Annotated in this window: 188 protein-coding genes, 23 pseudogenes and 2 riboswitches (2 of these 213 cut by a window edge); of the genes and pseudogenes, 105 read left to right on the forward strand and 106 right to left on the reverse strand. The window is 72.8% G+C overall.

Features of this window, described 5'->3' with window-relative positions; all coding sequences use genetic code 11:
- Both CCZ36_RS32085 and CCZ36_RS32090 read left to right on the forward strand, forming a co-directional pair.
- Positions 1-1670 carry the 3' portion of a fumarate reductase/succinate dehydrogenase flavoprotein subunit gene (locus tag CCZ36_RS32085; protein WP_128819147.1) on the forward strand. Its footprint begins 280 nt before the window's first position, so 1670 of the gene's 1950 nt are visible here — the last part of the coding sequence; its start codon lies off the left edge, out of view; it ends in the stop codon at positions 1668-1670.
- Positions 1667-2413, forward strand: coding sequence for a succinate dehydrogenase/fumarate reductase iron-sulfur subunit (locus CCZ36_RS32090; protein WP_069736336.1), 747 nt, complete (start codon positions 1667-1669; stop codon positions 2411-2413). The genes CCZ36_RS32085 and CCZ36_RS32090 overlap by 4 nt, the downstream gene beginning before the upstream one ends.
- A 92-nt stretch (positions 2414-2505) precedes the next feature.
- Here CCZ36_RS32090 and uvrA read toward each other — a convergent pair whose 3' ends face one another.
- Both uvrA and CCZ36_RS32100 read right to left on the reverse strand, forming a co-directional pair.
- A complete protein-coding gene (uvrA, locus tag CCZ36_RS32095; RefSeq protein WP_128819148.1) occupies positions 2506-4908 on the reverse strand; it encodes an excinuclease ABC subunit UvrA in 2403 nt (800 codons plus the stop codon).
- Between the two features lie 143 nt (positions 4909-5051).
- The gene (locus CCZ36_RS32100) at positions 5052-6050 is read right to left on the reverse strand and encodes an MsnO8 family LLM class oxidoreductase (RefSeq protein WP_128819834.1); all 999 of its coding nucleotides are present in this window, start codon (positions 6048-6050) and stop codon (positions 5052-5054) included.
- Positions 6051-6151: 101 nt separating this feature from the next.
- Between CCZ36_RS32100 and CCZ36_RS32105 the strand changes: the two genes are divergently transcribed.
- Complete coding sequence (locus CCZ36_RS32105; RefSeq protein ID WP_069736339.1) at positions 6152-6640, forward strand: phosphatase domain-containing protein; 489 nt, start codon at positions 6152-6154, stop codon at positions 6638-6640.
- Here the strand turns inward: CCZ36_RS32105 and CCZ36_RS32110 are convergent, their stop codons facing one another.
- Positions 6641-6856, reverse strand: coding sequence for a dodecin (locus CCZ36_RS32110; protein ID WP_006129191.1), 216 nt, complete (start codon positions 6854-6856; stop codon positions 6641-6643).
- Between the two features lie 203 nt (positions 6857-7059).
- Between CCZ36_RS32110 and CCZ36_RS32115 the strand changes: the two genes are divergently transcribed.
- From CCZ36_RS32115 to CCZ36_RS32125, 3 genes are all read left to right on the forward strand, one after another.
- The gene (locus CCZ36_RS32115) at positions 7060-8316 is read left to right on the forward strand and encodes an extracellular solute-binding protein (RefSeq protein ID WP_128819149.1); all 1257 of its coding nucleotides are present in this window, start codon (positions 7060-7062) and stop codon (positions 8314-8316) included.
- Between the two features lie 181 nt (positions 8317-8497).
- On the forward strand, positions 8498-9313 hold the full coding sequence (locus CCZ36_RS32120; protein ID WP_069741077.1) for a GNAT family N-acetyltransferase: 816 nt from the start codon (positions 8498-8500) through the stop codon (positions 9311-9313).
- Positions 9310-10218, forward strand: a complete 909-nt coding sequence (locus CCZ36_RS32125) for a lysophospholipid acyltransferase family protein (RefSeq protein ID WP_069736342.1) — start codon at positions 9310-9312, stop codon at positions 10216-10218. Before CCZ36_RS32120 ends, CCZ36_RS32125 begins: the two co-directional genes overlap by 4 nt.
- Here CCZ36_RS32125 and egtD read toward each other — a convergent pair.
- The 4 genes from egtD to egtA are packed head-to-tail and all read right to left on the reverse strand — an operon-like array spanning position 10161 to position 14624.
- Positions 10161-11123, reverse strand: a complete 963-nt coding sequence (egtD, locus tag CCZ36_RS32130) for an L-histidine N(alpha)-methyltransferase (protein ID WP_069736343.1) — start codon at positions 11121-11123, stop codon at positions 10161-10163. The two genes, CCZ36_RS32125 and egtD, sit on opposite strands and share 58 nt — an antisense overlap.
- Positions 11120-11875, reverse strand: a complete 756-nt coding sequence (gene egtC / locus CCZ36_RS32135) for an ergothioneine biosynthesis protein EgtC (protein ID WP_128819150.1) — start codon at positions 11873-11875, stop codon at positions 11120-11122. Before egtC ends, egtD begins: the two co-directional genes overlap by 4 nt.
- Entirely contained in the window at positions 11875-13311 is a 1437-nt protein-coding gene (egtB, locus tag CCZ36_RS32140; protein ID WP_176735207.1) for an ergothioneine biosynthesis protein EgtB, read from the reverse strand. The genes egtC and egtB overlap by 1 nt, the downstream gene beginning before the upstream one ends.
- Positions 13308-14624, reverse strand: a complete 1317-nt coding sequence (gene egtA / locus CCZ36_RS32145; RefSeq protein ID WP_069736345.1) for an ergothioneine biosynthesis glutamate--cysteine ligase EgtA — start codon at positions 14622-14624, stop codon at positions 13308-13310. Before egtA ends, egtB begins: the two co-directional genes overlap by 4 nt.
- Positions 14625-14772: 148 nt before the next feature.
- On the opposite strand from egtA, the gene CCZ36_RS32150 reads away from it, so the two are divergent.
- Positions 14773-15594: a TIGR02452 family protein gene (locus tag CCZ36_RS32150; RefSeq protein WP_128819151.1), complete on the forward strand. Its 822-nt coding sequence runs from the start codon at positions 14773-14775 to the stop codon at positions 15592-15594.
- Between the two features lie 21 nt (positions 15595-15615).
- On the opposite strand, the gene CCZ36_RS32155 is transcribed toward CCZ36_RS32150, so the two are convergent.
- Positions 15616-16083 carry a type II toxin-antitoxin system PemK/MazF family toxin gene (locus CCZ36_RS32155; RefSeq protein WP_069736347.1) on the reverse strand — a complete coding sequence of 156 codons (468 nt, stop codon included), beginning with the start codon at positions 16081-16083 and terminating at the stop codon, positions 15616-15618.
- A 145-nt stretch (positions 16084-16228) separates the two neighbouring features.
- Here CCZ36_RS32155 and CCZ36_RS32160 point away from each other — a divergent pair, with 145 nt between their 5' ends.
- Positions 16229-17251 carry a LacI family DNA-binding transcriptional regulator gene (locus tag CCZ36_RS32160; RefSeq protein ID WP_128819152.1) on the forward strand — a complete coding sequence of 341 codons (1023 nt, stop codon included), beginning with the start codon at positions 16229-16231 and terminating at the stop codon, positions 17249-17251.
- 54 nt (positions 17252-17305) lie between these two features.
- Positions 17306-17581 carry a hypothetical protein gene (locus CCZ36_RS32165; protein ID WP_069736349.1) on the forward strand — a complete coding sequence of 92 codons (276 nt, stop codon included), beginning with the start codon at positions 17306-17308 and terminating at the stop codon, positions 17579-17581.
- Between the two features lie 21 nt (positions 17582-17602).
- Here the strand turns inward: CCZ36_RS32165 and trxA are convergent, their stop codons facing one another.
- Positions 17603-18001, reverse strand: a complete 399-nt coding sequence (gene trxA / locus CCZ36_RS32170; protein ID WP_069736350.1) for a thioredoxin — start codon at positions 17999-18001, stop codon at positions 17603-17605.
- Positions 18002-18126: 125 nt separating this feature from the next.
- Here trxA and CCZ36_RS32175 point away from each other — a divergent pair, with 125 nt between their 5' ends.
- Positions 18127-19572 carry a dihydrolipoyl dehydrogenase family protein gene (locus CCZ36_RS32175; RefSeq protein WP_128819153.1) on the forward strand — a complete coding sequence of 482 codons (1446 nt, stop codon included), beginning with the start codon at positions 18127-18129 and terminating at the stop codon, positions 19570-19572.
- A gap of 79 nt (positions 19573-19651) precedes the next feature.
- On the opposite strand, the gene CCZ36_RS32180 is transcribed toward CCZ36_RS32175, so the two are convergent.
- From CCZ36_RS32180 to CCZ36_RS32205, 6 genes are all read right to left on the reverse strand, one after another.
- The gene (locus tag CCZ36_RS32180; protein WP_069736352.1) at positions 19652-20413 is read right to left on the reverse strand and encodes an SGNH/GDSL hydrolase family protein; all 762 of its coding nucleotides are present in this window, start codon (positions 20411-20413) and stop codon (positions 19652-19654) included.
- Entirely contained in the window at positions 20413-21339 is a 927-nt protein-coding gene (locus tag CCZ36_RS32185) for an acyl-ACP desaturase (protein ID WP_128819154.1), read from the reverse strand. The genes CCZ36_RS32180 and CCZ36_RS32185 overlap by 1 nt, the downstream gene beginning before the upstream one ends.
- Positions 21340-21483: 144 nt before the next feature.
- A complete protein-coding gene (locus tag CCZ36_RS32190) occupies positions 21484-22707 on the reverse strand; it encodes a beta-ketoacyl-[acyl-carrier-protein] synthase family protein (protein ID WP_128819155.1) in 1224 nt (407 codons plus the stop codon).
- The gene (locus CCZ36_RS32195) at positions 22704-22976 is read right to left on the reverse strand and encodes an acyl carrier protein (RefSeq protein ID WP_069736354.1); all 273 of its coding nucleotides are present in this window, start codon (positions 22974-22976) and stop codon (positions 22704-22706) included. The genes CCZ36_RS32190 and CCZ36_RS32195 overlap by 4 nt, the downstream gene beginning before the upstream one ends.
- A 68-nt stretch (positions 22977-23044) precedes the next feature.
- The gene (locus CCZ36_RS32200) at positions 23045-24574 is read right to left on the reverse strand and encodes an MFS transporter (protein WP_128819156.1); all 1530 of its coding nucleotides are present in this window, start codon (positions 24572-24574) and stop codon (positions 23045-23047) included.
- Positions 24575-24684: 110 nt separating this feature from the next.
- Positions 24685-25665, reverse strand: coding sequence for an acyl-ACP desaturase (locus CCZ36_RS32205; protein WP_069741068.1), 981 nt, complete (start codon positions 25663-25665; stop codon positions 24685-24687).
- Positions 25666-26184: 519 nt separating this feature from the next.
- Here CCZ36_RS32205 and CCZ36_RS32210 point away from each other — a divergent pair.
- The 7 genes from CCZ36_RS32210 (at position 26185) to CCZ36_RS32245 (ending at position 41997) form a co-directional block, all read left to right on the forward strand.
- Positions 26185-26964, forward strand: coding sequence for a S1 family peptidase (locus tag CCZ36_RS32210; protein WP_069741067.1), 780 nt, complete (start codon positions 26185-26187; stop codon positions 26962-26964).
- A 467-nt stretch (positions 26965-27431) separates the two neighbouring features.
- Entirely contained in the window at positions 27432-28292 is an 861-nt protein-coding gene (locus tag CCZ36_RS32215; RefSeq protein WP_069736358.1) for a DUF4132 domain-containing protein, read from the forward strand.
- Positions 28289-33490 carry a hypothetical protein gene (locus CCZ36_RS32220; protein ID WP_128819157.1) on the forward strand — a complete coding sequence of 1734 codons (5202 nt, stop codon included), beginning with the start codon at positions 28289-28291 and terminating at the stop codon, positions 33488-33490. The genes CCZ36_RS32215 and CCZ36_RS32220 overlap by 4 nt, the downstream gene beginning before the upstream one ends.
- Positions 33487-34755, forward strand: coding sequence for an ATP-binding protein (locus CCZ36_RS32225; RefSeq protein ID WP_128819158.1), 1269 nt, complete (start codon positions 33487-33489; stop codon positions 34753-34755). The genes CCZ36_RS32220 and CCZ36_RS32225 overlap by 4 nt, the downstream gene beginning before the upstream one ends.
- A gap of 198 nt (positions 34756-34953) precedes the next feature.
- A complete protein-coding gene (locus CCZ36_RS32230; RefSeq protein WP_128819159.1) occupies positions 34954-38763 on the forward strand; it encodes a vWA domain-containing protein in 3810 nt (1269 codons plus the stop codon).
- On the forward strand, positions 38760-40691 hold the full coding sequence (locus tag CCZ36_RS32235; protein WP_128819160.1) for a hypothetical protein: 1932 nt from the start codon (positions 38760-38762) through the stop codon (positions 40689-40691). The genes CCZ36_RS32230 and CCZ36_RS32235 overlap by 4 nt, the downstream gene beginning before the upstream one ends.
- A 661-nt stretch (positions 40692-41352) precedes the next feature.
- Entirely contained in the window at positions 41353-41997 is a 645-nt protein-coding gene (locus CCZ36_RS32245; protein ID WP_069740584.1) for a ScbR family autoregulator-binding transcription factor, read from the forward strand.
- A 121-nt stretch (positions 41998-42118) separates the two neighbouring features.
- On the opposite strand, the gene CCZ36_RS32250 is transcribed toward CCZ36_RS32245, so the two are convergent.
- The 3 genes from CCZ36_RS32250 to CCZ36_RS32260 form a co-directional block, all read right to left on the reverse strand.
- Positions 42119-42946, reverse strand: a complete 828-nt coding sequence (locus tag CCZ36_RS32250; RefSeq protein ID WP_128819161.1) for a pentapeptide repeat-containing protein — start codon at positions 42944-42946, stop codon at positions 42119-42121.
- Positions 42947-43049: 103 nt separating this feature from the next.
- On the reverse strand, positions 43050-43220 hold the full coding sequence (rpmF, locus tag CCZ36_RS32255; RefSeq protein WP_065475816.1) for a 50S ribosomal protein L32: 171 nt from the start codon (positions 43218-43220) through the stop codon (positions 43050-43052).
- A 124-nt stretch (positions 43221-43344) separates the two neighbouring features.
- On the reverse strand, positions 43345-44046 hold the full coding sequence (locus CCZ36_RS32260; protein WP_128819162.1) for a 2-phosphosulfolactate phosphatase: 702 nt from the start codon (positions 44044-44046) through the stop codon (positions 43345-43347).
- A gap of 487 nt (positions 44047-44533) precedes the next feature.
- Here CCZ36_RS32260 and CCZ36_RS36130 point away from each other — a divergent pair, with 487 nt between their 5' ends.
- Positions 44534-44929 (forward strand): hypothetical protein, encoded by a 396-nt coding sequence (locus tag CCZ36_RS36130; RefSeq protein ID WP_237302775.1) that lies wholly within the window; start codon positions 44534-44536, stop codon positions 44927-44929.
- 115 nt (positions 44930-45044) lie between these two features.
- On the opposite strand, the gene ddaH is transcribed toward CCZ36_RS36130, so the two are convergent.
- Both ddaH and CCZ36_RS32275 read right to left on the reverse strand, forming a co-directional pair.
- The gene (ddaH, locus tag CCZ36_RS32270) at positions 45045-45857 is read right to left on the reverse strand and encodes a dimethylargininase (RefSeq protein WP_128819163.1); all 813 of its coding nucleotides are present in this window, start codon (positions 45855-45857) and stop codon (positions 45045-45047) included.
- Between the two features lie 19 nt (positions 45858-45876).
- Complete coding sequence (locus CCZ36_RS32275) at positions 45877-46821, reverse strand: methionyl-tRNA formyltransferase (protein WP_128819164.1); 945 nt, start codon at positions 46819-46821, stop codon at positions 45877-45879.
- Between the two features lie 216 nt (positions 46822-47037).
- Between CCZ36_RS32275 and CCZ36_RS32280 the strand changes: the two genes are divergently transcribed.
- Both CCZ36_RS32280 and CCZ36_RS32290 read left to right on the forward strand, forming a co-directional pair.
- Positions 47038-48615, forward strand: a complete 1578-nt coding sequence (locus tag CCZ36_RS32280) for an amidohydrolase (protein WP_128819165.1) — start codon at positions 47038-47040, stop codon at positions 48613-48615.
- Between the two features lie 609 nt (positions 48616-49224).
- A complete protein-coding gene (locus CCZ36_RS32290; RefSeq protein WP_128819166.1) occupies positions 49225-50517 on the forward strand; it encodes an MraY family glycosyltransferase in 1293 nt (430 codons plus the stop codon).
- A 17-nt stretch (positions 50518-50534) separates the two neighbouring features.
- On the opposite strand, the gene CCZ36_RS32295 is transcribed toward CCZ36_RS32290, so the two are convergent.
- Positions 50535-51422: a glycosyltransferase family 2 protein gene (locus CCZ36_RS32295; protein ID WP_069744739.1), complete on the reverse strand. Its 888-nt coding sequence runs from the start codon at positions 51420-51422 to the stop codon at positions 50535-50537.
- A 70-nt stretch (positions 51423-51492) separates the two neighbouring features.
- Between CCZ36_RS32295 and CCZ36_RS32300 the strand changes: the two genes are divergently transcribed.
- The 3 genes from CCZ36_RS32300 (at position 51493) to CCZ36_RS32310 (ending at position 55568) form a co-directional block, all read left to right on the forward strand.
- Positions 51493-53709: a hypothetical protein gene (locus CCZ36_RS32300; protein ID WP_128819167.1), complete on the forward strand. Its 2217-nt coding sequence runs from the start codon at positions 51493-51495 to the stop codon at positions 53707-53709.
- 162 nt (positions 53710-53871) lie between these two features.
- A complete protein-coding gene (locus CCZ36_RS32305) occupies positions 53872-54852 on the forward strand; it encodes a metallophosphoesterase family protein (RefSeq protein WP_069740692.1) in 981 nt (326 codons plus the stop codon).
- The gene (locus CCZ36_RS32310; protein WP_128819168.1) at positions 54849-55568 is read left to right on the forward strand and encodes a 4'-phosphopantetheinyl transferase family protein; all 720 of its coding nucleotides are present in this window, start codon (positions 54849-54851) and stop codon (positions 55566-55568) included. Before CCZ36_RS32305 ends, CCZ36_RS32310 begins: the two co-directional genes overlap by 4 nt.
- A gap of 35 nt (positions 55569-55603) precedes the next feature.
- Here CCZ36_RS32310 and CCZ36_RS32315 read toward each other — a convergent pair whose 3' ends face one another.
- On the reverse strand, positions 55604-56194 hold the full coding sequence (locus tag CCZ36_RS32315; RefSeq protein ID WP_128819169.1) for a histidine phosphatase family protein: 591 nt from the start codon (positions 56192-56194) through the stop codon (positions 55604-55606).
- Positions 56195-56319: 125 nt separating this feature from the next.
- Positions 56320-56414, forward strand: a riboswitch (adenosylcobalamin (AdoCbl) riboswitch).
- A 45-nt stretch (positions 56415-56459) separates the two neighbouring features.
- Between CCZ36_RS32315 and CCZ36_RS32320 the strand changes: the two are divergent.
- From CCZ36_RS32320 to CCZ36_RS32330, 3 genes and pseudogenes are all read left to right on the forward strand, one after another.
- Positions 56460-56674 (forward strand): annotated as a pseudogene (locus CCZ36_RS32320) (CbtB domain-containing protein).
- Between the two features lie 81 nt (positions 56675-56755).
- The gene (locus CCZ36_RS32325) at positions 56756-57511 is read left to right on the forward strand and encodes a CbtA family protein (protein WP_128819171.1); all 756 of its coding nucleotides are present in this window, start codon (positions 56756-56758) and stop codon (positions 57509-57511) included.
- 155 nt (positions 57512-57666) lie between these two features.
- Positions 57667-57885: pseudogene (locus CCZ36_RS32330) on the forward strand (TetR/AcrR family transcriptional regulator); the annotation flags it as partial.
- Between the two features lie 44 nt (positions 57886-57929).
- Here CCZ36_RS32330 and CCZ36_RS36140 read toward each other — a convergent pair.
- Both CCZ36_RS36140 and CCZ36_RS32340 read right to left on the reverse strand, forming a co-directional pair.
- Complete coding sequence (locus CCZ36_RS36140) at positions 57930-58256, reverse strand: hypothetical protein (RefSeq protein ID WP_237302776.1); 327 nt, start codon at positions 58254-58256, stop codon at positions 57930-57932.
- Positions 58257-58759: 503 nt separating this feature from the next.
- On the reverse strand, positions 58760-59125 hold the full coding sequence (locus CCZ36_RS32340) for a tetratricopeptide repeat protein (RefSeq protein ID WP_069739329.1): 366 nt from the start codon (positions 59123-59125) through the stop codon (positions 58760-58762).
- Between the two features lie 147 nt (positions 59126-59272).
- Between CCZ36_RS32340 and CCZ36_RS32345 the strand changes: the two genes are divergently transcribed.
- A complete protein-coding gene (locus CCZ36_RS32345; protein WP_128819172.1) occupies positions 59273-60238 on the forward strand; it encodes a pirin family protein in 966 nt (321 codons plus the stop codon).
- Between the two features lie 462 nt (positions 60239-60700).
- Here CCZ36_RS32345 and CCZ36_RS32355 read toward each other — a convergent pair whose 3' ends face one another.
- Positions 60701-60994 carry a DUF6221 family protein gene (locus tag CCZ36_RS32355; RefSeq protein ID WP_069739331.1) on the reverse strand — a complete coding sequence of 98 codons (294 nt, stop codon included), beginning with the start codon at positions 60992-60994 and terminating at the stop codon, positions 60701-60703.
- Positions 60995-61346: 352 nt separating this feature from the next.
- On the opposite strand from CCZ36_RS32355, the pseudogene CCZ36_RS32360 reads away from it, so the two are divergent.
- Positions 61347-61493 (forward strand): annotated as a pseudogene (locus tag CCZ36_RS32360) (IS5/IS1182 family transposase); the annotation flags it as partial.
- On the opposite strand, the gene CCZ36_RS32365 reads toward CCZ36_RS32360, so the two are convergent.
- A complete protein-coding gene (locus CCZ36_RS32365; protein ID WP_128819174.1) occupies positions 61485-61973 on the reverse strand; it encodes a DUF5959 family protein in 489 nt (162 codons plus the stop codon). The pseudogene CCZ36_RS32360 and the gene CCZ36_RS32365 sit on opposite strands and share 9 nt — an antisense overlap.
- 676 nt (positions 61974-62649) lie before the next feature.
- Entirely contained in the window at positions 62650-62994 is a 345-nt protein-coding gene (locus CCZ36_RS35140; protein ID WP_206515783.1) for a hypothetical protein, read from the reverse strand.
- Between the two features lie 56 nt (positions 62995-63050).
- Here CCZ36_RS35140 and CCZ36_RS35145 point away from each other — a divergent pair, with 56 nt between their 5' ends.
- The 5 genes and pseudogenes from CCZ36_RS35145 to CCZ36_RS32395 form a co-directional block, all read left to right on the forward strand.
- Positions 63051-63647: a hypothetical protein gene (locus CCZ36_RS35145; protein ID WP_206515784.1), complete on the forward strand. Its 597-nt coding sequence runs from the start codon at positions 63051-63053 to the stop codon at positions 63645-63647.
- Positions 63644-64738, forward strand: a complete 1095-nt coding sequence (locus CCZ36_RS32380; RefSeq protein ID WP_237302777.1) for a glycosyltransferase family 4 protein — start codon at positions 63644-63646, stop codon at positions 64736-64738. Before CCZ36_RS35145 ends, CCZ36_RS32380 begins: the two co-directional genes overlap by 4 nt.
- Positions 64739-65304: 566 nt before the next feature.
- Positions 65305-65493 (forward strand): annotated as a pseudogene (locus tag CCZ36_RS37065) (glycosyltransferase); the annotation flags it as partial.
- A 250-nt stretch (positions 65494-65743) separates the two neighbouring features.
- On the forward strand, positions 65744-66604 hold the full coding sequence (locus CCZ36_RS32390) for a glycosyltransferase family 2 protein (protein WP_069739336.1): 861 nt from the start codon (positions 65744-65746) through the stop codon (positions 66602-66604).
- 24 nt (positions 66605-66628) lie between these two features.
- A pseudogene (locus tag CCZ36_RS32395) lies at positions 66629-67057 on the forward strand (catalase HPII); the annotation flags it as partial.
- A gap of 122 nt (positions 67058-67179) precedes the next feature.
- Here the strand turns inward: CCZ36_RS32395 and CCZ36_RS32400 are convergent.
- On the reverse strand, positions 67180-67521 hold the full coding sequence (locus tag CCZ36_RS32400) for a DUF3140 domain-containing protein (protein ID WP_079149683.1): 342 nt from the start codon (positions 67519-67521) through the stop codon (positions 67180-67182).
- Positions 67518-67742, reverse strand: a complete 225-nt coding sequence (locus CCZ36_RS32405; RefSeq protein ID WP_128819175.1) for a DUF2945 domain-containing protein — start codon at positions 67740-67742, stop codon at positions 67518-67520. The genes CCZ36_RS32400 and CCZ36_RS32405 overlap by 4 nt, the downstream gene beginning before the upstream one ends.
- 671 nt (positions 67743-68413) lie before the next feature.
- Here CCZ36_RS32405 and CCZ36_RS32410 point away from each other — a divergent pair.
- Genes CCZ36_RS32410 through CCZ36_RS32420 form a run of 3 tightly spaced genes read left to right on the forward strand, consistent with a single transcriptional unit; the run spans position 68414 to position 80342 of the window.
- Positions 68414-69703 carry an MFS transporter gene (locus CCZ36_RS32410; protein ID WP_128819176.1) on the forward strand — a complete coding sequence of 430 codons (1290 nt, stop codon included), beginning with the start codon at positions 68414-68416 and terminating at the stop codon, positions 69701-69703.
- Complete coding sequence (locus tag CCZ36_RS32415; RefSeq protein ID WP_128819177.1) at positions 69703-73017, forward strand: type I polyketide synthase; 3315 nt, start codon at positions 69703-69705, stop codon at positions 73015-73017. The genes CCZ36_RS32410 and CCZ36_RS32415 overlap by 1 nt, the downstream gene beginning before the upstream one ends.
- On the forward strand, positions 73014-80342 hold the full coding sequence (locus CCZ36_RS32420) for a non-ribosomal peptide synthetase (protein WP_069739340.1): 7329 nt from the start codon (positions 73014-73016) through the stop codon (positions 80340-80342). The genes CCZ36_RS32415 and CCZ36_RS32420 overlap by 4 nt, the downstream gene beginning before the upstream one ends.
- A 16-nt stretch (positions 80343-80358) precedes the next feature.
- Here the strand turns inward: CCZ36_RS32420 and CCZ36_RS32425 are convergent, their stop codons facing one another.
- From CCZ36_RS32425 to CCZ36_RS32455, 7 genes are all read right to left on the reverse strand, one after another.
- Positions 80359-81348 carry an alpha/beta hydrolase gene (locus tag CCZ36_RS32425; protein WP_128819178.1) on the reverse strand — a complete coding sequence of 330 codons (990 nt, stop codon included), beginning with the start codon at positions 81346-81348 and terminating at the stop codon, positions 80359-80361.
- 144 nt (positions 81349-81492) lie between these two features.
- A complete protein-coding gene (locus CCZ36_RS32430) occupies positions 81493-82530 on the reverse strand; it encodes a hypothetical protein (RefSeq protein ID WP_128819179.1) in 1038 nt (345 codons plus the stop codon).
- A gap of 28 nt (positions 82531-82558) precedes the next feature.
- Positions 82559-83839, reverse strand: coding sequence for a TRAP transporter large permease subunit (locus CCZ36_RS32435; RefSeq protein WP_069739343.1), 1281 nt, complete (start codon positions 83837-83839; stop codon positions 82559-82561).
- Positions 83840-83843: 4 nt separating this feature from the next.
- A complete protein-coding gene (locus CCZ36_RS32440) occupies positions 83844-84476 on the reverse strand; it encodes a hypothetical protein (protein WP_128819180.1) in 633 nt (210 codons plus the stop codon).
- Positions 84473-86602: a hydantoinase/oxoprolinase family protein gene (locus CCZ36_RS32445; RefSeq protein ID WP_128819181.1), complete on the reverse strand. Its 2130-nt coding sequence runs from the start codon at positions 86600-86602 to the stop codon at positions 84473-84475. The genes CCZ36_RS32440 and CCZ36_RS32445 overlap by 4 nt, the downstream gene beginning before the upstream one ends.
- Positions 86603-86797: 195 nt before the next feature.
- A complete protein-coding gene (locus CCZ36_RS32450) occupies positions 86798-88411 on the reverse strand; it encodes an FAD-dependent oxidoreductase (protein ID WP_128819182.1) in 1614 nt (537 codons plus the stop codon).
- 59 nt (positions 88412-88470) lie between these two features.
- Positions 88471-89571 carry a LacI family DNA-binding transcriptional regulator gene (locus CCZ36_RS32455; RefSeq protein WP_069739347.1) on the reverse strand — a complete coding sequence of 367 codons (1101 nt, stop codon included), beginning with the start codon at positions 89569-89571 and terminating at the stop codon, positions 88471-88473.
- Positions 89572-89776: 205 nt separating this feature from the next.
- Here CCZ36_RS32455 and CCZ36_RS32460 point away from each other — a divergent pair, with 205 nt between their 5' ends.
- The 4 genes from CCZ36_RS32460 (at position 89777) to CCZ36_RS32475 (ending at position 93863) form a co-directional block, all read left to right on the forward strand.
- On the forward strand, positions 89777-91381 hold the full coding sequence (locus tag CCZ36_RS32460) for an adenosine deaminase family protein (protein ID WP_128819183.1): 1605 nt from the start codon (positions 89777-89779) through the stop codon (positions 91379-91381).
- Positions 91382-91476: 95 nt separating this feature from the next.
- Entirely contained in the window at positions 91477-91917 is a 441-nt protein-coding gene (locus CCZ36_RS32465; RefSeq protein ID WP_069739349.1) for a nuclear transport factor 2 family protein, read from the forward strand.
- Positions 91914-93110 (forward strand): MFS transporter, encoded by a 1197-nt coding sequence (locus tag CCZ36_RS32470; protein ID WP_069744046.1) that lies wholly within the window; start codon positions 91914-91916, stop codon positions 93108-93110. Before CCZ36_RS32465 ends, CCZ36_RS32470 begins: the two co-directional genes overlap by 4 nt.
- A gap of 87 nt (positions 93111-93197) precedes the next feature.
- Positions 93198-93863 (forward strand): ATP-dependent endonuclease, encoded by a 666-nt coding sequence (locus CCZ36_RS32475; protein ID WP_069739351.1) that lies wholly within the window; start codon positions 93198-93200, stop codon positions 93861-93863.
- A 176-nt stretch (positions 93864-94039) separates the two neighbouring features.
- Here the strand turns inward: CCZ36_RS32475 and CCZ36_RS32480 are convergent, their stop codons facing one another.
- Genes CCZ36_RS32480 through CCZ36_RS32490 form a run of 3 tightly spaced genes read right to left on the reverse strand, consistent with a single transcriptional unit; the run spans position 94040 to position 98078 of the window.
- Positions 94040-96187 carry an iron ABC transporter permease gene (locus tag CCZ36_RS32480; protein ID WP_128819184.1) on the reverse strand — a complete coding sequence of 716 codons (2148 nt, stop codon included), beginning with the start codon at positions 96185-96187 and terminating at the stop codon, positions 94040-94042.
- A gap of 2 nt (positions 96188-96189) precedes the next feature.
- Complete coding sequence (locus tag CCZ36_RS32485) at positions 96190-97164, reverse strand: ABC transporter substrate-binding protein (RefSeq protein ID WP_069739353.1); 975 nt, start codon at positions 97162-97164, stop codon at positions 96190-96192.
- An 8-nt stretch (positions 97165-97172) separates the two neighbouring features.
- Positions 97173-98078: an ABC transporter ATP-binding protein gene (locus tag CCZ36_RS32490; protein ID WP_199887485.1), complete on the reverse strand. Its 906-nt coding sequence runs from the start codon at positions 98076-98078 to the stop codon at positions 97173-97175.
- Between the two features lie 393 nt (positions 98079-98471).
- Between CCZ36_RS32490 and CCZ36_RS32495 the strand changes: the two genes are divergently transcribed.
- A complete protein-coding gene (locus tag CCZ36_RS32495; protein ID WP_069739354.1) occupies positions 98472-98915 on the forward strand; it encodes a subtilase-type protease inhibitor in 444 nt (147 codons plus the stop codon).
- A gap of 199 nt (positions 98916-99114) precedes the next feature.
- Here the strand turns inward: CCZ36_RS32495 and CCZ36_RS32500 are convergent.
- The 5 genes and pseudogenes from CCZ36_RS32500 to rpmG form a co-directional block, all read right to left on the reverse strand.
- Positions 99115-100733: pseudogene (locus CCZ36_RS32500) on the reverse strand (MFS transporter).
- A gap of 96 nt (positions 100734-100829) precedes the next feature.
- Positions 100830-101078, reverse strand: a complete 249-nt coding sequence (gene rpsR, locus CCZ36_RS32505; protein ID WP_069739356.1) for a 30S ribosomal protein S18 — start codon at positions 101076-101078, stop codon at positions 100830-100832.
- Positions 101079-101164: 86 nt separating this feature from the next.
- Entirely contained in the window at positions 101165-102319 is a 1155-nt protein-coding gene (locus CCZ36_RS32510) for a CobW family GTP-binding protein (protein WP_069739357.1), read from the reverse strand.
- Complete coding sequence (locus CCZ36_RS32515) at positions 102316-102570, reverse strand: type B 50S ribosomal protein L31 (RefSeq protein ID WP_006129269.1); 255 nt, start codon at positions 102568-102570, stop codon at positions 102316-102318. The genes CCZ36_RS32510 and CCZ36_RS32515 overlap by 4 nt, the downstream gene beginning before the upstream one ends.
- Before the next feature lie 59 nt (positions 102571-102629).
- Entirely contained in the window at positions 102630-102794 is a 165-nt protein-coding gene (gene rpmG, locus CCZ36_RS32520) for a 50S ribosomal protein L33 (protein ID WP_069739358.1), read from the reverse strand.
- Positions 102795-102864: 70 nt separating this feature from the next.
- Here rpmG and rpmB point away from each other — a divergent pair, with 70 nt between their 5' ends.
- On the forward strand, positions 102865-103101 hold the full coding sequence (gene rpmB / locus CCZ36_RS32525) for a 50S ribosomal protein L28 (RefSeq protein WP_032765457.1): 237 nt from the start codon (positions 102865-102867) through the stop codon (positions 103099-103101).
- Positions 103101-103406: a 30S ribosomal protein S14 gene (gene rpsN, locus CCZ36_RS32530; protein ID WP_006129272.1), complete on the forward strand. Its 306-nt coding sequence runs from the start codon at positions 103101-103103 to the stop codon at positions 103404-103406. Before rpmB ends, rpsN begins: the two co-directional genes overlap by 1 nt.
- A gap of 75 nt (positions 103407-103481) precedes the next feature.
- Here rpsN and CCZ36_RS32535 read toward each other — a convergent pair whose 3' ends face one another.
- Positions 103482-104759, reverse strand: a complete 1278-nt coding sequence (locus CCZ36_RS32535; protein ID WP_128819186.1) for a hypothetical protein — start codon at positions 104757-104759, stop codon at positions 103482-103484.
- Positions 104760-104970: 211 nt separating this feature from the next.
- Here CCZ36_RS32535 and CCZ36_RS32540 point away from each other — a divergent pair, with 211 nt between their 5' ends.
- The 12 genes and pseudogenes from CCZ36_RS32540 to CCZ36_RS32590 all read left to right on the forward strand — a co-directional run bounded on the left by CCZ36_RS32540 (position 104971) and on the right by CCZ36_RS32590 (position 119021).
- The gene (locus tag CCZ36_RS32540) at positions 104971-105951 is read left to right on the forward strand and encodes an ABC transporter substrate-binding protein (protein ID WP_069739360.1); all 981 of its coding nucleotides are present in this window, start codon (positions 104971-104973) and stop codon (positions 105949-105951) included.
- Positions 105948-107009, forward strand: a complete 1062-nt coding sequence (locus CCZ36_RS32545; RefSeq protein ID WP_069739361.1) for a FecCD family ABC transporter permease — start codon at positions 105948-105950, stop codon at positions 107007-107009. The genes CCZ36_RS32540 and CCZ36_RS32545 overlap by 4 nt, the downstream gene beginning before the upstream one ends.
- Positions 107006-108064: a FecCD family ABC transporter permease gene (locus CCZ36_RS32550; RefSeq protein ID WP_069739362.1), complete on the forward strand. Its 1059-nt coding sequence runs from the start codon at positions 107006-107008 to the stop codon at positions 108062-108064. The genes CCZ36_RS32545 and CCZ36_RS32550 overlap by 4 nt, the downstream gene beginning before the upstream one ends.
- A gap of 29 nt (positions 108065-108093) precedes the next feature.
- Positions 108094-108948, forward strand: coding sequence for an ABC transporter ATP-binding protein (locus tag CCZ36_RS32555; protein ID WP_128819187.1), 855 nt, complete (start codon positions 108094-108096; stop codon positions 108946-108948).
- A 68-nt stretch (positions 108949-109016) separates the two neighbouring features.
- Positions 109017-109151 carry a streptamidine family RiPP gene (amiA, locus tag CCZ36_RS36270; protein ID WP_006129278.1) on the forward strand — a complete coding sequence of 45 codons (135 nt, stop codon included), beginning with the start codon at positions 109017-109019 and terminating at the stop codon, positions 109149-109151.
- A gap of 133 nt (positions 109152-109284) precedes the next feature.
- Entirely contained in the window at positions 109285-110253 is a 969-nt protein-coding gene (locus CCZ36_RS32560) for a hypothetical protein (protein WP_128819188.1), read from the forward strand.
- Positions 110250-111817 (forward strand): annotated as a pseudogene (locus CCZ36_RS32565) (CocE/NonD family hydrolase). The gene CCZ36_RS32560 and the pseudogene CCZ36_RS32565 overlap by 4 nt, the downstream one beginning before the upstream one ends.
- Positions 111814-113181: a YcaO-like family protein gene (locus CCZ36_RS32570; RefSeq protein ID WP_128819839.1), complete on the forward strand. Its 1368-nt coding sequence runs from the start codon at positions 111814-111816 to the stop codon at positions 113179-113181. The pseudogene CCZ36_RS32565 and the gene CCZ36_RS32570 overlap by 4 nt, the downstream one beginning before the upstream one ends.
- A 14-nt stretch (positions 113182-113195) precedes the next feature.
- Positions 113196-114715: pseudogene (locus CCZ36_RS32575) on the forward strand (nitroreductase).
- On the forward strand, positions 114712-116451 hold the full coding sequence (locus CCZ36_RS32580) for an ABC transporter ATP-binding protein/permease (protein ID WP_128819189.1): 1740 nt from the start codon (positions 114712-114714) through the stop codon (positions 116449-116451). Before CCZ36_RS32575 ends, CCZ36_RS32580 begins: the two are co-directional and overlap by 4 nt.
- Positions 116448-118325, forward strand: a complete 1878-nt coding sequence (locus CCZ36_RS32585; protein ID WP_237302778.1) for an ABC transporter ATP-binding protein — start codon at positions 116448-116450, stop codon at positions 118323-118325. Before CCZ36_RS32580 ends, CCZ36_RS32585 begins: the two co-directional genes overlap by 4 nt.
- A 204-nt stretch (positions 118326-118529) precedes the next feature.
- Positions 118530-119021, forward strand: a complete 492-nt coding sequence (locus CCZ36_RS32590; RefSeq protein WP_069736036.1) for a GNAT family N-acetyltransferase — start codon at positions 118530-118532, stop codon at positions 119019-119021.
- 44 nt (positions 119022-119065) lie between these two features.
- Here CCZ36_RS32590 and CCZ36_RS37070 read toward each other — a convergent pair.
- The 5 genes and pseudogenes from CCZ36_RS37070 to CCZ36_RS32615 all read right to left on the reverse strand — a co-directional run.
- Positions 119066-119400: pseudogene (locus tag CCZ36_RS37070) on the reverse strand (hypothetical protein); the annotation flags it as partial.
- 50 nt (positions 119401-119450) lie between these two features.
- Positions 119451-119748 (reverse strand): annotated as a pseudogene (locus tag CCZ36_RS32600) (IS5 family transposase); the annotation flags it as partial.
- Positions 119749-119752: 4 nt separating this feature from the next.
- Positions 119753-122217 (reverse strand): annotated as a pseudogene (locus CCZ36_RS32605) (SpoIIE family protein phosphatase).
- A 236-nt stretch (positions 122218-122453) separates the two neighbouring features.
- Positions 122454-123713, reverse strand: coding sequence for a glycoside hydrolase family 26 protein (locus CCZ36_RS32610; RefSeq protein ID WP_069736034.1), 1260 nt, complete (start codon positions 123711-123713; stop codon positions 122454-122456).
- A gap of 123 nt (positions 123714-123836) precedes the next feature.
- The gene (locus tag CCZ36_RS32615; RefSeq protein WP_128819190.1) at positions 123837-125126 is read right to left on the reverse strand and encodes a cytochrome P450; all 1290 of its coding nucleotides are present in this window, start codon (positions 125124-125126) and stop codon (positions 123837-123839) included.
- Positions 125127-125358: 232 nt separating this feature from the next.
- Here CCZ36_RS32615 and CCZ36_RS32620 point away from each other — a divergent pair, with 232 nt between their 5' ends.
- Positions 125359-125835 carry a tyrosinase family oxidase copper chaperone gene (locus tag CCZ36_RS32620; RefSeq protein WP_128819191.1) on the forward strand — a complete coding sequence of 159 codons (477 nt, stop codon included), beginning with the start codon at positions 125359-125361 and terminating at the stop codon, positions 125833-125835.
- Positions 125836-125854: 19 nt separating this feature from the next.
- Positions 125855-126718, forward strand: a complete 864-nt coding sequence (locus CCZ36_RS32625) for a tyrosinase family protein (protein ID WP_128819192.1) — start codon at positions 125855-125857, stop codon at positions 126716-126718.
- 67 nt (positions 126719-126785) lie between these two features.
- Here CCZ36_RS32625 and CCZ36_RS32630 read toward each other — a convergent pair whose 3' ends face one another.
- The 15 genes from CCZ36_RS32630 to CCZ36_RS32700 form a co-directional block, all read right to left on the reverse strand.
- On the reverse strand, positions 126786-127067 hold the full coding sequence (locus tag CCZ36_RS32630; RefSeq protein WP_069736030.1) for a chaplin: 282 nt from the start codon (positions 127065-127067) through the stop codon (positions 126786-126788).
- Positions 127068-127206: 139 nt separating this feature from the next.
- Positions 127207-128355: a GNAT family N-acetyltransferase gene (locus CCZ36_RS32635; protein ID WP_069736029.1), complete on the reverse strand. Its 1149-nt coding sequence runs from the start codon at positions 128353-128355 to the stop codon at positions 127207-127209.
- The gene (locus CCZ36_RS32640) at positions 128352-129023 is read right to left on the reverse strand and encodes a lipopolysaccharide biosynthesis protein (RefSeq protein ID WP_069736028.1); all 672 of its coding nucleotides are present in this window, start codon (positions 129021-129023) and stop codon (positions 128352-128354) included. Before CCZ36_RS32640 ends, CCZ36_RS32635 begins: the two co-directional genes overlap by 4 nt.
- Complete coding sequence (locus CCZ36_RS32645) at positions 129020-130156, reverse strand: glycosyltransferase (RefSeq protein WP_128819193.1); 1137 nt, start codon at positions 130154-130156, stop codon at positions 129020-129022. The genes CCZ36_RS32640 and CCZ36_RS32645 overlap by 4 nt, the downstream gene beginning before the upstream one ends.
- Positions 130153-130965 carry a polysaccharide deacetylase family protein gene (locus CCZ36_RS32650; protein WP_069741721.1) on the reverse strand — a complete coding sequence of 271 codons (813 nt, stop codon included), beginning with the start codon at positions 130963-130965 and terminating at the stop codon, positions 130153-130155. Before CCZ36_RS32650 ends, CCZ36_RS32645 begins: the two co-directional genes overlap by 4 nt.
- Complete coding sequence (gene murJ / locus CCZ36_RS32655) at positions 130955-132682, reverse strand: murein biosynthesis integral membrane protein MurJ (RefSeq protein ID WP_128819194.1); 1728 nt, start codon at positions 132680-132682, stop codon at positions 130955-130957. Before murJ ends, CCZ36_RS32650 begins: the two co-directional genes overlap by 11 nt.
- Positions 132679-134037, reverse strand: coding sequence for an O-antigen ligase family protein (locus tag CCZ36_RS32660; RefSeq protein ID WP_128819195.1), 1359 nt, complete (start codon positions 134035-134037; stop codon positions 132679-132681). Before CCZ36_RS32660 ends, murJ begins: the two co-directional genes overlap by 4 nt.
- Before the next feature lie 2 nt (positions 134038-134039).
- Positions 134040-135365 (reverse strand): sugar transferase, encoded by a 1326-nt coding sequence (locus CCZ36_RS32665; protein WP_234427981.1) that lies wholly within the window; start codon positions 135363-135365, stop codon positions 134040-134042.
- A 152-nt stretch (positions 135366-135517) separates the two neighbouring features.
- Positions 135518-136693, reverse strand: coding sequence for a glycosyltransferase (locus CCZ36_RS32670; protein ID WP_079134027.1), 1176 nt, complete (start codon positions 136691-136693; stop codon positions 135518-135520).
- A 437-nt stretch (positions 136694-137130) separates the two neighbouring features.
- Positions 137131-138180, reverse strand: a complete 1050-nt coding sequence (locus CCZ36_RS32675) for a polyprenyl synthetase family protein (RefSeq protein WP_128819196.1) — start codon at positions 138178-138180, stop codon at positions 137131-137133.
- Positions 138177-139235, reverse strand: a complete 1059-nt coding sequence (locus tag CCZ36_RS32680; RefSeq protein ID WP_128819197.1) for a tetratricopeptide repeat protein — start codon at positions 139233-139235, stop codon at positions 138177-138179. Before CCZ36_RS32680 ends, CCZ36_RS32675 begins: the two co-directional genes overlap by 4 nt.
- Positions 139236-139455: 220 nt before the next feature.
- The gene (locus tag CCZ36_RS32685) at positions 139456-140115 is read right to left on the reverse strand and encodes a TetR/AcrR family transcriptional regulator (protein WP_128819198.1); all 660 of its coding nucleotides are present in this window, start codon (positions 140113-140115) and stop codon (positions 139456-139458) included.
- The gene (locus CCZ36_RS32690) at positions 140112-140792 is read right to left on the reverse strand and encodes a DUF4166 domain-containing protein (protein WP_069736019.1); all 681 of its coding nucleotides are present in this window, start codon (positions 140790-140792) and stop codon (positions 140112-140114) included. Before CCZ36_RS32690 ends, CCZ36_RS32685 begins: the two co-directional genes overlap by 4 nt.
- A complete protein-coding gene (locus CCZ36_RS32695; RefSeq protein WP_128819199.1) occupies positions 140789-141481 on the reverse strand; it encodes a hypothetical protein in 693 nt (230 codons plus the stop codon). Before CCZ36_RS32695 ends, CCZ36_RS32690 begins: the two co-directional genes overlap by 4 nt.
- A 114-nt stretch (positions 141482-141595) precedes the next feature.
- A complete protein-coding gene (locus CCZ36_RS32700; protein ID WP_128819200.1) occupies positions 141596-142495 on the reverse strand; it encodes a nitroreductase/quinone reductase family protein in 900 nt (299 codons plus the stop codon).
- Between the two features lie 387 nt (positions 142496-142882).
- On the opposite strand from CCZ36_RS32700, the gene CCZ36_RS32705 reads away from it, so the two are divergent.
- A complete protein-coding gene (locus tag CCZ36_RS32705; RefSeq protein ID WP_128819201.1) occupies positions 142883-143182 on the forward strand; it encodes a DUF2087 domain-containing protein in 300 nt (99 codons plus the stop codon).
- Between the two features lie 39 nt (positions 143183-143221).
- Here CCZ36_RS32705 and CCZ36_RS36150 read toward each other — a convergent pair.
- Positions 143222-143383: pseudogene (locus CCZ36_RS36150) on the reverse strand (aldo/keto reductase); the annotation flags it as partial.
- A 338-nt stretch (positions 143384-143721) separates the two neighbouring features.
- Between CCZ36_RS36150 and CCZ36_RS32715 the strand changes: the two are divergent.
- Positions 143722-145017, forward strand: coding sequence for an alpha/beta fold hydrolase (locus tag CCZ36_RS32715; RefSeq protein WP_128819202.1), 1296 nt, complete (start codon positions 143722-143724; stop codon positions 145015-145017).
- A 10-nt stretch (positions 145018-145027) separates the two neighbouring features.
- Here the strand turns inward: CCZ36_RS32715 and CCZ36_RS32720 are convergent, their stop codons facing one another.
- Positions 145028-145600: a rhodanese-like domain-containing protein gene (locus CCZ36_RS32720; RefSeq protein WP_069736014.1), complete on the reverse strand. Its 573-nt coding sequence runs from the start codon at positions 145598-145600 to the stop codon at positions 145028-145030.
- 73 nt (positions 145601-145673) lie between these two features.
- Between CCZ36_RS32720 and CCZ36_RS32725 the strand changes: the two are divergent.
- The 11 genes and pseudogenes from CCZ36_RS32725 (at position 145674) to CCZ36_RS32775 (ending at position 156426) form a co-directional block, all read left to right on the forward strand.
- Positions 145674-146407 (forward strand): annotated as a pseudogene (locus tag CCZ36_RS32725) (PIG-L deacetylase family protein).
- Between the two features lie 78 nt (positions 146408-146485).
- Positions 146486-147085 carry a helix-turn-helix domain-containing protein gene (locus tag CCZ36_RS32730; protein ID WP_069736012.1) on the forward strand — a complete coding sequence of 200 codons (600 nt, stop codon included), beginning with the start codon at positions 146486-146488 and terminating at the stop codon, positions 147083-147085.
- Positions 147086-147215: 130 nt separating this feature from the next.
- Positions 147216-148181, forward strand: coding sequence for an NADPH:quinone oxidoreductase family protein (locus CCZ36_RS32735; RefSeq protein WP_069736011.1), 966 nt, complete (start codon positions 147216-147218; stop codon positions 148179-148181).
- Complete coding sequence (locus CCZ36_RS32740) at positions 148178-149371, forward strand: acyl-CoA dehydrogenase family protein (RefSeq protein ID WP_128819203.1); 1194 nt, start codon at positions 148178-148180, stop codon at positions 149369-149371. The genes CCZ36_RS32735 and CCZ36_RS32740 overlap by 4 nt, the downstream gene beginning before the upstream one ends.
- Positions 149368-150486, forward strand: a complete 1119-nt coding sequence (locus tag CCZ36_RS32745; RefSeq protein WP_128819204.1) for an acyl-CoA dehydrogenase family protein — start codon at positions 149368-149370, stop codon at positions 150484-150486. Before CCZ36_RS32740 ends, CCZ36_RS32745 begins: the two co-directional genes overlap by 4 nt.
- A gap of 145 nt (positions 150487-150631) precedes the next feature.
- Complete coding sequence (locus CCZ36_RS32750) at positions 150632-151147, forward strand: hypothetical protein (protein WP_069741707.1); 516 nt, start codon at positions 150632-150634, stop codon at positions 151145-151147.
- Between the two features lie 151 nt (positions 151148-151298).
- Positions 151299-152914, forward strand: a pseudogene (locus tag CCZ36_RS32755) (ABC transporter substrate-binding protein).
- Positions 152915-152937: 23 nt separating this feature from the next.
- Positions 152938-153903: an ABC transporter permease gene (locus tag CCZ36_RS32760; protein ID WP_079134026.1), complete on the forward strand. Its 966-nt coding sequence runs from the start codon at positions 152938-152940 to the stop codon at positions 153901-153903.
- Positions 153896-154752: pseudogene (locus CCZ36_RS32765) on the forward strand (ABC transporter permease). The gene CCZ36_RS32760 and the pseudogene CCZ36_RS32765 overlap by 8 nt, the downstream one beginning before the upstream one ends.
- Complete coding sequence (locus CCZ36_RS32770) at positions 154749-155750, forward strand: ABC transporter ATP-binding protein (RefSeq protein ID WP_128819205.1); 1002 nt, start codon at positions 154749-154751, stop codon at positions 155748-155750. The pseudogene CCZ36_RS32765 and the gene CCZ36_RS32770 overlap by 4 nt, the downstream one beginning before the upstream one ends.
- The gene (locus CCZ36_RS32775; RefSeq protein ID WP_128819206.1) at positions 155743-156426 is read left to right on the forward strand and encodes an ABC transporter ATP-binding protein; all 684 of its coding nucleotides are present in this window, start codon (positions 155743-155745) and stop codon (positions 156424-156426) included. Before CCZ36_RS32770 ends, CCZ36_RS32775 begins: the two co-directional genes overlap by 8 nt.
- Positions 156427-156450: 24 nt before the next feature.
- Here CCZ36_RS32775 and bla read toward each other — a convergent pair whose 3' ends face one another.
- On the reverse strand, positions 156451-157389 hold the full coding sequence (gene bla, locus CCZ36_RS32780) for a class A beta-lactamase (protein ID WP_069741704.1): 939 nt from the start codon (positions 157387-157389) through the stop codon (positions 156451-156453).
- A 165-nt stretch (positions 157390-157554) separates the two neighbouring features.
- Between bla and CCZ36_RS32785 the strand changes: the two genes are divergently transcribed.
- The 5 genes and pseudogenes from CCZ36_RS32785 (at position 157555) to CCZ36_RS32805 (ending at position 161547) form a co-directional block, all read left to right on the forward strand.
- Complete coding sequence (locus CCZ36_RS32785; RefSeq protein WP_079134025.1) at positions 157555-158457, forward strand: LysR family transcriptional regulator; 903 nt, start codon at positions 157555-157557, stop codon at positions 158455-158457.
- Positions 158454-159356 carry a serine hydrolase gene (locus CCZ36_RS32790; protein WP_069736000.1) on the forward strand — a complete coding sequence of 301 codons (903 nt, stop codon included), beginning with the start codon at positions 158454-158456 and terminating at the stop codon, positions 159354-159356. Before CCZ36_RS32785 ends, CCZ36_RS32790 begins: the two co-directional genes overlap by 4 nt.
- A 221-nt stretch (positions 159357-159577) precedes the next feature.
- Positions 159578-160456 (forward strand): phosphatidylinositol-specific phospholipase C/glycerophosphodiester phosphodiesterase family protein, encoded by an 879-nt coding sequence (locus tag CCZ36_RS32795; protein WP_069735999.1) that lies wholly within the window; start codon positions 159578-159580, stop codon positions 160454-160456.
- Between the two features lie 117 nt (positions 160457-160573).
- A complete protein-coding gene (locus tag CCZ36_RS32800; RefSeq protein ID WP_006129323.1) occupies positions 160574-160768 on the forward strand; it encodes a hypothetical protein in 195 nt (64 codons plus the stop codon).
- 39 nt (positions 160769-160807) lie between these two features.
- Positions 160808-161547: pseudogene (locus tag CCZ36_RS32805) on the forward strand (hypothetical protein).
- 110 nt (positions 161548-161657) lie between these two features.
- On the opposite strand, the gene CCZ36_RS32810 reads toward CCZ36_RS32805, so the two are convergent.
- Positions 161658-162029, reverse strand: a complete 372-nt coding sequence (locus CCZ36_RS32810; protein WP_128819207.1) for a DUF779 domain-containing protein — start codon at positions 162027-162029, stop codon at positions 161658-161660.
- A gap of 87 nt (positions 162030-162116) precedes the next feature.
- Here CCZ36_RS32810 and CCZ36_RS32815 point away from each other — a divergent pair, with 87 nt between their 5' ends.
- Together CCZ36_RS32815 and CCZ36_RS32820 are read left to right on the forward strand one after the other, a co-directional pair.
- Positions 162117-162506 (forward strand): hypothetical protein, encoded by a 390-nt coding sequence (locus CCZ36_RS32815; protein WP_069735996.1) that lies wholly within the window; start codon positions 162117-162119, stop codon positions 162504-162506.
- 76 nt (positions 162507-162582) lie between these two features.
- The gene (locus CCZ36_RS32820) at positions 162583-162762 is read left to right on the forward strand and encodes a hypothetical protein (protein WP_069735995.1); all 180 of its coding nucleotides are present in this window, start codon (positions 162583-162585) and stop codon (positions 162760-162762) included.
- A gap of 238 nt (positions 162763-163000) precedes the next feature.
- On the opposite strand, the pseudogene CCZ36_RS32825 reads toward CCZ36_RS32820, so the two are convergent.
- Together CCZ36_RS32825 and CCZ36_RS32830 are read right to left on the reverse strand one after the other, a co-directional pair.
- Positions 163001-163671: pseudogene (locus tag CCZ36_RS32825) on the reverse strand (endonuclease).
- The gene (locus tag CCZ36_RS32830) at positions 163668-163850 is read right to left on the reverse strand and encodes a DUF6480 family protein (RefSeq protein WP_069735993.1); all 183 of its coding nucleotides are present in this window, start codon (positions 163848-163850) and stop codon (positions 163668-163670) included. Before CCZ36_RS32830 ends, CCZ36_RS32825 begins: the two are co-directional and overlap by 4 nt.
- Positions 163851-163979: 129 nt before the next feature.
- Here CCZ36_RS32830 and CCZ36_RS32835 point away from each other — a divergent pair, with 129 nt between their 5' ends.
- Positions 163980-165185 (forward strand): FUSC family protein, encoded by a 1206-nt coding sequence (locus CCZ36_RS32835; protein ID WP_128819208.1) that lies wholly within the window; start codon positions 163980-163982, stop codon positions 165183-165185.
- A 134-nt stretch (positions 165186-165319) separates the two neighbouring features.
- Positions 165320-165511, forward strand: coding sequence for a DUF6381 family protein (locus tag CCZ36_RS32840; protein WP_069735991.1), 192 nt, complete (start codon positions 165320-165322; stop codon positions 165509-165511).
- A gap of 122 nt (positions 165512-165633) precedes the next feature.
- Here CCZ36_RS32840 and CCZ36_RS32845 read toward each other — a convergent pair whose 3' ends face one another.
- Both CCZ36_RS32845 and CCZ36_RS32850 read right to left on the reverse strand, forming a co-directional pair.
- Positions 165634-166641, reverse strand: a complete 1008-nt coding sequence (locus CCZ36_RS32845) for a PHP domain-containing protein (protein WP_069736055.1) — start codon at positions 166639-166641, stop codon at positions 165634-165636.
- 111 nt (positions 166642-166752) lie between these two features.
- A complete protein-coding gene (locus tag CCZ36_RS32850) occupies positions 166753-168219 on the reverse strand; it encodes a helix-turn-helix domain-containing protein (protein WP_164873570.1) in 1467 nt (488 codons plus the stop codon).
- 262 nt (positions 168220-168481) lie between these two features.
- Between CCZ36_RS32850 and CCZ36_RS32855 the strand changes: the two genes are divergently transcribed.
- Complete coding sequence (locus CCZ36_RS32855; RefSeq protein WP_069741697.1) at positions 168482-169099, forward strand: hypothetical protein; 618 nt, start codon at positions 168482-168484, stop codon at positions 169097-169099.
- Positions 169100-169259: 160 nt separating this feature from the next.
- A complete protein-coding gene (locus CCZ36_RS32860) occupies positions 169260-171794 on the forward strand; it encodes a SpoIIE family protein phosphatase (protein ID WP_069736053.1) in 2535 nt (844 codons plus the stop codon).
- Positions 171795-171809: 15 nt separating this feature from the next.
- Here the strand turns inward: CCZ36_RS32860 and CCZ36_RS32865 are convergent, their stop codons facing one another.
- Entirely contained in the window at positions 171810-173171 is a 1362-nt protein-coding gene (locus CCZ36_RS32865; RefSeq protein ID WP_069735989.1) for an FAD-dependent oxidoreductase, read from the reverse strand.
- Positions 173172-173655: 484 nt separating this feature from the next.
- A riboswitch (cyclic di-AMP (ydaO/yuaA leader) is annotated at positions 173656-173814 on the forward strand.
- 3 nt (positions 173815-173817) lie between these two features.
- On the opposite strand from CCZ36_RS32865, the gene CCZ36_RS32870 reads away from it, so the two are divergent.
- Together CCZ36_RS32870 and CCZ36_RS36155 are read left to right on the forward strand one after the other, a co-directional pair.
- Complete coding sequence (locus tag CCZ36_RS32870) at positions 173818-174654, forward strand: transglycosylase SLT domain-containing protein (RefSeq protein ID WP_069741695.1); 837 nt, start codon at positions 173818-173820, stop codon at positions 174652-174654.
- 96 nt (positions 174655-174750) lie between these two features.
- Positions 174751-174988: pseudogene (locus CCZ36_RS36155) on the forward strand (FAD-dependent monooxygenase); the annotation flags it as partial.
- On the opposite strand, the pseudogene CCZ36_RS32880 reads toward CCZ36_RS36155, so the two are convergent.
- Positions 174965-175180: pseudogene (locus tag CCZ36_RS32880) on the reverse strand (dihydrodipicolinate reductase); the annotation flags it as partial. The pseudogenes CCZ36_RS36155 and CCZ36_RS32880 sit on opposite strands and share 24 nt — an antisense overlap.
- Positions 175181-175425: 245 nt before the next feature.
- The gene (locus tag CCZ36_RS32885) at positions 175426-176322 is read right to left on the reverse strand and encodes a UbiA family prenyltransferase (RefSeq protein WP_128819209.1); all 897 of its coding nucleotides are present in this window, start codon (positions 176320-176322) and stop codon (positions 175426-175428) included.
- 117 nt (positions 176323-176439) lie between these two features.
- Here CCZ36_RS32885 and CCZ36_RS32890 point away from each other — a divergent pair, with 117 nt between their 5' ends.
- From CCZ36_RS32890 to CCZ36_RS36350, 8 genes and pseudogenes are all read left to right on the forward strand, one after another.
- Positions 176440-177492 carry a type III polyketide synthase gene (locus tag CCZ36_RS32890; RefSeq protein ID WP_069735985.1) on the forward strand — a complete coding sequence of 351 codons (1053 nt, stop codon included), beginning with the start codon at positions 176440-176442 and terminating at the stop codon, positions 177490-177492.
- Positions 177493-177505: 13 nt separating this feature from the next.
- Positions 177506-178033, forward strand: coding sequence for an isoprenylcysteine carboxyl methyltransferase family protein (locus CCZ36_RS32895; RefSeq protein ID WP_128819210.1), 528 nt, complete (start codon positions 177506-177508; stop codon positions 178031-178033).
- Positions 178030-179046 (forward strand): NAD(P)/FAD-dependent oxidoreductase, encoded by a 1017-nt coding sequence (locus CCZ36_RS32900; protein ID WP_069735983.1) that lies wholly within the window; start codon positions 178030-178032, stop codon positions 179044-179046. The genes CCZ36_RS32895 and CCZ36_RS32900 overlap by 4 nt, the downstream gene beginning before the upstream one ends.
- Before the next feature lie 128 nt (positions 179047-179174).
- Positions 179175-180859: pseudogene (locus CCZ36_RS32905) on the forward strand (MFS transporter).
- A gap of 3 nt (positions 180860-180862) precedes the next feature.
- The gene (locus CCZ36_RS32910) at positions 180863-181327 is read left to right on the forward strand and encodes a VOC family protein (RefSeq protein WP_069735981.1); all 465 of its coding nucleotides are present in this window, start codon (positions 180863-180865) and stop codon (positions 181325-181327) included.
- Between the two features lie 95 nt (positions 181328-181422).
- Positions 181423-181821: a DUF6221 family protein gene (locus CCZ36_RS32915; RefSeq protein WP_010072992.1), complete on the forward strand. Its 399-nt coding sequence runs from the start codon at positions 181423-181425 to the stop codon at positions 181819-181821.
- Positions 181822-182069: 248 nt separating this feature from the next.
- Positions 182070-182273, forward strand: coding sequence for a cold-shock protein (locus CCZ36_RS32920; protein ID WP_003964323.1), 204 nt, complete (start codon positions 182070-182072; stop codon positions 182271-182273).
- 381 nt (positions 182274-182654) lie between these two features.
- Entirely contained in the window at positions 182655-182783 is a 129-nt protein-coding gene (locus tag CCZ36_RS36350; protein ID WP_003964321.1) for an LPFR motif small protein, read from the forward strand.
- 78 nt (positions 182784-182861) lie between these two features.
- Here CCZ36_RS36350 and CCZ36_RS32925 read toward each other — a convergent pair whose 3' ends face one another.
- Positions 182862-183110, reverse strand: coding sequence for a hypothetical protein (locus CCZ36_RS32925; RefSeq protein WP_069735980.1), 249 nt, complete (start codon positions 183108-183110; stop codon positions 182862-182864).
- A gap of 260 nt (positions 183111-183370) precedes the next feature.
- Here CCZ36_RS32925 and CCZ36_RS32930 point away from each other — a divergent pair, with 260 nt between their 5' ends.
- Genes CCZ36_RS32930 through CCZ36_RS32940 form a run of 3 tightly spaced genes read left to right on the forward strand, consistent with a single transcriptional unit; the run spans position 183371 to position 185337 of the window.
- Positions 183371-183598 (forward strand): DUF5133 domain-containing protein, encoded by a 228-nt coding sequence (locus CCZ36_RS32930; protein ID WP_069735979.1) that lies wholly within the window; start codon positions 183371-183373, stop codon positions 183596-183598.
- Between the two features lie 27 nt (positions 183599-183625).
- Positions 183626-184717: a glutamate--cysteine ligase 2 gene (locus CCZ36_RS32935; RefSeq protein WP_128819211.1), complete on the forward strand. Its 1092-nt coding sequence runs from the start codon at positions 183626-183628 to the stop codon at positions 184715-184717.
- 56 nt (positions 184718-184773) lie between these two features.
- Positions 184774-185337 carry a DJ-1/PfpI/YhbO family deglycase/protease gene (locus tag CCZ36_RS32940; RefSeq protein WP_069735977.1) on the forward strand — a complete coding sequence of 188 codons (564 nt, stop codon included), beginning with the start codon at positions 184774-184776 and terminating at the stop codon, positions 185335-185337.
- Positions 185338-185511: 174 nt separating this feature from the next.
- Here the strand turns inward: CCZ36_RS32940 and CCZ36_RS32945 are convergent, their stop codons facing one another.
- On the reverse strand, positions 185512-186540 hold the full coding sequence (locus CCZ36_RS32945; protein WP_069735976.1) for a S66 family peptidase: 1029 nt from the start codon (positions 186538-186540) through the stop codon (positions 185512-185514).
- A gap of 34 nt (positions 186541-186574) precedes the next feature.
- The gene (locus CCZ36_RS32950) at positions 186575-187183 is read right to left on the reverse strand and encodes a hypothetical protein (RefSeq protein ID WP_128819212.1); all 609 of its coding nucleotides are present in this window, start codon (positions 187181-187183) and stop codon (positions 186575-186577) included.
- Between the two features lie 300 nt (positions 187184-187483).
- On the opposite strand from CCZ36_RS32950, the gene CCZ36_RS32955 reads away from it, so the two are divergent.
- The 4 genes and pseudogenes from CCZ36_RS32955 (at position 187484) to CCZ36_RS32970 (ending at position 190006) form a co-directional block, all read left to right on the forward strand.
- A complete protein-coding gene (locus CCZ36_RS32955) occupies positions 187484-188383 on the forward strand; it encodes a siderophore-interacting protein (protein WP_128819213.1) in 900 nt (299 codons plus the stop codon).
- Between the two features lie 106 nt (positions 188384-188489).
- Positions 188490-189051 (forward strand): annotated as a pseudogene (locus CCZ36_RS32960) (FABP family protein).
- An 88-nt stretch (positions 189052-189139) separates the two neighbouring features.
- Complete coding sequence (locus CCZ36_RS32965) at positions 189140-189568, forward strand: DUF4190 domain-containing protein (RefSeq protein WP_069735972.1); 429 nt, start codon at positions 189140-189142, stop codon at positions 189566-189568.
- 51 nt (positions 189569-189619) lie between these two features.
- Positions 189620-190006 (forward strand): VOC family protein, encoded by a 387-nt coding sequence (locus CCZ36_RS32970; protein WP_128819214.1) that lies wholly within the window; start codon positions 189620-189622, stop codon positions 190004-190006.
- A gap of 362 nt (positions 190007-190368) precedes the next feature.
- Here CCZ36_RS32970 and CCZ36_RS32975 read toward each other — a convergent pair whose 3' ends face one another.
- The 9 genes from CCZ36_RS32975 to CCZ36_RS33015 all read right to left on the reverse strand — a co-directional run bounded on the left by CCZ36_RS32975 (position 190369) and on the right by CCZ36_RS33015 (position 200162).
- Positions 190369-191307: a PfkB family carbohydrate kinase gene (locus CCZ36_RS32975; protein ID WP_069735970.1), complete on the reverse strand. Its 939-nt coding sequence runs from the start codon at positions 191305-191307 to the stop codon at positions 190369-190371.
- Positions 191304-192293 (reverse strand): zinc-dependent alcohol dehydrogenase family protein, encoded by a 990-nt coding sequence (locus tag CCZ36_RS32980; RefSeq protein ID WP_069735969.1) that lies wholly within the window; start codon positions 192291-192293, stop codon positions 191304-191306. The genes CCZ36_RS32975 and CCZ36_RS32980 overlap by 4 nt, the downstream gene beginning before the upstream one ends.
- Positions 192290-193174 carry a carbohydrate ABC transporter permease gene (locus tag CCZ36_RS32985; protein ID WP_069741683.1) on the reverse strand — a complete coding sequence of 295 codons (885 nt, stop codon included), beginning with the start codon at positions 193172-193174 and terminating at the stop codon, positions 192290-192292. Before CCZ36_RS32985 ends, CCZ36_RS32980 begins: the two co-directional genes overlap by 4 nt.
- Positions 193171-194133 (reverse strand): carbohydrate ABC transporter permease, encoded by a 963-nt coding sequence (locus CCZ36_RS32990; RefSeq protein ID WP_069735967.1) that lies wholly within the window; start codon positions 194131-194133, stop codon positions 193171-193173. Before CCZ36_RS32990 ends, CCZ36_RS32985 begins: the two co-directional genes overlap by 4 nt.
- Positions 194130-195494: an ABC transporter substrate-binding protein gene (locus tag CCZ36_RS32995; RefSeq protein WP_128819215.1), complete on the reverse strand. Its 1365-nt coding sequence runs from the start codon at positions 195492-195494 to the stop codon at positions 194130-194132. The genes CCZ36_RS32990 and CCZ36_RS32995 overlap by 4 nt, the downstream gene beginning before the upstream one ends.
- A gap of 113 nt (positions 195495-195607) precedes the next feature.
- Positions 195608-196369 (reverse strand): DeoR/GlpR family DNA-binding transcription regulator, encoded by a 762-nt coding sequence (locus CCZ36_RS33000; protein WP_069735965.1) that lies wholly within the window; start codon positions 196367-196369, stop codon positions 195608-195610.
- A gap of 353 nt (positions 196370-196722) precedes the next feature.
- Entirely contained in the window at positions 196723-197817 is a 1095-nt protein-coding gene (locus tag CCZ36_RS33005) for a Rieske 2Fe-2S domain-containing protein (RefSeq protein ID WP_128819216.1), read from the reverse strand.
- A gap of 144 nt (positions 197818-197961) precedes the next feature.
- Positions 197962-198861: an LLM class F420-dependent oxidoreductase gene (locus CCZ36_RS33010; RefSeq protein ID WP_128819217.1), complete on the reverse strand. Its 900-nt coding sequence runs from the start codon at positions 198859-198861 to the stop codon at positions 197962-197964.
- Positions 198862-198959: 98 nt separating this feature from the next.
- Positions 198960-200162, reverse strand: coding sequence for an erythromycin esterase family protein (locus CCZ36_RS33015; protein WP_128819218.1), 1203 nt, complete (start codon positions 200160-200162; stop codon positions 198960-198962).
- Between the two features lie 57 nt (positions 200163-200219).
- Between CCZ36_RS33015 and CCZ36_RS33020 the strand changes: the two genes are divergently transcribed.
- Entirely contained in the window at positions 200220-200993 is a 774-nt protein-coding gene (locus tag CCZ36_RS33020; RefSeq protein WP_128819219.1) for a TioE family transcriptional regulator, read from the forward strand.
- A gap of 9 nt (positions 200994-201002) precedes the next feature.
- Here CCZ36_RS33020 and CCZ36_RS33025 read toward each other — a convergent pair whose 3' ends face one another.
- The 3 genes from CCZ36_RS33025 to CCZ36_RS33035 all read right to left on the reverse strand — a co-directional run bounded on the left by CCZ36_RS33025 (position 201003) and on the right by CCZ36_RS33035 (position 204629).
- Positions 201003-202661, reverse strand: coding sequence for an acyl-CoA dehydrogenase family protein (locus tag CCZ36_RS33025; RefSeq protein ID WP_069735960.1), 1659 nt, complete (start codon positions 202659-202661; stop codon positions 201003-201005).
- A gap of 74 nt (positions 202662-202735) precedes the next feature.
- The gene (locus tag CCZ36_RS33030; protein WP_128819220.1) at positions 202736-203341 is read right to left on the reverse strand and encodes a TetR/AcrR family transcriptional regulator; all 606 of its coding nucleotides are present in this window, start codon (positions 203339-203341) and stop codon (positions 202736-202738) included.
- Between the two features lie 55 nt (positions 203342-203396).
- The gene (locus tag CCZ36_RS33035) at positions 203397-204629 is read right to left on the reverse strand and encodes a metallophosphoesterase (RefSeq protein WP_128819221.1); all 1233 of its coding nucleotides are present in this window, start codon (positions 204627-204629) and stop codon (positions 203397-203399) included.
- Positions 204630-204796: 167 nt separating this feature from the next.
- On the opposite strand from CCZ36_RS33035, the gene CCZ36_RS33040 reads away from it, so the two are divergent.
- From CCZ36_RS33040 to CCZ36_RS33055, 4 genes are all read left to right on the forward strand, one after another.
- Positions 204797-205090, forward strand: a complete 294-nt coding sequence (locus CCZ36_RS33040) for a hypothetical protein (RefSeq protein ID WP_128819222.1) — start codon at positions 204797-204799, stop codon at positions 205088-205090.
- Between the two features lie 234 nt (positions 205091-205324).
- Positions 205325-206938 carry a S8 family peptidase gene (locus tag CCZ36_RS33045; protein WP_128819223.1) on the forward strand — a complete coding sequence of 538 codons (1614 nt, stop codon included), beginning with the start codon at positions 205325-205327 and terminating at the stop codon, positions 206936-206938.
- Positions 206939-207177: 239 nt separating this feature from the next.
- Entirely contained in the window at positions 207178-210048 is a 2871-nt protein-coding gene (locus CCZ36_RS33050; protein WP_128819224.1) for an ATP-binding protein, read from the forward strand.
- Positions 210049-210324: 276 nt separating this feature from the next.
- Positions 210325-211215 (forward strand): S1 family peptidase, encoded by an 891-nt coding sequence (locus tag CCZ36_RS33055; protein ID WP_069735954.1) that lies wholly within the window; start codon positions 210325-210327, stop codon positions 211213-211215.
- A gap of 112 nt (positions 211216-211327) precedes the next feature.
- Here CCZ36_RS33055 and CCZ36_RS33060 read toward each other — a convergent pair whose 3' ends face one another.
- From CCZ36_RS33060 to CCZ36_RS33105, 9 genes are all read right to left on the reverse strand, one after another.
- Positions 211328-211681 carry a hypothetical protein gene (locus CCZ36_RS33060; RefSeq protein WP_069736052.1) on the reverse strand — a complete coding sequence of 118 codons (354 nt, stop codon included), beginning with the start codon at positions 211679-211681 and terminating at the stop codon, positions 211328-211330.
- Between the two features lie 236 nt (positions 211682-211917).
- Positions 211918-213093, reverse strand: a complete 1176-nt coding sequence (locus CCZ36_RS33065; RefSeq protein WP_128819843.1) for a bifunctional class I SAM-dependent methyltransferase/NUDIX hydrolase — start codon at positions 213091-213093, stop codon at positions 211918-211920.
- Positions 213094-213697: 604 nt separating this feature from the next.
- A complete protein-coding gene (locus CCZ36_RS33075) occupies positions 213698-214969 on the reverse strand; it encodes a M15 family metallopeptidase (RefSeq protein ID WP_164873571.1) in 1272 nt (423 codons plus the stop codon).
- Positions 214966-216450 carry an NUDIX domain-containing protein gene (locus tag CCZ36_RS33080; RefSeq protein WP_128819225.1) on the reverse strand — a complete coding sequence of 495 codons (1485 nt, stop codon included), beginning with the start codon at positions 216448-216450 and terminating at the stop codon, positions 214966-214968. Before CCZ36_RS33080 ends, CCZ36_RS33075 begins: the two co-directional genes overlap by 4 nt.
- A 56-nt stretch (positions 216451-216506) precedes the next feature.
- Positions 216507-216770, reverse strand: coding sequence for a class I SAM-dependent methyltransferase (locus CCZ36_RS33085; protein WP_128819845.1), 264 nt, complete (start codon positions 216768-216770; stop codon positions 216507-216509).
- Positions 216771-216775: 5 nt separating this feature from the next.
- Positions 216776-217798 carry a hypothetical protein gene (locus CCZ36_RS33090; protein WP_237302780.1) on the reverse strand — a complete coding sequence of 341 codons (1023 nt, stop codon included), beginning with the start codon at positions 217796-217798 and terminating at the stop codon, positions 216776-216778.
- A gap of 160 nt (positions 217799-217958) precedes the next feature.
- Entirely contained in the window at positions 217959-219728 is a 1770-nt protein-coding gene (locus CCZ36_RS33095; RefSeq protein WP_128819226.1) for an ATP-binding cassette domain-containing protein, read from the reverse strand.
- Between the two features lie 684 nt (positions 219729-220412).
- A complete protein-coding gene (locus CCZ36_RS33100; RefSeq protein ID WP_206515785.1) occupies positions 220413-221984 on the reverse strand; it encodes a serine/threonine-protein kinase in 1572 nt (523 codons plus the stop codon).
- Between the two features lie 77 nt (positions 221985-222061).
- Positions 222062-223021: a zinc metalloprotease gene (locus CCZ36_RS33105; RefSeq protein WP_128819227.1), complete on the reverse strand. Its 960-nt coding sequence runs from the start codon at positions 223019-223021 to the stop codon at positions 222062-222064.
- Between the two features lie 493 nt (positions 223022-223514).
- Between CCZ36_RS33105 and CCZ36_RS33110 the strand changes: the two genes are divergently transcribed.
- Together CCZ36_RS33110 and CCZ36_RS33115 are read left to right on the forward strand one after the other, a co-directional pair.
- The gene (locus tag CCZ36_RS33110; protein WP_128819228.1) at positions 223515-223760 is read left to right on the forward strand and encodes a hypothetical protein; all 246 of its coding nucleotides are present in this window, start codon (positions 223515-223517) and stop codon (positions 223758-223760) included.
- A gap of 66 nt (positions 223761-223826) precedes the next feature.
- Positions 223827-224471, forward strand: a complete 645-nt coding sequence (locus CCZ36_RS33115) for a hypothetical protein (protein WP_128819229.1) — start codon at positions 223827-223829, stop codon at positions 224469-224471.
- Between the two features lie 26 nt (positions 224472-224497).
- Here CCZ36_RS33115 and CCZ36_RS33120 read toward each other — a convergent pair whose 3' ends face one another.
- From CCZ36_RS33120 to CCZ36_RS33145, 6 genes and pseudogenes are all read right to left on the reverse strand, one after another.
- Complete coding sequence (locus CCZ36_RS33120; protein WP_128819230.1) at positions 224498-225265, reverse strand: transposase; 768 nt, start codon at positions 225263-225265, stop codon at positions 224498-224500.
- 43 nt (positions 225266-225308) lie between these two features.
- Positions 225309-226831, reverse strand: a pseudogene (exaC, locus tag CCZ36_RS33125) (acetaldehyde dehydrogenase ExaC).
- Positions 226832-226930: 99 nt separating this feature from the next.
- The gene (locus tag CCZ36_RS33130) at positions 226931-228190 is read right to left on the reverse strand and encodes a GAF domain-containing protein (RefSeq protein WP_128819231.1); all 1260 of its coding nucleotides are present in this window, start codon (positions 228188-228190) and stop codon (positions 226931-226933) included.
- A 108-nt stretch (positions 228191-228298) separates the two neighbouring features.
- Positions 228299-228886 carry an N-acetylmuramoyl-L-alanine amidase gene (locus tag CCZ36_RS33135; protein WP_069735945.1) on the reverse strand — a complete coding sequence of 196 codons (588 nt, stop codon included), beginning with the start codon at positions 228884-228886 and terminating at the stop codon, positions 228299-228301.
- 238 nt (positions 228887-229124) lie between these two features.
- A pseudogene (locus CCZ36_RS36160) lies at positions 229125-230528 on the reverse strand (SWF or SNF family helicase); the annotation flags it as partial.
- Positions 230525-230686, reverse strand: the 3' portion of a protein-coding gene (locus CCZ36_RS33145; protein WP_128819232.1) for a DEAD/DEAH box helicase. Its footprint extends 2886 nt past the window's final position; the window shows 162 of its 3048 coding nt (coding positions 2887-3048); its start codon lies off the right edge, out of view; it ends in the stop codon at positions 230525-230527. The gene CCZ36_RS33145 and the pseudogene CCZ36_RS36160, both read right to left, overlap by 4 nt.

Below are 230686 nucleotides of genomic sequence, written 5' to 3' on the forward strand. Positions count from 1 at the left end.
CGAAGAACTACCGCAACGACGGCGACTCCATCCACCGGCTGTTCTACGACACCGTCAAGGGCGGCGACTTCCGCGCCCGGGAGTCCAACGTCCACCGGCTCGCCCAGATCTCCGTCGAGATCATCGACCAGTGCGTCGCCCAGGGGGTCCCCTTCGCCCGCGAGTACGGCGGCCTCCTCGACAACCGGTCCTTCGGCGGCGTCCAGGTCTCCCGTACGTTCTACGCGCGCGGCCAGACCGGACAGCAACTCCTCCTCGGCGCCTACCAGGCGCTGTCCCGGCAGATCGCCGGCGGCGGCGTCGAACTCCACGCCCGTACCGAGATGCTGGACCTGATCGTGGTCGACGGAAAGGCACGCGGCATCGTCGCCCGAGACCTGGTCACGGGGAAGATCGACACCTACTTCGCCGACGCGGTCGTCCTGGCCACCGGCGGATACGGCAACGTCTTCTACCTGTCGACCAACGCCATGAACTCCAACGCCACCGCGATCTGGCGGGCCCACCGGCGCGGCGCGTACTTCGCCAACCCCTGCTTCACTCAGATCCACCCCACCTGCATCCCGCGCACCGGCGACCACCAGTCCAAGCTGACGCTGATGAGCGAGTCGCTGCGCAACGACGGCCGCATCTGGGTCCCCAAGGCCAAGGGCGACACCCGCCCCGCCAACCAGATCCCCGAGGACGAGCGCGACTACTACCTGGAGCGCATCTACCCCGCCTTCGGGAACCTGGTGCCCCGCGACATCGCCTCCCGCGCGGCCAAGAACGTCTGCGACGAGGGGCGCGGCGTCGGTCCCGGCGGACAGGGGGTCTACCTGGACTTCGACGAGGCCATCCAGCGCATGGGCCGCAAGGCCGTCGAGGCCAAATACGGCAACCTCTTCGACATGTACCAGCGGATCACCGACGAGGACCCCTACACGGTCCCGATGCGGATCTACCCCGCCGTGCACTACACGATGGGGGGCCTCTGGGTCGACTACGACCTCCAGACCACCATCCCCGGCCTCTTCGCCATCGGCGAGGCCAACTTCTCCGACCACGGAGCCAACCGGCTCGGCGCCTCCGCCCTGATGCAGGGGCTCGCCGACGGCTACTTCGTCCTGCCCTCCACCATCAACGACTACCTGGCCCGCAACCCCCACACCGGGAGCATCGACGCCGAACACCCCGCCGTCGCCGAGGTGGTGGCCGAGACCGAGGACCGCATCAACCTGCTGCTCTCCGTCGACGGCGACCGCACCCCCGACTCCTTCCACCGCGAGATCGGTGAACTCATGTGGGAGTACTGCGGGATGGCCCGCAGCGAGGACGGCTTGCGCACGGCGCTCGCCAGGATCCCCGAGATCCGCGAGGAGTTCTGGCGGCGCATCAAGGTCCCCGGCACCGGCGAGCAGTTCAACCAGTCGCTGGAGAAGGCGAATCGCATCGTCGACTACCTGGAGCTCGCCGAGCTCATGTGTCTCGACGCCCTGCACCGCACCGAGTCCTGCGGTGGCCACTTCCGCGAGGAGTCGCAGACCCCGGACGGCGAGGCCGAACGTCGCGACGAGGAGTTCTCCTACGCCGCCGCCTGGGAGTTCACCACCACCGGCGGCGCCCCTGTCCTGCACAAGGAAGACCTCGTCTTCGAGTACGTCCACCCCACCCAGCGGAGCTACGCATGAAGCTCACCCTGCGCGTCTGGCGTCAGCGCAACGCCGAAGAGCCCGGCGCCATGGCCACCTACGAAGTCGACGACATCTCCGCCGACATGTCGTTCCTGGAGATGCTCGACACCCTCAACGAGGAACTCACCCTCGCCGGGGAGGAGCCCGTCGCCTTCGACCACGACTGCCGCGAGGGCATCTGCGGCGCGTGCAGCCTCGTCATCAACGGCGATGCCCACGGCCCGGAGCGCACCACCACCTGTCAGCTCCACATGCGGTCGTTCGCCGACGGCGACACGATCGACATCGAGCCCTGGCGCGCCTCCGCCTTCCCGGTCATCAAGGACCTGGTCGTGGACCGCTCCTCGTTCGACCGGATCATCCAGTCCGGCGGCTACATCTCCGCGCCCACCGGCACCGCACCGGACGCCCACGCCACCCCCGTGCCGAAGCCGGACGCCGAACTGGCCTTCGAGAACGCCGAATGCATCGGCTGCGGCGCCTGCGTCGCGGCCTGCCCGAACGGTTCAGCGATGCTCTTCACGGCCGCCAAGGTCAACCACCTCAACGTCCTGCCGCAGGGCGCCCCCGAACGCGAGACCCGCGTCCTGGACATGGTGGCCCAGATGGACGAGGAGGGCTTCGGCGGCTGCACTCTGACCGGCGAATGCGCCACGGCCTGCCCCAAGGGCATTCCGCTGCCCTCGATCGCCGCGATGAACAAGGAGTGGTTGCGGGCGACCCGTAAAGTCCGCCGCTGACACGCGAGTCGATCCCGTACGGACTCGGGCGGCAACCCGGAGCCGTACGGGGTCAGCGGCCTGCGGGCCCGTACCGCATCAGCCGCGTGTGCTCAGTGCCGCAGCGCCTTCGCCAGATACGGCGCCGTACGGCTCCCGGCGGTACGCGCCACCTCGGCCGGGGTGCCGGCCGCGACGATCCGGCCGCCTCGGTCCCCGCCCTCGGGGCCCAGGTCGATGACATGGTCCGCACCCGCCACCACGGCCATGTCGTGCTCCACGACCACCACCGTGCTCCCGCCGTCGACGAGCGCGTGCAACTGCCGCATCAGCACCTCCACATCGGCCGGATGCAGTCCCGTCGTCGGTTCGTCCAGCAGATACAGCGTGTGCCCGCGCCGGGTGCGCTGGAGCTCCGACGCCAGCTTGATGCGCTGCGCCTCACCGCCGGACAGCTCCGTGGCGGGCTGCCCGAGCCGCAGATAGCCGAGCCCCACGTCCAGCAGGGTCCTCAGCGCGCGCTCGGCGGCGGGCGTCCCGGCGAAGAACGACGCCGCCGACTCCACGGTCAGATCCAGGACCTGAGCGATCGTCAGGCCGTTCAGCGTGACGTCCAGGGTCTCCGGGTTGTAGCGCGCACCATGACAGTCCGGGCAGGGCGCGTAGGTGCTGGGCAGGAACAGCAGCTCCACCGAGACGAAGCCCTCGCCCTGGCAGGTCTCGCACCGCCCGCCGCTCACGTTGAACGAGAACCGTCCCGCGCCGTAGCCGCGCTCCCGGGCCTTCTCCGTCCGCGCGAACAGCTTCCGTACGGCGTCGAACAGGCCGGTGTACGTGGCCAGATTGGACCGGGGCGTACGCCCGATGGGCTTCTGGTCGACCTGGACGAGCCGGTCCACGGCCTCAAGACCGGTGACGGAGGCGCAGAACTGCTCGCCGCCCGCCCCCTCGCCCGCCTGGTCCGCGAGAACCCCCGCGAGCACCTGGCCGACCAGGGTCGACTTGCCCGAGCCGGACACTCCGGTCACCGCCGTGAACACCCCGAGCGGGAACGCCGCGTCGACACTCCGCACATTGTGCCGCTCCACGCCGCTGAGCCGGATCCAGCCGGACGGGGTGCGCGGCTCACGCACCGGCGAGGTGTCCCCGCCGTCCTCGGGGAACAGGAAGCGGCGCGTCGCCGACTCCGGGACCCGGGCCAGCGCTTCCGGCGGCCCGCTGTGCAGCACCCGCCCGCCGTGCTCCCCGGCCAGCGGGCCCACGTCCACCAGCCAGTCCGCCCGCCGCACCACGTCCATCTGGTGCTCCACCACGAAGACCGAGTTCCCGGCCTCCTGCAGCCGGCCCAGCACCCCGAGCAGCGCCTCGGTGTCCGCCGGATGAAGCCCGGCCGACGGCTCGTCCAGGACGTACACGACGCCGAAGAGCCCTGACCGCAACTGCGTGGCCAGCCGCAGCCGCTGCAGCTCGCCCGAGGACAGGGTCGGGGCCGTGCGGTCCAGGCTCAGATAGCCGAGGCCCAGCTCCGTCACCGTCCCGATCCGCGCCAGCAGATCGGCCGTCAGCACCCGGGCCGTCTCCTCGCCGCCCGCGCCCGCACCGTCGGCCGTGGCACCCGACAGCACCGCGGCCAGATCGGACAGCGGCAGCCCGGCCAGCTCCGCGATGGTCCGCCCGGCGAAGGTCACCGCCATCGCCTCGGGCCGCAGTCGGCTCCCGCCGCACGCCGGACACGGGGCGCTGGTCAGGAAGCGCTCGGCCTTCGCCCGCAGCGACCGGCTCTTGGTGTCGGCGAAGGTGTGCAGCACATAGCGCCGCGCGCTCATGTACGTGCCCTGGTAGGGGCGTTGGATCCGGCCCGCGTCCCGCACCGGGTGCACTGTCACCACCGGCTGCTCGTCGGTGAACAGGATCCACTCACGGTCCTTGGGATCCAGCTCCCGCCAGGGCCGGTCGACGTCGTAGCCCAGCGCGTCCAGCACATCCCGCAGATTCTTCCCCTGCCACGCCCCCGGCCAGGCGGCGATCGCCCCTTCCCGGATCGACAGCGAGCGGTCCGGGACGAGCAGCTCCTCGTCCGTCCGGTGCATCCGCCCCAGGCCGTGGCACTGCGGACACGCCCCGACGGCCGTGTTGGGGGAGAAGGAGTCGGAATCCAGCCGCTCGGCCCCCGGCGGGTAGTCGCCCGCGCGGGAGAACAGCATCCGCAGCGAGTTGGAGAGCGTGGTCACCGTCCCCACGGACGACCGGGCCCCGGGGGCGGAGCGCCGCTGCTCCAGCGAGACGGCGGGCGGCAACCCGGTGATCTCCCCGACCGCGGGTGCGCCCACCTGATGGATCAGCCGCCGGGCGTAGGGAGCGACGGACTCGAAGTAGCGGCGCTGGGCCTCGGCGTAGATCGTGCCGAACGCGAGCGACGATTTACCGGACCCGGACACCCCGGTGAAGACCGTCAGGGTGTCGCGCGGGATGTCGACGTTCACGTCCTGGAGATTGTGCTCGCGGGCACCGCGCACCCGGACGTACGGATCGTGGGGGAGTGCATGGGGCTCGGCTCCGAACGGGTGGGGTGCCGGCGTCCGGCGGACAGCCTGGGGACAAACAGTTCGATTCTAGGCGTCGGCGCCGCCGGCGGCCGCCCGGGACCCGGCAGCCCGCCTCACGGGGTGCGGGCGATCCCCGCCAGCCGTCGCAGCGAATCCACCAGCGCCTCGCGGTCGTACGTACTCGTCGTCACGAGCACCTCGTCCGCCCCGGTCTCCTTGATCGCCCGCTCCAGCTGCTCGGTGACCTGCTCCTCCGTGCCGTGGATATGACCGTCGAGCCCGCGCTCGTACAACTCCCGCTCCTTCGCCGTCATCGTGCGGCGCTCGATCTCCTCGGCGGGGGCGAGCGGCGGGAAGTCTCCGTGCGTACGGGAGTACGCCATGGCCCACGCCTCCGGTACGAGCAGCCGACGGGCCGCCTCCTCGGTGCCGGCGACGGCCACCGTGCCCGCGACGATCACCTCGGGCCGCTCGGCGCGGGCGGACGGGCGGAAATCGCGGCGGTACACCTCGATGGCCCGCAGCACCTTCTCCCGGCCGCGCAGGTCGCCGATGACGAGGGGGAGCCCGGCGGCGGCCGCGACGGACGCGCCCTCCCCGATCGCCAGGACGTACGCGGGGATCAGCAGGCCCTCCGCCGGATGGGCGTGCACCCGGGGGTGGGCCTGCTGGGTGCCGTCGATCCAGCCGAGCAGTTCGGCCAGCCGTCCGGGGAAGTCCTCGGCGTCCTCCTTGCCGTGGCCCAGCGCCCGGCGTACGCCGTCGGTGAAGCCCACGGAGCGGCCGAGTCCCATGTCGATCCGGCCGGGAAAGAGGGAGGCGAGCACCCCGAACTGCTCGGCGACGACCAGCGGCCGGTGGTTGGGCAGCATCACTCCGCCGGTGCCGACCCGGATGGTGGAGGTCGCCGCGGCGACGGCGGCGGCCAGCACCGTCGGCGCTGACCCCGCGACCCCCGGCACGCCGTGGTGCTCGGAGACCCAGAAGCGGTGGAAGCCGAGCGCCTCCGCCTCGCGGGCCAGATCCACGGTGTCGCGCAGCGCCCGGTGTGCCTCGCGCCCCTCACGGGTGCGGGAACGGTCCAGGACGGAGAAGCGGGTCGACGCGATCACAGAGCTCACGATCTGTTCAACGCGCTCGCTCGGCAGGGATTCCCGAGGTGCTCCCTGAGTGGAGGTGCTTCCCGGGCCGAGGTGCTTCCTAAGCTGGGGGAGTGGAGAACGACGCGCGGCCGCTGGCCGTATTCGACCTGGACAACACGCTCGCGGGCACCGCCCACCGGCAGCACTTCCTGGAGGGCGCCAAACGCGACTGGGCGGGCTTCTTCGCCGCGGCTGTGGATGACCCGCCGCTCCCCGAGGGCGTACGGATGGTGCACGCGAGCGCCGAGGAGTGCCGCATCGTCTATCTGACCGGGCGTCCCGAGCGCTGCCGCCGCGACACCGTGCGCTGGCTGAGCCGCCAGGGGCTGCCCGAGGGCACGCTGTTCATGCGGCGCAACGACGACCGGCGCCCCGCCCGCCGGACGAAGCTGGACATCCTCCGGCGGTTGGGGCGGACGGGGCAGGTCCGCATGCTCGTGGACGACGACGAGCTGGTCTGCGATGCGGCCGAGGTGGCCGGATTTACCGTGGTGCGGGCCCGCTGGGCCGATCCTTCGGCCGCCCTGAAGGATGCCCAGGAGCGCGAAGGGCGTACGTGATCAGGTGTTTTCGTCGAGCCGAAAGCCCACCTTCAGGCCGACCTGATAGTGCGCGATTCGGCCATCTTCGATATGACCGCGAACTTGATTAATCTCGAACCAATCGAGATTGTGCAACGTTTCCGCGGCTCTTGCGACGCCGTTCCGGATCGCCGCGTCGACGCCCTCGTCGGAGGTTCCTACGATCTCGGTGACCCGATAGGTGTGATTCGCCATTGTTTGTCTCCTCTCCTGTGACCACGGTGCCCCAATCCCGGGCGTCCCGCGAGGGGGAGAGTGGGGTGGATCGGCACGGGCGCCCGCCTTGACCTACCCATTGGTCCATACCAAAATTCAGCCAACCACCCGTGCGAGCGCCGCCCGCAATCCCCCCACACCGGGTCCCGATTTCGTTGTGCCGTTTCGCAGAAGGTGACCACGTGAAGAACCGCATCCTGACCGGAGCCGTCGCGCTTGTCTCGACCGTCGCACTCAGCGGATGCGGCTTGATATCCGGGGCGGGCGGCGGTGACCGGACAGTGACGGTCTGGCTGATGAAGGACAGCGTCTCGCCCGGCTTCCTGGACAAGTTCACCCGCTCGTACGAGGAGGAGAACCCCTCGATCGAGCTGGACTTCCAGATCCAGGAGTGGAGCGGCATCGGTCCCAAGGTCATCGCCGCGCTGGAGGGCGACGACGCCCCGGACGTGATCGAGGTCGGAAACACCCAGGTCGCGCAGTACGCGGAGAGCGGCGGCCTGCGGGATCTGACCCTCGAATCCATGCGTGACCTGGGCAGTGAGGACTGGCTGCCCGGCCTGGCCCAGCCCGGCAGCATCAACGGGGTGCAGTACGGAATCCCGTGGTACGCGGCCAACCGGGTGGTGATCTACAACAAGGACATCTTCCAGGAGGCGGGCGTCGACGCCGTCCCGAAGACCCGCGCCGAGTGGATCGCCGTCACCGAGAAGCTCAACAACGGCGGGAACCAAGGCATTTACCTGGCCGGCCAGAACTGGTACGTACTCGCCGGATTCATCTGGGACGAGGGTGGCGAGCTCGCCGACGAGAACGGCGGCGACTGGCAGGGCGCCCTGGACACCCCTCAGGCCCTCGCGGGCATGAGGTTCTACCAGAAACTCCAGGCGCTCGGCGACGGCCCCAAGGACGCTGACGAGGAGAAGCCTCCGCAGACCGACGTATTCGCCAAGGGGGACGTCGCGCAGATCATCTCGGTGCCGGGCAGCGCCGCGCTCATCGAACAGAAGAATCCCGAACTCAAGGGAAAGCTGGGCTACTTCCCCATTCCCGGCAAGACCGCGAAGGAGCCCGGCTCGGTATTCACCGGCGGATCCGATCTCATCGTCCCGAAGAACGCCGACGAGCGCAGTGCGGGCATCGCCGTCGTGAAGGCGCTGGCGAGCGAGAAGTGGCAGACGGAGCTGGCCCGGGGCATGAGTTACGTCCCCAACAAGCCGAGCCTCGCCCATGTCATCGAGGGCGACGAGGGCACCGCGGCGATGGCGGAAGGCGCCACCCGCGGTCGCGCCACCCCCAACTCGGCCCAGTGGGCCAGGGTCGAGGCGGAGAACCCGATCAAGCCCTACATGACGGCCGTGCTCCAGGGCGGCGATCCCGCACGGGAGGCCAAGGCCGCCTCCGAGCGCATCACCGCTCTGCTCACCGGCACCGGCTGATCCCGCCCGGGAACGGCGGGCGGCGGCCCGGGACGCTCCGCCCCTGGGGATTCAGCCGTCGCACATCCGCGCTCCCCACGGCGGTCACGTCGAATCCAGCCGGTGACGGAAGAAGTAAGGGGTCGGTGCGTCGCACCCGCGACGGACCGGCCCCTGACCGCTCCCGTCCCCGGAGACCGCCATGACCGTGCTGCCCGTCGCCCCGCACCACGCCGCTCCCGCCTCCGACCCGAGCCCCGCCCCCGAGCCCGCCACCGCCCCCGAACCGGCCTACCGGGTCTCCCTCGCCGGCTGCCAGGAGGACGTACGCGCGGCGCAGCGGCTGCGCCACCTGGTGTTCGCCGGGGAGCTGGGAGCCCGGCTGGAGGGACCCGAACCCGGCCTGGACAGCGACGCCTTCGACGCGTACTGCGACCACCTGCTGGTCCGGGAGACCGCCACCGGCGACGTCGTCGCCACCTACCGGCTGCTGCCGCCGGACCGGGCCCGGATCGCCGGACGCCTCTACGCGGAGAGCGAGTTCGACCTCAGCAGGCTCGACCCGATCCGCGACGACCTCGTCGAGGTCGGCCGCTCCTGCGTCCACCCCGCCCACCGCGACGGCGCGGTCATCGCCCTCGTCTGGGCCGGACTCGCCCGCTACATGGAGCGCACCGGCCACACGTGGATAGCGGGCTGCTGCTCCCTGCCGCTGGCCGACGGCGGCGCCTCGGCCGCCCGCAGCTGGAACACCGTACGCGCGGGACACCTCGCGCCCCAAGAGTACTGGGTCACCCCGCACCGCCTCTGGGACTCCTCCGCGCACGGCCCGGAGACCGGCTCCCGGGCGGACCTCCCGCCGCTGCTGCGCGGCTACCTCCGGCTCGGCGCCCAGATCTGCGGCGCCCCGGCGTACGACCCCGACTTCAACGTCGCCGACCTGTACGTCCTGCTCTCGCTGCGCCGGACCGACCCGCGCTACCTGCGCCACTTCCTGTCCCTGGCCCCGCTGCGATGACCGGCTGGCTGCCCGTCGCCCCGTGCACCCCGGACGGCTGCGCCCGGCACACCGGAGCCGTACGCGCTCCGCTGCCCGCCGCCCTCCTCCTGCTGTGCGGCTGCGCCCTCGTCCTGCTGGGGGTGGCCTGCGTCCCCCTGGTCCGGCTGCTCGGGGCCGGCCCGCGACGCCGGCTGACCCGGCGCTGGGCCCGCGCCGTTGTGCGGGCCTTCGGTGTCCGCGTCACCGTCCGGCCGCACCTGCCGGACGGCGCTCCGGGCGGTGGCGAACTGGTCGTCGCCAACCACATCTCCTGGCTCGACATACCGCTGGTCGCGTCCGTGCTGCCCGGCCGGACGGTCGCCAAGCGCGAGATCCGGGGCTGGCCGCTTCTGGGGCCCCTCGCCGCGCTCGGCGGCACCCTGTTCATCGACCGCGACCGGCTGCGCGCCCTGCCCGCCGCCGTACGGGACATCGCGACGGCCCTGCGCTCCGGTTCACGGGTCGTGGTCTTCCCCGAGGGCAGCACCTGGTGCGGGCGGGGCGGCGGCGTGTTCCGGCCCGCCGTGTTCCAGGCGGCGATCGACTCCGGCGCGACGGTCCGGCCGGTCCGCATCACCTATCGCTCCGCGGCGCACGGTGCCGCGGCGCACCGCTCAGGCCCGGCCGCCGGCGCAGTCGCGTTCGTCGGGGCCGACCCGCTCGCCGCCTCCCTGTGGCGGGTGGTGCGGGCGGCCGGGCTCACCGCCCGCATCGACGTGCTCGCGCCGCTCCCCGCAGACGGCGTGGACGGCCGCCGTGCCCTGGCCCGCAGGGCACGAGCGGCCGTCCTCGGCCCCGAAGAGCCCTGCGGGTCCGGCCCGTCCGGTCAGACCGCCGTGGCCAGCGACAGGGCGAACCGGCCCGCCGAGTCCGTCCACCACTGAGCCAGCCGCATCCCGGCGCCGGCCAGCTCCTCGCGGACGTCCTCCTGCCGGAACTTCGCCGACACCTCCGTGCGCAGCTCCTCACCGGCCTCGAACGGCACCACGAGATTCAGCTCCCGGATCTTGACGCTCAGCGCCCGCCGGGCCCGCAGCCGCATCTCGATCCACCGTTCCTCCGCATTCCACACCGCGCGGTGGTCGAAGCCGTCGAGCGGGAAGTCGGCCCCCAACTCGCGGTTGACGACGTTGAGGACGTTCTTGTTGAAGGCCGCCGTCACCCCGGCCGCGTCGTCGTACGCGGCCACCAGAGTCTCCTCCTCCTTCACCAGGTCCGTGCCCAGCAGCAGCGCGTCACCGGGCGAGAGCAGCGAGCGCACCGACCGCAGGAACGCCGCCCGTTCCCCCGGCAGCAGATTGCCGATCGTGCCCCCCAGGAACACCACCAGCCGGGGGCCCGGCGTCCCCGGCAGCACCAGGCCGGTGGTGAAGTCCGCGATCAGCGCGTGGACGGAGAGGCCGGGGTGTTCGGCGAGCAGCGATTCGGCCGCCCCCGTCAGTGCGCTCTCGCTCACGTCCACCGGGACGTAGGAGTGCAACTCGGGCAGCACATCAAGGAGATGGCGGGTCTTCTCGGACGACCCCGAACCCAGCTCGATCACGGTCCGGGCACCCGACGCGACGGCGATCTCCTCGGCCCGGGTCTGCAGGATCTCCCGCTCCGCGCGGGTGGGATAGTACTCCGGCAGCCGGGTGATCTCCTCGAACAGCTCGCTGCCGCGGGCATCGTAGAACCACTTCGGCGGCAGTGTCTTGGGATGCCGGGTCAGACCGCTGAGGACATCGGCGCGCAGCGCCGCGTCCGTCGCGTCCACGGGCAGGGTGCGGGTCAGGGAATAGGGACTCACGCGGGGGGCTCCTTGAGCGGGGTGAGCAGGACGTCCGAGGCGGTCGCGACCAGCAGGGTGCGGTCGGGGACCTCGCGCCAGAGGGGGTCGTCGTCGTACGGCTCCGAGGCGACCGCGGTGCGGCGGCCCGGTTCCGTGCGGTACCAGAGGGTGTCGCCCCAGGCGGTCGCCGTGATGGTGGCGCCGTCGGTGAGCAGCAGATTCAGCCGGGAGCCGGGGGCGGCGGACGCGACCTCGCGGACCGTCTCCGCGACGGCGCGCGGCACATCGTCCCCGGCGTCGGTCCGGTGCCGGATCAGCGCCCAGACCAGCGCCGAGTCGTTCCGGGCGGCCAGCGACAGGAGCCTCTCGGCGGGCAGGGCGGCGGCCGGGCCGGCGAGCGACGCGGGCCAGCCCCTCACCGCACCGTTGTGGCTGAACAGCAGCCGTCCGGCGGCGTACGGCGCGGCTGCGGCCTCCCCGTCCGCACCCGCCTCGGTGGCGTCCCGTACGGCGGCGAGCAGAGCGGTGCTGCGGACCACCCGGGCCAGATCGGTGAAGGTCTCGTCGCCCCATATGGGGCCCTGGCGGCGGTAGCGTCCGGGTGCCGGGTCCCCGTCGGCGTACCAACCGACGCCGAAACCGTCCGCGTTGACCGTGCCGTAGCGCTGGCGGCGCGGCTCCCAGGACTGCCGCACCAAGGAGTGCGGAGGCCGCACGAGGACCTCGCCCAGCGCCACCGGCTCGCCCACATAGGCGATATGACGGCACATCAGGCATCCCTCGCCGTACGGAAACCGGCGAAGATCTGCCGCCGCACCGGGAGGTCCCAGTTGCGGAAGGTGCCCCGGCAGGCGACCTGGTCCACGGCGAACGACCCGCCGCGCAGCACCTTGTGCCCCGGGCCGAAGAACACTTCCGAATACTCGCGGTAGGGAAACGCCACGAACCCCGGGTACGGCTGGAAGTCGCTGGCGGTCCACTCCCACACATCGCCGATCAACTGTCCCGCGCCGGCCGGCGACCGGCCCAGCGGATACGCTCCGGATCGCGCCGGACGCAGATGGCGCTGCCCCAGATTGGCCCGCTCCGGCGTCGGGTCCTCGTCACCCCACGGATAGCGCCGCGACCTGCCGGACACGGGGTCGTGCCGGGCGGCCTTCTCCCACTCGGCCTCGGTGGGAAGCCGCCGCCCGGCCCAGCGGGCGTACGCGTCCGCCTCGTACCAGCTGACGTGCAGGACCGGTTCGTCGTACGGCACCGGCTCGGTCACCCCGAACCGGCGGCGCAGCCACTGTCCCGCCTCGCGACGCCAGAACAGCGGTGCGGAGAGACCGTGTTCACGGACCATCGCCCAGCCCTCGGGTGCCCACCAGCGCTCGTCGCCGTACCCGTCGTCCTCGATGAAGCGGAGGTACGCGCCGCAGGTGACCGGCGAGGAGTCCAGGTGGAAAGCCGCCACATCCCGCCGGTGCGCGGGGCGTTCGTTGTCCAGCGCCCACGGCTCGGCGGACGTCCCCATCGTGAACGGGCCCCCGGGGACGAACACTTCGGCCGGAACGGCCTCGGCGCCGACGGGCTCGGGGGGCGCGGGAGGCGGCGGCGCGGTGAGGGCCGCGGGCCCCGCCCGGAGCTGATGGGTGATCAACATGGTCTCGTCGTGCTGCTGTTCGTGCTGGGCGATCATCCCGAACGCGAACCCGGCCCGTTCCAGCGGCCCTCCGCCCTCGTGCAGAGGGGTGCCCTCCAGCAGCTCCAGGGCCCGGCCCCGAACATCGGAGGCGTACGTCCGGGCCTCGGCGGGGGCCAGCAGCGGCAGCGATGGGCGGGAGGCGCGCGAGTGCTCGAAGGCGTTGTAGAGCCCGTCGATCTCCGGACGCAGCGCCTCCCGGCCGCCGACGGCGCGCAGCAGCCACTGCTCCTCCTGGTTGCCGATGTGCGCCAGGTCCCAGACCAGTGGCGACATCAGCGGGGAGTGCTGGGCGGTCAGTTCGCCGTCGTCCACGCTGTCGGTGAGCAGCGTGGTGCGGTCACGCGCGGCCAGCAGCGCATCCAGGGCGCGCCGCCGCAGGGCCTCCGGATCGACACCGGCGGCGAAGGGGAAGCCGACGGCGGCGGGGCCGGAGACCTGGGCGGGATCGAACGCGTCGGACAGTTCACGGGGCTCGGAGCCTTCGCGGTGTTCTTCGTGTCCACGGTGCTCGGTCATGCGGAGGCCGCCTTCTGCTCGGTCAGCAGGCTGAGATCGGTGAGGTCGTCCGGCTCCGGCAGATCGTCGGCCGGACATCGGCCCCGGGCGACGTAGCGGTCGGTGAAGGCGGCCACCGTGTCGCGCACCGCGTCGCTCGCGCCCATCCGTTCCAGCGCCGGGAGCGCCGCGCCGAAGCAGGTGACCGCGGCGGCCCGCAACTCCGGATCGGCGAGCCCCTCGCGCGCGGCGGCGGTCCAGAGCGGATTGCGCGGGGCGGGCGACGCGCCCGCCGTCTCGGCCAGCGGTTTCACGGCCCGGTACACGGTCTCGGCGGCCTCCGGATCGTCGAACAGGGCCGTGGCGACGGCGAGCGGCACCAGCCACCCGTCGGGCCCGCTCTGCGCGTCGATCATGCGCAGTTCGAGATGGCCGCGCGGCCGGACCGGCGGGAACAGCGTGGTGAGGTGGTAGTCGAGGTCGGCCTGCACCGGCGGCCGGGGCGAACCGGTGCGGATCCACTCGCGGAAGGTCAGATTCTCGGGGACGTCCCAGGGGCCGCTCTCGCACCGGATGCACAGCACGGTCGTGTCCAGGACATGAGCGGCCCAGGCCTCGCGAGGCGCGTGCCCGGGGCCCGGTGCGAGGGTCCGCCCCGGATCGAGGTCGGCCCACAGCGCCTGCCGGGTGGAGGACCAGCCGGTCCGGCGGCCCTGCTGGAACGGCGAATTCGCGAACGCCGCCACCAGCACCGCGCCCAGCAGGTGCGCGAGCTGCCAGCGCCGCCCGTGACCGAGCGGCCCCGGCTCCTCCTCGCCCGCGTCCAGACAGACCTGGACCGAGGCGGAGGTGCACATCATCGCCCGCCCGGCCGGCCCCGTCCGGTCCAGCGCGGCCTCCATCGCCGCGTAACGCGGCTCCCGCAGTCTGCGGTGCGCGGTCTGCCACGGATCCACGCCGAGCCCCACCGGGGCGAGCCCCGCCGCGCCGAGCGACGCACGGACCGCGGTCAGATCGGCCGCGGTCGCCGCGACGCACTCCATCAACGAGCCGGCCGGCTGCGAACTGAGCTCCAACTGGCCACCCGGCTCGAACGTCAGCGCGGCGCTCAGGGGCAGCGCCCGGACCGCCTCGACGGCGCTGTCCAGCCGCTCCTGGCCGACCGGGACGTGGGGATGTTCCCGGTCATGGATGAGCCATTCGAGTTCCACGCCCACGGTCCGGGGCGGACCCGTCTTGAAACATATGCCGCGCAGTGAATCCTCCGCCCCGCTCTCGTCGAGCGGGGTGGTGTCCGGGCGCGAGCCGGTCGCGCCGGGAATGTCCAAGGCCATGAGGGGGCCTCCTTCTCAGCTGCCTGCCTACCAGCCAAACCCGTACCCGGAGATCGCACAAGGGTGCCCTCGAGCCAGGGAAATCCGATTGCGCCCAGGCCGGGTTCCCCGCCAGCATGCCCCGTATGCACCACATGGGGGAGCGCCGGTGAGCGCGCGGCTGCGCGGCATCGCGCGCCAGACAGAAGCAGTCGTCGAGGCCGGGTGGTACCGCAACGCAGCAGGTCAGGACGTTTCCATCGAACGAGCGGTGGCCGCCGCGCGCTCCGGCACCCGGCTCTACGGCCCGGCTCCGGTGCCTGTCGCCGCCCTGGACACCGACCGCACCCCGCACATCGAGGTCACCGCCGAGAGCAGTCTCGCCGCGGCTCGCCGGATGACGGGCGAAGCTTCCGGCCGGGTCGCCGTCCTGAACTACGCCTCGGCCCGCAACCCCGGCGGCGGCTACCTCAACGGCGCCCAGGCCCAGGAAGAGGCCCTGTGCCGTGGATCAGCCCTTCACACGACCCTCCTGCGCGCCCCCGAGTACTACGCGCACCACCGTGCGGAACGCAGCGCCTTCTACACCGACCGGGTGATCCACTCGCCCGCCGTGCCGGTCTTCCGCGACGACCGCGGCCACTTCCTGGACGCCCCGTACATGGCGGGATTCCTCACCTCGCCCGCGCCGAACGCCGGAGTGATCCGGCGGCAGACCCCCGAGGACGCCCACCGGATCCCGGCCGCCCTCGCCTCCCGCGCCGAACGCGTGCTGGAGGTCGCGGCCGTACGCGGCTATCGCAGGCTCGTCCTGGGCGCCTGGGGCTGCGGAGTCTTCCAGAACAAGCCGGGGCAGGTGGCGGAGGCGTTCCGGGCGCTGATCGGCGAGGGTGGCCGGTTCGGCGGCCATTTCGAGCAGATCGTCTTCGGGATCCTGGACCGGGACCCCGACTCCGCTGTCCGGGCCGCCTTCACCCGGACCTTCGCCTGACCCCCCGGAGCCCCCCCCGGGTCAGCTCCAGCCGTACCGCTCACGCAGCCGTTCGACCACCCGGTCGAAACGCTCCCGGTCCAGCGCGCAAGCCTCCCGGCGCATCCCCTCCTCGTGGACCCGCAGAACCCGGTCCAGATCGGCCCAGGACGGCCGCCCCGAGCTGTCCCAGGGACCCGCGCCCAGCGCCACCCACTCGTGGTCCCGGTCGTGCTGCTTGCTGGAGAGCTGGACGGCCAGCAGCGTGCCCGCCTCCTCTCGGGCCACGACGAGCACCGGGCGGTCCTTCCCACGCCCGTCGTTCTCGTCGAAGGGCACCCAGGTCCAGACGATCTCGCCGGGGTCGGGATCGCCGTCGCGATCGGGGGCGTAGGAGGTGCGCACGGATCCCACCTCGGCGGGATCGGCCTGCGCCGTCGCACTCGGCCCGCTGCTGCCGGGCACGTCAAAGGGGTTGTCGGAACGGTAGGCGCTGTCGTGGAACGTCATCACCACACCGTAGAACCCCTGCCCCCGGATCCCGGGAGGGGGGCGTCGGTGCGGGGCCGCGGGGCGGTGTTCCGGCCAGCGTGACCGGACCTGCGGGCCCCGGGCCGAAACCCGCTCCCACGGGTCTGGAAGACTGCCCGACGCCATGAGCCAGTTACCCAAGCAGCCCGCCGAAGTCTCCGTCCCGACCAGCGCCGATGTGGCCCGCCTCGCCGGAGTGTCCCGGGCCACCGTGTCGTACGTGCTGAACAACAACGCCACCGTCCGGATCAGCGATCCCACCCGACGCCGGGTCAGGGAGGCCGCCCTCCAACTCGGTTATGTGCCGCACGCGGCCGCCCGCAGCCTGCGCGCCGGACACAGCCGCATGGTCCTGCTGCCCTCCGGGCACATACCCGGGGGACCACTGCACCAGTACTTCTTCGAAGAACTCCAGTCGGGGCTGCGCCGGCTGGACTACACCGTCGTCCAGTACGGAAGCGTCGGCCTCACCGCCGACGAGGCCGCCACGGCCTGGGCCGAACTGCGGCCCGTCGCCGTCGTCGTTCCGCCGGGCATCACCCTCACCCCGCACGGCACGGGCATCCTGACCCGTTCCGGCGCCAAGGCGGTCATCACCCTGGGGCCCGACCCGGTGCAGGGGGCGCACGGCCTGGTGATGGACCAGCGTCGGGTCGGCGAGAGCGCCGTCGAACACCTGGTGGCCCACGGCCGCCGCCACATCGGTGTGGTCATGCCCCAGGAACCGTGCCGGGAGTCCTTCTCCGAAACCCGCCTCGCCGGCGCCCGGCGCGCCGCGGAATCCGCCGGGGCCCGCGTCTGCCCGCTGCCGTTGGGGTACGAGGAGGAGTCCGCGCAGCGGCTGGCCGCCCGCTGGGGGGAACTGGGGCTGGACGCGGTGTTCGCGTACAACGACGAGTACGCCATGCTGCTGATGCGGGCCCTCCAGGACGCCGGGGTGGCCGTGCCCGCCGACACAGCGGTGATCGGCGCGGACGACTCCCTCATCGGCAGGCTGCTGCGCCCCCGGCTGAGCACCGTCCGGATGGAGCTGGCCATGCCGCAGCCGCTGGCGGAGACGATCGATCGCATGGTCCAGCACCCGGGCGGGCCACCGGTCCACCACGACCTGCTGCGCACCAGCGCCGTCCACCGGGAATCCAGCTGAGGGCCTCCGACGCCGGACATGCGCGGCGCACGGCGCATGTCTAGCGTCGGAGGCATGAGTCATCCGCAGAGTTACGAGCTGCTCCTGATCCCCGACCACAGCAGGACGCGGTCCGGAGCCCCCGGTCGGCCGATCCGGTCCGCGGTCGTCGCCGCCACCGGCGAGACGGGGGCCTCCGGCTACCCCCGGTACGCCGGCGAGGGCATGGAGGCGGACGTCGATCCGGAGACCCGTACGGTGGAGGCCGTGCTCATCGACGGCGAGGAACTCGACTACGGCATGTCGGTCCGCGTCGCCGGGGCCGAGGGCGAGCGTGGGCCGGGCGCTTAGCGCAGCGGCCCGGCCGGGCGGCTACGGGGCCTCGGGCTGATCCTGCCCCGCCTCGGCCGCCCGCTTCTGCTCCTCGACGGATTTGCGGACCTCGTCCATGTCCAGCTTTCGGGCCTGTCCGATGACGTCCTCCAGAGCCGCCTCGGGCAGCGCGCCGGGCTGGGCGAAGACCGCGACGTTGTCCCGGACGATCATCAGCGTCGGGATGGAGCGGATGTCGAACGCCGCCGCGAGTTCCTGCTGTGCCTCGGTGTCGACCTTGGCGAAGACCAGGTCCGGGTGGCGCTCGGAGGCGGAGTCGTAGACCGGCGCGAACTGCCGGCAGGGGCCACACCAGGAAGCCCAGAAGTCGATCAGGACGAATGCGTTGTCGCTGACGACCTGATCGAAGTTTTCTTTGGTGAGCTCGACGGTGCTCATTCTGGGGTACCTCTTCCTGTGCCCGTGGGGTCCTGTCGGGTCCTGTCCGGCACAACGGTGACTGCACTTGCGCTATTCCGCCTGCCCATGTGGCCGGTGCGCACACCCACGAGGAGACTGTTTCCATGACTGACGCAGGCAAGATCTTGGAAGGCTCGCCCTACGACGTGGTCGTCATCGGCGGGGGGCCCGTGGGCGAGAACGTCGCGGACCGGGCCCGCGCCGCCGGGCTCACCACGGCGGTCGTGGAATCCGAACTGGTCGGCGGCGAATGCTCCTATTGGGCCTGCATGCCGAGCAAGGCGCTCCTGCGCCCCGTCGTCGCCCGCGCCGACGCCCGCCGGGTGCCGGGACTGAGCGCCGCCGTGCGGGGCCCCCTGGACGTGGGAGCCGTTCTCGCCAAACGGGACGAGGAGACGAGCCACTGGAAGGACGACGGCCAGGTCGCCTGGCTGGAGAGCGTCGGAGCCGACGTCCACCGCGGTACGGGCCGGCTCACCGGCCCCCGGGAGGTGACCGTCACCGCCCCCGACGGGACGGAGCACCGCCTCACCGCCCGGCACGCCGTAGCCGTCTGCACCGGCACCCGCGCCGTCGTCCCCGCCCTCCCCGGCATCGAGGAGGCCCGCCCCTGGACCAGCCGCGAGGCCACCAGCGCCAAGGAGGCTCCCGGCCGGCTCGTGATCGTCGGCGGGGGAGTCGTGGGTGTGGAGATGGCCACCGCCTGGCAGGCGCTGGGATCCCAGGTGACGCTGCTGATCCGGGGCGAGGGCCTGCTCCCGAAGATGGAGCCCTTCGCGGGCGAGCTGGTCGCCGACGCGCTCGCGGAGGCCGGCGTCACGATCCGTAGGGGTGTCTCCGTCACCGCCCTCCACCGCCCCGCACCCGACGGTCCGGTCACCGTCGAGGTGGACGACGGCGACCGCGTCGAGGCCGACGAGATCCTCTTCGCCACCGGCCGGGCCCCGCGCACCGACGAACTGGGCCTGGAGACGATCGGACGGGAGCCCGGCTCCTGGCTCCCCGTGGACGACAGCTGTCTCGTCGAGGGCACGGACTGGCTGTACGCGGTCGGGGACGTCAACCACCGCGCCCTGCTGACCCACCAGGGCAAGTATCAGGCCCGGATCGCGGGAGCGGCGATCGCCGCCCGCGCGGCGAACGCCCCGGTCGACACCGCCCCCTGGGGCGCCCACGCGGCCACCGCCGACCACGCCGCCGTGCCTCAGGTCGTCTTCACCGATCCCGAGGCCGCGTCCGTCGGCCTGACCCTGGCCGAGGCCGAACGCGCCGGCCACCGGGTCCGCGCCGTCGACTACGACCTCGCCTCGGTCGCCGGATCGGGCCTCTACGCCGACGGCTACCGGGGGCGCGCGCGGATGATCGTGGACCTGGACCGCGAGGTCCTGCTCGGCGTCACCTTCGTCGGCCCGGGCATCGGTGAACTCCTGCACTCGGCGACGGTCGCGGTCGCGGGGCAGGTCCCCATCGCCCGCCTGTGGCACGCGGTTCCGGCCTACCCGACCATCAGCGAGGTGTGGCTGCGGCTGCTGGAGACATTCAGAGGGTAGGAACCGCCGTTGGGTACATACAGCGGGAGCGGCCTCGGTGCGCTGTGGGACCCGGAGTCCTTCGCATGTTCCAGCATGGTCATGGTCGGTCGCTCAGTATCACCGTTGTGCGGGCGAGGGCACCCGTGAGGGCTTGGAGGTGGAGGGCGTGGCCGTGTGCGGAGGGGTGGATGCGGTCGACCGCGAAGAGTTCCGGGTGTGTGCGGTGCCGGGGGTCCCGGAGAGGGATGGCGACGGCTCCGGCCTGCTGGGCTGCTGTGGTCTGGAGGTGCTCGAGGCGTCGACTGCGGCGGGACAGGGGGGTGCGTAGCCAGTGACGGACGGCTGGTACGTGGCCTACGTCCCAGCAGGTTCCGACCAGGACATGCCAGCCTGCCTGGCGGAGTCGCGTGACGTGGTGGGCGAGGGTCCTCGCAGCGAGCCGGAGGGGGGTGCCGGCGACGATGTCGTTGCTGCCGACGATGATCAAGGCGATCCCCGGAGGGTGAGGGTGACGGAGTGCCTTGCGGACCTGGTACTTCATAATCCCCGTGGTGGCGCCGGGCCGTGCCAGAACCCGCAGGCGGACGGGACGGCCGGTGGCCCGGCTGAGGGCGGCGGCGCACTGGGCGCCAAGAGTCTCGTCGACCGTGGAGGTGCCGAGGGAAGCCGCGATGGAGTCGCCCAGGACGAGCAGGGAGAGCCCTGGGCTCTCATGGCTTCCGTAGGTGCCGTCAGCGATGGGGAACGTCGTGTGGTGGTGGGGGCGGAATCCGTTGCTCACGAGTGCGCGGGCGATGAGGTCCGCGGCGATCCGTCGCGTGGCGCCGGTCAGTCGACGGAGTTTTCGGGGGCGGCGCATCAGTATCTCCGTGCCAGGGGGGCAGAGCGCCGTTCCCGGAAGCGGATGGACGTCCGGTGGAGGCGTTCGGTGTGGGTGAGGAGTTCGGCGCGGTCCTGTTCTCCTCGAGCGCCGAGGCCGGTGCGCTCGCGGATGCGCAGGGCCTTGATGAGGGGTGTGAGAACGTCGTTGTGGAAGATCTCCAGGTCGTACCATCCGGCCACGGCGATGCGGGCGTTCATCTCGGCGAATCCCGGAATCGTCTGGCCGGGCATGCGGAACTCCTTCACGGCTCGCAACAGACTGGCCATGGCCTGGTCGGGAACGAGGTCGAGGAGGGCGGCGTAGAGATCGCGGTAGAAGACCATGTGGAGGTTCTCGTCCTGCGCCACGCGGGCGAAGAGCCGAGCGCATACGCTCTCCCCGCAGTGCAGGCCGGTGTTACGGTGCGCGACTCGGGTGGCCAGCTCCTGGATCATCACGTAGGCGAGACCGTGCAACGGGTCGGAGGGAAGGTCGTCGGGTCGGGGCGGTGCGGACATGTACCGCATGCGGGCGCGTTCCAGGGCGATGGGGTCCACCGCGCGCGTGGTGTGGATGTAGGAGAGCATCACCGTGCTGTGCCGGTCCTCCTCGGCGGTCCAGCGGTGAAGCCATTCCTCCCAGGCGTTGTCCCGCGGGGCGTTGGCCGCGAGCCTGTGGTGGTAGACGGGGAGGTTCTCCTCGGTCAGGACGCTCAGGACGAGCGCTGACTTCGCTACGGGGCTGAGCGTCGACTGCGCGTCCTGCCAGGACACGCCTTCGAGCGGACCTTCGAAGTCCTGGCCGCGGCTCCAGGGAACGTACTGGTGGGGAAACCACTCCTGGGCCATCGACAGATGGCGGTCGAGCAGCTTTGCCACCACTGGTTCCACTTCGGTGAACCAGTCTGTGGAGTGCTTCGGCACGGGAGAACCCTTCTCAGAGTGTCGGCGGAGCCGGAGCAGGCGGTGGTGCGGGCGCCGCCTCGCTCGTCGAGGAGCAGTGCGCGCTGCGGACGGGGCTCGCGGTGCGGGTTCGAGACCATGAGGCCGGAGCGGCACGCCGGTGGTTCAGGCTCGGGTGAGGACGAGGGCCGCGTTCTGCCCGCCGAAGCCACTGGAGACGGTGAGGACGGCGTCGATCCGTGCGGGGCGCGGGAGTTTGGTGACGACGTCGAGGTCGATGGCGGGGTCCATTCGGTCGAGGTTGGCAGTGGGTGGGATCAGCTGATGCTGGAGGGTGAGGACGGTCAGGGCGGCTTCGATGGCACCGGCCGCACCCATGGAGTGTCCGATGACGCTCTTGTTGGCGGTGACCGGCGGCGGGGGGCGGAAGACCTGGTGCAGCGCCCGGGCTTCGGTCTTGTCGTTGAGCTCGGTGGAGGTGCCGTGGGCGTTGACATGACCGATGTCACGGGGAGCCAGGTCTGCGTCTGCCAGCGCCGAACGGGCCGCCTGGGCAAGCCCGTTGCCCTCGGGGTCGGGGGAGGTGTAGTGATAGGCGTCGCAGGAGGATGCGTGGCCCGCCAGGTAGGCGAGAGTGCGGGCACCGCGGGCTCGGGCGTGGCTGGTGCGCTCCAGGACGAGGATGCCTGCACCTTCGCCCAGGACGAAGCCGTCGCGGTCTGCGTCGAAGGGGCGTGACGCGCCGGCCGGGTCGTGGCAGCGCTTCGACAGGGCCTGCATCTGCCCGAATGTCGCCGAGCACATGACTGAATTTGCGCTCTCGCTGCCTCCGCTGATCACGATGTCGCAGGCACCGCTGCGCAGCAGGTCGCAGGCGACGGCCAGGGCGGTGGTGCCGGAGGCGCAGGCGCTGCTGGTGGTAAAGCTGGGGCCCTTGGCCCCCAGGTCCAGGCTGACCGCGCCGGCCACCATGTTCGGCACGCTGCGGGGCAGGGCGAAGGGGGAGACCTTGTCGGTGTGGCCGTCCCGGAGGCGTCCGAATTCCACCGGATAGGTACTCAGGCTGTTCGCTCCCACGCCCAGGACGACGCCGACCCGAGGGGCGTCCCAGTCCTTGGAGTCCAAGCACGCGTGGGTGACGGCCTCGCGTGCGGCAATGACGGCCATCTGACCGAAACGGTCCAGGCGCATGCACATGCGGCCGCCCAGGCGCCGGCGGCCATCGAGGTCGCGCACCCGACAGGAGAAGTCCACGGAGAGGCCGGTGAGTTCGGGATCGCTCATGGCGGTCGGGACGCCGGTGCACATGTGCTCCCAGGTGGCGGCCGTGCCCATTCCGGCGGGCGTCACCATACCCAGGCCGGTGACGGCGATCGGTTGGCTGCTCACAGCTGCCCGCCGGGGGCGGCAGCGGGCTGTGTGCCGGCCCCACCGGGAGCGGCCGATTCGGCGAGGGTGGCGAGTTCGGCGAGGCTGATGTCCTGGCGGATGTCGGTGGAGGCCAGGCCGAGTCGCTCCTCGACGATGAGGGAGAGTTCCACGAGGGCGAGGCTGTCGAGATCGAGCTGGTCCAGGGTGGCACCGGGGGTGACGCGGTCGGCCGGGACTTCGAAGTCCTGGATGAGGCAGTCGGTGATGATCTGATACGTCGTGGTCATCGGCAATACCTTCGCAGTGGTGGGAGTCCGCGCCTCAGGGGCGCTGGGGCCGGGCAGGGGCGGTTCGGTCAACGGAAAGGTCCGGCGGCAACCGGTCCGGGGGGCTGGGCCGCGGCTCGGGGCGGGGGCGGGCGGTCCGGTGGGCGATCGGAAGCCGGCAGCTTGCGCCACGACAGGACGGCGGCCAGCAGCGCTGCGCCCGCGCCCGCGATCGCTGCGGTCGACATGCCGTGGACGAACGCCGCGCCGGTCTCCTGAACCAGGACGGACGCGGTGTCTGCGCCCGGGTGACCGGCTCTCGTCAGCAGGCCCCGGCCCTCCTGATTGCGGAGCAGGACCTGCGCGGCCGGATGGGCCTGGAGGCGGTCTTCGATCCGCGCGGTGAAGACGGTGGCCAGGATCGAGCCCAGGACCGCGACCCCCAGGGTGGAGCCGACCTGCCGGGTGGCGTCGTTGAGGGCCGAGCCGAGGCCGGACTTCGCCGCGGGCACCGCGGTCAGCACGAGTTCGGTCGCCACCGGTGCCACCAGTCCACTGCCCACGCCTACCAGGGCTTCGAAAGCCAGGATGTGGGCGTAGCCCGACCCGGTCTCCAGGCGGGCCATGGCGGCAAACCCGCCTGCGACCAGCATCAGACCGGCCGACACCGGCACGCGGGAGCCGAAGCGTCTGAGCAGTGTGGGCGCGAAAGCGGCTCCGGCCGCCAGGGCGAGTGACAGCGGGATCGTACGTACTCCCGCTTCCCAGGGGCTGTGTCCGCGTACCTGCTGCAGGTAGAGGGTGAGGATGAACATGGCGCCCATGCCGCAGAACGACATCGCAGCGAGGGCGACGCAGGCCGGCCCCACCGGACCCCGCTCGAAGAGCGGGGGTGGAACCATCGGCCTGTCGGTGCGGACTTCCCAGGCGGTGAAAAGTGCCAGCAGCACCCCCGCCGCGGCGAAGGCCCCCAGGACCGCCGTACTGGTCCAGCCACGGCCGGGTGCTTCGATGACCGCCCAGACCAAGGCCAGAAGCCCGGCACACGACATAGCGGCGCCCTGCCAGTCGAGTCTGCCCGGCCGCGCGTCGCGGGACTCGGGAACCATCCGCATGGCCACAGCGGCCAGGACCAGGGCGAGGGGGACGTTGATCCAGAACACGGCCCGCCACGTGGCGTGCTCCACCAGCCAGCCACCGGCGAGAGGGCCGGCAAGTGCGCCGATGCCCGCGACGGCCGCCCACAGCGAGATCGCACGCCGGCGATCCGCGTCGTCGGAGAAGACGTGGACGATCGTCGCCAGCGTCGCGGGCATGAACAGCGCGGCGCCCAGCCCCATGCCGCAGCGCGCGACGATCATCTGTTCCACCGCGTCGGCCCGCGCGCCGAGCACCGACGCGAGCGCGCACACGACCAGTCCGGCGACGAACGCACGCCGGCGGCCGTAGGTGTCACCCAAGACGCCGGTGGCCAGGACACAACCGCCCAGGACAAGGGCGTAGCCGTCGACGATCCACTGCGTCTGGGCCATGGAAGGCGCCAGGTCTTCCTGGAGCGCGGGGATCGCGACGTTCAGGACGGTGAAGTCCAGCCCCAGAAGGAACAGGGCGGAGCACATCACAGCGGTGATCGCCCAAGCCTTCCGGCGGGACGCTTCGCCTGTCCCCCGTGCGGAAGGGGAGTCGGCCGGCGGGGCGGGCTGCTCCGCGCCGGGGCTGGTCAGCCCGGTCACCCGGACACCGGCGCGGCAGGGGCCGACGTCCGGTCCACCTGGCCGCGGCGTTGACGAGCGGCCAGTACCTGAGCTCGGCGTTCGACGAAGAGCGCGGCCCGGGCGTCGAGGTGCTCAAGGTGTGAGGCCAGGCTGTCACGGGCCTGTTCGCCCTGGGGGCCGAGCCCTTCGAGGTCGAAGATCTTGAGGTTGCGCAGGAACGGGACCAGGACGTCGTCATGGTGGATACGCAGGTCGTACACGCCGGCGACGGCGATCTGGGCCGCCATCTGAGCGAAGCCCGGCATCGCGTGGCCGGGCATCCGGAACGACCGCACGTTCTCCTCGACCGCCACCAGGACTTGGTCCGGGGCGATCGTGAGGGCGGAGCGCAGCACTTCGCGGTAGAAGACCATGTGCAGGTTCTCGTCCTGCGAGATCCGCGCCATCAGCCGTTCGCACACCGGGTCACCGCTGAAGCGGCCCGTGTTGCGGTGGCTGATCCGGGTCGCGAGTTCCTGCAGCGCCACGTACGCCATTCCGCTCAGGCATCCGGTGGCCGGGGACTCGAAGCCGGTGCCGACCTGTGCCATTCGGGCCCGCTCCAGGGCAACGGGGTCCACAGCGCGTGTCGCGTGGAGGTAGCCGCGGATGGAAGACGCATGCCGGTCCTCCTCCGCGGTCCACCGGTTGAGCCACTCCCCCCACGCCCCCTCGCGGGTCGAGTTCACCGCCAGGGCATGGTAGTAGCCGGGCAGGTTGTCCTCGGTCAGAAGATTCACGACCAGTGCCGAACGTGCCGCGGGGTCCAGCCGGGACTGGTCCTCCTGCCATGGTTCGCCCTCCAACGGGCCATCGAAGTTCCGGCCGGCGCTCCACGGCACGTACTGATGGGGAAACCACTCCCGCGCCGCAGCGATGTGGCGGTCCAGCAACCCAGCTGCGGACGGCTCCAGTTCGGCGATCAGGCTCGCATCGTCCCACTTCGATCTCTTCACGAAGCAAGATCGTTCCGCGCTTGCATTTGAGTGGCAAATCCCCTTTCACCCGTATGGTGGCATCCGTCACGGGCGGGTTCGGCCGCGATGGTGGCGATCGCGTGCCCGCGGATCCGACCGCCTCTGCGGGGACGGCGGTCATCTCGCCCTGGCTGCAGCCGATTTCGAGAACGGTCGGGCCCGTGTGATGTCGCGGCTCGCGACGAGTGCGGCGGGGTGGCGAGTCCGAGACGGCTGGACGTCCGGGCTGAGGTCGGCGAGCCGGTCCGGCCGCGGGTGAGGGGATCTTGGCGGGCGGGAGCGGAGTGATTCGCGGCGAGAGTGAACCCGCCCTTCATGGCGCCGGCCCAGGCGCCTGTCGCAGCCTTGCCCGATCGGCCGAGGCTGGCCGAAAAGTGCGCCTTGCGGCAGCGATGACCCATTCCCGACAATCGGATCGCTTTGACAGGTGCATGGCTGAAGTGCCACCGCGCCCCTGTCCGGGCTTCCCCAGCAGCCCCCCACGAAAGAAGGCGGTCCGTGAAGCAACTCCTGCGTGTTCTCAAGAGATGTTCCGTCGTCGTCGCCACCGTCGCCATCGCCGTCGTCGGCCTCCAGCCGGTCACGGCGTCGGCCGCCCCCAACCCCGTCGTCGGTGGAACCCGTGCCGCCCAGGGCGAGTTCCCCTTCATGGTCCGCCTCTCCATGGGCTGCGGCGGCGCCCTGTACGCCAAGGACATCGTCCTCACCGCCGCCCACTGTGTGGGCGCATCGGGCAACAACACCTCGATCACCGCCACCGGCGGCGTAGTCGATCTCCAGTCGTCCAGTGCGATCAAGGTCCGCTCCACCAAGGTTCTCCGGGCCCCCGGTTACAACGGCACCGGCAAGGACTGGGCGCTCATCAAGCTCGCCCGGCCCATCGACCAGCCCACGCTGAAGATCGCCACCACCACCGCCTTCAACCAGGGCACGTTCACCGTCGCCGGCTGGGGTGCCAACCGCGAGGGCGGCAGCCAGCAGCGCTACCTGCTCAAGGCCAACGTCCCGTTCGTCTCCGACGCCGCCTGTCGTTCCGCGTACGGCAACGAGCTCGTGGCGAACGAGGAGATCTGCGCCGGATACCCCGACACCGGTGGCGTCGACACCTGCCAGGGCGACTCCGGCGGGCCGATGTTCCGCAGGGACAACGTCGGCGAGTGGATCCAGGTCGGCATCGTCAGCTGGGGCTACGGCTGCGCGCGGCCCGGCTACCCGGGCGTCTACACCGAGGTCTCGACCTTCGCGTCCGCCATCGCCTCGGCGGCTCGCACGCTCTGACGCCGCACCACCACCGTTCGGTCACTCTCGGGTGACCGCGGCCGAACCACCCCCGGGGGTGCCCGCACGGACGGGCACCCCCTTCCTTTTCCTGGTCTGCCGGTGCCCGAGGGGTCGACTCCTCCACACTGACCGCGCAGATCGTCATGACGGTCCGCAGCCCGATCGTCATGAGCACCATGCGGAGGTCGGCGAGACCGGCCCGTACGGGGCTCCGGCCGTAGGCGTACGGGAAGTGGGGGACGAGTCCGCTCCGTGCTGGACCTGACCCTGGCGGGGCGCGCCTCCTCACCGGCGCCTGAACAGGTCGCGTACACCGAACCGGGCAGCGCGTTCCAGGGCTCCGGACGCGTTGTCAGTGGCGCGGCCTAGAGTCTCTCCCAATCGTCACGGTGCGTCGCCGTCGACGGGATTCATCAGCCTGCCGCCGCGGTGGCGGCTGTCCGGCACGACGGGGAGAACAGCGCATGGGGTGGGTTCCGGCGGGCGACTACGAAGTCGCTCTGGAGGCGGGCAAGGTGGTCTGCCGCAACGGGAAGGGCCGACGGCTGAAGTCCGTTCCGGCCAAGTTGAAGGACGATCCGGCGGTCGTCGGCCTCCGGCAGCTGACGGAGTGGCTGGAGCGGCACGAGCGGCGGTGCCTGACCGACGTCGAGCAGTGGATGGTGCGTTCGCTGCCCGTTCCCACCGCCGTCCTCGCCCGGGTCTGGCCCGACCCGGCGTGGCAGGCGGCCCTGCGCGACGTGGTGGTCACCGGCGCGGACGGCGGGGTCGCCGGGTTCCTGCGCGACGTCGATCCCGAGCGCGGCCTCGGCCTCGTCGATGTGGACGGCGACACGGTCCGCATCGCCCCCGACATCGTCCATGTACCCCACCCCGTCCTGCTGGAGGACCTGGACGAACTGCGGGAGTTCGCGGTCGAACTGGAAGTCCGCCAGAACGTGGAGCAGCTGTTCCGCGAGGTGTGGCACCGCCCGGCCGGCCTCGCCCCGGACACCACCTCCATGGACACCTACGCCGGCGGCGTCTTCAAGGAACTGCGCTTCCTGCACGGCCGCGTCACCCAGCTCGGATACCGGTCGCGCGGCGGATACGCGGTCTGCCCGGTCGTCGAGGACGGCGCCGGTGTCGAGGCACGCATCTGGATCGGCGAGCACGACGGATACGACGCGTACGACACCGAGACGGGTCCGCTGGGCTGGACCGATGCCTCGGGGCGCGCGCTGACGGCGGCCGAGGTCGGCCCCGTCGCGTGGTCCGAGGGCATGCGCATGGCGGCGGCGCTCTACGCCGGCCGCGACGTGGAGGACGAGGAGCGGGCGGCATGAGCATCACGACGAACACCGAAGCGAACACGGCGGCCACGGGCTCGACGGCCCTTCCCGCCCAGAAGCGGGGCCGCGACGCCTCCGACCCCGCCGCCGAGGCCCGCGCGGCGACCCTGCTGGACGCGGGCGCGATCCTCCCGGCCGGCACCACCGACCGGGACGACGCCGACACGCTGACCGCCCGCACCTACACCAACACCGCCCTCGGGGACCGCGCGGTGGTCCGGCTCGTCCCGGGCACGCTCGGCGAGGCCGAGGACCTCGCCCTGGAGTTCCTCGGGCTGGCCCGGACCGCGGAGGCTCCCGTCGTCGGGCAGGTCCGCCGCGAGACGCTGGGCTTCCCCGCCTGGGCGCTGGTCAACGACCCGGCCAACGGGCACCACGCCCTCGCCCTGGTCAAGGACATCGAGCGGCTGGGCCGGCAGGCCAAGACCCGTGCCGGTGCGGCCAAGGAGGGCTTCGACGAGCTCGGCACCCGGCTCGGCCGGGCCGTCCCGCACTTCCTCCCCACCTACTACGAGCAGGTGGCCCGCCTCTTCCTCCAGGCCGAGAACGCCACGTACGCCGCCTCCTTCTTCGGCAAGGCCCGCGAGGCCGAGCGGGTCCACGGCCTGGTCGTGGACGAGGACCGGCAGCGCGCCGTCTTCCTGGAGTTCGCCCTCGCCGGCGCGCTGACCGTCAAGGCGCTGCGCCAGTACGTACGCGACCTGGTGGCCCGGCTCGCACCGGCGGACGCCTGGGCGCAGTTCCGCCGCCTGCTGGTCGAGCGCTGCGCCGCCGGGATGCCGCCGTACGCGGCGCTGCCGCAGGACGTACGCACGCTGGTCAAGGCCGCCGGACTGGACCGCGAGAGCGCCGAACGCGAGCTGGTGGCCGACCTGATCGGCTCTCCCGGGGTCGTCCGCGCTCCCGCCTCGTTCTGGGCGACCTACGCCCCCGCGCTCATCGCTCTCGCCCGGGCGGACGCGTCCGTGAGGGCCCGGCTCCTCGGATTCTTCCCGGAGACCTTCAGCGAGAGCGGCGGGGACACGGACGGCGAATCCGGCTGGCTCGGGCTGCTGGCCGAGTCCGGCGCCGAGGAACTGCTGACCGCCCTCCCGGCCGACGACCCGGCCTCCTCCGACTCGGCGGGCATCCACGAAGCGGCCGTCTCCCCGGCGGACTGGCTCGCCCGCTGGGAGGCGTACCGACGCCGCAACCGGGCGACTTCGGGACGCAGCCCCCGCACCCTGGACCTCACCGCCCGGATGACGGACCGGCTGCGCGCCGACGCACGCCCCGTCGAGCTGTTCCAGGGCCGCTGGCAGCCCACCGCCGACCTGGACCTTCTCGACCTCTGCCTGGCCTCCGGCGTCCCCGTGGCCGAGCCGGACGACGAGAACACGGGCCGTGGCCACGCGCGGTCGCACGGTTTCTCGCTGGGCCAGTGGCTCGCCGACGACGCGCCCGGGCGGCGGGATCTCGCCGCCATCGCCGAACACCCGGGCTTCCGTGACCTCCTGCGCCGGAACGTCGGCGGTCTCGGCGACGGGCGCCGTCAGCGGCTGAGCGACGCCGGTATGGCGAAGCTGGCCGCGCACCCGGTGCTCTCCGTCCTCCTGCGCGAGTGGCTGACCGGCTGCGCCGAGCAGTACACCGCCGCGCGGGGACTACCCGGGCTGCGCATCGCCCTCAACAAGCTCTCGCCGTTCCGCGCCGTCGTCGCGGACGTCGCCCCCGAGGCCGCGCGCCTGCTCGAAGAGCACGACGTCGTCCCCCTGCTCGCCGACACTCTGCGCACGGGCGTCCTCGACGAACTGGGCTGGCCCGCACTCGACGAGGCCTACGCCGAACTGGCCGCCGAGGCCGCCACCGCGGCGCGGCGGGGGAACAACCGGTCGCAGAACGTCGGCGTCACCGGCGCCTGGCCCGCCCTGATCCTGAGCACCCCGGAGCGGGCCGTCGTCGTCGGCCCGGAAGACGTTCTGCTGCGGCACACCCTGAGGCTGCCCCCGAGCACCGACCAGTGGCGGACACCCGCCTTCCGGTTCGTCGACGGCGAGTTGCTGGTGATCTGGTGGGAGGACGGCAAGCAGCGCGGCTACTGGTCGCACCACCCCGCCGAGGTCTTCACCGTCGGAGGCGACCAGGTCCCCCGCTGGGGCCGCCCCAGTCTGTCGGACGAGGTCTGCGTGCCGCTGCCCGGCGGCGGCCGCGCCACCGGCGGCAAGGCCCTGCACGCGGGCGACACCACTCTCCCGCCCCAGCGCGCCGTCCTCGCGGACGGCACCGGACACTGGCGCGAGGGCCGCCAGGGCACCCGACAGGTATGGCTGGAGTACGACCCGGTCAGCGGCGCCCACGGCCGAGCGTCCCTCCCCGCCTTCCTCCGCTCCGGGGTGCTGGACGGAACCCGGCTGCTCGCCGAGCACTGCCAGGTGCTGCCCCTCCAGCCCGGTCTGGAGACCACCCCCTTCGGGACGGACGGCACGGTCCTCGGCCGCTGGGTCCGCCGCACCGCCACCGAGCCCGGCACGGCCGCCCCCGCCGACGGGGACCGGACCGTCGCCGGCACCCCCGACGGCCGCACGGTCACCCTGCCGCACCCGCTGCCCGACGGCGCGACCGTGGTGCCGCTCGGCGCCCTCGCCCTGCCCGGCGGTTCGCGGCCCGTCGTGGTCCTGCGCCACCGGTCCGTCGAAGCGCACCCGGCGGACACCGACGGCACCGGCGGCGGCCTGTGGTCCGTCGGCACCGACTCCTCCGGCGGAAACGACGCGGCGGGCACCCCCTACGTGCCGCCCGCCGTCTACTGGCACGCCCTGCGCCCGAGGGACGAGCAGGGCTCCGCCGCCCTGCGGAAGCTGACGGACGCCCGGGCCCAGGAGCTGTTCGACGAGGTCGCCACCGCGGTCGCCCGTCACCTGAAGGCGTTCCGGGCGGCCGAGGAGTACACCGGGCCCTCGTCGCGGGAGATGAGCCAGGAGGCCGTCGCCCGGGTCCTGCCCGAGGTGTCCGACGGACGCCTCCTCGCGGGCGTCACCGCGCTCGTGCGGACAGCTGTCGACCGGGCCGTCGCGGTCGCCCAGTACCTGCAACCACCCGCACCCGCCCAGCCGGTCACGCCCCGGAACACGGCACGCACCCAGGGCATGTTCTTCGACCACGAGCCCGAGCACGGCGACGACGCGACCCTGCGGGCCGCCACTGCCTGGGGCGCCGAGAAGATGCGCGGCTCCTGGTGGGGAGGCGGGCCCCGGTGGACGGCGATCAGGCAGATCCTCGCCGTCAACCACGTCCTCGGCGGTGAGCCGGCCTTCGGCCCGGCCACGCCGTCGAAGGTGCCCTTCACCCCCGTGGACGGCTGGCAGCGCGACGCGTACACGGTGCCCGGCGATTCCCCCGCCTGGACCACCCTCCTCGACAAGCTGCCCGAACTTGCCTACCGGGCAGCCTCGGAGGCCACCTCCGCCGAGCACCGCGCCGGGCTCCTCGTGCTGCTGGAAGCGTTCGCCGCGGGCCCGCTGGCCGACCCCGCGGGCACGGTCCGGCGGGTGGAGCTCGTCGAACCGCTCGACACGGCCAACCCCGGGCGGAACGGACGCCCCGAAGCCGTGCACCGCCTGGGCCAGGTCCTGCGCAAGGGCTCCCGCACCGTCGTGGTCCTCTCCGACCACGGCCGCAACTCCCGGGACGACTCCGCCCGCTGGCTCGCCCTCGACCACGATCCGACCGGAGCCTTCGGACCCGTCCCCGGTTTCACCCTCGACCGCGAGCACGTCTACCGGCAGGGCATCACCCGCGACCGGCTCACCCGGCTGACCGCCCTCGTACGGGAGAAGGGCCCCGCGCCCTGGCGCCCGGAAGCCGCCGAGGCGTTCAACACGGCGACCGGAATCGGCCCCCTCCAGGCCACCGCGCTGCTGTCGGCGGCCGTCGAGGAGCCCGACGCCGAGGCGTTGGCCCTCCTCGGCGCGAAGACCCGCGCCTTCGAGACCGCCCAGGACCGGCTGGACGCCCTGCCCCGCGACGACCGGCACACCGTGCTGCGGGCGCTGCTGCCCGCCGACCCGGCCGAGCTGTGGTCCACGGGCCCCGACGTCCGGGCCGCGGCCGAGGCGTGGCACGAACACCTGGGCTCCCTCGTCCGTGTCCCGGAGGAACTCGACCTCGACCTCAGCGGCGCCACGGCCGCCTCCGTCGACCTGCTCCTCAACGCGGGCGCTCGCGGCTGGCTCGCCCACGGCACGCCCGTACCGGACGGCAGCGCCCGCCCCGCCCTCCACCGGGCGGACGGGCGCGGCACGATCTCCAACGCCCTGACCGCCCTGCGCACCCTCGCGTACACACTGCCGTACGGACACCCCTTGCGGGCCCACCTGCCCGTCGGCCTCACGGTCCTGCGCAGCCGCCTCGCGGACCCCTCACTCGTGCTGGACCTCGGTCTGGACTGGACGGAGTCGGGGGCTTCCCTCGGCATCGCGATCCGCGCCGCGCACGGGCTCCCGGAGTCCGGCGGCGCCGAGGCCGACGGAATGGTCAGGGCCGGATCGGCCCTGCTCCTCGCCCCCGGTTACGGGGACAGCGAGAGGCTGCTGATCCGCCCCGCGGGCCTGGCGGGCCCCGACGACCCGGCGTTCGGCCTGGTCGAGGGCACCGTCAGCCCGCACCGCACCGGCGATGTCCTCGCTCTGCGCGCCCTGCTGGGCCCGGAGGCCGACGCCCTGGCCTCGGCGGGCGCCCCCGACGGTTCGGCGCACCACCCGGCCCAGGACCCGACGCGTGCGGTGCCGGACCTGGTGGGCGAGGCGGCCGACGCCCTCGCCCTGAGCACGGACGCCGCCGCCCTCTATCTGATGCTGCTCACCCTGCCCGACCCCACGGACCGCAACTGCGTCCGCTGGACCGAGTGGAAGCCGGCCCGGATCAAGAGGGCCCGCGCGGAACTCGCCGCCACCGACCTCGTCGTGGAGGCGAAGCGCTCGCGCGCCGGCCGCACCCTGTTCCTTCCCTGCGGCTGGCTCGAACGCGGCGCCCCCGGGCTGCCGCTGGAGACCTGGAAGGAAAGCCTGTACCCCGTGGCGGGGTCCGCCCGGACCCTGCCCCACCTTCCCCTCCCCGCGCTGTACGAAGCCGCCTGGGCCCGCGTCCGGGGCGGCGACGCCCCCGCCTTCGAAGAACTCAACACCCGCGCCACCCGGAAGGGCCGCCGCCGATGACGAACGACACCACGACCACCCCGGACACCACCACCCCGGACACCACCACCCCGGACACCACCACCGCGGCCGGCACCACCGCGGGAGGCGTCCCGGGCCAGGCGACCGCGCCCGGCCACGCGCCACGGCAGATCACCCCGCCCGAGGACCGGCACGCCACCGAGCTGGCTTTCCTCGCCGCGCACGACTCCGGGCCCCGCCCGCCCGGCTGGCTGCTCACCCCCCGGGCCGTCGTCACCTTCGTGATGGGCAGCGCGGGTGACGCACTGAGCCTGCCGAAGGGCGCCCGGCCCGGAGCCGGAGTGCCGCGCCGTCTGGTGATCGAGCAGAAGTTCGTCGGCGAACGCGCCCTGGTCGAACGGTGCGTGGTCACCCTCGCCGGGGAACGCGGTCTGCTCCTCGTCGGCGAACCGGGCACCGCCAAGTCCATGCTCTCCGAGCTGCTGTCGGCGGCCGTCTGCGGGACCAGCGCGCTCACCGTGCAGGGCACCGCGGGCACCACCGAGGACCAGCTCAAGTACGGCTGGAACTACGCGCTGCTGCTCGCCCAGGGCCCCACCGAGCAGGCCCTCGTGCCCTCCCCGGTCCTCACCGCCATGACCCGGGGCGCCGTCGCCCGCGTCGAGGAGGTCACCCGCTGCCTGCCGGAGGTCCAGGACGCCCTCGTGTCCCTGCTCTCCGAGCGGCGGATCGCGGTTCCCGAACTGGCGGGCGGCGACGGCGCCCAGGTGCACGCCGCGCCCGGCTTCACCCTCATCGCCACCGCCAACCTCCGGGACAAGGGCGTCTCGGAGATGTCCGCCGCCCTGAAGCGGCGCTTCAACTTCGAGACCGTGGGCCCCATCGGCGACGTGGACGCCGAGACCGCGCTCGTCCGGCGCCAGTCGCGGGCCGCGGTCGAACGGGTGGGCGCCGCCTACCAGGTGGACGACGCTGTCCTCGAAGCCCTCGTCACCGCCTTCCGGGACCTGCGCGAGGGCCGCTCCGTGGAGGGTTGGGAGGTCGAGCGACCGTCCACGGTGATGAGCACGGCGGAGGCCGTGTCCGTCGCGGGCTCCCTGGGCCTGGCCGCCGCCTATTTCCCCGGCGACCGGGACGTGCTCTCCCTGCTGCCCGGCCATCTGCTCGGAGTCGTCCGCAAGGACGACCCCGCCGACGCGGCCCGGCTGCTGGGGTACTGGGACGGGCCGGTGCGCAGGCGCGCGGAGCAGGGTTCGGCCACCTGGCGTGCGCTGTGGGACCTGCGTTCGGTGCTGGAGAGCTGACGGATGAACCAAACCAACATGGCTGGTGCTGGTGCTGGTGCTGGTGCTGGTGCTGGTGCCGGTGCCGGTGCCGGGACGGGGACGACGGAGGGGGCCGACGCCACTGCCGGGGCGCCGTCGGCCGCCGCCGCGCCCGCCGGTGCTCCCGCGTCCCCGGTGCGGGAGCCGGCGGGTGGACCGGCCACCGCGGAGGCCGCGGTGGCGGCCCTCGCGGCCTCCGGACCCGGGGAGCCGTTCCTGATCGGGGTGCGTCACCACGCGCCCTCGCTGGCGGCGGCCCTGCCCGCGCTGCTGGACGCGGCGGCCCCCGACGTCCTCCTCGTCGAACTGCCCGCCGAGTTCCAGCCCTGGCTGGGCTGGCTCGCCCATGAGGAGACCGAGGCCCCGGTGGCGCTGGCCGCCGTGCCCACCGATGGGCCCGGAGCCGGACCGGTGGGTGAACGGGGCCCGGCCTTCTACCCGTTCGCGGACTTCTCGCCCGAACTGGTCGCGCTGCGCTGGGCGGCGAGAAACGGCGTCCCGGCCGTGGCCTGCGATCTGCCCCTGGCCGACCGGGCGTGGGCGGAGGGCGGCGACGCCCCCGCCCCGGCCCCGGGTGCTACCTCCGCGCCCGTGCCGGGGGAGGGCCTCGGGCTGTCCACCGCACTCCGGTCCCGGCTCACCGGCCGGGACGGCGACGACCTGTGGGACCGGCTGGTGGAGGCCCGGGCGCCCGGCTCGACACCCGAGGCGCTCCGCCGCGCCGCCCTGCTCACCGGTTGGGCCCTGCGTTACGAGGCCGAGGCGCGGGGCGGGGTGCAGCGCACGGACCTGGCCCGCGAGGCGTGCATGCGCGGGCACGTCGCCGAGGCCCTGGCGCACGGTCGGAGGCCCGCCGTGGTGGTGGGCGCCTTCCACACCCCGGCGCTGGCGCCGCCGGCCGCGAGGGCGGGTGGGAGTGCCGGGACCGCCGGACAGCCGGAGTCGGCAGCACCGGCTCCGGCAGCCACGCCGGAGCAGGGAGCGTCGGGTCCGGCCACCGCGCGGGAACCGGAGGCACCTGCCCCGGCCGCCGTGCCGGAACCGCAGGCACCGGGCCCGGCCGCCGTGCCGGAGCCGAGGGCGGGCAAGCGCGCCGACGCCGCTCCCGGGACCGGTACGTGCACGGTCTCCCTGATCCCGTACACGTACCCCCTGCTCGACTCCCGCTCCGGCTACCCGGCCGGCATCCGGGACCCGGAGTGGCAGCACACCGTCCTGGAGGCCGCCGGGGACCCGGCGGCGATCCACGAGGCGCTGGTCCGCACCGCCGTACGCCTCTGCGCCGCCCTGCGCGAACAGGGCCACCCCTACGGCCCGGCGGACGGCCGGGAGATCGTCCGGGTCGCCGGCGACCTGGCCCGGCTGCGCGACCTGCCCGCGCCGGGCCGCGGTGAACTCCTGGAAGCCGTGCAGACGGTGCTGGGGCGCGGCGAGACCTACGGCACGGGCCGTGCCGTCGCCCAGGCCCTCGAACGCGTCCTCGTCGGAGCCCGCACCGGACGGCCCGCAGCCGCAGCTCCGCGCAGCGGACTGAGCCCGGCCGTCGAGGCCGAGACCGCGGCGCTGGCGCTCCCCGGTCCGCGGGACGCGCACGAGAAGACACCGCGCGACCTCCGGCTCGACCCGGCACGCTCGGCTCTGGACCGCCGCCGCGAACTGCTGCTGCGCAGGCTGACCGTGTGCGGTATCCCCTACGGCCAGGAGCAGGAGGTGACCGGGGCGGCGGGTAGCGAAGGGCTGACGACGCGCTGGCAGGTGCGGTGGACCCCGGCGACGGCCGCGATGCTCACCGCGGCCGGTGCCCGCGGCGTCACCCCGGCCCAGGCGGCCGAGGGCGTGCTGCGGCAGCGCCACGCGGCCGAGCGCGCGGAGGGAGGCCCGACGGCCGCCCAGGTCGTCCGCGGCCTCGCGGCTGCCGCCGCGTGCGGACTGCCCGCCCCGGCCGACGAACGGCTGGCCGAACTCGCGGCCGTGCTCCCCGCGAGCGGCACCCTTCCCGAGCTCCTCGCCGGGCTCGATCTGCTGGACCGCATCGACGCGGGCCACCTGCCGGGCCTGACCGAGCCCGAGAGCCCCGGAATCCGGCCCGACAGCCCCGGAGACCCGTCCGAAGGCCCTGCGGCCCCGGACGCCGCCCCTTCCGCGAGGGCCGCCCGCACCGCGCACGCGGCGGAGCTGCTGACCGCTGCCGCGGTGCGCCAGGTCGAGGGCCTCACCGGATCCGAGAAGCCGGAAGACGCCCGCGCGCTGCTCGAACTGGCCCAGCGGGCCGACCGGCTGGGCGGCATCCGGCTCACCGACGCCCTCGCCCGGCTGGCCGCCGACGGCGCCCCGCTGATCGCCGCGGCCGCCGGAGCGGTCAGGGTGCTCACCGGCCACGACGAGGCCGAGGTGTTCGGAGAGCGCGTCGCCTCCTGGGTGGACGGAGCCGTGGACAGCGCCTCCCGGGCCACGCTCACCGCCCGCCTCTCCGGCGTCCTGACGGTCGCGGGTCCGCTCCTGACCGTCGGTGTCGGCGCCCTGGACCCCTTGCTGGACCGGGTGGTCGAGCTGGACGACTCCGCCTTCCTGGCCCGCCTGCCGGCTCTGCGCGGTGGCTTCGACACCCTGAGCCCGGCCGCCCGGGACAGGCTGCTGGGCACCGTCGAGGAACGGCTGGGCGAACGGGTGGACGACCTCGACGCGGACGATCCGGCCGAATTGGCCCGGCGTACGGCCGCCGACCTCGCGGCCCGCGAGCTGCTGACGGCCCTCGGCCTCCCGGTCACGGTGCCCGCCCACGACGACCGGCTCCCACCCTCGTCCGGCCATTCCACCGCCCCCTTGTCCGCGCACCTCGCCGAAGCCGCCCCGGCGCAGGCTCCCTCCCGTACCCTCGCGCCCGCCGACCGCTGGCGGCTCGTCCTCGGCCGGAGCACCGACCGACTGCCGTCCGCCGCCGCCCGCATGGCAACCGCGCTGGACGAGCTCTACGGCGCGGGACACGGCGAGGGTTCCCGCGGCGGCCTTCCCGGTCGCGGCGGCTCCGGAGCGGGCGGCGGCCGGGAGCCGTCGTTCCCCGGCGTCCGCGAATGGTCCGAGGAACTGGCCGCGCTGTTCGGCCCCGGCGTCCGCGAAGAGGTCCTGGCCGCCGCGGCCGTGACGGGCCGCCAGGACGTCCTGGCCGAACTCGACCCGGCGGCGGCGACCCCCTCCGTGGAACTGCTCCGGACGATCCTGCAGTACGCCGGCGGCCTTCCCGAAGCCCGCCTCGCGGCCCTCCGCCCGCTGGTGCGCCACCTGGTCGACGAACTGACCCGGCAGCTCGCCACCCGGCTGCGACCCGCGCTGACCGGTACGACGACGGCCCGGCCCACCCGCCGCCCCGGCGGCCGGCTCGACCTGCCGCGAACCCTGCACGCCAATCTGGCCACCGCCCGCCGGACGGCCGACGGCACGGTCCGGGTGATCCCCGAGAAGCCCGTCTTCCGCAGCCGCGCCCGCAGGTCGGCCGACTGGCGTCTGATCCTGGTCACCGACGTCTCCGGGTCCATGGAGGCCTCCACGATCTGGTCCGCGCTGACCGCCTCCGTGCTCGCCGGGGTGCCGACCCTGAGCACCCACTTCCTGGCGTTCTCCACGGAGGTCGTCGACCTCACCGGTCATGTGCGTGATCCGCTCTCCCTTCTGCTGGAAGTGAGCGTGGGCGGCGGAACGCACATCGCCGCCGGACTCCGGCACGCCCGCGGCCTGATAGAGGTGCCCTCGCGCACCCTCGTCGTCGTCATCAGCGACTTCGAGGAGGGGGCGCCGCTCGCCGGACTGCTGGCCGAGGTGCGGGCGCTGGTGAACACCGGCTGCCACGTCCTCGGGTGCGCGAGTCTCGACGACGCCGGCCGGCCCCGCTATTCGACGGGCGTCGCCGGGCAGCTCGTGGCCGCCGGCATGCCCGTGGCGGCCCTCAGCCCACTCGAACTGGCCCGCTGGATAGGGGAGAAGACCGGATGAACGCCGAAGGGTTGCCGCCCGTCGCACCTGAGGTCACGGCCACGCTCGTGGAGGGCCTCTCGCCCCGGCTGCGCAAGCGGCTGGACGCCGCGGTCACCAAGCTCGCCGCCCGCCCGACACGCCGCGACGGAGACACCACGACGATCGACGTCGACGACGAGACCGGGCTGCGCCTGCACGCTCCGGGCGGCGTGGTGGCGAAGGTGGAGGACATCACCTGTGGCTGCCTCCTCGCCCCGGCCTGCGTCCACCGCGCGGCCGTCGCCTGCGCCGCTCCCACGGCCGACCTGGCGTCCGAGTCCGCCGAACACCCCGCCCCGGAAGCCCTCGGCCCGGCCCCGGCCACGGACACGACCCCGGTCGCGGACACGTCCCTGGTCACGGACCCGACCCCGACTCCGGCCACGCGGCGGGCCTCGGTGACGGACCCGGCCCCCGGCCAGGGCCTCGCAGCCGCCCACACCCCCGACGCCGCCCCGGCGGAGACCGCGACCCCGGATCAGCGTGCCGCCGCCGAAGCCCTGTGGGCGGCGGGCGCCGCCGTGCTGGAGGCCGGGGTCGGCGGGGCCGGGGCCGTCGCCCAGTCGGCCCTCCTGCGCGCCGCGCACACCGCCCGGCTCCGACACCTGCCCCGTGCCGCGGGCGCCGCGCTCTCCGTCGTCACGCTGCTGCGTGCGGCCCGCGCCGGAGACCCGTCGTACCGCACCGCCGAGCTCGTCACGGCTCTGGCCGAACTCCTCGGCACCGCCCGCCGCGTGGCGACGGCGTCCGGGGCGGAGCTGGCCGCCGTCCGAGGCCGGGCACGCCGCCCGTACAGCCCCGACGGCTCGCTCCGCCTGTACGGCCTGTTCACCGAACCCGTGGTCACCGACTCGGGGCACGGCGGCGTCCGCACCTGGGTCGCCGCAGCCGACGGCCGTCTTTTCACGGTCGGCGACGTGGGGCCCGGCGGGGCGGGGCGCGCCCTCGGCGTGGCCGACCGGGCCGTGCGCCTGGGCGACAGCGCGCTCACCCACCGGGAGCTGGGCCGAGCCGGTCTCGCCGTCTCCGGCGCGACGGTCTCGCCGGACGGCAGACTGGGTGCGGGGAAGAGCGTCAAGGCCGTCACCGCCCGGGGCGCGGCGTGGACGGAGCCGCCCCTCGCCGCTCTGTGGGAGACGCCACCGGCCGAACAGGCTGCCCGCGCCCTGCGGTCCACCTCCCGCTACGCGGACCCGGACGGCACCGGCAGCGACCTGCTCTTCCTGGACGTCGAACTCCTCGGCGCCGTACGGGAACCGGGCGGCACCTGCCTGCTCGCGCTGTGCGAGGGAGGCGTTCCCGTCCGGCTGGCCGCCGCCGACGACGACCCCGCGCTGGCCCACCGCGACAACCTGTCCCTGCTGGCCGCGGCGCCGGGGACCCGGCTGAGGATCATCGGCCGGCTCATCCCCGCAGCCCACCCGCGGCTCACCCTCCTCGCGTGCTCGCACCCCACCGGCGAGGGCACGATCGACCTCGGCCTCGACCGGCTGCGCCGCGCCGACCTCCCGGACCCGTCCGCCCCCGCGCACTTCGCCCCGTCGCAGCCCGCAGGACCCGGCGCACCATCGCCCCTGTACCTCCTGGAGCGCCGGGTGGAACAGACGGTTCCGGCAGGCCGCGCCGCCCTCGGCATGCTGGGCGACGTCACCGCAGAGACCCGCCGGATCCGCCGCGGCGGTTTCCCCACGGCCGCCGCACTGCTCACCTCCCTGTGTGCCTCGGCCGCCCAGCGCGACCGCGACCACTTCGGCCGTCTGCTCCCCGCCGACACCGACGGCTTCGCCGCGTACTGGCTGGCAGCCGCCCGCTACTCGGCCGCCGTGTCCGAATCGATGTGCGTGGCGGCATGGAACCCGACGAGCGAGGACCAGGCCGCTGTGCCGCTCACCGCCGCCTCCATCTGAACGGTTCGAGACCGTCGTGGTCGAAGGCGTGACCGGCACGGGGCCGACAGCCGCAGGTCCGCGCGTGGCGGAGGAACTCCTCGGAATTCGCCAGAGGGTGCTTCTCGAAGCAGTGGACCGAGTCGGTGCGGCGGACCCACACCCCGTCCGGGGTTCATGGTGACCGGGCGCAGGGCCTGCCGTTTCTCCCACGGGGAGGGAAGCGAGGGGGCGGACGCCGTGCGATGGGCAGACGTTCGGAGGGAGCCGGCGAGGACACCCAGTGCCCCCGGTGGTCGAGGGCTTCGCGCGAGCCGGGTGAAGAACTTCAGCCCCGCGAGGTCGTCGACGGCCTTACGTTCGGCGTCCTGGCCGCTGGACGCGCCCCTGGCGCAGGCGTTTGACGGGGCCTCCAGCTTCATTTCCGTACGGGTGGTGGGGCACGGCCCGCACCTCGGTCACGGTGTCGGGGACATGCCGCGGTGAGGCCTGGACCGGCTCCATCACCCGGACGGTCCTGCGGGAACGCCGAGGGCGGGGCCACGGCCGGAAGCACGGGACGAGGGCCTGCCGCCGGGCGGCCCGGGAGCATCAGCCGCGTCCCGGGAGCATCCGGCCGCGTCCCGGGAGCGCGCCGCCGGGACCCCGGGTAACGTCGGACGCGGCTGAGGAAGGTGTGGCCATGACGCAGGATCGTGGGGAGCAGACGTTTCAGAGGATCGTCGAGGCCGCCGGAATCGTGATCGACCGGGACGGCTACGCCGGTGCCTCCACCCCGGCGATCCTCCGGCTGGCCAATGTCTCCCGCAGCGGCTTCTACCACCATTTCGCGTCGAAGGAGGACCTCGGCGACGAGATCCTGGCCCGCCAGCACGCGTACTTCCAGCAGGTCTCCGAGCAGATGGCGGCGGGGCCGGCCCCGGAGCTCTGGCTCCAGGCTCTGGTGGACATCAGCCACCACTACACCGCCGGCCTCCTGGAGGACCCCGTCCTGCGGGCCGCCGTGCGCCTGTCGATCGAGCCTGGCCCCTACCAGACCGCCGAGAGCTACGCGGGTTCGCTGGGGGCCGTCACCGCCGCTCTCGAATCCGCACGCGAAGCCGAGGAGCTCCAGGACCACGTCGAGCCCGTGGAGGCCGCTCGGACACTCGTCGGCTGCTACAGCGGCGTACAGATGCTGTCCCTCGCCCTGGCCGAGCGGGACGCCCTGCACCAGCAGGTCAGCGCCATGTGGGCGCTCGTCATGCCCGGCATCGCCCGTCCGGAGGTCCTCGCCCGTCTGCGTCTGGGGCCGCCGCGCTCCATGGGGAAGTCCCCGCCACGCTGAGACGTCCCCGCCTCACTGAGACGTCCCCGCCTCACTGAGACGTTCCCGCCACACTGAGAAGGGCGGCCGGCTGAACGTGCGGGGCAGCACGGCGCCCCCGGGCGGCGGCACCCGGGAAGCCCTAGGCCGCCCAGTGGGCCGGGCGCTCCAGAGCCTGAGGGATTTTCGTCCGGGCGTCGCCCCGCGCGGCGTTGAGCTGCGGCTGGGTGAGAAACAGCGCCCCGCGCAGATCCGCCCCGCACAGGTTGGTGTCCCGCATGTCCGCACCGATCAGGTCGGCGTCGCGAAGGTCGGCGTCGGACAGGTCGGCGGCGATGAGGAGGGCGCCGCGCAGGCTGGCGCCCCGCAGCTTCGCACCGCGCAGCCGGGAGCCCATGAGGTTGGCGCCCCGGTGGTTCTTCCCGCGCCCCGGGATGTCCGCCCGGGCCAGCTCGCTGGCCCGCAGGAGCAGCGGGTTCACCTCGCCGCGCAGCGCGTCCACGTCGATGGCGAGCAGGGTCTCGGCCGGGTCCCGGGTGAGGGCGTCCAGCCGCTCGTACGCGCGACGCAGGTCGCGGTGGACGCGCGCGGCCGAGGACAGGTCCAAGGCCTGCGCGACGTACTTCAAAAGCTCCTGGAGTTGCCGCACGACGGGGAAGACCTCGTACATCACGCGGGCCGAATCCGGCTCCTCGCGCCAGCTGACCCCCTTGAAGGTGACCTGGGAGACCTTCTGGCCCGCCCCGAAGCAGTCGAACACCGTGCAGCCGCTGTACCCCGTGTCACGCAGACGCCGGTGGATGCCGCAGCGGAAGTCCTCCCGGAGGTTTTCGCAGGGAGTGCCGGCGGACTTGTCCACCGGGAAGTCCGAGGAGCGCGAGAAGGGCAGCGCCACGCAGCACAGCCCGAAGCAGCTCCCGCAGTCGGACTGCAGGTCGGGCTGGGCGGCGTACGAAGTGCGCTCGGACAAGACGGTGACTCCTGGTGGCGTGCGGGGCCGGCAGCGGAGTTTCGCGGCCGTACGCCCCATTGTCCCGCGTGCGCGGAACGCGGCGTGCCGGAGGGAGGCCCGCTCAGCTCTCCGGACGCAGGAGCCCGCGCTCGTAGGCCTTCACCAGTCGCTGCGGCACGTGGTGGACGGTTCCGTCGATCGTGACGGGGACGAGCTGAGGCGTCGTGGCCTTCCACTGGGCGCGACGGTGACGCGTGTTGCTGCGGGACATCTTCCGCTTGGGGACTGCCATGAGGGGCCACCTTTCGTCGTTGAGCTCGAACGCTATATGAAAATGATAGTCAACACCAAGTTGCTGCCGATCTGCCGATCTGCCGGTCTGGCGTCCGGGTGGGCCGAAGGCCGCCTCGCGGGGATCAGACCGACGCCTCTTCGGCCGACGCGGGTACGCCCCTCGGACGGAGGACCATCAGCGAGTCCTCCTGGGTCGCGACCATGGCGAAGGGGAACCGGTCGACTTCGAGGCAGAGGGCGACGTCGTCGCGGTGGGCTCCCTCGCGGACGCCCTCTGTCAGTTCGGCGGCGGCGCGCGACTCCGCGGCGCGGCGTACGAACGAGGTCGCGTCCGCCCCGGCCCCGGTGGCTCTCCCCGCGATGTACTGGGCGCACGCCAGATCCTCCTCGGCGCGCCCGTCCTCGCCGGTGACCACGAACGTGACGGCCTCGCACCCGCGTTGGCGCAGGAGCCCCGCGGTCGCCTCTGCCACCACGAAGCCGGCGCACAGCACCAGCGACGCCTCCTTGACCGCGAGGGCGCCCACCGTCCCCGCCGTGGTCTTCTGCACGACAGTCCGTCCATCCAGGTGGGCGGAGCGCAGCAGGCCCGGAGAGTTGACGGCGTCGAAGCCGGGCGCGGGCGCGCCGTCCTTGAGCGCCACCCACTCCGGATGACGCGCCTTGAGCGCCAGGGCGTCGTCCAGTGACTCGGCGAGGACGATCCTCTCCGCCCCCCGGGCAAAGGCCCAGGCGGCCACGGTGTAGGCACGCATGACGTCGACCACGACTGCCACAGAGGGTGTCTCGGTCAGCTCGGGGATGCCGAGGAATCGAGTGTCCATCCGGTCATCATCGAGTGCGCCCGGCCTGAAGTGACTGCCTTCGTGAGCCACTTCACAGCGGCGGGCGCCCGCGTCCCGGATCCTTCGATCGGCCGCATTGGTCCCGTCCAGCTGACCGTGAAGGGACAAGGGGGATGCCAAATCGGACACGGCGTCGGCACCGGCGGATCCACCGGGCGATCCGGGCGGGGAGCACGGACAGGGCACGGTCGGCCGACGGATCCGGTCCTTCCGCCGGCGGTCCGGGCTGCGCCCGAGCCCGCCATCTGGTCCCCTGACTTCCGGTACTGCTTCGTAGCCCGCAGCGCCGGCCTGCTCAGCTGGGCCATGCTGCCGGTCGCCGTCCCCGCCGGGCCGCTCATCGACGGGTGCGGCCTGGACGCCGCGGGCTACGCGATGGCGTTCCTGGTCGCCCCTTTCGCGGGCCTGGTGCTGTTCGGCGGGTGCTCGCCGACCGGTTCAGGTCGGGTTCGGCTCCACCGGCTGGGTGGTGGTGATCTCGGCCAGCGCGGTCTGCCTGTACGTGCTCCGGCTCGGCACGGTGCCCGCCCCGCCGCCCGGCGAGAGCCTGTGGCGCAATCCGGCCGTGGGCTGGCAGGAGTTCCGGGCCCGCAGCCGGCTCTGGGGCGTCATCGTGATCCGGCTGTTCTACGCGGTGCTCTCCTGGGGGCCGCAGCTGTCGGTGGCCGCCGGCGTCATCGTGCCCGAGCGCGGCGCACGGTCCTTCGGCCTGATCAACGCCTCCCTCGGCGCCGGAACCGTCATCGGCGGCCTGCTGGCGATCCGCTACGAACCCGAACGGCCACTGCCGTTCCGGGGTCCAGGGCCGCCGGCTCCTCGCGTACGGACGGGCAGCCGCCCTGCCGTGAGTACGCGGCCCTGACACCGCGCAGGGGTCGGGGCGGGAAGGTCCTCGGCTCGGTGGTCATGCGCCGACGCCAACGGCACGCTGACGGCCTCCCCACGGAATGTCCGCGGGGAGGCCGTCCGGTGGTGCGTCAGGCCTCCCGGCGCAGCTCCAGCGTGCAGCACTTCACGCTGCCGCCCGCCTTGAGGAGCTCCGAGAGCTCCACGCCGATCGGGTGGAACCCGCGCTCACGCAACCGCCCGGCCAACTCCGTCGCGTTCTGCGGCAGGACCACGTTGTACCCGTCCGACGTCGCGTTCAGCCCGAACACCTCGGCGTCGGCGGCGGTGGCGAGGAGGGCGTCCGGGAACAGCCGCTCCAGCACCGCCCGGCTGCCGGGGGAGAAGGCCGCCGGGTAGTAGGCGACCGTCCTCTCGTCGAGCACGGTCAGGGCGGTGTCCAGGTGGTAGTAGTCGGGGTCGACGAGGGTCAGCCCGATCACCGGGCGCCCGAAGTACTCCTGCGCCTCGTCGTGCGAGCGAGGGTCGCTGCGGAAGCCGGTGCCGGCCAGCAGCCAGTCGCCCGCCAGGAGGTAGTCGCCCTCTCCCTCGTTGACGAAGGCGGCCGTGCGCAGCTCCGGAAAGCCGTTGTCGCGCAGCCAGTTGTGGTAGGCGGGGCCCTCGGCGATGCGCTCGGCGTCGCGGAACCGGGCCACGAGGGCCCGCCCGTCGATGACCGTGGCGCCGTTGGCGGCGAAGACCATGTCGGGGAGGGAGGGGACGGGGTCGATCGTGTCGACGGTGTGCCCGAGGCTCAGGTAGACCTCGCGCAGCCGCTCCCACTGGGCTATGGCCAGCGGGGTGTCGACGGGCTTCGCCGGGTCCATCCACGGGTTGATGGAGTAGACCACGTCGAAGTGGGTGGGCCGGCACATGAGGTAGTGCCGGGCACGTGCGGTACGCATATGGGGTAGGTCCCGATCGTCAGGGGCGGCCGGTGAGATATCCGCCCATCGAGGTGAAGTACTCGGTCGCGGGCAGCTCGCGGCCGTCTTCGGTCCGTACACGGGTGATGGCCAGACCGCGGTTGCGGCCGGTGCGGGCGTCGGCTCCGGCGACGATCACGACGCCGTCGCCCTCTCGGTAGAAGACGCGCCCCGGCGTGCCCCCGTAGCGGCCCTCGGACACGACGGCCGAGACGACCTCGAGCCGCCGCCCCCGGTGGTACGTGAAGGCGGCGGGGTACGGGGCGGACTGGGCGCGGACCAGGCGCTCCAGGTCTTCGGCCGGCCAGTTCCAGTCGATGCGGATGTCCTCCTCGGCGCGCTTGTGGAAGAAGCTCGCCTTCGACCGGTCCTGCGGGGTGAACTCCCGCTGCCCGGAGGCGATCAGCCCGAGGGCCTCGACGGTGACCGGCGCGATGAGATCCACCGTACGGTGGAAGAGGTCGGTCGCGGTGTCCGTCGGCCCCACGGGCACGGCCCGCTGGACGACGATGTCACCGGCGTCCAGCTCCTCGTCCATCATGTGGGCCGTGACACCGACCTCCGGCTCGCCGTTGATGAGCGCCCAGATCAGTGGCGAGAAACCCGCGTAGGCGGGCAGCAGCGAGTCATGGATGTTGAGCGTGCCGTGGACCGGCAGGGTGAAGATCTCCGGCGGCATCCACGTCCGCCAGTTGTTGGCCACGATGATGTCCGGGGCCACCTCCCGCAGCTGGTCCACGAGTTCGCCGTCCGGCCGGTTGCGGATGATCACGGGGACCCCGTGCTTCTCCGCGAGATCGGCGACCGAATCGCTCCAGATCTTCTCGTAGGCGTGCTCGCTCCTGGGGTGGGTCACCACGGTCACCACGTCGTGCTCGGAGTCCAGCAGGGCTTGCAGGGTGCGATGGCCCCAGGTCTGGTATCCGAACATGACGACCCGCATGAAGGTGCCTCCTTGGAAAGCGATGACTGGCGCGCCTCAGTAAAGCAAGGCTTACCTAAGAGCACAACGCCCCATGATTGACAGGGATGTTGACAGCGGAAGACGGCTGGAAATACCCCCTGACGTCGACAGGGGGGAACGAGCGGGTTAACTTGACCCGGCCCGCTCTCCGGCCGCGCGAGCCGTGGGTCCGAACGCGACGGGGAGGGACTTCCCATGCTCTGTACGAGGCTGACGAACGCGCGCGTGCTCACGATGGATCCCCGCCACCCCGTCGCCCACGACCTGGGGATCTGGCGGGGCCGGATCGTCGGCGTGGACGAGGCCGTGACATCGCTGCCCGCCCGCGAGGTCGTCGACCTGGGCGGGGCGACCGTGCTGCCCGGCTTCATCGACAGCCATGTCCACCTGGCTTGGGCCGGGTTGAAGGCCGGGACCCCGAGCGTCGCCCCGTGCGAACGGATCGCGGACATCCTCGCCGTGGTCGACGCGGAGGCCCGGCGGCCCGCCCCTCCCGGCGCCTGGGTGGACCTGGCCGGATATGACCAGCGGGCCCTGGGCCGGCACCTGACCGCCGCCGAACTGGACCGGGTCAGCCACGGCCGCAAGGTCTTCCTGATGCACGACTCCGGGCACGCCTGCGTCGTCAACACCGCGGTGCTGGACCTGCTGCCGGACGGGACCCCGCACCAGGACGGCTTCCTCGCCGAGAGCGCCATGACCACCGCCCGCCGGCTGCGGCTCCCGTACTCCCAGGAAGAGCTGGCGGACGCGATCGAGCTGGCCGCCCGCGCCTGCCTGGACGAAGGGATCACCGCCTGTGCGGAGGCGGGCATCGGCGGCGGACTCCTCGGCCACAGCCCCGTCGAACTGGGCGCCTACCAGCTGCTCCGGGACCGAGGGCGGCTGCCCCTGCGGGTCCAGCTCATGGCCTCCGGCGACACCCTGCGCCCCCGCGCTGCACACACCGACGACGGGTTCACTCAGGCCCTGGACCTCGGCCTGCGCACCGGCTTCGGCGACGACTGGCTGTCGCTCGGCGCGCTCAAGATCTACACCGACGGCGGGATGATGGCCCGGACGGCGGCGCTCACCTCCCCGTACGAAGGCACGAGCGACAACGTCGGCCGCTTCCAGGACGACCCGGAACGTCTCGCCGCCCTCATCGTCGACGGCCACCTCGCCGGCTGGCAGCTCGCCGTCCACGCCATCGGCGACCGCGCCGCCGACCTCGCCCTGGACGCCCTGGAGCGGGCCCAGACGCTGCGGCCCCGCCCGGACGCGCGCCACCGCATCGAACACGCCGGGCTGATCCGCCCCGACCAGCTGCCCCGGTTCGCCGCGCTCGGCGTGAGCGCGGTGGTCCAGCCCAACTTCCTGCGCTACTTCGGCGACGACTACGCGACGGTGATGGGCCAGGAGCGGGCCGGGTGGATGTACCGGGGTCGCGGCTTCCTGGACCACGGCGTCGAACTCGTCGGCAGCTCGGACCGCCCCGTCACGGACGGCGCACCCCTGCGCGCGATCCAGTTCATGGTCGAACGCGCCTCCACCTCGGGCCGCCTCGTCGGCCCGGACGAGGCCGTCACCGTCGACGAGGCGCTGCGGGCCTACACGGTCGCCGGCGCCCACGCCTGCCGCTGGGAGGGCGCGGCGGGCGCCCTCGCACCGGGAATGCGTGCCGATCTGGTGGTGCTGGGCGACGACCCGCACCACGTGGACCCCGCCCGGATCGGGGACATCGAGGTCGTCCGGACCTTCGTGGACGGCCGGGACACCCGCGCCGCAGGGTGACGGCTACGCTCGACGCCATGCGCACGGAGAACACGGAGGAGACGGGGAACGGGCCGGGCGCCGCGTGGGTGACCGTCGTGGCGTACGAGAACCTGCCGGGCTGCCCGCGGCCCGCGGCGGCGCTGCGCGCTTGACTGCGTGACCGCGGCATCGACTGGATGCCCTTCGCCGGGGAGCGGATCCGCTGCGATCTCGCCTGCGGCATCGGCGCGGACGGTCACTGGCGCGGCTGGTACACCGTCCAGTCGACGCCACCGCGCTGCACGCCCTGGGTCTGCACCCCGACCAGCCCACCTCCGTGTTCACCGCGCCCTCACCGCCGCTCTGGTGGCACGCCACCGCCGAGCGCAACGCCGAACGGCGCCCCGGCGGCTGACGGCCCCTCCGTCCCCGCCCCTCTCAACTCGTGCTGTGCCGACGTCTCTTGAGGTCCACCGGCCTGCCGACGCGTGTCACCCCGCAAGCGAGCGAAAGAACAATACATCGTCCTTTTCGTGTTATTTAGGGTGAATCCGGGCATCGGCCCGTAGGTTGGGGACCGGGCGGCCGCGGTTCCGTCGGCCGCCCGGCACCCGCGCCGCAGGTCATGAACGAGGAAAGGCAGGGCAGGTGAACGTGCTGGGGATCATCGCCTCCGGTGTGGCCGCGCTGTTCATCACGGTCGCACTCGCCAAGAGTGTCCGCCGCATGGCGCTCCGCCCCCGCGTCCCGGACGAACCGGGCGGGCGTGCGCCACGGGCCGAGGCGCTGCGCAGGACGGGCGGCGCGACGGCCGTGCTCGGCGTCGGCACGGCGACCGGCGCGGCCCTGTCGCTCGGCGCGGCGGACGACGCGGCGGGCTCCGTCGCAGGGCTGCTCGCCGGGGCGGGACTCGTGGCGGCCCTCGGTCTCGTCCACGACCTGAAGCCGCTGTGGGCCGCCCTGCGCCTCGCCGTCCAGACCGCCGCCGCGGTCCTCGTCGTCTGCCTGGCCGGGCTCTCACCGGCGGCGGGCGTCCTGGCCGTGCTCTGGATCGTCGCCGTCACCAACGCCTTCGCCCTGCTCGACCACGCCGACGGGCTGCTCACCGCCGTCGGACTGGTCACCGCCGCCGGACTCCTCACGTGCGCCCTCGCCGGCGGGGACCCCGCTCTCGCGCTGCTTCCGGCGACCCTGGTGGCGGGCCTCGCCGGCTTCCTCCTCCATAACTGGTACCCCGCGCGCCTCCGGCTCGGCGCGGCCGGTGCGCAGTTCACCGGATTCGCCCTGGCGGCCTCCGGCGCGCTGATCCTGGCGGCCGCCCCGCCCGGCCGCGCCGCGTGGGCGGCGCTCCCGGCCCTGGCCACGGTGGCACTCGCCGACAGCGCCCTGGTCCTGATCTCCCGCCGCCGCGCGGCGCGTTCCCCGCTGCGCGACACGGACGACCACATCGCGCACCGGCTGCGCCGGGTCCGCGTCACCGTGCCGGGCGCCGCGGTCCTGACCGCTGTGTGGGCGGCGGCGCCCGTGGCCGCCGGGGCCCTCGTGTACGCGCGCCTGCTGCACCCGGCGTTCCTCCTCCTCCCGCTGGCCGGGACGGTCGCCGCCGTGTACGCCCTGCTGAGGATCCCGGCGTACGCCCCGCCCCGCACGCAGCCGACCCGTACCGGCTCCTCCCGCAGGGCCCCGTCCGGCGCGGCTCCGTCCCGTAGCGCCACGCCCCGCGCGAACCAGGTCCGTACGAACACCGCCCGACGCGCCGAAACGCCCACCACCGGTGCCGCGATCCCCGCCGCGGCCCCCGCGACCGGCGCCAAGGGCTCGGCTCCCGGCCGGGGCGCGCCCGCCGCCACCGCGAGGACCGCCGCGGGGCGCCCCACCGTGCCGCCCCCGCCCAACGGCCGCCCCGCCGAAGCCGCCACGGCCGCGGCCGAGCGGGGCTGACACCGACCGGTCCGCGATCACCCCCGCAGCCGCCCGAGCGTGGCGCGGGCCGCGGTGCGCGCGTACGGGGAGACCATCAGATACGGAGCCCACGGCCAGGTGTGCCGCAGGCAGTACACCCACCACTGGCGCGGCGGCAGTTCCCGCACGGAGGTCACCCGGCGCAGCGCCTCCCGGACGCCGATGCCCGGCTCCCGGCTGCCGGGAGCCGCCGGCCCCTCCACGCACTCGCCGACGTGGCCCGGAGCGACCAGCGCGACTGCCCCGGCCCGCCGCGCGCGCCGGCCGTGGTCGTAATCGCCCATCCGATGACGGAAGACCTTGTCGGGATCGCCGACGACCTCGTACACGGCACGGGGCACCAGAACAACCCGCCCGTCGTACGTGTCGCAGCGCTCGGGCCGGTGCGCGCCCGGCTCCACGAGCGTCAGGGACCGGCCCCGCCGTCCGGAGTACACCGTGTCCCCGTACGCGTTGCGCACCGCGCCGACGACGACCGCGTCGGAACCGGCCGCGTCCGAGGTGCGCAACAACGTCGCGAGGGCGTCCCGGAACAGCTCCACGCCGTCGTCGAGCCACAGCTGATGCGTCCACGCGTGGCTCGGCCCGCCCGGGACGCCGCCGAGCGGGCCGCCGCCCCCGCCGCCACTGCGGCTGTTCCGGCTCGCGATGCGCAGCGCCTGGTTGCGGGAGACGTCGGCGCCCACCGACATGACCTCCACCGCAGGATGACGCAGCCGCACCGCCTCCGGCGTACCGTCGGTGCTGCCGGTGTCCACGAGATGCACGCCCAGCGTCGTCCCGGCGGGGAGACCGCGCTGCTCCTCCAGGGCGCGCAGGGCGTACAGCGTCCGCGCGCGGTGGTCGTGACTCGTCATCAGCACGGCCAGGTGGACGGAGTGCACGGCGGGCTCCTCAGCTCCTCAGGTCTCATCATTCATGCATAAAAGCTGATATTCCGCATAGGCTGGGTGGGTGAGCGCCGAACCGATCGCGAAGCCGCTCGGGCCCGTGCGGGGCCCCACGTCCCCGCGCCGGTCCGGCCGCCTCGTGCCGGTGCTCGCCTTCCTGCTGGCCGTGCTGTGCGTGAGCACGGTCGCGCTCACCGCGACCGTCCGCTCCACGGTCGTCTCGCCCGGCTTCTACCAGGCGGTGCTGGACGAGGAGTCGGCCTACGACCGCCTCTACAGCGAGGTGCTCGTCGACCCGGAGATCTCACCCGTCACCCGCGAACTCCTCGCCCATCTGCCCGTGCCCGAGGCGCTGGTGACGTCGAACATCAAGGTCGTGCTGCCGCCCGCCACGGTCCGGGCCCTCACCGACCAGCAGATCGCCGCGGTGACCGGCTATCTGCGCGGCGACCGCGACGAGCTCCGGCTGACCGTCGACCTGGCCCCGGTGCTGGAGAACCTCGCCGATCTCGCACGCGTCTACTTCGGCGACCTGGTGGCCCATGTCCAGGGCCGGGACCAGCCCGACTTCGAACGGTTCACCGCCGACCTGGCCGCGGGGCTCGACGACCTCAAGGAGGGCCGGGCCCCGGAGCTGCCCAGGCTGCCGCTCACCGAGGACCAGGCCGACCGCGCCGCCGACGTCCTCCTCACGGCCGTACCGGAGCGGCAGCGGACGGCGCTGCGCGCCGAGATCGAGGTGGCGCTGGGCGAGGGGGACGTGGCGACCGCGCTGGCCGCAACCGCCGCCGCGCTCTCCGACGGCTCGCGCGGCGCCGCCGCGGACCTCCGTACCACCCTCCAGGAGGGTACGTGGGACCTCACCGGCGCCCTGACCGCCGCCGGGGCCGACCTCACCGCTCTGGAACAGGCGCGCGACACCATCAGGTTCCTGACGCTGCTCCAGGTCCTCGCCCTCACCCTCGCGCTCGCCGCCCTCGTGACGCTCTGGTTCACCGGCCCCGCCGCCCCGGCCCACAAGCTGATGCGGCTCGGTCAGGCGCTCGCCTGCGGGGGTGTCCTGACCGGCGCGGCCGTGCTCCTGGCCCGGCCGGTCACCGGCGGACGCCTTCTCGACACACCGGACTCGTGGGCCCCGAGCGTCACCTCCCTCGTCGACGATCTCCAGCGCAACGCCGTGAACCAGGCGGTGGCCACGGGTCTCGGCGCCGCCCTCACGGCCCTCGTCGGCGGCGTACTCCTCACGGGCGCGGGCTGGGCGCTGCTGGTGCGCCCCGACCGGATGCCGACGCCGACCCCGACGGCCGTGCGGACGACGGCGGCGGGCGTGGCCTGTGCCGCACTGGCCGGCGTCCTGGTCGTGCCACCCGTGTTCGGCCCGTCCGCACCCCGCCAGTGCCTGGGCAGCAGCCGCCTGTGCGACCTGCGCTACGACGAGGCCGCCTACCTCACCTCGCACAACGCCATGTCCACCACCGCCGACCGGTTCATCGGCCCGCTCCAGGACCCCGACATCACCACGCAGCTCAACGCGGGGGTCCGGGCCCTCCAGCTCGACACGTACCGCTGGGAGAGCCCCGAGGACATCGCCGCACGGCTCGATTCCCCCGAGTTCACCTCCGAGCAGCGGCGGCTGATCACCGGCGCCATCGACAAGGCCAACCCACCGCGCGAGGGCCTGTGGCTCTGTCACGGCGTCTGCCGCGCCGGGGCCATCGAGCTGGTCCCGGCCCTGGAGGACATCCGCGACTGGCTGCGCGCCCACCCCACCGAGATCGTGACGCTCATCGTCCAGGACGACATCAGCCCCGAGGACACCGAGGAGGCGTTCCACGCGGCCGGCCTGGACGACCTCCTGCACACCCCCGACGCGGACCCGGACGCCCCGTGGCCCACCCTGGAGGAGATGATCGACAGCGGCCGCAGGCTGGTGGTGTTCGCCGAGAAGGCCGACGGCCCGGCCCCCTGGTACCGCAACTTCTACCGGTACGGCATGGAGACCCCGTTCGCCTTTCGGAGTCCCTCCGAGATGACCTGCGCACCCCACCGGGGCGGCACCGGGAAACAGCTCTTCCTGCTCAACCACTTCATCACGAACGCCGGCGGCAGCCGCCTGGACGCCGGTCGTGTCAACGCCCGCGAGTGGGTCCTGGAACGGGCCCGGGCCTGCGAGGCGGAGCGCGGCAGCCCGGTCACTTTCATCGCCGTCGACTACACCACGATCGGCGACGCGCTCGGAGCGGTGAACGAACTGAACTCCCGCCGCACACAAGACGACTGACGGAGCCGCTGCCGCGCCGGCGCCAGGCGCGGCCGCCGACACGGCCGAACCCGAAAACCCCCGGGAGGCGGGGGAGGGGAGCGTGAGAGGCTACGTACCCAGGGGCTCCTCACCGTGCGGACGGAGCCGGACGACTGCCGAGAGATCAGGATTTCCGTGCCCATGAATCCTCCGAGCGACCCGGCACCGCACGGTGCCCCCGCCGCCGTACCGTCCCCCGGCGACGGACCCCGACAGCGGGGCGAGGGCCGTCTGCTGGCCGTGAGCGACCTGCACGCGGCGGTGACCGACAACCGGCCGATCGTCGAGTCCCTCCATCCGACGTCCGCGGACGACTGGCTGATCGTCGCGGGCGACGTCGCGGAGCGGCCCGAGGAGATCCGGTGGGCGCTCGGGCTCCTCGCGGAACGCTTCGCCCAGGTCATCTGGACCCCCGGCAACCACGAGCTCTGGACCGTGGCCAAGGACCCGGTCCAGCTGCGCGGCCAGGCCCGCTACGACCACCTCGTCGCGCTGTGCCGGGAGCTCGGGGTGACGACTCCGGAGGACCCCTTCCCGCTCTGGCCGGGCCCCGACGGACCGGTGGCGATCGCGCCGCTCTTCCTCCTGTACGACTACACCTTCCGCGCCCCGGGAACGCACACGAAGGAGCAGTCGCTCGCCGTCGCGCACGAAAGCGGCATCGTCTGCAACGACGAGTACCTCCTGCACCCCGACCCCTACCCGACCCGGGAGGACTGGTGCCGCGCCCGCGTTGCCGAGACCGCCCGCCGGCTCGAGGAGCACGACCGGCGGATACCCCTCGTCCTCGCCGGGCACTGGCCGCTCGTCCGCGAACCCACGTCGGTGATGTGGTACCCGGAGTTCGCCCAGTGGTGCGGCACCGAACTGACCGCCGACTGGCACCGCCGCTTCAACGTCAGCGCCGTCGTCTACGGCCACCTCCACATCCCTCGTACGACCTGGTACGACGGGGTGCGCTTCGAGGAGGTCTCCATCGGCTACCCCCGGGAGTGGCGCAAGCGGGGGCACCCGCGCGGCCTGCTGCGGCAGATCCTCCCGTACGAGGGTGAGCCCGCCCCGCCGGAGGGGGCCGGGACCGGACCGTCCGCACAGCCGCGCACCACCGGAGGCGCATCGTGATCGAGCTGCTGCTGCCCGCCGACGTCTCCTCGGCGGCCACCCGCGCGGAGACCGTTCCGGACGGAACCCTCTTCCCGGAGGAGGAGGCGCTGATCGCCCGCAGCGTGCCCAAACGCAGGAACGATTTCGCGACGGCCCGCGCCTGCGCCCGGCGCGCCATGGCGGGATTCGGCCTGCCACCCGTGCCCGTACTGCACGGTCACCGGGGGAGGCCTCTGTGGCCCGAGGGAATTGTCGGCACCCTCACCCACTGCACCGGCTACCGGGCGGCCGCGCTGGCCCGTGCGACCGACGTCCTGTCGCTCGGCATCGACGCTGAGCCGCACGGCCCGCTTCCCCCCGGCGTGAGGGAGTTGGTGACCCTGCCCGCCGAACGCGAGCGGATCGGTCCGCCCGCGCCGGAGGGCACGGGCGAGATCCACTGGGACCGCATCCTGTTCAGCGCCAAGGAGAGCGTCTTCAAGACCTGGTATCCGGTCACCGGCGTGGAACTCGACTTCGTCGAGGCGGATCTGACTATCCATCGCACGGACACTCCGCAAGGCGGCGACGGGTCCCCGGGCCCGGTCGCCGCCGAGGGCACCTTCGCCGCCCGCCTGCTGCTCACCGACCCGGCCCTGCCGACGACGCTGCACGGGCGCTGGCGGATCGAGGACGACATCGTCGCCACGGCGGTGCTGGTCCGGCCCGACTGGCGGGAACGCGAAGGGATGTGACGGCCGGCCGGCCGAGTGAGGTCGGGCCGCGCCGGTCAGCCGGTCGGGGGAGCGGTGAGGGGGCGTCCGAGCGCCACGTTCCACCGGCCGGAGCGCCCGCTGAGTTCGGTCAGCGTCAGCGGCGCGACGTCCAGCCGCCAGAACGCCTCCGTCGGCAGCCGCAGCCCGTGGACGACCGCAGCCCGGACGACCGCGGCCTCGGCCACCGCCAGGAAGCTCGCGCCGGGTGCGTCCGGTCCGCCGAGGGAGTCCAGCCACACCCCGGTCCTCGTCACCAGGTCGCGCAGCGACTCGCCGCCGTGCGGAGCCGCTGACGGGTCGCCGAGCCAGGCGGCCACCCCGGCGGGTTCGGCGGCGGCCACCTCGTCGAGGCGGCGGCCGGCCCAGCCCGCCAGGTCCCAGCCGGCCAGGGCCGGTTCGGTGCGGGCCGCCAGGCCGAGGGCCCCGGCGGTTTCGCGGCACCGGCCGGAGGGGCCGCTGAGCGCGAGCCCGGCCACCGGCACCGCGCCGGCGGCGGCACGCGCACGTTCCCGGCCGGAACGGTCCAGAGGGGAGTCGCCGTCGAAACGGGCCTCCCGCAGCGCGGCGTTCATCGCCGGCGAGATCAATATCGCCCGTACTGTCATGTCCCTGCTCTCACATCCGCACCAGGGGCCCGCAGCCCTGTCACGCCAAGGAATCCGCCCGCCGTGACGCTGCACATTGGACCATGGCGGTGCTCGCGGACAGGCGGTATGGTCACGTCGACCATGACGAGGGTGGGATGGAAGTCCGGTGAGAATCCGGCACGGTCGCGCCACTGTGAACCCGCCTCCGGGCGGGGAAGTCAGACCCGCCACCTTCGTCCGAGGCACCACGACAGGGACGCGTGTTCCCACAGGAGGTTCTGCCATGGCTCAGTCCGCCGTTCCCGCGACGGGGCGTCCGGGATCACTCCGGTCTCGGCGAAGACCCTTGCCCCTTGGGCGGTCTTCTTCGGCATTCTCATGCTCGTCCTGCTGTACTTCGTCGGCGCCGAACAGGGCGCCACCGCACTCATCTCGGGCGAAGGCGTCCACGAGTGGGTTCACGACGGCCGCCATCTGCTCGGCTTCCCCTGCCACTGAGGCACCTGAGGAACAACGGCCCCGCCGGGGAATCGGCGGACGCGGCCGGCAGCGGCAAGCTAGAGAAATCAGGAAACCATCGTGAACTCCATATCTGTCAGAGCCCTGCTCGTGCGCGGCATGCTCGCGGGCCTGGTCGCGGGCGCGCTCGCGCTCGTCGTCGCCTACTTCCTCGGTGAGTCCCAGGTGGACGCGGCCATCGCCCTCGAAGAGGCCCACAGTCACGACCACGGCGGCGGCGAAGAGCTCGTCAGCCGCACCATGCAGGCCACCGGCGGGCTCGCCACCGGCGTCCTCGTCTTCGGCGTCGCGGCGGGCGGGATCGCCGCCCTCGTGTTCTGTTACGCCCTGGGCCGCATCGGCGACTTCGGCCCCCGGGCCACCGCGGCGCTGGTCGCGGGCGCCGCCCTGCTCACGGTCTACGTCGTACCGTTCCTCAAGTACCCGGCGAACCCGCCCGCCGTCGGCAACCCGGACACCATCGGCAAGCGCACCACCCTGTTCTTCCTGATGGTCGCCCTCAGTGTGCTGCTGGCCGTCGCCGCCGTCATCATCGGCAAGCGGCTCGCACCCCGCCTGGGCAACTGGAACGCGAGCATCGCGGCCGTCGCCGGATTCGTCGTGCTGATCGGTCTCGCCTACGCCTTCCTGCCCTCCTTCGACGAGGTGGGCAAGGGCTTCCCGGCGACCCTGCTGTGGGAGTTCCGGCTCTCGACGCTGGCGGTCCAGGCGACGCTGTGGAGCACCTTCGGCCTCGTCTTCGGCTATCTCACCGAACGGCTCCTGACGCCCGCCACGCGTGCGGCGGCGCCGCACACCGCGGGTGCGCTGAGCTGAGCCCGCGCTGATTGACGTGCGGCCTTCGCGCACCTGCTGACCTGTACGACAGAACCCGCCGGGGAACATCCGGCGGGTTCTGTCGTGGACGGACGGGCCCGGGCGGCTCCGGGCGGGTCCGGAGGGGTAACGATGGGAATCGCCCGACGGCGACGTCCCACCGCGTGCGTGACGCGCTGTACGCCACGGTGGTCACGCCGGAAGTGCCGCAGGAACAATCGCCGTGCGCCCCGGCGGAAGCCGAAGTCCCCACGGCGGCGGCCCGATTGAGTTTCCTGCTGCGGAAGGAGCACGGGGCGGGGCTGAGCACCGCCGAGGCGGCGCTGATGAAGGAGTGGCTCGACCGGGTGGCGAACACCCGTCCGGAGGCCTGATCCGAGACGTTGGGTCCGGCAGCCCGGGGCTCACGAGCCGGCGGCTATGGGGCCCTGACATCAAGGGGTGGGGGGCGGGAGGGGGCGTCGTGGTCGCGCAGGCCGTCCTCCATGCGACGGGCCACGTTGCCGAGGATCCGTTCCAGGTCCTCCCGCGCCTCGTGTTCCGTACTGCCGTGCGGCGCGTACGCGGACACCGTGAGCACCAGGTCGCCGTTCCACAGGAGGAGGGTGCGGCCGGGGCGGCCGCCGTCGTCGGCCGACAGCGCGTACGCGGTGTCGTGCACCTTCTCGGGCCCGCGCCCGTGCGCGCGGTCGAGGTCCTCCTTGACGCGGTACGCGTGATGGGCGGGCTCGGGGTCCTCGTACACCGAGGCCGTGGCGCTGAGCTTCCAGAACGCGCCGTCCGGGCCTTTGAGATCCGCGAGGCAGCCGGTCTGCCGGTAGCGCGGCCGGGCACCGTCCTCGCCGATGTCTTCCCGGCCTTCGGGGGAGGCGGAGTCGGTGGTGCTGCCGAGGCTGAAGCCTTCGGCGGGCGGTGCGGCCGTGAGGATGCCGCACGGCTTGTCGGTCCAGCTGTGGACCCCGGCACACGAACGCGCAGTTCCGTCACATCCCCCTTCGTCCCGCCGTCGTCACCGCCGGAGCAGCCGGCCGAGACCGCCACCGCCAGCCCGATGAGCGCGGCCGACCGCGCCCGGCGTAACGCGCCGCTGCTGGATCCCTTCATCCCCCACCCCTTCGGTCTGAAGACCCCATTGTCCGACGCCCGTACCGACGGGTAAAGGAGGCCGTGCCCGCACTGGAACGGCCCCGCGCCGGGCCGGGCCCGCACCGGAGGGGCCCGGCCCGGCGGGTGGCGTGGGGCGGCGGCTCAGGAGCGGTCGGTTCCGGGGCCGAAGTCACCGGTGAGGGCCGCGGCCATCCGCAGGTGCGGCGCCGCGTCGGCGTCGCGCCCCTGGCGTTCCAGCGTCCGGCCCAGCATGAGGTGCGCGTACGTCTCCACCGGGTCGAGCTCCAGAACCCTCCGCAGCTCCGCCTCCGCCTTGCCCAGCCGGGCGGAGTGGTAGTAAGAGCGCGCCAGGAGCAGCCGCGGCGCGACCTGCTCCGGCGCCTCCCCGACGAGTCCGCCCAGGATCCGCGCGGCCGTCAGGTACTCCTTTGCCTCGAAGAACATCCGCGCCCGGTCCCACCGGTCGGCGGCGGTGCCGAACTCGTAGTAGGTCTCGGTCTCGCTCACGTGTCCTCCTTCGTGTGGTGCGGCCCGTCCCCGGGCGGCCCCGCCGTACGTTCAGCCATGACAACACCGCACAATGGTTGAACATTCCACTAAAGTTCTGGCGTGGGGCCCGACGCTCCGCGCCCCTGCCGGAATAGGTTGAGCGTCATGAGCAATCTCGATCGCCAGGCCACTCCCTCCGTCTGCGGCGGGCGGGGTTTCGTCGGCGCCGAGCCCGTCCGTGAGCTGCTGGCTCCCCGCCATGTCCAGCTGGGCGGGTCCACCGAGGTACGCCGCCTGCTGCCCAACCTCGGCCGGCGCATGGTGGGGGCGTGGGCCTTCGTCGACCACTACGGCCCCGACGACATCGCCGACGAGCCGGGCATGCAGGTCCCGCCGCACCCGCACATGGGGCTCCAGACCGTCAGCTGGCTTCACGAAGGGGAGGTGCTCCATCGGGACAGCCTCGGCAGTCTGCAGACGGTACGCCCCCGCGAACTCGCCCTGATGACCTCGGGCCGCGCCATCAGCCACTCCGAGGAGAGCCCGAAGGAACATGCCCGGCTTCTGCACGGGGCGCAGCTCTGGGTGGCCCTTCCGGACGTCCACCGCAACGTCGAGCCGCACTTCCAGCACCATGCGGACCTGCCCGTCGTCACGGCCGCCGGCCTGTCCGCCACCGTCATCCTGGGCGAACTGGACGGGGCGGCCTCGCCCGGTACGACGTACACGCCGATCGTCGGCGCCGACCTGTCCCTGACCGGCGGCGCCGAGACCCGCCTGCCCCTGGATCGCGACTTCGAGTACGCGGTCCTGTCCATGTCGGGCGAGGCCGAGGTCGACGGCGTGCCCGTGCTGCCCGGCTCGATGCTCTACCTCGGCTGCGGACGTACCGAACTCCCCCTGCGTGCCCTCTCCGACGCGGGGCTGATGCTTCTGGGGGGCGAGCCGTTCGAGGAGGAGCTGGTGATGTTCTGGAACTTCATCGGCCGATCCGGCGAGGAGATCGTACAGGCGCGAAACGACTGGGAGGAGGGCTCTCGGTTCGGCGAGGTGCAGGGCTACGACGGCGCCCGCCTGTCCGCCCCGGAACTGCCCACGACCCCGCTGAAGCCACGCGGACGAGTGCGCTGACCTGGGGAAAGCCAAAGTCGGGCTGGCCGCGCTTCCACGGGCGGCCGCTACGCCGACTGCCCTATTCGCACCTGTCTTGTGCTCGGGACTCGGGGGGGCTAGTGAATGTGAGAGGTGGTGTATCCGCATCGGGCACATCCGCCGAAGTCGAGGCGCAGGTCTGCCGCTGAGTCGGGACCGCAAGCTCGGACCGGCCCCCAACGGTCCGGTCATGGGCCTGCCCGCCTCGCCGGTGATCGGCTGCTCCTACGTCCACTCCACCGACGACCACTCCCGGCTTGCCTGCAGCGAAGTCCTCACCAGCGACCGCCAGGACACGTTGATCCAGCGGCTGGAGCATCCCCGCTTGCGCGGAGAGCACGGGAACTCGTGGGGGGGAGAGAGTGAGCGGCGGAGGCGGCGACTTCGTCGGTGACCTGTAGCCGAGGTCACCACCTTGGCAGGGGACTTGGCGGTCGAGCGCTAGTCGTGCGGGTAGTCCTTGTGCTCGACGTAGGGGGCGGCGAGGAGCCGCAGCTGGTACTCAGCAGTCCGGTCGGCTGCCCCACCTGCTCCCAGGTGCGGGATGACGGTGTCCTCCAGGAGTGCGAGGTGTACCTCGGCGGTGGCGACGGAGAACCGGGCATGCGCCGCGGCCGGCTCGGGATCTACACCGAACCGCTCGGGGGCCTTAGCCACCGTGCTGCTTGCGAAGCGTGCCTTCTCCAGCTGCTCGTCGAGCCGGGCCCGGAGGAAGGCCACCAAGGCGTCGGTCATGAAGGGCTCCCGGTGTTCTGCTGCTCGCGGAGGTCGTCGAGCAGCGACGGATTGACGATCTGGATGATGGTCTCAATTTCACGTCCCCCAGTTCACCCAGACCGTGACGCCCCGCGAGATCGACGGCGTGTGCCATCTGCCGAACCAACGCCCCTGGGCCGCTGTGTACGGCACGGCGGCCGGTAACCCGAGGAGAACCCCGGGGACCAGCTTCTCCGGCTCACCTCCGCTCGAGCGGAGGTGAGCCGGCCGAGGCGGTTGTCCAGAAGCTGGTCACGGAGTGCTCTCCGCGCGAGCGGAGGTGAGCCGGTGGGGCCCCTGCCCCTGCCCCTGGGCGTCTGGATCGTCGCAACGCTGGTTCGTGGAGCGTGGGTTCGCCCACCTGCACTGGTTCCGCCGCCTGCGGATCCGCTGGGAGATCCGCGTCGACATCCACGAAGCCTTCCTGACCCTCGGATGCGCCCTCATCTGCTGGCGGCGCCTTGTCTCCCTACCCTGACAGCGTCGGAACCCAGTGATCCATCACCTGGCGCAGACGCTGGCGGTGGTCAGCAATCCAGTTGTCCGGCGGGACGAGCGGGACCCGCACGGTGACCATGGACCCGGACTCGTCCTCCACGACCACCTCCGGGCAGTCACGCTCGCCCGTGAGCTGGATGAAGATGGACGGCCCGCTGCTCATCTCCATCCAGGCCACGTCTTCGCCGGCGTCAAGCCGGTCCAGTGCGTCGGCCCAGCTCTCCAACCTCGCGACGTACAGTGCCAGGTCGATACGGCCGGATACGAAGGGCGTCGTGACGACGATCTCCGCGTCGAGCCCGGCGGTCCACCTGGGGCTACGTCCCAGAACGTTGACCGAGACGCTGTTGCCCTCGTCATCAGCGAGCGAGATGAGCTCCCTCGGAGAACTGTCGCCCATAGCTGCCCTTTCGTCGGCGAGTACCGAGCGATCCTCGCCCGGCCTGGGGCCATCCTTCATCTCATTTTGTTGGGAGTTCCCAGTCGAGCGGGTCCCCTTCGTTGTGCGAGCCGATGGGTGAGGGAAGGCTTCTCCGCGCTCCCGGCGGTGATGTCCTCAACAGCGGCTGCCTGGACACCGGGCCCCAGCCGGTGACGTCCATCGCGTCGCCGTCGGAGTGCAGGGTCCAGGCGGTCTGGGACCACCGGCTCGACGTCCTTCGGTGCGGTACCCCCGGCGAGAGAGGTGTCGACCCGTACGGGCCAGGGCTCGTCGCGTCCGCACGGGGAGCGGTTGCGGCTGCCCCAGGGCTTCGCGATCCGGTCCACCGACGTGCTCAAAAGGTCGGTCTCGTTCCGGAGCGTACGCCGGCCCTCCACCTCACCGGCCCGGTCGGCCGTCTCCGGGTCGCCGAGTGGGGTAACGCGAATCGCACCGACGAAGACACCGTCGTACGGTGCGAAGCATGGCCCCCTGCCGAGCACGGACCAGGGGAATGTGGGCACGACCGATTGGGGAGCTCATCGTGGCCGAGCCATTGGCCCACCACCGTCCGGGCGGAACGCCGCTCCGAACGCGTGACACGCGTCGCGGAGAAGAAGCGGCCGCGCCGCAAGGGCCCAGCCGGGTGTCCGAGTCCGCCGACACCATTCGGGTGGCCTCGGTCCCGGCCAACCACGTCTATGTGCGCCATCTGTCACCGCCCGAGGGCGATCGCGTGACACGGCTGGCCGACCCCCGTCCGTGCGGCGTGCCCGTCGGTTCCCAGCAGTGGTGGCCGCCGGTCATGCTCGATCCCGGTTGGGTGGACGAACACGCGGACTCCTTCGACGTCTTCCACCTCCACTTCGGCTTCGACGCACAGACCCCTTCGACGCTGAACGACCTCCTCGCAGCGCTCCGCAGGAACGGGAAGCCGCTGGTCTACACCGTCCATGACCTGGCCAACCCCCACCACCACGACGAAGGCGAGCACCGGGCGCAGCTCGACGTACTCGTCCCCGGTGCGGACCGGCTCATCACGCTCACCCCGGGGCTGCACGGGAGATCGCCGTACGGTGGGGTCGCAGCGCCACGGTCCTGCCGCACCCTCACGTCGTGGAACCCGACGGGCTCCTGCGCCCCCGGCCCCGGCACGACACGTTCAGAGTCGGCCTGCACGCGAAGAGCATCCGCCCCAACATGGACCCCCTGCCCGTGGTCCGCGTGCTCGCCGACGCGGTGGCCGAACTCCCGGGCGCGGTGCTCCGCGTCGACTGCCACCCGGATGTCGACGACCCGGAAAGCCACTGGTACGCGCCCGGAGTGCTGGACGAACTGGGTGGGATGAGTCGTGAGGGGCGGCTGGAACTCAGTGTGCACGACTACTTCGACGACGACGCGCTGTGGGACTACCTGATCGGCCTGGACGTCTCCGTCCTGCCCTACCGGTTCGGCACCCACTCCGGATGGCTGGAGGCGTGCTTCGACCTCGGCACCGCCGTCATCGCCCCGTCCTGCGGGTTCTATGCCCAGCAGCGCCCGTGCTTCGTCTACGGACACGACCGGCGGGGGCTGGACGCGGCCTCCCTCCGTGACGCGCTGCGAACGGCGTACGAAGTGCGTCCCGGCCCGCGTGCCGACCCGGTGGAGCGCGGCGCCGAACGGGTCCGGATCGCCCGGGCCCACGAGGTGCTCTACGCGGACCTGCTGTGACCGGTCCCCCGCAGGCCGCTCCCTCCACGGCACCCCTGCGTATCGCGCTGATCGCCTCCGCGCGGCACCCGATCGCCGAGCCCTTCGCCGGTGGTCTGGAAGCGCACACCTGGACGCTCTCCACGGCCCTGCGCGCCCGCGGTCACGAGATCACCGTCTTCGCCGGGCCCGGCTCCGATCCCGGGCTGGGCGTGGTCGAGATGCCGTTCCGTACAGCCCGGATCAGCGAGAGCGCCTGCCGGGACACGAGCATGGTGGCGGTCCCCTGGCTGGAGGAGCACCACGCGTATCTCCAGCTGATGCTCGAACTGGCACGCAAGCCGTCACGGTTCGACCTCGTGCACAACAACAGTCTGAACTACCTGCCGGTGGCCATGGCCTCCGCGCTTCCCGTCCCGGTCGTCACCACGCTGCACACCCCGCCCACCCCTTGGATCGAATCGGCCATCCAGGTCGCGCCGCACTGCCCGGTGCACTTCAGCGCGGTCAGCGCCCACACCGCCGCCGCCTGGCGGCACATCGTGCCCTCGGCCACCGTTGTGCACAACGGCGTCGACACCCGGCGCTGGACGCCCGGCCCCGGCGGGGAGAACCTGGTCTGGTCGGGCCGGATCGTCCCGGAGAAGGGCACGCACCTGGCGATCGCGGCAACGGAGCTGTCCGGCCGAGGGCTGCGGATCGCCGGGCCGGTGGGCGACGCCGACTACTTCGAGGCGTTGGTGCGTCCCCGGCTCAGCCGCACCATCACCTACGAGGGCCACCTCCACCAGCCGGATCTGTGCGAGCTGGTCGGGTCCTCGGCCGCGGCCCTCGTCACGCCCTGCTGGGACGAGCCGTACGGCCTGGTGGTGGCGGAGGCGTTGGCCTGCTCCACACCGGTCTGCGGTTTCGCCCGGGGTGCACTTCCGGAAGTCGTCACGCGCGCATGCGGCCGCCTGGTACCGCCCGGCGACACCGTGGCGCTCGCGAAAGCCTTCGAGCCCACGATCGCCCTCTCCCGGGCCGACGCCCGACGGCACGCGGAAGCCTTCTGCTCCATGGACGCCATGACCCGCAGCTACGAACGCTTCTATGGGTCGGTGGCGGCATGATCGGCTACTACGTACACCATCACGGTAGCGGGCATCTCCATCGCGCCCGGTCCATCGCGGCCCACGCCCCGTTCCCGGTGACCGGGCTCTCCTCGCTCCAGGCCCCCGAAGGCTGGCCCGGCCCCTGGGTGAGCCTGCCCAGGGACGACGACGGCGATCCGGACACGTTCGGTGATGTGACCGCCGGTGGGCGGCTGCACTGGGCACCGGTCCTGCACGGGGGACTTCGAGGACGTATGGCACGGATCGCCGAATGGATCGCGGCGACGTCACCGGCGCTCCTGGTGTCCGACGTCTCCGTCGAAGTCGCCCTGCTGGCAAGGCTGCTGGGGACACCGACCGCGGTCGCGGCCATGCGGGGCGAGCGCACGGACGCGCCGCACCGGACCGCCTACGACCTGGCCGAGGTGCTTCTCGCCCCGTGGCCCGCGACACTGCCGGAACCCGGGTGGCCGCGGCACTGGCGGGCGAAGACCGTGCACACGGGGGCGTTCTCCCGGTTCGATGGCCGCTCCGCCGCACCGGGGGAGGCGCGGGCGGACCGGACACGGCGGGTGCTCCTGCTGATGGGGTCGGGCGGGCGCGATGTCTCCACCGCCGAGATCGCCGCGGCGCGGGCCGCCAGCCCCGGTTGGCGGTGGACGGCCCTCGGGGGTCCCGACGGGCGGTGGGAGGCGGACCCCTGGCCCGTGCTCTGTGCGGCGGACGTCGTGGTCACCCATGCGGGCCAGAACGCCGTCGCCGAATGCGCCGCGGCCCGCCGCCCGGCGGTGGTGGTGCCGCAGGAGCGCCCGTTCGGCGAGCAGGCGGCCACCGGGCGCGCCCTCACCCGCGGCCGCCTGGCCGTCGTCGCGCCCCGGTGGCCGGACGCCGAGCACTGGGCCGCGCTCCTCGAACAGGCATACGCCCACGGTGGGGACCGCTGGTCCCAATGGGCCCCGGCGACGGAGCCGCCCGCGCAGCCAGCGCTCTGGCCGATGTCGTACACCGAAGGGGGGCTGCGTAATGCGTACAGCGGTCATCACCCCGGTCTCCGGACGCCACCGCCACCTGGCCCTGCAGCAACGCGGCCTGGCGGCCGGCTCACGTTCGCCGGAGCAGTACGTGGTCGTCGCGATGGACGACCCGGAACTGGGCGCGGTGGTGGGCTGCCGCGAGCCTGCCGCGACGGTCGTCGAGTGCCCCGTGATGAACGGGCGTCTGCCGCTGGCCCGCGCCCGGAACCTGGGAGCCTTGCGCGCCATGGAAGGCGGCGCCGAACTGCTGGTCTTCCTGGACGTCGACTGCGTCCCCGGTGAGCGTCTGCTGGAGCGCTACCGGCAGGTCGCGCTCGACGCCGAGCACCAACACTCGCTGCTCTGCGGCACCGTCTCCTACCTGCCGCCTCCAAGCCCGGACGGATACCGGCTGAGCGGCCTTCCCACCCTTGCCGGTCCTCACCCGGGCCGGCCCGCGCCCCCGGCAGGGGAGGTCCGTCGCAGCGAGGACCACGAGCTGTTCTGGTCCTTGTCCTTCGCGGTGACGGCGAAGACCTGGCGCGCCATCGGCGGATTCTGCGAGGAATACGAAGGGTACGGCGGCGAGGACACCGACTACGGGCAGCAGGCTCGCGCGGCCGGCGTCCCGCTCGCCTGGGTCGGCGGCGCTCCGGCCTTCCACCAGCACCACCCGGTCTCCGACCCGCCCGTAGCGCACGTGCACGACATCCTGCGCAACGCGGAGACGTTTCACCGCCGATGGGGCTGGTGGCCGATGGCCGACTGGCTCAGCGCGTTCGCCGACCGCGGCCTGGCCCACCGGGACCTGGCCACCGGTCGCTGGTACCCCGGTCCGGAGCCCGAACAGCCCGGTGAGCACAGCGAGTGACGCCCGGGCAGGACCGTACGGCAAGCCGTACTGGACGCCGGTATGGTCCCACTCGTCATCGCCCCGGCCGGTGGCACCATCGGGCCGGACCACGAACCCGTCACTGTGCAACGCACCTTCACCACAGCGCGATCCGTCGAGTTCGACGCCATCCTCCTCGCAGGCGCATTGGCCCCCGGCTCTGACGCGCGCGGCGCCCGCGACGCGAAAGTCGACGACGACGCCGTGCCCGCCGGGATCGACCCCCGCGTCCTGCTGCTGATCGCAGAGGCGTTCCGCCACGGCAAGGCCATCGGAGCCTGGGCCGATGGCCTCGACGCACTCCAGACCGCCGGGGTCGCCCCTGACGCTCCCGGCGTGGTGACCGGCGGGGACGCCACAGAGGCGCTGGAAGGCCTGATCGAGATGCTGGCCCACCACCGGGCCTGGGACCGGTTCGCCCCCGCTGCCTGAACCCCGTCCACCCCCCCCGGGGCACGCCCCCGGGGGGACAGAACTACGCGCCCCGGGGGCATGCACCATGACCACCGAGCACGAAAGGCTCGGTCGGTTCACCATGGGCTGCGGAGACGCTGCTACTTCTGCGGGTCGTGGCCCCAGTTCATCAGTGAGTATCGCCACGGGGTGTTCTTGATGTCGCCCTCGGGGCGTTGCCCGAGATGTCGGCGTACGTATCCGGAGACTTTTCGCATATGCGCGAGATCGTTTTCGCTGAGATCTTCTTTGCGGGTCCGTAGCAGATGGACAATGCGTCGGCCGGAGGCATGGCCGGTGGACTCCGTGCCGCTGTCCTTCTGGCCCACATCACGTGACTCGTCGGTGTCGAGCCATCTCTCCAGCTCGCCCGGTGCCATATTGACGTCCTCGCCGAACCGGTCGATCGTGTCCTGCCGCTCCTTTTTATTGCCGCCACTCACGAGCTGCCGCGATTCTTCTTGAGTGCCTGCGGGCGATGTACGGCCTTGTTGCCCGTCTTTCTGCTTTTCACCTCGTACTGCGGGTCTTCCTCGGAAGCATCGACGGTCCGGCCGCCCGCGTCAGTCCGGTCCTCGATCTTTCGGGTGACGGAGCCCTTCACGTTTTGCCCGTGACTTCTCCAGGTGACGTCGTCGCCTCTGTTCAGCTTCTTCTTGGCCATGAGGCGGTCCCTCTCCAGTTCCGGCACCCAGCTTCGGGCCGCCCGGTGCCTGTCGGTTCTGATCAGCATCGTGCCTGTGATGAGTGATGTGCGCACGCCGGGGAGGAGCTGGACGTTTCGACGGACTGTCGTCGTGGTGCCTCTTGTCCGGCGGGCGACAGGACTGGCCGTGGAGGGACGCGTGGCGGGTCGCGCAGACCCATGCGGTCGTGATATGGCGGGGCCCGGCTGCTCGTACCGGTCTCGATGCCTGTCCCGCGCACGGCCGGTGGGCATCAAGATTCCGCCAAGTCCGCGTTGCCCCTGCTCCTCGGTCCGTGATCGCTCCGGGGCGTCCCCGCGCGGTTCCCGCCCCGCTCTCGTCGTCCCGCTCGCGCCCTCTCCGCGGCCCTTCGCGCCCGCCCGCCGGCCCTCCTTCCGCGCGTCGTGCACCAGCCGGTCGCCGGCCGGAGCTCGGCAGGCCCAGCCGTACGTACGACGTCGTTTTCCAGCCGTGGTAGGGGGCCCACGACGGTAGGGCGGGGCTTGACGGAATCGCCGCGCCCATGAGTGGGTCTGGAGGTACGCATGGGGTGGGCGAGAGGAAGAGCGTTGGCGGACCGACGCGGTATCAGCGAACGGCGCGGGGGCGGGCCGGTGCTCGCTCCGGAGACGTTCCGACGAGGGTGCGCATGAAGCGCTTCCGCTTACTCGTGCTGGGTAACGGCCTGTCCGCGTACGGCAGTTACCTCAACATGGTGGCGTTGAACGTTTTCGTCTACGACGTGACGGGCAGCGCCCTCGCCGCGGGTCTCTTCATGGCGGTCCGGCTCGGCACGAGTGTCGCGTCCGGGTTCGTCAGCGGGCGTCTGGTCTCCGCGTACGACCGCAAGCGACTGATCATCGGCGCGGATCTCGGCCAGGCGGTTGCCCTGGTGGCCCTGCTGGTCGCCCCGGAGGCCGGTCGGCTCCCGCTGCTCTACTGCCTCGCCGTGGTCACCGGCAGCTGTTCGACGCTCTCCCAGGTGGCCCTGCGCAGCAGCATCCCGGAGATCGTGGGGGCCGAGCATCGGGCCCGCGCCAACGGCCTTCTGGTGACCGGTCGTTCGCTGGCCATGATCGCGGGATTCTCCTCGGCCGGAGTCGTCGTCGCCCAGTTCGGTTACACCTGGGCCTTCCTGCTGGACGCCTGCACCTTCCTGATCTCCGCCTCGATCCTCGCGCTGCTGCCTCTGCGCACCAGGTCCCGGGCCGACGAGGCGCCGCAGGACCCGGCGAAGGCCACGGCGAACGCCGGGTACGGCTCGCTGCGGATGCTGCGGGCCGCGTCGCCGGTGCTGATGGCGATGATCGCCCTGCGCGCCATGGACGGCTTGGGATCCTCGTCGCACAACGTGGCGTTGCCCGTGCATTCCAGCTTGCTCGACCCGGACCACCCGGCCACCTTCATCAGCCAGTTCTGGGCGACCTGGGCGGTCGGCAACGTCATCGCCCAGCAGGTGCTGGCCCGTTACACCCGGCGCAGCGGCCGGACTCCGGGCGAGCGGGCCTTCGCCATCGGCGCCTGCGTCATGTCGGGCGCCTTCATCATCGTCTTCAGCGGGCTGCCGATCGGGCTGACACTGGCAACCGCGCTGATCGCCGGAGCGGCCGACGGGGTGACCGAAGTCATCTACGTCTCCAGGCTCCAGACGGTCCCGGACGAGCAGCGCGGCCGGCTCTTCGGTCTCTCGGCTTCGGTGGAGAACGCCGGGTTCGGCCTGGGAATGCTGGTCAGCGGCTTCCTCCTGGAGGCATTCTCGCCCCTGCGCGTCGTCGCCTCACTGCACGGTCTCGCCATCGCCGGGAGCCTCGCCCTGCTGGCGTACCTGGTGCTGCGCCGGTCCCCGGCCGGACCGGAGGAACAGATGCCGTCCCCGGCCGGACCTGAGGAACAGGAGCCGTCCCCCGCCGACGGCGCTCTGCGAAAGGAGCACAGTTGATGGGCGCCGAGAGCCGGGACCCGAGCATTGCCGTGGTCGGCATGGCCTTCCGGCTCCCCGGAGCGGACACCCCCGAGGACCTGTGGCGCGTCATCCGCAACGGCGAGAGCCGGTTCACCCGGTTCACCCGGGACGACCTCAGAGCGGCCGGGGTTCCCGAAGAACTGTACGGGCGCGAGGACTTCATCGGCACGTCCGCGATCCTCGACGACATCGCCGGCTTCGACGCCCGGCACTTCGGGATGACCGCCCGCGAGGCCCGCCTCACCGACCCCCAGCAGCGGCTGTTCCTGGAATGCGCGCAGCACGCGCTGGAGAACGCCGGGTACCCCGACGAGCGGGACGGCAGGAGGATCGGGGTCTACGCCAGCGCGGGCTACCACCTCTACAACATGCAGTCCTACCTGATGAACAACGTGCTGCCGAACGAGGACATCGGCGACTGGCTGGCCGGGATGCAGGTGATGGTCGGCAACTTCACCGACTTCAACGCCACCCGGGTCGCCTACCGCCTCGGCCTCACCGGCCCCGCGATCAACGTGCAGACCGCCTGTTCCAGCTCACTGGTCGGCGTCCAGCTGGCGGCCAACTCACTGCTGCTGGACGAATGCGACCTCGCGCTGGTGGGCTCCGGATCCATCCACGTCCCGCAGGTCCTCGGCTACCACTACGTCAAAGGGTCGATCCTCTCCAAAACCGGCCATCTGCGGGCGTTCGACGCCTCGGCCGACGGCACCGTGGGGGGTACCGGCATCCTCGCCGTCGTCCTCAAGCGGCTGGACCGCGCCCTCGCCGACGGCGACACCGTGCACGGGGTCATCCGCGGCTGGGGCGTCTGCAACGACGGCTCCGACAAGAGGACGTTCGCGGCTCCCAGCGAGAGCGGCCAGCAGAAGGCGGTACGCCGCGCCCTGGACCACGCGGGTGTCAGCGCGGACACCATCGGCTACCTGGAGACCCACGGCACGGGGACGCTGAAGGGCGATCCGATCGAGCTCGCGGGAGCGAGCGCGGCCTACCGTCAGGACACCGATCGCACCGGATACTGCGCGCTCGGCGCGATCAAGGCCAACATCGGGCACCTGGACGTCGGCGCCGGACTGGCCGGACTCGTCAAATCCCTGCTGGTGCTCAAACACGGAGTGATCCCGCCGATCGCGGGGTTCAGCACCCCCAACCCGCTGCTGGGGCTGGAGTCCAGCCCGTTCTACGTCCCCGACGCCTTGCGGCCCTGGCCACAGAACGGCACCCCCCGCCGGGCCGGCGTCACCTCGCTCGGGGTCGGCGGCACCAACGTCCACCTCGTCCTGGAAGAGGCGCCCGAGCCCGCGCCGCGTACCCCCGACGCCGCACCACCACCGGACGTGCTCCTGGTCTCCGCGACGAGCCGGGAGGCTCTGGCCGACAACGCGCGCTCGCTGCGTGACCACCTCCGCCGCCACACCGCCCTGCCGGCGGCCGACCTGGTCACCACCGCCGCCCTCGGCCGCACCCACGGCCGGCACCGGATCGCGGTCCGGGGCGCCACCCCCGTCCAACTGGCGAAGGCCCTGGACGACTGGCTGACCCGCGCCGAGAGGTCCCCCGCGCCGGCGGATGACCCGGCACCGGCAGCGGACGCCGCCACCCGGGTCGTGTTCCAGTTCACCGGCCAGGGGTCCCTGCGTCCCGGCGCGGCGGCAGCGCTGTACGAGCGGTTCCCCGTGGTCCGCGAGGTGCTGGACGCCTGCGAGGAACACCACCGCCACCGCACTGGTGAATCGATACTGCCACTCCTGACCACCGGGGACGCCGATGCACCGGACGGCGGCCCGTCCACCGCGACCGCGCAACCGGCCCTCTACGCCCTCCAGTGCGCCCTGGTCCGGCTCTGGCAGGAGGCGGGCATCCAGCCGTCCGCAGTGACCGGGCACAGCGTGGGGGAGTACGCGGCGCTCCACGCGGCCGGGGCGCTCTCGCTGGAGGACGGCCTCGCACTGAGCACGCATCGAGGCCGACTGATGCGGGACCACTGCAAACCCGGCCTCATGGTGGCCGTGATGCTCGCACGGGAGGAGGCGACGGAGCTGGCCGCTTCCTGCCCCGGCGTGGAGCTGGCGGTGACCAACGGGAAGCGGTCCCAGGTCCTCGCGGGCCCGGTCGCGGACATGGAGGCCCTCTGCGCCCTCCTGGCGGACCGGGACATCGCCCACGAACGCCTCGGGGTGGACCGGGCCTTCCACACCGCGGCCGTCGATCAGATGCTCGACGCGTTCCGGGCGGTCCTGGCGACGACACCCTTCACCCCTGTCCGTACCCCCTTCATCAGCTCCCTGGACGGCCGCACCCGGCCGCCCGGCTGGACCCCCGACGTCGAGTACCTGCTACGCCACGCCCGCCGGCCGGTCCGCTACGACGCGGCGCTCGGCTCGGTGGCGGCCGAACACCCCGACGTACTGCTGGAGATCGGGCCACACACCACGCTCAGCGGCCTGGCCCGCCGTGCTCTGCCGACCGTGCGGGCGACCCCGTCGCTGCACCGGGGCTCCGGGCTGACCGCGCTGTACGGCGCCGCCGCGGCGCTGCACTGCGCGGGAGCGGACGTCCGCTGGGAGCCGTTCCTGGCGGGCACCGCCGGGCGGCGCGTCCCGCTGCCCGGCTACCGCTTCCAACACCGCCACTACTGGGTCGGGGAACCTCCCCGGCCGCGCGCCACCATGAATCCGGTCAGAGAGGAACGCATTGTGACGGCAGAGACGACGGAGTCCACGCACCTTCTGGACGGCATCCTCGGGGTGCTGTCCCGGGCTTTCGGCGAGGAGCTGACCTCGGTCGCGGCCGACACCCCGTTCTTCGACCTCGGGGCGGACTCCCTCCTCATGATCAACGTGCTCCGCGAGATCGAGGAGGAGCATCAGGTCAAGGTCACCATGCGTGAACTCTTCGACGAGACCGGCACCCCGCGCCTCCTCGCCGAACTCATCGCCGCCCGGCTGCCCCGCGAGCACCGCACAGCCGTTCCGGCCCCCGCGCCCGCCGTCGCCACGTCGCCCGTGCCGCGGCAGCGCGCCGCCGAACCCGCGCCCGTGCGGCAGGAGACCGCCGCCGATCCGTCCACCGAAGCGCCGTTGTCGGCGTCCCCGGTGCCGTCGGCCGGCCCGGAGCCCGCCCCCGACGACAGCGCGTTCATCACGCGGAAGGAGTACCAGGAGCTGGCCGGTCGAGTGGAGCAGCTCTCCCGGATCCAGCTCCAGATGCTCACTCAGCTCTCCCAGCTGCTCACCCTCCAGGCCGGCGCGACCGCGCCCGCCCCGGCCCGCGAGGGAGTCCGGTGAACGAGCAGCGAAGGCTCACCGCTACCCTCGACCAGGACCTGGCCGAGATGGCCGGACTCGTCCAGCGCATCAACGAGCAGATGAACACCGGACCGGCCGCGTCACCGGCCGCGTCCGCCGCGGTGGACAGCGCGGAGCAGCCCCGGATGCACGGGCCGCGCGTCGAGGTGGCCCCGGACGCGGGCATGGTCCGCACCGGCTCCTCCCGCTCCCAGCAGGAGCACCTGGATGACTTGATACGCCGCTACACGGCACGGACGGCCGCCTCCAAACAGCTCGCCCAGCGCCACCGCCGGCGGCTCGCCGACAGCAGGGCCATCGTCGGATACCGCAGATCCACCAAGGAGATGCTGTACCCGGTGGCCGCCCGTCGCGCCGAGGGTGCGCGGATCGAGGACATCGACGGCAACAGCTACACCGACATCACCATGGGATTCGGGGTGCTCCTCTTCGGCCACGAACCCGACTTCGTCCGGGAGGCCGTCCGCGAGCACCTGTCCCGGGGCATCCGGCTCGGCCCGCGCGGTGTCGAGACAGGTCAGGCCGCCGACCTGCTGTGCGAGCTGACCGGGATGGACCGGGTGGCGTTCGCGAACTCGGGCACCGAGGCCAACGCGGCGGCCATCCGGCTCGCCCGCGCCGCCACCGGACGCGACCGGATCATCACCTTCCAGGGCGCCTACCACGGCCACGCCGACCAGGTGCTGGGCCGCCAGGCGGGCAAGGAGGGGACCGTTCCCGTCTCCCGGGGCATACCCGCCAGCGCCGTCGCCGAGCTGACGGTGCTGGAGTACGGCAGCGACTCCGCGCTGCACGCGATCGAACAGGACGCCGAGCGCATCGCCGCCGTCATCGTGGAGCCGGTGCAGAGCCGCCATCCCTCGCTCCGGCCGGCCGAGTTCGTCCGTCGGCTCCGCGAGCTGACCGCCCGACACGGCATCGTTCTGATGTTCGACGAGATGCTGACCGGGTTCCGCCCCGCCCTGCGCGGGGCGCAGGATCTCTACGGGGTCACCCCGGATCTCGCCACCTACGGAAAGCTGCTCGGCGGCGGCTTCCCCATCGGCGCCGTCGCCGGCCGCGCCGACATCATGGACGGCGTCGACGGCGGCTACTGGAGCTACGGCGACGACAGCGGCCCCACCGCCGACACCACCTTCTTCGGCGGCACCTACCTCCAGCACCCGGTGTCGATGACGGCGGCGCACGCCGTCCTCACCCACCTCAAGGAGCACAGCCCCCGCCTCCAGGAACGGCTCAACGCCCGCACCACCGAACTGGCCACCGGACTCAACGAGTTCTTCGAGAACGAGGACTTCCCGCTGCGGATGGGCTGGTTCGGCTCCCAGTTCCGCTTCGAGCACCGCGCCGACATGGAACTGCTCTACCCGCACCTGATGCTGCGCGGCGTGCACGTATGGGAGTGGCGCAACTTCTTCCTCTCCACCGCCCACACCGACAGCGACATCGAGCACGTGGCCGACGCCGTCCGCGGATCGCTCACCGACCTGCGGGAAGCGGGGTTCTTCCGCACCACGACCACGCCCGCCCGGCGGCCCGGTCACGACCGCCCCACCCCCGTCACGACCCCGCGCCCGGCCCCCGGGGCCACGGCCATCGACGCGGTCACGGCCGGGGAGCCGGCCGCACCCGCGCCCGTGACGGAGTCCCGCCCCACGACTCCCGCGGCACGGCAGCCGAGGCCCGCCGGCCCGGCACCCGCCCCCGTCGCCACCGCGTCCACGCCGTCACGGCGCGCCGACTTCAGCCTCTACTTCTTCGGCGACTATCCGCAGGAGAGCACCGGGCCGCAGGACGGACGCTACGAACTCCTCATGGAGGCCGCCCGGTTCGCCGACGAGCACGGCTTCGAGGCGCTCTGGATGCCCGAGCGGCACTTCAACTCCTTCGGCGGTCTCTTCCCCAACCCCGCCGTCCTGGCCGCCGCCCTGGCCCGGGAAACCCGGCGCATCCGCCTGAACGCCGGTTCGGTCGTCATGCCGCTGCACGACCCGATCCGGGTGGCGGAGGAGTGGTCCATGGCGGACAACCTCTCCGACGGACGCGTCGGTCTCGGCGTGGCCAGCGGATGGAACGCCGACGACTTCGTCTTCTTCCCCGAGCGGTTCGGACACCACAAGGAGGAGATGTACGACCGGCTGGAGGAGGTCAAACGCCTCTGGCGCGGCGAGGCGCTGCGCCGCACCACCGGCGACGGGCAGCGCGACATCCGCCTCTTCCCCCGCCCCGTACAGGCCATGCCACCGCTCTACACGGCGGTCGTGTCGAACCCGGAGTCCTATGAGCGGGCCGCCGAGCACGACCTGGGCATCGTGACCAACCTGATGACCCAGGACGTCGACCAGCTCCGGGAGAACATCGCCCGCTACCGCCGGGCCCGGAGCCGCCACGGCCTCGACCCGGACGCCGGGCGGGTCGCCGTCCTGCTGCACACCTACCTCGGCGCCGACCACGAGAGCGCCCGCGCCGACGCCTTCGAACCGATGGCCCGCTACATGCGCGCCTCCCTGGCCCTCTTCAGCGGCGTCACCAACAGCCTCGGCCTCTCCGCCGACCTCAAGGCGCTCAGCGAGGACGACCTGGACGTGGTCTTCCGCCGGGCCTACAGCCGCTACTGCGACCAGCGGGCCCTGATCGGCGACGTGGACTCCACCCTGCCGGTCGCCCAGGCGGTGGCCGACGCCGGCGCCGACGAGATCGTCGCCCTGGTCGACTTCGGCGTCGGCGCGGAGCAGTTGCGCGCCGGTCTGCCTCGCCTGGACGCCCTGCGCCGACGCCATCGGGAGCGCCGCCCCGCCGCCTCCCCGCAGGACGCCCCCCTCTCCTTTGGCCAGGAGCGGATCTGGTTCCTGGAACGGCTGCTGCCCGGACGCACCGCCTACAACGAGGTGAAGGCGATCCGGCTGCACGGCCCGCTCGACACCGGGGCCCTGCACGGCGCGGTGCGACGGCTCGTCGACCGCCACGCCGGACTGCGGACCGTGTTCCGGGCGGCCGGCGACTCGGCGGTCCAGGTGGTCCGGGACACCCTCGAACCCGACTTCGCGCTGGTGGACGGCGTCAGCGGGGACGGGCGCACCGTACCGGACGTCCTGACCGAGGAGAGCAACCGCCGGTACGACCTGGAGAACGGGCCCCTGTTCACCACCCGGGTGGTGCGGACCGGCGACGACGAGCACGTCCTCGTGATGGCGTTCCACCACATCGTGGTGGACGCCGCCTCGGCGACCATCCTGTGCCGGGACCTCTCCGCCCTCTACCGCTCGGAGCTGGACGGCACCGGGGCCGGCCTGCCCGAACTGGACTGGAGCTACGCCGACCACGCCCGCGAGCAGCGCGACGCCGCGGACGGGCCGCGGGCCCAGCAGGACCTGGCGTACTGGCTGCGCGTGCTCGACGGCGACCTCCCCGTCCTCGACCTGCCCACCGACCGGCCCCGCCCGGCCGTGATGAGCTCCCGGGGCCGCGCCGTCTTCCACACGCTCGACGCAGGCCTGAGCGACCGGCTGCGGCGGCTCGGCCGCGAGCGGCGGGCCACCGTCTTCATGACCCTGGTGGCCGGATGGGCGGCGATGCTGCACCGCGTCTCCGGCCAGGACGACATCGTCATCGGCGTTCCCGTCTCCGACCGGCCGCGGCGGGCCGAGGAACTGGTCGGCTTCTTCGTCAACACGGTGGCCCTGCGGGTCGACCTCACCGGAGACCCGGGCTTCACCACCCTGCTGGACCGGGTGCGGGCCGTCGCCCTGGACGCCTACGACCACGCGGACACACCGTTCGAGGACGTGGTCCGCGCCCTGGCACCGCCACGCGGCACCGACCGCACCCCGGTGTTCCAGGTGTTCACGGAATTCCAGTCCGACGAACCCTTCCGCCTCGACCTGCCCGGCGTGCGGGCCGTCCCGATGGACGCCGGCCCGGACAAGGCGCTCACCGATCTGACGGTCTACTTCACCGACCGGCCGGAAGGCATCCGCTGCCACCTGGAATACAACACCGACCTGTTCGACCCCGGCACCGTCGACCGGTTCTTCGACGTCTTCCAGGGCCTGCTCACGGCCGCCGCCGACGGCCCCGGCACCCCGCTCTCCCTCCTCGCCCGGCAACCCGCCGAGGGGGACGAGGTACCGGACAGCTGGCAGAACGGCCCCCGGCGCCCGGTTCCGGACACCACCGTCCACGACCGGTTCGTCCAGCAGGCGGCCGCCCACCCCGGCCGGACCGCCGTGCTGGACGGCGACACCGCCGTGACCTACGGGGAACTGGACGAGCGCTCCCGCAGGCTTGCCGCCGCGCTCACCCCGCTCGTGGCGGCCGGGGACCCCGCCCCGGTGGTGGCGGTCTGGCTGCCGCGCGGCGCGGACTTCGTCACGGCCGTGCTCGCCGCGGCCCGGGCCGGGTTCGCCGCCGTGCCGCTCGACCCCTCGCTCGGAGCCGTACGCGCCGCGCAGGTCATCGCCGAGAGCGGTGCCCGGCTGGTGATCAGCGGTCCGGACGGCGCACGGCGACTGTCCCTGCCCGCGGCGGTGCGGGTCCTCGCACCGGACCCCGGACCGGCCCCGGAAACCGCGCCCGACGCCGCCCGCGCCCCTCGCGCCACGGGCTCGTCCCCCTGTTCCGTCATCTACACCTCGGGCAGCACGGGCACCCCCAAGGGAGTCGTGCTCAGCCACCGCTCCCTGGTGGACCTCTGCCGATGGCACCACGACCGCTTCGGACTGACCGGGGAACACCGCACGGCCGTCGTGTGCAGCCAGAGCTTCGACGCCTCGCTGCTGGAGATCTGGCCCACGCTGACCGCGGGCGGCACGCTGGTCGTCGCCGACGACGCCACCCGCCGTGATCCGCTGGCCCTGGCCCGCTGGTTCGCCGACCGGGCCGTCGACTTCAGCGTCCTGCCGACCGCCCTGGGCGAGGAGGTGCTGCGCCTCCCGGCGGCCGACCAGCCTCCGCTGCGCCACCTCCTGCTGGGCGGGGAGGCGCTGCGGACCCGGCCGCGACCCGAGGCCCCGTACGAGACGGTCAACGTCTACGGCCCGACGGAGACGACGGTCCTCTGCCTCACCGAGACGGTCGAACCCGCCGGCGGCGACGCGCCGGACGGCACGGCCGAGGCCGTCCCGATCGGCCGGCCCGTCGACAACGTGACGGTGCGCGTGGTGGATCCGTCGGACAAGCCGGTTCCCATCGGGGAGGTCGGTGAACTCCTGATCGGCGGTCCCGGCGTGTCCGACGGCTATCTGCACCGGCCCGACCTCACCGCCGAAAGGTTCACGACATCGGCGCCCGGCATGACGGAGGGGCCCGGCTACCGGACGGGGGACCTGGTCCGCTGGCGGCCGGACGGACGGCTGGAGTTCGTCGGACGCACCGACGACCAGGTCAAGATCCGTGGCTACCGGGTGGAGCCGGAAGAGGTGGCCCGGGTGCTGAACGGCCTCGACGGCATCCGCCGGGCGGCCGTCGTCGGTCGCCGGCGGGGCAACGGCGAGGCGTACCTCGCCGCCTACGTGGTGCCCGCCGGGCCCGACGCCGGGGACGCGGCGGATCATGAGCGGCGCACCGAACGGTGGGTCCGCGAGCTGGAACAGCGCCTGCCCGAGTACATGGTGCCGCGCTCCTGGCGGACGCTGGACCGGCTGCCGCTCAACAGCAGCGGCAAGCTGGACCGCGACCGGCTCCCGTCGACGGACCAGCCGGCCCCGGCCGGGCCTGAGCCGGGCCCGAGCGCGGACGCGCCGCCCGCCCCGGCCGGCTCGCCCGCCGACGTGGCGCGGGGGCTGCGCGAGCTGTGGGCGGCCGAACTGGACCTCGACGCAGACCGCGCCGACCTCGACGCCTCCCTCTTCGACCTGGGCGGGCACTCGCTCACGGCGATGCGCCTGATCAACCGCATCAGGGAGAAGTGGGGCGTGGAGTACCCGCTGTCCCGGCTCTACCAGGAGCCCACCCTGCGCGCCCTGACCGGCTTCCTGACCGGTGGCTCCGGGGCCCGCACGGTCGTCCGCGGCGGCCCCGCAACCGAACAGCAGGCCCGCTTCGCCAACCTGCACTCCCAGCACGCCAGGCCGCAGGTCTTCAACGTCGGGCTGCGCGTCGACCTCTCCGGACCGCTGGACACCACCGCTCTGCACGGGGCGCTCCAGGACCTGGTGCGGCGTCACGAGTCGCTGCGCACCCGGCTGGTCCGGGAGGACTCCGGCGGCTGGCGGCAGGAAGTGCTCGACCACGAGCCGGTCGACCTGCCGATGGACGACCTCACCGCCCGGCCGGAGGCGGAGCGGGCCGAGGAGGTGCGCCGCATCGCCGAGCAGGCGTCGGACACCGTCCTCGACCCGTCCACCGGCGACGTCCTCGCCGTCCGGCTGCTGCGCACCGCCGCCGAGGAGTGGGTCCTGCTGCTCGTGACACACCACTGCACGTGCGACGGGTGGGCCGTGACGACCCTGCTCAAGGAACTCGCCGCCTTCTACCGCGCGGCGGTCACCGGGGGCGGGCACGGGCTGCCCCCCGCTCCCCAACAGGTGGAGTTCGCCCAGTGGCAGGCCGCCCACTACGAGGCGACGGACCAACGGCGCACGGACTACTGGATCGAGGAGCTGGCCGACGCCTCCTTCACCCTCGACCTCCCCCTGGACCGGCCCCGGCCCGAGAAGCTCAGCGGCAAGGGAGGCGTGGTCCGGTTCACCGTGCCCGCCGAGGTCCGGGCGGCGGCGGAGCGGCTCGCCGCCCGACGGTCCACCACGCCCTTCGCGGTGGCCGCCGCCGCCCTGAGCCGCCTGCTCACCACGCGGGCCGAACAGGACGAGGTGGTGCTGAACATCTCCTACGCGGGCAGGGACAGCAGCACCTTCGAGTCCCTGGTCGGCTGTACGGCCACCGGGTTCGCCCTGCGGGTCCGCGACGCCCGCGACGGCACGCTGGCGGAGCTGGTGGACCGGGTCGGCCGCACCACGGTCCTCGGCATGGAGCACGCCATGCCGCCGCGCAGGGTGGCCCCGGCGATGCTCCGGCGCAAGGGCATCCGCATACCGGACCGGCTGGACATCGGTCTCGCCTACGAGAGTTCGCTGGACACCGGGCTGGACCTGCCCGGACTCACCACCACCGTGGCGGAGATCGCCCCCGAGGCGGCCCGGTCGGAATTCATCATGGTGCTCACTCCGACCGGCGATGTGCTGGAGGGCGCGGTGGAGTTCTCGGCGGATCTGTGGGACGCGACGACGATCGAGGAGTGGACGCGCGCGTACGTGCGGTTGCTGGGGGAGGAGGTGGGTGAGGCGCCCCGCGAAGCGGGCGACTGACCCGGAGGAGGGCGGCTCACGCGCGGGCGTGGGCCGCCTCCGGCCGCCCGGAAGCCCCGCCCAGGGCCCGGCGCAGCACCGCGATCTGTTCGCGGGCCGCCCGGCGCGGCAGCGTGAGGTGGGGGAGCACACCGTCGAAGCCGTGGAACGCGCCCGGCCACAGATGGAACTCGGTCGACACCCCCGCCTCGATCAGGCGCAGCGCGTACCGAGCGCACTCGTCACGGAAGACCTCCAGCTCGCCGACGTCGACGTATGCCGGAGGAAGCCCCGACAGATCGGTCGCGCGGGCGGGCGCGGCGTACGGAGGCAGCTCCTCGCTTCCCGCCAGCGGGCCGAGCAGGGCCGCCCAGCCGTAGAGGTTGTTGGCGCGCGGCCAGGTGACGGCCTCGGTGAACTCCCTGCTGGAACCGGTGGTGTTGCGGTCGTCCAGCATCGGGCAGAGCAGGAACTGCAAGACCAGGCCCGGGCCGCCGTTGTCCCGGGCCAGGAGGGCGGTCGCGGCCGCGAGCCCGCCGCCCGCGCTGATCCCGCCGATCGCCAGGCGCCCGGGATCGATCCGCAGCTCCTCCGCCCGGTCCGCCGCCCATCGCAGGGTGCGGTGGCAGTCCTCCACGGGCCCGGGATACGGGTGTTCGGGCGCCAGTCGGTAGTCCACCGAGACCACGGCGCAGTCGGCCTCCAGGGCGTACGCGGAGACCCGGGCGTCGTCCATCTCGGGGGAGCCCAGCACCATGCCCCCGCCGTGCACCCACACCAGACAGGGCAGCGCGAGGGAGCCCGCCGCCCGCGGCCGGTAGCTCCGGACCCGGAGCGGGGTGGGGCCGGGCAGATGGTGGTCGGTCACCACGACGCCCTCGGCGGGCGGGGCGACGGGCTGCACGGCACGCTCGGCCCGCAGCGCGGCCAGCTCCTCGTACGGCAGGCCGTCGAGCACGGTCGGCGGTGGCGGGTCGGCCGCGAGCGCGGCGGCCATCTCGGGGTCCAGGTTGGGATGGAGGGGCATGGCCGGGGCAAGCCTTCCTCGGCGCGACAGGTTCGGGCCCGTGGTGGGGAGGACTCGGCCCGACACGGTGGGGTGTCCGTGGCGTGGCGAACGGCGCGGGGGTGCGCCGGGACAGATATCCGGCGCACCCCCGGCCCTCCCCTATCAGCCTCGGGCCACGCAGATCGAACCCTTGAGGCGCTCGCCCGCCTCGTAGACCATGTACGGCACACCCCGGTCCGTACCGAAGCTGGGCGCGGCGGCCCGGCCGTTCTCCGGTGCGGCGTCGCTCGACTCGTAGAAGAGGCCGAGGTGGTTGCGGCGGGAGAAGTCGTTGCCGACCTCGGTGATCAGCATGTTCCCGCCGGTGTCCTTGCCCGTGTGGTAGACGACGTACGTGCTGTTGTCACGGGTCAGCAGGTGCGCGCCGCTGATGTTGTTCGCGCCGACGTCCGAGTGCCGGATCAACGGCTGCTGCGCGAAGGTCCAGTTGCGGCCGTCCTTGGACCAGCCCCAGCCGACGTCACGGTGGTTCGACTGGTTGTTGACCATGAACAGCATTACGTAACGGGCGTCCCGCGCGGGCAGGTTGTGGCGGAAGACCCGTGCGTACGACGTCTCGCTGGTGCCGGCCGGGAGCATGTCCTTGGTGAGCACGGTCTTGTCGTACGTGAAGGTGATGCCGTCCTTGGAACGGGCGAGCCGGGTGGTGTGGTTCTCGCCGTGGAAGTACAGCCAGAGCTCCTTGACGTCCTCGTTCCACAGGACGTGCGGCGAGGAGACATGGCTGACCTTGTAGTGCGGCTGCCAGTTGTTGGAGACGATCGGGTTCGCCGGGTACTCCGTGAACGGGCCCTCCAGCGAGTTCCCGTACGCCAGGCAGATGCCGCCGGGGGCGTCGTGCGGGGCGTAGTAGAGGTAGTAGCGGCCCAGCGGGTTGGCCAGCCGGTCGTAGACGCCCCGGATGCACGGGAAGATGATCTCGCCCGTCGGGTTGTACTTCAGCTGGGAGGGCGTCAGGAGCGGCCTCAGGTGCTTGTAGTCCGGGAAGCCGCCCGGCGCCGCGGCTGCCGGGTTCACCACCGCCCCGGTGGCGGCCAGTCCTGCCGTCGCCGCGATCCCGGCGACCGTCCCGCGCAGGAAGATCCGGCGGCTCGGCTGCCCCGCGTCGGGCGTGCGGGATGAGTCCTGGTGCTGTGTCATGTCGTTCTCCGTCCCGAGAGGTGATGGATCACAGATAGGTGGCGGCGGTGACGCAGAAGCCGCCGAGCGCGACGGCCCAGACGTACGGCAGGGTCCGCAGCATCACCTGCTGCGGGGTCACCCCGGCGTACTGCGCGCTCCACACGGTCTGGGTGCTGGTGGGGTCCGACACCCCGAAGACCTGGTTGTACGAGGTGGCGAGCCCCAGCACCGCGACGGCCGGGTAGATGCCCGCCGCGATGAGGACCCCGGCGATCCCCGCGCCGAGACCGAAGACGTTCAGCGGACCCCGGTACAGGCAGAGCGGTACGAGCAGTGTGAACACCAGCACGAACAGCACCGGGTTCTGCGGGCTGACCGCCTTGACCAGCGGCTCCAACGACTCCACCGCGCCCGGCAGTTTGACCGCGGCGAGCAGGATGCCGATGGCGATGAACAGGACCATCGGGGCCGCCGCGACCTCGAACGCTCCGTACAGGGTGCGCAGCAGCCGTTTGTTCATCTCGCGCGGCCGGGTGGTGGTCAGCAGCGCGTACAGCACGCCGGCCAGCATCGACGGCAGGATCGCCACCTCGAAGCCGAGGGCCAGCACCAGCGGCACGACCGGGGTGAGCAGCGCGTACCACGGGGCGTCACCCAACTGCTCGCGACGCGAAACGGGCTTCGGGGAGGCCGACTTGAGCGACCAGGCATGCTCCACACCCCGGCGCCGGGTCTCGACGAGGACGAACAGCACGGCGGCGGACAGCGCGAACGGGAACAGCTTCAGCATGAAGCCGCGCACCGTCGGGATCGGCAGTTCCAGCGCCGTGGAGAAGAACTGCCAGATCGGCAGCTCGAAGGGCATGCCCGCGGCGATGCCCATGAGGATCGTTCCGGCGGCGGTGACCTTGGGGATGCCGACGGCGATCATGGCGGGGATGCCGATGATCCCGGCGAGCATCGCCGCGGGGGCCGAGCCGGTGACCGTACCGACCAGGGTGGAGACCCCGAGGACGCCCAGCGCGACCACCACCGGCCGGTCCCCGCCGAACTCGACGATCTTGCGGACCAGAGTGCCCGCGATACCGGTCTCGTCCAGCAGTCTGCCCAGCCAGGAGCCGAGCAGGATGGCGACCATCGTCGCGGCGAGCGCCGGGGCGCCCTCCTGGAGGACCGTGTCCAGGACGCTGTTCTCGCCGGTCAGCGGTGCGCCCGCGAGGAAGGCGATGGCGACGGCCAGCAGGACGAGCGCGAAGCCGGTGGGGAGCTTGCGGGTGAGCATCGCGGCGACACCGGCCGCCATGACAAGAAGGATGACGACGCCCATGGCGTTACTTCTCTCTTCCGTGCGGGGGTCCGTGCGGGGACCCGTGCTGTGGCTCGGCCGCCGTGGCCAGGGCCGCCGTCAGCAGGAGGGGGCTGCGGCCGAGGCCGCAGACCGTGCGGGCGTGCGCATGGGCGGCGATCTCGTCGGCGCCCGCGACATGGCCGTACAGGGTGTGCCGTCCTGCGCGCAGGACGACGTGGCCCAGGGCCCGCTTGAGGTCCTTCTTCCGCGGCCCGTGGTGCAGTTGCTCGTGCACGGCCTCGTGGGCGACGGCGGCGGCCCGTACCGACCCTGCCGGGTACCAGTGCCGCCAGCCGAGCAGGTCGATCAGTTCGTCGGCGAGCGCCAGCGTGTCGGTGAACAGCTCGACGGTCGGGACCGGACGCGAGGTGTAGCGGGCCAGCAGCCCCTTCGCCAGGCCCCCGTCGCTCTCCACGATCCGGGCGGTTGCCGCGACGGGTGGCAGCCCCGCCCCGAACGCGCCGGCGGTCGCGGCCCAGCGCCGCAGCAGCTCCGGATCGCGCCGCTCGTGCGTGGGCGTGTTCCGCAGCAGCCGTACGCCGAACTCGACGTCGTCCTCGGCCTCCAGCTCCGCGATCGCCGCGCGCGCCGCACGGTCCAGCAGGGCGGCCGTCACGATCGCACCTCCACCACGGCCACGACCGGCTCGTCGGCCGACCGCGACCGCAGCTCGCCGCGGGCCAGCGCCAGCAGCGGGTCCGGGTCGAGAACCCCCGACAGATCGGCGATCCGGGAGCCGAGCAGCAGCCGGAGCGCCGGGGCCCGGACCCCGCCGTCCCCGTACGACGTGGCCTCCTTCACCAGGCCCGCCAGCACCTCCGGGGCCCGGCCCACCGTGGTCGTCTCCACCCGGGCGTCCGGGGCGTGCAGCCGTACGACGCCGTCCGCGTCCACCACCCGCACCGGGTGCCGGTCCGCGCGGAACCGGCGGCGCACCTCGGTGCCGTACACCGTGTGGGCCGGCGTGCCCGTGAGGACCCGCACGGACGCCGGGTCGGTGCGCAGGCTCGTCGCGGCGGCCCGCAGCCGCTCCGCCTCGTCCGCCCGGTGGGCGCGGTCCTGGGTGCGCAGCTCGGTGGCGCCGGTCGCGACCGCCCGTACGGTGCTGGTCTGCGGGTCGACGGTGACCTCCACCTCCACCCCGTCGGCGGCCGCCCCCTGGGCGATGACGGCGGCCTCGGCCTCCGCCCGTACCGCGAGGATCTGCTCCTGGCCGGCGCCCGGGATGATCCGCTCGACCTGCTCACGGATCAGCGCGAGGGCCACCCCGATGGGGCTGATCACCTCGTTGTGCCGGGCGATCCGTCCCTCCTGGCCGGTGACCTTCGCCAGATGCGGGGTGACGGAGGCGGCCCCTCCACCGCCCCCGACGAGCACCGCCGTGTCCTTCTCCAGGCGGTAGTCGCGCATCATCGACTCGACCACCGACCTCACCTGGTCGGTGCCCGCGTCCAGCAGCTTCGTCGCCGCCGTGGCGACATCCGTACCGAGCGCGTCGGCCAGCGGGGCGAGCGCGGCCCGCGCCACCTCCTGGTCGCAGTGGGCGAAGTCGCCCTCCGGCACCCGCCCGAGCGCGTTCGCCGCACACGTCATGGTGATCGCGAACCGGCCGCCCGCCGCGTCCAGCACCGCGTAGTCCGCCGGGTCGTCGGCCATCGGCCGGACCGTGGTCACCTTCGCGTCCCGCAGGTCCTCCGCGCTCGCGAAACAGGCGTACGGCAGGCCCGCGATGTGCGCGCTGCGCGGCCCCACGCCGACCACCTTTCCGCCGCCGATCCGGACCATCGACCCGCCGCCGACCCCGACCGTGCGCACGTCGAGCGCCGAGAGGTACGACGTCCTGCCCAGCATCGTCGCGTGGCGTACGGCGACCTTGCCGCGCCGCACGACGCTGATGTCCGTGGACGTGCCGCCGGTCTCCAGGAACAGGCCCTCGCTGATGCGCTCCTGCATCAGCGCCCCGGCGACGCCCGCGGCCGGACCCGACAGCACCGTCAGCAGTGGTCTGCGCCGCATCTCGTCCAGCGACATCACCCCGCCGTCGCAGCGCATCACCATCAGCGGCGCGCTCACGCCCGCCTTGGTGATCGAGGCGTCGACCAGATCGGCGGTGGCGAGCATCCGCGGCAGGATCGCCGCGTTCACCACGGCCGTCCGGGTCCGCTTGTGGAGCCCGTACAGCGAGGTGATGTCGTGGGCGGCCGTCGTCGGCAGCCCTCGCTCCCGGGCGGCGGCTGCGACCGCATCCTCGCCCTCGGGGCGGTCGACGCTGAACGGCTGGCTGGCGACGACGACTTCGGCCCCTTCCCGGACGACCTCGTCGAGCGCGGCGCTTACGGCGGGGGCGTCGTCCGGGTCGGCGACATGGGCGTAGGCGAGCGGCAGCCGCTTGCCCGGGGTCAGCTCCAGCTTGCGGAAGGCGGCCAGCCGGCGGGTCAGCGTGGCACCCGGACCGGTGCCGATGCCGATGAGTCCGACGGTGGCCACATCGCCCTCCAGCAGGGCGTTGGTAGCCTGGGTGGTCCCGTGGGCGAGGAACGTCACGTCCTCGGGCGTGTGACCGGTCTGCTCCAGCAGCCGGTCGAGGGCTTCGACGATGCCGTGGGCGACACCGTCCTCGTGGTGGTGGCTGGTGGGTACCTTCACCTGCCCCAGCAGGTGCAGGGTCGTGGCGTCTACGGCCACGGCGTCGGTGAAGGTCCCGCCCACGTCGATGCCGACGCGGATGCGGTGGGTGGTCATGGCTGGGCACCTCCTCGTGCGGGTGGGCAGGGCGAGGGCGGCAGGACCGGGCGTCGGAAGACGTGGGTCCTGGGCCGGGCGGGTACAGGTGGAGCTGCGCCCGCCCGGCGCTCCGCGACCGCCCCCGGGGGCCGTGCGGTGAAACAGGTCGTGCGGATGAAGCGGGTCGGGGGGAGAAGCGGGTCGGGGCCCCGGTCAGTAGCCGCGTACGTCCGGCCAGTGGCGCTGGACTCCGTCGCGCTCCAGCAGCCGGGCGAAGACCTCGAACCGCTTGTCCTCCGCCTGCACCCGGTGGGGCTCGACGTTCTCGGCGACACAGTGGGCGGCCAGGGCGCCGGCGACCTCGCCGATGTTCCACTCCACCGGGTGGAGCCGGTAGCAGCCGTTGGTGATGTGGGTGGTGCCGATGTTCTTGCCGCCGGGCAGCAGATTGCGGACCCGGCGGGGGATGAGCGCGCCGAGCGGGATCTCGAACGGCACCGAGCCGATGTCGATGTAGTTGTCGCCGCCGGTCGACGGGTGCAGATCGATGCGGTAGTTGCCGACGCCGACCGAGTCCCGGTGACGGGTGCCGCCGTACGGGCCGACGATGTCGATCGACACATCGTGCTCGGTGACCGTGGTGACGGCCTTGATCCGCCGCGACTCCCGGACGTACGGGGCCTTGGCCAGACCGTCCGCCGTGCCGGTGACGTCCGGCCGCAGTCGCAGCCCCGGGAAGCCCTGGCCGCCGTCCGCACGGGGGGCCTCGGTCTGGAGCCAGTACAGGACCGACAGCGACAGCTGGCGCGCCCCGTGCAGCGCGGCGGCGGCCGTCTCCTCGCCGCCGCCGATCAGCGGCTTCAACCAGTAGTCGTTGAGCGGCCAGTTGACCAGCGTGATGTCCGAGTCGAACGCGCCGGACCGGTGCAGCTTGCGGGCCAGGATGCGGCGGAAGCCGAACAGCTCCTTGTCACCCGCGTCGGCGGACTGGTCGGCGCTGACGTCCAGCGGGTCCAGCTCCGGGTTCGGAACGAAGGTACGCGGGACGGCCTCCAGACTGCGCGGGTCCGGAGCGAGGAAGCCCAGCAGCGGACCCGGCCAGAACTCCGGCCGGTACGCGCGCCAGAAGTCGTAGTCGGCCGGGCGCTCGATGGTGTGGTCCTCGCCCTCGTGGTGCGAGAGTGCGAAACACACCGTGATGCCCTGCTGGTTGAGGGGCTGCGCCTCCTCGGGGGCGTGCGGCTCGTCGTACTCGCTCCGAGCCTCCGCGCCGATCGCATGCTCGACCCCGGCGAGTTCGAGCAGTTCGCCGGTCTCGGTGGCGTCGATGACGTAACGGGCGCTGATCGTACGGCGGTTGCCGCTGCGCGTGTCGGCCAGCGTGACCGACCGTACGGTGTCGTCGTCGCCCGCCTCGGCGGCCACCGGGCGGTGTTCGGTGAGCAGCGTGAGCAGTCCGGCGGAGCGGTACGGGGCGACCATCGCCTCCAGCACCGCGAGGGCGACGCGCGGCTCGTGGCACAGCTTGCTGACGCGGCCCGCACCCGGATTCAGGGTGCGCTGGGCCAGCGCTTCGGAACGCAGCGGGTACCACTGGCGGTAGTAGTCGCGGATGGATTCGCGCAGGGTGCGGTACGAGGCGGTGGTGCCGAACTCCTCGACCCACGGGTGCTCGTCCGGCGGGACCGCCTGCGAGGTGAGCTGGCCGCCGATCCAGTCCGTCTCCTCGGTGAGGACGACGGTACGCCCCGCCCGGCAGGCGGCGATGGCGGCGGCGACCCCGCCGAGTCCGCCGCCCACGATGAGGATGTCGGGTTCGGGTATCACGGGTTCTCCTTGAAGTGCGGCACGTGCGTCGTGCGATGACGGAACCTCGGATCCGGAGGTCAGTACCGGGCGGGGGCCGGGCCCGCCGTGGAGCCGGGCCGGAAGGTGCAGGCGACCAGGGGCTCGGTCGCCTCCTCCCCGGAGACCAGCGCGGCGAGCATGCGAACGGCAGCCGCGCCCAACCGGGGGCGGGGGATGTCGAATCCGGTGGGCACGGGCTCCTCGGCCAGGTCCGGCGGCGGGCTGCCCAGCAACGCCAGTGAGGCGTCGCGCGGGCAGTCGATGCCGACGAAGTGCGCGGCCCCGTGCAGGGCGCGCCAGGCGTCCCCGGTGTCGGTCTCCTCCGCGACGAACGCGGTGACGCCCTCGTCGAGCCAGCCGCGCAGCCGCTGTGCGGTCAGCTCCCGCTCGGGGTCGGCTGAGCGGAAGACGGCGGCGGGACCGCCGGGCAGCCCCGCCTCCTCCAGGCCCTTGAGGAAGCCGTGTTCACGGTCGGTGGAGGCAGGGGCCTCGTCGTCCTCCCGGACCAGCACGATGCGCCGGTGGCCGAGCGCCGCGAGATGGGCGACGACCTCCTGGCTGGCGCTGATGTAGTCCGCGCCGACCCAGGCGAGCCCCTCCAGCTCGTCCCGGCGTCCCAGGTGGACCACCGGGAAGCCGTCGGCGACCAGCCGCCGCAACTCCTCGGCCGGCGCGTGCCGCCCGAGGAACAGACAGCCGTCGGCGAGCCGGACCCGGGCCAGGGCGTTCGGCCCGGCCGCCCCCGCGCCGCCCGTGCTGGACCCGGTGAAGAGGACCAGGTCGTAGCCGCGGGCCGCGGCCTCCTGCTCGACGCCGACCAGGAACGGGTAGTACGAGTGCTGCACATCCGTCGGGAACGTGGACGTGAAGCTGAAGACCCCCAGCAGATTGTTCCGCGCGGCGGCCAGCCGGCTGGCCGCCGGATCGGGGACGTAACCGAGCGCCCGGACCGCGTCGAGCACCTTGCGGCGCGTCTCCTCGGAGATCGTCGCGCCCTGCTTCCGGGCCCCGAGCACCAGCGAGACAGTGGCCTGCGAGACCCCGGCGAGCCGGGCGACCTCGGCCTGCCTCGGCCGGGACGTACGGCCCGCGGGGGAGGGCGCGCGGCCCGGCCTGGCCCGCTTCCTGGGTTCTTCCACGGTGTTCCTCCGGATCGCTAATGCGTATTACTAATGCGCATTAGTGAGTCACTGTGGACCCTCGTCCCCCACCGGTCAAGGGATCGCGCAAGACTTCTTTCGGCCCTTCTGCCGTCAGGGCGGTACAGCACACGATCGGGTGGAACGCACGTGCGCCCATGAGTTTCGCGATGGCGGGCGCCGTGCCCGACGCGATCATGCGGCGGTGATCTCATCGATTCGGACGGCCTGCCGTCCCCACTCCCTGGCCCCGGCCGGGATCGCCGCACTCGCGCTACTCACGATCCTGCCCGCGCTCCCGGCCACCGCCGCTTCGGCCCAGGACCCCGGCGCCCCGGCCGAGTTCCGCTTCACCACCCCGGCCGAGCGCAGGACCGCGGCCCGCCTGGACGCGCTGCGCGACGACCCGGCCCGGCTCAAGGCGTTCTTCGCCGCGCTGCCCAAGGGCGGCGACCTCCACAACCACCTCTCGGGCGCCGTCACCACCGAGTATCTGATCCAGCTCGCGGGCGAGAGGGGCTTGTGCGTCGACGCCACCGACACCGCCGTGCGCCCGCCCTGCGGACCGGGCACCCGGCCGGCTGCCGACGCGCGCACGGACGCCGCGTTCCGGCAGCGGATCGTCCGCGCCTGGTCCATGCAGGACTTCCCCGCCGACCAGTCCGGCCACGACCACTTCTTCGACACCTTCGGCAAGTTCGGCGAGGCGACGCGCGACCGCGGGAAGATGCTCGCCAACGTCGCCAACACCGTGGTGCAGCAGAACCAGTTCTATCTGGAGACCCTGGTCACCCCCTCCTCGGACGCAGCGAAGAAGCTGGCTGAGTCCGTGGGCTACGACGCGGACCTCGCCGCCTTCCACCGGAAGCTGGTCGCCGGCGGAAAGCTCGACAGGGTCGTCGCCGAGGCCGTACGGGAGGCCGATGCCGCCGACGCCCAGTTCCGGGAGACGGCGCACTGCGACACCGACCGCCCCGACCCCGGCTGCCGTCTGCCCGTCCGGTGGATCTCCCAGGTCTCCCGCGGCAGTTCGAACGAGCGCGTGTTCACGCAGATGGCTGTCGGCATGCGCCTCGCGGAGCGCGACCCGAGGTTCGTCGCCGTCAACCTCGTCCAGCCGGAGGACGGGGAGAGCGCCCTGCGCAACTACCGCCTCCAGATGCGGATGCTCCAGTACCTGCGCACCCAGTACCCGGACGCCCGCCTCACCCTGCACGCCGGTGAGCTGACCCCCGGCCTGGTCAAGCCCGAGGACCTGACGTTCCACATCCGCGAGGCCGTCCACGTCGCCGGAGCCGAACGCATCGGCCACGGCGTCGACCTGGTCCACGAGGACGACTGGCAGCAGCTCGCCCGGACCATGGCCCGGCGCGGTGTCGCCGTCGAGGTGCCGTTCAGCAGCAACAAGCAGATCCTGGGCGTGGCGGGCGACGACCACCCGTTCAACGCCTACCGCCGCTACGGCGTCCCGGTGGTCCTCGCCACCGACGACCCCGGCGTCTCGCGCATCGACATCAGCCACGAGTACCAGTACGCCCGCGCCACCTACGGCCTGAGCTACACCGAGCTGAAGGACCTGGCGCGCGCCTCGCTGGAGCACGCCTTCCTCGACGGCGACAGCCTCTGGGCCGCCGGCTCCGCACGCACCGGCTACCGCCCGGTCCGTGCCTGCGCCGGATCGCAGCCGGGCGTCGCCCCACCCGCACCGGCCTGCGCCCGCCACCTCGCGGACAACGCGAAGGCGGCCACCGAGTGGCGGCAGGAAGCCGCGTTCGCCGGATTCGAACGCCGCCAGGGCGGAGCGCGCTGACCCCGCGCCACCGCTGAACCCAGGGGGCGGGACCCGTCGGATCCCGCCCCCGGCCATGACGCGCGACGCACGCGGCCCGGGGCTACGCTCGCAGCATGGCAGAGAGCGGAGAGGAACAGGCCCCCGGGCCGCCCCCGGGCCGGGAGGCGTCCGACGCCGAGCACGCCCGGCTCACCGCGATCGTCGACGACTGGGCCGCCGCGATCGTCGCGAACGACGCGGCACGGATCGCCGGCTTCATGGCCGACGAGTGGGTCATCGTCGCCGAGTCGGGCATCACGGAAAGGGAGGCGTTCCTCGGCCACGTCCGGTCCGGCGACCTGACCCACTCGGCGATGGAGGCCATCACCCCGCCGAGGGTCCGGGTCCACGGGGACACCGCCCTCGTCACCGCCCGGATCACCAACACCGCGCACTACGGCGGTCAGCGCTTCGACGCCGACGAATGGACCACGGACGTCTTCGTACGGCGCGACGGGCACTGGCGGTGCGTCCTGAGCCACATCACCCCCGCGGCCCCGCCCGCCGGTTCATGAGCCCCACGCCACGTAACGGGAAGCGCCTCGGCTACCCGGTCGCCGCGGCCGTCTTCGCCATCGGTATGGCGGGCACCACGCTGCCCACCCCGCTCTACGGCCTCTACCGGGAACAACTCGGCTTCTCCGAGCTGATGGTGACCGTCGTCTTCGCCGTCTACGCCCTCGGCGTGATCGCCACCCTGCTGCTCGCCGGGAACGTGTCCGACGTGGCGGGGCGGCGACCGGTCCTCCTGGCCGCCCTGGGCTTCTCGGCGGCCAGCGCGCTCTGCTTCCTCTTCGAGGGCGGGCTCCCCGCCCTGTTCGCCGGCCGGCTCCTCTCCGGGTTCGCCGCCGGACTGCTCAGCGGCGCCGCGACGGTCACGGTGATGGAACTGGCCCCGCCGGGGCGTGCGGCGCGGGCGGGGCTGGCCGCGACCGCCGCGAACATGGGCGGCCTGGGGTGCGGGCCGCTCCTGTCGGGGCTGCTCGCCGAGTACGCCCCCTGGCCCCTGCGGCTCCCCTTCGTCACGCATCTGGCCCTGATCGCCGTGGCCGCCGTGCTGACCTGGTTCCTCCCCGAGACGGTCGCCTCCGCCCGTGTACGAGGGCTGCGGTTGCGGCCCCAGGGCCTGGCCGTGCCGCCCACCATGCGCGGCGTGTTCACCACGTCGGCGCTGGCCGCCTTCGCCGGGTTCTCCCTGCTCGGCCTCTTCACGGCGGTCGCCCCCGCGTTCGTCGCCGAGACGCTCGACGTGCACAACCTGGCCCTGACCGGTCTCGTCGTCTTCTCCGTCTTCCTCGCCTCGACGGCCGGGCAGGCGCTCATGGGGCGGGTCGGGGAGCGCCGCGCCCTGCCGGGCGGCTGCTTCGTCCTCGTCGCGGGGCTGGTCCTGGTCGGCGCCTCGCTGCTGTTCACCTCGCTGCCTCTGCTGGTCGCCGGGGCCCTGTGCGGTGGCCTGGGCCAGGGGCTGGCCTTCCGGGGCGCGGTGGCGGCGATCAGCGCGGCGGCTCCGCCCGAACACCGGGCCGCGACCGTGTCCGCGTTCTTCGTCATCGCCTATCTGGGCATCTCCCTGCCCGTCGTCGGCGTCGGCGCCCTCACCCTCGGCGTAGGACTCCGGAACGCCGGACTGACCTTCTCCGGCTGTGTGCTCGCCCTCGCCCTGGGCGTCGGCCTGTACCTGGCCCGCAGGCCTCCCGCGCCCCGGTGACGCAACGCCGCCCGTGTGCACCAGGGGCTCGTCGACAAACGCGAAATCCCTTGTCGCGCCGGCCGACCACGGTGCGAGACTGGCCGGGTGGACACGGCGACACGCTTGAGGCAGACGGTCATCTCCTGGGCCGCGGATGGCAGCGAAACCCCGCCGTCCGCCGAGGCCGGGGCCGCCCGCGAGCTGGCGGCCGGTCTGGGGCTGCGCACGGTGGTGCTCGTCGAGGGCGTCAGCGACCGGGCGGCGGTCGAGGCGCTCGCCGAACGCCAGGGCCGCACCCTCACCGCCGAGGGCGTCGTGGTCGTACCGCTCGGGGGTGCCACCAGCATCACCCGTTTCCTGCGACTCCTGGGACCCGACGGACTCGACGTCCGGCCCGCCGGGCTGTGCGACGCGGCGGAGCAGCGCTTCTTTCTCCAGGGCCTGGAGCGCACCGGCTTCGGCACCGCTCTCGCCCCCGACGACCTGGAGACGCTGGGCTTCTTCACCTGTGACGCCGACCTGGAGGACGAGCTGATCCGGGCGCTCGGCACCGACGGCGTCCAGCAGGTCATCGGCGACCAGGGCGACCTGCGTACCTTCCGGCTCTTCCAGAAGCAGCCCGCCCAGCGGGAGCGCCCGGTCGAGGCGCAGCTGCGGCGCTTCATGGGCACCATCGGCGGACGCAAGGAGCACTACGCCCGGGCGCTGGCCGAGGCCCTGGACCTCGGCCGCCTGCCCCGCCCGCTGGACGGGCTCCTCGCCCACCTCTGACCACCGGGCGCCTCCTCGGCTTCATCCACCCCGGCGCGCGCTTCCTTCGGACGGACGACGGCCGCGCGGTCTTCGCGGGCGGCTCGGGGCGGTACCGCTTCACGGCCTGAGGCGGCCAGGACGAGAGGGACGCCGTACCGGCGGGCCCGGACCCGCCGGTACGGCACTTCGGCCCGTCAGCCCTCGCGCCTCGACCGCCAGAGCAGCCAGATGAAGTACGGGGCGCCGATCACGGCCGTGAGCAGGCCGACGGGGATCTGCGCCGGGGCGATGACCGTCCGGCCGACCGTGTCGGACACGACCACCAGCAGCGCGCCGAGCAGCGCGCTCACCGGAAGCACCCGCGTGTGCCGGCGGCCGACCAGGGCGCGTGCCGCGTGCGGGGCGACGAGGCCCACGAACCCGATCACCCCGACCGCCGCCACGGCCCCCGCCGTCAGGAGGACGGCGAGGCTCAGCAGGCCCAGCCGGGTGGCGCCGAGCCGCACGCCGAGCAGGGCGGGCGTCTCGTTGTCCAGCCCGATCAGGTCCAGTTCACGGCGCATCACCGCCAGGACGGGCAGGGCGACGACCAGCGCCACCAGCACCGGAAGCAGCTCGGGGAACGTCCGCCCGTACGTCGAACCGCCCAGCCAGGCCAGCGCCTTCGTCTCGTTGTACGGGTCGGTGAGCACGATCAGCAGACTCACGAACGCGCCCGCGCCGGCGTGCACACCCATACCGATGAGCACCAGCCGGTTCTGCTCCAGACCACGGCGTGCGGCGAGGCCGAACACCAGCGCGGCGGCCGCCGCCGCACCGGCCAGCGCGGAGCCGCCGATCAGCCAGAAGCTCGCCAGCGGTACGACGGTGAGGACGGCGACCGCGCCCACCCCGGCCCCGCTGACCACACCGAGGACACCCGGCTCCGCGAGCGGGTTGCGCGAGACCGCCTGGACGACGGCTCCCGCGACCGCCAGGGCCGCACCGGCCAGCAGAGCGGCGGCGACCCGGGGGACCCGGGTGTCCAGGACGTAACTGACGAACCGTCCCGACCGTCCCGCGAGCCAGTTGCCCACATCGCCCAGCAGCAGCGTCGCGTCGCCGAAGAGCGTCGCCACCACCACCGCGCCGAGCAGCCCGGCCGTCGTCGCCACCAGGGTGACGGCGAACGCGCGCCGGCTGCGCAGCCGGGCGAACGCCGTCGAGCCGCTGTCCGTGCCCATGTCCCGGGACCGCTGGGCCAGAACGATGAGGACGAGCGCACCGAAGCAGGTCGTGACGATGCCGGTGGGCACCTCGGCCCCCGCCTGGGCGCCGAACACCGCGCGCAGCAGCACATCCGCGCCGAGCACCACGAGCACGCTCGCGAGCGCCGACGCGGGGATGAACGCCCGGTGCCGGACCAGGCCCGGAACCCAGGTGCTGAGCAGCCGGACCGCCGCGGGCGCGCACAGGCCGACGAAGCCGACCGGCCCCGCGACCGCCACCGAAACCGCCGCCAGCAGCACCGCGAGGATCACGGCGATGGAGCGGGTCAGCCGGGGGTTCACGCCCACCACCGCCGCGCCGTCGTCGCCGAGGGCGAGGATGTCGAGCCGTCGGCCCATCAGCATCAGCCCGGCGAACGCCACGAGCGCGAGCGGGGCGAGCCGGTCGATGGACTGCATGCCGATCTGGGCGAGCGAGCCGTTGCCCCAGGCGAACAGGCCGGTCGTCTGTTGGGAGCGCAGAAGCAGCAGCATCCCGCTCAGCCCGGAGAGCGCGAGGGTGAGCGCGGATCCCGCCAGCACCAGCCGGATGGGCCCGGCCCCGGCCCGGGACAGGCCGAGCACGACGGCGGCCGCGATGAGTCCGCCGAGGAACGCCGTGGCCCCGGCCGGCAGTGCGGGCAGCGAGATGCCGAACGCGGCGACGGTGACCACCGCGAGATAGGCACCCGCGTTCACGGCGAGCGTGTCGGGGGACGCCAGCATGTTGCGCGACACCGACTGGAGGGCCGCGCCCGCCGCGCCGAGCGCACAGCCGACCAGCAGCCCCGCGGCGAGCCGGGGCAGCCGGGAGTCCAGGACCACGGCGGCCGTCTGCTCGTGCGCGGTCCGGTCGGACGACGAACCGGTCGCGAGCTGCCAGAGCGTGTGCAGATCGACGGCGGCGGTGCCCTGGCTCACGTGCGTGAGCGCGAGGGCGGCCAGCCCGATGAGCCCCGCGAGCGCGAGGAGGGACATCCGGCCGCGACGGGCCGGTGGGCCGGACGCCGCCGGGGACGCGTCCCCGGCAGGACCGGCCGCGCCCGCCCCCGGCTTCACGGGGGCGGGCGGGGCGGGTGTGGTGCTGGTGCTCATCGTCAGGCGGTCAGCGCGCCGACGAGGGCGTCGATGTACTCGCGCATCGACGCGGTGCCGCCGAACATCCAGATACCGTCGGGCAGTCGGTGAACCTCGTCGTTCTTCACGAACGGGAGGGACTTCCACACCGCGTTGTCCTTGAGACCGTCGGCGAACGGGTCTCCGCCGTCGGCGTCGTTGGCGATGTAGGCGAACTGCGCGTCGCCGATCTTCGTGAGCCCCTCGACGTCGGTCGCGGCCAGACCGTAGGCCTTGTCGCCCTTCAGCTTCCACGGGTCGACGAGGCCGAGTTCGGTGTTGACGTCGGAGAGCAGCGAGCCCTTGACGTACGGGCGCACCGAGACCTGGTTGCCCTCCTGCCAGCCGTCGGCGAAGGCGACCTTCTCGCCGTCGAGCCCGGCGTCCGCGAGCTTCTTCCTGCCGTCCGCGATCGCCTTGCGGAAGGAGTCGATCTCGGACTTGGCCTTGTCCTCGGTGCCGGTGGCCCGGGCGATGAGGTTGACGGTGTCGACCATCTGGTCGATCTGCCGGCTCGCGTCGGCCGAGCGGACCACGGCGACCGGGGCGGCCTTCGACAGCTGCGCGATGGCGGAGTCGGACAGGTCGGTGGTGGCGACGATGAGGTCGGGCTTCAGACCGGCCACCGTGGCGACGCTGGGCTCGCCCCGGGTGCCTATGTCCTTGACTCCCTTGGTGAGCGGGGCGGCCGTGTCGTAAGCGGTGTAGCCCTTGACGTCGGCGACGCCGACCGGCTGCACGCCGAGGGTCACCAGCGTCTCGACGACGTTCCACTCGGTGCCGACGACGCGCTTGGCCGGCCCGTCGAGGGTGATCTTCTTGCCGCGGGAGTCGGTGACCGTGACCGCGCTGTCCCCCGCGGACTCCCTCTTGGGCGCCTCGGTGGTGCCGCACGCCGTGAGGGCGAGGGCGGCCGCGGCGGCGAGGACGGGCCACGTCAGGTGCTGGTTCTTCATGAGGATGTTCAGGGCCTTTCGGTACGAAGGTGGTGGCGGCCGACCGCGCGGGTGCGCGGGATGCCGGTGGGGGAGTCGAGTTCGACGTCGATACGGATGCCGTAGGCGTCGGTGAGCCGCTCGGGGGCGTACACCTCCGCGGGCGTGCCCGCGGCGACGATCCGCCCGGACGAGAGGAGGACGACCTGGTCGGCCACGGCGGCGGCCTGGTCCAGATCGTGGAGCACGACCCCGACGGTGACGCCGTGGGTGTCGGCGAGATCGCGGACGAGGTCGAGGATCTCCACCTGGTAGCGCAGGTCGAGATAGGTGGTGGGCTCGTCGAGCAGGAGGACGTCGGTGTCCTGGGCCAGACAGCAGGCGAACCAGACGCGTTGCAACTGCCCGCCGGAGAGGCTCTCGACCCCGCGGTCGGCGAACTCGATGAGGTTCGTGACCGTCAGCGCGTGCTCGACCATCCGGGCGCCGTCCGGGTCCGCTCCCCGGATCCGGCCCCGGTAGGGGTGCCGGCCGAATCCGACTACGTCGCGCACGCTGAGACCGGCCGGCGCGTTGCGGCTCTGCGCGAGCAGGGTGACCCGGCGGGCGAAGTCGGAGCGCGACAGGGCGAGGGCGTCGACGGGCGCGGAGTCCTCGGCCTGGCCCGCCACGGTCACCGTGCCGGTACGGGCCTTGTGCAGCCGGGCCACGGCTCGCAACAGGGTGGACTTCCCACTGCCGTTCGGCCCGATGAGCGCGGTGACACGACCGCGTGGCAGCCGGAGGTCGGCTTCGTGCACGACGTCGGTGCGGTCGTACGCGATCGTCATGTCGCGGGCGTCGAGGCCCGCGTCGGCGGGCAGGGCGGTGGCACCGGCGGCGGGCGCGGAGCGCCGTGGCGGCGGGTCTTCTCGGTCGAGGGCAGGAGCGATCACGACCGTGAGGTTAGCCTAACCTAAATTAACCTGGTCAAGAGGGATTCGGAATTGTGTCCTCCGCGTGATCCCGGACGGCTCGCCAAGGGGGTGCGCGGAGGGGGCCGGAGGTCGTTCGTGGCCTCGGATGGCGGTACTTTCCGGCCGAAGCGGTGAATCGGCGCATCGGCGAGCTCCGGAGTATGCGCAGCTCAGGCGGTCGTTTCGCATTGAACCGCTGAGATCTGTCCATATGCTGGACGATGCGCGCGAGGCCTCTGAGCTGCCCGAATGACCATTCGGTCGGTTCGAACGCGCGTCTGCGGCTGGAAGCTGGCCGTCGATGTGCGCCTACTTTCCGCATGCGTAAGACTCCTGACCGCAATCAGGCACCCGAGCAAGGAGTTTTCACCCATGCGACGCAACCCTCACGGCATCTTCGCAACCATCACCGCGAGCACGCTTCTGCTCGGCGGATTCGCGACCGCCACCGCGCAGGCCGCACCGGCGAAGGCGGAGAGCCTCTACGCACCCTCGGCGCTCGTCCTCACCGTCGCTCGCGGCGAGGACCCGCTGACCGCCACCGTCGAGCGGGCCGTGACGCTCGCCTGTGCCCCCACCGCCGAGGGGACCCACCCCGACCCGGCCGCGGCCTGCAAGGAACTGGCGGCGGTGCAGGGCAAGTTCGCCGCACTCGCGACCGGCCCGTCGAACCGGACCTGCACCCGTCAGTGGGACCCGGTCGTGGTGACCGCCCACGGCGTGTGGCAGGGCAAGCCGGTCCAGTTCAGCACCACGTACGGCAACGCGTGCGAGATGGCGGGCAGCATGAACGACAACGCCGTCTTCGCCTTCTGACCCACCGGGGCGTGCCGACGCCGGGCTGACGGAGTGCCTCACCGTCCCGCCCGCCGCGTCCGGACCTCGGCCCCGCCCGGCGTGCCCCGCACACGCCCATCCGTCCACGACGACCGGGAGCCTGCGGTCGCCCCAGCCGTTTCCGCCACGGCAGACAGCGACGCGCCCCGGTCGGTTGGTCACGAACCCGTCGGCCCGCTCACCGTCCGGAAGGCGCCTCCTCCGTCACCCGGGTTCCCGGATGGCGCAGCGAGATCAGGAACGCGATCCCCAGGGCGATGGCCATCCCGTAGAAGACCCACTGGTTCGCCTCGGCGAAGTCCATCCGGATCGCCGGCATCGAGTCCCGTACGGCTTCGGCCACCGGGCCCGAACCGGACGGCCCGCGGGAGTCCCCCTGGCCGGTCACCGACTGCGCGATGGACTCGGCGATCCCGTGCGACTCACCGTCCGGCACGCCCTTGCCCCGCAGGGTCTCCTCCACCCTGGTGACCGTCGTATGGGTCAGCATCGTGCCGTAGACCGCCAGTCCGATGCTCGCCGCGAAGTTCCGTACGGTCTGGGTGATGCCGGTGACCTCGCCGTAGCTGGCGTCGATCGCCCGGTTCACCGCGTCCGTCGAGGCCGGCGCCAGCAGCAGTCCGATCCCCGCGCCCGCCATGGCCGCGTACAGCCACTGGTCGTGCATCGAGAGCGTCGTCAGCTTCCCCGCCCACAGGGCGAACCCGACCGCGCCGAGCGCCGTGCCGAGCTTCATCGCGGGACGGGCTCCGCGCTTGTCGAGGATCCGGCCGCCCCACTGGGAGGCCAGCCCGAAACCGATGAAGAAGTACAGCAGGTACAGCGCGGCCTGGTTCGGCGACGCGCTCAGCGAGACCTGCGCGTACACGGAGGCGAAGAAGAACACCGGGACGAACGCCATCATGGCGAAGAACAGCACGGCGTTGTCGACGCTGAACGCCAGGTCGCGGAAGACCCGCAGTTTGATCAGCGGGAAGCGGGCGCGCAGCTCCAACCGGCAGAAGACCGCCAGCACCACCAGACCGCCCGCGATACAGGCCCAGGTGGCGACGGAGTCCCAGCCCCAGGTCGACGACTGCTGCAAGCCCAGCACCGTCAGCGCCATGCCGACGGCGACCAGAGCCGCCCCGGGCAGGTCCAGCGGTTCGCGGCGGGACCGCTCCGGGACCCTGGCCAGCAGGGCCAGTACGATCGCGACGACGGCGACGGGGACGTTGACCCAGAAGATCGCCCGCCAGGTCCACGTGGTGAGCCAGCCGCCGAGCAGCGGTCCGATCGCGGTGAGCGCCCCGGAGATTCCGAAGAAGAGCGCCAGCGCCCGCCCGCGCCGCTCCACCGGGAACACGGCGATGACGACGGCGAGCGCCGCGGGGAACATCAGGGCCGCCCCGAAGCCCTGGACGGCCCGGAAGCCGATCAGCCAGGCCTGCGCGATGTCACCGGAAGGCACCGCGCCGCACAGCGCGGAGGCGATGACGAAGACGAGTGTGCCGATCAGCATCACGCGGCGGTGCCCGAAGATGTCGGACAACCGCCCGCCCAGCGCGAAGAAGGCGGCGAGCGTGAGCAGATAGGCGTTGACGACCCACTGCATCTGCGAGGAGGTGAGCCCGAGTTCGTGGATGATGTCCGGGGCGGCGATCGCGACGATGGTCTGGTCGATGAACGTCATCGACACGGCGAACAGCATGGCGGCGAGAGCGAGGCCCTGGTTCGGGGGCCGCCCCGTCGGCCCGCTGTTCCCGGATCCGATGTCCTCGGACCGGGGGCGCCCTCCTCCGGGATGTCTCTGCCCATACGTCCATGGTGCTCGGGGTGCGGCCGTGGTGCATTCCGAGGCGCGGACGCGGCCCCCGCCGCGGGACGTATTCCAGGAGGCGGGGGCCTCGCGCGTCACTTGCCGGCCGCGGCTCCGGAGTACGGCAGCAGGGCCATCTCGCGGGCGTTCTTGATGGCCGCGGCCATCTGGCGCTGCTGCTGGGCGCTGATCCGGGTGACGCGGCGGCTGCGGATCTTGCCGCGGTCGGAGATGAAGCGCCGCAGCAGATCGGTGTCCTTGTAGTCGATGTACGTGATCCCGGCGGCGTCCAGCGGGTTCGGCCGGTTCTTGAGCGGCTTGCGGGGGTCGTGCTGACGTGCCATGAGGCGTCCTCGTGCTCGGTGGTCGGGTGCGCGTTCGGTGGATGGGGGCGGGGGGTCGAGTGGCTGCGGGAGCGGGCCGGCCGGTCTCAGTGCACCGGGTCGAGGAGCGCGTCGAACGCGGCGGGCAGGGTCTTCCACGCTTCCCGGCCCGACCCGTACTCCTCGTCCGTGAGGAGGCAGGAGTCCAGCAGCCCGGTCAGCCCCTCGCGGTCGAGGCCGGGGGAGACGAAGACCAGGTGCTGGCAGCAGTCGCCGTGCTCGGGGTGCCAGTCCAGCGCGGCGGCCGCCTGCCGGTAGGGCGGCACCATGGACCAGGCGGCGTCCGGGAGCGAGGCGAGCCAGGGGCCGGTGTTCTCCACGCAGAGCGCGCCGCCCGCCGCGTCCCAGGAGAGCAGGGTGTCGGGCCGGTCCGCGAGCCAGAACCGGCCCCGGCTGCGGGCCGCGGCGCAGCTGAGGTCCTCCAGTGCGTCGAGCAGGCGCTCGGGGTGGAAGGGACGGTGCCGCCGCCAGACGAGCGTGCCCACCCCGGCCTCCTCCGCCTCCTGCGGAAGCAGCGCGCAGGCCGGGTGCTGGCCGGCCGCCGCCGCCTCCACGTCGAATCCGGCGAACGCCAGACGGGTCAACTCATCCGATCCTGAAGCTGCCTGACGGGCGGTCGGGTTCAACTGCCGGATCAGGGCGCGGTCCTCGTCGTCGGCCGCCGGATTCGGCGCCACCGCCAGGACGGGGGCGTACTCCACCTGCCGGGCCCAGGTGTCGCCGATGGTCCGCCGGTCGCCCGGTGCCGCCGCGAGACCTGCCTCGGCCAGATCGTCGCCGTTGGAGAGGCAGGGCAGCACGAGCGTGGGGTCGATCGCCGTGAACACGTTGGTGACCTCGGCGGCGTCGGTGTGCGCGGCGATCACCTCGGCCATCGACTTCGGCTCGACGGAGTCCCAGAGCTCCAGGACGGCGAGCCGGGTCCTCCCGTCGCCCGCCAGCCGTTCGAGTTCCGGTACGAGGTCCTCGCGCAGGGCGCAGCAGGCGCACTCGTTCACCAGCGGCGCCTCGCCGGAGGCCAGCTCCCCGCCGGCGTTCCGCAGGGAGCGCCGGACCGTTCCGCCGGTGGCCGTCGACAGGTCGTGGTGGAGCGCGACGCTGTGCGGTACGTCCCGCAGCAGCCCTTCCACGACCTCCCCGCGCGCCTCGGCGTGCAGGCCGCAGACGACGACGACCGGCAGTTTCGTGCGACGCCCGCTCACCGGGCCTCACCGCGTCCGTAGCGGCGCTCGAAGCGCTCGACGCGTCCGGCGGTGTCCAGGACGCGGGCGGTGCCGGTGTAGAAGGGGTGGCTCGCGGAGGAGATCTCCACGTCGACCACCGGGTAGGTGTTGCCGTCCTCCCAGGTGACCGTGCGATCGCTGGTCATGGTCGAGCGGGTCAGGAACGCGAAGTCGGCGGCCTTGTCGCGGAAGACGACGGGGCCGTAGGAGGGGTGGATTCCGGGCTTCATGACGGTGTCCTCGGGGGCGATTCAGGGGTGTGCGGAGGGTGTGGGACGCCAGGAGGGCGTCAGCGGTCCTCGCGGAAGTCGACATGGCGGCGGGCGACCGGGTCGTACTTGCGCAGCACCATCCGGTCGGGATCGTTCCGCCGGTTCTTACGGGTGACGTAGGTGTAGCCGGTCCCCGCGGTGGAGCGGAGCTTGACGACCGGGCGTACTTCGTTGCGAGCCATGGGCGCTACTATATGGCAATGGTTTCCATTTTCAATAATGGATGCGTCGAAGGAGAGGCAGGTAACTTTCATGTCCGCCCACTGCCAACTGACCGGCTCGAAGCCGGGATTCGGCAACAAGATCTCCCACTCGCACCACCGGACGTCCCGCCGGTTCGACCCGAATGTCCAGCGCAAGCGGTACTGGCTGCCCGGTGAGGGGCGCTATGTGCGTCTCACGCTGAGCGCCCGGGCGATCAGGACCGTCGACAGCATCGGCATCGAAGCCGCGGTCGCGCGCATCCGCGCGCGGGGGGAGAAGGTCTGATGGCGAAGAAGAGCAAGATCGCGCGGAACGACAGCCGACGGGCGACCGTCGAGCGTTACGCGGCCCGCAGGGCCGAACTGAAGGAGATCATCCGCCGGCCGGGCACCCCGGAGCGCGAGCGTCTCGCCGCCGTGGAGGAGCTGCGCCGCCAGCCGCGCGACGCCAGCGCCACCCGGGTCCGCAACCGGGACGGCGTCGACGGCAGGCCGAGGGGGTATGTGCGCAAGTTCGGCCTCTCCCGGGTCCGGATGCGGGAGCAGGCCCACGCGGGCTTCCTGCCCGGGGTGACCAAGTCCTCCTGGTGACGCGGGGCTGATCCGGAGAAGGGTGGCGGGCGGTGGCACGGCGAGGTCCGCGGGCCGCCGCCCGCCACGCCGGTCTCAGCGGCCGACCGGGTCGGCGTGCGCTCCGTCCCCCGGCGTCACGAGGGCGAGATGGCCCCCGTCGTCCAGGGGCGTCGGAACGGTCAGGGTCGAGATGAGCGCCGCCTTGTCCGCGTCGAAGACGTGGACCTCGCCATGGCCGCCCCGGCTGACCGCGACCAGGCCCCCACCGGGAGAGGCCGCGACCGCGCGCCGCTGCACGCCGTCCCAGGGGGTCCCGCCGCGCCGGGGTGCGCCGGACATGGCGGGCAGGGGCAGCCGGGCGCCGACCTCGGGGCGGGGCCCGGCTGCCGGGGGAGCGGTGAGCAGGATCAGCTCGTCGCCGTCCGGGTGGACGCGGGTGAACGCGATGTGCCGGGCGGTCACCGCGAGCCTGAAGACCAGCCCGGGCCCCAGACCGAGCCGCCCCGTCTCGCCGCTGTCCAGGTGGTGCCACCATGCGTCGTTGGACCAGTCCGGCCACTGGCCGGGGTCGCCCGGCCCGCCGCGCACGCACGACCAGAGCATCCGCCGAACGGGATCGAGCCGCAGGTAGTAGCCGCGCCCGCCGGAACGCCCGTCGGCGGACCAGGGCAGGGGGGTCTCGGCGGTCAGGTCGTCCCCCTCCCGTCGCGCGCGGTGCACGCCCGATCCCGCCGAGGCGAACAGCCGCCCGGAGAACGGGTCGTGGGCGTCACCGTGCCCGTCGTCGTCCGGCAGGGCGATCCGCCGCACCGGAACCGCCGGCGGACAGGAGGGGGCCGACCGCATCAGCTCGCGGTGCCGGTGGACCAGCAGTTCGCCCGGCTCCCGGTGGCGTACCACGACGAGCGGGGACGCCCCGCCGAGGACCGTGACCCCCGGTTCGCCGGTCCGTCCCCGTACGCGTACGGCGACGGCGCCGTCCGGGGCGTCGAGGTCGACGGCCGTCAGCAGTCCGGTCCACGCCTCCTCGTTGCGGCCGAGGCCGGTGGTCACCGCGAGGCGCCGTCCGTCCGGGTCCGCCGCCAGATGCTCGGCGGGGACCGCCACCGGTATCCGCCGCCGGACGAGCGGCCGCCCGGCGCCCGGGCCGTACGGATCGAGCACCAGCAACTCGCCCGCCCGCTCGTCGACACAGGCGAGGAGCCCGTCGGGCAGCGCGAGGAACCCCGCGTGCTCGGAGAGGTGCCGGTGATTCAGTTCCGCCCGCTCCGTGCCGTCCGGGAGGTCGAGGAGGCTGACGCGCCCCGCGACATGGTCGGAGACCAGCAGGCGCGGCGGCGCGTGGGGATCGGGTGGCGAGGTGTGCGGCATGGCGAACTCCTGGGGCGGGCGGGGCCGGTGAGGGCGGCGGGGGTGGTCGGGCATTCCGGAGACCGGTGGATCCCGGCGGAAACCCCACTCACTTTATTGGAAATGATAATCATGTGTAAGGTTTCGCCTTGTGGCGGGGATCGCTCCCGGGGCTCCGCCGTCAGCTCTGCCGCATCCCCGGGACCGCACAGGAACGTTGAGGGACCCGTCGATGCCACGAACCGCGCTGAGAGTCCGCCGCTGGGCCGCGATCGCCGTACTGGGAGGCCTGCTGGCCGGCTGCGGCACCGAGAACGCCGACTCCGGGAAACCGGCCGCGGCGGCGGGTGCCGAAGCCCGTACGACCACAGAGGTGCGGCCCATCGAGGCCGCTACCCGGATCACCGACGCCAAGGGCGTCACGGTCTCCCTGCCGAAGCCGCCGGAGAGGATCGTCTGCCTGGTCGCCCTCTGCGACGACATCCTCGTCGAACTGGGCATGACCCCCACCGCCACCAACTCCCAGGTGCTCGCGCACCCGAAGTTCCTGGGGAAGGAGAAGGCGGCGAGGATCCCGGTCGTGCCCGGCGGCTTCCTCAGCCCCGAGGTCGAGGCGGTCCTGTCCCACAAGCCCGACCTGGTCATCGGTCTGGAGGACACGCACGGCAAGCTCGCCCCCGCACTGAAGGGCGTCACGGCCTTCTGGCCCGTCCAGCCCGGATCCTGGCAGGACAGCGTCGGCTATCTCCGCGACCTCGCCGCACTCACCGGCCGTACCGCGCAGGGCGAGAAGGCGGAGAAGACCTTCCGCACCCGCCTGGCGGAGGCGGAGGAGCAGAAGAGCGACAAGACCGCGCTGATCATCTACGGCAGCGACGAGAACTTCGGCGTCGCCACCCCGGAGACCGACGTGGCGGCCGGACTGTTCCCGAAGATCTCCCACTACCCGTGGAAGAGCCGGGGCGTCGACGGCAGTTACAGCCTGGAGGAGATCCTCGCCCGGGACGTCGACGTCCTGTTCGTGGAGACCCTGTCCTTCGGCGCGCCCGACGGGAAGCTCTCCGACAAGCTGGCGAAGAACCCGCTCTGGTCCCGTATCCCGGCCGTGAAGAACGGCAAGGTCATCGAGGTCGACTCCGAGGTGTGGGCCAAGGGGCGCGGTACCCGCTCCCTGGGCCTCGTCCTCGACGAGGCGACGGCCGCACTGCGGTGAGGCGTCCGCCCGTGGCGCTGCTCTGTCTGGGCGCGGCGGCCGTGGCGAGCGCGGTCTGCGCGCTCAGTCTCGGCACGCCGTACGTCCCGCCCGCACGGCTCCCGGCCACGCTGGGGTCCGACGGGCTCGCGGGGCTCGTCGTCACCGAACTGCGGCTGCCCCGCATGGTGCTGGCCCTGATCGCGGGGGCCTGCCTGGGCGCCGCGGGCCTCGTCCTCCAGGAGGCCCTGCGCAACCCGCTGGCCGTGCCCGAGATGCTGGGGGTCTCCTCCGGAGCGGCCCTGGGCGTCGCCGCACCGCTGGTCCTGGCCCTGGCCGTGCCCCTCGGGCTCCAGCCGTTCCTGGCCCTGGGCGGGGCGGCGCTCGGGGGACTGCTCACCCTGGTCGCCGCCGGGTTCGGGCGGAGCCCCTCGGCGGTCCTGCTGACCGGGGCCGCCGTCGCCGCCGCGCTCCAGGCCGCCCTGCTGGTGCTCATGGTCATGGCGGATCAGCTCGACCTCCAGCTCATCTACCGCTATCTGCTGGGCAGTCTGTCCGCCCGCACCTGGGACGACGTCACCGGTCTGCTGCCCTGGCTCGCCGTGGCGGTCCCGGCACTGGTGCTGTGCGTTCCGGTCCTCGGCGTACTGCGGCTCGGCGACGACGACGCCCGCGCACTGGGCGTACGGGTCGAGAGGGCGCGGGTGGCCGCGCTGGGCATCGCCGTCGTCCTCATCGCCCCCGTCGTCGCGGTCTGCGGGCCGGTGGCCTGGGTCGGCTTCCTCGCCCCGCACCTCGCCCGCCGCCTCCACCCGGACGGCGGCGCGGCCGGGTGGCTCGTCCGGTCCGCCGTGTGCGGCGCGATCGTCGTCCTCTGCGCCGACCAGCCGGCCCGGCTCGCCCTCGCACCGGTCGAGACGCCCGTCGGCGCCTGGACCGCCCTCGTCGGCGTGCCGGTCGGGGTCGTGCTACTGAAACGGGGGCGGCGGCCCGCCCGGGACCGGGGGCCTGCCACCCTCGCCGCTCCGGTGACTTCGCCGGACGCCCTCGCTCCCGTCCTGCGGAAGGCGGAACGATGACCTTCGTCGACACCGCGCCCGGACCGGTCCGCCGGACCCTGCGCGCGCCGGGCGTCCGTCTGGGCGGCCTGGCGCTGCTCGTCGCAGTCGTCGCCTGCGCCGGACTCTTCGCCGGTCGGGGCGTCACCCCCGACAGCGTGCGGGCCGTGCTGCTCGGGGCCGGCGGCGACCCCACCTCCGAGCACATCGTGCTCCAACTCCGCTTGCCCCGCGTGCTGGTGGCTCTGGTCGCGGGGGCCTGCCTCGGGGTTGCCGGACTCGTGCTCCAGTCGGCCCTGCGCAACCCGCTGGCCGGGCCCGAGGTCACCGGTGTCACCCCCGGCGCGGTGCTCGGTGCGGTGACCGCGACCGGCCTCGGTCTCGCGGGGTGGGAGTCCCCGGCGGCCGTGGTCGTGGCGGCCTGCGTCGGCGGCTTCGCCGGGGCGGGACTGCTGTGGCTGCTCACCGGGCGGGACCGGGGCGACCCGGAACAGACCGCCGTCTACGGAGTCCTTGTGTCGGCCGTGCTCGCCGGACTCACCGCGGTCGTCCTCCTGGTGGCTCCCGGTGAACTCGGCAGCGTCGTCCAGTGGTTGATCGGCTCCACCGAGGGCCGGGTCTGGCAGCACTGGAATCTGCTCTGGCCGTGGGCCGCCTTCTGGGGTGCGGCGGCCTGGCTGCTCGCCGGGCCGCTGACCCTGCTGCGCTGCGGTGACGAACAGGCCGCCGCCGCGGGCCTGGCCACCGGCCGGGGCAGGGGGGCGGCGCTCGTGTGCGCGGTGGCGCTGACGGCCGGCGCGGTGTCGGCGGTGGGCGCCCTCGGGTTCGTCGGGCTGCTGGTGCCCCATCTGGCACTGGCCGTCTTCGGCGCCGATCTGCGCGTCACGCTCCCGGGCGCCGCGCTGCTCGGCGCGGCGGTGGTGTGCGGGGCGGACGCCGTGGCCCAACTGCTGTCCCGGCTGCTGGCCACCGCGCTCGACGCGGACCGGCTGACCCTCCCGGTCGGCGCCCTGACCACCTGTGTGGGGGCGGGGCTGCTGCTGGTCGTGGCACGCCGACGGGCGGACGAGAGATGAGGGAGAGAACGAGGGAGAGGACAGTGGAGATGAGCGCGACGGAGAGCGCGACCCCGAAAGCCCCGGACGTCGTCCGGGCGGAGGGACTGGCGTTCGGCTACCCCGGACGCCCGGTGCTGCGCGGGGTGGACCTGAGTATCCGGGCCGGTGAACTGGTCGCCCTGATCGGGCTGAACGGCTGCGGCAAGAGCACCTTCCTCAAGCTCGCCGCCGGGCTGCTTGCCCCGAGTGGCGGGCGTGTGCTGCTCGGCGGCGACGACGTGGCACGGCTGCCCCGCCGCACCGCCGCCCGGCGTGCGGCACTGCTGCACCAATCGGCACCGTCCGTACCGGGGTTGACGGTACGTCAACTCGTGCGTCAGGGGCGTTATGCCGCGCGGGGGCCGCTCGGGATGCTGCGGGAGGGCGATGACGAGGTGATGTCCCGGGCGCTCGCGGACGTCGGTGTCACGGCCTGGGCCGACCGGCCCGTGGACGCGCTGTCCGGAGGTGAACGCCAGCGTGTCCGGCTGGCCATGGCGCTGGCTCAGGACGCCCCCGTGCTGTTCCTCGATGAGCCGACCACCTATCTGGATCTACGGCACCAGCTGGAGGTGCTCCAGACGGTCGTACGGCTGCGCAGGGAGCGCCGGCTGACGGTGGTGATGGTGCTGCACGACCTCAACCACGCCGCCCGGTTCGCCGATCGGATCGTCGCGCTCCGGGAAGGCCGCATCGCCGCCGACGGGCCCCCGGGCGAGGTGGTGACCCGGCATCTGCTGGCCGAAGTCCTGGGCGTGGAAGGCCGGGTGGGGATCGACGACGAGGGCGGCTGGCCCGTCTGTTACCCAGATCACCCTCTCGAACCGCTCCAGCTATTGCGGAATGAAAATCATATTCATTAATGTCTGTGCTGCGGCTCGCACCAACGCCGCGACCCACACCCATCCGATATGAATGGAGGCTTCAACTCATGGAGCAGAACAAGGTGTTCAGCCCGATCGCCGACCAGGGCCAGCTCGCCCACCTCTCCGCCACGCACTCGAACGCCCTCGTCGAGAACCCCTTCGACGACGCCGTCGAGGCCGACACCGCGGCCGAGAAGTAAGCGACGCCTGCCGCTGAAGGCAGGTCTCCCGCATGGCGCGGGGCGGGCCCGCCCGGTGACAACCCGGGCGGGCCCGCCCCGTTCGGCCCGATCACCCCGTCCCGCCGTCCCTCTCTCCGACCCGGAGGATTCCGTGACCCGCAGTCGACTCGCTCCCGGTGCCGGGATCGTCACCGTTCCCGGCGCCGCCCCCGTGCTCCGGACCTCCGGAGGAGAGTTCCTGCGCATCGACACCGGAGACGTCACCGGGGAAGCCCTGGTGCGCCGACTGGCGGGCGAGGAGACGCCGGACGGGGAGACGCCCGGCAAGGAGACGCCGGGCGAAGAGTCGCAGACCGCCGGACTCGCCCGGCTCGTCGAGGCGTTCGAGGCCGGTGGGCACGCCGTGTCCACCCCGCCCCGGGCCCCGCTCGCCGGCCGCACCGTCCATGTCGTCGGCGACCCCGTGCTCACCGGGCCCATGGCGCGCTGCGCCGGGGCGGAAGGGGCCGAGGTGCACAGCATCACCCCGGACCGGGTGGCGGAACTCGCGCGGACGACCCGGGACCCCCGCACCGAAGGCCGCGTCGCCGTGGTGTGGTGCCTGGACTCGCCCGTCCCCGAAGGGCTCTGGGACGCGGCGGACCGGCTGCCGGATCGACGTATCGCCTGGCTGCGCTGCCACCGCGAGGGCTCCCACAGCTGGACCGAGCCCCTTGCCGCGGCCCCGGGAGACGTGACCTCCCGGCATGTCCGACTCCGCAGGCTCGCGGCCACCCCCGCCCATCGCGAACTCGCCGCGTACTGGGCCGGGCACCGCACCCCCGACACCGGACCGCACCCCACCGAGGCATCCGCCGCCCTGATCGCCGCGCTGCTCACCGCCGATCTGATCGCCTGGACCGAAGCCGAAGCCGAAGCCGAAGCAACGGGCGGGCGCGCGGGCGGTTCGGGTCGGCAGCCGGCCGGTGTCCCGGCCCGGCGCCGGCTGCGCCGGGTTGATCTGCGCGATCTCACCTTCACCGAACACGCCGTCCTCCCCGTCCCGGACGTCGCGCCACTGCCCGCGCCGACACCGGCGGGGACGCGCGCACGGTCCGGCGCCGCCGAGGCCCGCCCGTGAACACCCGTACCGTGTCCGTCCTCACGCCGGACGGCACCCCGCTCGCCACCGACGTATGCCTCCCGGACGGGGGCCGCCCCCGCCCCGCCGTCCTGATCCGCACCCCGTACGGGCGCGATGCCCACCGTGCCGAGCTGCGTGGCTGGGCGGCACACGGATTCGCCGCCCTCGCCCAGGACGTACGCGGCCGCCACGGCTCACCGGGGGAGTGGCACCCGTACGGGGACCACGAGAAGGCGGACGGAGCGGCCACGGTCGCCTGGGTGCGCGCACAGGCGTGGAGCAACGGAGAGGTCGTCGCCGTCGGCGCCTCCTACGCGGCGTACTGCGCCCTCGTCACCGCACTCGACGGCCCCGACGGCCCCCGGGACGCCGTTGCCGAAAAGGGCTTTGCGACGGAGTCCCCGACGCCGTCATCGCCGCCGTTCCCGCGCTCGGGCTCACCGAGACCGCGCGCGAGCACGGGGGGCCGGAGCGGCTGTGGGCCCGGGCCGGCTGGTGGGCGGCCCACGGCGACCGGCACGACTCCGACCCGGACGCGCTGGGGCGCGCGCTGGCCGACGCCCCCCGGCTGCTCGAACACCTCCCGGTCGCCGGCCTGGGGGAGCGGCTGGCCGCGGGTCTCGGGCGTGAACTGCCTTCCTGGCCCCGGCTCTGGGCCGACCGGGAGCGCGGCCGCCTCGTGGCGCTCGGCTCCGCGGCCCGCCTTCCGCTGCTCGCCGTCGGTGGCACTCGCGACCCCTTCGCCGAGGACACCGTGGCCCTCTGGCGCGGCTGGGGCGGACCGGCGCGTCTGCTGCTCGGCCCCTGGGGGCACCGCCTCACCGCCGACCGGTCCGCGCCCGCCCGCGCGCGTGTCAACCTCGGCGCCCTGTACGTACGATGGGCCCGCGCCGCGCTCGTCGGGCGACTGGATCCGGCCCGCCACGGGGTCATCGCCCTCGGCGACAGCGGCCGTTGGCACAGCATCCACCGGGCGGTGTCCTCCTCCGAAGCCGAGTGCCGTTGGCCCTTCGCGTCGTCCACCGGTCTACGGCTGCTCCACGGAGCCGAGTTCAACGCCGACCCGGAGCGCCCCGTGCGCTCCGACGACCTCGCCGTCCCGGTCGACGGCGGCCCGGCCGACCGCTGTCTGCTGCTCTCGCCGCCGCTGCCCCGCCCCCTCGACCTGGCGGGGGCCGCCGTAGCCCGGATCAACGCCACCGCCGACACACCGTCGGCCGACTGGGCCGTGCGCCTGACCGCGCTCGACCCGTCCGGCCGGGCCGATCCGCTCGCCTTCGGCATCGTCCGGCGCGCCGCCCCGCCCGGCGAAGCCGCGGACATCACCGTGCCGCTCGGCACCCTGGGCCGCAGGCTGCCCGCCGGTACCCGGTTGCGGGCCGAGATCGCCGGACACCACTTCCCCGCCCACGCCCGCAACCCGCACACCGGCGACGACCCGGTCACGGCCACCCGCCTCACCCCGTCCCGCCGCACCGTGAACCCCCGGGGCAGCGCCCTCCACCTGCCCGTCGTCGCCCGGCGCCACTACGTCGAGCCCGTACCGGAGATATGCCGTTGACCAGCGCCCTGCCCCTCGAAGCCCTCGTCGACCCCGTCAGCGGGGTCGTCCGCGCCGTCGCACCCGTCGAACACCCCGCCGGTGCGCCGCCCCGCTACACCGCGATGACCGCCGACGTCGCCGACGCCCGCCGCCTCGGCGCCTGGCCCGCCGACCGGGTCTCGCTCGGCACCACGTTCGGCGACCCCCGGGGCGCCTGGATCGCCGCGGTGGCCGAGGCCGTGGAGCGCTACTGCGGCAACCGCCTCCCGCCGCCCGGCCACCCCCAGGAGCCCCGGCGGGCCACCGCGGCCGAGCTGACCGCCGAGGGCGCCCGCCTCTACGGCCCCGGCGCTCTGCCGACGTACGCACCGTGGCAGTACGGCCGCCCTCGCTTCCCGTACGGCGAACTCACCCCCGACACACCGGCACTGTGGACCCGGGCGGTCGAGAACGGGGAACCCTGCTGGGCCCCCGTCGCGCTCACCCACCTCAACTGGCGTCAGGGGGAGCTGCGTTCACTGCCCCGCACCCACCACCTCAACTACGCCGGCATCGCCACCGGGCAGGGCCTCGACGACGCCGTCGAGCGCGGGCTCCTCGAAGTCGTCGAGCGCGACGCGCTGGAGCTGTGGTGGCACCTGGACGGGCCCACCCGCGGCATCGACCCGGCGAGCGTACCCGGGCTCACCGACGACCTGGCCGACTGCGGGCTGGACGTGCACATCGTGGAGATGCCCTCCGAGTTCGCCCCCTGCGTCGCGGCCCTCGTGCACGACCCCGGGCGCGGTATGTACGCGGCGGGGTTCGCCTGCCGGTACGACCCGGCGGAGGCCGCCCGCAAGGCCGTCCTGGAGGCCGTGCACACCTGGGTGTTCACCCAAGGCACGGTGGACGCCGACGGGTGGGTGTACCGGGCGATCGAGGCCGGGATGCTCGCCCGCGGCCTCTACCTCGACCACCGGGCCGACCGGCGCTACCTCGATGACTGCGGGCCCGAGTTCGCCGCCGTCCGCGACCTCGGCGCCCATGTCCAGGTGTGGCTGGACGCCCGGATGACCCCGCTCGCCCGCCGCTTCACCGAACCCGCCCTGGGCGTCGTCCCGGTCGCCGCGATCGCTCCCGGCAGCCGCAGTGCGCTGGACACGGCGCTCGCCGCCGGGGGCCACCGGGTCGTCACCGCGGACCTCACCACGGAGGACGTCGCCGAGACCGCGCTGCGCGTCGCCCGGGTCCTGGTCTCCGGGCTCATCCCCAACGCCCCGGCGGCCTTCGGCTACTTCGGCTGCCCGCGCTTCGCGGAAGCGGCGCTCGCCCGGGGCTGGCGCACCCAACGCCCGACCGGTCCGGGCGACTTCACTCTCGCCCCGCCCCCGCACATGTGATGGAGCACGCCAGCATGCCCCACACGCGGGACCGTACCGCCGCGCCCGTCCGCGGGGCGGACGCCGCCCTGCCCGCCGCACCGGACCTCCTGCGCACGTCGCTCGCGGACGCCCGGTCGCCGCGTGTTCCAAAGCTCTCCCCGTACGCTCCGGAACGCCCGTTCCCGTGGAGCGGCCCCACGACCGACACCGCCGGCCCCACGGCCACGAACGTCGACGGCCCCACGGCCACGAACGCCGGCGAGCGCGGGACCGCGATCGACCTGGGCCGGGTGCTACGGCTCTCCCTGGCCGCGCCCCTCGGCCCAGGGGCCGGCTCCGCCCCGTTCCCTCGGCGGGCGCCCTGCACCCGGTGCGCGCCCACCTGCTGCTCGGGCCGGGGTGTTCGCTGCCGCCCGGGCGTTACACCTACGACCCGCGCACCCACCGCGCCCACCGGCGCGGCCCGGCCGCCGACCGCGTGCCCCCGGGCGCCCTCGTCGTCCTCACCGTGGCCGCGTCCCGCACCGTCGCCCACTACGGTCACCGGGCCTGGCCGCTACTGCTCCTCGACGCGGGCCATGCCGCCGCCTCCCTCGCGCTGGCCGGGGCCACGACCGCCGGTGTGCTGGTCTCCCTCGACGCGGACGGCTCCCTGCTGTCCGCCGCCGCCGGACTGCCCGAGGCCCCGGACTGGCAGCGCACCTGGCCCGGCACCGAGCCGGAACTACCCCTCGCGGCAGTCCGGTTGACCCCCCGGGGCGGCCCCTGTGAGACCGAGCCGCCGCTGGGCGCCTGGGCCGCGCTGCCCCGCGCCTCGGCCCCGACTCCGCAACCAGGAGCCGACACCACGCCACCCCGTGAACTCGCTGCGGCACGGCACCTGTTGCACCACATCGCCGAAGCGCCCGGGCGGCCCGGCGGCACCTGGCACCCGGCGTCGCGCCCCGGAGAGGTGACCGACGAAGCTCTGGAGACGCGCCGGAGCGCCCCGCCCGACGACCTGAAGCGCCCACCCGCCTCCGAGCCGCTCGCCCAGATCCTGGCCACGGCCCGGAGCGTGCGGCCGGGCGGGCCCTCCTGGACCGTGGCCGTGGGCGGGGCCGAACCGGCCCTGTACGCGGCGGCTCCCGGCGGACCGGGCCTCGACGTCCGCGCCGTGGGCGACGCGCGCCCCACTCTCGCCCACTGGGCCGCGGGCCAGCAGTGGATCGCGACGTCGGGCGCGGTGCTCCTGGCCCACGGCTGCCCCGCAAACGCATCGCGCGCCACCGTCCGCGGCAGCCACCTCGTCGCCGGATACGCGGCCGGCACGGCCCAGGCGCACGCCGCCGCACTGGGTCTGCGCTCACGCCCCATCGGCTCCTGGCAACAGGCCGACCTGGGCGCCGCCCTCGGCGACACCCCCGGACGCGACTGGATCGTGCACGGTCTCGCGCTCGGCGCACCCCCGACGACACCGGCCACCCCAGCCACGTCGGCCCCCACGCCCGCCACCCCACCCACGGCATCCGCCGCCCCGGCAGCCCCGTCCGGCGAGGAAGAACGCCCATGATGCTCCACCCCGAACTCCTGCGCGCCGCGCGCACCGCACGCCGCCCGCTCGGCCTCGCCACCGCACTCCTCGCGGCGGTCGCCGCCACCCACCTCGCCCAGGCCGTCCTCCTCGCCCTCGTGCTCTCCCGGATCGCCCAGGGGGAGACAGGCGCCCTCGCCCCACTGCTCGCGGCCGTGATCGCCGTCGTCCTGGTCCGCGCCGCGCTCGGCCGGGCCCAGCGCCTGACCGCGGTCACCGCCGGCGCCTCCGTACGGGTGAGGCTGCGCGACACCCTGCTGGAGCGGCTCGGGGCGCTCGGCCCCACCGAGGTCACCGGTGCGCGGGCCGGCGCCGTACGGGCCACGCTGGTGGACGGGGTCGAGGGCGTCGACGCGTACCTCTCGCGCTATCTGCCCCAACTCCTCATCACCGCCGCCGTGCCGCCGCTGCTGCTCGTCGCCGTCGCTCTTGTCGAGCCTCACGCGGCGCTCGCCCTCGGGCCCACCCTGCTGCTCGCCCTCTTCGGGCCGCGTGCGTGGGACCGACTGCTGGCGCGGCGGGGCAAGGAGCACTGGGACACCTACGAAGCCCTCGCCGCCGACTACCTGGAAGCCCTCCAGGGCATGCCGACGCTGCGCAACGCCGGTGCCGTGGGCCGCGTACGGGAACGGCTGGAGCGGCGGTCGGGCGCCCTGCACCGAAGCACCGTCGCCAAACTGCGGGTCTCGCTCGTCGACACCGGCCTCACCGACCTGGCCGTCCAGGGCGGCACGGTCGCCGCCGTTCTCGTGGCGTGCTCCTCGGCCGCCACCGGCCGCACCGCCGCCACCGGCACCTACCTCCTGCTGCTGCTCGCCTCCGAATGCTTCCGCCCCGTCCGCGACCTCTCCCGCGAGTGGCACGCCGGCTACCTCGGGGTGTCGGCGGCCGACGGAATCGCGGCCCTGCGCACCGCCGAGGCCGCCGTCCCGGACCGGGGCACCGTGACCGCGGCCTGGGGGAGTGCGCCCGACATCCGTTTCGAAGACGTGCGCTTCACGCACCCGGGGGGCGCCCGGCCCGCCCTCGACGGCGTGTCCTTCACCGCCCCCGCCGGGCGCACCACCGCCGTCGTCGGCCCGTCCGGCGCGGGCAAGTCGACCGTGCTGAGCCTCCTGCTGCGGCAACGGGACCCGGACGGCGGGCGCGTCACCGTAGCCGGCACGGACACCGCCGCGTACACCCTCGCCTCGCTCCGCCGGGGCATCGCCGTGGTGTCGCAGGAGACCTACCTCTTCCACGCCACGATCGCGGAGAACCTCCGCATCGCCCGCCCCGCCGCCACGGACGAAGAACTGCGCACCGCCGCCCGTACCGCCGGGATCGACGAGGAGATCGCCCGACTTCCGGACGGTTACGCCACCCTCGTCGGCGAACGCGGCGCCACGCTCTCCGGCGGACAGCGCCAACGGCTTGCCCTGGCACGGGCGTTGATTGCCGACGCCCCCGTCCTGATCCTGGACGAGGCCACCAGCGCCGTCGACGAACGCAACCAGGCCCGGATCGTCCGGGCACTGGCGGCGGCCGGCCGCGGCCGCACCTGCGTCGTCGTCGCCCACCGGCTCGACGCCGTCCGCCACGCCGACCACATCGTCGTCCTGGACGCGGGCCGTGTGGCCGCGGCGGGCGACCACACCACCCTGCTCGCGGGCGGCGGCGTCTACGCCTCGCTCGTCGCGGCCGGACACACCGCACAGGAAGAGCGCGCCGCATGACCCCGATCCCGCGCACGACCCAGGACCCGCCCCAGCCCCCTGCCCCGCCCACGACCCAGGTCCCGGACCCGGCTCCGACCGGTGCCCTGCGCTCGCTCCTCCCGGTCCTCGGCGCGCACCGCGCCACCGTGCTCCGCACCTGCCTGGCCGCCCTCGTCGACCAGGCCGCCCTGGTGGCCCTGGTCACCCTCGCCGCGTACACGGTGGGCACCGCTGTCATCGAGCACCGCCCGCCCGCCCCCGGGACCGTCGCCGTCCTGATCGGGCTCGTCCTCCTCCGGGCGCTGGCCACCTGGCGCGAGATGGACCTCTCGCACGACCTCGCCTACCGGGTCCTGGCCGAACTGCGCGTCCGGGTCTTCGACGGACTGGCCCGCAGCGCCCCCGCCCGGATCGCGGGCAGGCGCAGCGGCGACCTCGCGGCCACCGCGCTCGGGGACGTCGAGGCGCTGGAATTCTTCTACGCCCACGCCATCGCCCAACTCCTCGCCTCCGGTGTGGTCTTCGCGGTGTCGGCGGCCGTGCTGGCGACCCTCGGGCCCTGGCTGCTGCTCGCCGTCGTACCCGCCGCGCTGCTCCTCCTCTGGTCGCCGCTGATCGAGGCGCGCGGTCGGGCCGAACGCGGACATCGCACCCGGAGCGCGCTCGCCGAGCTGTCGTCGGAGACCGTGGAGAGCGTCGACGGACTCCGCGAGCTCCTGATGACGGGGTCGCTCAACCGCAGGCGGGCGCGGCTCCGGGCCGCCGGGCGGCGGCTGGCCCGCGCCCAGCGTGCCGAACAGTCGTGGGAGACCGGTGCGGGCGCTGCCCGCGACCTGCTGGTCGTCGCCGCCGTCATCGGGGTCGTGGCGGCCGCCGCCGACGCCGCGTCCGCCGGACGGCTCGACGGGGCGTGGGCCCCGGCCGCCATGGCACTGGCCCTGGGCGCACTGGCCCCGGTCGCCGAGTCGGCGGCCGCGCTCGGCCGGGCGGGTGGCCTGCGCGCCGCCGCGGCCCGGGTCCGGGCCGCCGTGCACGCCCCGGCCGGCGCCCCCGCCGCCACCGCTCCCCGCCCCGTCCCGCCGGGCCCGCTCGGCCTGCGGCTGCGCGGCGTACGGTTCGGCTACGGGGGAGGGGCCGTGCTGGACGGCGTCGACCTCACCGTCCGCCCGGGGGAGACCGTGGCCCTCGTCGGAGCGTCCGGGGCCGGCAAGTCGACCTGCGCCCACCTGCTGGCCCGCTACTGGGACCCCGCCGAGGGCGCCGTGGAACTCGTGCCCCTCGCCCCCGCCCACCCCGTGGACCTGCGGGACCTCGCCGAGGACGACCTGCGCGCCGCCGTGTCCGTGGTCGGGCAGGAGGCCCCGCTCTTCCACGGCACCCTCGCCGAGAACCTCCGCCTGGGCGCCCCCGACGCGACGGCGGACGAGGTGGACGCGGTGGCCCGGATCTGCGGCGTCGACACCGTCGCCGCCACCCTGCCCGACGGACTCGACACCGCGGTCGGTGAGCGCGGCGCGACCCTCTCCGGCGGCCAACGCGCCCGGGTGGCCCTGGCCCGGGGGCTGCTGAGCGGCCCGCGCGTCCTCGTCCTGGACGAGACGACCGCCCACCTGGACCACCGTGGTGACGCGGAACTGGCCCGGGCGCTCGCTGCCGACTCCGCCACCCGGGCGACCCTGGTGATCGCCCATCGCCCGGCCACCGTCCGCAGGGCCGACCGGATCGCGGTCCTGGACGGCGGGCGCATCGTCGAAGAGGGCACCTGGGACGAGCTGATCCGGGCCGACGGCCCACTCACCCACCTCTTCGCCCGCGATCGGACGGCAGCCGACCCGAGGACAGCAGTCCGCGAGCGGACGACCGCCGAGTGGGAAGCGTCCGGCGGATCATGAGGCCATAGGGCCCGACCGTGCGTACCGGCCTCGGCGTCTTGGGATCTGGATGTGTGGCGGGACCGGCGACGTGGTCCGTCCGGCGGGTATCCGGCGCGCCTGGCAGTCGGCCGGCGGCTGGGCGCAGGGGCGGCTCAGCGACGTGCCGCGGTGGCGGCGTAAACGAGTTGCGCCGGCTATGGGGGGACCGTGAGGATTGTGGGCATGCCGCCCGCAAAGATCGAGATTCGGCCATACGCCAACGATGACTGGGACGCGATCGCGCGAATTCACGATGCCGCGCGCCTTGACGAGTTGCGCAACTCCGCCGGTGTCGAGGCGTTTCTGACGCTCGCGCAGACCGCTGAGGAGGAAGGGCTGTTCGACGGCCAGTTGTGGGTGGCGGAGGTCGACGGGAAAGTAGCCGCTTTCGTTGCGCTCGATGACGACGAGGTCACCTGGCTGTACGTCGACCCGCAGCGCTACCGGCAGGGGATCGGCAGGGCACTGCTGCGTCACGCTGTTGCCGCTGCCGGACCGAGGGTTGAAGTCACCGTGCTCGACGGCAACCCAGCCGCCCAGGCGCTCTACGCCGGCGAGGGATTCATCGTCACCGAGACCCGGACCGGCCCGCTGGTCGGCAATGAGACGTTCACCGCGACCGGCCACATCATGCACCGCGACACCGCGACGGCACCCACCAGTGTCGCTGGCTGATCGAAGTCTTCGCACGGTCCAACCCTGACGCCGGGACGAGGGGCCTACTCCTGAGCTTGGCGGTTACAGACTTCGGCGCATGAGGGTCGGTTCGGTCTGTCGGGTGCGAGGCCGGTCCCGGCGAGGAATCCGCCCAGGACGCTGTGCCGGTACTGCATCGCCTTGAGCCGCTGGCGGAGCAGAGTCTCCAGCTCGCTGAGTGGAGGAGGCGGATGCAGTCGCTCCCGCCGAGCGAGCGGCGCTCGCCCTTGCGGCCGGTATGCCGACGCAGCCGGGAGTGCAGCCGGGCGGGAAGGCCCGGCTGGGAGCACAGCAGCGCGGCCGCCGAGAGCCGTCTCCGGCTGCGGTGCCTGATGGTTCCTCGGGGACTGAGACTGCGGGCCGGCTCAGCCCCGCAGCCATAGCCGGACAGCCGCGGTGTGTTTGAGCTGGCTTCTTCTTGCGAGCGCCGGCCGCGTGCTGATGGGCACGGCAGGACGTCGAGTCGACGCCGACCATGCTCCAGTCGATACGGCGCGCGAGGTCGGCGTCGGCCTGGACGGCACACAGGATCCGGTCCCATGTGCCGTCCGCCGACCAACGCCGGTGCCGTTCATAGACGGTCTTCCAGCTGCCGAGACGCTCGGGAAGGTCCCGCCACGGTATGCCCGTCCGGACCGAACAAGATCCCGTTGGTCACCCTGCGGTGGTCGTTCCACCGTCCCCCACGCAGCCCCGACGCAGGCAAGCCCTCAGGGAATCGGCTGCTCCGCCCAGATGATCTTCCCCCGCGGCGTGTAGCGCGTGCCCCACCGATGAGCGAGCTGCGCGACGAGGAACAGCCCTCGCCCTCCCTCGTCCGTCGTCCTGGCGTGCCGCAGCCGCGGCGAGGTGTTGCTGGCGTCGGACACCTCGCAGGTCAGCGCCGCCTGGAACAGCAGTCGCAGCCGTACCGGCCCGGAGGCGTACCGGATCGCGTTGGTCACGAGCTCGCTGACGATCAGCTCCGTCGTCATCGCCAGCTCCTCCAGCCCCCACGCCTCCAGCTGGCGCGAGACCTTGGCCCGGGCCTCCCCGACCGCCGCGGGGTCCAGGGGACGTCCCACGAGACCAGGTGCTCCGGGCTCAGGACATGTGTCCGGGCGAGGAGCAGCGCGATGTCGTCCGGCTGAGGGACGGGCAGCAGCTTTTTGACCACGGCCGGGCACAGGTCCTCCAGCTGCAGTCCACCCCGGGACACCTCCCGGCCCAGCCGTTCCATGCCGTGCTCGACGTCCCTGTCCGTCCCCTCGATGAGCCCGTCGGTGTAGAGACCGAGGAGGCTCCCTTCGGGCAGGACCACCTCCAGCGACTCGAAGGGCAGCCCGCCGAGCCCGAGCGGCGGCCCGGAGGGAAGGTCGGGGAAGGTGACCGACCCGTCCGGTGTGACGACCACCGGCGGGGGGTGGCCCGCCCGCGCCATCGTGCAGGAGCCGTTCGTCGGATCGTAGACGGCGTACAGACAGGTCGCCCCCACCACCGTCGAGCCGCCCCGCTCCGCCGGGCCCCCCGTGCGCTCCTCCTCGCTGAGCCGCAGCACGAGATCGTCCAGGCGGGCCAGCAGCTCGTCCGGCGGCAGATCCATGTCGGCCAGTGTCTGTACGGCGGTACGCAGCCGGCCCATGGTCGCGGCGGCCCCGATGCCGTGCCCGACGACATCGCCGATGACCAGGCCGACCCGGGCGCCGGACAGCGGGATCACGTCGAACCAGTCCCCGCCGACCCCGTCCTTCGCGTCCGCCGGGAGGTACGACCACGCCACGTCCAGCGCCGTCCCGCCCCGCAGTGTCTGCGGCAGCAGGCTCCGCTGGAGCACCAGTGCCGCGGTGTGCTCCCGGGTGTAGCGGCGGGCGTTGTCCACGCACACGGCGGCCCGTGCCACGAGCTCCCGGGCGGGCGCCACGTCGTCCTCGTCGAACGGCACCGGGTTCTGGGACCGCATGAAGGTGGTCAGTCCCAGCACGGTGTCGCGGGCCCGCATCGGTACGGAGATCAACGAGTGCAGCCCGAACTCCCGGATCCGGGCGGCCCGCTCCGGCTGCTCCACCGCCCACCCCTGGCTGTCCGGGTCGAGCACCGGCAGCAGAACGGGGGCGCCCGACAGCAGGAAATCCGCGTCGTGCGGCGGCGGCACGAAGTCCACCGCCTCACCGACCCGGACGACCGCCTCCGGGCAGCCCTCCCGCACCGAGCTCATGCCCGCCCGGCGCATGGCCGGCCGCTCGCCCTCGGCCGGTGTGGCCGACCCGGGCCGGTCACCGCCGAACGGGGCCTCCAGCAGGTCGACGAAGACGAAGTCCGCGAACCGGGGCACCGCGAAGTCGGCGAGTTCCTGCGCCGTACGCTGTACGTCCAGGGTGGAGCCGATGCTCGCCCCGGCCTCGTTGACCAGCGCGAGCAGCCGACGCGCGTTCCACCGGTCGGTGACGTCGCGGACCATGTAGCCGATGCCGATCCGCCGGTCCTGGGCGTCGGCCAGCGGGAAGAACGAGCTGGCGTACGCGCGTCGGCGGTGCGGATCGGACCAGCTCCAGCCCAGGTACTCGTAATCCGTGACGGCCTCGCCCGTCGAGAGGACCTGCCGCATCAGCCGCTCGATGGGGGCCGCCAGCGCACTGGGCAGCACATCGGCCGGCCGGCGCCCCAGACGCTGTTCCCGCGGCACGCCGCCGAACCGCTCCAGGGTGTCGTTGAGCCAGAGATAGCGCAGGCCCGGGTCGAGCACGGCCATCCCGACCGGGGACCGGGCCATGAAGTCGTCCAGCACGGACCCGCTCATCGTCCAGTGCGGAGTGAGCTCCCGCCCGGACACCAGGAAGACCTCCCGCCCGGCGATCCGGAAGGAGGAGGTGACCCGCACATCGATGTCGAGGGACCGGCCGTCCCGGCCCCGCAGGGAGACCAGCCCGCTCCATGCCGACCCGGTCCGGCAGCGCGCGGCAACGGCGGCCGTCCGGCGCGGGTCGGGCGGGCCGGTCAGCAGGCGGGCGGCCGACCGGCCGATCACCTCGGCCGCCGGATACCCGAGCAGCGCCTCGGCCCCGCGGGTCCAGCCGATGACCGTGCCGTCCCCGGCGAGCACCGCGGCCGCGTCGTCGGCCGCCCGAGCCGGGCCCCGCCCGTCCCCGGAGGGCAGCGGGCCGGGCTCCGCCGGGAAGCCCTCATCGGCGGATGCCATTGCACCTCACCACCCTCTGTAGGTTTCCATGGTCGCGCGTCGCTCCGTACCGCGCCCGGCGTGGCATACGAGGGAGGCGCGCGAGCCGTCCCTCGTTCGGCGGCGTGACGGAGCGGGACGTGCCCGCGTTGGTGGGATGACAAGCGGTTGCTCGTCCCCCCGCCCCCGCGCCGGACCTGTGTGGGTGGACGGCTCCGGCCCCGTCACGAGGGCCGGAGCCGTTTCCATGCCCGGGGTCAGAAGCGGAAGCAGATCTCGCGCTCCCGCAGCCACGCGCCCAGCCAGTCGACGGACGGCACGGTGACGCACCACCTGCGGGCCGGCGGGGGCTCGGCCCCGGGCGCCGGGGGCGTGGGCGCCACCGGCGGGGACGGCTGCGCGGAGGGCGTGAGCGTCGGGGACGGGGCCGGGTCGGTCGGCGTCGGGACCGGGGCCGTCGGCGTCGGCGGGGGAGTCGGCGTCGGGCTGGGGGACGGCGCGGCGGGCGCGGCCATCTCCGTCATCATCGTCCGGAACACCTCCGAGGAGCGCGGATTGCTCCCGCACTGCCAGACACCGTGCGGGCAGTAGTCCGTGACCGTCTGGTAGAGCGGCTCGTGCCGGTCGATCCACTCCAGCATGCGCCGCATGTACTCGGGGTTGTCGCCGTTGCGGAAGAGCCCCCACTCCGGGAACGAGATGGGTTTGCCGCGCTCCGCGGCGAAGTCGACGTGCTTCTGGAGCCCGTACGGGTCGGTGACCTGGTCGTCGAAGGTCTCGCCGGGAGGCTGGTCGTAGGAGTCCATCCCGATGATGTCGACGACGTCGTCGCCCGGATAGCACTCGGTCCACGGCACCGCGTCCCGCCCACGGCTCGGGGTGAAGTCGAAGCGGAACTCCTGACCGGGCACCGCGCGCATCGCCGTGACGATCCGCTCCCAGTAGGCCTTCCAGGACGTGGGGTCGGGGCCGCACCGGTGCGTGTACGTGGTGCCGTTCATCTCCCAGCCCAGCACGATCACGGTGTCCGGGACGCCCAGCTCCACCAGGCGTTCCGCCAGCCGGGTGAAGTGCTGGTCGTAGTCGCCCGCCGCTCCCGCCCGGAGCAGGGTGCGGACCTCGTCGTCCGGGACCCGCTCCTCGTTGCGCTCCAGCATCGGTACGTTCAGGACGAACATCCGGTCGGGGTCCGCCCGTCTCCAGTCCGCCCAGGCGTCGAGGAAGTCGGGGGAGCCCTCGATGTTGACCCACAGATCGCCCGGCAGATACGTGTGCCCCACCCGCAGCTCCGCCCCGCCCAGCCAGCGCGAGAAGTCGGCCATCCGACTGACCCCTTCGGGCCCGTAGTCCAGATACGCCCCGTGCGCCGTAGCGCTACCCGCCCTCGGCCCACCGGGTGCCGCGCCGTCGACGGAATCGGTGCCCGGAGGCGACTGACCCGCGATACCGCCACCCGCCAGAAGGCTGAGAGCAAGCGCCGCGATGCACGAAACGAAGAGACGGCGCTTTGCCGGCATTGCTCCTCCTGGCTGTGATGAATTCCGGCCCGTCCGGCCCGGTGGGGAGAGAGTTTCATCATCATGCCCCGGTGGCATGCGGGGGGAGTCCATTTATCGTATTCGGCGTTGCGGGCGTGCCGTTCAGGTGAATGTGGGGCCGAACGTGAACGGCAGAGAGCCGACGCGGTTGTCGAAATTCGAATCGACCAGTTCCGGGTCCCCCAGATCCCGCATGACGGGACGTCGGTCGATCAGTTCCCGGAACAGGGCCGTCATTTCCAGACGGGCCAGATGCGCTCCCAGGCAGTGGTGCGGGCCCCCGCCGCCGTATCCCAGATGGGGATTGGGCGAGCGAGTGATGTCGAAGCGATCCGGATGGGTGAAAACCGCCTCGTCGCGATTGGCGGACGCGTAAATGAGTGCGACTTTCTCGCCCGGGAGGAATGTGGGACCGCCCAGCGTGCATTCGCTGGTGACGGTCCTGCGGAACTGGATGATCGGAGTCGAATGCCGCACGATCTCGTCGACGGCCCCGCCGATGTACCGGTCGAAGTCGGACCGCAGCAGCTCCCGCTGGTCCGGATGCCGGTCGAGCAGGAACAGCCCGTGCGCGATGGCGTTGCGCGTGGTCTCCACCCCGGCCACCAGCAGCAGCGAGAAGAAGGCCCCCAACTGCCGCCCCGACAGGGCCTCGCCGTCGATGTCCGCACATACGAGCGCCGAGACGAGGTCGTCCCCCGGGCGACGGCGGCGCTCCGCCGCGAGCCGCCCCATGACCCACTGCATCCGGGCCAGGGACGCCAGCCCCCGCCCGGGGACCCGGATCCGGGCCCGGCCCCGCCGCTCGACGCCGACATGCTCCGACGCGTGGTCGATCTGCTCGGCGATCCGCGCCCGGTACGCCTTCGGGACGCCCATCAGGTCGCAGATCACCTCCAACGGCAGCCGCGAGGCCGCCGACGGCACGAAGTCCCCGGGCCGCTCGGCGATCAGCTCGTCCACCAGCCGCCCGGCGAGCCGCTCGACGTTCTCCTCGACACCCGCCAGCAGCCGGGGGGTGAACCGCCGCGAGATGGTCCGGCGCAGCGCCGCGTGCTCGGACCCGTCCATGTTGACCATCGAGTTCCCGAACAGCGCCTTTGCCCAGCCGGCCGGTTCCGGAGTGGTGACCCCGGGAGCGCTGGCGAACACGGCGGGCGTACGGCTCGCGGTCCGCACGTCGGCATGGCGCACCAGGGCGTAGAAGGGCTTTCCGGCCGTACGCGCGGTACCGGGCCGGGGCGTGAACAGCACCGGCGCCTCCAGCTCTCGCAGTAAGGCGAAGGCCCTGAGCCGCTCCGGGCGCGGCAGCCGCCAGAACGCCGGGTCGGCCAGATCGACGTCCGCCGCGCGCAGCACACGGTCCCCGGACGGCTGGTACGGAACGGTCATACCCACCACCTCCACGGTTCGACAGGCCATGTTCCGGTCCGCCGGCCACGGCAGGCCCCGCGACGCGGCCCGCCGCCGCCGATCGCCCCGCACCCTCACGCGTTTGCCGGAACGCGACCGCCGCGTGTGCGCCGTACGCCGCACGCACGAGAACTGTTTCGCCACCACCTCGTTGTCAACATCGCCATCAGAAGCACCTCGGACGAGTTAACGAGAGGCAGGTAGTCATCTCATGAGCCCCACCCCCGCGAAACCGGGCGGCACCCGCATCCCCTCCCGCCGCACCGTCCTGCGCGGAGCCTTCACCGCCGCCGTGGTCACGGGCACCGCCGGCGCCCTGCTCCCGCTGGTCGACCACGACCCGGCCGCAGCGGCCCGGCCCGCACCGGCGCCCGGACCCGGCTCCGGCTCCCGGGCCACGACGGAGGAGTTCGCCGAGATGTACCGGGGCCGGGAGATCCGGGGGACGGCGACCGTCGTCGTCCCCGCGGGCGCCCCGGCCGACGACCGGGTCGCGGTCGCCGCCGAACCGGCCACCGAGATCCGTATCGACGGCAGACCGCTGCATGTCATGAGGCGGGCGGACGGCACCTATCTGAGCGACGTCCGGCACTACGAGTCGTATCCGACGCTCCTGGAGACGGCCCGTGCCGCCGTCGACGAACTCGGTACCGCCCGACTCGCACCGCCCGCCGCGCACCACATGTGAACCAGGAGGACCAGCACCGGTGTACACCCGCAAGAACCAGCGCGACCTCACGCGCACCGAGAAGCGCCGGCTCATCGACGCGATCCTGAAACTGAAGCGCTCGGGCCGCTACGACGACTTCGTCGTCATGCACCGGGAGTACTACGTCATGGACACCGAACGCCGGCCGCGCCCGGCGCACATGACGTCCTCGTTCTTCCCCTGGCACCGCCAGTACCTGCTGGAGTTCGAGAAGGCGCTCCAGCGCGTCGACGCCGGCGTCAGCGTCCCCTACTGGGACTGGACCCAGGACAACCGGCCGACCTCCTCGCTCTGGGCGGAGGACTTCCTCGGCGGCAACGGCAGGCCCGGCGACCGCCGGGTCACCACCGGCCCGTTCGCCTACGCGGCGGGCAACTGGAGCGTCGGCAGGGGCGTCACCGACGAGCACTACCTCACCCGCAACTTCGGCAGGCCGGGCAGCGCCCCGGTATCCCTGCCCACCAAGAACGACCTGGCGCGGGCCCTCGAGGACCCCGTCTACGACACCGCGCCCTGGAACAGCGTCAGCACCGAGGGCTTCCGCAACCGCGTCGAGGGATGGGGCATCCGGGGCGTACGCACGGTCGGCCTGCACAACCGGGTGCACCAGTGGGTCGGCGGACCGATGGCGGGCGCGGCCTCCCCCGAGGACCCGGTGTTCTGGCTCCACCACTCCTTCATCGACCTGCTCTGGGACCGCTGGCGCAAGGCCCATCCCAAGTCCGCCTACCGGCCGGGCCGCAAACCCGCCTCGCCCGGCCCGGACCGCGACTACGTCTTCGGCCTCGACGAGGCGATGCCCCCCTGGGGCGTGACCCCGAGGAAGCTCCTCGACCACAGCAAGATCTACCGCTACGCCTGAGGGCGGACGGAGGAACGGCCGGCCCCCTCCGCACGGAGGGAGCCGACCGTTCCGGAACCGCGGGAGATCAGCGGCCGTAGCCGTAGTCCCCGCCGTTGTCGTGGCCGCCGGAGACGTTGGCGCAGGTGTTTCCGAAGGCCGGGTTCAGCAGGCCGATCACGTTGATCGTGTTGCCGCAGAGGTTCACCGGGACGTGCACGGGAACCTGGACGACGTTGCCCGAACCGACCCCGGGGGAGCCGGCGGCGAGGGCCTGCGCACCGGCGTCCGCGGACGCCATGCCGGCGCCGCCGGCGATCAGGGCGCCGGTGCCGGCCATCACAGCGGCGACCTTCGTCATACGAGACATGGAGAACTCCTTGTAAAGAAGGGGGTTGTGCTGCGGACACGAAGCCCGCACCCCCTGACAACGCGAAAGACGCCGGACGGTAACGGATCTGCGCATAGGTGATATCTCCGACGCCGCCGTCCGGCGTACGCCCGGCGTGTCAGCGTCCGATCACCGGCAGCCCCGACAGCCGCTCGTGCCAGTCCCGCGCCGCCGGGAACCGGGCCTTCACGGTCTCCACCGCCCGCTCCCGCACCGCCACCTGCGACTCGCGCAGCCGCAGCAGTGGCTCCAGACCCGGCCGGGCCAGCAGCAGCCGCTGATTGACCACCGGCACCGGCCCCCAGTGGTTCTTGTAGCTCTCCGCGCCGCGCAGCAGGCTCAGCACCGCGCGCCCCCCGTCCGAGGCCTGCTGGGCGACCTCGCGCAGCAGCATCGTCGACACATCGACCTTCCGTTCGCGCAGCGCCGGGTCCGCCCCGTACAGATAGCCGCCCGTCAACCGCCCGGACTGCAACGACAGGTTGGACGCCACCACCTCGCCGTTCAGCCGGAACTCGGTCATGGCCGCCGTACCGTCCCCCACCATCCGTCCCACCGACCGGATCAGATGGTCCGAGAACCGCGCCCGCAGATGCTCGGGGTTGACCGTCCGGCCCTCCCACTGCCGCTCGTGCAGCCGCAGCAGCGTGCCGATCGCGGCCGGCACCCCGTCCTGCGGAACCCGGTGCGTCTCGACGCCCAGGGCGTCGACCTTGCGCAGCTTGGAGCGCAGGCGCTGGCCGCGCGATCCCGTCTGCCGAGCCACACGGTCCTCCAGCGGCTCGGCCGGCAGTTCCATGCACGTCGAGTCCGTGAGCCGGCTCCGGGCCCCCGGCCACCGCCCGAACAGCAACTGCGCCGAAGCGTCCGGACGGACCTCCCGCAGGTCCACCACGGTGTGCCGGGCCGCCCGGTCCAGACCGCGCCCCAGCGCCCCCACCGCGTACCCGGCCTCCTCCTGGTCCAGGAGGATGTCGAAGAAGTCGGAGACGGCCCCGCCCATCGGGACGAGCAGCGGCATCGGACGGTGCACCAGCATCAGGGGCGCCGCCCCGATCAGCCGCCCGGCCCGGCGGACCAGCAGTACCCGCAGCCGGCCCTCCTGACCGTACGAGATCCACCACGAGTGCAGCCAGGCGTGGCTCTGGAACGGGGTGGGGGTGGCGCAGCGGCGGTGCAGCGCGTCCCATTCACCGGCGAGCGCGCCGAACTCCCGGAAGTCCCGGCACAGCGTCACGACCAGGCCGCCCGTCCGGTGCGCCGTCATCGGACGAGCTCCCGGTCGTCCTGGGCGAGGCCGTCCCCGGCCGCCGGGCCGGGCACCTGGGCCGCGACGTTCCAGCCCTCCCGACGGGGACGCACCAGCAGGACCAGACCGCCCAGCAGACCGCCCGCCGCCGCCCCCACGGCGGCGCCCAGCGGTACCGACGGCGAGACCGGCTGGTCCGGCGTCATCGCATGGGTGAACTTGATCAGCTTGACCCCGGTGTCCTTGGAGACATGACCGCTGCTCACGATGACGGCCTCGATGACCGCGTTGGCGATGTCGGCCGCCTTGTGGCGGTCCGAGGACGTCCCCGTCACGGCGATCATCGGTGAGTCCGGGGAGGTCTCCGACGTCACGTGGGACCGCAGTGCGCGCACCGGCTCGCCCGCCGCGCCCTGCGCGTACGAGAGGGTCGCGTCGCTCGTCGTCAGCCGCCCGTACGACTGCGCGTACCCCAGCGCCGCCGCGGGGTCCGTGTCCCCTTCCGCGACCGCCATCGCATAACTGGTGGCCTCGTACTGCGGGGTGGCGAGCGCGCCGTACGAGAGCCCGGAGGCGGCCCCGATCAGCACGCTGACGGGCAGCGGCCACCAGTGCGGCAGCCGGGTGAGGGCGGTGCGCAGCCGACGGACGACAACGCGTCGCCGCTGCTCGGGTGAGTCGGTCATGAATGAGCTCTCCGGTTCGGTGGGGCGGTGTCGAGGGCGTACGCGTACACGTCCATCAGGCGCTCGCTGCTGCGCCGGATGTCGTAGTGGCCGACGGCCCGGGGCGGCGGACGGCGGTCCGGGCGGGCCTGTATCCGCTGCCGCAGCCGGTCCGCCAGCTCCTCGGGGCTCCCGGCGATCCGGGTCGCCCCCGGGGCGTGGGCGGCGGGCAGGTCGTCGATGGCGGGGCAGGCGTCGTGGAGCACCGGGAGTCCGGCGGCGAGCGCCTCCACAGCGGCCAGTCCGAAGGACTCCTCGCGGGACGTGGAGACGAAGACGTCCAGGGCACTCAGCAGCGCCGGAACACCCGGGACCGGCCCTTCACCGTCCTCGTCGCACTCCCCGAGGAACCGGATCCGGTCCACCGCCCCCAGGCGCAGGGCGAGCGCCCGCAGCGCCCCGGCCTCCGGCCCGTCCCCGGCCAGCAGCAACCGGGCCTCCGGCAGGGCGGCGACCGCGCGGATCAGCACGTCGAACCGCTTGCCCGGCACCAGCCGGCCGACCCCGCCCACCACGAACCCGTCCTCGGGGATGCCCAGGGCGGCCCGCACGGATGCCCGCCGCTCCCCGTCGAAGCGGAACCGGTCCGCGTCGATGCCGTTGGGCACCAGCCGGATCCGGTCGGCGGGCACCCCCCAGTCCCGCAGTCGCCCGGCCACCGTGGACGAGACGGCGACGGTCGCCGCGCCGAGCCGCTCGGTGGAGAGGTAGAGGGCGCGGATGGACCGGGTGAGCGGCCGGCCCTCGATCTCGGCCCGCCCCAGGGAGTGTTCGGTCGCCACGGTCGCTCGCGTCCCCGCGAGGCGCGCCGCGATCCTGCCGTACACACAGGCCCGGTAGAGGTGCGTGTGGACCAGGTCGTAGCGGCCGTCGCGGATCAGCCGGGCGAGGCGTCCGACGGCCGACAGGTCCCGGTTGCCGCGCATCCCGAGGTGCGTCACCCGGATCCCGTCGGACCGCAGCTCCTCGGCCACGGCCCCCGGGTTGGTGAGCGTCACCACGTCGCACTCCACCGGCAGATGGCGCAGCAACAGCCGCAACTGCCGCTCGGCGCCGCCGACCCCGAGCCCGGTGATGACGTGCAGCGCCCTCACCGCGGACCCCCCGCCCGCACCGGCACGGCCCTGCCGGAACCCGCACCCGGCACGGCCACCTGCCGCAGCCCGTGCCGCAGGTCCTTCGCCCACAGCCGCACTCCCCGGTCCGCCTGGCTGATGTGGGTACGGGGCAGGGCGAACCGGCTGAGCAGCGGACCGGGCGTCAGCGCGCACGCGTAGCCGTAACCCGCCCGGCGCGCGGCCCGGGTGACCCGGCGGTCGAGAATGCCGTACGGGTAGCAGAAGCCCTCCGGGAGCGAGCCGGTGAGATCACCGATCAGCTCCCGGCTGTCGGCGGTCTCGCGGCGCAGCTCCCCGTCCGACAGCCCCGTCAGGTCCTGGTGGTACAGCCCGTGCGAGCCGACCTCCATGCCCGCGGCGGCGACCCGCCGGACGTCGTCGTGGGTGAGCAGCGGCTTGCGCGGGCCCAGTGGGTCCCACTCGTTGACCCCGCCCGGACGGCCCGGCAGGACGAACACCGTCGCCCGGCAGCCGTGCTTGCGCAGCACCGGCAGCGCCTCGTCGAGGAAGTCCGCGTACCCGTCGTCGAAGGTCAGTCCCACCAGCCCGCGCCGCCCCGACGCCCCCGCGCGCAGCAGCTCCGACACGCCCACCCCCGTCAGCCGCCGGCTGCGCAGCCAGGACAACTGCTCGTCGAGGCGCTCGGGGGAGACCGTGATGCCGTACGGGTCGTCGCTCGGGTCCGTCACCGAGTGGTACGTGAGGATCCACGGCTGACGGCGGGTGTGCGGGCGGAGCCGGGACGAGGGAGCGTCGGCGCAATGTGCCGAGGATTCAGCGGCCATCAAGGAACCTCCGTCGGATGAGTGCCAGCAGGGAGACGACCTCGGGCGAGCGCAGGGCGAGGCCGGTCAGGAAGAACACGGCGGGGACGAGAAGGCACCCGGCGGCCAGGCTCAGCACCGGATCGGGGACGAGCGGGGCGCACGCCCAGCCCGCCGCGCCCGCCGCCAGCGACGCCCCGGCGAGCCGGCCCAGCGAGAGCGCCACGTCCCGGGCCCTGATCGGCACGACCCGGGTGCCGAGGCCCATCAGCAGCAGCAGGGCCGTGGAGCTGATGCCGATCGCGTTGGCGGTCGCGATGCCGTCCACACCGAAGCGGTACGTCAGCGCGTAGCCGGCCCCCATCGTGACCAGCAGTCCGGTCCCCATCGCGAACGCCGGGAACCAGGTGGGCCGCCCGGACGAGAAGAACGGCCGGCTCAGCGCGCCGACCAGGCAGTGCCCCAGCAGCCCCAGCGCGTAGACCCGCATGACCTGGGCGGTCGACGCGGTGTCGGCGGCGTCGAACGCGCCGCGCTGGAAGAGCACTTCGACGATCTGGGGTGCGTATCCGAGGACGACCGCCGTGCCGAGCAGGACCACCAGCCCCGCCAGACCCAGGTCCCGCTCGACCCGCCGCCGGGCCTTCTCGTGCTCCCCGGCGGCCATGGCCTGCGCGACGACCGGGAAGGTCACCGTGCAGATCATCAGCGACAGCACCATCGGCATCTGCGCGACCTTCTGCGCGTAGTTCAGATGCGAGATCGCCCCGGAGGGCAGGGTGGAGGCCAGGAACCGCTCCACCAGCACCTGGGACTGCCGGCTCACGACGAACACGACCACGGGGGCCAGCACCGCGAACCCCAGCAGCGGAGCGCTCCGCGCCGCCCGCCGCCCGAGCCGTCCGAACCGTGGCAGGCGCGGCCGGGCGAGCGGTACCAGCCGCAGGAAGACGGGGAGCTGGGTGAGGATCATCAGCGCGCTGCCCACCGCGACCCCCGCCGCCGCCGCCCGTACCCCCCACGCCGCGTGCAGGGCCAGCGTCATCCCGATGATGCCGAGGTTGTACGCGACATAGACCCCGGCGGGCGGCAGGAAGCTGCCGTGCGCGCGCAGGGCGGCGCTGAAGTAGCCGGTGATCCCGAACGTGAGGACGGTGACCGCGGTCAGCCGGGTGCAGTCCACCGCGAGACGGGGATCGGCGAGCCCCGGCGCCAGCACGCCCACCACCCACGGCGCGCCCGCGACGAGCAGCGCCGCGCCACCGGAAAGCAGGAGGAACAGCCGGGGGAGCGTGGCCGCCACCAGATCCCGTACGGGGTCGGCGCCTCCCTCCGTCCCGCCGGAGGCACGACGGGTGAGGGCGAGGCTGAACGCCGGGACGAGAAGCAGCGCCATCCCGTCCTCGATCAGCAGCGTCGCCGCCATCTCGGGCACGGTCCAGGCGATCAGGAACGCGTCGCTGGCGTCGCTCGCCCCGAAGTACCGGGCGATGGCCTGGTCCCGCACCAGACCGAGGACGGCCGCCAGCACGGTCAGTACAGCCGTGCCCGCCGCCGCCCGGGCGAGGAAGGCCCCCAGCCGGGGCGCCTCGCCGCTCGCCGCCCCGGATGAGCCGCCGGGGGGCCGGGGCCCTTCAGGCCCTTCAGGCCCTGACCCCGGGGCCGGGAGCAGCGAGGGGCCCGTTGCCGCGTCCGCCGGCCGCGCCTCGGCCTCCGTGCCCGTACCGGACTCGCTCATGCGCCGCTCACCCGGTCCGGCTCGGCCAGCGCCCACCAGGCTGCCAGCCCCAGCACGACACCGCTGAGGACCGTGGTGGGACCGCCGATGTCCGCGTACAGGAAGTTGACGCTCTGCCAGGTCATCAGCGCGACCGCCACCAGACCGCAGTCCAGGGCCGCGTGCGCGCGGGAGCGGGCGAGCCACAGCCGGCGGACCGCGCCGGCCAGGATCGCCGCCCAGCTTCCGACGAGTGCGGTCAGTCCGAAGAGGCCCTGCTCGCCGAGGACGAGGAGGTACATGTTGTGCGGGGAGAGGAGGGCCTGGCGGCGGAACTCCTGGCCCGCGCCGGCGGTGTCGCTGCCCGACGAGAGCCCGATCGAGGCGCGGCCGTCACGGTGGTCGGGGAAGCCCTTGAGACCGACCCCGGTGGCCGGCCGCTCGCGCCACATCGCGCCCGCCGCACTCCACATCGCGTAGCGGTCGCTGACCGACCGGTCCGGGGTGCTGGTGACGCGGGTCACGCTGGCGGCCCGGTCCCCGATCATCTCGGAGCCGATGCCGAACCCGCCGACCAGGACCACGCCCGCCGCGCCGAGCACGGCCAGCGAGGTCAGTGCCTGCCGCCGCCCGCTCAGCGCCAGGGCCACGAGCACCGCGGCGGCCGTGGCGATCCACACGCCCCGGCTGAACGACAGCGTCAGCGGCACGACCAGCGCGACGGCGAGGACGGCGGCGGACGGTCGTAGCCAGGCCGGGGCGCTCCCGGGCGTGCGCAGGGCGCAGGCCGCCGCGGCGAGCAGCCCGTAGGCGACGACGGTCGCCATGCCCATGATGTCGCTGGGCCCGAAGGTGCCGACCGCCCGGATGTCCTCGCCCATGTACGAGGCGCCGGTCCCGGTGACGTACTGATGGACGCCCGCGACGCCCTGGACGACCGCCAGGAGGACCAGCGCACCGGCGACGATCCGGAATCCGCAGGCGTCCCTGAGCAGCAGGAACACCGCGGCCGGCACCAGGACGAAGACCTGGAGGTAGCGCCCGAGCCCGGGCAGCGCGGCCGCCGGGTCCGCCGCCGTGACCGTGGCCACCGCGAAGCCCACCGCGGGCAGGCCCAGGACCAGTGCGGCGCCGGCGCTCAACGGTCGCTGCCGCAGATACAGCAGCCGCCCCACGCACACCAGCACCGCGATTCCCGAGGCCACATCGGCCGGCCCGCCCCCGCCGGACGTCCCGTAGGGGAGGGCGGGCAGCAGGACGGTCGCGACCAACGGCAGCAGCGGCCAACGGCCACGCCAGGCGGCCCGGGGGGAGCGGGCCGCGGCGCGCGGCCCGGCCGCCGGTGACGGCACGGGCGGGGTCAGGACAGCGGTCATGGTCAGCTGCCTCCGAGCCGGAACAGGGAACCCGCCGTCCGCGCCAGTACGCACGCGTCCTGCCACAGCGACCAGGTCTCGATGTAGTGGTTGTCGAAGCGGGCCCGCTCCTCGATCGAGGTGTCGCCGCGCAACCCGTTCACCTGGGCCAGCCCCGTGATGCCCACGGGCATCCGGTGGCGGGCCTGGTAGCCGGGGTGGGCGCGGCTGAACTGCGCCACGAAGAAGGGCCGTTCGGGTCGGGGGCCGACCATGCTCATGTCGCCGCGCAGGACGTTCCACAGCTGCGGCAGTTCGTCGAGGGACGTCCGGCGCAGCATGCGGCCGACCCGGCTGAGCCGCCCGTCGGACGCGACGTTCCAGCGGGTGGCCGACTCCTGGACGTCGGCGGGGCGCAGCGTGCGGAACTTCAGCAGGACGAAGGGGCGTCCGTGCCGGCCGACGCGCTCCTGACGGAAGATCACACCCGGCCCGTCGGAGAGCCGCACGGCGAGCGCGCAGGCCGCCATCACCGGGGCCGCCACCACCAGTCCGACCGCGGCCAGGACGGCGTCCATCGCCCGCTTCACGCCGTGGCCGAGGGGGCGGTCCGTTCCATCGCGCAGCGGCTGGGCGGTGAAACCCCACAGATGGTCGGGCCGGCCGCCCGCCGGGGGCGCCGCGACGGCGCCGGGCCCGGTGATCAGCCACACCCGGCAGCCGTGCCCGGCGAGGAGGGTGAAGAGGGCGGCGCCGTCCGGGGTCGCCTCGGGCGGGGCCGTGAACACCGCGTGCCGCACACTGTTCTGCACCACCGCCCGTCCCACCTCCTGGTACGAGGCCAGGACCGGCAGCGGCACGGCGTCGGCCCCCGTCACCCGCTGCTCGTCCCCGGCCGCCGGGGCGGCGACCAGACCGACCGGCCGCAGCCCGTAGGCGGGGTGGTCGTACAGCGCGGCCGCCACCTGACGGGCCGGCGCCCCCTGGCCCACGACCAGCGTGGACTGCGGGCGGCGGACGGCGGCCCGCCGCCGCGCCCGGTACACCGCCGCGCGCCCGACGCAGGTCAGCGCGGTCTGCGTACCGGCCCCGTACGCCAGCACCGCCCAGCCGAACCCCTGCTGCGGGGCCCAGACGTCCAGTACCTCCATGGTCACGTACCACTGAAGGAGGGTGAGACCGAGGAGTGCGGGAAGGTCGGAGAGGACCGAGGGGGACAACCGCATCCGGTACAGGCCGCGCCGGGCGAAGAGCAGCACCTGCGCCACCGCCTGAACGGCCATCAGCAGCCAGGGCCACGCGACCGGGACCACCAGGGCGAACGTCACCGCCGGAGCCAGGGCGTCCACGCACAGCAGCGGGGCGGGACGGCCGTACCGGACGGCCCGGCGCTGACCCGGCCGTGCCTGCGCACCGCCGCCGCCTCTTCGCGGCGGATGAACCGTGTGAGCCTGCACGGCTGTTGCCTGGCCGGCTCCGGGAACCGGTGCACTCTCCATCGTCATCGCTCGGTGCGCTTCCTCGTCGTGGGGCCGGACATGCCGACAAGTTCCTGGTAGAGACCGGCAACCGCCCCCGCGGTCCGTCGGACGTCGAAGGCCGCCCGGGTGTGCCGCAGGGCCCGGCGGGAGACCGCCTCGCGCAGATCCGGATCGGTGAGCAGGGCGGTCAGCGCCGCGGCCAGGGCCGCCGGATCCTCCGGTGGTACGAGACAGTGGTCCTCGTCGCCGGGCGGCAGGCTCTCCCGCGCGCCGTTCACATCGGTCAGCACGACGGCGCGTCCGCAGGCCATCGCCTCCAGCGGGGCCAGCGCCATGCCTTCCCAGCGGGAGGGCAGCACGAGGACGTCCGCCGCGTGGATCCACGGCCGTACGTCCTCGCAGGCTCCGGTGAACAGCACACCCGGCGGGGCCGATTCCGCAAGGCCGTCCCGGTCGGGCCCGTCGCCCACCAGGACCAGCCGTGCCCCCGGCAGCGCCATCCGGCGCCAGGCCCGCAGCAGGATGTCCTGGCCCTTCTGCCGGGTCAGGCGGCCGACGCAGACGACCAGCGGGGCATCCGGGTCCGTGCCCTGCAGGAGGGGGAGGGTGGCGCGGGCCTCCGCCCGGACCGTGTGGTCAGCGGGGCGGAACCGGTCGAGGTCGATGCCGTTGTGGATGACCGACCAGCGGGCGGCGATGCCCGCCTCCTGCCCGGTGCGGCGCTCCGACTCGCTGACACACAGGATGTGATCGGCCCAGCGCGCGCCGAACCGCTCCCAGCCGAGCGCGAGTTCCGCGGTGCGTCCGCCGACGGCCTCGAAGGACCAGGCGTGCGGCTGGAACACCGTGGGGACCCGGCCGCGTACCGCGATCCGGCCCGCGAGGCCCGCCTTGGCGCTGTGGGCGTGCACCACGTGCGGGCGGCTCGCGCGGACGATCCGGCGCGCGGCCGCGACCTCACCGGCCAGTCGGGGCCCAGGGGAACGGGTCGCGGACCAGCCGTGGACCTCGGCCCCCGCCGCCGCCGCCCCGACGGCCAGCGGGCTCCCGGGAGGGCAGGCCACCACGGGACGCAGTCCGGCACCGGCCTGGGCCCTGACGAGATCGGTGACGACCCGGGCCACTCCGCCGTCCACGGGCTGAACCACATGAAGGACCGTCAATTGTCTTTCTCGAGTACGACGCATGTGCAGCACGAACGGCTCTCTTCGCTCAATCCGGTGAGTAAAGCCGAGGTGCACTTTGGCAGATATGTGGCGATATCGTGCGCGTGACTCGCTCATACGACCACATGGGGATTGCACGTCCGGGTGAGCTGTTCGAGTGGTCGTGCGGCAGACCGGCGCAGACCCGGGCGCCCTTCACGGGCCCGTGGCAAAAGGGCTTTCGGGGGGTCTGGCGCGGGCAGCGGCTCAAGTGTTCCGCGCGACGCGCGCCGGTTATACGGTCAGTCTTTTCCGGTGGCGCACACACCGCCGATCGCCGCAATGGATGGCGGCACCATCCACCGTCCGGCTCCCGCCGTTCCCGGGGTGGTGACGGCACGGTCCACGAAACGCCCGGAGCGCCCCGGACGGTGTCCGGGGCGCTCCGGGCGACGGGTCGGCCCACGCGGTCGGTGGGCCGCCGTGGGTCAGCCGGTGCGGTCCACGAGATACGGGATCAGCGTGAGCAGATCCCTCTTGGCCTCGTCGGCCAGCGGCACCCGGTCCAGACAGGCACGGGCCGCGGCCAGGTGCTCCTGCGCCTCGGTGACCGCCGCCCGCCGCCCGCCCGCCTCGTCGATCAGCTCCGCCGCCCGGCGCGCCGCCGCGTCGTCGAGCGGCCCGGCGGAGGTGAGCAGCGCGTCGAGACGCCCGGCCGCCGGATGGTCGGCGGACAGTGCCGCGAGAACCGGGTACGTCTTCTTGAACCGCCGCAGATCGCTGTGCACGGGTTTCCCCGTCACCTGCGGGTCGCCCCAGATCCCCAACAGGTCGTCCACGGCCTGGAACGCCACCCCCACATGCCGGCCCGCCAGATCCAGCGCCTCGGCGGTGGACGCCGGAGCGCCCGCCAGCACCGCGCCCAGGGCGGCCGCGCAGCCGAGCAGGGAGCCCGTCTTGTGGGTGGCCATCGCCCGGTACTCGTGCGGCAGGACGGCCCCGGGACCGGACCACGGCCGGGACTCGAAGAGCAGGTCCTGCGCCTGACCGTGCACCAGATCACCCAGCGCGCCCGCCAGGTGCCGCACCGCCGCGGGGCCGCCGGGGCCGGGAGCCTCCGCGAGGGTGGAGACGGCCAGGGCGAACAGGGCGTCCCCCGCGAGGACCGCCGGGCCGGTGCCGTACGCCTTCCACAGCGTCGGCCGGCGGCGTCGGGTCTCGTCGCCGTCCATGATGTCGTCGTGGATCAGCGAGAAGGTGTGGATCAGCTCGACCGCCACCGCCCCGAGCAGCCCGTCCTCACCGCTGCCGCCCGCCGCCTCCGCGCCGAGCACCGCGAGCGCCTGGCGGACCCCCTTGCCCTGCGATCCGGGCACGGGCTCGCCGTCGGCACCGCGCCAGCCCAGCGAGAAGGCCGCCGCCTCCGCGTGCCAGGGGTGCAGCCGGCCCACCGACGCCACCAGGGCCGGGCGCACCAGCTCGCGGCACCGGTCCAGTATCTGCGGTGCGCTGGCCCGGCGGGTCGTGGAGAGCGTCATCGGCGGTCGTCCCCGGCCCCGGCCGACGAAGGCTCCACGCCGAGTTCGGCGTACGCCTTCTCGACCATCTCCCGGGCGTTCAGCAGCCCGATCCGGCTGAGCCTGCCTCGCAGTTCGTCCAGGTCGGCGGCGGTGGCGTGGCGGTCCCGCCCGAGCCTGGCCCGGGCCTTGACCAGGCCGAGCGAGGCCAGCGCCTCGCCCCGAGGCTCGTCCATCGCGCGGAACTCGCCGAGCGCCTGCTCGTACACCGTGCGCGCCTCCTCGTACCGCCCGGCGCGGAACAGCACGTTGGCCCGCATCTTGTGGTTGTACGCCAGGGCGCTGGAGAGGTTCATCTCGCGGCAGGTGACCTCGGCCTCGGCGAGCAGATCGAGCGCCCGTCCGGTCGCCCCGTCCCGGAGGGAAACGATGTCGGCGATGCCGCGCAGCGCCCAGGCCCGGCCCCGCCGGTCGTCCGCGTCGCCCGCCAGGACCGCCGCCTCCTCGAACATCTCCAGGGCCGTGTCCAGCGAACCGGTGTTGCGGTGGATCTGCGCGATGCCCTCCAGCGCCCAGACGGTGTGCCGGGCCTCGCCCCGGGCGCGGGCCTCGGCCAGCAGTTGCTCGTGCAGTGTCGCGACGGTCGCGTAGTCGCCCTGGATCCGGCCGGTCTCGGCGAGACCGGCCAGTGAGTAGCCGCGGGCGACCACGTCGCCGCCCCGCTTCCCCAGCTCCGCGGCGAGGCTGAGCAGCCGGAACGCGAGGCGCAGCGCCCCGCGTTGACGCGCCAGCGTGCCACCGCTCCACAGCGCCCAGGCCATCGCCCCGGTGTTCCCCGCCGACCGCGCCGCCCGGTAGCTGGCCTTCCAGGCCCGGTCGGCCTCCGCCACCTGGCCGAGCCTGCGGTGCGCCTCGGCCACGGCCAGGCCGGAGCGCGCCACCTCCTCCTGCGATCCGGAGAGCTCGGCCTGCCTCAAGTGGCGTACGCCCTCGGCCAGTACGTCGGTGAGGGAGGCGTTCACCGACATCTTGGTGAGAGCTCCCTGGTACTCGGGCGCCAGTGCCTTGGTCTGCATGGGTGCCTTCCGCGCGGTGCCGGGCCCGAAACCGGACAACTATACCCACTATGTATACATGGTAGGTATAGTCGGCCGGTCGTGCAGGCCGGGATCTTGTGGGGGTGGGGCGCCGCTCGTCATGTGCGGCGAACCGTCCTGTCGTCGATCAAGACGGCAGGGGCGCGCGCGGGGTTGCTCGGGGGACCAGGTCGTTCCGGGCCGGCTCACCCGTGTCCCGTTACGCCCCGCCCTGTACCCTCTCCGTACGCCGCAGCCGGTGGCGTACCGCGCGCCGGGCGACCGGGCCCAGCTCGTCCAGCACCCCGGCCAGCGCGGCGAGGTGCTCCAGTGCCTCGAAGGCCCGCTCCGCGCCCTTCGGGTCGACGCCCTCGTACATCTCCAGACCCACGAACGCCCCGGTCACGGCGCGGGCGAGTCCCACCGGATCGGTGAACTCGCCCAGCGGCGAGTCCGCCAGGATCCGGACGAGGGCCTTCTCGATCTCGGCGGTCCACAGGTCGAGCCCGGCCGCGGTCGCGGGCGCCAGCCGGGGCTGGGTCTGGGCCCCCGCGAGCACCTGCGCCAGGAAGGCGACATGGCCCCCGGCCCGCTCCTCCTCGTGCAGCTCACGCCCGCACCGCAGGAGTTCGGCGAGCGTGGTGACGGCGGCGAGCCGGTCGCGGTGGCGGGCCACGCGCTGCTCGGCACCGTACCGGCAGGCCGCCGCGAGCAGTTCGTCGACCGAACCGAAGTGGTAGAAGACCAGTGCCTGGTTGACCCCGGCCGAGGCCGCCACCGAACGGGCCGACGTCTTCGCGATGCCGTGCTCGGCGAGCGTGCGCAGCGCGCCCTCCAAGAGCTTGGTCCGGGTGTCCGTCCCGGTCGCGCCCGCCGTCATGCCCGCGCCTCCTCGCGGACCGGGCGCAGACCGGCGCGTACGCCGTGGCGCAGGGCGTCGACGTAGCGGACGCGGAAGGTCCCCTCGTACCCGAACAGCGGGCCGAAGCGGCGGTTGGTCACCGTGACCCGGATACGGAAGCGGCCCGTGGCGTCGTCGAAGGACTCGCGGACCTCGGCATCTCCGCCGATCAGATCCGGGACCCGCAGGTCGAGGGGCCCCTCGCGGAAGCGGTGCTCCCCGGAGCGGATCAGCAGCGAACCGTCGGGCTCCGCGGTCAGCCGCAGGTCCGTGGCCAGGTGCTGGTGCGTACCGAGGTAGTCCAGCACGCAGGACCGCTCGGGGCTGTGCACCATCGTGGCGTCGAAGCGGCGCGCACCGCCCGGCAGGGCGAAGGTCCGGACGAAGGTGACGGTCTCCCGGCCGTGGGAGTCGGTGTACGGCACGTTCTCGATGGTGAACGGAACGTCGCGGCCGGTCCTCGGCACCAGGATGTTGCGCGTGGCACCGAGCGCGAGGAACGGCTTGACGAACGCCCGGCCGTGCCAGATCCGGTCCATGGACCCGCGCCCCACGCACGCCTCGCCGCTCTCCAGCCCGACCGAGAAGCGGCGCTGCAGCCGGGGGTGGAGCCGCGCGAAGTCGTCTCCCATCGCACGGGCGAATATCGAGGTCACGGGCGCTCCAGACGGGCCAGGAGGGACGGTGCGGCGGCCGGTCGGCCGGGCGGTCTGCGCAGACACCGCCGGGCGGCGGGTGTGAGCGACGACGGTGGCGCCAGCAGCGCGGCCAGAGCGGCAGGCAGCACGGCCGCCGGACCGAAGGGGAGGGCCGCCGCCACGAGAAGGAGCCGTACCAGCACCTCCACCAGGGCGTGCGCCAGCGACCGGGCCGGGCTGATGTCGCGCTCGCACCACAGCCGCAGCCGGTCGAAGGACCAGGCCGTCGCCCAGCCCATCAGTGGCCGGAACACGAGCCGGTCCGCGACCGCGCCGAAGCGGCCCCAGCGGGTCCGGTAGTCGTACCCCGTCAGAAAACGGATGCCGTCGGCGGTGGGGACGTAGCGCCAGTAGCCGCTGCCCTCGGCGAGCAGCGACAGCCGCTCCGGCGAAGCGAACCGCAGGGCGGAGACCCGCTCGCCGTCCGCCCGCTCCCGCTCGCCCGCGCTGGTCCCGGTCCCCGCCACGGTCAGGAAGGGCAGCACCCGGGTCGCGTACCGGAAGCGCTGGGCGGAGCCTGCCGGACCGGGCAGCGGTCTGATCTCGGTGAAGCGCAGATCCCAACGCTGGTGCTGGGCGGGATCCTGCGTCCGGGCCCACAGGCGGTCCGGATCGGTACGGATCAACGCCTCTATGTACAGCCCCACGTCTGGTCCCCCGGTCGCCGCGCGTATTTGAGCGAGTGCTCAAACCCCTCCGCGTTTCAGGACGCTATCAGAGGGGATTGAGCAGTCGCTCAACCCCCTCTGGGCGGTCGGTGCTCAGGCCGTGGCCGGAGGCCAGGGCACCTCGGCCAGCAGCGGGAGGATGTGCTTCTCCTCGTGGTCGAGGTGGGCGGTCAGCTCCTCGGTCATCCGGGCCAGCTCGGCGCGGAAGCGGTCCGGTTCCGTGATGGCCGCGTCGGCCAGCAGGGCCGCGAGCGCCGCCTGCACGGCCGCGATGGAACGGTGTTCCTCCCGCAGCCGGTCGAAGACGTCCCGCAGATGGGGGTGGTGGCCCTCCATGGTGGGGAACATGTGCCCGTCCTCGGCCGTGTGGTGGAACTCCAGCGCCTGGCAGAAGGCCAGGCAGCGCTGCCGGATCTGCAGACCGAGACCCGGGGCGGGCGGTTCGCCGACGCCCCCGTACCCCGCCCGCGCGGCGAAGTACACCTCGGTCTCGTCGTGCACGTGGCGCAGTTGGCCCCGCAGCCAGGTGTGCACCTCGACCAGCTTGTCGGCGAGCGAGGTGACCGGGGGAGCCGCCGCGTCGGGGTCGGGGAGTTCGAGCACCACGACCGGCAGCACCCGGTCGGTGGCGTCCTGGTACTCCGCGTACCCGGGCGCCTCGGCGACGACCCGGGCGAAGAGTTCGTCGCGCCGGGCACCTTCGGCGGGTACGGCGAGGGACTCGAACGCCTCGTCCCCCAGCTCGACCTGCACGGTGGGGTGGGCGAGGAGGTTGCGATACCAGTCGGGGTGGAGCGGTGCGCCGAGGTTGGAGGCGACGACGAGGAGCCGGCGGGCGTCGCGGACGTAGCCGAGCGGGGTGGTGTGAGGCTTTCCGGAACGGGCGCCGGTGGTGGTGAGCAGAAGGAGGTCGGTGCCCGCGAAGGGGCCGCCGACCTTCCCGGCGTTGGCACGGAATTCGGTGATGACGGACTGCTGGAAGGTCTGGGGCATGGAGGTTCTGGGTCTCCCGGAAGAAATGCGGGCAGTGAAGGCCCGGTGCGTCGCGGAGTGTCGGCCGCTGGGTGCGCGAAGGCAGCCAGGGGCGGAGATGGCCCGGGGCCGGAGAGGGCCCGGGGCCGGAGATGCTCAGATGCAGGGGGCGATGAAGGGACTCATGGCGTCATCCCTGGGAACAGGTGCTGGCTTGACCGCCGGCCGGCCCAGATCTCTTTGGCCGACGTCACGCTGCACGGACAGCATGAGAACCCGATCCGCTCGTCCCTGTCAATGCGGGGGCGGGCAGCGCAAGGGCGGGAATCGTGAAGGAGGGAATCGCGAAGGCGGGCAGCGCCGGGAAACGCGTTGCCCGCCCTGGGGAAGCCTGCGAGGCTTCCGGCCATGCCCACGCAACAGAAGACTCCTGCGCCGCTGCCCCCGACTCCTCGCACGCACCCGGTGGAGGCGCTCTTCTCGCACGGCCGCCTGGTCGCGATCCCGCGCAAGGAGGCCCGCCGGGAGCAGCTGCTCACCCACCTCGCCGACACGCTGTTCGAGCGGGAGCGCTCGTACACCGAGCGCGAGGTGAACGAGGCGCTGCTCACCGTCCACGAGGACTGCTCCGCACTGCGCCGCTATCTCGTCGTCGCCGGGCTGCTGGTCCGGCCCCGGGACGGCAGCAGCTATCGACGGGGCCGCTGACCGGCACGGACGGTCAGCGCAACGGGCCCCCGGGCCTCGTCAGTTGAGGGTGTCGGGGTCCGGTCCGGTGCGCAGGCCCCGGTCCAGGGCGGCGACGGCGTCCATGTCGGCGGCCGACAACTCGAAGTCGAAGACGTCGATGTTCTGTCGGATCCGCTCGGGTGTGACCGACTTCGGGATCACGATGTTGCCGAGCTGGAGTATCCGGCCTCCAGGGCGGTGGAGACGGCCGCGGTGGTCTCCTCGTCGGGCACCTGGAAGACGCCGAAGCCGAGCTGGGGGATGGTCACGCCGTTGTTGAGCGTGACGGTGGGAACGGTGGGCGGCCTTCCGTAGCGCGGTGCGCACCGATATGGACGGCGCGCGACGTTTACTGGCGTCGGCAATAATTGCATACGCGGGCTATGTGTAAACGCGGGCAAGATTTGGGAGGGGGGTTGTCCGATGGGGGGCGTGCCCCCATCGCCGAACCGGGGCGGTCATGTGCTGGACTGGCGCTTTCGCCCGGATCGGCCAGCACCCCGGATACAGGAGTTCTTGTGAGCAGTTACCGGCAGCCCGGCGTCGTCCTCACCGACCGCCGCTTCACCGTGCCCCTCGACCACAGCGACCCCGCCGGCGAGCAGATCGAGGTGTACGGCCGGGAAGCGGTCGCCGCCTCCCGGGCCGGCGAGGAACTGCCCTGGCTGGTCTATCTGGAGGGCGGTCCCGGCTTCGGCGCGCGCCGGTTCGTCGGTACGGAGGCCTGGCTCGGCCGGGCCCTGCGCGAGTTCCGGGTGCTGCTCCTGGACCAGCGGGGGACCGGTCTCTCCACCCCCGCCAACCGGCAGACCCTGCCGCTGCGCGGCGGCCCGCGCGAGCAGGCCGGCTACCTCGCCCACTTCCGCGCCGACTCCATCGTCCGCGACTGCGAGCTGATCCGGCAGCGGCTCACCGGCGGAGCACCCTGGACGGTCCTCGGCCAGTCCTTCGGCGGCTTCTGCGCCGTCCGCTACCTCTCAGCCGCCCCGGAAGGGCTGAAGGAGGTCCTGATCACCGGCGGGCTGCCCTCGCTGGACGCGCACGCGGACGACGTCTACCGGGCCGCGTACCCCCGCATCGAGCGGAAGGTCGCCGCCCACTACGCCCGCTACCCGCAGGACGTCGAGCGCGCCCGCGCCATCGCCGCCCACCTCGCCCAGCATCGGCCCGAGTACGCCGGACACCGGCTCACCCCCGAGGGCTTCCAGTCGCTCGGCATCATGCTCGGCTCCGGCAGTGGCGGCCACCAGCTGCACTACCTGCTGGAGAACGCGTTCGTCCGCACTCCGCACGGCACCGAACTCTCCGACACCTTCCAGGAAGCGATGCGCACCGCCGTCTCCTTCGCCGGACACCCGCTCTACGCCCTGCTGCACGAGGCCATCTACGGGCAGGGCGAACGCGCCACGGACTGGGCCGCCGAGCGCGTACGGGGAGAGTTCCCGCAGTTCGACGCGGCGACCGCGCTGAAGGGCGACGGGCCGCTCCTCTTCACCGGCGAGACCATCCACCCCTGGCACTTCGACGTCGACCCGGCGCTGCGGCCCCTGCGCGAGACCGCCGAGCTGCTGGCCCGGCGGACCGACTGGCCGGTGCTGTACGACCCCGAACGGCTCGCCGCCAACGAGGTCCCGGTCGCGGCGGCCGTCTACCACGACGACATGTACGTCGACACCGCGGACTCGCTGCGCACGGCGGCGGCGATCCGAGGGCTGCGGACCTGGGTGACGAACGAGTACGAGCACGACGGGGTCCGCGCGGGTGGCCCCCGGGTCCTGGACCGGCTGCTGTCCCTGGTGCGCGACGAGGCCTGACCCGGCCGGGTCAGCGCTGGAGCTCCTCCAGCGTGGCGTCCAGGTCGCCGGCGGCCCGTGGGGCCCGGTTGTGCGGCAGCTTGGAGAGGACCGCCGCCATTCCGCAGGTGTTGCTGAGCGCCGAATAGACCAGGCCCGTGCCGACGCCCGCGGAGAGCCAGCGCGCCGCCGGGAAGCGAATCCCCGCCACCAGGCCCGCCACCACCAGCGAACCCGCCGCGAGCCGCACCTGACGCTCCATGGCCCACGTGGTGCGCGCACCCTCGGGGCGGTCCAGGCCGCGGCCGTCGCCCTCCCAGGCGGACGTGCCGCCGGTCAGCGTCACGGCCTCGATGTCCGCGCCCGCGAGGATCTCGCACGCCCGGGTGGACCGGACCCCCGAGGCGCACACCACCAGCAGCGAACCGCGCGCGGAGGCGGACTTGAGCGCGGGCAGGGCGTCCGGCAGTTTGTCGAGCGGGATGTTGAGGGCGCCGGGGACATGCCCGGCGGCGTACTCGCCCGGAGCCCGCACGTCGATCACGGTGAACTCCTCCAGGCGGGCTGCGGCCTGGGCGGGGGAGAGGGAGGCGGGGGTGGGCACGAGGGGCTTCCTTTCGTTCGGCCGGACTCCAGCGTCGCACGTCCGCCGCCGGAGCCGGGGGTAGCCTGCCCGTATGACGCCGCAGCGACTCGAACCCATGCCCGGCGACTGGCAGCGCGCCCTGGCCGTGGTCGCCCACCCGGACGACCTGGAGTACGGCGCGGCCGCCGCCGTTGCCGAGTGGACCGACGGCGGGCGTGAGGTCGTCTACCTCCTCGCCAGCCGCGGCGAGGCCGGGATCGACACCCTGCCGCCCGAGGAGTGCGCACCGGTGCGCGAACGGGAGCAGCGGGCGAGCGCCGCCGTCGTCGGCGTACGGACCGTGGAGTTCCTGGACCACCGCGACGGCGTCATCGAATACGGCACCGGGCTGCGCCGCGACATCGCCGCGGCCATCCGCCGTCACCGCCCCGAACTGGTCGTCACGCTCAATCACCGGGACACCTGGGGCGGGCCGCCTGGAACACCCCCGACCACCGCGCGGTCGGGCGCGCCACCCTCGACGCCGTCGCCGACGCAGGCAACCGCTGGATCTTCCCCGACCTGGACGAGCAGGGACTCCAGCCGTGGAAGGGGGTGCGCTGGATCGCCGTGGCGGGCAGCGACCGGCCCACCCACGCGGTCGACGCGACGGCCGGCCTCGAACGCTCGGTCCGCTCGCTGCTGGAACACCGTACGTACATCGAGGCGCTGACCCGACAGGACCCGGAACGGTACTGCCGGACCTTTCTGACGGGCATGGTCGAGGCCGCCGCCGAGCGGTTCGGCGGCCGGCCCGCGGTCACCTTCGAGGTCTTCGCGCAGTAGGGCACGTCGTCGTGTGAGGTGCCCGGTCGGCGAGATTGTCCGGTTGACAAAACGGCTTGCCGATTCTGCAATGGCCGGATGAAGGAACGCGACCGGGACGACCCGGAACTGGAGTCCGTCCTCTCCGGCGTCGGCCCCCGACTGCGCCGACTGCGCAAGGACCGCGGGGTCACCCTCGCCGCCCTCTCGGCCGCCACCGGCATCTCCGTTTCCACGCTCTCCCGGCTGGAATCCGGCGGTCGTCGCCCCAGCCTCGAACTGATGCTGCCGATCGCCCGCGCCCACGAGGTGCCGCTCGACGACCTCGTGGGCGCCGCACCCGTCGGCGACCCCCGGGTGCGGGCCAAGCCGATCGTGCAGCACGGCCGGACCATGCTGCCGCTGACCGCCCGGCCGGGCGGCCTCCAGGCGTACAAGCTGATCCAGGAGCCCGGCAGTGGCGGCCCGCCGGAGCAGCGCACGCACGAGGGATACGAGTGGCTGTTCGTGCTCTCCGGCAAACTGCGGCTGCTGCTGGCCGAACACGATCTGGTGCTGGAGCCGGGCGAGGCCGCGGAGTTCGACACCCGGCTGCCGCACTGGTTCGGTCCCGCCGGGGACGAGACGGTGGAGTTCCTCAGCCTTTTCGGTCCGCAGGGCGAGCGGATGCACGTACGGGCGAAGCCCCGGCGCGGCTGAGGTCCGAAGCCTTCCGAGGTCCGGGCCGGGGGTGTTCCCAGATCGACAAGCGACCGCTTAGTATGCGGCGCAGCAGTGGTAATGCCGACCGCTTCGGCGGTTGACGCCGACAGTGTTGTGGAGGCCCCTCATGCAGGCATGGCGAGTGCACCGGAACGGCGAGCCGGGCGAGGTGATGCGGCTGGAGGAGACGGACCGGCCCACGCCCGGCGACGGGCAGGTGCTCGTCGAGGTCCGCGCGGCGAACGTCAACTTCCCCGACGCCCTGCTCTGCCGGGGCCAGTACCAGGTGCGGCCGCCGCTGCCCTTCACTCCGGGCCTGGAGGTGTGCGGCACCACCGAGGACGGACGGCGGGTCCTCGCCAACCCCGTTCTGCCCCACGGCGGCTTCGCCGACTGGATCGTCGCGCACGAGGCGGCCCTGCTGCCCGCCCCCGACGCCCTGGACGACGCCGAGGCGGCCGCACTGCACGTCGGCTACCAGACGGGCTGGTTCGGCCTGCACCGCCGAGCCCACCTCCAGCCCGGCGAGACCCTCCTCGTCCACGCGGCGGCCGGCGGTGTCGGCAGCGCCGCCGTCCAGCTCGGGAAGGCCGCGGGCGCGAAGGTCATCGGCGTCGTCGGCGGCCCCGACAAGGCTGCCGTCGCCCGCGAGCTCGGCTGTGACCTGGTCATCGACCGGCGGAGCGAGGACATCGTCGCCGCCGTCAAGGAAGCCACCGGCGGGCGCGGCGCGGACGTCGTCTACGACCCGGTCGGCGGCGACGCGTACACCAAGTCCACCAAGTGCGTCGCCTTCGAGGGGCGCATCCTCCTCATCGGCTTCGCCAGCGGAGTCATCCCCACCCCGGCCCTCAACCACGCCCTGGTGAAGAACTACTCGGTCGTCGGACTGCACTGGGGCCTCTACAACACCAAGGACCCGGCCGCCGTCCGCGCCTGCCACGAGGAGCTGACCAAGCTCGCCGAGCAGGGCATCGTGAAGCCGCTGATCAGCGAGCGTGTCGCGATGGCCGATGCGGCCGACGCCGTCCAGCGCGTCGCCGACGGCACCAGCACCGGCCGCATCGTCGTCCTTCCCGGAGACGCCCGATGAGCCCCGCCGTGGACGCCGCCGAGGTCCGCCGCCGCACCCGCGAGCTGCTCGCCGCGCACCCGCCCGCCACCATCGGGCGCACCGACTTCCTGAAAGCCCGCTTCGACGCCGGACTCGCCTGGGTCCACTACCCGGTGGGCCTCGGCGGGCTCGACGCGCCCCGTTCCCTCCAGCAGGTCGCCGACGCCGAACTCGCCGCCGCCGACGCGCCGGACAACGACCCGCGCCGCATCGGCATCGGCCTCGGCATGGCCGCGCCCACCATCCTCGGCTTCGGCACCGACGAGCAGAAGCGCCGCTTCCTGCGCCCCCTGTGGGTGGGGGAGGAGGTCTGGTGCCAGCTGTTCAGCGAGCCGGGTGCCGGTTCCGACCTCGCGGCGCTGGCCACCCGGGCCGTCCAGGACGGGACCGGCGACTGGATCGTCGACGGCCAGAAGGTCTGGACGTCCAGCGCCCACCTGGCACGCTGGGCGATCCTCATCGCCCGCACCGACCCCGACCTGCCCAAGCACCGGGGCATCAGCTACTTCATCTGCGACATGACCGACCCCGGCGTCGAGGTCCGGCCGCTGCGCCAGATCACCGGCGAGGCCGAGTTCAACGAGGTCTTCCTCACCGGCGTACGCATCCCCGACAGCCACCGGCTCGGACCCGTCGGCGAGGGGTGGAAGGTCGCCCAGACCACCCTGATGAACGAGCGCGTCTCCATCGGCGGCTCCCGCATCCCCCGCGAGGGCGGCATGATCGGCCCGGTCGCGAAGACCTGGCGCGAACGCCCGGAGCTGCGCACCCCCGACACCCACCAGCGCCTGCTGACCCTCTGGGTCGAGGCCGAGGTCGCCCGGCTCACCGGCGAGCGGCTGCGCCAGCAGCTCGTCGCCGGACAGCCCGGACCCGAGGGGTCGGGCATGAAGCTCGCCTTCGCCCGCCTCAACCAGGAGATCAGCGGCCTGGAGGTCGAACTCCTCGGCGACGAGGGTCTGTTGTACAGCGACTGGACCATGGCCCGCCCGGAGCTGGTCGACTTCACCGGACGGGACGCCGGTTACCGCTATCTGCGCTCGAAGGGCAACTCCATCGAGGGCGGAACCAGCGAGGTCCTGCTGAACATCGTGGCCGAACGCGTCCTCGGGCTGCCCGCCGAGCCCCGCAACGACAAGGACGTCGCCTGGAAGGACCTGAGCCGATGACCGCCCCCACCCAGCCCCCCGCCACCCCCGACCTGCTCTACTCGCAGGACGAGGAGGATTTGCGCTCCGCCGTCCGCGCCCTCCTCGCCGACCGGGCCGACGCGCCGACGGTCATCGCCGCCACCGAGTCCGACACGCCGTACGACCCGCGGCTGTGGTCCTCGCTGGCCGCTGACATCGGCGCGGCCGGACTGCTCGTCCCCGAGAAGCTCGGCGGCCAGGGCGCGTCCCACCGTGAGGCCGCCGTCGTCCTGGAGGAGTTGGGCCGCAGCGTCGCCCCCGCCCCCTACCTGACCAGCTCCGTCGTGGCCACCGAGACTCTGCTCGGGCTCGGTGCCGAGGACGGGCCGGCCGCCGCACTCCTCGGCGAACTGGCCTCCGGAGCCCGTACGGCCGTGCTCGCCGTGCCCTTCGCGACCCCGCCCGCAGGGGCGGGCCCGGTCCTCGCCGCACTCGACGGCACGGTCCGGGGCGTCGCCGACGCGGCGGCCGCCGATGTCCTGCTGGTGCCGACCGCCGAGGGGCTGTACGCGGTCGAGACCTCGAGCCCCGGCGTCACCGTCGAGGCGCTCGTCCCGCTCGACCTGACCCGCCCGCTCGCCGCCGTCACCCTGACCGGGGCGGCCGGGACCCTGCTGGCCGACGCGGACGCGAGCGCCACCGCCGTACGGCGCGGACTGCTCGCCGGGGCCGGACTGCTCGCCTCCGAACAGCTCGGGATCGCCGAGTGGTGCCTGACCGAGACCGTCCGCCACACCCGCGAACGCCACCAGTTCAACCGGCCGGTCGGATCGTTCCAGGCGCTCAAGCACCGGATGGCACAGCTCTGGCTGGAGGCCGTCTCGGCCCGCGCCGCCGCCCGCAACGCCGCCGACGCGCTGGCCACCGGCAGCCCCGACGCCCCGCTCGCCGTCGCGGTGGCCCAGGCGTACTGCTCGGGCGTCGCCGTGCACGCCGCCGAGGAGTGTGTCCAGCTGCACGGCGGGATCGGCATGACCTGGGAGCACCCGGCGCACCTGTATCTCAAGCGGGCCAAGGCGGACTCCGTGGCGTACGGCTCGGCGGGCAGCCACCGTGAGGAGGTCGCCGAGCTGGCGGAACTCCCGGCCCCGTAGCGCTCGACCGTCTTCGGACACGTCGGCCGACTCGTCCATTGCGGTGGTGTGCGCGTGCGAGGCGATCCGTTCCGTCCCGGTGGCCGTTTGTCCGTGGGGCGCGAGTGCGCTCGGACAGACGACTGACAAGGGTGTGAGGCACGCGATGACGGACATGGATCGCAGGAGGGTTTTGCGGCTGACCTCGGCGGCGACCGTTGCCGGGGGACTGGTCGTCGGGGCGGACGGGGCCGCCCACGCGGCGCGCAGGGCGGCCCGCCGGATCGTTCTCACCGGCAGGCGCACGGGCGCGAACATCCCGGACGTCCTCACGGCCGGCGTCCCGTACTTCGTCCGCTACGACCTGTCGGACGCACAGGGCGCCGGTGTGGGGACCGAGAACGCGCACTGCCTGCCCGTCTCCGTGGGGCTGGACGGTTCGTCCGTCCTGGCGACGCTGGTGCTGAGCCTCGATGACGGCCTGATCACGGCTGCCACGGTCTTCCAGCGGCCGCTGCCCGCGGTGACCGAGCCTCCGGTGAACGCTCAGCCGTGGTCCCACGTCTTCGCGATCACCGGAGGGACGGGGGCCTACGTCGGCGCGGCCGGCTCGATCACGATCGACCACCCTGCGCGGGACGAGGACGTCCTCACCATCGAGCTGGCCGACGCTTCGCTGTAAAAGCGGGACCCGAGCGGCCGTTCCCTGTCGTGCCGGCCCCGGCACACCACGTCTCGACTGTCGGGGCGGGGTGTACCAGGGCCTTTTACGTGCTGTTTAATTGCATGTTGTTCGCAATAGCAGCCGACCTTCAACAGGGATGTGCAGAGATATGACGGCCCGATCGATACGGGTGGCGGTCGCCGCCACACTGGCGACCGCCCTGTCCCTGACCGCGGCGGCCTGCTCGAACCCGGACAGCGCCAAGAGCGGATCCGGGCCGGGCTCCACCTCGGCCGTCGTCGGCATCGCCTACGAGCCCGACAGCCTGAGCCCGCTGCTCGGCTACGGCAAGGACGGCAACTCCAAGATCTTCGACGGGCTGCTGGCGCTGGACGCGGACATGAAGCTCCGCCCCGCCCTCGCCGCCGAACTCCCCGAGGTCAGCGATGACGGCCTGACGTACACATACAAGCTGCGGCAGGGCGTGAAGTTCAGCGACGGCAAGCCGTTCGGCGCCAAGGACGTCGTCTTCACCTACCGCACCATCCTCGACGAGAAGACCAACAACCCTCCCGCACCGAGTTGGACGCCGTGAAGGACGTCACGGCGAAGGGCGAGGACACGGTCGTCTTCACGCTCAAGTACCCCTACGCGCCGTTCGCCCAGCGCACCGTCCTGCCCATCGCCCCCGAGCACATCGCGGGCGAGCAGGACGTCAACACCGGGGCCTTCACCACCAAGCCGATCGGCACCGGGCCCTACGTCCTCACCAAGTGGTCCAAGGGCGAGAAGCTCAGCTTCACCGCCAACCCCGACTACTGGGACGGCGCACCCGAGGTGAAGAAGTTCACCATGGCGATCATCAAGGACGACGACGTGCGCGCCACCCGGCTGCGCTCCGGCGACCTCGACGGCGCGATCCTGCCGCCCAACCTCGCCAAGGGCTTCGCGAACGACAAGGCCAAGAAGACCTACGCCGCGAACAGCTACGACTACCGCACGGTGACGCTCCCCACCAACAACAAGGTCGCGGGAGACACCGCCGTGCGCCGCGCCCTCGACGTGGCGGTCGACCGGCAGACGATGGTCGACGCCATCCTCAACGGCAGCGGCAAACCGGCCTACGGCCCCGTCCCCACCGACAGCGAGTGGTTCACCGAGGGCACGGAACGCAAGCACGACCTCGCCGCCGCGAAGAAGATCCTGGACGAGGCCGGATGGAAGCCGGGCAAGGACGGCGTCCGCGTCAAGGAGGGCGTGCGCGCCACCTTCCCCCTCTGGTACCTCAGCGGTGACAAGCTCCGCCAGGAGCACGCACTCGCCTACGCCTCCGACGCCAAGAAGGCGGGCATCGACATCCGTACCGAGGCCGGAACCTGGGAGGTCATCGAGCCCCGCATGAAGCACGACGCCGTGCTCGCGGGCGGCGGCTCCCCGGCCGACCCCGACTTCGACCAGTACACCCTGCTCAAGTCCTCCCTCGCGGGCGACGGCTTCAACAACATGGCCTGGTACGACAACAAGGCCGTCGACGCCGCGATCGAGGCGGGGCGCAGGAGCGGGGACAAGGCCGAGCGGAAGAAGGCGTACGACACCGTCCAGCGCGAGCTGGTGAAGAACCCGGGCTACACCTTCCTCACCCACATCGACCACCTCTACGTCGTCGACGACCGCTTCGGCTCCCTCACCACCCAGGTCGAGCCGCACGACCACGGGCTGGCCTCCGGCCCCTGGTGGAACGTCGAGAAGTGGTCCACCGAGAACGCCGGGGACGCGAAGAAGTGAGCCGGCGCCTCCCCTGGGGGCCGATGGCGAGGATGGCGGGACGGCGGGCGCTGTTCGCCGTCCCCGTCCTCGGCGTCGTCACCTTCGGCGTCTTCGCCGTCGCCGCCGCGTCCCCCTTCGACCCGGTCAAGGCCTACGCGGGCACCGCCGGGCTCACCGCATCACAGGAGAACCTCGACCAGCTGCGGGCCAACCTCGGCGTCGACCAGCCGCTCGTCGCCCGCTGGTGGGACTGGCTGACCTCCGCCCTCCAGGGCGACCTCGGCGACTCCAGCGTGATGCGCCAGCCCGTCGCCGACGTCATCGCGGAACGCATGGGCTGGTCCGTCCTGCTCGCCGCCACCGCCTTCCTCATCGCGATCCTGCTCGGCACCGGCCTCGGCGTCCTCGCCGCCCGTAGGCCCGGCGGCTGGCTCGACCGGTGCGTCAGCTCCGTCGCGTACACCCTGGAGGCCGCCCCCGCCTTCTGGCTCGGGCTGCTCGCCATCTGGTTCTTCGCCCTGAAGCTCGACGTCCTGCCCGCCGGCGGACTCACCGACGCCGCCAGCGACGTCGTCACCTTCGGCCAGGTCGCCTCCCACCTGGTGCTGCCCGCGGCCGTCCTCGGCATCTCCCAGCTGCCGTGGTTCTTCCTGTACGTACGCCAAGGGGTCGCCGACGCGCTGGCCGAGGACCCGGTCCGGGGCGCCCGCGCCCGGGGACTGAGCGAGCGCACCGTGCTGCTCGGCCACGCCCTGCGCTCCGGGATGCTGCCGATGCTCACCCTCATCGGCTCCCGCGTCCCCGAACTCATCACCGGCGCGCTGCTCGTCGAGACGGTCTTCAGCTGGCCCGGCATCGCCGCCGCCACCGTCCAGGCCGCCACCTCGGTGGACTTCTCCCTGCTCGCCGCGCTCACGGTGCTCGCCACCGCCGCCGTCCTGCTCGGCAACCTGCTCTCCGACCTCCTCTACGGACTCGCCGACCCCCGGGTGGCCTTCGATGGCTGAGACCGCTCTCGCCCGGCCGGGGCGCACCACCCGCCGCGTCCGGGTCGTCACCTCGGCGGTGATCGTCACCGTCGTGGCGCTCGCCGTCCTCGTCGTCCCGCCACTGGCCCAGCTCGACCAGCAGGCCGTCGACCTGGCCAACAAGCTCGACCCGCCGTCCCTCGCCCACCCCTTCGGAACCGACGACGTCGGCCGCGACCTCCTGCTCCGCTGCGTCTACGGCCTGCGCGTCTCCTTGCTCGTGGGCCTGGTCGCCGCCCTCACCGCCACCGTCATCGGCACGGCGATCGGCGCGCTCGCCGGAGCGTTCGGCGGCTGGGCGGACCGGATCGTGATGCGGGTCGTCGACGCCCTGTCCTCCATCCCGCACCTGCTGCTCGGCATCTTCATCGTCGCGATGTTCCGGCCCGGCGTCTGGCCGGTGATCGTCTCGGTCGCCCTGACGCACTGGATCTCCACCGCCCGGATCGTCCGCTCGGAAGTGCTCTCGCTGCGCTCGCGCCCCTTCATCGACGCGGCCGTCTCCGGCGGCGCATCCCGCACCCGGGTCATCGTCCGCCACCTGCTGCCCGGTGTGCTGCCGCAGGCGGGACTCGCGGCGGTGCTGATGGTGCCGCACGCGATGTGGCACGAGTCCGCGCTGTCCTTCCTCGGCCTCGGCCTCCCGGCCCATCAGGCGAGCCTCGGCAACCTCGTCCAGTCCGCGCGCGGTTCGCTGCTCGCGGGGACTGGTGGCCCACCCTCTTCCCCGGCCTCTTCCTGATCGTCCCGACCCTCGCGCTCGCGGGACTCGCCGGAGCCTGGCGCGACCGGATCAACCCGCGCCGGAAATCGGAGCTGATGCTGTGACCGTCGACCGCGAGAACACCGTGGTGCCCGTCCTGGACGTCCGGGACCTCTCCGTCCGCTTCCGGATGCGCGGCGGCCGGGACATCGCCGCCGTCACCGACGCCCGCTTCTCCGTCGCGCCGGGGGAGTGCCTGGCCCTGGTCGGCGAGAGCGGCTGCGGCAAGTCCGTCCTGGCCTCCGCCCTGCTCGGCCTGCTGCCCGCCAACGCGGCCACCACCGGAAGCGCGGTGCTCGGCGGCGACACGGACCTGCTCACCGCCGGCGAAGACACCCTCGCCCGCACCGTACGGGGACGGCGCATCGGTCTCGTACCGCAGAGCCCCGCAGCCCACCTCACCCCTGTGCGGACCGTCCGGGCCCAGCTGGAGGAGAGCCTGCGCGAGCTGACCGGAGCCCGGGGCGGCGAGCTGCCGAATGCCGCCGCGGCGGCCGCCGCCCGCGCCTCGTTCCCCGAGGGGCATCTCGACCGCTACCCGCACGAACTCTCCGGCGGCCTCGCCCAGCGCGCGGCGACCGCCCTCGCCCTGATCGGCGACGCCCCGCTGCTGCTCGCCGACGAACCGACCACCGGACTCGACCGGGATCTCGTCGAGCGGACCGTGGACGAACTGCGCCGCCACACCGACGAGGGCCGGGCGCTGCTGATCATCACCCACGACCTGGCCGCCGCCGAACGCATCGCCGACCGGGTCGCCGTGATGTACGCCGGCCGGATCGTCGAGATCGCGGAGGCGGAGACCTTCTTCGGCGCCCCCGGCCCCCGCCACCCGTACGCCAAGGGGCTGCTGAACGCCCTGCCCGAGCGGGAGTTCATCCCGATCCCCGGGATGCCGCCGGAGCTGGGCGCGCTGCCCGACGGCTGCGCCTTCGCCGACCGCTGTGCGTACGCCGACGCCCGCTGCACCGGCGAACGACCGGCCTTCACGGCGGGCCTGGCCTGCCACCATGCGCCGACCGGCCGGGCGGCCTCCCCGTCGAAGGAGTCCGCCGATGCTTGAGCTGAACCGGATCACCGCCGGCTACGACCGCCGCGACCCCGTCGTCCGCGGTGTGTCCCTGCGCGTCGCGGCGGGCGAGGCGGTCGGACTGCTGGGCCCCAGCGGCTGCGGCAAGTCCACCCTGGCCAAGGTCGCCGCCCTCCTGCACCGCCCGGACGCCGGAACCATGACCCTCGACGGCACGGTGATACGCGGCTGGCGGCACCGCGCCCCGCGCGAGCAGCGCACCGCCGTCGGTGTCGTCTTCCAGCAGCCCCGGCTCTCCGCCGACCCCCGCCTCAGCCTGCGCGAACTGATCGCCCAGCCGCTGCGGTCCACCGGCCGTCGCCGGGACGTCCCCGAGCGGGTGGCGGAACTGGCCCCGCTGGTCGGCCTCTCCGCCGAGCTGCTGGAGCGCCGGCCGCACGCGGTGAGCGACGGCCAGCTCCAGCGTGCCTGCCTCGCCCGGGCCCTGGTGCTGCGGCCCCGGCTGCTGATCTGCGACGAGATGACCGCGATGCTCGACGCGTCCACCACGGCCGCCCTGGTCGCCGTCGTCGAGCGATACCGCGCCGAGTCCGGGGCGGCCCTGCTGGCCGTCGGCCACGACCGGGTGCTGCTGGAGCGCTGGTGCGACCGTACGGTCCGCTGGGACGAGCGAGACACGGAGAGGACACCGGCCGCGGCTGCCGGATGAACCGCTGGGAGAACACATGAACCGCTAGGAGGACAGCGAGTCGACGACCACGGAGGCCGCTTCGGCGATGAGTTCGTCGTCCGGCTCCGCGTCCTTCGTACCGCGGTGGGACAGGATGGCGATCACGATGGGCGCGGAGTCCGGGGGCCACACCACGGCGATGTCGTTGCGGGCCCCGTAGTAGCTGCCGGTCCCGGTCTTGTCACCGACGACCCAGTTCTCCGGCACACCCGCCCTGATCACCGCGTCCCCGGTGGTGTTCGTCCGCAGCCACGTCGTCAGCTGCGCCCGCTCGGGTGCGCGCAGGGCCTTGCCCAGGACGAACGCGCGCAGATCCTCGGCCAGCGCCCGGGGCGTGGAGGTGTCGCGCTTCTCACCGGGGACCCATCGGCTCAGCTCCGGCTCCTCCCGGTCCATCCGCGTGATGTCGTCGCCGAGCTTCTCCAGCGAGGCGTCCAGGCCCTTGGGCCCGCCGACGTGGTCGAAGAGGAGGTTGGCCGCGGTGTTGTCGCTGTAGCGCACGGAGGCGTCGCACAGCTCCTTCAGCGTCATGCCGGTGTCGACGTGCTTCTCGGTCACCGGAGAGTGGGCGACCAGGTCCTCGCGGGTGTACGTCACCCGCTTGTCGAGGCCGTCCAGGGAGTAGGTGCTGAGGACGACCGCGGCCTGGAGCGCCTTGAAGGTGGAGTGGTAGGCGAAGCGCGCCCGGTCGTTGTGGGTCACCTCGCGTCCGGTGCCGGTGTCGATCGCGTACACGCCCAGCCGTGCGTCGAACTCGCGCTCCAGCTTCTTGAAGTCGCCGGTGTACGGCTTCGCCGCGGCAGCGGAGGCCGACGCGCTCGTGGCGGGCTTGGCGGACGAAGGGGGCGCGGTGGAGTCGCTCTGCCCGCAGGCCGCCAGCGGCACGAGGGACAGCACGGCGACGAGACCGGCGACGGCGGTCCTGACGCGGGGGTGATGCATGGGCGAAACCTCCTGGCGCTCCGGAGCGGAGCGTGTCGGGGACGGGGCCGCACGGTCCGTCCCGGTACGTGATCATGCCTGCCGAAGCCACCTTCGTCCCCGCCGGTCATGCGGTCCAATACGCTCCTGGGCGTTTCCATGCCGAAACCGCATAGGCTCGGGGGTGTGGATCTGGTCGGAGCGTGTCGGGCGTTCGTGAGCGTCAGCGAGTACGGCGGTTTCACCGACGGGGCCGCCGCCGCCGGGATGTCCCAGTCGGTGGCGAGCCGTCGTGTCGCGGCGCTGGAGGAGCGCTTCGGCGAGCAGTTGTTCGAGCGCACCTCCCGGCGGGCGGTGCTCACCCCCTTCGGGCGCGACATGCTGGCCGCCGCGAGGCAGCTCGTCCAGGCGGCCGATGTGCTGCTGGAGGAGGCCGAAGCCGTCAAACACAAGCCCTGGCGGCTTGCCGTCCCCGCCGTCTGCTCCGCCTCCGCCCTGGCACGCCTGGTGGCCGAGGCGCGGGGACACGGTGTCCGGCTCGACCTCCGGGCCGCCGGACCGGCGCGACGCAGGGAGCTCCTCCGGGTCCAGCAGGTGCGCGCCGCACTGCTCGCCGTACCCGCGGAAGGGGCGGCCTGGTCCGTGCCGCTGGGGCTGGCCGGGGCGCGGGACGCGGGGGTGCGCCGGATCTACGTCGAGACACTGCGGCTCGGACGGGGAGCGCCGGGCCCGGCCCGCCGCGTCTGGATCCAGCCGGAGGACGACGTACCGCACATCCGCGACCCCCTGACACGGCTCCGGGACGCGGTGGGCCTGTGGCCCGCGCAGGTCCTTGCCGCACCGGATCTGACGGCCGCCGCGGCCGAGGTCCTCTGCTCCGACGACCTGCTGCTGTGCTCCCGGGCCCAGGCGGCGGAACTCGCCCTCGCCTGGCACCCCATCGGAGAGCTGACGCCGCGCCGGGGCTACGCCCTCACGGTCGTGGCGGACGGCAACCCCCTGCCCATGGAAGCGCGGCTGGGCGAGGCCATCACGCGCTGCCTGGGCGCTGACGACCCGGCCGGCGCCGGGGGAGGGAAGGCGGCATGAACACCGAGGCCCTGTTGCGGGACGTGCGCGCCCGGCTGTCCGAAGGCGGCCTGCGTGCGTGCCTGCTGGTGCGGGACCTGCACACGGGGGAGGAGCTGGGCATCGATCCGGACACGGACCTGCCGTCGGCCTCCCTGGTCAAGGTTCCGCTCGCGCTCGCCACGCTCGAACGCATCCGGCGCCGTGAGCTGGACGGTGCGACCCTGCTGGACGTGGCGCCCGGGCGGGTCACCACGCCGGGGCCGACCGGCCTCAGCCGCTTCCGGCACCCCGCCCGGATCGCCATCGACGACCTGCTCTACCTCAGCACCTGCCTGAGCGACGGGACGGCCGCCGACGCCCTGTTCGACCTCACTCCGCCCGCCCGGGTCGCCGACCTCCTCCAGGAGGCCGACCTGCGCGGGATCACCGTCCGGCACCACACGGAGGAACTGTTCGACACGCCCGTGGAGCGTTTCGACGCCGATCAGGTGCACCTCGCCCATGCGCTGGCCATCGACGCGGGCACCAGCGGACGCGGCCACCGGGTGCCCCAGCTCGACACGACCCGCGCCAACACCGGCAGCGCGCGCTCCTTCGTCGACCTCCTCCAGGCCCTGTGGACGCCGTCGAAGATCCATCCGGACGTGGCCGAACGGCTCCGCGACCTCCTGGCCCACAACGTGCTGCGCCATCGGCTGACCCCGGACTTCAGTTCCGACGCGAGCCGATGGTCCTCCAAGACGGGCACGCTGCTGAATCTGCGCCATGAGATCGGGGTCGTGGAGCACGCCGACGGACAAACCTTCGCCATCGCCGTCCTGACCGAGTCGTCGGTGCCGGCCGGTGCGCAGCCGGGCGTCGACGCGCTGATGGCCGAAGCCGCCCGACGGCTGCGCGACCACCTCAGACAGCTCTAGGTCGAAGGGCTCTGTCATCACATTCCCGCCCATCGTGCGACGACGGGAGGTGGACGACAGCCCCGAGGGCCAGTCGCCTGCCGGCCGGGTGTCCGGCCGGCGACACGCCCCCGAGATGGCCGTGGCGTGAAACATCGCCGAACACCTGTCAGGTACCTGACGGAAATGCTCGTCGCGCCCCCATACTCGTCGCGACCCCGTCCGCCGCTCAGGGAGTCCCCATGGCCCACCTCACCCGTCGCCGCGCGCTCACCGTCGCCCTCGCCACCGCCGCAGCGGGCGTCGCCGTCCCCACCGCGACGGCGGTCGCCGCACCCGCCCGTCCGCGCGGCCCGCGTCCGTTACGCCATGCCCACGCGCACAACGACTACCTCCACCCACGCCCGCTGCACGACGCGCTCGCCCACGGGTTCACCAGCGTCGAGGCGGACATCTTCCTGGTCGACGGCGAACTGCTCGTCGCCCACGAGCCCGCCACCCTCGACCCCACCCGCACCCTCGCCTCGCTCTACCTCGACCCGCTCGCCGCCCTCGTCCGCGCCGGACACGGCGGCGTCCACCCGCACCACCGCGCCCCGCTGCAACTCCTCATCGACATCAAGGCCGACGGCGTCGCCGCCTACCACGAGCTGGACCGGCAACTGCGCCGCCACCACCGCATGCTCACCCGCTACCAGCACGGCCGTACCGTCCCCAAGGCCGTCACCGCCGTCATCTCCGGAGACCGCGCCGCCCGGACCCCCATGGCGGCCCAGCGCACCCGCCTCGCCTTCTACGACGGCCGCCTCGACGACCTCGGCACCCCGGCCCCCGCCTCCTTCGCCCCGCTCGTCAGCGCCAACTGGACCCAGAGCTTCAGCTGGCTCGGCGCGGGCCCCTTCCCCCGGGCCGAGCGCGACCGGCTCCGCACCCTCGTCACCACCGCCCACCGCGAAGGCCGCCGCATCCGCTTCTGGGCCACCCCGGACGTGGCGGGCCCCGAACGCGAGGCCGTCTGGTCCGAACTGCTCGCCGCCGGGGTCGACCACCTCAACACCGACGACCTGGCAGGGCTCGAGAACTTCCTGCGGGCGCGACGGCACAGCGCACCGGCCTCGTAACGCACGACCTCCCGGAAGTACCCGTTCGGCGGACACGCCAGTGCGCCGAACGGCCCCTCCGCTACGCCACACTGGCGGCCGAAAGCCGCAAATCAGGCGCGGCGGAGGAGGTTGGTCATGGCCATTTCGATTTCCCTGGTGCTGCTTCTGGTGATCCTCGCGGTGATCTTTCTGCGCAACGGCGGACTGAAGGTCTCGCACGCCCTGGTCTGCCTCCTGCTGGGCTTCTTCCTCGCGGGTACGAGCATGGCCCCGACCATCCACGACGGCGTAGGGGCCACCGCAGACCTGGTGAGCAGCCTGCACCCCTGACCGTCCGCATCCACCCCGGACATCCCGCACAATGGGCAGATGTCTTTTCCGCCCTCCGGCCGGCATTCGGGCGCCGCCCACCACGAGTACTGCAACACCGCTCTGTGCTGCCGGTGCCAGATGCGGACCTGGACGACCAAGGCGGGCAACGAGCGACTCTGCGGTCCGTGCGCGGCCTGCTGCCACGAGTGCGGCCGGGCCCCGCGCCCCATCTGGACGGGCTCGACGGCGGGCTGTGCGCCGAGTGCCGCGGACTGTGCGGCCGCTGCCACGCCCCCCGGCGCCCCGACGGCTCCTGCTCCTGCGACCGCTGGCGGGAGAACGCCCGGAGCAACCCCCGCGGCTATGTCCTCCAGGCACTGCCGCACCAACTCCTCCAGGCCCTCGGCGGCCGGGTGCCCAGCACCGTCCACGACCTCATCCACCAGGAGATCGCCGTCCGCAGCGCCGCCCAGCTCCGTGAGCGCGTCGAACGGCGCTGGAACCTCCGCTGGGCCCACGCGCTCGGCGAACTCGACGAGGACGGCCGCCGCCGGTGGAGCGCCCAGGACATCGCCGAACAGCTCCTGCGGCCCGGCTCCTGCACCGACCCGCTCTGCGAGGACGGCTACCACCTCACGACCGACGCCCCCTGCGTCCACTGCCGGCAGCCGCTGCACCGCTTCGTCACCTCGGTCGCCGACCACACGGCCACCACGGAGCACGCACGCTCCACCGCCGCGGAGATCCGCCGGGCCATGAAGGAGAACCGCTCCCGCCCCCGGCGCCCGCAGCGCTGAGGAACCGCGCCCCACTCACGGGACGACCGGGACCGCGTCGTCCTCGCCGACTCGCGCCGGCGCGGCCCGCGCACCGCTCGCCGGCAGGGCGCCGACGGGCGGCACGTTCCTCATCCGTCCCCCTCCATCAGACGGGAACGGATGAGGAAGCGCACCCCCTCCGGGGCCTCCAGCGAGAAGCCGCTGCCGCGGCCTTCCACCACATCGACGATCAGCCGGGTGTGGGCCCACACCGCGTACTGGCTTCGCGACATCCAGAAGGGCACCGTTTCGGACATTCCCTCGACGGCGAGTTCCGCCAGCAGCACATCGGAGTCCCCGGTGCGGAACTCACCCGCCGGATAGCACATCGGCGCGCTGCCGTCGCAGCAGCCGCCCGACTGATGGAACATCAGCGGACCGTGCTCCGCCCGCAGCCCCCGCAGCAGAACGGCCGCGGCGGGCGTCAGCCCGACGGCGGGTGATACCGGGTCACACTCCATGGACCTGCCCCTTTCCGGCCGTGTCAGCGCTGCGACAACCGGACGCAAGTCAACTCGACCGGACGTTGCGACCGGGTTGCACACCCTATGCTCGCGCCCATGGAGCAACGGGAAGTCGTGAAGCGCGTGATCGGCATCCTCACAGAGGCGCGCGAAATGCAGCGTCTGCTGGAGGCGGACCTCGAACGGGAAGATCTGGACGCGGGAGCGGGCGCCGTCACCGCCCTGCTGAACGAGACGATGCCCCACATCGCCATCCCCGACGACTTCTCCGTCGAGGAGGTGGTCGCCGTCGTCGGGCGCGAGGTCGGCGGCGCGGTCGAACAGCTCGTGAGCGCCTTCACTCTGGCATTCACGATGCTGGCCCAGGTCCACGACTCCGGGCAGACCGACGTGTCGTCGGCCGACGTCCTCCAGGACCTCGCGCTGCGGGTCGAGGGCGGCGGCCCGGACGACGACGACAATCCGCTGCTGTAGCCCCCTGCGTTCCACGGCACGCGTATGCATAGTGGAGGGAGGAAGCGCGTATCTCCCTCGCGGCATGGAGGCAGCTGTGGGAAAGAGCACCGAGATAGCCCGCGCCAAAGCGCGGAGGCTCAAAGGCATGATCAAGGAATCGGACGGCATCGCCCTCGAGAACGAGCGGCTGAAGGCCGAGGGCCGGAGGGAACAGGCCGAGGCCCGCCGCGAGGAGGCCCTGGCACGCGCGTCGCGGGATGCTTCCGGCCACTGAGAGCGAGCGAGGCGCCCGTGCCGTCACCGTACGGCCGGGCGCCCTCGCCATGTCCCGCGCGCCCTGCCCGCCCGGGCTCCTTCGCCGTGGCTCGCGGCGTCACCGTACGGCCGGGCGAGCTGTCACCGTTCTGTTCGGGCGCCTTCGCCGTGATCCGCGCCGTCGCGATACCGGGCCTTCGCCCGGCCCGCGCCTTTGCGCCGCCCCGCGTCCGTGCCTCCGCGATGCCACCCGGCGGTCACTTCCGGGCGAGGGCCGCCTCCCGGACCGTCTCGGCCGTCTCCCGGTCGAGAGCCGCCCTGACCAGCGCCGCGGCGAACGCGGCCCGGTCCCGGTCGCGCGCCACGTCGAGGAGCCGATCGCCGGAGGTCGGCAGACCGAGCCGCTCGGCCCCTGAAGCCCCTTGGCACCGACCCAGAACCCGGTCTCCGGCCACACGGCCTGCACCTCGCGCACGAAGATGCCGGCGCCCGCCGGGCCGATCCCTGGGACACGCCGGAGTCCCGCCCGCAGCGCCTCCGTGTCACCGTCCGCCTCCGCGCGCAGCCGCCGCAGGTCGCCCTTCCAGACGTCGAGAACGAGGTCGGCTCCCTCCCCGAGCTGGGTCGAGGTCCGCTCGTCGTAGCGGCGGTAGCCGCCCTCGCCCAACGCGTCCACACGCTGCTGCCAGGTCGCGTCCGCCATCCGGCGAGGCGTGCGCATCCCGTGCGCGAACAACGCCCGCGCGGCGGCCACGGCGACCGAGGCACGGATCCGGGCGCTCAGCAGCTGGCTCAGCACCAGCAGCTGGTAGAGCGGCTGAGGGGTGTCGCGCAGTCGGATCCCCGCCTCCTCCGCGTACGTCCGCCCGCACTCCTCCAGCAGCGCGTCGGCGGTCCGGCGCGCCGATGCGGATACCGTGCCGGTCATCCGTAACCGAAGATCCGGGCGAGGAAGAACCCGGCGACCACGAGCGCTCCCAGCACGATCAGGGCGGTCCAGACGCCCGGGTGCTCCCACAGCCCTCCGTCCGCGCGTTCCTCGTGGGCCTCGCCGATGGAACCCTCGGCCGGCGGTGTCTCTCCTGGGGGATTCACTAGTACAGCCATGCCTCCAGGGTCTCTCCGACCGCGGCCCCGCGCACGCCGTCGGGATTCCCGCGCCCGGATGCGGGGCCGTACGGCGGAGCCCGGCCGGGAGGAGCGCTGCGGCGGGGCGAATCGGGGCACCGTCAAGGAATGCCCCGAGTCTCCGCCCCCGTCGTCAAACTCGTGCAGCGCACCACCGAACCCGCCGGAGTGCAGACGCTGCGCTCGACGGCCGCCGCCGTCATCGCCTACTCCGTCGCCGTCTGGCTCCTGCCCGAACCGGCCCCGCTCACCGCGCCCCTCACCGCGCTCCTCGTCGTCCAGGTGACCCTCTACGCGACCCTCACGACCGGCATCCGCAGGGTGAACTCGGTCATCGTCGGCGTCCTCATCGCCATCGGCTTCAGCTCCCTGGTGGGGCTGAGCTGGTGGAGCCTGGGCCTCACCATCTTCACCTCCCTGCTGATCGGGCGGCTGGTCCGGGTCAACGAGTTCGTGCCCGAGGTGGCGATCAGCGCGATGCTCGTCCTCGGCGTCTCGCAGGTCGCCGACACCGCCTGGGACCGGGTGTGGGAGACATTGATCGGTGCGGTGGTCGGGCTCCTGTTCAACCTGCTGCTCGCCCCGCCCGTCTGGGTCGGCTCGGCCGGCGCCTCCATCGAGTCGCTGGCCGCCCGGATGGGCACGATGCTGCGCAGCATGGGCGAGGAGGTCGTGGGGAACAACCCCGTTTCCCGGGCCGCCGCCCGGCTGCACGAGGCCCGCAGGCTCGACCACGACATCGTGGAGGTCGACGCCTCCCTGCGCCAGGCGGAGGAAAGTCTGACCCTCAACCCGAGGGTGAGACAGGGGCTGCTCCACCGGGTCGTCCTGCGGACCGGGCTCGACACCCTGGAGATCTGCGCCGTCGTCCTGCGCGTCCTCTCCCGCACCCTCACCGACCTGGCGAAGGCCCGTACCGAGGAGTCACTCTTTCCCGCCGATGTGTCGGAGCTGCTCCAGGAGCTCTTCGGACACCTCGCCGATGCGCTCGAGAGCTTCGCCGTCCTGGTCACCACCCAGCTGGCCGCCGACGCCGAGGCGGCCGAGGAGGGGCTCGCCGAAGCGCTCGTGCGCAGCCGGGCCACCCGCGACCGCGTGGCGGACCTGTTGCTGGAGGACGTCCAGGAGCACCCGCGCCAGTGGCAGCTGCACGGCGCTCTGCTGGCCGAGATCGACCGGGTGCTGGCCGAACTCGACATCGAGGAGCGCACCAAACGGCTCGGCGAGGAACTGGACCGCCGCTCGGGGGAGGCGCACGCGCGCCACCCCCGCCTGCGCGCGCTCCTGCGACGGCTCGGCCGGCAGCCCGTCTGACCCGCGGGGCCGCGCACGTCAGGGCTCCACCGCCGGTTCCGGCGATCCGGCCCCGACCCACGCGGGATGCGGAGGCGGCCGGTCGCTGGTTCGCTGGGGGCAGAGGTCCCGTACCCGGCGTGCAAGGAGTGGTGATGAGCGGTTCGGACGAACCCGCCGACCTGGCTCGGCAGATGCGTGAGAAGGCCCAGCAGCTCCACGAGGCGGCTGAGCGCGCGAGCGACCCGCAGGAGCGCGAGCGGCTGGAGAAGAAGTCCCGGTCGATCCGGGACCGGAGCGAGCAGCAGAGCGCCATGGAGGCCGGGGACATCTACCCCGAGAAGTAGCCTCGTCGGCGCCTGGCCACCCGCCCGCCCGCGGAGGACGTACACGCCCCCGGGGCGGGCGTACGTGTGCGGTGCTGACGGGGCCGGGCCGTGCGGCGTCACGGAAGCAGCCGGGTGCGGGGTCAGCCGGCCCACTCCAGGAGCCGTTCCGCGCTCCAGGTCGTCACCACCCGGTCCGCCGGCACCCCGCACTCCTCGGCACGGGCGCACCCCGACCGCTGCCAGTCGAGCTGCCCCGGGGCGTGCGCGTCCGTGTCGATCGCGAACAGCGTCCCCGCGGTGACGGCCGCCCGTAGCAGCCGCAGGGGCGGGTCCTGCCGCTCCGGACGGCAGTTGATCTCCACCGCCGTTCCGGCCTCGGCGCAGGCGGCGAAGACCCGGTCCGCGTCGAACCGCGACTCGGGGCGGCCACGCCCGCTCAACAGCCGTCCCGTGCAGTGGCCGAGCACATGGGCCCGCGGATGGCGCACCGCCGCTTCCAACCGCCGTGTCATCGGGGCCGGGTCCATCCGCAACTTGGAGTGGACGGAGACCACGACCACGTCGAGCCGCTCCAGCAGCTCGTCCTCCTGGTCGAGCGAGCCGTCCGGCAGGATGTCGCACTCGATCCCCGCCAGCAGCCGGAACGGGGCCCACTCCTCGTTGAGCCGTTCCACCACCTCCAGCTGCTCCCGCAGCCGCTCCGGCGACAGGCCCTTGGCCACCGTCAGCCGGGGCGAGTGGTCGGTGAGGACGGCCCACGCGTGGCCCAGCTCCGCGGCGGTCCGGCCCATCTCCTCGATCGGGCTGCCCCCGTCCGACCAGTCCGAGTGCACATGGCAGTCGCCCGTCAGCCGCGCGAAGAGGTCCTGGCCCCCCTCGACGGGCGGCTCGGCCGCGGCCTCCTTCTCCAGCCGGTCCAGATACCCGGGCGTCTTTCCGGCGAGGGCCTCACGGATCACCTCGGCCGTACGCGGCCCGATGCCGGCGACCCGCTCCAGGGATGTCGCTGCCACCCGCTCGGCCACCTCCCCGGGAGCCATCGCGTCCACCGCCGCGGCGGCCGTACGGAAGGCCTTCACCCGGTAGGTGGCGGCCTGCGAACGTTCCAGCAGGAAGGCGATCCGCCGCAGGGCGGTGACGGGATCCATCGGCACCTCCACCAGGATCGACTGCGGCCGACGCCGGTCCGCCGGGCACGTCGCCCGCCCCACCAGCATGAGCGCCTCCGGCCCCGCCCGCCTCCGAGCCCGGTCACCGGCTCAGGACGCGGCCTCAGGGGCCTCGGCGGCCTCGGCGGTGTCCGTCACGGACACCCAGCGGCCGGTGGACGTGTCGTAGTCGAGCGTGGAGTGCCCGCGTGCCCCGCTCGTACGGAACGGCCGCCCGCCGTCGTCGATGCGCACCGTGCCGGACCGCCCGCCGCTGCTCCACGCCAGCTCCGCGACCCAGGAGCAGTCGCAGCCGACCGTGCGGCCGGTGATCAGGAAGACCTCGGGGTCGGTGACCGAGACGCGGTACGGGAAGGCGACCGCCTCGATGGGGTCGCCCGAGTCGTTGCCCGCGACCGGGCGGGCCACCGGGCGGGAGGCGTCGAGATCCACGTCGAACATCCTCGGAGTGAGGGACCCGCCACAGCCGGAACTCATCCGGTAGACCCGGCCCTCGGCCGGTGAGCGGCGCTCGACCACCCGGATCCGCAGGGACTCCAGCACCACGGCCCGCTCGTCCCGGCCCTGCAGGGTGATCCGGACCCCGGTCTCGCCCGCGTGCACGGCGCCGAGCGCCCCCGCCCACGACGCCGCGTCGGCCTGCACCGGGGGCGGTGGTACGGCGGCGGGCGCCCGGTCGAGGAGATAGGAGTGGTCACAGCCGTTCTTCCAGATGTGGGCGTCACCGGTCCAGGTGAACGGCACCCGCCCGGCCGCCGGGGCCTTCGAGGACCCGGACGGCCGGGGGAGCGGTTCGCCGCGCGGACCGGCACCGGGCGGTGGGGTCGGCACGGGACCACCGGACGGTGATTCCCGCGAGGATCCGCTCGCTGTGCCGTGCGGCTTCCCGGGTGCGGGGGAGCCGGAGGGAGGGGGTTCCGGGCTGTCCGCCGAGGGCCCACCCGGGACGTGGGCCACGGACGTACGCCCGTCGGGTCCCGAGGACCACGGCCGCCCGAAGGCCACGACCAGGGCGAGGACGAGGACCGCCGCGGCGAGGACGCCGAGCCCTTGCCCGTACCGGCGTGCCCGGGGCGACCGGAGAGGCGGCTTCCGGAAAGCGCGGCGCCCGACCGCGCCGGACTGCCCGGAGCCGGAGCCGGAGCCGAATCCGAAGGCTGGGGTGAGCGCGGGGACGGGTGCGGAGCCCGGGGCCGGCACCGCGTCCGGTGGCTCCTCGTCGACCGGACCGGACCGGGCCCCCTCCGCCGACGGGCCCGCCACGCTCTCGGGCTGCGTCGCCACCCCCTGCCGGTCCAGGCGTTCGCCGTCCGCCAGCAGCCACAGGCGGTGCAGCTCCTCCCGGTCCTCGGCCGGTGCGCCGCACAACCGGGCCAGCCGCTCCACCGGGGCGAACTCCGCGGGCACCGTCCGACCCGTGCAGTACCGGTGCAGCGTCGAACCGCTGACCCCGATGCGGCGGGCCAGCGACGCGTACGTCCGGCCCGACCCCTCCCGCAGCGCGCTCAGCCGCTCCGCCAGCACCACCCGTGCGGCCCCCTCGGCGTCACCCGACACGCTCGACCTCCCCTGCCGCCGTTCCAGGGCGTTCCAGCCCTCCGAGAACACCCACGTCACCAGGGGTGGGACGGTTCCAGCCCGGCCGGAAGCCGTGGCGTGCTTGTCCGGATCCGGGGCCGCGGCCCAGGCTGGTGCCCGTTCCGTACCGCCGCCGTGCGGCCCCACCGGGCTCCGTACGTCTCGGCGCGACGTCGTACGTACGAACGGCCGGACCGTACGGATCACCTGACCGCACCATCCGAAACGGGGAAACCTCACCATGCGCAACCTCCGTACCGCCCTCCTCACCGTCATGGCCACGGGCCTGGCCGTCACCGCTCTGGCCCAGGTGCCCGTCGCCGCGGCCCCGGCGCCCGCTCCCGCCCAGCCGAAGTTCCTGAGCGCGGGCCAGCTGCCCGCCTCGCACACCCCCTGGACGGCCGATCCGGTGCGCAAGGGCGTGCCCGCGGAAGGGTCCGTGTGCACCGGTGGGATCACCCCGGCGGCCGGCACCCGCCATCGGGACTTCCGCACCGAGCTGGACACCAACGCCCGCCAGACCATCACGGTCGCCGCCACCACCGCCCAGGCCAAGAAGCTCGCCGCCGATCTGCGCAGCGCCGTGGAGACCTGCCTCGACCGGCTGAAGGAGCAGGAGCCCGGCCTGGAGGGGGAGGCGTTCTACCAGGGCAGGATCAACGTCGAGGAAGGCGCGCACGTCTACAGCATCGACACCTCCTACCCGGAGGTCGGCTCCACCGACATCGGGCTCTTCTCGGTGGGCCGCGACGGCCGGGCGGTCACCGTCGTCGAGTGGGGTCAGATGGGCGAGCTGGACGGCGCTCCGCTGAAGGGGTTCAAGAAGACCACCCGCACCGCTGTGGCCAAGCTCTACTGACATGGCGACCGGCGACCGGCTGTCGGGGGGCGGCCGGTCGCCGGAGGTGCGGGGTACCCCGGACCGGGAGCATGCTGGCTGTGTGACCCGGCACGATTCGCCCCGGTCTTCCCCGCCCGCCGGACACGGGACCGTCGCCGGGGCGGACGACGCCTGCCGTGTGCCCGACGAGCTGTCCCTCGTCCTCGCCCAGGCCCTCGTCAGCGCCGTCGAGTCGAGCGACGGCTACGCGGGCGGTGTCTACCTGCGCAGCGAAACGCCGGGACTTCTACGGCTCGCGGTGCTCGCCGGACTGCCCGGCCCGCTGTTCCGGCCCTGGTGGCGGGTGCACGTGAACCGCCCCTTCCCGGTGTCCGATGCCTACCGCACCGGCCGGCCGGTGCTGCTCTCCGACGCGGAGGAGGCGATGCGCCGCTTCCCGCAGCTGATGGCCGGGCTGCCGTTCCCGTTCGGTTCGCTGTGGGTGCCGATCACCGGGCCCCGGGGGAGCATGGGCGTCATCGCGGTCCTGCGGGCCTCCACGCCGGGGCAGCCCGTCGCCCCCGCCGACGGCGAACGGCTCCACCGCCTGGGCCGTCGGCTCGGCGCCGCGCTCACCGATCTGGAGCGAAGGGGTGGCGACTGCGTGTGGGAGACCGAGCCGGTCCCCGTGCAACTGCCCGCCGCCACCACGCCCCCGGTGCGGGTCGGCCGCTTCGACTGGGATCTGCACTCCGGGAGGGTCTCCGCCGACGACGAACTGTGCTCGATCCTCGGCTTCGAGCCCGCCGCCTTCCCGGGCACCGTCGACGCGCTCGCCGAACGGCTGGTCCCCGAGGACGTGTACGGGCTGTGGGCGCTGGCCCGGCAGACGGTGGAGTCCGCCGAACCGGTCGTCCGCCGGATGAGGCTGCGCGGCCCCGACGGCCGGTCCCATCTGCTGGAGCTGTCCGGCCGTTGGACGCACCCCGACGGCGATGTGTCCGCCAGCCATCTGACCGGCTTCCTGGTCGACCTTGGTGCGGGGCCGGTGGTGCCGGAGGCCGCCGACCGGCTGCCCCGGGGAATCCTCTCCCTGGACCGGCTGGGCCGGATCACGTACGCCAACCGCCTCGCCGAGGAAATGCTCGGCCATTCCCGTACGGAACTCGTGGGCCATCAGGTGTGGCAGGCCCTGCCGTGGTTCGGGCACGAGGCCTACGAGGACCACTACCGGGCCGCCCTGATCGCCGACGAGCCCGTCCACTTCCTCGCCCGGCGTCCGCCCTCGCTCTGGCTGTCGGTGTCCCTGTACCCGGGGCACGACGGGGTGAGCGTGGTCCTTCAGGCGACCGACCAGCCTGCCTACGCCCCCGGCTCCGTCACGACGCCGGGGCTGGGTATCGGCTCGACCGCCGACCGCTCCTCCGCGCTCTACCGGCCGGTGGCCCTCGCCATCGCGCTGACCGAGGCGGTCACGGCCCGTCAGGTCTCCGCGGTCGTCACGGACGAGCTGCTGCCCGCGTTCGGCGGCCGTCAGCTGGCGATCTATCTGCTGAACGAGCGTCATCTCCATCTGGCCTGGGAGACGGGGTTCCCCAAGGGCTTCCTCGACCGGTTCGACGGGGTCGGCCTCGACGTCAGCATTCCCGGGGTGGAGACCCTCACCACGGGGCGCCCGATCTTCTTCGAGTCCATGCAGCGCCTGGCCGAGGCCTATCCGGGCATCCCGATCGACACGGATGTCGGGGCGCGGGCGTTCCTGCCGCTCATCGCCTCGGGGCGGCCTGTCGGCTCCTGCATCCTCGGCTTCGACCGGCCGCGGGGCTTCAGCCCGGAGGAGCGTACGGTCCTGACGGCTCTGGCCGGGCTGATCGCGCAGGCCCTGCAACGCGCCCAGCGCTACGACAGCGAGTCGGCCCTCGCCCGCGGACTCCAGGACGCGCTGCTGCCGCACCGGCTGCCCGAGGTGGACGGGGTGGACACGCTGGGGCGCTATCTCTCGGGCACCCAGGGCATGGATGTGGGCGGCGACTGGTACGACGTCATCGAGACCGGCCGCGAACTCGCCCTGATCATCGGGGACGTCCAGGGCCACGGTGTCTCCGCCGCCGCGACGATGGGGCAACTACGGAGCGCCGTCAGGGCGTTCGCGCTGAGCAACCATGATCCGCGGGAGGTGATGAGCGGCACCAACCGGCTGCTGATCGACCTCGACCCGGGGCAGTTCGCGAGCTGCTGCTACATCACCCTCGACCCGGCGACCGGCGTGGCCCGCGCTGTACGGGCGGGGCATCCGCAGCCCGTGCTGCGGGGGCCCGACGGCCGGACGAAGGTGCTGGACCTGCCCGGCGGCATCGTGCTCGGGGTCGACGGGGACGCGGCCTACCCGGTCACGGAGATGCGGCTCGAACCGGGGGCGATGCTGGCCCTGTTCACGGACGGGCTGATCGAGCGCCCGGGGACGGACATCGACGAGGGGATCGAGCGGCTGCGCGCCACCGTCGAACGCATCGGCGCGGTCCCCCTGGCCGAGACGGCCGACCAGGTCATCGGGGAAGCCCGGGCGGCCACCGACCGTCCCGACGACATCGCGCTCCTGCTCGCGGCCCGCTGGACCGCGGCTCCGCGGGCGCGGCAGCCCAGGACGGAGCGGGAGTCCGGGCCCGATCTGTGGCGCACCTTCAGGAGGCCGGACCCGGGGCGTCCGATGGACCCTCCGGATCCGGCCTCCTAGAAGGCGTCGTGGTGATCAGGCGCCGGAGGCGTCCAGCATGCCCTCGCGCTCCACGACCTTGATCCGCTCACGGCCCTGGGCCGCGCCCAGCGCCTGCTCGTGGGCGTCCAGCTTGTGCCAGCCCTCCCAGGTCGTGTACCGGACGCCCCGGTCCTGGAGGAAGGCCTCGACGGCCTCCGGAGCGGGCGTCGCCGGCTCGGGCAGACGGCCGGCGGCACGGTCCTCCAGGACGCAGGCGACCGTCTCGTTGGCGTCGCCCTTGGTGTGCCCGATCAGGCCGATCGGACCGCGCTTGATCCAGCCGGTGACGTAGACCGAGGTCATGTGCTCGTTCCCGGCGATGACGCGGCCCGCCTCGTGCGGGACGGTGCCGGAGGTCACGTCGAACGGGAGCTTGGGCAGCTCCTCGGAGTAGTAGCCCACGGCGCGGTAGACGCTCTGCATGTCCCAGTCGGTGAACCGGCCGGTGCCCCGGACGTTGCCGGTGCCGTCCAGCTCGGTGCGCTCGGTGCGCAGCGCGGTGACCTTGCCGTCCTCGCCGAGGATCTCGACCGGGGACTCGAAGAAGTGCAGGAACAGCTTGTGCGGGCGGTCGCCGGTGTCGCGGATCGCCCAGTTCTCCAGAGTCTGCGCGACCATGTTGGCCTGCTTGTTCTCGCGGCGGGTCGCGATGGAGCCCTCGTCGTAGTCGATGTCCTCGGGATTGACGATGACCTCGATGTTGGGGGAGTGGTCCAGCTCCCGCAGCTCCATCGGGCTGAACTTGGCCTGCGCCGGGCCACGCCGCCCGAACACATGCACCTCCAGCGCCTTGTTCTCCTTGAGGCCCTGGTAGACGTTGTCCGGGATCTCGGTGGGCAGCAGCTCGTCGGCCGTCTTGGCCAGGACCCGGGCCACGTCCAGGGCCACGTTCCCGACGCCGAGCACGGCGACCTTCTCCGCGGTGAGCGGCCAGGTGCGCGGGACCTCGGGGTGCCCGTCGTACCAGGAGACGAACTCGGCCGCGCCGTAGGAGCCGTCCAGCTCGATGCCGGGGATGTCGAGCGCGCGGTCGGCCTCGGCGCCGGTGGAGAAGATCACCGCGTCGTAGAACGACCGCAGGTCGTCCAGGCCGATGTCGTGCGGGTAGCTGACGTTCCCGAAGAGCCGGATCTGGGGCTTGTCCAGCACCTGGTGCAGGGCCTTCACGATGCCCTTGATCCGCGGGTGGTCGGGGGCCACGCCGTAGCGGATGAGGCCGAAGGGCGCGGGCATGCGCTCGAAGAGGTCGATGGAGACCCCCGGGTCCTGGCAGACCTCGGATTTGAGCAGCGCGTCCGCAGCGTAGATACCGGCGGGGCCGGCTCCGACAATGGCGACGCGGACGGGGCGTGTCATGGCGTGGTGATCCTTCGGGGCGGGCGAACGCGGGCAGGTACAGCGTACGTCGGAGGTAAGGGTTGGCTTACTAGTCTCCACCCCACACCGTAAGCGATCGCCGCGCGGACCCTTCGACCGCCCCTGCCTAGAGTGCCCGATTGGCCCGTTTCGTTATTCCGATATGGTCGATTTGACCTCTATGGGTCTCCTGATCCGTAAAGGTCCTATCGGGGATTCTGGGAGCATTTGTTTGGTCCCGTTCTCGCCATCGCCGCGAGGGAGTGGTGAGCGTCACGTCCGAGAGTCCGGACGTCGAAGTGGACGCATCGGTTCCCTTCTGTGCGAAGAAAGTTGACGCCATGACGGCGTCACCCGATCCGGGAATTCCGCAATTCGATCATGTGCGGAAAAGGAGATCAGGAATGGGGGGCTTGTTCCGTCCGGCGTTTCTCGCCTACGGTCACCGTCAATCCGGATGGAACGCCGAATCCTGCCGCCGTCCGGGAATCCGAAACCCACTCACGTACGGCAGGAGCGGGGGACCCAGGTAAGTCGCCGATCCGTAACCGGAACGGCTTGGGGTGAAGTCGCACGACCGTGCGGCCAGACATCTCCCGTCTGAATCCGACAGCTCACCTCGCAGGCGCCGGAGAGGAAAACCCCCATGCCCGCAAAGGGTCAGCACCGCCGTCCCAAGTCCACCTCGCTCGGCCGCGGCCTCGCCGCCGTGACCACCGGTGGAGCCGTCCTCGCCCTCCCGGTGATCGGCGCCACCAGCGCCTTCGCCGCTCCCGCACCCGCCGTCGCCCCGCAGGCCGTGGCGCCCGCCGCGGCGGCCACGCCGGCGAATTCCGCCGCGAAGGCCGACCCTGCCAAGCATTCTGTGGTGGCCGGCGAAACCCTTTCCAAGATCGCCCGCGAGCATTCCGTCAGCGGCGGATGGAAGAAGTTGTACGAAGGTAACCGGAAGGTCATCGGATCGAATCCCGATCTCATTCACCCCGGTATCAAGCTGGTCATCGGAGCCGCGTCCGCCGCTTCGTCCAAGGACAAGGCGGCCAAGGCTTCCCCGTCCGCCGCGCGCGGTGCCGCGGCGGACCGCGCCGACCGGTCGGAGCGCCTCAACACCGCCCCCGTGGCCAAGGCGGCTCCGGCCGCCGAGAAGAAGGCCGTCACCTACACGAACGATCTCGACGGCTGGATCCGGGAATCGCTGGCGATCATGGCCGAGCGGGGCATCCCCGGCACCTATGAGGGCATCCACCGCAACATCCTGCGCGAGTCCTCCGGCAACCCGAACGCCATCAACAACTGGGACTCCAACGCGGTCAAGGGCACCCCGTCCAAGGGGCTGCTCCAGGTCATCGACCCGACGTTCCAGGCCTACCACGTGCCCGGCACCTCGACCGACAGCTACGACCCGGTCGCCAACATCACGGCCGCGTGCAACTACGCCGCGGACCGCTACGGCTCGATCGACAACGTCTTCGGCGCCTACTGATCCCCGCGCGCCCGAACAGCGCGAGGAGCCCCGGACCGCACGGTCCGGGGCTCCTTCGTCGTACCGGGGGTCGCCGGGAAATTACCCCCAAGTTTCATCACTGGAACAGGTTCTCTTCTGGGGGGTCGCCGCGATCGCCGGGCACGCCCCACGGGCATGGGCGGATGTCCGTGCGGCGGCGGCACCGGTCGGATCCGGGGCCCATGTACCGGTCCTGGTCGTCGGCACCGGATACGGCGGCTCCGTGGCCGCCCTCCGCCTCGCCGAGGCAGGCACGGACGTCCACATGGTCGAGAGGGGCATGGCCTGGGACACCCCCGGCACGGACGGCCAGGACGGCGGCGATGTCGTCGGTGGCCGCGACCCCGAGCGGGCGGCCGAGACCGCCGAGTTCGCCCGCGTCACGGCCGACCTTGGCGGGATCGTGTACGAGGACGGCGGCGAGTGTCATCGCCGGATGGGCCTCGACGGCGCGGATCGTGGCGCGGCCGACGTTGCCGGTACCCCAGACCACCGTGGGAATCATGCGCGGAGGGTAGCCCCGGGGCCTTGCACTTCCCGGAGCCGTGACACCACCGGATCGGCCGGGAGAAGAGGTGTTCCCGTACCGGCGGGGGGATCCGCCAGTACGGGAACATCTCAGGGGGTTCCGCGCTTCGCGCGGGTGAACCTGCGCCGAGACGGTGTACGACCCCTGCGGCCGCTTGCCGTCCTCGGCCGGGACCGGGGCCGAGGCCCCGGCCGCGAGGGGGCCGTCCGGCGCAGGTCCGTTCAGCCCGTCGCCACGCCCCCGACCAGCAGCAGCGCTACATCCGCCGCCGCCACGGCCACCGCTCCGGCCAGCGCCGCCTTGCGCCAACGGCGGCCGAGCGCCGGGCCCGCGAACGCCGCCGCTCCCGCCAGGACGAGCGCCGCCGCACCCGCGGCGTCCACCGGTCCGGGCGGCCCGAGCGCGAGCACTGCCGTCGCACCGAGGAGCGGAAGTGGCAGCAGGAGCCGGGTCCCCGTGTCGCCCAGCCGGTGCGGAAGGCCTCGGATCCTGGCCGCCCGGTCCACCGTGATGTCCGGGAGCGTGTCGGCCAGATGCGCCGCGAACCCGAGCAGGGCCCCGGCCGCCACCGTCCACCACCGGGGCGCCGGACCGCCGGGCAGCGAGAGGGCGACGGCGGCGGGCAGGGCTCCGAACCCGGCCACGTACGGCAGCCAGGACAGGGCGGTCGCCTTGAGGCGCAGGTTGTAGAGCCAGGCGGCCGCGACCGCGGCGAGGTGCACCGTACCGGCGAGAACCCCGCAGGCCAGCGAGAGCAGTACGCACACGGCGAGCGCGACCACCGCCGCCGCCCACACCGCGCCCGCCCCGACCGTGCCGTCGGACGCGGGCTTCCCTCGGCGGCCGGCCCGGGCGTCACGCCGCGCGTCGTACGCGTCGTTGCACCAGCCCACCGAGAGCTGCCCGGTCAGCACGGCCGCCGTGACCAGCGCGGAACGCGGACCACCGAGGCCGGACCCGAGGGCGAGGGCGCAGGTGAGCGCCGTCACCGCGAGCGCGGGACCGGGGTGGCACGCGAGCGCGAGCCCCACGAACCGGCCGCCCCGCCGCCCGGTACCGGACGGAGCGGCGTCGACCGGAACGGAGCCCGCCGGGCTCACCCTCTCCGTGGCGTCCATCGGGCGATCGTAGAGCGCTGTCGCCCCGTCAATGCCACGACCGGGCGGGTCTTTTGCGGCATTCATCCCGCCTTGTGGGCAGGATGGGGGCATGACGCCACCGAAGCAGGAGGCAGGATGACCCGCATCGCCGCGGTGCACGGGGCACTGCCGTCGCACCGTCACACCCAGCGCGAGGTCACCGACATGGTGGCCCGGACCTGCCTGCCGCCCGGCGCCGACCGCCGCGTCCTCGACCGGCTCCACGAGAACGCCCGGGTCCGCAGCCGGCACACGGTGCTGCCGCTGGACGGCTATCGCGACCTCGACGGCTTCGGCCCGTCCAACGACGTGTTCATCCGGTCCGCCGTCGACCTGGGCGCCCAGGCCGTACGCGGCGCGCTGCGGACGGCGGGGCTGCGCCCCACCGACGTCGACCTGCTGATGTTCACCTCCGTCACCGGCATCGCCGCCCCCTCGATCGACGCCCGGCTCGTCACTCGCCTCGGGATGCGGTCCGACGTCAGACGACTGCCCGTCTTCGGCCTCGGCTGCGTCGCCGGAGCCGCCGGCACCGCCCGGCTGCACGACTACCTCCTCGGCCGCCCCGACGACGTGGCCGTGCTCCTGTCCGTCGAGCTCTGCTCTCTCACCTTCCAGCGCCACGACACCTCACCCGCCAATCTCGTGGCGACCGCGCTGTTCGGGGACGGGGCGGCCGCCGTGGTCGCCCTCGGCGGACGCCGGGCCGTCGCCGGGCCCGAGATCGTGGCCACCCGCAGCCGGATGTACCCGGACACCGAGCACGTCATGGGCTGGGACATCGGCTCCACCGGCTTCCGCGTCGTCCTCGATCCCGGCGTGCCCGACGTCGTACGCCACTATCTCGCCGACGACGTACGGGAGTTCCTCGGCGAACACGGTCTCAAACCGAAGGACATCGCCCACTGGGTCTGCCACCCGGGCGGCCCCAGGGTCCTCGAGGCGGTGACCGAGGTCCTCGACCTGCGCGACGGGGCGCTCGACGTCACCTGGCGCTCCCTGGCCGACATCGGCAACCTGTCCTCGTCCTCGGTCCTGCACGTCCTGCGGGACACCATCGAACAGCGCCGGCCGGAGCCGGGCACCCCCGGACTGCTGCTCGCCATGGGCCCGGGGTTCTGCTGCGAACTGGTGCTGCTGCGCTGGTAGGAAGGAACGGCCCATGACCTGGTACACCGCCCTCGTGCTCGCCGTCGCCGCCGAGCGCCTCGCCGAACTCGTGGTGGCCCGCCGCAACACCCGCTGGAGCCTCGCCCGGGGCGGCGTCGAATCGGGCCGGGGACACTATCCGGCGATGGTCGCGCTGCACACCGCGCTCCTGGCCGGCTGCCTGGCGGAGGTCCACCTCGCCGACCGGCCCTTCCCGCCGGTCGTCGGCTGGGCCATGGTCGCCGCCGTCGTGGCCGCGCAGGCGCTGCGCTGGTGGTGCATCCGCACGCTCGGCCCCCGGTGGAACACCCGCGTCATCGTCGTCCCCGGCCTGCCCCGGGTCACCGGCGGCCCCTACCGGTGGCTGAGCCACCCCAACTACGTCGCGGTCGCCGCCGAAGGGCTCGCCCTGCCCCTGGTCCACGGGGCATGGGTGACCGCCCTCGTGTTCACCACCCTCAACACCGCGCTCATGGCCGTCCGGATCCGCTGCGAGGACGAGGCGCTGGACCGTCTCCCGGCCGTGGACGCACGGGCGTGATCGACGTCCTCGTCGCGGGCGGCGGACCGGCCGGGCTCGCCGCGGCGATCCGGGCCGCATCGGCGGGCCTGGAAGCCGTGGTGGTCGAGCCGCGCACCACCCCCGTCGACAAGGCGTGCGGCGAGGGCATCATGCCCGGCGGCGTCGCGGCCCTGCGCGACCTCGGCGTCCGGGTGCGGGGCCACGAGCTGCGCGGCATCCGCTACACCGACGGCCGGCGCAGCGCGGAAGCGGCCTTCCGGGGCGGCCCGGGCGCGGGAGTCCGCCGCACCGAACTCCACACCGCTTTCCACGAACGCGCCGCCGCCCTCGGCGTACGCACCATCGCCGCCAAAGTGGGCGAGATCCGCCAGGACGAGCGCACGGTCACCGCCGCCGGACTCACCGCACGCTGGCTCATCGCCGCCGACGGCCTCCACTCGCCGCTGCGCCGCGCCCTGGGCCTCGACCACCCGGTCCCCGGCCCCGGGCGCTACGGGCTGCGCCGCCACTACCCGCTCGCCCCCTGGACGGACCACGTCGAGGTGCACTGGTCCCGGCACGGCGAGGCGTACGTGACCCCGGTCGGCGAGCGCCTGGTGGGCGTGGCCGTCCTGAGCCGCGACCGCCGCCCCTACGACCAGCACCTGGCCGCCTTCCCCGCCCTCGCGGCCCGCCTCGCGGACGGCCGGGCCGCCACTCCCGTACGCGGGGCCGGCCCGCTGCGTCAGCGGGCGCTGGGCCGACGGGCCGGGCGCGTCCTGCTGGTCGGTGACGCCGCGGGGTACGTGGACGCCCTCACCGGGGAGGGCATCGCCCTCGCGGTAGGCACCGCGACGGCCGCGGTCGACTGCCTGACCGCCGGGCGGCCCGAGGACTACCCCCGTCACTGGGCGCGGGTCACCCGCCGCTACCGGCTGCTCACCGCGGCCCTGCTGGGCGCCGCGGGGCACCCGGCGTCGGGCCGGCTGATCGTCGCCGCGGCCCACCGGGCGCCCGCCGTCTTCCGCACCGCGGTCCGCGCGCTCCAGTGAGGTCGCGGCGCCGGGTGCGGCGGGCTTCCGCTCGAATGGCAGGGTCCCCGGTTCCGGCTTAACGTCGATCGGGTGAACGGCCGCGCTCACACAGGGCACTGCCCTCGGCACGAGAGACGAACTCCACCATGACGGGCTCCCACGCGACACCCACGCCCACGGCCACGGCGGACGACCGGCACCGGAGCGGACTGGCGCTGCTGGTCATCGCCTCGTGCCAGCTGATGGTGGTGCTCGACGTCACCATCGTCAACATCGCGCTGCCGCACATGCAGAAGGACCTGGGGTTCTCCACCGAGAACCTGTCCTGGGTCGTCAACGCGTACACGCTGACCTTCGGCGGGCTGCTGCTGCTCGGCGGGCGCCTCGGCGACATCCTCGGCCGCCGCAGGGTCTTCATCTTCGGCGTGCTCCTCTTCGTCTTCGCCTCGCTGCTCGGCGGACTCTCCCAGGAGGGCTGGCAGTTGCTGGCAGCCCGTTCCCTCCAGGGCGTCGGCGGCGCGATCGCCTCGCCGACCGCCCTGTCGCTGATCACCACCACCTTCCGCGAAGGCCCCGAACGCAACCGCGCGTTCGGGGTGTTCGCCGGTGTCTCGGCCGGCGGCAGCGCGATCGGGCTACTCGCCGGCGGGATGCTGGTGGAATGGCTGGACTGGCGCTGGGTCCTGTTCGTCAACGTCCCGATCGGCCTGCTGATCGCCTTCGCGACCCCGCGTTTCATCCCGGAGTCCGAACGCCGTCCGGGCCATTTCGACGTCATCGGCGCGCTTACCTCGACGGTCGGCATGGTGCTGCTCGTCTACGGTTTCATCCGCGCCTCCGAGGACGGCTGGACCGACGGGCTCACCCTCGGCTCGTTCGCGGCCGCCGTGGTGCTCCTGGCGGTCTTCATCATGATCGAGCGCGGCTCGAAACAGCCCATCACCCCTCTGTGGATGTTCCGCGACCGCAATCGCGCCGGGTCGTACGCGATGATGCTCAGCCTCGCCGCAGCGTTGTTCGGGATGTTCTTCTTCCTGACCCTGTTCGTGCAGAACGTGCTCGAATTCAGCCCGCTGCGGGCCGGGCTCGCCTTCCTGCCGGTCAGTGCCGTCATCGCGGTGAGCGCCGGCCTGACCTCCCAACTGCTGCCCCGCTGGGGCCCCAAACCCTTCATGGTGGTGGGGGCGCTCCTGGCGGCCACCGGCCTCGGCTGGCTGACGCTGACCGACGTCCACAGCTCCTACCTCGGCTCGATCCTCGGCCCGATGCTCGTGTTCGGCTTCGGCATGGGCATGCAGTTCGTCTCGCTGACCCTGATGGCCGTCTCCGGCGTCGCCCGAAGGAGGCGGGTGCCGCCTCCGGCATCCTCAACGCCACCCAGCAGGTGGGAGGCTCGCTGGGGCTGTCGATCCTGGTCACGACGTTCGGCACGGCCAGCCGCAACGAGGCGACCGACCAGGTGCCGAAGTTTCTCGAGGAGGCCACGCCCGCCCAGAAACTGGAGTTCCGGAGGACCGAGGTGCTGCCATCGCCCTGGGGGGCCGAGGTGCTCACCTCGGGCGTCTCCAGCGCCTTCGTCGTCGCGGCCTGCTTCGCCGTGCTCGCCGCCCTGGTCGCCCTGTTCGTCATCCAGGTCCGGCCCGCCGACCTGGCCCGCCTCCAGGGCGGCGCGACGCCGCTCGCCGCGGAGGCGGAGGGAACGGGCGACGGCGGGGCGGACGGGCCGACGTCCGGCGCGGACGCCACCCGGCCCGACCCGGACGCACCATCTCCCGACCCGGACGATCCACGGACCGACCCGGACACCGACCGACCAACGAAAGGGCTGTGACCCATGGACTGGACCCTCGAAGTGATCGTGCTTCCCGTCACCGACATCGACCGGGCCCGGGACTTCTACCGGGACGGACTCGGCTTCCACGTCGACATCGACGACGAGGTGATGCCGGGCGCCCGAGTGGTCCAGCTGACGCCGCCCGGCTCCGGCTGTTCGATCGCCCTCACCGACGGCGTGCCCAACCCCACGGGGACCCCGCAGCCCGGCACGTACCACGGGCTCCAGCTCTGCGTCACCGACATCGCCGCCGCGCACGCCGAACTCGTCGGCCGGGGTGTCGAGGTCTCCGAGCCGCAGCGGTACGCCCCCGACGACGGGGCGACCTTCATGCACTTCACCGACCCGGACGGCAACGGCTGGGCGGTGCAGGAGTACCGCCGCCGGGAGACCGAACCCCTGCACAAGCTCCTCGCCGACCAGGCCGCCGGGAACGGATCGAACGCGGGGGACACGGTGGGGTGAACCGGATGTGGAGGTGGATCGCGCCGCGTCCGGTCCATCAGAATGCTCCCCGTATCGAGTGCAGAGATCCATCAGCGCAAGGGAGCGGCATCCACATGGGCGGCAACGCAGACATGGTGGCCTTCGTCCGGGCGCGGCTCGCCGACGAGGAACACGTCGCACTGGCCGCCGGCGGGGACCGATGGCGGTGCCCGGCCGACGTGCCGGGCGAGGTCCACGACCGCACCGGCGGAGTGGCGTTCACGGTGCGCGGCCGGGGCTTCGACCAGCACATCGCCCTCCAGAACCCCGCGCGGACCCTGGAGCGCATCGAGACGAACCGCGTCATGCTGGGCGAGTACGTCGAGGTGGCCGACCTGGACACCGACCGCCCGGCCGAGGACTTCCGCTCCGGCCGCGCGGTGGGCCTGGGCTTCGCCGTACGGCAGCTCGCCGCCGAGTACGCGGGCCACCCGGACTACCAGGCACGTTGGCTGCCACGGTTCATCCAGTAGCCCGATGCCGCCTGAACGGGTGGTGGCCACTGTCGTACGAGACGGTGACCTTGAGGATGATCCACGCCAAAATGGCGTTGCTCTCTGGTGAGGAGTGATCCCGCCGTGTAGCGTCGCCGACAGATGTCGTGGTTCGCAGTACCTGCCCGCGCCTGGCGCGGGCGTTTTGCTGAGCAGTGCCTGAGAACCAGGGCGATCACCTCCGGGTCCGCGCGGTGCGGATCCGTTTACTGCTGAGAGGTACAGGCATGGCCAGCGGAACCGTCAAGTGGTTCAACTCGGAAAAGGGCTTCGGCTTCATCGCGCAGGACGGCGGCGGCCCCGACGTCTTCGCGCACTACTCCAATATCAACTCCACCGGCTTCCGTGAGCTCCAGGAAGGCCAGGCGGTGACCTTCGACATCACCCAGGGCCAGAAGGGCCCGCAGGCGGAGAACATCACCACCGCCTGATCCGGGTTCGACCGACCCTGGAGCCCCGGAGCGCGACGCGCTCCGGGGCTCCAGGGCGTTCCGGGCCATGAGTCAGTGGGACGGAAGGCCGTCCTGGGCCCGTGCCGATGCAGGGGAAGAACGTGATCGACATCGTGCGCGAAAGGATCACACGGTCCCGAGGCCGATCACGATCATCCACTGGCATCGCGACCAGGGAAGCCGGCCCAGCCCGGCGGGGAACCGGGTCGTGACCGTCCCCAGGACCGGTCCCTGAATGGCGCCGGCTGTCCTCCGACCGGGTGGCCGCTCCGGGGATTGGTCCGCCTCGGTGCGGGTACGCGGTGGCTCGCGAACCCAACGCCCCTGGTGTTTCTGGGAGCGAGAACGGAGGGCAGATTCATGCTGAAGGCCATCGCGGACGTGCTTCGCTCCATCGGAGGCGCCATCGCCACCGTGGTCACGTTGCCCTTCCGGGCGCTGGCCCGACTGTTCGGCGGCGCGTCGAGCAGCGCGCGCGGACACCACTGACCGCTGCGACATGCCGGTGCCCCGGCCCTTCGAGAGGGCCGGGGCACCGGCATGTCATGCGGGGGCGGAGGCGGCAGGTCAGCCCGTCGCCTCGTCCGGGGCGGGGTGATCCTCGGGGTGCGCGCCCGCGTTGCGCGGCGCGTTCCGGCCGGCGCCCGCCTCGTCCAGCTCGGGCCCGTCGTTCTCGCGGGCCACCCGGTCCGGCACCGGTATGTCGAGAGCGTCCTCGCCCTCCTGGGTCTGCTGGTCCGGCATGTCCGCCGGCACGGGGGGCGGGCTGCCGGAAGCCCCGGTGTAGGCGGTGCCTTCCGGCCTGCGGTCGGTCATGAGAGCTTCCTTCCGTACGGCCCCGGAGCGCCCGGGGAGGAGTGATGCGCCCAGGTGGGTACCCGCTGCGGGCCGGAGCAGTCACCCGACCCGATGAGGCGGGGGACACAAGGGCCGGGCCGCGGAAGACGGTGGTGGAAAAGGCGTCCGCGGAGTGTGACCCGCCCGAGCGTGGGTACCCGGGGCGATGCCCCACTCGGCACACGTCGCCCCGCTCGGGCGCGACATCACCCGACGAATCCGGCGGAAGGATGCCCCGCATGCTGATGGCCCACCCCACGGTGCTGCGCAATCTGATCGAGCAGTACGAGGTCCTGCGTGTGCTGCACGCGGAGAGCGGCGGCCCGGAGGCCCGGCAGCGCATGGACGACGTGGCGTACACCCTGTGCGTGTCGACCGGCACGAGCGACGTGGACAGCGCGCTGGTCGCCGCCCGCCACCAGCTGCCCGGCGCCCGCCCCGAGGACGACTCCGTCCTCTCCGCCTGACCTGTCGAGCGTCGAAAGGGAGGCCCCGTGGTCCGCACGGTGGGAGTCGAGGAGGAACTGCTGCTGGTCGACGAGGGCAGCGGAGAAACCCGGGCGCTGTCCTCTGCGGTGCTGGCGATCGCCGAGAAGGACACGGCCGGGGAGTCGCCCTTCGAGCCGGAGCTGCACCGTCAGCAGCTGGAGTTCTCCACACACCCCTGCGCGGACATGGGCGAGCTCGCCCAGTCGGTCCACCGGTGGCGTGCCCAGGCGGTCCGGCACGCCGCCGACGCCGGGGCGTCGGTCGTGGCCCTGGCGACCTCACCGCTCCCGGCCAGCCCGAAGATCGGCACGGGGGAGCGGTACCGGTGGATGGCGGAGCGCTTCGGCCTCACCGCCCAGGAGCAGCTGACCTGCGGCTGCCACGTCCATGTCTCGGTGGAGTCGGACGAGGAGGGCGTGGCCGTGCTCGACCGGGTGCGCTGCTGGCTGCCCGTCCTGCTCGCCCTGAGCGCCAATTCGCCGTTCTGGCAGGGGCAGGACAGCCGGTACAGCAGCTACCGAAGCCAGGTGTGGGGCCGGTGGCCGTCGGCCGGCCCGGTCGACGTCCACGGCTCCGCCGAGGCGTACCACGAGAGCGTCCGGTCCCTCGTCGCCACCGGCGTGCTCCGGGACGAGGGGATGGTCTACTTCGACGCGCGCCTCTCGCACCGCTACCCCACGGTGGAGGTCAGGGTCGCGGACGTCTGTCTGGACCCGGCCGACACCGTGCTGCTGGCCACGCTCGTACGAGGACTGGTGGACACGGCCGCGAAGGAGTGGCGCGCCGGCGAGCCGCCGCCCGAGGCCACCACGTCCTTGTTGCGCGCGGCCTCCTGGCAGGCGGGCCGCTCGGGCCTGGAGGGCCGGCTGGTCCACCCCCGGACCTGGCGGCCGGAGCCCGCGCCCGATGTCCTCCGGGCCCTGCTCGACCATGTGCGGGACTCCCTGGAGGAGAGCGGCGACCTGAAAGCGGCGGAGAAGGCCCTCGCCACCATGGTCCGGCGCGGGAACGGGGCGCGGATCCAGCGCGAGATCCTCGCGCGGACCGGCAGCCTGCGTGACACGGTGGCCGAATGCGTTCGCATGACGGCCGGATGAACCATCAAGCCATCAACTCAACAACTCATCAACCCATCACGGGAACGGAGCAGTCCATGTCCACCACCGCTCTCGACGACCGCCGGATCCTGGCCGTCGTCACCAACTACGGCGTCGAGCAGGACGAACTCGTCGTCCCCGTGAAGCACCTGCGCGACCACGGGGCGCAGGTCAGCGTGGCGGCGGTCTCCGCCGACACGATCCGCACCCTCGTCGGCGACCGCGATCCCGGCGAGACCGTGCAGCCCGACCTCACCCTCGACGACGTCGACCCCGCCGCGTACGACCTGCTCCTCGTCCCGGGCGGCACCCTGAACGCCGACTCGCTGCGGCTGGAGGACGCCACGACCCGGATCGTCAGCTCGTTCGCCGCCTCCGGCCGGCCGGTGGCCGCCATCTGCCACGGGCCGTGGGCGCTGGTCGAGGGCGACTACGTCCGGGGCAAGACGCTGACCTCGTACGCCTCGCTGCGGACCGACATCACCAACGCCGGCGGCAGCTGGATCGACAAGCCGGTGGTCCGCGACGACGCCGGGGGCTGGCCGCTGATCACCTCCCGGAACCCTGGAGACCTGGACGACTTCCTCGGCGAGATCGACGCCGTGCTGGCGGAGGGCTGAGGGACGGCGCGGCCGAGAACCCAGGCCCGGTGCTCGTCGATCTTCCGCGACTGCAGCGCCTTCATAAGGGCAAGGCCTCTGCCACGGCTTTGGGCGGCACACGGGTGGTGGACGTGCCGCTGGGCGGGCAGCCGCCCCGCGTCCGCCGTCGCCGGATGCGGAGTCCACCGGCGCTCAGCCCAGCGTCTGGGTCACCTCGCTGCGCGTGGCGGTGTGTACGAGCCGGCACCGCGCCCCGTTGACGAACGGCAGGTACGGCGGCACATGGCCGCATTCGACGTCGGCGACGATCGGCACGTTCAACGGTCCGAGCGCGTCCAGCACCGCCTCGTGCTGGGTGAGGGAGGCGGCATCCGGGGCCGGAGTGCGGCCCACGACCACGGCGTTGGCCGCGTCGAAGAAGCCGGCCAGGCGCATCCCGTGCAGATAGCGGCAGATGGCGAACGCGTCGTCCCCGGCGGCCTCCACGTACACGAGAAGCCCCTCCGGGGCGTGGGCCCGGGCGAACGCCGAGGTGTCGAGGTACGGCGTCCCGGTGAGGTTGCACAGCATCTCGACGCAGCCCCCGATCAGCCGCCCCTCGACCTCCACGTCGCCGCCGCCGTCCAGCCGGGTCCACCGGCCCGGGACGTCGAGCGTGAGCGTACGGGAGTCGGGGTGCGCCGCCCAGTCGTCCCAGCCCGAGGCCCGATGCCGTTCCGGTGGGATCTGGGTGAAGCGGTGGCCCGGAGGGGCGGTGACGATGTCCAACCAGGACACCAGCCCCTCCGGGACCCGGTACGGGGTGTCCATGAGGTTGTTCCCGTGCACGGTCGCCACCCCGGTGAGCAGGGTCAGCGGCGTCATCACCGTCGACATGTCGGAGTAGCCCACCACCCAGGTCGGCTCGGCCGCCCGCACCGCCTCCCAGTCGATCAGCGGCAGCAGGTCGATCGCGGTCTCGCCGCCCCACGGCGGAACCACGGCCCGGATGCCGGGGTCCGTCAGCATCGCCGTCAACTCGGCCGCCCGCTCGGCCGCGGGCGCGCTGACGTGCCCGGAGCCGTCCATGCACCGGCCGGTCACGACCTCGTACCCCCGCGCCTCCACATCGCGCACGGCCACGGCGAGCCGCTCGCGCAGCTCCTTGGGCACTCCGCTCGAAGGGGAGGTGACGCCGATGCGGTCACCGGGGCGCAGGGGGCGCGGGTATCGAACTGGCATGCGGTGGATTCTGGCACAGCACGCCCGCGTCCGGTCAGCGCATCACGGCGGGAGGCGACGTCGGCAGTTCGGCGTGGCGAACCGTGAACCCGCCCCGGACGGCCGGAGCGAAGGGGGCGGGCGCCATGCAGGTCCCCACCCTCGGGGCGGTGACGTTGCCCTTCTCGTCGGTCTTCTCGGGATCGACGTTCGCCACGCCCCACGAGAACCCGAGCCGATCCGGTTCGCCCCTGTGCCCCTCGGTGACGCTGAAGCCCAGGCGCTCGCCGACGGGCCCCACGTCGGACCGGGTGACCACGGCGGTGAGCGTCGCCGTGCCGCCGCCGGTGACCAGGCAGTCCACCCGGGCCTTCGCCGTGGCGATCTGCCCTGTGGCGGCGACGGCGTGGCGGAAGCTCACCGTGCCCCGTGCATCGGTGGGCAGTCCCTGGGGCAGGCCGGGAAGCGGACGGGAGTAGGGCGCCGCCTCGGCGTCGATCGTGAAGCGGATGTCGTCGTCGGGGCTGAACGCATAGTGGATCCGTGCCGATCCGTGGACGCTCGCGGTGCCGGCCCGTTTCGTGGCGGGGGCGTCGCCGGCGGGCGCCGCGGTCAGTGCTGTCAGCGCGGCGATGCCGAGTGCGGCGAGGGGGGTGAAGGGCATGGTGAGCTCCTTGTTTCCGAGTGTCTGCCAGGGGTGCTGTTGCGGGTGTCCGCCGTGGTCACCAGCTTGGTTTCGGGGGTCCGCCGGATCCATCGGCCGATCGGCAGACGCGCGAAGGCGGCGCCGCCGGGCTTCTCTGCCGGACGGCGGAGGGCAGGGCCGGCGCCGTTGGCCGGCGGCCATGACCGAGGCCGTCTCGAACCGCCACACATGGAAGGTTAGGGTGACCTAAGTCAATTCGGTTCTCTCGTCCCCGGGCGAGGCGCTCAGGCCGACCATGCGTACGAAGGGGCAGTGTCCATGACGATCCATCGAGCCGTCGTCGCCCGAGTGCAGCCGCTCACCCCGAGCATGACCCGCGTGACCCTCCACGGAGAGGGGCTGGCGGGCTTCAGGAGCACCGGAGTCGGCGACGAGTACGTGCGGATCTTCCTCCCGCACGGCCCGGACCGCACCGACGTCTCCCTGCCCCGCACCACCGAGCAGGGCGGCTGGGAGACCCCCGAGGGGCAGCCCGTCGCGCCGATGCGCACGTACACGATCCGCGCCGTGCGCCCGGAGGCGGGCGAGGTCGACATCGACTTCGTGCTGCACGAAGGCGGTGTGGCGTCCGGCTGGGCCGCCGAGGCGCGTCCCGGCGACGCGGTGGGTGTCAACGACCCCACCGGGCTCTACAGCCCCCCGGAGGATCTCTCCTGGCAGGTGCTGGTCGCCGACCAGACCGGCCTGCCCGCCGCCGCCCGGCTGCTGGAGAACACTCCGGAACATGTCCGGACCCGGGTGGTCCTGGAGGCGCCCGACGCCTCGGCCGCGCTGCCGCTGCACGAAGCCGCCGACTCCAAGGTGACCTGGACCTACGGCGGAAACGGCCACGGCCCGAGCAGGCTGGCCGACCTGGTGGCCGCCGCCGTCCCGCCCGGCACGGACCTCGCGGGCGGGTACGTATGGGTGGCCGGGGAGACCAACGCCCTGCGTGCCGTGCGCCGTTACCTCCGGCGCGAGCTGGGGCTCCCGGCCCATCGCTTCAAGGTCGTCGGCTACTGGATACCGAACTCCGACACCTGGTCCGAGCGGTACGAAGCCCTGCCCGAGTCCGTCCGCTCCGAGCTGGAGGCCCTCTGGGACAACCCGGCGACAGGCGGTGACACGGAGGATCTCACCATCCGGTACGAGGCACGCCTCAGCGACCTCGGACTCTGACCGACCCCGTCTCCCGCCCCGCTTCACACCTCGCGGCACCGGTGCGCCACACCCCCTAGGCTGCGACCCGGCACCGGCCCCGACGGATTCAGGAGCGCACCCCCGCATGAACCACCCCTTCCGCGACGTCCCCTTCCCCTTCCCCGACGCGCTGAGCGCCGACGCGTCCCCCGCCGCATCCGCTGCTCGCCCCGGTGACCGGATTCCTCGGCACCTGGCGCGGCACGGGGAGCGGCGGGTATCCGACGCTGGAGGCGGACTTCACGTATGCGCAGGAGGTCACGTTCAGCCACGACGGGCGGCCCTTCCTCGCCTACGAGGCCCGGGCCTGGCTGCTCGACGCGGCAGGGAACCCCCTGCGGCCTTCCGCCCGGGAGACCGGCTGGTGGCGGCTGCGACCGGACGGCCGGACGGAAGCCCTGATCACCCAGCCCACCGGCATCGCGGAGATTCTCTCGGGCCACGCCCGCGACGGCGTCGTCGACCTCGCCACCGAGCAGGTCTCCCTCGCCCCCACCGCCAAGCAGGTCGACGCCACCCGCCGCCGCTACACCCTGGCCGGCCCGGACGCGCTGGCCTTCGTCCACGACCTGGCCGCGGTCGGCCGGCCGCTCCAGCACCACCTGTCCGCCGAGCTCCGCCGAACAGCGCCCGGTCAGGCCGGGTAGTTGCCGGAGCGTGACCGAAACGGCGGCATAGCGGCCGGGCCACGGGGCAGGTGGACGGGAAGCACAGGAGAACAGGAGCGCCATCCCGATGTCCCTTCCCTCGTACCCGGACTCCCCGTACTCGGCACCGCCCGCGGCCGGTCACGACCCCTACGGCGGTCAGCCGCCCGCCCGGACGAACGGCTTCGCCGTCGCCGCCCTGGTGCTGGGGCTCCTCGCCTGCCTGTTCTTCTGGACCGTCGTGGGCGGCCTGCTCCTCGGCCTGCTCGCCGTCGTCTTCGGCATCATCGCCGCGCTCCGCACCCGCCAGGGCCGCGCGCCGCGCCGGGTGATGGCCATAGTCGGCGCCGCGTTCGGCGCGCTCGGGCTCATCGGCTCGGCGATCGTTCTCGTCGTGGCCGTCTCCGTGTTCGACTCCCCGGAGTTCAAGGACTTCGAGACCTGTATGGACCGGGCCAACGGGCGGGCCGCCGAGGACCGCTGCACCGAGGACTTCATCGACGAACTGACCAGCTGACCGGCCCCGCGGGAGCCGCCGCCCCGCGGTGCGGCGGCGTAGGCTCGGCCCATGGTGCACGTACTGGGCAGCAGGATTCTGCTGCGCCCCACCGACCCCGACCGTTCCCGCGCCTTCTACGGCGAGGCCCTGGGGCTCGCCGTCTACCGCGAATTCGGTACGGGCCCCGAGCGCGGCACGGTCTACTTCCTCGGCGGCGGATTCCTGGAGGTCTCCGGCCGGGGCGAGGAGTCGCCCTCGTCGGCCCTACGGATCTGGCTCCAGGTCGACGACGCGGAGGCCGCCCACGAGGAACTGCGGGCCAAGGGTGTCACCGTCCTGCGACCGCCGAAACGCGAACCCTGGGGACTGGTCGAGATGTGGATCGAGGACCCCGACGGCGTGCGGATCGCCGTCGTCGAGGTGCCCGACGACCACCCCCTGCGCCACCGGCCCTGACCGGCGGCCTCCGCACATCAGTCCACCCCCGCCCGGCACCGCACCGCCGGTTGCACGCGCACCGGGTGTTTGCCACGGTGTGGGTGGGTAGGCGGCCCGGTGATCACCGGGTGAGCCCGCCCGTTGGACCGTCCGCAATGGAGCACCGAGCAGATAAGGAGGGTTCGATGTCCTCGAAGCGACGTCGTAAGAAGAAGGCCCGCCGCAAGAACGCCGCGAACCACGGCAGGCGGCCGCAGAGCTGAGACCACGCCGCGGCCCCACCGGACTTCCGAGCCGGTGGGGCCGCGGCGGTTTCCGTGGGCCGGGGGAGGGCCGTGCGGAACTCGGGTCCACCGTGTGATGCCCGGTGGACGACCGCTTCACACCCCAAGCGGGGCGGTGGGTTCCGTTCCCGCCCCGGCGCAGACCGAGGCGGCCGTCGCGGCCGCGTACTCCAGCATCGCCCGCGTCTCCGGGCCGGACAGCTCGGTCCGCCACCCGGTCTGCGCCCCGAGCCAGGCGAGCATTCCTGCCATGAACGCGTCACCCGCGCCGATGGTGTTCACCACCCGCACCGGACGGGCGGGGACGGAGACCGCCGGGGCGTCCTGGACGTACGCGGTGGCACCCCGCGCACCCCGGGTCAGCACCACCAGCCGCCCCTGCCCGGCGAGCCTCCGGCAGCTCGCCTCCGGTTCCGCGTCCGGCCACAGGCGCACCAGATCCTCGTCGCTCGCCTTCACGACCCGCGCGAGCGCGCACAGTTCGCGCAGCCGCTCCACGCTCCGTACGGGGTCCAGGGTGCGGTCCTCGCGCACATTGGGGTCCACCGCGAGCACACCGCTCCGTGCGGCCGCCCGCGCGGTGGTGGCCACGACGTCCGCCGCCGGTTCGACGACCGCGCCGAGCCCGCCCACGTACACCGCGCCGAAACGCCCCGCATCCGCCGAGCGGTCGGGCAGCGCGAAGGTCGCCGTGTCCCCGAGATGGAAGCGGTACGTGTTCCCGTGCTCACCCGGGTCGGCCACGGCGAGCGCGGTGGGCAGCGGCGGGCGGGCGCTCAACGAGAGATCGACGCCCGCCCCGGTCAGCCACGTTTCCAGGCGGCTTCCGAAGGCGTCGTCGCCGAGCCCGCCCACGAACGACGGCCGCCCGCCCAGCCGGGCCAGACCCACCGCGACGTTCGCCGGCGCCCCGCCCGGCTGCGCCACCCGGACCGAGGCGTCATCCCCGGCCGGCACCAGATCCACCAGCGCCTCGCCGAGCACGAGGACCGGGCGGGGGGCCCGGACGGGGCCCAAGGACGACGTGTCCGTCACGGCTCCACCACGATCTTGCGGCCGATCCCCGCCTGGAAGCGCTCGATCGCCTGCGGGTACTGCTCCAGCGGCAGCCGGTCGCTGATGAACACCGACGCGTCCAGCACCCCGCTCGCGAAGAGCGCGGCGGCCCGCTCGTAACTGTGCAGGACCGCCATCGACCCGGTGATGGTGATCTCCTGGTTGTAGATCCGGTACGGCTCGATCACCGCCGTCGTGGCATAGTCCGAGACCCCGAACTGCAGGAACGTACCCCCCTTGGCGACCCTGCCCAGCCCGTCCTGGATCGCTCCCGCGTTGCCGGTGGCGTCGATGACGACGTCCCAGCCGCCCGGGCGGTCCAGCTCCTCGGCGCGGGCCGCGGCCCCGGTGCAGCCGAGCGTCGTCGCAGTGGCCAGGCGCTGTGCGTTGATGTCCAGCACGTCCACCGAAGCCGCGCCGGTGCGCTTGGCCAGCTCCAGCATCATCAGCCCCATGGTCCCCGACCCGTAGATCAGCACCTGGGCCCCGAGATTGCCGTTGAGGACGTCGTAGCCGCGCACCGCGCACGACAGCGGTTCGATCAGCGCCGCGTCCCGGACGTCGATGTGCTCCGGCAACCGTACACAGTTGGCGACGGGCGCCACCGCGTACTCGGCCGCGCCCCCGGGGACGGTGACGCCGATCGCCGCCCAGTTGTCGCAGAGGTTGCCCCGGCCGGAACGGCAGTAGCGGCACTCGTGACAGTGCAGCGAGGGGTCCACGGCCACCTTGTCGCCGACGGACAGCTCGGTGACGTCCGCACCCAGACCCACGACCTCCCCGGCGAACTCATGTCCCGGCACGATCGGCAGCGTCGGCGCGAACTCGCCCTGGAGGATGTGGAGATCGGTCCCGCACAGCCCGCACGACGCCACCTTGACGACCACGTCACGCGGGCCCGGAGTGGGGTCCGGCACGGTGGTCACCGAGACCTTGCCGACGGCTTCGACGATGGCTGCCCTCATTTGACTGCTCCCAGCGAGAGGCCCTGGACGAGTTTGTCCTGGGCGGCGTAGCCGGCGACGAGCACCGGCAGGGACACGACCACGGACGCCGCGCACAGCTGGGCGAGGAAGAGACCCTGACTCGTGACGAAGGTGGTCAGATGGACGGGGGCGGTCCCGGCGACCACGCCGGTCAGCACCCGTGCGAACAACAGCTCGTTCCAGCTGAAGATGAAACAGATCAGGGCGGTCGCGGCGATCCCGGGACCGGCGACCGGGGCGACGACCCGCCGCAGCACCGTCGGCAGCCGGGCCCCGTCGACCTGCGCTGCCTCGATGATCGAGACGGGCACGTCCGCGAGGAAGGACTGCATCATCCATACCGCGATCGGCAGGTTCATCGAGGTGTAGAGCAGGACCAGCAGCCAGACGTTGTCCAGCAGCCCCGTGTTCTTCGCGAACAGGTACACCGGCAGCAGCCCGGCGACGACGGGCAGCATCTTGGTGGACAGGAAGAAGAACATCACGTCCGTCCACTTGCGCACCCGCCGGATCGACAGCGCGTACGCGGCGGGCAGCGCGAGCAGCAGCACCAGCACGGTCGAGAAGAACGACGCCGCCAGCGAGTTGACCAGCGGAGGCCATGGGGTCGGGCCGCCCCCGCCACCGAAGAACGTGCGGTAGCCGTCGAGCGTCAGGGCGGCGGCGAGCGACGGCGGGTTGGTCGCCGCGTCGGCCTCCGCGTGGAAGGAGGTCAGCACCATCCACAGGGCCGGCAGACAGAAGCCGATGCCCACGACCCAGGCGACCACGCCGAGGGCCGCGGAGCGCCGACGGGCCTTGCGTTCGGGCCCGTTGACGGACGAGGGGACGGACAGGGAAGTCGCGGTCGAGGCGCTCATGCGCGGCTCGCCTCCTCACGGAAGAGGGAGGAGACCACCCGGAGCGCGAAGGTGGCGATGATGATCGTGCCGATCACCACGACCACGCCCGCCGCCGACGCCAGCCCGTACTCATGGGCCCGGTAGAAGGTCTCGTAGACGGTGTACGGGAGGTTGGCGGTGCCGAGCCCGCCGGAGGTGATGGTGAACACCGCGTCGAAGTTCTGCACGATGTACACCGACCCGAGCAGGATGCCGAGTTCGAGGTAGCGGCGCAGATGCGGCAGGGTCAGATGGCGGAATATCTGCCAGGGCCCGGCCCCGTCCAGCCGCGCGGCCTCGATGATCTCGGCCGGCCGGCTCTGCAGCCCGGCCAGCAGGATCAGCATCATGAACGGTGTCCACTGCCACACGAGCGACGCCTCGATGGCGATCAGCGGCATCTCGGACGTCCACTCCGGCTGCGCGATCGACTCGATGCCGAACAGCTCGCCGAACCAGGTCAGCGCCCCGTTGAACAGCCCGTACTCGGGGTTGTAGAGGGCGTGCTTCCACAGCAGCGCCGCCGAGACCGGCACCAGCAGGAACGGGGTGATCAGCAGGGTGCGCACGAACCCCCGGCCGAAGAAGGCGCGGTCCAGGAGCAGCGCGAAGACGAGCCCGAGCGCGACGCTGACCATCACGACCGTCGCGGTCAGGACGACGGTCGTCACGACCGATTCGCGCAACGCCTCGTCGGTGAAGACGGACGCGTAGTTGGAGAGGCCGGTGAAGTGGCGCTTCTCCGGCTTGAGGGAGTTCCAGTCGAAGAGCGAGATCACCAGGGTCGCCACGAAGGGCAGTTGGGTGACGGCGATCAGGAAGACCAGGGCGGGCAGCAGCGGTGCGCGGGTGGCCCAGGCGCGCCGCCTGCCGCCGTCCGGCTTCTTCACCGGAGCCTTTGGAGAGGCGGTGGTCTCTCTCGTTGCGGTGACGGTCATCGGTACTCCTCCGCGACCTTCTCGGCCAGCTTCTGGGAGGCGGCGAGCGCGGCGTCCACCGACTGGCGGCCCGCGATGGCGGCGCTGATCTCCTGCGCCACCCGGGTGCCCAGATCGGTGAACTCCGGTACGCCGACGAACTGGATGCCCGCCGTCGGGCGGGGCTGGGTGCCCGGGTTCTTCGGGTCGGCCTGGGAGATCGCCAGTTCGGTGACATCGGCGAACGCCCCGGCCTCCGCCCGGTATGCGGGGTTGGCGTAGGTCGAAGCCCGCTTGCCCGCCGGGACGTTGGACCAGCCGCTGGTGGCGCCGACGAGTTCCTCGTACTCCTTGCCGGAGGCCCAGGAGACGAACTCCCAGGCGTCGTCCGCCTTCTTGGAAGCCTTCTGGAGGCCCCAGGCCCAGGTGTAGAGCCATCCGGAGCTCTCGGTCCGCTCGACGGGGGCGGGGACGTACCCGATCTTCCCCTTCACCGGGGAGCCCTTCGCCTCCAGGGACCCGGCGCCCGCCGTCGCGTCGTACCACATGGCGGTCTTGCCCTGCGTCATGTTGTTCAGGCACTCCGCGTACCCGGACTGCGGGGCGCCCAGCTCTCCGTGCTCGCGCACGAGATCGACGTAGAACTTCGTCGCCTTCTTGAACTCCGGCGCGGTCAGGCGCGGTTCCCAGTCCTCGGTGAACCAGGTGCCGCCCATCGTATTGACGACCGTGGTCAGCGGGGCGATGACCTCGCCCCAGCCGGGCAGCCCGCGCAGACAGATGCCCTTCATCCCGCGCTCCGCGCCGTCCGTCCGCTCGGCGAGCTTCGCCACCTGCTCCCAGGTCGGCTTCTCGGGCATCGTCAGGCCCTGCTTCTCGAAGACGTCCTTGCGGTACATCAGGAAGGACGACTCGCCGTAGAAGGGCTGGGCGTAGAGCTTGCCGTCCTCGGCGGTCAGCGACTCCCGCAGCGGCGCCAGGATGTCCTCCTGGTCGAAGGCGGTGTCGGCCTTCGCGTAGTCGTCGAGGGGGTGCAGCCAGCCGTTCTTCGCGAAGAACGGCAGCTCGAAGTTGCTGATGGTGGCGACGTCGTACTGACCGGCCTGATTGGAGAAGTCCTGGCTGATCTTGTCGCGTACGTCGTTCTCGGGCAGCACCGTGAAGTGGACCTTGATACCGGTCTCCTTCGTGAAGTGCTTCGCGGTCAGCTTCTGCAACTCGACCATCTGCGGGTTGTTCACCATCAGCACATTCAGCGCGTCGCCGCCCCCGAAGGAGGTCCCGCCCGCTCCGGCGCAACCGGTGGCGAGCAGGGCCAGTGCGGCGGTCGCGGCGCACGTCCGCCCCCGCATTCGTGGTCGACGGCGTCCTGGACGGGGCATGAGGGCTCCTGGTCAGTCGTAGCGGCTCGGTGATCGGGTGGATGCGGGCATGGCGAACCACGCCCCGGCGGGCGGGGGAGTGGAGCGATGGCGCGGGCGGGCGGCGTGGACGCTCAGACGCGGATGACCTGGGGCCCCAGCAGGGAGTAGCGCTGGGCCTCGGCCGAGGAGAGTCCGGCGTCGGTGACGATCGCCTCGAAGTCACCGACCCCGGCGAACCGGCAGAAGCTCACCGCACCGAACTTGCTGTGGATCCCGGCGAAGATCCGGCGTCGGGAGCTGCGGAGCGCCTGCGCCTTGACCTCGGCGACGGCGGGGTCCGGGGTGGTGAGACCGTACTCGCGCGAGATGCCGTTGGCCCCGACGTACGCCAGGTCGATCACGAATTCCGAGAGCATCCGGGAGGCCCAGTGGTCGACGGTCGCCATCGTCGAACCGCGCACCCGGCCGCCCAGCAGCAGCACCGAGGTCTTCTCGACCGCGGCGAGGGAGGTGGCGACGGCCAGGGACGCGGTGACCACGGTCAGCGGCCGGTCCTGGGGAAGGGCCTCGGCGACGAGCTGCGGGGTGAACCCCTCGTCGACGAAGACCGTCTCGGCGTCACCGAGCAGATCGGCCGCGGCGGCCGCGATGCGCGACTTCTGCGGAACGTTACGGGTGGTGCGGACGGCGAGTGTGGTCTCGAAGCCGGCCGACTCCACCGGGTAGGCGCCGCCGTGGGTCCGACGGACCAGCCCGTGCTCCTCCAGTACGTGCAGATCGCGGCGGACGGTCTCCCGGGCCACCTTGAACAGGTCCGCGAGGGCGTTCACCCCGACCGACCCCTCCCGCCGGGCCGTGTCCAGAATTCCCCGACGGCGTTCCTCGGTGTCCACGGCGCACTTCCCTGGTCGCTGCTGCGCCCGTTTCGGGCGGAGCCCGATAGTCCGTTCGGGCTCATGTGTCGTTTGTACAAGCAGGCCAGGGGCCACGACCAGCGGCTTCACCGAATCCTCTCGGCCCGTTCGTGCCCGGTTGGTGGGCACGAACGCGCAGTTCAGGCCCGGGTGGCCGCCGTGTCGGCCGTCCGGGCCGCCCGCTTTCCCGTGTTCGGTGCCCGAATGGCGCCCGAAATATGGATCCCCGGCGTCCGCGGTGCCCGAGAACGAGGGCACCCGAAGACCGGGGCGGCGCGGGCCGGGGTCGGACCGCTCGGGCCACCCGGACGGCTCGGCTCCCTCGGGCCGTTTCAGGAGAGAACGGGCCTGCTCTCGCCCTTGCCGCGGTGGGGGCGGGGCACCGCGCCCCTCCCGGGAGCCTCCGGATAGAACCGCCGGGCCCAGCGCCGGAACGGGCCGATCGGTCCGTCGCCGGAAGCCAGCCGGGGCGGCTGCTGGTACTGCTTGTGGTGCCAGATCGGGAAGTCGGCGGCGGTGAACTCGCAACTGGATCGGAAGACGGGACGCTCCAGGAGTCGGGCCGCGGTTCGGCTGACGATCCGGGCGAGCCCGGGCGGCAACCGCCCGGGCTCGTCGAAGGCGATGCGGTTGAGCTGCCGGAACTGCATCCGGTTGGGCGCGATGGCCGTCGGCATCACCATCGTGCACATCCGCAGCCCGAAGCGGGGCGTGTGGACGTCGGCGTGCAGGCAGCCGAGTCCATAACCGTCCACCTTCACGTCGACGGTGAAGTCACCCACGAGCGGCGCCGACTCGTGGGCCCGCATGGCGACATGGAACGTCGCGTCGTGGTACGTCACAGGACCGTCGATCTCGGCCTTCGACCAGCCGTGCAGGGTGGCGAAGTGACCGAGGCCGACCGAATTCTCGATGACCTCCTGGACGTTGCCCGCCAGCTCCCAGGCGGCCGTGCGCGCGGGCCTGTGCCCGATCTGGTGCCACTGCGGTACGGACCAGTCCGGATCCCGTCCGTCGTGGTGCCGCCAGACGAAGACGCCTCCGTTCACCTCCTGGACGGGCAGGTGGGCCAGCGGCGACCGCGGGGGAGGTGTGCCGTACCCCGTGCGGACACAGGTGCCGTCGGGGGCGAACGCGAAGAAGTGGAAGGGACACGTGAGATCCTCTCCCTCGACCTCGGCCAGGCCGAGGTGGGCCCCCAGGTGTGGGCAGTACGGCCGGACGGCGCGGAGCAGTCCCGTGCCGGTGCGGTACAGGACGACGTCGCGCCCCGCGAGCGGTCGCGTCAGCACGGTGCCCGGCCGCAGCTCGTGCGAGAAGGCCAGGGCGGACCAGCCGCTCGGATACGGCAGTGCGGGCGCTCCCGCCGCATCGGCCGGCGTCGGCCCCTCGCTGATCGTGTGCCCGTGCTCGCGTGCCACTCCCACGACTGCCCCCTCTCACGGCCGGTCGCACGGAGGCTGCCCAGAACCGCGCCGGGGGCCTCCTGGTACGCCGCACGCCACCCGAACGGGGCCGTGCGTGCGGCGTGTTGACGGGAGGGGGCGAAGCGCGGGGGTGCGCGCGGGCTGTCAGAGTCCGGTGCCGAACGCCTCGGCCAGCTCGCGCCATTCGGCGCGGGGGAGGCCGGCGCCGCCCTCGTCGGCGGTGAGGACCTGCAACGCGACATGGTCCGCGCCCGCGTCGAAGTACTCCCGCGTCCGGCGCGTCACCTGTTCCGCGTCGCCCAGCGCGAAGAGGGCGTCCAGGAGACGGATGCTGCCGCCGCCCTCGAAGTCGCCTTCCGCGAACCCGAGGCGCAGCAGATTGGCCGTGTAGTTGGGCAGTTGGAGATACATCTCCAGCATCGTCCGAGCGGTCGTGCGGGCGCGGTCGAGGTCCGTGTCCAGGACGACGGTCAGCTCCGGGGCGAGCAGCGCGCCGGGGCCGAGCGCCGTACGGGCCTCCGCGGTGTGCTCGGCCGTGACGAGATAGGGGTGTGCGCCCAGCGACCGTTCGGCCGCGAGCTTCAGCATCTTCGGCCCGAGAGCCGCCAGGACCCGGTGGCCGGAGCCCACGGACGGTTCGGCGGCGTCCAGCGCGTCGAGGTACTCCACCATCGCGCTGTACGGCTTCGCGTACTGGGGCACCATCGAGCCGTGGCTGACGCCCAGTCCGAGGACGAAGCGGCGGCGCGCGTCCGGCTCGATCGCCGAGACCGCGGCCGCCACCTCCTCCGCCGTGTGGTCCCAGATGCTCAGGATGCCGGTGGCCACGGTGATCGAACGGGTGGCGGCCACGACGGCGGCGGCGTCGCCGGGCGTCGGGCTGCCCCCGGTCCAGACGGTGCCGTACCCCAGCTCATCGAGTTCGGCGAGCGCCTCCGCGATCGCCTTCCTACCCGCGTCGTCCACGCGTGACGCGTGCAGGGCACCGCTCCAGATCCCCACGCGTCCGAAGGTGTTGCCCGATCCGTTCGTCTCAGAAGTCATGGTGTGATCAACAACGTCCCGCCCCGAGTATTCCTGCCCCGAGGGCCTTTCACCCGGCCGGACGGGGCCTGGTCCCGCAGGCGACGTGACATGCGGTCTCAGTCCTCGGTGACGTCCTTCATGAACACGATCCCGTCGATGCGGGCCAGGTGCGCCGGGTCCAGCGGGGCATAGCCGAAGTACGGCGACGTGCGCCGTACCGGACCCGTGGCGGCGAGGGCGGAGGCAGCTTCGGAGGCGTTCACGAGGCAGGTCCCGGCCGGGAGCGCGTACAGGGCTCCTTCGAGGGTGTCCGGCGGCGGGATGTCCACGCCCTGGTGCCGCATCGTGCCGAACGCGGTGGCCAGAAAGCCGTACTCCTCGCCCAGGCGGGTGTGCACGACGGCGCCCGCGCTCCACCACTCCAGCCGCTGCCCGCCCATCCGCATCGAGCTGATGTCGCGCTGGAGATGGCTGTTGTGCGCGTGGACCAGAACCTGCCCGCGTTCCGCGAGCGCGAGGAGATTGTCGGCCATCATCTGGTCCCGCAGGCCCGTCAGCCGTGCCAGTCGGTTCGGCGAGGCGTCGGCCATCCAGTGGTGGTACCGCAGCAGCCCCGAGGCGGCCCGTGCCCGGAGCCGCGCCCGGTCGAACGCGTCCTGTGAGGTCGCCGCGATCAGGTGCGGTGCCCAGGCGTGGAGCAGCGCCGCCAGATCGTCGGCGAGGAGCCGCAGCTGCCCGGCCTCGGCGGACTGCCCGAACGACGCGGTCGGATCCAGCATCGCCGCGGGGTCGGTCCACCGGTCGTCGGGGCCGAGCAGACGGTCGAGCGTCCCGGCGGTGCACGGAATCAGCCCCGGGTCGACGTGGTCGGTGAGCGTGCGGTGGAGCGCGGTGAGGGTCTCCCGGGGGCTCGCGGCCCGGGCCATCTCCAGCGGACCGTCGAAGCCGGCGAACCGGACCTGGTCCGACGCGGGCCGGCCGTCGTTGAACGCGCGCATCCAGTCGACCAGTTCACGACTGGCGGCGGACGCTCCGAGACCGTGGCTGAACCCCCGCTCCAGTACGTCGTCCAGGGCGCCCGCGCCCGTCGTCACGTAGTCGTCCACCAGAAGTCCCGCCACACAGTCGCTCTCGACGGCGATGGTCCGGTACCCCTCCCGCTCGACCAGCTGACGGAAGAGGGCGTTGCGCAGGCGGAGCGGGGCGTCCACCCCGTGGGTGGGCTCGCCGAGGGTCAGCATCCGGGGCGGGGAGGCGAACAGCCTCATGACGGAGGCCGCCTCTACGGCATGGGCGATGTCCTTGATGTCGTTGACCATGACTTCAACCGTATCGTTGAACCCTCGGTGGAAACTTTTGCGCGATATCCTCGATGCATGGGGAAAAACCCTCAAACAGCAGGTCGTCTGCGCCCCGTCGACCTGGCCCGTCGGCACGGTCTGTCGACCCAGGCCGTGAGGAACTACGAGGCGGCGGGCATCCTCCCGGCCGCCGGGCGCACCGCCCACGGCTACCGCACCTACACACCACTGCACGCGGACGCCCTGGGCACCTTCCTCGCCCTCATCCCCGGCCACGGGCACGCGATCGCAACGGCGATCATGCGGGCGGTGAACCGCGACGATCCGGCCGAGGCGCTCCGCCTCGTCGACGAGAGCCACGCCCAGCTCCTGGAGGACCGCAGAACGCTGGACGCCGTCGAAAGGGCCCTCCGCGACCTGGGGCCCGGGGCTGTACCCGCACCCGACGACGGGGCGGGTCCCGGCACGATGTTCGTCGGACCGCTGGCAGGGAGGCTGGGCGTCGGACCCGCCACGCTGCGGAAGTGGGAGCGCGCCGGGATCGTGACCCCGCGCCGCGACCCGCGGACCGGGTACCGCGTGTACGACAGGGCCGACGTACGGGACGCCGCCATGGCGCACCAACTCCGGCGGGGTGGCTACCGCCTGGAGCAGATCGCCCCGCTGATCGCCCAGGTGCGGGCGGCCGGGGGCCCAGAACCGCTCGCCGCAGCCCTGCGCGACTGGCACGACCGGCTGGCCGCCCGCGGCCGCGCGATGCTGGCCGGGGCCGCCGAGCTGCACGCCTACCTCCGCGAACGCGAACGGCCGGTGCGGGCGCGGGGCCCGCACCGGCCGCAGGACACCTGACCGGTTCGGTCAGGCGGGCAGCCGCCCCAGCAGGCCCGTGAAGTCCGTGCCCACCGGCAGAGTGCCGAAGGCGAGCCCCCGGTCCCCGGCGAGGCGGGACGCGCAGAACGCGTCGGCCACCGCCGCCGGGGCGTGGCGTACCAGCAGCGATCCCTGGAGGACGAGAGCGGCCCGTTCGACGACCCGGCGGGCCCGGAGCTGCGCGTCCTCGGGGCGGGCCAGCTCGGCCCGCAGCTCCCGCCAGGCCGCGTCGAGGCGCGCGTCCGCCCCGGTGGCCGACCCGATCTCGGCGCTCAGGGCCTCCAGCGACTCGGGCTCCCGGGTCAACGCCCGCAACATGTCGAGGGCGTTGACATTGCCGGAGCCCTCCCAGATGCCGTTGAGCGGGGCCTCGCGGTACAGCCGGGGCATCCCGGACGCCTCGTCGTAACCGTTGCCGCCGAGGCACTCCAGGGCCTCGGCGACCGCGACGGGCTGCCGCTTGCACACCCAGTACTTGCCGATGGCGGTGGCCAGCCGGAGGAAGGCGCGCTCCCCGGCGTCGCCCCGCTGGGCGCGGTCGGCGGCCCCCGCCAGGCGCAGGGCCAGAGTGGTGGCGGCCTCGGACTCCAGGGACAGATCGGCCAGGACGTTGCGCATCAGGGGCTGGTCGATCAACTCGACGCCGAACACCGAGCGGTGGCGTGCGTGATGGGCCGCCTGCGCGAGCGCGGCACGGATCCCGGCGGCCGACCCGAGCACACAGTCGAGCCGGGTCATCGTCACCATGTCGATGATCGTGCGCACGCCCTTGCCCTCGTCACCCACGAGCCAGGCCACGGTGTCGTCGAACTCCGGCTCGCTGGACGCGTTGGAGCGGTTGCCGAGTTTGTCCTTGAGCCGCTGGATGCGGAAGGTGTTACGGCTCCCGTCCGGCAGCACGCGTGGCACCAGGAAGCACGACAGACCGCCGGGCGACTGGGCGAGGACCAGGAAGAGGTCGTTCATCGGCGCACTCGTGAACCACTTGTGCCCGCGCAGCCGCCAGGTGCCGTCGGTCTGCTCGACGGCCGCCGTCGTGTTGGCGCGCACATCGGTGCCGCCCTGCTTCTCCGTCATCCCCATCCCGGCGAGCAGGCCGCGCTTGGCGGTGGGCGTCCTCAGCCCGGGCTCGTACACCCGACCGGTGAGCAGCGGCTCGTACGTCTTCGCGAGATCGGGGGAGCGGCGCAGCGCCGGGACGACGGCGTACGTCATCGAGACCGGGCACAGATGCCCCTGCTCCAGCATCGTGGCCAGCATGAAGCCGCCGGCCCGGGCGACGTGGGCCCCGGGCCGCTCGTCGGCCCAGGCGGCACCCGCCAGCCCTGCCCCCACCGAGGCGTCCATCAGCGCGTGATACGCCGGGTGGAACTCGACCTCGTCGATCCGGTGGCCGAAGCGGTCGTGGGTGCGCAGCTCCGGCTCGTGCCGGTTGGCCTGGTCGGCCCAGTGCTGCGCCTCCTCGCTGCCGGCATACCGCCCGAAACGGTGCAGCTCCTCCAGATGCCATGCGGCGCCCTCGCGGCGTACCCCTTCGAGGAGCACCGCGTCGTCGGCGGCGTCGTACCCGGTGAGCGGTGGCGCCTGATTGGTCACCTCGTGCGTCACGGCGGTCGGGTTGCTGCGTGGAGCGGTGGGCGCGGACATCGGATCTCCTCCGGAAAGCGGGACGGCGGGGTGGGACACACCAGGGGCGCGGCCGGGTGAGCGGCGGACGGGGGTCAGGGGGCCGCGCCGGCGCAGCGCAGGGCCACGGTGGTCAGGGCGGCGACGAGCCGGTCCGCGTCGTGCGCGGCCGAGGTGCTCAGCGGATACACGAGTGCCTCGCCGATGGCGCCGGTGAGCGCGGCGGCGGTGATCTCCGCGTCCTGACCGGGCAGTTGGCCCCGTGCGACCCCTTCCTCGATCACCGAGGCGAACAGCGCCCGGTAGCGGCGCCGGAAGGCCAGGCGTTCCGCGCCGACCGCCGGCTCGGCGGGCGCCGCGAGCAGCGCGTACGCCAGACCGTGGTTCTCCAGGGCGCGGCGGGCGAACACCTCCACCCCCCGGCGCAACCGGTCGGCCGGGTCACCGTCGCCCTCCAGCACCTCGCCCAGCACGTCCACCTCGCGCTGCGCGGCGCGCCGGAAAACCTCCACGGCCAGCGCGGACTTGGACGAGAAGTGCTGGTAGACGGAGCCGGCGGCGATGCCGGTCGCGTCGGCGACCGCGGTCACGGTCGTCTGCGCCCAGCCGACGTCCGCCACGACCTCGGTGGCGCAGACGACGAGATGTTCCCGGGCGGCTTCGAGCCGCCGCGTTTCGGCGGGGGTCTTGCGGTAGGCCATCAAAGAAGTGAACCATCATTCAGTTCTTCCCGCCATGGCCGGTCCGGTTCCCGCGTCAGTGACCCGTGGCGCCCTGCGGGGACCGGAGGACGAGCAGGGTGATCTCGCTGGGGGCGAAAACGCGGAAGGGCGGGCCCCAGAAGCCGGTGCCGCGGCTGGTGTAGAGGAGGGTGCGCGCGCCGTGCCGGCTGAGGCCCGCGACGGTGGGCTGGTCGACGCGGACCAGGTAGTGGAACGGCCAGATCTGGCCGCCGTGGGTGTGGCCGGAGAGCTGGAGGTCGATGCCGTGGGCCGCCGCGCGGTCGATGAACTTGGGCTGATGGGCGAGGAGCAGGACGGGGAGGTCGGGATCGGCGCCGTCGAGGGCTCCCGCGAGATGGGCGCGATGGCCCGCCAGCCCGGAGGACTCGGCGGTCACGTCGTCGACGCCGGCGACCACGAGGCTGTCACCGCCGCGTTCGAGCAGCAGGTGACGGTTGCGCAGGGGCTCCCACCCCAGCTCGTCCATCAGGTCGACCCAGCCCTGGGCCTCGCTGTAGTACTCGTGGTTGCCGGTGACGTAGACCCGGGCCCGGGTCGCCCGCACCGTGCCCAGGGGAGCGGCCTGGGCCCGACGGCGTTCGGCCGTGCCGTCCGCGATGTCGCCGGTGTGGCAGACGAGATCGGCCTCCAGGGTGTTCACCGTCTCGCAGACGCGCGCGGACCAGCGGGCGCGGTCGAGCGGACCGTAGTGGGTGTCGGTGATCAGAACGACCCGGGTGCCGTCCAACCCGGCTCCCAGGCGCGGGAGTTCCACGTCGAGCCGACGGACGCGCGGCACGCGCCGGGCCTCGGCGTACCCCCAGGCGAGCAGCACGGCCGCGACACCGAGGGCGGCCCAGGTGACGATGCGAGCCCGGTCCTGACCGTCCCCGACGTCGGCCACGGTCAGGGCGAGCCGCAACAGGGCACCGAGCAGTACGGACCAGGTGAACAGGACCCATATGAAGCCGAGCAGCGTGTCTCCGACGATCGCCGCCCCGTCCTGCTGACGCCTGCCGTGCCCCCGGGCCATCGCGAACGGCATTCCGACCAGACCGAGGACGAACAGCGCGGTGCCCGCCAGCGCGACGGGCAGCGGCCAGCGCTGGCCGGTGTGCAGGAGAATCCAGCACGGCACGGCCCACAGCAGGACGGGGGCGGCCAGGGGGATGTAGCGCATCATGCGCTGCAGCCTGCTCCGCGGTGCTTCTCGCTCCGCGCCGCCTGGCGTGCCGTCCGCGGATCGGGTGTCGCCGGTCTCGGTCACGCTTGTCCTCCTGAGGTCTGCCCGGACGGATCCCGTGGCCGATGCCGTGCCTCCGTTCCGTCCCCACCGCCGGATTCTCTCGCAGCACTCGGGATCGACTTCAGGGGGTCAGCCGTGCGGTCCGCGATTCCGGTCCGAGCCCGCCGCGGCGCTCGTAGGATGCGTGGATGTCCAAGCCGATACGGATGAGTCGCCGCACCTGGGTCGCCGCGTGGGTGGTGCTGTGCGCGGCCGGTCTCGCCGCTACTTCCGCATTGCAGGCATCCTCGGCATCCAAACCGGAGCCGGCCGAATCCGTGAGCGCTCAGTGCGACGAACTCATCGCCGAGGTCAAGAAGCAACTGGCCAAGGCGGAGCAGCAGCGTGAGGAAGAGGCAATTCTGGCCTTCTCGGGGGGCTCGGCCGGCACCCTCGAAGACTGCGACGACGAGCTTCGCAGCTTTCTCCTCAGCAATCAGTGACGCCCTTCTGCCGCTGACGTACGGCAGCGCGCCCTTCCTTTAGGTAGGGCTACGTATTGATAGGCGCCGTCCGAGCGCCGCAAACTCTGGGCGGCAAAGCCCATCACAGGTCGTCCCCGCGGCCGCCCGGCCCGTTCTCCCGTCACCACGGCTCTCTTCCGTGGTGCCCGCACGCCGGGCGGTCCACCCCCACCCAGGCCCGACCGGGTCTGTGACGCATGAAGAGGAGAAGCTGTGGATCGTCCCGTTCGCACTTTGCGGAGACTGCTCGCCGTCGGCGCCGGTGCCGCCCTGATTGTCGGTGCCGCCTCGACCGCCGGTGCCACCGCCGCGCCCGTACCGCCGGGCGGTGGCGAAGGCCGCATCGTCGGTGCGGACCGCCCCGACGCGGTCGAAGGCTCCTACATCGTCACGTTGAAGGACTCCGTGGCCCGTACGGAGATACCCTCCGTCGCGCGGTCCCTGTCCCAGCGCCACGCGGGCCAGGTGAGGAGCACCTACACCACCGCCCTGCGCGGCTTCTCGGTGAAGATGAGCGAGGAGAAGGCGAAGCGCCTGGCCGCCGACCCCTCGGTGGCCCGGGTGGAGGCAGACGGTGCGGCGTACGCCACCGGCACCCAGCCCAATCCGCCCAGTTACGGGCTGGACCGCATCGACCAGCGCAACCTCCCGCTGGACAGGAGCTTCACCTACCCCGGCGACGCCTCCAGTGTCACGGTGTACGTCGTCGACTCCGGTGTCCGTATGAGCCACGGCGACTTCGGCGGACGGGCCACCAGCGGCTACGACTTCATCGACAACGACGCGAACGCCTCAGACTGTCATGGGCATGGCACCCACGTCGCCGGCACCGCCGCGGGCAGCTCCTACGGAGTCGCCAAGGGCGCCAAGATCGTCAGCGTCCGCGTGCTGAACTGCCAGGGCAACTCCGGCACCACCTGGGACCCGGTCCTCCGTGGTATCGACTGGGTCACCAAGAACGCCAAGAAGCCCGCCGTGGTCAACATGAGCGTCGGCGGCGGCAAGACCCAGTCCATCAACGACGCGATCGACAACTCCATCGCCTCCGGCATCACCTGGGTCGTCGCCGCGGGCAACGACAACGCCGACTCCTGCCAGTACTCGCCCTCGTCCACCCCGGCGGCGATCACGGTCGGCGCCACGAACAGCTCGGACGCCCGCGCCACCGGCTGGAACAACGGCCAGGCCTCCAACTACGGCACCTGCCTCGACATCTTCGCCCCCGGCGACAAGATCATCTCCACGTCCAACGCGGGTGACAGCGCCAACCAGTCCATGAGCGGCACCTCCATGGCATCCCCGCACACCGCCGGCGCCGCCGCCCTGCTCCTGGCCGCCAACCCGTCGCTCACCCCCGCCCAGGTCCGCGACAAGCTGGTCGCCGACGCCACCCCGGACAAGATCAGCGACGCCCGCCCCGGCTCCCCGAACCGCCTCCTCTTCACCGGCACCGGCGGCGGCGAGGACCCCACCGACCCGCCCGGCAAGAAGTTCGAGAGCACCGGTCAGGTCCAGATCCGCGACAACGCCACCGTCGAATCCCCCATCACCGTGACCGGCATCGACGGCAACGCCCCCGCCAACCTGTCGGTCACCCTCGACATCCGTCACACCTTCCGCGGTGACCTCAAGGTCGAACTGCTGCCCCCGGGCGGAGGCGCGGCCGTCCTGAAGAACTTCAACTCCAACGACAGCGCCGACAACGTCCAAGGCACGTTCACGGTCAACGCTTCCAACAGTCCCGCCAACGGCGTATGGAAGCTCCGCGTCACCGACAACTGGGTCAACGACACCGGCTACATCAACTCCTGGTCCCTCCAGTTCTGATCCGGCCTGCGCCTCCCGGGCCGGTGAGCCTCACTCCGCGAACCTCACCGGGCCGGGAAGGAGGCGTCCGCGGCGCCCGCACATGCGCCGCGGACGCCACTCCTCTTTTCAGCGCCGTGGGAACGGGCCATCATGAGGCCGTCCGGACGGCCCGGGGCGCATCGCCCATCCGCCCGTCCGCCCGCTCGACCATCCATCCGCCGCCATGCCGATGCCGCTCAGGAGCGCGGAAGGAAGCCGTGAACGCCGAGCCGTCGCCGCCCCCCACCCCCGGTCTCCTGGCCGGACGCTCCGCTCTCCTGGAGGACGTGTGCTCGCAGCTCGACCGCAGGCCGGCCGTCGTGGTGATCACCGGGGAGGCGGGGGCGGGGAAGAGCCGATTCCTCGACGAACTCCTGCGACGGACCACGACACCGGACGGCGTCACCCTGGTCGCCCGCTGTCAGGAGCCGGACGAGCCCCTCCCGTTCGCATCGCTCATCGACGCGCTGAGCCGTTTCCGTTCCGGGCCGCTCCCGGCGGACCTGGCACCGGTGACCGGCGCCCTGCGCGCTGTGCTGCCCGACCTCGCCGATCGCCTCCCGCCGGCGCCGCCTCCCCTGGGGGACCCGCGCGCCGAACACCACCGCGTCCTGCGCGCCCTGCACGCGTACACGGCATCGTTGGGAGAGGCCGTCCTGGTCGTCGAGGATCTCCAGTGGGCCGACGCGTCCACCTGCGCCTTCCTCCGGACGGTCGTCGCCGACCCGCCGCCGCGACTGGGCCTCGTACTCACCGCGCGCAGCCATACCGCTCCCCACACCGATACCGAGGGGACCGGCGGGCTCCCGTTCCCGTTGCGCGCACCGGCCCGCGTAACGGTGGTGGAGCGCCACCTCGCGCCGTTGTCATCGGTGGAGACCGGCGCGCTGGCCGCCGGGCTGCTCGGCGTGCGGGCGGTACCGGAGGAGTTCGCCGACCGCCTGCACCGGTGGACGGGTGGTCTGCCGTACGTGGTCGAGGAGGTACTGCGCGGATGGCCCGGCTCCACGGGGTTCCCCGTCGGCGTGGTGGGGGAGCCGCCCCTGCCCGCGTCCGTGCGCCGTGTGGTGGTGGAGCGGATCCGTCACCTTCCGCCGGCGGCGCGGCAGGTGGTCGCCGCGGCGGCGGTCCTCGGCGAACCCGCGCCCGTTCAACTGCTGCGGTCCGTGGCGGGTTTGGGCGAGCCGGAGACGCGTCGAGCACTTGCGGCGGCGCTGAGGGAAGGCGTCCTCCACGGCCCCTTCCGCGACGGCGGGTACGCCTTCCCCTACGGCCTGGCGCGCCGGGCCGCGTACGAGGCGGTCGCCGAACCGGAACGGCCTGTTCTGCATCTGCGTGCGGCTCGCGCCCTGGCCCGGCACGCGAGTGCCTTCCCGCTGGTGGGGATGGCCGAGCACTACCGGCGCGCCGGCCGCCCCGTGCGGGCGGCGCGCTGCCTGGAGGCGGCGGCCGACCGGGCGGCGGGGCACGGGGACGCGGGCATGGCCGCCGCTCACTACCTCGACGCCCTGCGCGACGGCCCCGCGCCCGCGGCCCGCGACCGGATCGCGCTGAAGCTGGCCCGCGTCGCGCTGAACGCCCGGCCCGGCCCGCAGGTGCCCGCAGCGCTGCGGCAGGTCCTCGGGCACCACTCCCTGGGCCCCGGGCCGAGCGGCGAGATCCGGTTGCTGCTGGGCCTGTTGCTGCGCAACCAGTCGGGTTCCGGGCTGGAGGCGCTGGAAGAGATAGCGCGAGCGGTCCCCGACCTCCTGGTCGTCTCGACCGGCCAGGCCGCACGCGCGCTGGCGATCACGGCCATCCCCTCGCTCAAGGGCTGGCCGGTCGGCGAGCACCGCCGCCTGCTGGCCGAGGCGGAACGGCTGCTGCCCGGGGTCGGGGAGGAGGACCTGCGCTCCGCCGTGCTGGCCAACCGTGCCACCGCCCTGGCCCTGATGGGCGATCCGTCGGCGTGGGAGGCGGTGGCGGATCTGCCCGACACCCTTGCCGGTGAGGCGGCGGCGAGGGTGTACGCCAATCTGGCGGGCACCGCGAACTCCCTGGGGCACCCGGAGCGCGCCCGTGCCTTCCAGGCCCGGGCATGGCAGGCGGTGCGGACGAACCATGCCCCCTACCTGGAAGCGTTCGTCGAGACGACGGACGTGGTCGCGGCCTTCACCGGTGGTCGGTGGAAGGGGCTCCTGGGGCGTGCCGAGCGTGCCGAGGCGCAGTACCAGGACGTGCCCGACTTCCACGCGGAGGCCCTGCTGGTCTGCGGACTGCTGCGCCTGCACACCAAGGGGCAGACGGATGTGGCGCGACGGCTCCTGGAACGGGCCGTTCGTACGACCGCGCTGGACACCGGCGTGGTGCTGACGGCTGCCGCGGCCGCCGTGGCGCGGGTCCACCTGGCGGCCGGCCGCCCGTCCCAGGCCGTCCAGGCGGTGGAGGAGGCGCTGCGGCAGGTCCGCCGTACGGGGGCGTGGGCGTGGGCCACCGCCCTCGTACCACCGGCGATCGAGGCTCTCATCCGCGACGGCCGCCCGGGCGAGGCGCATCGCCTGGGCGCGGAGCTGGCCGCGGGCATCACCGACCGGGACGCGCCGGCGGCCCGGGCCGCCCTGCTGACCTGCCGGGCCCTGCTCACCGCAACGGACGCCTCGCAGTCCGGGCACGCACCGTCCGATGCGCTGTACGTGTCCGCGGCGGCTGCGTGGACGCGGCTGGAGCGACCGTACGAAGTCGCGTACGTGCAGGAGGCCCGGGGCCTCCATCTGCTGGCCTCGGGCTTGCCGGCCGGGCGCACGGCGCTGCACGAGGCGATCGCGGCCTACCAGGACATCGACGCCGTCTGGGATGTGCTGCGGTGTCAGCGCGAACTGCGGGAGCACGGACAGACCACCGCCCGCAGACCCGGCGCGCTGGGGTACGGCGACCACCTCTCGCCCCGGGAGCGAGCCGTGGCCCACCTCGCCTCGCTCGGCCTGTCGAACCGCGAGATCGCGCGCGAGCTGGTCCTCTCGCACCGGACGGTCGAGCACCACGTGGCGCGTGCCCTGCGGAAGCTGGGGGTCTCGTCACGTACCGAGATCGGCTCACACCTCGGACGGTGACCGAACGCGCGAGGGCGGGCGGCGCACCCAGTGGTCCATTTTCAGCCATCCCCTTCCCGGTCAAGGTCGGCAATGCACCGAAATTTTGAAGTCTGGGGCGTGCCGCGAGAGCTATATATCAGCCAGCCCGGATCCGGGGGTCTTGTGTGGGTCCACCGGTCTCTCCAGCATGAATAACGTTGTCAGGGACACGTCGGATTGATCGTGTTCCCGATGGCGAGTCATGGGCGTCCACCCAAACGCCCCGAGTTTCCCCCCACGATCTGGAGGAACACAGTGCGACTCTCTCGCCCCCACAGCCTCTCGAGACGAGCACGACTCATCGCCGGGGCCACCGGCCTCGCCGCCGCGGCGGCACTCGCGGTTCCCGCTACCGCCGCGTCCGCCCAGCCGGCCCCGAAGACGTTCAGCGCCACCGAGCTCAACCGGACAGCCGACTCCGTGCGCACCGCCGACGTCGGCGGCACGGCCTGGTACGTCGACGCGGCGTCGGGCAAGGTGGTCGTCACCGCCGACAGCACGGTCAGCAAGGCCGAGATCGCCAAGCTGAGGAGCGAGGCCGGCGTGAACGCCGACGCCCTCGTGGTCAAGCGGACCCCCGGCACGTTCTCCAAGCTCATCGCCGGTGGCGAGGCCATCACCACGGGCGGAGCCCGCTGTTCCCTGGGCTTCAACGTGCAGGACAGCGCGGGCACCAAGTTCGCCCTGACCGCCGGGCACTGCACCAACATCGGCAGCTCGTGGTCCATCGGCACCACGACCGGATCGAGCTTCCCCGGCGATGACTACGGCATCATCCGGCACTCCGACCCGGGCGCGGCCGACGGCCGTGTCTCCCTCTACAACGGCAGCTACCAGGAGATCGACGGTGCGGCCGATGCCACGGTCGGCCAGTCCGTCCAGCGCAGCGGCAGTACCACCGGCCTGCACGGTGGTTCCGTCACCGGTCTCAACGCCACCGTCAACTACGGCGCCGACGGCATCGTCTCCGGTCTGATCCAGACCAACGTCTGCGCCGAGCCCGGCGACAGCGGCGGCGCGCTCTTCTCCGGAAGCACCGCACTCGGCCTCACCTCCGGTGGCAGCGGCAACTGCTCCTCCGGCGGCACCACGTTCTACCAGCCCGTCACCGAGGCGCTCAGCGTCTACGGGGTGAGCATCATCTGATCCCGTGCGAACCAGGGCTCCACCGTCGGCCCTGAAGGCTGTCCCCGCCGGTTCGTCGGCGGGGACAGCTTTCGATCGTGTGCCGTCGTGACCAGTCCGTGGGCCTTCCGGCTCAGCGGAACTCGTGGACCACCTGGATCTCGCCGACGATGTGGGCGTTGAACTCGTCCAGTTCCTCGGCCGGAACCCAGAGCTCAAGAATGGTCCGCCCTCCGGCCTGCTGAACGGGGTACCGACTCAGGAACTCCGACTCCACCTCGAACCGCGTGACGAACCCGGCGCCGTCGTGCTTCACGTTCCAGTCCCGCGCGATCCTGACCGCGTAGTCCTCGTTGAGAACGGGGTAGAAGATCGGCTGCTCCGGCAGACGGGGCGGCCAGGCACGCCAGTTGGACTCCCGGACCAGCTCCAGTTCCACGGGGCCGGTGGGGCGCCACAGGGTCGTCGTCGCCGACGGGCTGGTCATCTGCATCGCTCTCCCTACGTGTCCCACCGGCACGGCAGGCCGGGAGACCGGACCCTACCGGGCCCACGAACCGGGCCGCGACGCGGTTTTCGCCCCACCGTGACCCGGCTACCGCCTGCCGGGGCCCCGTGTTCGATGCCTCGACCGTGTTCACGAGGAGCCAGTGCTCCGAGCGGTGGTGGACCTCGTCTCCGGCGTAACCGAGCAGTCGGTGACGGCTCTCGCGCGAGCGGCGCTCACCGGCCCGGGGCGAAAGCCGTGAAGTGCGCCGGTGGGTGGTCGATGGGCAGGTCGGGTCGCCAGGCCGTGAGGATCTGGGCGCTGCATACGAACAGCCCGTCGGGAAGCTGATCGAGCGGGTACCAGGCCCATTCGCCGACGCTCTCGTCCGGCTGTGTGAGCGGTTGCCCTTGCCAGGTGCGGACGCGAGCACCGACGGTGACTCGTAGCACGCCTCCGACGTGATCGACGAGTGTGCCGAGCAGCTCCACGTCGCTGGTCCGAGCGACCAGACCGGTCTCCTCGGCGAGTTCGCGGACGACCGCGTCCTCGAACGATTCTCCGTACCCTTCTACGCTGCCGCCGGGCAGTTCCAGGGTGCCGCGCTGGTGTCGGCCGAGCAGGATGCCCTGCTCGCTGAGCAGGATTGCTCCGACGCCGACCGCCGCGTGTGCGGCCGGGGCCCGGGTGCTGCGGGGCCGGCTGGAGACCCGCGCCGGCCGATCGGGAAGGCGCCGGGCGCGGATGAGCTGCTGAACGACCGAGGCGTCTTCGGCCGGGTGCGGGAAGAGGTCGATGGCATCGACGCGGAAGCCGTACTCGGTGAGCAGGTCCTCCCACAGCTGCGGCGCCAGTACCCACATCTGGGTCGGCAGCGGCGGATCGTCGCGCAGCAGGATCATCTGCTCGCGCGGAGCCACCTCGGTGGATGGGCCGAGGCCATGCAGGTCGGTGTGCAGGAGCGAGAGGATCAGCGGGGCACCGGGACGCAGGCCGTCGCGCAGTGCCGGCAGCGAGCGGTGCGGGTCGACGAAGGCGAGCGTCCCGATCGCGTACGCGGCGTCGAACGGCTCGGCTTCGGCCAGGTACTCGGCCACGTCTGCCTGGGCGAACTCCACGCCGTCCACGTCCGAGTGGGCGGAGACCGCGCGTTCGTGCTGGGTCGGGGACAGCTCGATGCCGGTGACGCGCGCTCCGCGTGCCCGGGCGAGGTGGACGGCGTGGTGGCCGGCCCCGGAGCCGATGTCCAGGACACGCCGGCCGGTGACGTCGCCGAGGACTTCTGCTCCCGGTCCGATCCCGTCCCAGGGCGTCCAGCCGAGCCGGTCGGGGATGGGCGGGGAGGAGGCGCGGTCGAGCTGTCCCTGGCCGTAGATCTGCCAGGCTCGGGTGTTGGTGTTGTCTGCGAGCACGGTTTCCTCCTGGGGGATGCGCTGTGTGTCAGGTGTGGCGTAAGCCTCGGCCGTCGTCGGCATGGAGCGGCCGGGCCGGGCAGGGCGGTGGTCGAAGGCGAACGCGAGTACGCCCATGGCCTCCTTGGCCGGCGGGTGGATGCCGCGGAGGCTTGCGAGCAGCTCGCCGTCGCCGGGCTGCCCGTCCGGATCAATGCGCGCGGTGTCCTCCGAGCGGAGCAGTTCCTCGAAGGAGCGGTACGAGGTGACCCGCTGCACGATGACGTCGATTTCCCGTCCGGAGTTCCGGTCGTGGAAGACGACCGTGTCGCCGATGCTGATGTCGCGCCTGTTCGGCATGGCGACCCTCGCTTCGATCGTCTTGCGCCCGGCTTCAACCTGCCGGCAGTACCGCCGGACAAGATGCATGTGGTGCTCGGCCGGTGGGTCTCCGGCCGAGGGACTCGGGACTGCCGGGACCGCCTGCTGGGTGTGGTGAGGCATGCATGCCTCCGTTCGGAGCTGTTCGTCCGTCGTGATCGGGGCGTCCGCGGAGCGGTGATGGCCGTCTCGTGTGCCTCGGGAGCGAAAGGGGGCAGAGGAAGCGGACGGGTTTCGGCGGGCGCTAGGGCAGTTCGATCGGTCCATATCGCGCGTATGGCTCCCGCCGCATCAGAGCGTCGTACCGGTCTGCTGCCGAGAAGTGCCAGAACTCGGTCCCGTAGTTCGTAAAGCCCGCGCCGTCCATGGCGTTGAGCAGGAGGGTGCGGTGGTGGCGCGCCTGGTCGCTGAGGTTCGGGGCGTGTGTGAAGCAGGCCCCGTCGCTCTCCTCGGGGGAGGCATTGACGCGGGTGCCGAGGTCGAGTTCGTGGCCGTCCTGGTCGACGAGGGTCACGTCCACGGCCGCGCCCGCGGAGTGGGGCGCGATGTCCGGCGGCGACACGAACCGGCTGGCGGCGTGGTGCAGCTGCTCAGCCCCCCAGTCCGGGTGAGCGACGGCCAGCTCGTCCCGGTACGCGGTGAAGTAGCGCTGCTGGAGGGCCGGCGGCCGGTAGCCCTCGATGAACAGCAGGTCGGTGCCTGCGGGCAGGAGCGAGCGGGCGTGCTCCAGCCGGGCCAGGACCCCCTCGCGGACGTGGGCGTACGCGCCCAGCGGATCCTGCTTGCGGGGATCGACGCGGAAGCCGTGATCACGCACGTCGACGAGCGGCTCTCCGCACTCGCGCACCGCAATCGCCGCTACTTGTGGATCGGACATCAGTACCGTGTTCATCGGGTCTCCCTGTGACGGCTTGCGCTGCGGCGGTCTGGCTCTGGCAGGGGCGGCAGCAGCGGGATCGGTGTCGCGCACGATGCGGGCGACGGACTCCTGCAGAGTGCTGTCGGCCCGGAGCACGGTCTCCAGCCCACCCGGCAACAAGTCCAGCTCCCGGTACCAGGAGGTGAGATGGGCGTCGGTGACCTGTTCCAGATACGCGGCGTCCGCCTTCGAGGCGTGCCGGGCCAGCGTCACCGCCAGCGGTACGTCGAGGTAGTAGCAGGCCGAGACGCCGCGGTGGTCCCGTACCAGCGACGTGATCATGTGGCTGTAGCGGTCGGCGTACAGGATCCCTTCGAGCACCACGTGAAAGCCGGCGTTCAAAGCTTCGCGTGCGATGCTGCCCAGCAGGGCGATGTTGGCGCCGCGAGCGGTGTCGTGTTCCCTGAGTACGTTCCGGCGGATCACGTCCTGGCTCACGATCGCGATTCCGCGGCCGTGGTGATCTCGCAGCCCCTGGGCCACGCTTGACTTGCCTGACGCCGAGTTGCCGCGGATCACCACGAGGCGAGTGTCCGGACGGCCGGCCGCGGCCGTAGGGGACACGCGATGGTGTGCGCGGTCCGGTGTCCCGGTCATGCGGGCCAGCCCGTCTCGCTGTACAGCTCCCCGTTCTGGATCTTTCCGATGGCCACCCTGGTGTAGGGGACGAGGTCGTCGGGGAGCGCGTTCGGGTCCCAGAATGCCCACTGGGTGCACTTGTCCGGCTCGCACAGCTCCGGCTCGCCGCTCCAGGCGCGGGCGCGGAAGAACAGGCCCATGCGCGGCTGGTCCCCGGCCTTGTCGATGTGGTGGACGACATGGACGAGTTCGACGTCCTGGCGCTCGATGTGGAGGCCGGCTTCCTCGCGTGCCTCTCTGATCAGGCAGGTGATGGCGTTCTCCTGCTCGCAGTGGCCGGCCAGGACGTGCCAGGTGGACGGCGCGAACGGGGAGCCGGGGTGGCGCAGCCCGAGCAGCACGGTTCCGTCGGGCCTTTCCAGGTAGAGGTGTACGCCGATGACGTTGAGGACCGTGCCGTGCGGTGGAGCTGGACGCCCCTCCTTCTGCCGTGCGATCCCGCTCCGGGACGCAGCGCTGGTCGGGTGGCTGGCTGAGTGGCGGCGCACGAGGTCGCTGGTGGTGTCCGTGATACGGAGGCGGTGGAGGTCCTGCGGGGCGAACCAGGCGAGCATCACCCCTTCCGTCAAACGGAGTTCGCCGGGATCGCCGTTCCAGCGGCCGGCGTAGACGGCGATGGGCACGGTTCCGCCGGCGTCGTCGGAGGCGTACTCGGTGCCGAACGGGGTCAGGTCGGCGATGCCGAGGCCGGCTTCCTCACTCAGCTCACGCCGCACGGTGTGTTCCAGGGTGGGGTCCTGGGGCTCTCGGCCGCCGCCCAGCAGAGACCACATGCCCGGCTCCCAGATCCGGCCGGGGAAGTAGTCGCGCAGGTGGAGCAGGTACTCGCCGCGGTCGTTGTAGATCAGAGCGGAGGCGTTGGCCGTCTTCGGTTCGACGGTCAGCGGGACCTTGAGCAGCTTCTCGCGCAGGGAGGGGGAGGCCACCCTGTCCACGGCCCGCCACTCGACGCCGCCGACCTCTTCCTCCTGCAGCACGACCGGCGGTGCGGTCGCGGCGCGCAGGCGGAAGAGGAACCGGAGGTCGAAGTGCTGGTGGCCCGGTTCGCCTTTGCCCGGGCGGGCGTCAATGCCGTGGATGTCGATGTCCAGCGGCACCGTCTCGTAGCCGGGCCACGGCGTGACGGCCTGGGGCGGAATCCCGGTCTCCTCGTGCAGTTCCCGCAGTGCCGTTGCCGCCAGGGACTCATCGGAAGGCTCGCTGTGTCCGCCAGGGGGGAGGACCCTCCCGCTTGCCAGGTGCAGCACGTGCAGAACGTGGCCGAGCGCATCGACGACGATCGCGCCGCAGGTGACGTGCCCGGTGAAGGTGGAGCGGCTGGCGATGTCGGTGGGACGTTCGAGGGCGTCCAGGAGGGGGCCGAGCTGGTCACGCTCGTGGGGGTGGCGCGCGAGGTAGGCCTCGACGGTGGTGCGGATGTGATCGTGCGACAGCGGCATGGGGCTACCTCAGAGGTGCATGGAGCGGGATGAGAGGGGGCGGGCGTTTGATCAGCTCAGCCGCATCCCTCCGCAGGGATCTCCTCGACGGCGGCGGCGAGCGCGACGGCGCTGGGGGAGTCGATGCCGGTCGTGCGGTAGCCGAGCTGAGCAAGGCGCCGGGTGAGAGAGCCGTCGCCGCAGCCGATGTCGAGGGCGCGGCGGTCGCGGCCGGGTCGAAGGTGGCCTTCCAACAGCCGGTTCTCGGCGTCGTCGAGCTGCCGGTAGTGGCGGCCCTGAGACCAGAGCGGTTCCCAGTAGGTCGCGGCAGCAGTGGACATGGTGGTCACGAAGAGGCTCCTTCACGGGCGGGTGGCACGGCCGCGCGGGTGGGGATCTTTCGCAGCGTGCGGATGGGGGAGGCGAGCAGCAGGACAACGGGGACGATCTGGAGGAGCGCGCCGATGGCGAGGGTGGTCCGGACATCGAGAGCGAGGACCGGGCTGCCGGCGGTGGCCGCGGCGAGCGGGCGGGCCCGGCGGTGAGAGTGGTACTGGCGGACGGCATCCGGCCCTGGAACGAGCGGGCGCATACGGCTTGGCGCGGGGAACGTCGGCTGGTCCCGGACACCGTCGCCCAGAACAACTGCCCGGCCAGTGTGGCGGCCAGGACGATCTGCCACCGCAGCCCGGAACCCGCGAGGAGCAGGGGTGCTTGGGCGAGAGGGCTGACCGCGAACCCGACGATGATCGTGGGGCCGATGCCGGTCCGGGCGGCGATCCTGGGCGCGAGCTGCGCACCGGCCACGCCGCTGGTACCGGCGCCCGTGATCACGCCGAAGGCAGCCGGCATCACGCCGAAGGCGGCCGGCCAGGGCGGCCCCGGCGTTGGTACCGGCACTGTCGGCCACCGAGGACGCTGCACCGAGCTTCGCGTTCGCGTCCTGGAGCTGGTCCGGATCGACGACGGCGGGCAGGAGACTGATCGCCGCGGCGTCGTGCACCACCTTGGCCGCCCCGAGCACGATCGCGCACAGTTTCCCGATGGTGAGCATCCCGGCGAAGGCGGCGGCCGGAACGGTCACCAGCGCACCCGTGGCCACCAGGTCCGATGCGATCAGCCGGGGCCTCTTGGGGTGGCGGTCGGACAGGGCCCCGGCCCACAGCGCGACCGCGTTCGGCAGGCTTCCGAGGAACGCGAGCGCGGCCACCTCACTGGTCGACGTACGCAGCTCCAGCACAGCCGGCGCAGGCAGTGCGACGGCGCTCACCGCCGACCCCGACAAGGTCACGGCCTCGCTGCCGAGCAGAATCCGGAAGGTGGGCCTCGACCACGCAGTGGCCTTCGACTTCCGGCCGGCGATCGTCATGCAGCCTCACCCCGCCCTTCAGCTCCGGTGCGACCACGTTGGCGTACCGCAGGCCAGCGCCGGTGACGGGTGGTGCGGCCGTCGTCGGAGGCGACGAGGGGCGGCACGGATCCTCCTGGGTGTGGGCTCCTCCCGCCGTACGGCGGGAGGAGCGAGGTGATCAGCGGTCCTGAGAGAGTTCCAGAAGCTCCGCGAAGGTCCCGCCGCCGTGGACGAGGTCGTCGTAACGGCCCTGTTCGGTGATCCGGCCGTGCTCCAGCACGACGATGTGGTCGGCGATCTTGGTGTTCTCCAGGCGGTGGGTGACCACGATGGTGATCCGGTCGGCGGCGATGGCTTTGATCCGCTCGAAGATCTGATGCTCACCGCGCGGGTCCATCTGCGAGGTCGGCTCATCCAGGATCAGCAGTTCGGGTTGGCGATAGAGGGCTCTGGAGGCGGCAATGCGCTGCCACTGCCCGCCGGAGAACTCGGAGCCGCCGAAGATGTCCCGGGCGAGGAGGGTGTCGAGGCCGGAGGGTAGGTCGTCGACGGCTTCACGCAGCCCGACCGCGTCGATGGCCTCCCACACCGGCCCGTCGTCGTGGGTGCGGGGCTGGCCGAGGGTGACGTTCTCGCGGACCCGCAGCGGCCACTGGGCGAAGATCTGCGGCACCATTCCGGTGCACCGCCAGACGGCCGTGGGATCGGCATCGGCGAGGTCGGTGCCGTTCCATGTCACGTTGCCCTTGTCGGGGAGGTAGATCCCGGTGAGCAGCCGGGTCAGGGTGGATTTGCCCGAGCCGTTCGCTCCGACGATCGCGAGGATCTGGCCGCGCTTGAGGGTGAGGGAGACGCCGTCGACGGCCGGCTTGTCCTTCCCGGGGTACTGGTAGACGACCTCGTCGAGCTTGATCTCGTCGAGCGGGGCGGTGAGTTGGTGGTGGCCGCGCTTCGGCGCGCGGGCGGCGGCGTCGTGGAGGAAGTTCTGCATGTCGCCCAGGTAGAGGCTGGTGTGGAAGACGGCGGCCCCGTTGATCACGAGCTGGGAGAGGGCGGCGAGCGTGGTCTGGACGGCGATGAAGGCCGTGGCGGTGATAGCGGGCTCGATCCGTCCGAGGGCCGTGAGCAACGCGAGTGCGCCCCAGGTCGCGAGGAGGAAGACCCCGCCGGCCAGTGAGCAGAGCAGGGCGATGCGCAGGGTCCGCGGGGCGGCCGCCAGGGTTCGCCGGTCGCACCGCTCGGACAGGGCCCGGTACCAGTAGACGAGGTAGTCGGTCATCGAGTTGGCACGCACTTCGTCGCCGTACCGTGACGTGGTCGCCCACCAGCGCATCATGCCGCGCACGTTGCGGTCGCTGATGTTGGCGTAGTGGATCTCGTAGTCGACCCGGGCGTTCAGCAGGGCGCCGATGCCCGCGGGGAGAACGGCGAGCAGGAGCAACGGCAGCAGCATCACGTGCAGCACCGACAGGACGCCGGCGGCGGTGACCATGCGGATCAGCGCGGACATGAAGCGCTGGGCGTCGGTGACCATGACGTGGGTGCGGGTCACCCCCATCTCCGCCGCCTCCTGCCGGTCGGAGAATCCGTCCTGCGCGTACGCCGCGGCCTCGACCCTGCAGACTGCCTCGACCAGTGCGACGTCCATCTGCGAGGTGAGCAGGGGAGTGACACGCCGCTCCGCGTACGTGGCCACCGCACTCGCGGTACGGCCCAGGGCGGCGGCCAACGCCACCACGAGGAGCGCCGGCAGAGCTGTGCGCAGCCCGTCGGCGAAGGGCTCGGGACCGAGAATGGGGCCCATGGCCCGGGCGGTCGCGGTCAGCAGGACCGCCGCCGAAACACCCGTGAGCACCTGGCACCCGACCAGAAGCTGCACGGCCCGGCGGTCGGTCCGCCACGACAGCCGGGCGATCCTTCCCAGCACGGCCGGGATCTGCGCACACATCCTCCGGAACGACGCTGTGGCGAGGGGGTTCACGGAGTACTGGCCGCTGTAGGTGATCTCCGCCGGCGGCGGTGGGGGAGGAGGAGCGAAGGTCTGACTTTGGTGAGCATCGGTCACGGCTACTGGTCCCCCTGGATCGTCGGTCGGACGCTGTCGGGAGTTCAACGACAGCACCGGGATGTCGAACGCACGTGTTTGAGACGAGCTGGATTCCGCATAGCTGCGGGAGGCATGGCGAGTGCGCGATGCACCGACCCGTGCCCCGCACGGCAGCGGCATGAATCCCGGATGGCCGAAATGCCGTCGGTCATCGCGACCTTGGCCGGGTGAGCATTCGCCGCAGTACCGAGACCTCGGCAGGAGCGGTCCGACGCGCACCCTGCCGGACGTCCGTCCCCGGGGTGTGACGCCGGCTCGCGGGCGGGAGAGGGTGTTGGGCTGGCCGAGCCTCGGGCCGGGCGAGGATCGCGGCCAAGCCGCCACCGACCCCGGCTGGCAGACCGACTACCGCCGCTGGCGGCCACCGGTCGAACGCGCCGTCGCAGGGCTTGTCCACCACGGCAACCGGCACCTGCGCTACCGCGGCACCCTCACGAACGACACCTGGCACTCCTCTGGATCCGCCACCTCGGAACAGCCTGATCACGACTTGATACAGCCCCTAGCCGGCTAGGGGCTCAGGCGCTACGTGCGGGTGCAGCCCCTGGCTACCGGGGATGCGGGGTCGCAGATGTACTGGCGGTCGGCGGCGCTGCGGCTGACGTACCGGCCGACGCACTGGTTGTTGGTGCCGAGGCCCTGGCCGCGGCACCAGTCGATCGCGGCGTTCCCATCGCGGAAACCGGGGCGGTAGATCATCCAGTAGCCCGGCCGCAGTGAGGCGTAGTCGCCGCTGTCGACATACCGCACGTCATTGATGCCCTTGGCCCGCAGTGCCGTGATGGCCTTTTCGCGGGCGTTGGGGCCCTTGCTCTGGTCGACCGAGGCGAGTTGGGCGACCCAGGTGTCGGCCACCTCGTCGGCGGGTGGGGGTGCTTGGGTGGTCGGGCCCGGGTCTGGGTCCGGGGCCTTGGTGGGTTCCGGGGCGGTCTCCCGAGCGGCCGTCGGTGTGGGGGTGGTGGGTTCCCCGGTCGGGGTCGTGGGTGAGCTGGTCCGGTCGCCACTCTTGTCGCCCCCCGCCTGGTCATCGGTTTCCCCGCGCAGTGCGAACACCACCGCCGTGGCGGCCACCACGGCGACGACCACCGCGATCACCGAGACGATCACGGGCGTACGGCTACGGCTACGGGTCCCGGGGTGCGGACGGGGCGCGGTCGGCCCGGGCGTCGGGGCCCCGGAGGCGGTGGGGCGCGGGCTGTCCAGCTGGGTCGGGGTCGGTGGCATCGGGGGAACGTACGCGGTCTGGGTCGGCTGCGCCCACGGCGCCTGCCTACCCGACTCGACCTCCGCCAGCATCGCGTCCAGACGCTCGGCGTCGGGCCGCGCCGCCGGGTCCCGTACCAGCAGGGCACTCAACACGGGTGCCAGCGGCCCGGAACGTACCGGCGGCGGCACCGGGTCATCCAGGACCGCCGCGAGCGTGGCGAGCGTGGTGGCGCGGCGCAGCGGGCTGACGCCCTCCACGGCCACGTACAGCACGAGGCCGAGCGACCAGAGGTCGGAGGCCGGGTCGGTGTCGACGCCACGGATGCGCTCAGGGGCGATGTACTCGGGTGAGCCGATCAGATCGCCGGTCGCGGTGAGCGAGGTAGCGCCCTGGAGGGCGGCGATGCCGAAGTCGGTGAGGACGGCCGAACCGTCCTCGCGGAGCATGATGTTGGCGGGCTTGACGTCGCGGTGGTGGATGCCCGCCGCGTGCGCGGCGCGGAGCGCGGCCAGCACCTGGCGGCCCATCTTGGCCACCTCCGCTGGAGGCAGCGGACCTTGGCCGAGCCGGTCCTGGAGGTTGTGGCCGGGCAGGAGTTCCATTACCAGCCACGGGTGCTCGCCCCCCTCGCCGACTTCAACGATGTGATGGATCGTCACCACATGGGGATGGTTCAGTCGGGCCAGCGATCTGGCCTCGCGCAGCACCCGCTCCCCGAGTTGGGCGCGCGCGTCGGCCGTCAACGCCGGGTCAGGGGGTCGGACTTCCTTCAGGGCCACCTCGCGGTGCAGCACGGTGTCGCGAGCCTGCCACACCGTGCCCATGCCACCGCTGCCGAGCCGCCGCAGCAACTCGAACCGCCCGTCGACGATCTCGCCGCGTGTGCTCACGCTCCCCGATCCCCCGAATCCCTCTACCCTGCCGTGTACTCCAGGCAGGGTAGAGGGTCACGGCCGGGGGCCGCGCGTCAGCTCGCGCGGTAGGCCGTCCAGTGGTCCTGCATCCGCTGGGCCTGGCCCGCGGTGAACTGGTACATGCAGGCGTCGTACGTGTAGTCCATGAAGTTGTGGATCGGGTCCACGCCCGCCTGGCGCTTGCAACTGTCCCGGCCCTCGGGGCACTCGTACGCGGGGCTCTTCTCGGCCGCCGTGTCGTCGACGTAGTCGCCCTTGCCGTTACAGCCGCCCTGGAAGGTGTGGTACAGGCCCATCCAGTGGCCCACCTCGTGGGTCGCGGTGTCGCCCTCGTTGTAGTTGCCCGCGGTGCCGCCGGGCAGCGAGGTGTCCAGGACGACCACGCCGTCCATCTCCGGGCTGGACTCGTACGAGGTGGGGAAGGTGGCCCAGCCGAGCAGGCCGCCGCCGAGGTCGGCGGTGTAGAAGTTGAGCGCGTCCGGGCCGCCCTGGCGGAGCGTGGACTTCATCTGCTTCTCGGCGGTGGAGCCGTGCGAGAGGCCGTTGTACCAGGAGGCGTTGTCGGTGTAGGTGGTGGCCTTCAGCGAGAACTGGAAACCAGAGTCGGCGTTGCTCTCGCCCTGGCCGCCGAAGCCCTCGTTCAGAACGGCTATCTGCTTGCTGATGTCCGTCGCGGTGAGCTTGCCCTTGGTGCCGTCGTGGATCACATGGAAGTAGACCGGGATCGTGACGGTCGTGGCGGCGGAGACATCGAACCCTCGGTTGCTCGAACGCGCCTTGTCGAGCTTCTTCTTGAGATCGGCGTTCATCGCCTCGGCCTTGGCCGCGGTGATGTCGTTGGGCTCGTTCGCGTGGTCAACGTGGTCGTCGTGACCGGGCCTGGCCTTACGGGCGGAGGAGACACCCTCGTCGTCACACTCGTCATCGGCGTGGACGGCGCTGCTGGCGGGTGCGGCGCTCGCGTGTCCCGTGGGGGCGGACAGCGGGGCGGCAAGTGCCAGGGTTCCAGCCATGATTGCCGTGCCGAACAAGCGTCTACCCAGACGTGGAGATATACGGGCAAGGTGGCGCATGGTGACTCCTCGCGGATGCGGTCGGGGAGGGATTTCCTCACCGCCGCGGCGAGATTACGCAGCCATGTCAAATGTGAGGGAGGAACGATCAGGCCCAATCAAACGTGAGGTGAATCGGGCCAACAGGGAGAAAATTTGAGGCATCAATCAGTGTTTGAAAGATGGCTGAAACATATGAGGCAGTCAGGGCGGGTGGTGTGTCCGCATTAGTGCCGCGAACGGACGCCACTCGCCCCGGTGGCGTGATCTCTCGGTAACAGGCGTGATCATGGCCAAAATTGATTGGCGGATCTGCCGGTTGGCCGGTTCGCAGTTAGGGCCTGTCTCTGAAATCCGGCCATGAGATCGTCATGCTCGTCATCAAGGAGGGTTCATCGCCAACCTTGCCGAAGTGAGAGCCTCAGGCGCCCTTCCACGGCGAGGAGCTCCAAGGGTGGAGAACTGGCAGATGGCCGAACCGAGCGTTCCTTACTGGATCATCCGGCACCTGGAGTCCGGGGAGTCTGTTCCTGGACAGGCGTTCACCGTGTTCATCTCCGAAGGTGACAGCGAGGATACCGGTGGGATGAACTGGAAGAAGGTGGGTACTTCGACACCCCCCATGGGAGGGTACGTGCACTCGAAGAGGGTGCCTGACCCGGTGAAACCCCAGGTCAGGCACCTTCTTTCGTGCCCCTAAGGGCTGTCCCGCAACGCTGAGGCGGGCGGTTGAGTGACCGAGAGGTTCGCCGCATATCCTCCTGTGGTGCAGCTGCCCCGGGACCCGTCGAACATCGCCCATGCGCTGACGGCAGCGTTTCCGACCCGTCTTGCCGGCGACGCGCGCAGCGTCCTAGCGGTCATGCCGGAGGCCAGGCTCGCGCCGATGATGCCCTTCGAGGTTGAGGTGCAGGGCGAGACGGTCGCCATCCCGTCGCGCATCTACAACGAGGAACCGGGCGTCGGCTCGGATGGGCAACTGTCCGCGACACAGCAGGTGATTCTGCACTGCCTGTACTCCCGGCACCACGATGGCCGGGTTCGCCAGCGGCACCTTGAGCGGATCGTGGCGTCGGGCGAGCCGTGGGTGGTCCCGTTTGTAATGCAGTTGGCCGGCGAGTACGTGCTGGAGATCATCGAGGCGATCGGCCGGGGCCTTCCCGGGCTCACGGACCCGGGCTCGGCCCAGCGCCGTGCCTACGGTGAGTTCATCGCTCGGAACCCGGTCTTCTTCGCGCGCACGGAGCGGCGCGTGGTGAGCTACTGGTCGTGCTACTACCGCTGGAAGTACCGAGCGTTTGGGACGTACCCCGGAGGCGTCCTTTTGGAAGCCTTCCGCTCCGCTGTGGTGGAACAGGTGGGCGCGCAGTGGCCGCGACACACTCCGCGCCCCGCCGAGGGACGCGGGTGAGAAACCTGCCGGAGTTCGGCTGTGGTCTATCCGGCAAGGTTGAGGTTGTGCAGGCGGGCGATGCCGCGCATGGCGTGGTGGACGCCGTCGCCTTTGAGCCGGAAGTCGCGGAGGATCTTCCAAGTCTTCAATCGAGCAAAGACGTGCTCTACGCGTGCGCGGACCTGCTTGTGTGAGCGGTTGTGCTCCCGCTTCCAGTCGGGCATTTCCCCGCTCTTGGTGCGGCGGTGCGGCATGATCAATCCAGTCCCGGGGTAGCCGCCGTCAGCTATCACGGTCGTCCGTCCGACCGCTGCCTTGGCCCTTGATTCCTCCCACGCCTTGCAGTCGTTCCGGTTGCCGGGCAGCGGCCGTCCGACCACGACGACCAGGCGGGTGTCGGCATCGATGACGACCTGGTGGTTGGTGGAGTACCGATAGTTCTTCGACTGCTCGGCCACCGCGTGATCGCGGGTGGGCACCAACGTCCCGTCCACGATCAGAACAGTGCCCCTCGCGAACCGGCGTCGGGGCGGCAAGGCCAGCAGCGGGCCGATGTGGTCGATGATCCGGTCGGCCGCCGACTTCGAGGTCCCGAACAGCAGAGCCAGTTGGCGCATGGTCAAGTTAGTGCGCCAGTAAGCGGCGACCAGGAGAATACGGTCCTCAAGCGACAGACCCCACGGACGACCCGTCCGTGGTTCGGCTGCGCTCTCGCGCTGCACCACGGTCACCAACCTGCCGAATGAGCGCGGGCTCAGCCCGGTGAACGGACGTATCCAAGACGGCTCCGACGCCGTGATCACACCAGCCACATCAAGATCATCTCACCCATGACCGGCAGTTACGGGACACCTCTTAGAAGAAGCCGAGCTTCTTCGGGGAGTAGCTCACCAGCAGATTCTTCGTCTGCTGGTAGTGCTCCAGCATCATCTTGTGGTTCTCCCTGCCGATGCCCGACTGCTTGTAGCCTCCGAACGCGGCGTGCGCCGGGTAGGCGTGGTAACAGTTCGTCCAGACCCTGCCCGCCTTGATCCCGCGCCCCGCCCGGTAGGCCGTATTGACGTCCCGCGTCCAGACCCCGGCGCCCAGCCCGTACAGGGTGTCGTTCGCCGTGCCGATGGCGTCGTCGAAATCGGTGAAGGACGTCACGGCCACGACCGGGCCGAAGATCTCCTCCTGGAAGACCCGCATCCGGTTGTCGCCCTCGAAGACCGTCGGCTGGACGTAGTAGCCGCCCTCCAGCTCACCTCCGTGGTCAATGCGCTGACCGCCCGTCAGGATCTTCGCCCCCTCCTGCTGGCCGATGTCCAGGTACGAAAGGATCTTCTGCAACTGGTCGTTGGAGGCCTGGGCGCCGATCATCGTGTCGGTGTCCAGCGGGTGGCCCGGCACGATCTGTTCCGTACGGGCGATGGCCGCCTCCAGGAACGCGCCGTAGTGGCCGCGCTGGATGAGAGCACGCGACGGACACGTACACACCTCGCCCTGGTTGAGGGCGAACATCGTGAACCCTTCGAGGGCCTTGTCCAGGAAGTCGTCGTCGGCGCGCGAGACGTCGTCGAAGAAGATGTTCGGCGACTTGCCGCCCAGTTCCAACGTCACCGGTTTGATGTTCTCCGAGGCGTACTGCATGATCAGCCGCCCGGTCGTGGTCTCACCCGTGAAGGCGATCTTCGCGACGCGCGGGCTGGAGGCGAGCGGCTTGCCGGCCTCCGCCCCGAAGCCGTTGACGATATTGACGACGCCCGGCGGCAGCAGATCCGCCACCAGGCTCAGCCAGTAGTGGATCGAAGCGGGCGTCTGCTCGGCCGGCTTGAGGACCACCGCGTTGCCCGCGGCAAGCGCCGGCGCGAGCTTCCACGTGGCCATCAGGACCGGGAAGTTCCACGGGATGATCTGCCCGACCACGCCCAGCGGTTCGTGGAAGTGGTACGCGACGGTGTCGTCGTCGATCTCGCTGAGCGAACCCTCCTGGGCGCGCAACGCCCCCGCGAAATAGCGGAAGTGGTCGATGGCGAGCGGGATGTCGGCCGCCAGGGTCTCCCGCACGGGCTTGCCGTTCTCCCAGCTCTCGGCGACCGCCAGCTCCTCCAGACGGGCCTCCATCCGGTCGGCGATCCTGTTCAGCACCGACGCCCGGTCCCCTGCGGACGTGGCGCCCCAGCCCGGAGCCGCCGCATGGGCCGCGTCCAGGGCCCGTTCGACGTCCTCGGACGTGCCCCGCGCGACCTCGGTGAACGGGCGGCCGTTGACGGGGCTCGGGTTCTCGAAATACCGCCCCGGGCCGGCGGCACGTACTCCCCGCCGATCCAGTGGTCGTAGCGGGACGCGTACGTGACGATCGCGCCCTCGGTGCCCGGCGCAGCGTAACGGGTCATCTCTGTGGCCTCCCGGATCCGGTGCCGCCCGCCGTTGGACGGCCCTCGGCGCGAGGCTAGGAACGGGGACGTTGCAAGCGCGTTGCAACGTCGGGGCTGTCAGCCGCGCTGCTCGGCGTCGAGTTCCCGGACCCTGGCCTGCAACGCAGGACGCTGACTCGCCGGGACCGCCCCGGCCAGCGCGCGCCACACCGGCAGGTCGTCCTCGCCCCACGGGCTGTACGCCCAGTCGGCGAGCAGCCCCGGGTCACCCCGGGCGATCAACGCGGCCCGCAACTGCTCCTCGATCCGCCGCCGCAGCCGTACGACCGACGGGGCCCCGGAGCCCGGCAGCAGCGGGCCCGCGTACGCGTCCAGCGCCGCTGCCACCGCGCCCGAACCCAGCCGACGCGTCACCGTGTCGAAATCGGCGTCCACCGGGACGGCCAGCCGGTACGGGCGTGAGTCCAGCAGATCGGGTCCCAGCAGCCGCCGGAGCCGGGAGAGCTCCGCCCGCAGCGTCACCGGGGTCACCGACTCGTCCTCGTACAGCTCGACCAACAGCTCGTCCCCGCTCAGGCCCTCCGGCCGACGGGCCAGGGCGACCAGGATCTCGCTGTGCCGACGGCTGAGCCGCAGCCGTCGCCCACGCGCCGCCAACAGCGCTTCGTCCCGCCCCAGCGCACTCAGCCGTACCGCGCCGACGTCCGATCCGGGTGACGGTGTCAGCAGCGCGAGGTGCGATTCGGCGGCCCGGGCGACCGCCTGGACGAAGGCCAGACTGTGCGGATGGGCGAGCCGGTCCCCGCCCGTGATGTCCACGGCTCCCAGCACCCGGCCCGTACGGGGATCGTGCACCGGTGCCGCCGCGCAGGTCCACCGCTGGACCGGCCGCAGGAAGTGCTCGGCCGCGAAGACCTGGACCGGACGGTCCACCGCGATGGCCGTCCCCGGAGCGTTCGTACCCGCCACGGACTCGGCCCAGCGGGCGCCCTCCACGAAGTTCATCAGCCCGGCCGCCCGCCGCGCCGCCGTGTGGCCCTCCACCCACAGGAGGCGGCCATGAGCGTCGCAGACCGCCAGGAGGTGTTCCCCGTCCGTGGCGTACGCCCCCATCAGTTCACGGATCACGGGCATCGCCGGGGCCAGGGGATGCGCCGCCCGGTAGGCGTTGAGCTCGTCCGGGCCGAGCTCCACGACGGGGGCCTCGTCCGGGCTGACCCGCGCCCGGGCCGAGCGCCGCCAGGACGCGCCGACCACCGCGCGCACCGGCCGCTCCAGCTGCCCCGCCGAGGTGAACACATCGTGGGCGCGGCGCAGCGCGCCGCTCCGTTCGCCGGGATCGGTGTCCGCCGCCAGGGCCAACCAGGGATCCGTCAACTCACCCTCCGTTCAAGGCCGCCGTGCTCTCCCATCGTCGTCGCCGTCGGTCCCCGCGACAACCTCGCTGCGGAGAGTCATCAGCACGAGTGGTGGGGGAGGGGCGGCTCAGGCGGCGTCGCGGACGAGCCGGAGGTAGCGTTCCCAGTCCCAGTGGACGCCCGGGTCGGTGTGGTCGCTGCCCGGCACCTCGTGGTGGCCGACGATGTGCTCCCGGTCCCTGGGGATGCCGTGGCGGTCGCAGATGTCGGCGGTGAGCCCCGCGGACCGCTGGTACATGACGTCCGTGAAGAACTCCGGGCGGTCCACCCATCCTTCGTGCTCGATCCCGATGCTCCGGGTGTTCCAGCTCCAGTTGCCCGCGTGCCAGGCGATGTCCTTCTCCCGTACGCACTGGGCGACATGGCCGTCGCCCGACCGCACCACGTAGTGGGCCGACACCTGCTTGGAGGGGGTGCGGAAGATGCCGGTGGTCGGCGTGAACAACTGCTGGGCGACGTGGATGACGACACGGTCGATCAGGCGCTCGGAAGGGCGGGAGGGAACGGTGTAGTTGGCGGCGGCGGCCGGAACCCACAGGGCGCTCGCGTAGTCGGTGGGGCCCTCGGGCGCGGCAACGGCCCGGGCCGACGACGGCAGGACGGCTGCCGCACCCACCGTCGCGGCGGCGTACTGGATGATCCTTCTGCGATGCAACAGCACTCCTGGGACTGGGCTGGACCGGCCGGGGCCCCGGTTGGCCGATCACCCCTGTCCAAGCACATGACGTGCCCATCGGATGCCCGGTTCCGCACAGCCGCTGCCTGACGTGCGTGCGGCTCCCCGCGCGTGCGGACTTCGCCGAAGCGCTGCCGGTTCCCGGAGGGGCCCGCCCCCTCCGGGAACCGGCCGTGTCAGACCGCCGCGTCCGACCCGCTCGTCCCGTCCGCCGCTCCCCCTCCTCGGCACCCGCCAGCGCTCCCGCCGGATCGTCGTCCGCCGGTCCTGCGGGGACCCACCGTCCGCGCTCCTTGCGGTAGGGCCACCACCGCCCCTCCTGGTCGAGCCGGAGCTGGAGGTCGGCGCCCGCCACGGTCCAGCGGGCCCGCCCGCTCGCCCGCAGAGCCGGGCGCTCACCGGCCTCCCACGCCTCGCCGAGCCGCGCCCGGGCCCGCCCCAGCTCCTCCGGGGCCGGCGCCCACTCCTCGTCGAGCACGGCGAGTGCCGCGACCCCGCCGTACCGCCAGGCACGGACCGCCGCACCCAGATCCGCGGCCGGACGGCCGGACCCCGCGGCCAGCCGGGCCCCGATCCGCGCATCCGGCAGGGCGTCCGCGGCCATCCTCACCGCGTCCTGCTGCGGCGTCAGCTCCACCGGGAGCGGCTGCTCCTCGTGTCCCGGGGCCAGGGCGTCCAGCAGCATTCGGTGGGCCCGCACCGCGCTGTCGGCGGCCAGCACCTCCAGCGCCGCCGGGTCGATGCCGGGCGCGGGCGGGGTCTCCGTGTCCAGGGACGGCCCGAGCCCCGGCGCGTCGGGGGCCGACGGGGGAGCCGGGAGCGGCGGAAGGATCCCGGCCGCCGCGAACGCTTCCCCGGCCGGGACCCCGCGAACCTCCCGCTCCGCGTCCCCGGTGGCCCCGCCCTCCCCTCCGTCCCCCGGCCGGAGCGCACGGGCGGCGCTGCGCACCTGTAGTTCGTCCAGCAGCCGCCGTTCGTCGCGCCCTCGCATCAGCAGCAGCACGAACGGGTCCTCGTCGAGCAGCCGGGCCACCTGATAGCAGAGCGCACCCGAATGCGGGCAGTGGTCCCAGGCTCCACAGGTGCACTCCGGCTCCAGGTCCCCGATGCCCGGCAGCAGCTCGACCCCGGCGCCCGCCGCGTCCTCCACCAGGTGCGGCGGCATCTCCCGGTCCAGCAGCGCCGCGATGTGCCCGGCCCGGTCCACGGCCATGTCCAGGAAACGGTCCCAGGCGCCCGCACCGAGTTGCTGGAGCAGGACGTCGCTGCGGTGGGCCGTGCCGTCGCGGTCCCGCACCATCGCCGTGATCCGCCCCGGTCGTACGGAGACCGCCCCGACCCCGCCCTTACGGGCCAGTTGGCGGCCCTGCTTGAGCTGCTGACCGTCCAGCGCCGTGTCCTCCAGGGCCTGGAGCCACGCCCGGCCCCACCAGGAGGTGGCGAAACCCCGGCCCTGTGCGGCGGGAAGCGCCGCGAACGTACGCTCCGGTCCGCGCCCGCCGTCCCGCGACGCACCGGCCCCGTCGTCCCCGCCCGAGGCGTCCGTGTCGCCCGCCCCGTACTCCCTCTCCGTGCCGTACGGGGAATCGTCCTCGTAGTCGTATCCGTAGTCGTCGCTCATCGTGCGCCCCCTCGCAGCTCGACCAGGTCGGCCAGTTCCGCATCGGTCAGTTCGGTCAGTGCCGCCTCGCCCGAGCCGAGCACCGCGTCCGCCAGGCCCTGTTTGCGGGCGAGCATGCCGGCGATCCGGTCCTCGATCGTGCCCTCGGCGATCAGCCG

This window comes from Streptomyces sp. S063 (assembly GCF_002832675.1).
In the GTDB taxonomy this organism is placed as follows: Bacteria; Actinomycetota; Actinomycetes; order Streptomycetales; family Streptomycetaceae; genus Streptomyces; species Streptomyces sindenensis.

What these genes read in the sequence shown, in the direction of transcription:
- CCZ36_RS32090 (WP_069736336.1), top strand. Translation starts at nt 1,667, where the DNA reads ATGAAGCTCACCCTGCGCGTCTGGCGTCAGCGCAACGCCGAAGAGCCC.
- CCZ36_RS32110 (WP_006129191.1), bottom strand. Translation starts at nt 6,856, where the DNA reads ATGGCGAATCACACCTATCGGGTCACCGAGATCGTAGGAACCTCCGAC.
- CCZ36_RS32120 (WP_069741077.1), top strand. Translation starts at nt 8,498, where the DNA reads ATGACCGTGCTGCCCGTCGCCCCGCACCACGCCGCTCCCGCCTCCGAC.
- CCZ36_RS32125 (WP_069736342.1), top strand. Translation starts at nt 9,310, where the DNA reads ATGACCGGCTGGCTGCCCGTCGCCCCGTGCACCCCGGACGGCTGCGCC.
- egtC (WP_128819150.1), bottom strand. Translation starts at nt 11,875, where the DNA reads ATGTGCCGTCATATCGCCTATGTGGGCGAGCCGGTGGCGCTGGGCGAG.
- egtB (WP_176735207.1), bottom strand. Translation starts at nt 13,311, where the DNA reads ATGACCGAGCACCGTGGACACGAAGAACACCGCGAAGGCTCCGAGCCC.
- egtA (WP_069736345.1), bottom strand. Translation starts at nt 14,624, where the DNA reads ATGGCCTTGGACATTCCCGGCGCGACCGGCTCGCGCCCGGACACCACC.
- CCZ36_RS32155 (WP_069736347.1), bottom strand. Translation starts at nt 16,083, where the DNA reads ATGACGTTCCACGACAGCGCCTACCGTTCCGACAACCCCTTTGACGTG.
- CCZ36_RS32160 (WP_128819152.1), top strand. Translation starts at nt 16,229, where the DNA reads ATGAGCCAGTTACCCAAGCAGCCCGCCGAAGTCTCCGTCCCGACCAGC.
- CCZ36_RS32165 (WP_069736349.1), top strand. Translation starts at nt 17,306, where the DNA reads ATGAGTCATCCGCAGAGTTACGAGCTGCTCCTGATCCCCGACCACAGC.
- trxA (WP_069736350.1), bottom strand. Translation starts at nt 18,001, where the DNA reads ATGAGCACCGTCGAGCTCACCAAAGAAAACTTCGATCAGGTCGTCAGC.
- CCZ36_RS32175 (WP_128819153.1), top strand. Translation starts at nt 18,127, where the DNA reads ATGACTGACGCAGGCAAGATCTTGGAAGGCTCGCCCTACGACGTGGTC.
- CCZ36_RS32180 (WP_069736352.1), bottom strand. Translation starts at nt 20,413, where the DNA reads ATGCGCCGCCCCCGAAAACTCCGTCGACTGACCGGCGCCACGCGACGG.
- CCZ36_RS32195 (WP_069736354.1), bottom strand. Translation starts at nt 22,976, where the DNA reads ATGACCACGACGTATCAGATCATCACCGACTGCCTCATCCAGGACTTC.
- CCZ36_RS32200 (WP_128819156.1), bottom strand. Translation starts at nt 24,574, where the DNA reads ATGTGCTCCGCCCTGTTCCTTCTGGGGCTGGACTTCACCGTCCTGAAC.
- CCZ36_RS32215 (WP_069736358.1), top strand. Translation starts at nt 27,432, where the DNA reads ATGGGGTGGGTTCCGGCGGGCGACTACGAAGTCGCTCTGGAGGCGGGC.
- CCZ36_RS32220 (WP_128819157.1), top strand. Translation starts at nt 28,289, where the DNA reads ATGAGCATCACGACGAACACCGAAGCGAACACGGCGGCCACGGGCTCG.
- CCZ36_RS32225 (WP_128819158.1), top strand. Translation starts at nt 33,487, where the DNA reads ATGACGAACGACACCACGACCACCCCGGACACCACCACCCCGGACACC.
- CCZ36_RS32235 (WP_128819160.1), top strand. Translation starts at nt 38,760, where the DNA reads ATGAACGCCGAAGGGTTGCCGCCCGTCGCACCTGAGGTCACGGCCACG.
- CCZ36_RS32245 (WP_069740584.1), top strand. Translation starts at nt 41,353, where the DNA reads ATGACGCAGGATCGTGGGGAGCAGACGTTTCAGAGGATCGTCGAGGCC.
- rpmF (WP_065475816.1), bottom strand. Translation starts at nt 43,220, where the DNA reads ATGGCAGTCCCCAAGCGGAAGATGTCCCGCAGCAACACGCGTCACCGT.
- CCZ36_RS32260 (WP_128819162.1), bottom strand. Translation starts at nt 44,046, where the DNA reads ATGGACACTCGATTCCTCGGCATCCCCGAGCTGACCGAGACACCCTCT.
- ddaH (WP_128819163.1), bottom strand. Translation starts at nt 45,857, where the DNA reads ATGCGTACCGCACGTGCCCGGCACTACCTCATGTGCCGGCCCACCCAC.
- CCZ36_RS32275 (WP_128819164.1), bottom strand. Translation starts at nt 46,821, where the DNA reads ATGCGGGTCGTCATGTTCGGATACCAGACCTGGGGCCATCGCACCCTG.
- CCZ36_RS32280 (WP_128819165.1), top strand. Translation starts at nt 47,038, where the DNA reads ATGCTCTGTACGAGGCTGACGAACGCGCGCGTGCTCACGATGGATCCC.
- CCZ36_RS32305 (WP_069740692.1), top strand. Translation starts at nt 53,872, where the DNA reads ATGAATCCTCCGAGCGACCCGGCACCGCACGGTGCCCCCGCCGCCGTA.
- CCZ36_RS32315 (WP_128819169.1), bottom strand. Translation starts at nt 56,194, where the DNA reads ATGACAGTACGGGCGATATTGATCTCGCCGGCGATGAACGCCGCGCTG.
- CCZ36_RS32345 (WP_128819172.1), top strand. Translation starts at nt 59,273, where the DNA reads ATGAGCAATCTCGATCGCCAGGCCACTCCCTCCGTCTGCGGCGGGCGG.
- CCZ36_RS32355 (WP_069739331.1), bottom strand. Translation starts at nt 60,994, where the DNA reads ATGACCGACGCCTTGGTGGCCTTCCTCCGGGCCCGGCTCGACGAGCAG.
- CCZ36_RS32365 (WP_128819174.1), bottom strand. Translation starts at nt 61,973, where the DNA reads ATGAAGGATGGCCCCAGGCCGGGCGAGGATCGCTCGGTACTCGCCGAC.
- CCZ36_RS32390 (WP_069739336.1), top strand. Translation starts at nt 65,744, where the DNA reads ATGCGTACAGCGGTCATCACCCCGGTCTCCGGACGCCACCGCCACCTG.
- CCZ36_RS32405 (WP_128819175.1), bottom strand. Translation starts at nt 67,742, where the DNA reads ATGGCCAAGAAGAAGCTGAACAGAGGCGACGACGTCACCTGGAGAAGT.
- CCZ36_RS32410 (WP_128819176.1), top strand. Translation starts at nt 68,414, where the DNA reads ATGAAGCGCTTCCGCTTACTCGTGCTGGGTAACGGCCTGTCCGCGTAC.
- CCZ36_RS32415 (WP_128819177.1), top strand. Translation starts at nt 69,703, where the DNA reads ATGGGCGCCGAGAGCCGGGACCCGAGCATTGCCGTGGTCGGCATGGCC.
- CCZ36_RS32425 (WP_128819178.1), bottom strand. Translation starts at nt 81,348, where the DNA reads ATGCCCCTCCATCCCAACCTGGACCCCGAGATGGCCGCCGCGCTCGCG.
- CCZ36_RS32430 (WP_128819179.1), bottom strand. Translation starts at nt 82,530, where the DNA reads ATGACACAGCACCAGGACTCATCCCGCACGCCCGACGCGGGGCAGCCG.
- CCZ36_RS32435 (WP_069739343.1), bottom strand. Translation starts at nt 83,839, where the DNA reads ATGGGCGTCGTCATCCTTCTTGTCATGGCGGCCGGTGTCGCCGCGATG.
- CCZ36_RS32445 (WP_128819181.1), bottom strand. Translation starts at nt 86,602, where the DNA reads ATGACCACCCACCGCATCCGCGTCGGCATCGACGTGGGCGGGACCTTC.
- CCZ36_RS32465 (WP_069739349.1), top strand. Translation starts at nt 91,477, where the DNA reads ATGGCAGAGAGCGGAGAGGAACAGGCCCCCGGGCCGCCCCCGGGCCGG.
- CCZ36_RS32470 (WP_069744046.1), top strand. Translation starts at nt 91,914, where the DNA reads ATGAGCCCCACGCCACGTAACGGGAAGCGCCTCGGCTACCCGGTCGCC.
- CCZ36_RS32480 (WP_128819184.1), bottom strand. Translation starts at nt 96,187, where the DNA reads ATGAGCACCAGCACCACACCCGCCCCGCCCGCCCCCGTGAAGCCGGGG.
- CCZ36_RS32485 (WP_069739353.1), bottom strand. Translation starts at nt 97,164, where the DNA reads ATGAAGAACCAGCACCTGACGTGGCCCGTCCTCGCCGCCGCGGCCGCC.
- CCZ36_RS32495 (WP_069739354.1), top strand. Translation starts at nt 98,472, where the DNA reads ATGCGACGCAACCCTCACGGCATCTTCGCAACCATCACCGCGAGCACG.
- rpsR (WP_069739356.1), bottom strand. Translation starts at nt 101,078, where the DNA reads ATGGCACGTCAGCACGACCCCCGCAAGCCGCTCAAGAACCGGCCGAAC.
- CCZ36_RS32515 (WP_006129269.1), bottom strand. Translation starts at nt 102,570, where the DNA reads ATGAAGCCCGGAATCCACCCCTCCTACGGCCCCGTCGTCTTCCGCGAC.
- rpmG (WP_069739358.1), bottom strand. Translation starts at nt 102,794, where the DNA reads ATGGCTCGCAACGAAGTACGCCCGGTCGTCAAGCTCCGCTCCACCGCG.
- rpmB (WP_032765457.1), top strand. Translation starts at nt 102,865, where the DNA reads ATGTCCGCCCACTGCCAACTGACCGGCTCGAAGCCGGGATTCGGCAAC.
- rpsN (WP_006129272.1), top strand. Translation starts at nt 103,101, where the DNA reads ATGGCGAAGAAGAGCAAGATCGCGCGGAACGACAGCCGACGGGCGACC.
- CCZ36_RS32535 (WP_128819186.1), bottom strand. Translation starts at nt 104,759, where the DNA reads ATGCCGCACACCTCGCCACCCGATCCCCACGCGCCGCCGCGCCTGCTG.
- CCZ36_RS32540 (WP_069739360.1), top strand. Translation starts at nt 104,971, where the DNA reads ATGCCACGAACCGCGCTGAGAGTCCGCCGCTGGGCCGCGATCGCCGTA.
- CCZ36_RS32550 (WP_069739362.1), top strand. Translation starts at nt 107,006, where the DNA reads ATGACCTTCGTCGACACCGCGCCCGGACCGGTCCGCCGGACCCTGCGC.
- CCZ36_RS32555 (WP_128819187.1), top strand. Translation starts at nt 108,094, where the DNA reads ATGAGCGCGACGGAGAGCGCGACCCCGAAAGCCCCGGACGTCGTCCGG.
- amiA (WP_006129278.1), top strand. Translation starts at nt 109,017, where the DNA reads ATGGAGCAGAACAAGGTGTTCAGCCCGATCGCCGACCAGGGCCAGCTC.
- CCZ36_RS32580 (WP_128819189.1), top strand. Translation starts at nt 114,712, where the DNA reads ATGATGCTCCACCCCGAACTCCTGCGCGCCGCGCGCACCGCACGCCGC.
- CCZ36_RS32585 (WP_237302778.1), top strand. Translation starts at nt 116,448, where the DNA reads ATGACCCCGATCCCGCGCACGACCCAGGACCCGCCCCAGCCCCCTGCC.
- CCZ36_RS32590 (WP_069736036.1), top strand. Translation starts at nt 118,530, where the DNA reads ATGCCGCCCGCAAAGATCGAGATTCGGCCATACGCCAACGATGACTGG.
- CCZ36_RS32610 (WP_069736034.1), bottom strand. Translation starts at nt 123,713, where the DNA reads ATGCCGGCAAAGCGCCGTCTCTTCGTTTCGTGCATCGCGGCGCTTGCT.
- CCZ36_RS32615 (WP_128819190.1), bottom strand. Translation starts at nt 125,126, where the DNA reads ATGACCGTTCCGTACCAGCCGTCCGGGGACCGTGTGCTGCGCGCGGCG.
- CCZ36_RS32620 (WP_128819191.1), top strand. Translation starts at nt 125,359, where the DNA reads ATGAGCCCCACCCCCGCGAAACCGGGCGGCACCCGCATCCCCTCCCGC.
- CCZ36_RS32630 (WP_069736030.1), bottom strand. Translation starts at nt 127,067, where the DNA reads ATGTCTCGTATGACGAAGGTCGCCGCTGTGATGGCCGGCACCGGCGCC.
- CCZ36_RS32635 (WP_069736029.1), bottom strand. Translation starts at nt 128,355, where the DNA reads ATGACGGCGCACCGGACGGGCGGCCTGGTCGTGACGCTGTGCCGGGAC.
- CCZ36_RS32640 (WP_069736028.1), bottom strand. Translation starts at nt 129,023, where the DNA reads ATGACCGACTCACCCGAGCAGCGGCGACGCGTTGTCGTCCGTCGGCTG.
- CCZ36_RS32650 (WP_069741721.1), bottom strand. Translation starts at nt 130,965, where the DNA reads ATGGCCGCTGAATCCTCGGCACATTGCGCCGACGCTCCCTCGTCCCGG.
- murJ (WP_128819194.1), bottom strand. Translation starts at nt 132,682, where the DNA reads ATGAGCGAGTCCGGTACGGGCACGGAGGCCGAGGCGCGGCCGGCGGAC.
- CCZ36_RS32660 (WP_128819195.1), bottom strand. Translation starts at nt 134,037, where the DNA reads ATGACCGCTGTCCTGACCCCGCCCGTGCCGTCACCGGCGGCCGGGCCG.
- CCZ36_RS32675 (WP_128819196.1), bottom strand. Translation starts at nt 138,180, where the DNA reads ATGACGCTCTCCACGACCCGCCGGGCCAGCGCACCGCAGATACTGGAC.
- CCZ36_RS32680 (WP_128819197.1), bottom strand. Translation starts at nt 139,235, where the DNA reads ATGCAGACCAAGGCACTGGCGCCCGAGTACCAGGGAGCTCTCACCAAG.
- CCZ36_RS32685 (WP_128819198.1), bottom strand. Translation starts at nt 140,115, where the DNA reads ATGACGGCGGGCGCGACCGGGACGGACACCCGGACCAAGCTCTTGGAG.
- CCZ36_RS32700 (WP_128819200.1), bottom strand. Translation starts at nt 142,495, where the DNA reads ATGCCCCAGACCTTCCAGCAGTCCGTCATCACCGAATTCCGTGCCAAC.
- CCZ36_RS32705 (WP_128819201.1), top strand. Translation starts at nt 142,883, where the DNA reads ATGCCCACGCAACAGAAGACTCCTGCGCCGCTGCCCCCGACTCCTCGC.
- CCZ36_RS32730 (WP_069736012.1), top strand. Translation starts at nt 146,486, where the DNA reads ATGAAGGAACGCGACCGGGACGACCCGGAACTGGAGTCCGTCCTCTCC.
- CCZ36_RS32735 (WP_069736011.1), top strand. Translation starts at nt 147,216, where the DNA reads ATGCAGGCATGGCGAGTGCACCGGAACGGCGAGCCGGGCGAGGTGATG.
- CCZ36_RS32740 (WP_128819203.1), top strand. Translation starts at nt 148,178, where the DNA reads ATGAGCCCCGCCGTGGACGCCGCCGAGGTCCGCCGCCGCACCCGCGAG.
- CCZ36_RS32745 (WP_128819204.1), top strand. Translation starts at nt 149,368, where the DNA reads ATGACCGCCCCCACCCAGCCCCCCGCCACCCCCGACCTGCTCTACTCG.
- CCZ36_RS32750 (WP_069741707.1), top strand. Translation starts at nt 150,632, where the DNA reads ATGACGGACATGGATCGCAGGAGGGTTTTGCGGCTGACCTCGGCGGCG.
- CCZ36_RS32760 (WP_079134026.1), top strand. Translation starts at nt 152,938, where the DNA reads ATGGCGAGGATGGCGGGACGGCGGGCGCTGTTCGCCGTCCCCGTCCTC.
- CCZ36_RS32775 (WP_128819206.1), top strand. Translation starts at nt 155,743, where the DNA reads ATGCTTGAGCTGAACCGGATCACCGCCGGCTACGACCGCCGCGACCCC.
- bla (WP_069741704.1), bottom strand. Translation starts at nt 157,389, where the DNA reads ATGCATCACCCCCGCGTCAGGACCGCCGTCGCCGGTCTCGTCGCCGTG.
- CCZ36_RS32790 (WP_069736000.1), top strand. Translation starts at nt 158,454, where the DNA reads ATGAACACCGAGGCCCTGTTGCGGGACGTGCGCGCCCGGCTGTCCGAA.
- CCZ36_RS32795 (WP_069735999.1), top strand. Translation starts at nt 159,578, where the DNA reads ATGGCCCACCTCACCCGTCGCCGCGCGCTCACCGTCGCCCTCGCCACC.
- CCZ36_RS32800 (WP_006129323.1), top strand. Translation starts at nt 160,574, where the DNA reads ATGGCCATTTCGATTTCCCTGGTGCTGCTTCTGGTGATCCTCGCGGTG.
- CCZ36_RS32810 (WP_128819207.1), bottom strand. Translation starts at nt 162,029, where the DNA reads ATGGAGTGTGACCCGGTATCACCCGCCGTCGGGCTGACGCCCGCCGCG.
- CCZ36_RS32815 (WP_069735996.1), top strand. Translation starts at nt 162,117, where the DNA reads ATGCTCGCGCCCATGGAGCAACGGGAAGTCGTGAAGCGCGTGATCGGC.
- CCZ36_RS32830 (WP_069735993.1), bottom strand. Translation starts at nt 163,850, where the DNA reads ATGGCTGTACTAGTGAATCCCCCAGGAGAGACACCGCCGGCCGAGGGT.
- CCZ36_RS32835 (WP_128819208.1), top strand. Translation starts at nt 163,980, where the DNA reads ATGCCCCGAGTCTCCGCCCCCGTCGTCAAACTCGTGCAGCGCACCACC.
- CCZ36_RS32840 (WP_069735991.1), top strand. Translation starts at nt 165,320, where the DNA reads ATGAGCGGTTCGGACGAACCCGCCGACCTGGCTCGGCAGATGCGTGAG.
- CCZ36_RS32845 (WP_069736055.1), bottom strand. Translation starts at nt 166,641, where the DNA reads ATGGATCCCGTCACCGCCCTGCGGCGGATCGCCTTCCTGCTGGAACGT.
- CCZ36_RS32855 (WP_069741697.1), top strand. Translation starts at nt 168,482, where the DNA reads ATGCGCAACCTCCGTACCGCCCTCCTCACCGTCATGGCCACGGGCCTG.
- CCZ36_RS32865 (WP_069735989.1), bottom strand. Translation starts at nt 173,171, where the DNA reads ATGACACGCCCCGTCCGCGTCGCCATTGTCGGAGCCGGCCCCGCCGGT.
- CCZ36_RS32870 (WP_069741695.1), top strand. Translation starts at nt 173,818, where the DNA reads ATGCCCGCAAAGGGTCAGCACCGCCGTCCCAAGTCCACCTCGCTCGGC.
- CCZ36_RS32885 (WP_128819209.1), bottom strand. Translation starts at nt 176,322, where the DNA reads ATGGACGCCACGGAGAGGGTGAGCCCGGCGGGCTCCGTTCCGGTCGAC.
- CCZ36_RS32890 (WP_069735985.1), top strand. Translation starts at nt 176,440, where the DNA reads ATGACCCGCATCGCCGCGGTGCACGGGGCACTGCCGTCGCACCGTCAC.
- CCZ36_RS32895 (WP_128819210.1), top strand. Translation starts at nt 177,506, where the DNA reads ATGACCTGGTACACCGCCCTCGTGCTCGCCGTCGCCGCCGAGCGCCTC.
- CCZ36_RS32910 (WP_069735981.1), top strand. Translation starts at nt 180,863, where the DNA reads ATGGACTGGACCCTCGAAGTGATCGTGCTTCCCGTCACCGACATCGAC.
- CCZ36_RS32915 (WP_010072992.1), top strand. Translation starts at nt 181,423, where the DNA reads ATGGGCGGCAACGCAGACATGGTGGCCTTCGTCCGGGCGCGGCTCGCC.
- CCZ36_RS32920 (WP_003964323.1), top strand. Translation starts at nt 182,070, where the DNA reads ATGGCCAGCGGAACCGTCAAGTGGTTCAACTCGGAAAAGGGCTTCGGC.
- CCZ36_RS36350 (WP_003964321.1), top strand. Translation starts at nt 182,655, where the DNA reads ATGCTGAAGGCCATCGCGGACGTGCTTCGCTCCATCGGAGGCGCCATC.
- CCZ36_RS32925 (WP_069735980.1), bottom strand. Translation starts at nt 183,110, where the DNA reads ATGACCGACCGCAGGCCGGAAGGCACCGCCTACACCGGGGCTTCCGGC.
- CCZ36_RS32930 (WP_069735979.1), top strand. Translation starts at nt 183,371, where the DNA reads ATGCTGATGGCCCACCCCACGGTGCTGCGCAATCTGATCGAGCAGTAC.
- CCZ36_RS32940 (WP_069735977.1), top strand. Translation starts at nt 184,774, where the DNA reads ATGTCCACCACCGCTCTCGACGACCGCCGGATCCTGGCCGTCGTCACC.
- CCZ36_RS32945 (WP_069735976.1), bottom strand. Translation starts at nt 186,540, where the DNA reads ATGCCAGTTCGATACCCGCGCCCCCTGCGCCCCGGTGACCGCATCGGC.
- CCZ36_RS32950 (WP_128819212.1), bottom strand. Translation starts at nt 187,183, where the DNA reads ATGCCCTTCACCCCCCTCGCCGCACTCGGCATCGCCGCGCTGACAGCA.
- CCZ36_RS32955 (WP_128819213.1), top strand. Translation starts at nt 187,484, where the DNA reads ATGACGATCCATCGAGCCGTCGTCGCCCGAGTGCAGCCGCTCACCCCG.
- CCZ36_RS32965 (WP_069735972.1), top strand. Translation starts at nt 189,140, where the DNA reads ATGTCCCTTCCCTCGTACCCGGACTCCCCGTACTCGGCACCGCCCGCG.
- CCZ36_RS32970 (WP_128819214.1), top strand. Translation starts at nt 189,620, where the DNA reads ATGGTGCACGTACTGGGCAGCAGGATTCTGCTGCGCCCCACCGACCCC.
- CCZ36_RS32980 (WP_069735969.1), bottom strand. Translation starts at nt 192,293, where the DNA reads ATGAGGGCAGCCATCGTCGAAGCCGTCGGCAAGGTCTCGGTGACCACC.
- CCZ36_RS32985 (WP_069741683.1), bottom strand. Translation starts at nt 193,174, where the DNA reads ATGAGCGCCTCGACCGCGACTTCCCTGTCCGTCCCCTCGTCCGTCAAC.
- CCZ36_RS32990 (WP_069735967.1), bottom strand. Translation starts at nt 194,133, where the DNA reads ATGACCGTCACCGCAACGAGAGAGACCACCGCCTCTCCAAAGGCTCCG.
- CCZ36_RS32995 (WP_128819215.1), bottom strand. Translation starts at nt 195,494, where the DNA reads ATGCCCCGTCCAGGACGCCGTCGACCACGAATGCGGGGGCGGACGTGC.
- CCZ36_RS33010 (WP_128819217.1), bottom strand. Translation starts at nt 198,861, where the DNA reads ATGACTTCTGAGACGAACGGATCGGGCAACACCTTCGGACGCGTGGGG.
- CCZ36_RS33015 (WP_128819218.1), bottom strand. Translation starts at nt 200,162, where the DNA reads ATGGTCAACGACATCAAGGACATCGCCCATGCCGTAGAGGCGGCCTCC.
- CCZ36_RS33020 (WP_128819219.1), top strand. Translation starts at nt 200,220, where the DNA reads ATGGGGAAAAACCCTCAAACAGCAGGTCGTCTGCGCCCCGTCGACCTG.
- CCZ36_RS33025 (WP_069735960.1), bottom strand. Translation starts at nt 202,661, where the DNA reads ATGTCCGCGCCCACCGCTCCACGCAGCAACCCGACCGCCGTGACGCAC.
- CCZ36_RS33030 (WP_128819220.1), bottom strand. Translation starts at nt 203,341, where the DNA reads ATGGCCTACCGCAAGACCCCCGCCGAAACGCGGCGGCTCGAAGCCGCC.
- CCZ36_RS33040 (WP_128819222.1), top strand. Translation starts at nt 204,797, where the DNA reads ATGTCCAAGCCGATACGGATGAGTCGCCGCACCTGGGTCGCCGCGTGG.
- CCZ36_RS33060 (WP_069736052.1), bottom strand. Translation starts at nt 211,681, where the DNA reads ATGACCAGCCCGTCGGCGACGACGACCCTGTGGCGCCCCACCGGCCCC.
- CCZ36_RS33075 (WP_164873571.1), bottom strand. Translation starts at nt 214,969, where the DNA reads ATGACCGGGACACCGGACCGCGCACACCATCGCGTGTCCCCTACGGCC.
- CCZ36_RS33080 (WP_128819225.1), bottom strand. Translation starts at nt 216,450, where the DNA reads ATGCCGCTGTCGCACGATCACATCCGCACCACCGTCGAGGCCTACCTC.
- CCZ36_RS33085 (WP_128819845.1), bottom strand. Translation starts at nt 216,770, where the DNA reads ATGTCCACTGCTGCCGCGACCTACTGGGAACCGCTCTGGTCTCAGGGC.
- CCZ36_RS33090 (WP_237302780.1), bottom strand. Translation starts at nt 217,798, where the DNA reads ATGACGATCGCCGGCCGGAAGTCGAAGGCCACTGCGTGGTCGAGGCCC.
- CCZ36_RS33095 (WP_128819226.1), bottom strand. Translation starts at nt 219,728, where the DNA reads ATGTGTGCGCAGATCCCGGCCGTGCTGGGAAGGATCGCCCGGCTGTCG.
- CCZ36_RS33105 (WP_128819227.1), bottom strand. Translation starts at nt 223,021, where the DNA reads ATGGCTGGAACCCTGGCACTTGCCGCCCCGCTGTCCGCCCCCACGGGA.